We start from the raw sequence: 185,560 nt of genomic DNA, 5'->3' as shown, positions 1-185,560 counted from the left end.
CGCGGGAGGCCACGGCGTGCGCGATGCCCAGCGCCCACTGGTCCCAGTTCGGGCGCGGGCCGACCTGGCCGATCACCTTCGGGCTCATCAGGACCTGCTCTCAGCCGATCCGGTCGGCGCCAAGGGGACGGCGTGCGTGCGGCACGCTCCCCGGTCCTATGCGCTGGCCGCGACGTCGGGCACGAGCGTGAGGGAGAGCGGGCTCAGGCCGGGCAGGCGCGGCTCAGATGGTGGCGGGCCGCTCATCAGCAGAGGCCGGTCGCGAAGGCGCGCGAGCAGCGCGGTCATCTTGCGCCGCTGCCCCTTGGACAGGCGCTTGCCGGAGGGTCGCCCGTCCGCGTTGGTCCACTGGTCCTGCTCACGGAACAGGACCGTCACGACCAGGTGTTCGCGCGAGCTCACGACGACGGCGATGTCACCGCGCTGGAAGACGACCCGGTCGGGCCCGTACTTGCTCGACGACCACGACTGCTCGGCGTCGTTCACGCACGCAGTCATCTCGGCGAGGTTGACGTCCCGGGCGATGGCCGACTCCAGGGCGTGAGTCGTGAGGGTAAGGCCGGTCGCGGGCAAGATGAACGGGTCCGCGGTCGTTGCGTTCGTTGCGTACTGCGCCATGATCCACCTCCACTTCCGACGACCGGCCTATCCTCACCTGGACCTATGCGCAGAACCTGCGCTCAGGCCCCGAGGCGGGCGCGGATCACCGACCCGAGCTCGTCCCAGTTCGTCGCGCGCAGGCCCGGCAGGTGACGGTTGTAGGCCTGGTCGTACGCGATCCGGGGCAGGCCCCGGGCGTCGAGGTCCGCCAGGTGCGAGGGGGCGTCGTCGATGTACAGGTCGCCGGCCACCTCCGCCTTGGACGCGACGAAGTGCAGCTCGTCGTACTCCACGCCCAGCATCCGCAGGCCTGCGGCCGTCGTCTCGCGCTCCACACGCGCGAGCTCGTCGCCGTCGGGACCAGGCATCCACGAGCGTGACCCGTGGGCCGTGGCGAACTTGACGACGAACCCGTCCTCACGAAGGGACGCGAGCCCTTCGAGCGCCCCGTCGTAGGGCCACATCCTGGCGAACAGGCCCTCCATGACCGCGGCCGAGTGCGCTGCCAGCCAGTCCTGGTTCGTGGGGAACCAGCCCGAGCGGGCGTAGTCGTAGAACTCCGGCGGGCCCGAGGGGCCTTGGCCGGTGGTGCGCACCATGTGCTCGGCCAGGCCCCGGTCGTAGTCGAACGTCGTGTTGTCCAGGTCCACCACCAGGACCGCGGGTTGGCTATCGAACATCTCGAACCTCCATGGGCTCTGGGACGGGGTCGGCCCACGAGGGCGCGGGGGACGGTGCAGGGACGGGCAGGACCGGGGTCCAGGTGCAGGAGGCGTCGGCAGGCACGTGCGGCCCGGTCGCGGTGTGGCACGCCCAGCACGTCGGCACGAGCTGGTCGTGGTCGTGGTCGGCCCATGCTCGCGCACAACGTAGGTCCGGGCACCAGCAGGCGGTCGCGGCGTGCTCGGGGCTGGCGACGGCGACGGGCCCTTGGCCGTGGAGGTCGACCTCGATCGGGAAGTGGTCGGGGACGTCGAGGCTCACGACCCGGTCACCTCCTGGTCGTCGAACCCGAACCCGGGCCCGCAGTACCAGAACGGTGGGTCGATCGGGGCTCGGCGCAGCAGGTGGTCGTGGCCGGTGGCCGGGCACGGGATGTTCTCGACGCGCTCCGCGCAGGACGAGACCGGAGCGGTGCCTGCCGGCTCGCCGGCATCTGGCGTGGACGGGGCGATGCTCGTGGCGCTGGTGCTCGTGGTGCTGCTCGTCATGACGGCCTTCCCTCGATCAGCCGCTGGGCGGCTTCCATCACCCAGCCAGGGGCGACCCCGACCACGCCCGTCGCGGTCGCCTCGACGATCCCGACAATCGCGTAGAGGCTGATCGGGACCAGCAGAATCCACTCGCGCACCGACCCGGCGTTGCCCAGGATGGGGGCGCCGAGGTAGCCGTTGGGCTGCCAGCAGCGGTTCAGGACCGGGGTCGAGGCCCACCAGCGCGGAGGCTTGGGCACCCACGGCCACAGGAACGGGACACCGCCCGTGGTCAGCGCGTCGCCGAGCAGGTGCACGAACGCGCCGATGCCCACGGCCGCGGGCAGCCAGTACCACTCGGTCGGGGCGAAGACCGTGATGCCCACGGCCAGCGGCAGGGACAGCAGCCACGGGGCCAGGGTGCCGCCGCCGCGAGCGAACTTCAGCGCCTTGGCCGCGAACGCGACCAGGATCAGGCTGAACAGGCCCGAGCCCACCGCGAGCTCACCCAGCTCGGGGACGGTGACCGTGAGCAGGCCCGCCGCCCACGCGATCACGGTGAACGCGAGCACGCCCAGGATCGAGTGCGTCCCGTGGCGGTGCCCGCCGGAGATCTTCCCGATGCCGCGGCAGATGGGCCCGCTGAACGGCGGCAGGGCGTGGGCGATCGTGCTGGAGTGGTGGTCTGCGTCCGGCAAAAGTGCGGCGCCGGCACACACGAGCGCACCCGCGGCGACCCCCAGCGGTGAGGCCGGGTAGAGCCCGAGTGCGTACGGTGCGGTGGCAGAGACCGTGACCCATGCCGCGGCTCCCGTCGCGGCGTGGTGTCCACCCATCATGGGCGCTAACCTCCAGGTAGTGGTGGGCGTTCCTGCCTGCACCTATGCGCGGGGCCGAGGCCGGGCTCAGGCCATCGACCAGTCGTCGTCAGCGGCGGCCGGTCGCGGCGGCGCCTTCACGCTCGGGCGCACGCTGCCCATCGCCCAGTCGTCGTCGGCCGGTGCTGGTGCGGGGGCCGGCGGGCGCACGGGGGAGGGCTCGGGGGCGAAGTCGTCCACGGCCACGGCAACGACCTGCTCCTCGATCGGCTCCTGAGCCAGGGCGCCTGCGAGCACGTCAGCGCTCAGCCCATCGTCCGCATCGAGCACCGGAGCGACGAGCTCGACGCCGTCGAGCAGGTCCGCGGCGTACTCGACGTGGGTCAGGCCCAGGTCCATCTCCTCGTGCGCGCGCGGGTCGAGCCACACGAGGCGGCTGACGTGCGGGCGCGAGGCGACCAGGTGGTCCAGCGCGTCGAGCTTCCACCACCCGTGCTCGGGGGACCCGACGGTCGTGGAGGCCAGGTCGATGCCGACGAGCCGGTTCGCCTCGTCCGCCGGGCCCTGACTCACCCAGACGGTCTCCACGTTGGCGTCCGCGAGCAGGGCTAGCACGCTGGGGTTCAGGTGTGCGGGCACGTCGAGCACCAGGAGCGTGGAGGTGCCGGTGACCGGCGCGGCCAGGGCAGCCGGGAGCGGCTCGGGCTCGGGGGCCGCGAACTGGCCCGCGGTGAACGCGGCCAGCATCCGGTCGGCGTCGCTCGCCGCGGCCGGGGCGAGATCCTGGGCAGGCTGGTCGGCAGGCTCGGTGGTGGTGAACGCCTGGAGGTCGTTCAGGGAGAACTTCACCCGTCCCGCGTCGATGACCTCCTCCGGCGCACCCGGGGCCGGGTCGTCGTCCACCACGACGTCCACGACGCCCGGGGCATAGGCCGACTTGGGCATGAAGGATGACAGGTCGAGCCTGTCGGATGCTGGGATCGGCCCGCGGCGTGCAGCGATCTGTCGGGACAGTTCAGCCTGCTCGCCAGAGGAGTACCAGGACTGGATGATGCTCGGATTCGACATGTCCACGCCTTCCCACAGGCCGCGCCCGGAGGGAACGACGTCGCCCAGGGGTGGGGCGTTGTCAGGGTTGCGCAGCGCCGAGGCACGGTCGCCGTAGGTGGCATTCCCGAGCAGCATCCGAGACAGGTTCGTGCGCAGATCTGTCGAGCCCGGTATCCCGTCGAGGATCTTCGCGTTGAGCTTCTGGGTGGCCAGGACCAGGACGACCCCCGCGGACCGCGCCTCGCGCGCGATCCTGCCGACCAACCCACCGATCTTCGTTCGCATCGCGTTGGAGGCGATGATCTGGTCGCGCTCGGCGTCGGCTTCCGCATCACCAGTCGCCTTCGGGACGGTGTCGCCCATGATGAGTGACGTGAACTCGTCGACGACGAGCATCAGGTAGTTCGGGCGCACCTCTTCTGGCAGCTCTCGGAACGACCCGACGCCGTGCTTCGAGTTCAGATCCTTGCGTCGCTTCACCTCCTGGTAGACCGCGGTCACCATCGCGCATGACTCTTCGATGGTCGTGGTGATCGAGCGCGCGTAGGGCTCGACGAAGCGGAAGTCGGCGGCCCCCTTGGACGGGTCGGTGACGTAGATGTCCCAGTCGTGGAACGCGGCACCGGTCAGCAGCGACTGCAAGTTGACTGAGTTGTGAGTCGGGACGAAGCCGTCCGTCAGGTACAGGTGCTCCGGGTCGTCGATCATGATGCAGCGCATGGCGACGGCCTCATCGAGCTGGCGGGCCTGCGTGACGTAGTTCCAGCTCTGGGTCGGGCGGACGTTCTCGTTCAGGAGGTCGAGCTTGCGCTGCATCTGGAAGACGGGCACGTTGGTCCTGAACGACATACGCCAGCGCCAACCGACCACGCGGGTTCGCTTCCTGCCCGGGTTGGCAGGGTCCGCTTCGGTGATGGTCGCGAGCCGGCGGCGCGGCGCGGCAGTCTTGATGCCGAGCGAGCGGATGAGTTCGACGACGTCGTGCGCGAGCCGCTTCGAGGTCAGGTCGATCTGGCAACCCCCGTCTTCAGCCACCGTTCCGTCGGTGTCCATCACGCCCTGGAGCAGGGCGAGGCGCTGGCTGTACGAGGCGCGCAGGTACGTGGCCGGGATGTGCTTGTTCTGCTGGACACCGAGCTCGCGGAGCTTCTCGGTCAGCCCGACATTCCAACGTGGGTCGCCCATGGTCGCCTTGCGTGTGCAGTCCACGCACCAGCGCAGACCGCTGCCGTTGCGTAGGCGGAAGTTGTCGTGTCCGCGCGGGCACAGGGCCGGCTCCGGGGCGCAGAAGTGGAGGTTCTTTGCCTCGCTGACGGTGTTGTTCTCGACGCGCCGGACTGGGTAGCCCCACGCCGCTTCCAGGCGTGCACGCGAGCCGTCGAGGTCGTCGATCCCGACCGTGATTGCCCCGACTCGGGAACTACCGTCGCCGAGCCAGGCGCCGAACAGGTAGGGGGAGATTGGGAGGTCGGCGGCGGGCAGGTCGAAGCCCTCGGCCATCGGGACGGCGAAGTTCGACCGGCCTCCCGTGCGGGCCTGGTCCACGACGTCCTGGGCGGTGACTACCGAGAGCAGAGGCTGAACCTCGCGCCCGTTGCCGGACGCGGCAAGGTCTCGCAGCTCTGTGGCGAGGGCCATGAGCGCTTCGTCGAGCAGGAAGACGCTGCCCAGGCACATCACCTGACTGAACGGACCGGCCGGGATGGCGTCCTTCCAGCCCCATGCTCGTATCAGGGCGCGGTCGGCGCGCGTGGAGTCGCGGCCGAGCAGCGCACCGCTGGCCTGCGTCAGGGTGACGGGTCCGCCGAGTGCTCGAACCCGGTCGATCACCTCGGCAGTGACCGGCTCAGTCCTGACCTCGCGCGGGGTGTCCAGGAGGAAGTCGGCGATGTCTGCCGCGAGCCACGTCTGGTTCTTGCGTGTGCCGAGGGGAACTGTCGCGGTCGACCTGAGTTCGGTCGACACGACGCGCTCAAGCGCCGTACGCAAGGCGTTCTTGGTCGACCAGTGGGCGCCGGTGGCTCGGACCTTCTCGAACGTCGCCGCCAGGTCGGACCATGTGCCCGGTGCGATCGTCGCTGCGACGGCCTCCAGGGCATCCGCCTGGCCGATGAGCTTGCGCTGGTGCGCTGAATCACGCCGGGTCGTGTCCCGCTTGCCATGTGCGGCGCGTGAGGATGCGCTGGACACGGCCCACAGGTGCTCGGGGTGCGAGAGCACCCGTTGCCCGTCGGACAGGACCATCTCGACGGGGCGAGCCTCGACCGTCGCTGAGAGCGAGGAGATCCGCGCCGTCCTGCCCGAACGAGTGAACACCTCGTCGCCGACGTTCAGCGCGCCGATGGTGGCCCACCCTCTCGGGAACCGGTCCGAGATCGGTACAGGGATCGAGGTGTCGAGAGGCTGCATCTTGCCGCCTCCCGTGACTCCTGCCACGAGCACGTGAACGTGCTTCTTCGGGTCGAACTCGATCGGCTCACCCTCAACCCCGGTCGCGAACGGCAGCTTGTCCTTGTGCCCGGCCATGTACTCGAAGTCGTGCGCGGCCGGGAAAGGTACCGGGTCCTGCGGGGAGCACAGCACACGGATGGCGGCCGCCCCGTCGGGGCTGGTGCGGAACAGGATGAACGAGTTGCCGGTGTTGGTCCGCAGCTTGTCCAGGGCGCCCTTGGCCTGGCTGGCCGAGATCCCCTGGGGCAGGGCGAAGTCGAGCACCTGCACCTTGTCGTTGTGCTCCAGGCGGTCGGCCGCGGTCAGGGTCGGGACGGCGCCGGTGACCGGGTTGACGACCTTCGCGTCAGCCCACGCCTGCTCCCAGTCCAGGGCCGTGATGCGCATCTCGTCGGTCGCCGGGTCGGCCAGCGTCACCGAGGACGGGTTCGCGCCGGCGAACAAGGTGATCGTGTCCTCGGAGGCCGGGCCCAGACGCACCCACGGCACGCCCCACGTTTGGGCGATCACCTGGACCTTGCGGCGCACGTCAGCGGTCGTGACCCCGCCGTACAGGCGCAGCGTCAACGCCCAGATGTGCCCGCGCGAGCGAGCGGCCGACATCGCCTTGACGTTCACGACCTCGGGCCGGGCCATCTTCGCGGCGTCGAACGCCTTGTTGACCATCCCGGCCAGCACCCAGCGCTGAGCCTGCTGCGGGGAGCGGCCCGGGGAAGGGGCGAGCAGGTGCGGGCTCATCGGGACCGCAGCCTGGGAGTAGAGCAGCGTCAGGCCCAGGTTGTGCCGCTCGCCGGGGCGCGCGCCCCGGGTAGGCGGGCAGAACCCGGTCGTGGTGATGAACGCGACATTGACCGTGGAGGCCAGGTTCTCCTCGTAGCCGAAGAAGTCCAGCGGGTTCTGCCCCTGCCCGACGGCGAACGGGACGCAGTGCACCTCGGTGCCGTTGGCGAGCTCGGCGCTGGAGATCACCCCGGGCTGGACCAGGGGCCCCTTCGTCCCCTGCTTGAGGGCGTCGGCCCAGTGCTTGGTCCACTTCGCGGCCAGGTGCAGGTTCTCGATCTGCTGGGAGATCGAGTCCGGGACGGCGTCGAGGTCGCCGAGGAACATCTGGCGTGAGCGGTGGTCGACGCGGACCATGACCTGCATGCGCTCCTGGACCGGGCCCACCAGGGAGCCGAGCGTCTCGTAGGAGCCGCCCTGGGGGAAGTCCCACGAGGCCTCGTACGCGATCGGCGAACCCTGCTCGGTGCTGTCCTCGCCCTGCGCGTCGGGCTCTTCGTGCGCGGCGTCGGGCTGGTGCGGGGCGTCAGGGTTCTGCGGGGCGGCGGCGGTCGCGGTGCCCGGCTCGGTCAGCGGGCGGATGCCGACCAGCAGCGGGCGGGCCATCTTGGCGCCGTCGGCAGCCTCGGCCACCGCGCACTCCAGCACGAGCTGGACCAGGTCGATCGGTGCCGCGGTCGTGGCGTAGTCCGGCTCGGTGCCCGTGGACCACGTCACCACGCGCACATCCAACGGGTGCACCGTCCCGGGCATGGGCTGGCCCTGGGCGTCGGTGTTCGGGACGGACAGGACCACCACGGAGGACCCGGCGCCCACGGCGTTGACGATCTGGGCCCGGTTCTTGTCCTGGTGGAACCAGGCCGCGCCCAGGGCGGCCGGCGCGCGGAAGGTGTCGACCGAAACGACGGACTCGCCCAGGTCGGCGTGCTCGATCAGGAACGGGCGCCCACCCTCGGGGAGCTTCATCATCTCCCAGCGCGGCTGCCACATCTCGTCCGCGGCGACCAGCGCCCGCCACGTGGTCACCGTGTGCTCGATGACGGGCCGGGCCAGCAGGACCCACGCCCACACCACCGGCATGACGCCCGCCAGCACCCAGCGACCCGCACCCCACGAGGACGGGGTGAACCAGAGCACGACCAGGGCACTGGCCCCGCCGAGCACGAGCGCGCCCACGATGGAGCCCACCACCTTCGAGGGGGACTCCTTGGCGAACTCGGCGACCCGCGCGAAGGTCACCGCGGGCTTGGGGTGCATCTCGTTCGCGCAGGCCCGCTTGGTGGCGACCACGACGGCGAACGTCGCGTAGGCGCCCACCGCGGACAGGACCCACCCGGCCGACCCGGCCAGCGGTGCGGGGATCACGGCGGCTGCCGCGGCCAGGACCAGGGCCAGGACGTTCGCGGGCCGGATCAGGCCGAGGCGGGCTACCAGCCCCTTGGTCGAGGAGCCCGCGGGCTCCAGCGGCCACCAGTACGCGTTGGGTGTCAGGACGCGCCAGCGCATCGCGGACCAGAACCGGTACCGGCTCAGCCCCTGCTTCTCGGCAGGGTTGGCGACGGTGGGGCGCTTGGCCGCGTCGAGCGGGCCGGTCAACGTCGGGGGCTGGGTCAGCCACCCGGCCAGGGCGAAGGAGACCCACACGAGCGCGACGCCCGGCCACCCGTTGGCCAGCGCCCACACCCCACCGGCGACTCCAGCGGCCACGGCGCCGGCCGGGTACGTCCACGATGCGCTGGGCGGGGTCGGGGGAGCGGTGCGAGCTGCGGCCATGAGGGTCGAGCCTCCAAGGTGTGTCGGGTGTCAGGTGTGTCGGGGTCGGGGTGCGTCGAGCCGGTCAGGTCAGGGCGCGGAGAACGGGTCGTAGGAGTCCTCGCCGCGGTGGCCGGGGTCGGCGTTGGCGAAGTCGGCCGCGGTGAACTCGGGGGCGTCCCCGAAGTCGGAGCTGGCGGGCTGCGGGGCCGGACGCGACACGGGCCGCGATGCTGGCCGCGACCCTGAGCGCGGTGCCGTGTGCGACGTCGGACGCGGCGCCGGGCTCGGCGAGCTCGCGCGGGGGTGCGACGTCGAGGTGTCGTTGACGAGCAGTGCGAGCGCCGCGACGATGCGCGGGTCGGCGGGCTTGGCTCCGCAGGTGCGGGCGACCTTGCGCGAGAACTGCTCGCCGGTCAGGACCCGTGCTCCGGGGACGGTGAGCAGCGTCGTGGAGACTCGACCCTTGGTCGAGGACGGCCACACGATCAGGACCGGGACGGCGAAGCGTGCGGTGATGCCTCGGGCGAGCAGGTAGCGCTCGATCGCCTCGCGGGCCATCACCATCGTCTTCTTGCGGGTGTGGTCGACCTTCTCGCGTCCGCGCTTGGCGCCGCCTCCGCGGATCGTGTTGCGGTACCGGCCCGGCTTCCACACCTTGGAGTCCAGGATGGTGACCTTGTCGCCGGAGACGACCAGGTGGTCGATGTTCGCGCTGATGCCGGGGATCGGGATGTTCAGGTCGTGCAGGACGGTGGGTCCGCCCAGGGTCAGGGCGAGCTCGTCGATGAGGGCCGCGGTACGCACCTCGCCGCCTTGGCCGATGCGCGCTGCGGAGTCCGAGCCCGCCCAGGTCGCTCCGGTCAGCGAGCCACCGGCTGCGCCGACCACCTGGCCGGGGGTTCGGGGGTTGCCCATCTCGATCGCCTCCACGTGCGGCGCACCGTGCGCTCGCTCACGTGGTCTCTATGCGCAGAACTGGGCGTCGCCTCTCAGGGGGCAGATTCGGGCCCGGACGGTCGGCTCCGATGGGGTGGTGAGCGTTTGCGCAGGTCAGGGCAGGTTTCGGGGCCGTGGCTCCCGGGCTCACTCCTGCGACTCCGGGCACAATCACGGCCTCGGATCGGTGTTTGTGCAGGTCAGAGCGCGAAACTCCTGGAATCCGGTTACTCCGGCGCCTGTAGGACCACCATAGAGAGGGGGAGGTATCAACTTCCCCTACAAGGGGGAAGGGGTTGATGCCTATAGCCCTAGTAGGTGTATCTATCTCTCGACGTGATTCTCATGAGTTATGTGATTATAGGGCTCTGACCTGCACTTATATCAATCCACTCGACCTCGGGCCGGGAGGAGTTCTGGAGTGGTGCTTTCCGGGCATAGCAGGACCAGCTGGGGCACCCGAAGGCTGCTTGGGGGGTAGAGGCCAAGCCCTCGACGTGCGAAACCGAGCTGGGACGTCGATGTCCGAACAGGGCGGTAGGTCACCGATGCGCCGAAAGTAGAGATCGCGCCCCGCATTCGGTTGGGCGCCCGGAATAGGGCGTAGATCCTGTTGGTGACCATCTGGGCGATTGTGCGCGAGGGTGCGCAGAATGCCCGGACGCCCCGCGCGTCTCCTTGGTACTTACGCAAAACGGACTGGTAGGTTCCTTCGCGAGACCCCGGCACCGTGACGCGACCCCCTGCACGTCACGGTGCTGGGGTCTTACCATGGCCGACTTCACCGGTGCTCGCCGACCGGCCGGCTGCTTGGATGGGGGCGCGAACCTGAAAGCGACCGCACCTGTCCTGGCCCTGGTGCTCCTGGCAGCGTGCGCCGCCCCAGCAGCGGATCTGGACGACGACGCTGCCGAGGTGGAAGCGGTCATGGAGGCGTTCTGCCCGACCGGCCCGATTGAGCCCTGGGGGCAGAGCTCGAACTGGAGAAGCACGCCTGCGACCAGGAGCGGTTCATCGCGCTGTTCTCCTCGTCGGACGAGGCGAGCGCGTACGCCACGAGCATCGTCGAAGCCGGCGCCTGCGGGGCGGTAGCGGGCACCTGGTGGGTTGCGAGCCAGGTCTATTCAGCCGCCGTCAGGGACGCCCTGATCGAGGCCGGCGGCGCCAAGCTCTGCTGACCCTCAGGCGGTCCGGACTCACGATGCTCGCAACTCGGCCGGGACGTCCTTGGTGGTGAGGTCGCCCATTCCGTCAGGCTAGGCCCGCATGCTCTAGGCCTGCAGGATGTGCCGGCCGTCGGCCCGCTAGGCTCCCCGCATGGCAGGGGAATGGACCATCCGCGAGCTCGCGCGCGAGGCCGGGGTGTCGCGCAAGAGCGTGTGGGCATGGATCGCGGAGCAGGGCTGGGAGCGGCCGGCGTCGGGCCCGTGGATCCTCGACGACGAGCAGGCGCGACTCGTGTTCGAGCGGTTCGAGCAGACCGCCCCACTGCGCACGCCGCGAGAACCCATCCCGTGCAGCGTCGAGGCCTGCGAACGGACGCGGGCCGGCCTGCAGGACGTGTGCAAGATGCACTACCAACGACGCGCGCGGACCGGCAGCACCGAGCGGTCGTCCGGAGGCGATTGGCAGACCGCCAAGACCCACTGCCCCCAGGGCCACGAGTACACGCCCGAGAACATCTACCGCTTCCCGTCCGACACCGGAACCCGGCGACGATGCCGGACATGCCGCATCGCGCAGTCCTCAGCGAGCAAGCCACGCGACGCGAGAGGTTGAACCGTGGAGAAGCTCCAGATCGTGGTCAATACGGCCTTGGGCCTGGTCGGGCTCGGGCTCGTCGTCACGGCAGAAGTGACCACCACCCGTGTGATCGGTGGCGTGTTGGTTGCCATCGCGGTCGTCGCCGTTGTCGCGGCGGCGGTTGAGCTGCGCAAGAAGAGACGTTCCCCGCGGTAGCGTTCGCGGGCTAGGCGGGCGTGGCGGGTGCGGGCGGTGTTTCGAAGAACAGGTCCAGGTCGCCCGTCGTCGGAGAGCCCACGTCGCTCCCTTCGGCGATGCTCTCCATGAGTCGGCGCGCAAGATGGCCGATCGACTCGTTGGTGACGTTCGAGTGGTGGCGCAGGAGGTCGAAGGCTTCGTTCTCGGTCATTCCGTAGATCGTCATGACCGCTCCTTTGGCCTGCTCGATGACGGCCCGGCTCTTGTCAGACGCTCTGATCGACTCTGTCGCTTCGCGCTGGGCGAGCGTGCGCTGGGTGATGGTCAGGTCCACGAAGTAGCCGGACACCTGGACGACCTCCCCGGTCTCGTTGTCCTTGCGGCCGCGACCGACGACTCCGAGCGTGCGCGTGTGCCCGTGCGCGTCGAGGATGCGGTGCACGCACGCGAACGGGTCCCCGTTCACGCAGACCTCGGCCAGGACCGACTCCACGCGCGAACGGTCATCAGGGTGCTTGTGCGCGAGCATGAGCGCGGTCGTGGGGACAACGTCGCCCGGGGTGAAGCCGTGCATCTTGTAGAGTCCGTCGGACCACCACCACTCGCCGGTGGACACGGTCAGGACGAACTGGCCGACCGGCTGGGGAGTTCCAGCGAGCAGAACCTCCATGAGGTCCACATCAAGAGGGCGAGCCGGGTTGTAAGAGGTCGTCATCTCAACTCCACGGTGAAGGGAAGCGAAGGGCCTACTTCCAGACTCCTGGCGGGGATCATATCGCCGCGCCCCTGAACCTGTCCTGACCAGTTCGCTACCCACGAACCGGCCTTGCCGATCAGGTGAACTCGTGACCTGCCGCGTCGAACCCCACAGCCACCCCGTCCACCGACTCCCCAGGGGCTTCCGGCACCTGCATGCTCCACTCGACCAGCACGACAGCGCCGCACTGAACGCAGGGCTGATCAAGCTTCCAATCCCGAGTCTTGGACACGCTCGCTGATCTCCTCATTAGACGGACAATAGGGACCATCTGCTCTACGACACCGAGTGCCAGTCGGGAATCGTAGCGGATCGTGACGCCTGGTCAACGCCGCTCGAAGACCTCCCGCCGAGCGCGCGCGCATTCAGGCAGGACGAGCTCACGCAACCCCGCCCCGAAAGGGGCTGAACTGCTCTCGGGGACGCGATCCTGGGCGGCGCACCTCAGCCGTTCCACACGTCGATCAGGACGAGAAGCGCACCCCAGAAGACAAGACTGCCGCCGAGCGCGATTCCAACGCCGTGAGCGCCCGTGCTCTGCTCGTCAGGTCGGCGCCCGCGGAACCGGGTCATGATCCGCACGACCAGCACGGTCCCCAGTGCGACCAGGGCGAGACCGATGAAGGTCACAACCACGACGCCACCTGTCGCTTCTTCCCGTGCAACGCGAACACACCCCCGCCCCTTGAGCCCGATTCCTGCCCGGCACGTGCTCGATATCTACCAGCCCCACGCAGGCCGCGCATTAGGGAACGCTTCCACCCGGCTGGTCCGACGAGGCTGCTCACAACGCCCCCTGCCTGCCGCCTGACGACCGCGCCCGCCCAGACCCAGGCTGCCGTGTCAGGGTGGCCGAAGCGGTCCAAGTAGAAGCCCCTCGCGTGAGATTGGCTGTAGTTGACGCGGGCAACGGGTGCCTGTATGTTCCCCTCATCCCCAACCAACGGGGGCTGGTGTAAAGCATGGGGGAACAAATGAGAACACGCTCCAATGTGGTCGTTGGATTCATCGCAGCGTCCGTTCTTGTCGGTCTATCGACACCAGCTTCGGCATCGGATGTTTCGACGCCCTCTCCGTCTGTGGCGGTCGAGGTGTTGCCACGAGACGCTGGCAATGGCCTGTACGCCGTCGCGCCCAACGGTGACCGCTACTACTTCGAAACTGCGCCATCTGCGGCACCCGAGGTTACTCCGTTCGTCGAACCTATCGATCGGTTCATGTGTGGTCTGGCGGGGAACGAGGATCACATGGTCAACTCGTGGGAGATGGATTATGTGATTGAAGGAACGGTTCGTCTCAACTGCGGCACGGCAACTACCGCCGGGTACAACCACATCCTGGATGGCCATGCCGATGACTGGCAGTTCTGGATGGAGGACCTCGGTCTCTACGGTGCGAACTGGGATGACTTCATGGAGTGGACAGTTGGTGCCGTTCTGATGGCTCCAGGAGACTACGCTAGCGAAGGAAACGGAAAGCTGTGCTTCACGGCCCCGATCGGGATCGTGAACCCGAACGACGGCCTGACATGGTGGTTCGATCCGAGCATCATCGTCTCGGAGAACAACCGCGTTGTCATTACTGCCTATCCTGGGTCGCCCTGTTGACGCGAGCAGTTCGGCTGATGAATGACTATGGTGCTTCATGGCCTTTGTGGGTCCACGGGGCAACCAGGCGTGAAGACTGGTCTCTGAGCGGCGAACTTGCAGAACGCCTGGCGGCATGGTCTAGGTCGTTTGCCGAGAACTACAGTGAAGTTGATGGTTGGCCCAGCGAGAGGCATCTCCTGGAAAATGCCGCCGAGGGCGAGGCTCTTGCAACGCTCCTTCAATCCGAGCTCGGCAGTGGCTGGGTCGTAGAGCTTCGGATCTGGGAGTCCGCCGTCAGACCTTCACCATGACGGAACTCTGCTGCGATCATCGCCAGTAACGGCGAAGCCCCCCACCCGCCGCGAGGCGAGTGGGGGCTTCGTCATACTCGGGTCAGGTGAGGTCGTCCGGGCGGACCATCGCGACGATGTCGGAGCCGTCGAGCTGGATGTCGTATTGCCAGCCGTCGTCGCGCTGCTCGACGTAGAAGACCGTGCCGCCCTGCCCGTCGGTGGTCGTTACGTGGTCGCCACGCTTGAGCGGGCTGGGCGGGGTGCCGGACGTCGGGGCGCGTATTCGAGGGTGCCGATCTTGGCGTGGCGGACGTAGATCGGTGTCTGGGCGGAGCCGAGGACCAGGCGGGTGAGCGAGTCGAGGATGTGGGGTTCGGCCCAGCGCCAGGCGATGTACCAGGCGCCGACCACGAGAGCGTTGACGGCGGGGGTTGCGAGGTCGGACGTAGGGAGGTCGGTGTCCTCGGTGGGCAGGACCGCGACCGTGAGGAGCCAGGCGACCAGCGAGCCCCACAGGACGCGCACGACGGGGCGCAGGTAGGACAACCCACGATCGGAGATCGGTGGCGTCGGGGTCGGTGTGTTCATCAGGCCGCCCCGCTGCACGAGCACGGTCGCCGCGATCGCGTTGAACTGCGCGCGATGGGGGCCGCCGTCCTGGCCCTGCTCTCGTACCCTCCGGTGGCGTGGTTTGCGAACACGGCCAGCAGCGAGTGGTGGGGAGTCGGTGCGATCGGACCCCTGGTGGTTTCCGTGCTGGTCTTCGTCGTTGCCCCGATCGCGATCGTCGTCGCGGTCGTCTGGTTCCTGATCGCGTTGCGGCGGTTCAGCACGCGGGGATGACCTGCCCCTCGTGCGCCCGGGTCTCGCGCGTCAGCCGGTGAAGGCGGCGATCACGAACGCGACGACGACGACGGCGAACACGCCCATGATGAGCCGGCTGCCTCCGGTCGAGGCGATCCAGTCGTTCATCTTCTTGCGGTCCTCGCTGCTGGGCTCGAAGCGACCAGGCATGGTGTCCTCCTGCATGTGGTGTGGGGGTGCGGCAGGTGCCGCGCCCACCGGTACCTATGCGGAGTCGGCGTCGTCCTCCTCATCGAGCAGCGCCTCGAACATCTCTCCGAGCTGGCCCAGTCCCGTGTCCTTGCCCGCCGCCCGCAGCTGGGCGCGCATCGCCTTGATCTGCGCGCGGTCGGGGGCGTGCTCGCGGCAGTACAGGTCCTCGCCGATGCTCTCCCAGTAGGTGCCGACCCCGCACACGGTGCACACCGACCCGATCTCGGCGAGATCGAAGACGCCCGAGGCGAACAGGCCGCAGTGCGTGCAGAACCCGGCGCCGTTGCGGTAGCCGCGCGTCTCGAACTCGTGCTCGTGGTCACCGGCGGTGATCCGCGAGTACTTCTCCCAGGCGGCGTCCTCGGCCGCGGTGATGCTTGTGCCCTCGCCGCGGATGATCGTCTTGGGCTCGGCGGGGAACGCCTCAACGAACGCGGTGCCGTACGCACCGTTGGACCTGGTGAGCACGAGGCCGCTCGACCCGCCCTGGACCTTGCAGTCCACCGGCCACGGGTGGCGCAGCGTGTAGCGGTCGTGGTCGATGGTGCGGGGGACCGGCTGGTCGGTGGAGTCCATGCCTGGACCTATGCGCGCGAGGTCTTGACGCCGTACCGCCCCGGTGGGCGCGGGGTCGATGCGGCGCCGGGCGGCTGGGCGAACTTCGTGGCCGGGGCCTGGCCGGCGTTGCGTGAACCGGGTACCGGGATCTGGTCGGTGCCCGAGGCGCGCACGACCAACGGCCACAGGTGCACCCCTGGCGGGTCGCGGCGCAGCCAGTGCGCCACCCCAGGCAGGTAGGACTTCGCGGCCAGGATCAGGCTGGGGTCGTGGGAGGGGTGCGGCTCGAACGCGACGTCGAAGATGTCGAGCAGGCCGACCCGCTGCCAGCGTTCGTCGGCAGGGCCGGTGGGGCGCCACGCGGACAGGTCGAAGAACTCGTCGCGGACGTGGTGGCGTGCAGGGAACCACTCGTCCCAGCGCACGACCGCCATCCGGTCCGCCGTCCAGCCGGTGCGGGCGGTGCCCGGGAAGTGCTTGACCGCGTTCGAGACCGCGGCGCGTACCTCGCGCTCGACGGACTGACGGGAGGTACGCGCCACCGGCGGGGCCACGACGAACACGACCATGAGCCCGGTCAGGTCCCACGGGCTGTTCGCCAGGGCCTTCGCCCACCGGTTCACCTTCGTCGTGAAGCTGCCCGAGACGGACGCGGTGACCTCCACGGCCAGGCGCGCACCGTCGCCGCGGATCACGGCCAGGTCCGCGGTCTTGCCCATCATGTCCTCGCCGGGCCCGCCGTTGGATGTGGAGGACAGGAGCGAGACGGGGCAGTTCAGCTCGCCGAGCACGGCCCCGACCTCGGCGCCGCACAGCTCGCTCACGCGCAGCCCGAGCTCGGTGGCGAGCACGTTGTGCCGGTCGTACTGCCCGGCGCTCTTCCAGCCCGAACCTCCGGTGACGCGCACGTGCTCGGTGTACGTCAGGTGCGGGGCGATGTCCTTGTCGAACACCTCCGAGCGGGTGGTGCGGATCAGCTGGGCGTTGGAAGACCCGGCGCTGGCGCCCACCGGTGCGATGAACCGGCCCAGGTCGACCAGGTGCGCGTTGAAGGAGTCGGCGACGATCTTGTTGTACGCGCGCTCGGACCAGTTCGCCAGACCCAGGTCGCCGGTCATCGCGACGAGCTGCTCGGCGGTCAGGGTGCGCCAGGCGTTGACGGCGCTGAGCATGTTGATGCGCCGGTCGCGCAGCCGGTCGTCCTCGCGCACTCGCGCCACGGCCTGGTCGCGGTCAGCGAGCATCCACGCGGGAGCGTTGACCAGGCCCGCGGTGTTCATCGCTTCGACGTCGGTGCGGGTGGCCCAGGACGCGAGCGAGCCCTGGACCCAGAGCCCGTCCCAGTACGGGTCGAGGCGTTCGCGGGCACCGAACATGCCGTCGGGCAGCGGGGACGCGATCTCGCTCAGGTGGGTGCCGGTCGCCGTCGTGCTCGTCGTGGCGCTCACCAGCCCGCCTCCGGGTCGTTGGCGTCAGCGACTGCCGCGGCCGGAACGGGTTCGGGCCCGGCCCCCGGCGTCCAGCCTTGCAGCTCGGGGAAGCCTGCGACGTCACCGGCGAAGTAGTGCGCCTTGAACGTGAAGGGCGTCTGACGCTGGTCGTCGAACGCGGTGCGCACCGCCGCGGTGTACCGGGGCAAGGTCACCATGTCCGCGACCGACCACGGTGAGCCGTCCGCCGCCAGGTCCGCGACGATCGGGGCCGCGGCCCCCTCGTTCGACTGGCGGAACGCGATCAGCGTCGAGTAGTCCATCACCGACTCGCGCACCCGCTCGCTGAGCTGGGAGGAACGCTGGGTCGCGAACGCGGAGCGGACCCCGAAGCTGCGGCCCTGGTCGTGCAGCCACGTGATGACCCGGTCGTCGGACCCGGCCAGCAGCGCCAGCTCGTCGGCGAACATCGCGACCGAGTAGCCCTGCTCGCCCCACGCGGCGCAGTTGCGCATGATGGCGCGCTGCAACGAGAACATCAGCATGCCGGCCATCTGGTCGGCGACCTCCGCCGGCAGGTCCTCACCGGGGCGCATGACCGAAGGGCCGGTGTTCACCACGACCGAGCGCAGCCCCGTCAGGATCTGGTCCCACGTCAACGAGGGGCGCGTGCCCGACCACCAGTGACCTGCGGCCAGCAGCGCGAAGATCTTGTTGCGCGGGGGAGCCACGGCGTCGCGGCGCGAGCTCGGGGTGTTGCCGCCGTAGTACGGGCGCAGGGCGTCGCGCGCACAGTTGAGCCCCGGGTCGGGCGCCCCGAGCCGTTCGAGCCGGGCAGCCTCACCGGCGACCTCGGCGTCCAACCGCACCGCCACCTCATCACCGCGACCACCGACCAGGATGTAGATCAGGTCCATCAGCGCGACGTCGGCGCCGACGCCGTCGACCTGCGCCAGGACGGTGCGCCCGGCCTCGGTCTCGGTCAGCGCGAGCGCGGCGGCACCGAACGACGCCAGGCCCATGAAGGACGAGGGGCCGATCGCGCCGTCGTCCAGGACGTACTTGAGCATGTCGGCGAAGAACAGGCCGCGGTCGTTCCACGTGCCTGGGACGTCGAGCAGGTTGATGGACCACCCCTGCGGGTCGGCGACCTCAACGAGGGTGGCGCTGTCACCCATCGCGTGCGCCCACTCCAGGTACTTCGTCGCGCCCTCACCCTTGGACTCGAACGCGACCAGGGCCTGGTTGGGACCGAACGTGCCGGGCAGCCCGCAGGGCCGCACGCGGTCCAGGCACGCCCACGCGTACATGCCGTTCAGGAGCAGGGTCTTGCCGCTGCCTCGGCGCCCCGAGATGAACGTCCCGCCCACCAGGTCCGCGGCCGACAGGTACACCGGGTTGCCGACGGGGTCGTACCCCAGGAGCGGGCCGACACGCTGACGCAGCGGCGGCGGGACCGGGCGCCCACCGGTCGACATCTGGCCCGAGACGGCGCCGGCGTGCGGTGCGCACAACAGGACCGGCAGGTGCGGGCCCAGGACGAACGAGCGGTGAGAGACGGGGTAGTTGCCCTGGCGTGCTTTGACCTGGCGACCGTCGTTGTCGGTGCCGCCCTTCGTCGGTGCGGTCCACGGTCCGCGCCACACCTCGTAATGCGCGGGTGCGGGGAACAGGCCGCTGCGTGCGGCAGCTCGAAGGCGGGTGTCACGGGTGGGGATCGCGCCGCGCCCGATCGCGTACCCGATCACGGCCGGTGGCAGGGCGAGCAGCGTCGCGGCGACCAGCAGCGTCGAGGTCAGTGCCCCCGCCCACGGCAGCCCCGCAGGTACGAGCGAGGACGCCAGCGCGGGCAACACCGCCCCCGCCCACAGGACCAGCGCCGCGGCCAGCCACATCATCGACCACACGGTGCGCGGCACGACCCGGCCGGTACGCACCGGCAGGTCGAACCCGGGCATGGTCGAGGCGACCTGGCGCAGCAGCGCGTCCGCGTCAGAGGGGTGCTCGGCGCCGACGTAGAACGACCCGATGACCGCCTCGGACGCCAACGAGTGGTGGGTCGGCAGGAACGTGGCCATGCGTGTGGCCAGCCAGCGCGAGTGGCGGCGGTACTCGAAGCGGCCCGGTCCGCGCAACGTGATCGCCAGCCACTGCCCGTCCGTCATCGACGCGGCCAGCAGGCGTGCCTGCTCCGCGGGGTCAGCACCCTGCTGCGTCTCACGGAACGTGCCGGAGAACGGCTGGAACATCAGCTGACGGATCTTCGGTGTCGAGGTCAGGACGTCGACCGGGACCTCAGCCTTGACCGCTGTCGCGCCGAGCGAGGACGCGAGCAGGTCCGCCGCCTTGCGTGACGCGGCCGAGGCCGGGGTCACCAGGTACGTCGACTGCGCGCCGTCACGTCGGGCCACGAGCAACGTCACCGACCCGAACTGCGACAGCGACTGCGTCGTGAACAGCCCGGCCCGCTGCACCGCGACCAGGACGTCACCTACCCCGGCCCCGGTGGGGGACAACTGCCATGCCTCGACCTTGGTTCCCATGCCTGTCACCTATGCGCAGAACGCGCCCCCGGGACGGGCCTCGCACCAGCCTGCGGATGCACGTACCGGGCAGAGGGGGCGAGGAGAATGAAACGGACGCTTCTGCGCCGTACAGACCACCGCGGCCCCCACCCTCGCCGCCCCCTTCTTCTGGTGGTGTTGGTCTGGGCGGGGTGCGCCGCGTGTGGCGCGGGGTGGGGGTGTGTCTCGTTTCGTTCGCTGGGGCTCACTGCACTGGTTGGTTGTGGGGGTGCGTGCCGCTTCGCGTCACGGTGGTGGTTTCGGCTGCGGCCCGGGGGCCTTGCCTGGTGGGTGGCGTCCCGCTTCGCGTGCCGCTGCCGTGGGGGCGTCGTCCCGCTTCGCGTGCCGTCTTCGTGACGGTGGTGTGTGCCGCTTCGCGTCACGGTGGCCCCTGCGGGGGCGTGGTGGCTGGCTTGGTTCTGCCCGGTTCGGCTTGTACTGGTGTGTTGACGGGGTCGTCGCGGCGCGGTCAGGCCAGGTGGTGGGGTGGCGGCTTGTCGTGACGTGTGACGCAGCGACGAACGGAACGTGTGCCGCACCTGGCAGGCACCTCAGGCCACCGGAGGAGTAGAGCAGGAACAACCAGGGTGGGGTGGCGCCCGCGCAGCGCCAACGAACCGCACCAGACGAACACGGCCAAGCCGACACAGACAACAACCCGGATGGGGTGGTGGTGGCGCGCAGCGCCACACGCCGACCAGGACAACAGCCGCCGCCGCGTGACGCGCAGCGTCACCGCCAACACGAACAGCCCCAACGAACCGCCAGACAACGACACGAACAACACCACGAACAACGACCCGACGACACGAACAACAAACCGAACCCCAGCGCGAGGAGGCGAAGGGAGCGCCAGCGACCGAAGCCGACGAGCCTCTTGTCTTCTGCCGGTCTGCCAGCCAGCTTCGACCTGGCCTTGGCCTATCGGCCGCTCGGCGCTGTCGCGCACCGGACGCAGGGCCCGGGGATCTGGTGGTCCGGTCTGGGCTTGGCGTGGCGCGCGCGTCGTGGGTGGCCGGTAGGTTGTGGCCGTGCTCGCCTCCATCAGTGACTTCGTCGGTCGGGTCCAGCCGGGCTCGTGGCCGGACTGGCTCGCCGCGATCGGGACCACGCTCGCGTTCGGTGTGGCCGCGGTCGCGTACTCGCGCGACGTCAGGACGCGACGTTGGGCGCAGGCACGACTCGTCCACATCGAGGTAACGAGCTCGAACACCACCTTCCTGGGACGCGATGCCCCGGTCTATGGAGATCCGAATGCTGCGACGGTGGGTGACGTCGTTTGGATAGGTAAGCGCTCGGTAGGTCGGCTCATGGCCAGGCTGCCCATCGCGCCAGCGGCTGTGGTGGTCGCGAAGATCTACAACGGCAGCGACGAGCTTCTTGGACTGACGCTCGTGCGCGCGTACGGACGCAACGGCCCAGGGGACCCGTGGGACTTCGAGGTGAAGGGCGGCCCCGTCGGTCCCAGGTCTGAGGTTGTCATAGACCTGCTGTGCTCGCTGACCTTGTCAAACCCGAAACCCGATGTCGAGTTGGAGGTGACGTTCCGCGATTCGGCGGGCCGCTGGTGGCGACGTCGCGGGGTCGAGCCGGTGCGCCGTGCGAAGGACAAGGAGCGCGAGATCCGTCGAGCAGGTCGCGCCATCACACGCCAGCGGCTACGCGCTCGGTGGGGGTCTGCGTTCCCTGCGAGCGTGCGGAAGGCCGGGCTTCATCTTCGAGCGCGTTGGGATGCCGGCGCGAACTCCGGGTGACTTCCGGGGGAGCGTCGTCGTGGCGCGCGGCGATGTCGTCGGCTGCCGCTACGGTCACCGCATGCTCCCTCCTGTGCCCGACACGTGGCCCCCTGTCCCCGACGGTTTGCTCGACGCCGCGCACCGCACCGCGCTCGACGCACTGAGCCTGGTCCGCTTCGAGCGGTACTACGACGTGGCGGGCAACTATGCCGGGGCGACGTTCGCATCCATCGAGCCGAACGACCCGATGGACGTCACGGCCGCGGACCTGCACGCCCTGACGATGCTCGCGATCACGGTCGGGCCTGGCGCGACCAGGCGTGTGCTGGAGGACGGCCCGGTGCGCGACGGGCTCCTCGCCGCGTTGATTGCGACGCCGACCGGCACGGACCTGGTGGACGCGAGCGCGGCTGAGCTCGACGCGGCGTGGGACCTGACGAACAAGGCCCGCGCCGCGTTGGCCGATCCGACGACGAAGTCGGAGTCGGACCCGTGGGTGACCGCGGCGAAGCTGGCCGCGCGTAAGCGACCGCGGCTGCTGCCGGTGCGGGACACGTTGGTGCGCCGCCTGCTCGGGTTGGAGCCCGCTCGCGATGGGCGCCTGGAGATCCAGGTGATCCGCTCGCTCGTCGCGGACCCGGCCGTGCTCGACGCGATCGAGGCGGCGCTGGCACGGGCGCGGACGACAGCGGCGGCCGAGGGACGAACGTGCGTCTACGACACGACCGAGCTGCGCCTGCTCGACGTCGCACTGTGGATGCACGCGGCTCGCTGAGTCGGGGACGTTGCTGGTGGTCGGACCCACGAGATGGGTGTCACCACTGATCGACCCTGAGGAGCCAACCATGTCTGTGCGCGCCGCGATCGAGTTCTCGTCCGGGCTGCCGGTGCCCTCGTTCACCGAGCGGGTCTTCGCTGACGCCGCCTCGGCGTGGCGCGCCCTTGCCGACTTCCGTGCCGACCAGGAGCTGGACGTCTCGATGGCTCCGCAGCCCTCGCGCACGGTGCGTTCCATGGCCGGTCGCGTCAAGGCGGGCACGGTCAAGGTGCCGCTTCCTGGCAGCGGTCGTGCTTACCGGTACGTCGTCGCGCAAGCCTGAGACCGAACACGAAGCGCCCCGCCGGGTCGGCTGGATTCAGGAGTAGCGATCACCACTGGGCGCAGCTCGTGCCAGAGAGCTGCTCAGCGCGAAACCTGCCATCGCAGACGCGCCCCGAATCTGCGGGAGAGCATCAACGACGTGAGGGCGAGAAGCACCACCGCCGCGTTTGCGGCGAGGGTGCCCGCCCAGCTCGTCGGTGGGATGCCGAGGGTGAAGCTGGCGGCGTTGAACACCGTGTGGCTGAGGATGCACAGGAACACTCCGTTCCCGCCCGACAGTCTGAAGATCGCGCCATAGAGGACGCGGAACGCCATGATCTGGACCGCGAACATCCAGAAGTCGATGAGACCGGACTCGTGGTTCGTACCGGGGATGAAGAATAGCGGTACGTGCCAGAGGAGCCAGATGACCCCGACCACCAGTGAGGACGTGACGAATCCCCACCGTCGGTCGAGCTCGGGCTGTAGCGCAGTCATCCAGCCGGCCTCCTCCATGCCGCCGATGATCAGATTGCCCGGTAGCGACAGGAAGAACATGTACCAAGGAAGCATGTGCAAGGAGGGGCCGGAGACCACCAGGTGGAGCGAGAAGTACACCGCGAGCACCGAGATGGCGAACAGATACCCCGCAGCGCGACCTCGGGCAGCGAATATCATCCTCAGCCACTCCCAGAGACCCGAGACCCTGCGGTTCGCTCTCAGGACGACGTAGGAGGCGATCGCGGGCGAGAGGATGTAGATCGAGAACGGCACGTTGGCCAGGAACTCGGGGGCCGTGGTGACGACGTTGTTCACCTCGTAGCCAAAGCGCGCCGCGAAGATCAGCCCGCAGGAGAAGCCGTAGGCGATCACGAACGTGAGCACGAGGAACTGCCGTGCGATTCGCGTGTCCGTCACTCCGCAACCCTATCGGCGAGGGCGGTTTGCAAGGCCAGCCATGCTGTCGGGTGGGCGAGTCTTGTACTCGTGTCGCGGGACGTAATCTCTGCTCAAGCCGGGGCTGCGCTCGGGCCGCTGTCCCCGCCGCGAAGGGCACCGGTCCGCCGCCGGGCGATCGCCGCACGGTTGTCCAGACTTGAGAGCTCAATACTCCTCAAACGCGGGCGCTTGAGCACGTTGTGTGGCCGCAGCCTGGGTGTTCAATCCCGCGCACCAGCTCGGATAGACGCGGAATCCGCGCTTGCCTGGTTGCCTCCCGGACGTGATCCCGAGCTCGGCGAGGTGCGCACCGGTGAACCGGAAGACGCCGCGTCTGTCCTGTTGTTCCACAAAGACGAGCAGGCCCACGGCAAGATCGTCATCGCTGAACGGCGTCGTCGTTCCGTCCACGGCCCGCTGCCAGAAGCCTACGAACGCGCCTGGCTTGGTCGGGGTGTTCCGTGCTGTCCGGATATGCCAGGCCACACCACCGATCTGGGCAATGCCAGACTCGTAGTCACCGTTCTGAGTCTCGGGGGTCGCTGCAAACGTCACCCCTACCTCGGCCGCGTAGGTCTCGAATGCGCTGAACTGCACCCGGCCACGCTACCCCACCGACAACGACGGCTTCAGGCGGCGACTCACCGCCTCTAGCAACACGCCCTAGAGGTCATCGTGGGCCAACGACCGAACCCAAGTGACCCCGGCGGGGCTCTTGTGCGTCTGAGCTCAGGGGATGATGAGCGGCTCGCTGGTCACCACGACCGCGTCACCGGTGATGTCCTCGGTGCTCACCTGGGCGCCGGTCAGGTTCTCCCCGTGCTCACCGATGATCGCCTTGACCTCGTCGGGCTGGTTGCGCGCGATCGGCATCGTGACGCTCACGTCGTAGGCTCCGGCCGGCAGGGCTGAACCCTTCTGCGAGAACGGGCCGAACTCGGCCTCGCCGTCCTGCAACACGGCCTGGTCGCTCGCGTTGAACACGCCCTCGGCGAAGACCGACGCGCCCAGCTCGGTCCCGTCCGGCAGGTTCGACTCTGCGGTCACGGTGACCGTGCCGTCGTCGTTGAGGACGACGTCCATGGTGAGCTCGGCCCCGATCAGAGTGGGATCGGCCGTCGTGGGGCCCTCGCGGGTGTCCGCCGTGCAGCCGGTGACCAGGAGGACGGCGAGGACTGCGGCAGCCGTGAGGGATCGGTTCATGGTCCGAGGCTACGGCCGTGCGCGCTCGCCGGGGTCGAGGCGTGCCCGGTGACGGGCAGCAGCCTCGGCGGTGCGTCGACGCTTGGCTGCCCGGACCGCGGCGCGATCGACAGCGGCCCCGTCCCACAGCAGCTGCCCGGCGCGGACCCGGGCCCACGCCTTGGCGTCGCGTCGCTTGGGTGCACGCCAGCGCGAGCTGACGGTCAGCACCTGCTCGTCGTGCTTGGTGCACGGGGTCAGGGCGACGGTGCGGCACTTCGTGCACGCGAACCTGACCGATCGGCTCACCACGTCAGTCACCATCCTTCTGCGGTGCTCGTCGGCGCTGGCTCGCCCACCCCGCGGCGTCCTCGTCGAGCACGTCGCGCAGCGCGTCCGTGCGCGCGTGGTCCAGGTCACCGCGACCAGAGAGGTCCGCGGCGTCCAGGTCACCGAGCAGGTCGGTGCACCGGGCGTGCAGGTCGCCGTCCACACGCCAGGCCTCGAACGCGTGGCCCATGACGTCGGCGAAGCCCGTCAGCGACCCGGCCAGCGCGTCCAGGCGGGTCCGGGCGACCAGCCGGCTCAGGCGCCACCCCTTGGTCGGGATCTGGTCGAGCACGAGCGGGTGCACGGCCTGGTCCTGAGGCTGGGCCAGGCCGAACAGCGACCCGGCAGGGTCCGGGCACAGCGACCAGGACCACATGGTGTCGGCCGGTACTCCGACGCCGGGCAGGACACGCGCCCATGCGTCTCGGCGTTCGTCCCACTCGGCCGCGCTCACCTCGTCCGGGAGGTCGGCGTTGTTCCAGTACCCGTACTCGTGCACGACGTCCAAGGACTCGAACGCTTCGCGCAGTTCGAGCTCCTCGCTGAACGTGAGCGCGAGCAGGGCGCCGGTGACCGGGTCGGACCCGACGGCGACCTCGAACCGGTGCGGTGCGTGCTCCCACGTCCCGGGCCGGGCCTTGGCCTGCTCGTCGGTGATGTCCCGGTAGGCGCTGGTCAGCGGCGACCGGGGGCGCGGGGACCCGGCGAGGTCGGCGTCGTCGATCATGGCGGTGGCCTTCACGGCCAGGACACGCGCGTCGAGCCGGTCACGCACCGGGCCCAGTGCCTGCACCATGTCGGGCACGAGGTCGAAGATGTTCGTCCCGGGCGCGAGCCGGTACCCGTTGTAGATCTTGGTGCTCATCGGCTCGGAGTCCTTGCGCCGTCGGTGGGGTGATCCTTCAGGAGCCCTGCGTCAGCGAGGGCCTGGACGAAGTGGCGGCGGATCGCTGCGGAGTTGTCGACCCGGGGGAGGTCCCACTCGCCCGAGGCCCAGGACTCGCCGCAGCCGCACTGGTAGACGGTGCGCTGGGTCTGACGGTCGAAGTGGTTCCGCACCCCGTGGGTCTGGCGCACGGCGTCGACGGCCTCGAAGAGCTCGTCGGACACGGGCGGGGTGCTCATCGGCTCGGAGTCCTCTCGACGGCGATCATCCGGCACGGGTAGCCGTTCCCGGCCAGGGCGTGCGCGATCGTGTGCGCGTCGATCTCGTGGTCCTTGCCGTGCACGTCGGTGCGGGTGCAGCGCACGCCGCCGCTGTCGGTCGCCGAGCACGGCAGTTTCACGCGCGAGTCGTAGATCTGGCAGTCGGCCAGGACCGGCGGTGTCGGGGCCGGCGGGGTCTGGGCGGCACGCGTGTCGACGATGAACTGCTCACCGGCCGGGCTTAGGCACCAGCGGCGCACGCCCTTGGCGGTGTCCCACGTCTCAGCCAGGCCCATCACGACCAGGCGGTCCAGGACGCGCGCGGTGTTTGCGGGGTGGAAGGTGCCCATGGCCCGCGCGGTTGCCCCGGCGGAGCGTCCGCTGAACGTCCAACCGTGCAGGGCACGCAACGCGGCGTGCTGTGCGGGGGTGATCCTCTGCGTGCTCATCGCTCTCTCCTTCTCGGCCGGGTCGCCCACCACGTGGGGCGCGACCGGAGGAAAGTCTCAGGCTGGGTCGATGACCCCTTTGTCCGGGGCGGTGACCCAGTCCCACCGGCCCGGGGGAGCCACCATGGTGCGCGGTGCGGGACCTGGCCCACGTGGCCCGGAGACTGCGGGGCGGTCGGTCACCGAGGCGAACAGGACCTCGATGTTCGGGTGCTTGCGCACGCGCTCCAGGCGGGCATCGAGGGTCGTGCGGGAGTAGGGGGACCGAGGGTGGTTGTCCAGGATGCAGGCGTACGCCAGCGGCGGTTCAACGCCCGGGTGCGCCACGTCGAACTCGTCGAGCAGCATCGAGAGCTTCCAGATGTCGCGGGCGACCTCAGTGTGGTCCAGCCTCTGGGACAGCGACGCCCCGACCTTGAGTTCAGCGATCACCGCGAGGTGTTCCAGGTTGGACAGTCCCGTGCCGTCAGCGGCTCGGACCGCGCCCGCGTAGTGCGGCAGTGACACGCCGGCGCGGCGAGTGACCACGGCGTCGAGCTTGACTTCTCCCTTCTTCCCCAGCTTCGCCTTCCATGGGCTGTCCATGAACGTGTCGATCCGCAGCGTGGGTTCCCGGGCGACCCGATCGATGCCGAACTGGGAGATCAAGTAGTGCGCGAACCACGCCTGGAACGTCGCTTCGGGCGCGAGGTACTGCCCGCACGTCGAGGCGAAGACCGTCCACGCGGCCTCGAACTTGCGGGCGACCGGCTCCTGAGGGAACGGGGTCCACGCTGGTTCTGGTGTGCTCGTCATGGGCACATCATGGTCTGCACCCCAGACACCCGGGGGAGCGGGCTCAGCTTCGCGCGAGGCGACGTCGGGGCGTTCGCGATCACGATGTGTGCGGCGGTTCCTCGGGTTCCGTCGGGTCGGGGGTCTTGGGGGCAAACAGAGCCGATGCGTCCTGCCATTCGGGGCCGAGTTCTGAGGTGGCGTCCGTCGGGATCGACGTCCCGATCTCGGCAACGTACGCCGTCGCTTCCAACCGGACTTCCGTGGTCTCCAGGGCGACTTCGTCCTCAAGCACCGAGGCTGGCAACTCGATCAGTCCGGCACCGTTCATGACCCTGATCCAATCGAGGGTCAGCAGTGTTTCGTACATGACGTAGGTGATCAGCGGGGCTGCGGCAAAGAACCTCTCGCGGAGCCCGAAGATCGCAGCACCCGCGCGAACGCCCGAGTCGTGGTGGACCACGTCGCCGTAGATCCACGCGAGCGCGAGCTGGAGTTCATTCATCGAGCCGGACTGGCCGGTCTTCGTGTCGTGGACCAGGACCTGAACGCCGACGGGCCGGTTCGGGTCCGTCGAGCTGGTCCGCGACTGCCAGCGGGCCAATGCCTCCTTGGACTGATCTTTCACCTTGTCGTCGTCCCGGCCGAACGCCTTGATCGACTTCAGGACGCTCGGCAGGTAGCAGTCCTCGTCGGACAGCAGGATTGGCCGGACCCGGGCAGCGGCGGACTCCATCGTCTCCTCGTCGGGGAACGACCTGACCAGCGCTAGCGTCGCGCCGTCGGAGACCACCTTGAGCCCGCCGCGGGAGAACTCGTTCAGCTTCCCCCGATCTCGCGCGAGTGAGTGCGCCTCGACCCGTCGAGCACGAACAACGAAGGCCTCGATCCGATGTTGGTGCAGTGCGAGGGCGCGAGGGGGGATCTGCGACGACGAGGTCATGGCGACATCTTGTCGCAGGTCGGCTCACGCCGCCGGGGCGCTCACGCTGGCGGCTGCCGCGGACTTCTTCTCGGCGTGACGCCAGCGCTGGTAGTGCATCTCGCACAGGCCACGCCTGCGCGGCGCGGTGCTGCACGCCGGTTCGGCGCACGTCGTCGCCTTCTGCGCGAGCTCGGCGCGGACCGCGACCAGGACCTGGTCGGTCACGACCCAGCGGCCGTCGACCTTCGTGGCTCCGACCTTCGCGAGCAGTAGGCGCAGCGTCGAGGGGGCCACCCCAAGGTCGGCGGCGATCTCCGACTGGGTCAGCGGCTTCGGCTCGTTGGGGGCGTCCGGCTTGGACAGCCGGTGGGCCAGGGCTCGTCGCAGCGTCCTCTGGTCCGCGAGGGGTGCGTCACGGAATGCGCGGGCACGGTCGCCCATGCGCCGCTCGCCTTCGACGACGTCGCCGTAGGGGGAGCGGACCGCGCTCGGGTCGATGTCGTAGTCACCGAACGGGTCGTAGGTGCGGGCCAGGCGCGTGATGAGCTCCTCGTACTCCAGGTGCGTCAGGGAGCGGATCGCTGTCCAGTCCAGGGCCAGCGCGCGGCGCACCGCGACCTCGTCGATGTGCGGAGACCACACGTCCTGGGTGAGCCAGGTCATCGCGTCGGTCGCGGGGAAGAACCCGAGTCCGGGGTTCGCGCGGCGGGCCATGCGGCTCAGGATGCGCACCTCGGCGGTGGTCAGGTCTTCGTCGGGACGCTCATCGCGCGCCGCGAACAGGGCCACCCGGGCCCGCTGCTTGACCGAGGCGCGGTCGAGCCCCGGGACGTTCGCGTTGAAGCTCATGATCTGGGTCCCGCGGTCGTGGCGGTCGCGTTCACGTCTGGGCTCATGCCTGACCTATGCCGCTCTGGCGCTTGGAGATCGGTTGCGGTGGGCACGGCGCCTTCGCTCGCAGTGCCGAGCACGGCGCTGGCGCCCAGCGACGTCCAAGGACTCGACGATCCCCCAGCAGGCTGGGGGAGCCACCGGGGCGTCGTCGTGGGCAACCTAGCGCGAACTACCCCGCCCCACGGTCGTGGATGCGGCGGCACGCTGATCGATCTCAGCGGCGGCCATCGTGGTGACCGGCGCTGTGGCAAGGAGGCTGGGCGTTCGCGAGTTGGCCACTCCCATGCGAGCCTGCCGAGATGTCTGACACGACCACCACGTCTACGTCCATGCCACTCAACCGTGCGGTCGGAGGACGACTTCTCTACGTCTTCATCCTGGGTGACGTCCTCGGCGCGGGGGTCTATGCACTGGTGGGGGAGATGGCAGGTGAGGTGGGCGGCGCCGTCTGGCTGCCGCTGCTCGTCGCCCTCGGGCTGTCCCTGCTGACCGCCGGTTCCTATGCCGAGCTCGTCACGAAGTACCCTGCGGCTGGGGGTGCGGCGGTGTTCGCCGAACGTGCCTTCAAGGTGCCTCTCGTGTCGTTCCTCGTGGGATTCTGCATGCTTGCTGCGGGGGTCACGAGCGCCGCCGGTCTGTCCCTCGCGTTTGCTGGCGACTATTTCGGATCCTTCGTGGATCTGTCCGTCGTGCCGGTCGCGCTCGTCTTCTTGCTTCTCGTCGCGGCCCTCAACGCTCGTGGCATCCAGGAGTCCCTACGAGCCAACGTGGCTATGACCGCGATCGAGCTCTCCGGTCTGCTTCTGATCGTGGTGCTCGCAGTGGTCGTCCTCACCCGGGGCGACGCATCGCCGGGACGCGCCCTTGAGTTCACCCAGGACACGACCCCGGTACTGGCCGTCCTCTCGGCCTCGCTCATCGCGTACTACTCGTTCGTCGGTTTCGAGACCTCCGCCAACCTGGCCGAGGAGGTCAAGGACGTCCGCCGGGTCTACCCGCGCGCGCTCTTCGGTGCGCTGATCACGGCGGGGGTCGTCTACGTCGCCGTCGGAGTGGCCGCGGTCGCGGTATCGCCCCCCGAGCAGCTCGCCGGCTCGACGGGGCCACTGCTCGAGGTCGTCAAGGTCGCTGATGTCGTACCCGAACGGTTCTTCGCGGTCGTGGCGCTCATTGCGGTCGCGAACGGTGCCCTGCTCACCATGATCATGGCGAGCCGGCTCACCTACGGCATGGCGCGACAAGGGCTGCTGCCTACCGGTCTGGCCAGGGTGCTTCCCGGCAGGCGCACCCCGTGGGTCGCGATCACGGCGACCACGCTCGTCGCGATGGGACTGGTCTTCACGGGCGACCTCGGCGCACTCGCGGAGACCGTGGTGCTCCTGCTCCTGGTGGTGTTCATCAGCACCAACATCGCGGTCCTGGTCCTGCGCAGGGACACCGTGAGGGAGGATCACTTCCGCGTCGCGACGATCGTGCCCGTGCTCGGTGCCGGGAGCTGCGTCCTGCTCCTGACCCAGCAGGAACCGCAGACCTGGCTCCGAGCCGGAGCCCTGGTGCTCGTAGGCGTGGCTCTCTATCTGGTCACGCGCCTGGCCGGTCGTCGCACGGGCTCTGCCCCCCGCGCGGACGGTTGATCGACCGCCCCAAACGCCAGTGTCAGCCCTGGTTGGAACAGCGAATGTGCCCGCGGTGCCAGGACGTCGTCGACGTGCAGATGCATGTCCACGCCCCCCGAAGCCCCCAGCGTGGGGTATGCGACGGCTGCGGTCGGGTACGGCGCCGAGGGGCACGAGTCCTGCTGATCGCGCTGGGTTGTGAGTGTGGTGGCGCCGCTCCTTGACTGCCACCACACCCCGCCGCGGCAGTGCCGGAGCGTGCCGATATCGGCCCTTCTCACGTTGGCTGGGAGGAAGGAGACTCGCCAGCCGAATGCCACCTTCGCTGAGTGAAATGCGCGGTTCGCGGGTACGGTCGATGGGCACGAATGAGTCAGGCAGTCGGCTCGCGCATCCTTGATCCAGAGGAGACGTTCCGCCATGTCAATCGAAGACCGCGCCCCCTCGGCGCACGCAGTAGCACGTGAACAACACGCCACGACAGGCCAGCCGCGCACAGGACAGTGGCGCTACGACCTGATCACCGAGCGGTGGTGGTGGTCACCGCAGACCTACCGCATCCACGGGTTCGAACCGCACGAGGTGGTCCCGACCACGGACTTGGTCCTGGCGCACAAGCACCCCGACGACCGTGAGCAGTTCCGTCAGATACTGGAAGCCGCGAAGGCCAGCGGAGACCCGTTCCACAGCGTCCACCGCATCATGAATGCCCGCGGCCGCGAACGAGTGGTCACCTTGGTCGGGCAAGGACGCCGTCACATCGATACCGGCGAGGTGATGGAGCTCATGGGCTACTTCGTCGACACGACAGCCCCGGTCTGCGAGCGCGCTGAGACCATGGCGGGAGACCACATCCGGGCTGCCGCCGCACATCGCGGGACGATCGAGCAAGCCAAGGGCATCTTGTCCGTGACGCACGCACTGACGATCGATGAGGCTTTCGAGGTCCTGCGCGCCACGTCCAACCAGCACAACGTCCCCGTGCGTGAGCTCGCGGCGCGCCTGATCAACCTCGGCCGCATCTTGCCCCTCGACGAACATCGCCGGCACTGCGTCGACGAGTTCCTGCGCAATCCTCTCTAGGTGGGTGGCGCACCCGACTGCGCCTCCCGAGGGTGTCGTGCTCGATACCGTATCGCGGCTGATGCACCGGCCTACCCGCGGCGGCCCGTCGTCCCCAGCGTCGAGCGGTTCATCGACGCTCTGCCCGATAGCCCTCGTCGCGATGAGGAGGTCCCGGCCTGCAAGTCGCTCGCGGGCGGCCTGGCGAAGGGATCGAGATGACCACGATCGAGACATTTCACGAGGACAACATCTGGAAGAACCGGCGCCAGGGCGACTCGGTGGCGTTCGCGGTGTTCGACACCAAGGCAGAAGCAGTAGCGGCGGGCCGAGAGGTCGCGATCCGCGAGGGTGCCGAGCACGTCATCAAGAATCTCGACGGCCGGATCGCAGAGAAGAACTCCTACGGCAACGACCCGCGCACCATCCCCGGCTGACCCCGCGACGGGCCGTCAGGTCCCGTCGTCGCCGACGTCGAAGACCTGCCGGTAGAGGCGGGTAGCCTCGTCAACGACCTGGTCGCTCAGGCGCGCGATCGGCCTGACCGACATGAGCAGAGGTTCGCAGTCCGGCCCCCGGCCCACCACCGCACCCGTGAGCACCCAGGCGTAGCGGTCCTCCTCGGCGAGGTGGACGTACTGGCGCAGCTGCCGCGCCACCCAGTGCTCCACCGGCCGGTCCCACCACGGCTGCGGGTCCAGCCGGTTCACCGACAGACCGGGCAGCCGGCACCCACTCTCATAGTCGACACTGACCTCGGCCCTGTCGGCATCCGGTCCCTTGCTGTACCGGACGTACAGCGGCTCACCCAGCTCCGCGAGCTCTGCCAACTCGGCGAGCGACTCGATCCTGAACACTTCGGCTGTGCCTAGGCAGGATTGCGCAAGAACTCGTTGACGGCATGGCGGCGGTGCTCGTCCACGGGCAGGATGCGCCCCAGGGTGATCAGGCGGGCCGCGAGGTCGCGCACGGGGACGTTGTGCTGGTTCGAAGTGCCCCGTAGCAACTGGAAGGCCTCGTCGATCGTCAAGCCGTGCGTCACAGACAAGATGCCCTTGGCCTGCTCGATCGTCCCCCGGTGGGCGGCCGCGGCGCGGATGTGCGTGCCCGCCAGTGCCTCGGCGCGCTGAGCTACTGGGGCGGTGGTGTCGATGAAGTACCCCATGAGTTCGACCACTTCGCCGGTGTCGTGGTCGAGCCGTCCTTGTCCGACCAGCGTCACGACCCGCTCGTGCCCGCGGGCGTCCATGATGCGGTGCATGCTGTGGAACGGGGCGCCCGACACCTGTGCCGATTCGAACAGGTCGCGGAACCGTTCGCGGTCGTCGGGATGCTTGTGCGCCAGGACGAGGTCCGTCGTCGGGACGACCTCATGTGGCTCGAACCCGTGAATATGAAAGGTCTCCTCCGACCACCACCACTGCGCGGTCGCCGGGTTGAACCGCCACCGGCCGGTGAGCGGCTGGGCTGTCGTGGCGCTCTGTTCAGGTGCTGCGGCAGGCGCCGCGGGGGCGCGATCTTCAATCGACATGACGGGACGTCTCCTCAGGGTTCAAGGACGCGTGAGCCGACTGCCTGACTCGTTCGTGCCATCGACCGTACCCACGAACGGCTCACTTCTCCAGGGCAGGGCGGCTTCTGAGTGGCAAGTCCCCTTCATCCCTACCAACGTGGCAAGAGCCGATGTCGGCATCGCTACGGCACGGCCCGTGGTGGGATGTGGTGGCAGTCAAGGAGCGGCGTCGCCACATTCATCCTGCAGTCACCCGAACTCGTGCCCTGCGGCGTCGTATCCGACGGCGCCCGTGACGTGCCCCTCACCGGGCGCCCCGGGGGCGTGGACGTGCATCTGGACGCCGACCACGTCTTGGCACTGGTCGCAGAAGCGTTGCTCCAACCACGCCTGCTTGGGCACTCTGGTTCCTCCTCATCGAACGAGTGTCGCCAGACAATTGCAGCCGTAACACTCGGCCCTCACGCCAGATCACGATCTCGCCGGCACAGGGTCGCGCACCGGCTCCCAGCCCGGCCCCTCTGTCTCGCGCCGCCGCTCCACGGCGGCAGCCTGGCCGTCCCAGATCCGGGTCAGGACGTTGCCTGTGCGCCGGGCGAGGATGGTCGTCATGAGGTGCACCGGTGAGACCGGCATCGGGCTGCCGGTGTCGAACCGGACCACGGGCCGCCCGGTGTAGATGAACGCCGGGTCGTGGTCGATCGACCATCCGCCACCCGCGAGGCGCAGGTACGTCTCCCCGATGTACCGCGTCGAACCGTCGATGAAGTCCGTATCGTTCTCGTCGATGAACGCCTTCTTGTCGGGCCACCTGTCGAGGATGTACCGCTCGAGCGAGACGAGGGACTCCCGGGTGTACCCGCCGCTCCACTCCCGCGGGGTGATGACGTCCTCGAAACGTGCCAGACGCGGGTGCATCGCCTCGAGCCAGGACGCGAACAGCTCGACCTGCTCGAGCGTCATCGACTTTCCAGCGGGGCGGTGTTCGCCTGGGCGTGCGCAAGGCACCGCTTCAGGAGACCTGCCCGGGCCTCGCCGGCCGCTTGGGCGCTCTCGGTGATGCTACGGCCCTTGTGGCTGGGCGTGGTGACGTCGAGCTCGGGCCGGGCGAACAGGACGTCGTAGAACGGGGCGAGTTCTTCGTCGGAGAACTTGAACGTCCGGGCGAGCGTCTGCAGCGGGGCTCCCCACCGGTCGCCGGTGTCGGCGTTGATGTCGGCACCGCCCTCGAGCAGGCGGGCGAGCAGCGCGGGCTCGGCAGCGAAGTCGTGCGACGTCGCGCTGAGCAACACGTGCAGCGCGTTGGTGCCGCCAGAGGTCGCGGCCGGGTCGGCGCCGTCGTCCAGGAGGCGGCCGGCGATCGCAGCGCGGGGGGCGGGCTCGGGGTTGCGCAGGGCGTACATGAGCAGCGTCGTGCCCTGCCCGTCGGCCCAGTTCGCCAGGGACAGGTCGTAGTCGGCGAGGAACTCGGACTCGCTCTGGCGCACGCTGCGGTAGACCGCTGGGTAGCTCATGGAGTCATGATCACAGGCGCGTCCAACACGGTGGGTGTGGTGTTCCAGGACGTGAGTGTGCGGGGCACGCCTGGGGCGGTGGAGTGCAGGAACCAGGATGGCAGCAACCGGGTCTCGAGAGCTTCGGGCGGGTAGGGGGTGGGTAGGTTCTTGAACGTGGCTCGCAGGGCCAGGGCAGTGCGTTGGTCGAAGTCCCATCTTTCAGGCGCACGCGGGGAGCGGCACCGTCTCTACGACGAACGAGGCAAGACCGTCGGGCGAATCGCAACGTGCTCGGCGTCGTCCGCACCACCGTTGTACGGCCGCCTCAACCCCACCCGCCGCTCCAACCCGACTGAGCCGCAGGTCCCGAGAAGGCTTAGCGCGCAATCCTGCTCCGTTACTACCAAGACCCCATTCTGTGCTGCAGCCGCCGAGCACTGCGATCGCACAGACGACAGCGCTGACGCCGACCGTGAGGGGCAGGCTTCGCCACCGGCTGTACCTCATGAGCGATTTCGCCAGTGGATGTACACGTCGGGGTCGCCGCCGCTCTTGACCCACAAATCCAGCAACTCGGCACGGTCCTGCTCCGACGGAGGGCCGGACATCTCATACGCCTGGATCGAGACGAACTGCTCAGGGAACCGATCAGTTGTCGGGTCGCTGACCTCGAGTCTGATCTTCGAGAACGGCGCATCCGCGGCGTTGATGCCGGCCCACTCCGACAGGCTGGCGACGAACTGCGCTTGCTGATCGAATCCCTCCTGGGCGATCGCCCCGAACGCCCAGGACCCGATCCATGCTCGATCCTCGGGCCCCGTGAACCACACATCTACCGTGGGGACATCTTCCGGATCGTCCTCGATGACGAGCGAGCGCACCTCGTCCAGGATCTCCGCGGCGTCCTCTGCGGAGACACCCTCTTCCGCAGAGACGCGGATGCCACTGCCGGCGACATCCGCATACGTCACCCCGTCGACGGTCGCAATGGACTCCTGGAGGCTCTCGCGGCGTTCTTCCAGAGACGGCGCACATCCGGCGAAGGCAGCGAGTGAGAGTGCAGCGAGCAACATCGTGGCAAGACGGCGCATCGGCCCATTCTCTCTGACGCGGACGGTCGTGTGAGACTTGAGCAGATCGCGGCGCACGACCGTGCGACGGAGGTGGCGGACAAACAGGGGGCGACTGATGATGCGACGCGTGGCTCTCGGTGCCGCTGGAATGAGTCTCGCCGGGCTGCTGCTGACCGGATGCTCCCCGGCGGGTACATCCACTCCGGGGACGCCGCCGCCCGCAGCCGCCGAACAGGCCGATCCGAACACCGACCCGGCCGATCCCGCGCCCGTGATCGAAGCCGTAGAGACCGCGCTTCCTGAATCCCTGCAGATCGAGGTCGAATCGATCCCGGATGGCCTCACCCGCGGATGGTTGATCCGCGCGGAGGTGCCGCTGGGCTACGTCGTCACAAGCGAGACTTTGCGGACGGTGCTGGTAGCGGCGTGGGAGGCGTCGCCGGACGCTAAGCCTGCGTTCGTCGCGTTCGATCCATGGTCGACCTACGAGGGCAAGGAAGGCGCGATCGAAGCCCAGCGCGCCGCCGACGAACTCGGAATCGACTGGAGCCCGAGCTTCACAGTGGGCGTTAACGTGCCCGACTACGAGATCGAAAAGCTCGCCGCTACCTGAGATCCGGGGCAGCGCTCGTCGCCGATTGGGTGCGCTCGGGCGCGTGGGGTCCCCTTGATTGCAGGCCGCCTCCGGGGCCAGGTACGCGGCCGAGCGCCCGTCGACGCATCTCGTCGTGACGGTGCTAAGCGTCCTGCTCCTCCTCGACGCAGCCTTCGTTATCACGGTGGCGATCCGGCTCTGCGCGCCCGTCACGGCTGCCCGACAGCGGAGCCCGCGGCGGCGGACGCGCATGCCAACTGCGGAAACTACCCGAGTCGCCACAGGGGCATAGTCTTCGTCGCTGTGGCCTGTGGTGCGTTGGTCGGTTGAGATCGCCGCACATTCTGGGTCTCCTGGCCCGCTCGGTCGCAGACAGGAAGAGCGCGGCACCGCTCGCAGTGCGGTCGTGCCATTTGTTCGTGGACATGGCCGCTGAAGGCGGTGCGCTGACCCTGTCGTCGACCACGCCGTCGACCGGCTGGTTGCTTGAACCAGCCATGACGACCTTGCCATCATGTGCGCCTAGGCCGTCCCGTGGCGCTGCCAACGTTCACTCATCAGCGACGCGCTCGTGGCGCGCGGCATCGAGGTCCGCGACAGGTCCGCAGCATCGGATCGGCGTCAGTCGTCGAACCCCGTGGGGTCGTCGCCGACCTGCGGCTCGTCCTTGGCTCCCTGGCTGCGGGGGTTGAGGCTGTCCGGGCCGACGTCGGGGTCGACCTCGGGGTCATACGGTTCGGTGCTCGTCGCGGCTCCTGTCGTCGCGTGCCCCGCGGGAGCTCGCCGCCTCCTGGACGAGCGGGTTCGGAGCATCTCCGACGCTAGGCGGGTCGGGCGGCACTCGCACGGGATGTGTACCAGGGCCGAAGTTCGCCGGCGCGGGTGCGAGCCGACGGGTCGCGTGCGAGCCTGCTGGGACCCTCCCCGGGGTGAGGGAGCCAGCACGGAAAGGGGGGCGTCATGAGCGGCCCGACTCCGCAGAACACGATCCGCCTGCCCGTGAACGCCCAGCGCTGGTCCGCCCTGACCTTCCTGCACTGGCCTGTCGCAGCGGCCGTGATCCAGGAGCGGCTGCCCCGCGGGTTGCACGTGCAGACGTACGAGGGCACCGCGTGGATCGGGCTGACGCCCTTCCTCATGCAGGACGTCCGTGTGCCGCCCCTACCCCCGGCCCCGGGCTGGTCGACGTTCCCCGAGATCAACCTGCGGACCTACGTGCGTCACGACGACGGCACCGACGGGCTGTGGTTCCTCGGCCTGTGGTCAACGCGTCGAGCGATGAACACCCTGATGCGCATGATCGGGCTGCCCTACCATCACACCAAGGCAACCATCCGGCCGATAGGGGACGCCAGCCTCCTCTACGACGCCCGTCCCACGCTCGGTGCTCCGGCGCGACCGCTCCGGCTGCGGGCAAGTGTCCGGGCGGACGCGCACATCAGCACACCGACCGAACTGGAGGGCCGACTGACCGGCAGGTGGAACGCCTACACCGTCCGTGCCGGGCACGTGTGGCGAGTCCCCGTGACCCATCCGCCGTGGCCGCTGCGACGAGCCACCCTGGACCTCCTCGACACGAACGTGTTCGAGACCATGGACCTGCCATCCCCGCAGATCGAACCGCTCGTCCACGTCTCGCCCGGCGTCGACACCCTGATCGGCGTGCCCCGGCCCGCCGGGCGCACTCTGCCGACCACGACACACAGATGATCGCCGGGGCAGCACTCCTCCGCGACGCTCAACGTTCGCGGAGGACCGCGCGTGCCCGACGGCGGGGCGCACCTTCGACGTGAAGGCGCGCTCCGCCATCGGGCGACCTGCTGACGACGACCCTGCGGCCACCTGATGCGTGGGACGGCTACCAGGCCTGGGTGCCCGCGGCGTCCAGCGCCGAGAGCCTGCTCCACGCACGGTGCAGGCCGACGGCCTCGACCAGGTCGTCGAGCAGGCCGTCCGACAGCTCGTCGGCCGTCAGGACTCCTTCGGCCTCAGTGTCGATGCCGGCGGCGACCAGGACGTCGACACCGTCGCCCCAGGCCGCGATCGCCTTGCCGTGGCGGAAGGCCTCCTCCAGCACGGTTCGCGTCCGCGGGTGGCTCCCGAGCGCAGACCCGGCCATGCCGTCCGCGACCATGACCGCGTCGAGCTCGATCGAGCGGACGGTCGCCGCGGTGCGGTCGATCTTCTGCTCGTCGGCCCCCGAGCCGACCACGCCACCTCGTGCGGCGACGACCTTGACGAGCGCCTGCTCGGCGCCGATCCGCTCCCGGACCGCGAGAAGGCCGTCGACCAGGTCGTCGCCGACGAAGACGCCGAAGTTTCTCCCCGCGATCGGGCCAGGCACGTCGCTGACCTCCGAGATCGCGGCCGACCGCGTGATGCCGTCGGGTTCGCCCGCCCCCGGGCCCTCGCCCGCACCGTCACGGCCGTCGCCCGGCTCGCCGCCGGGGACCGGCAGGCCCAGGCCCGTCGCGACACGCGCGACCAGGTCGGCGTCGATCTTCGCCAGTGCGCGCAGCTGGTGCGCCCGCACGTCCTCGCTCTCGCACTTGCCGAGCTCGAACGTGTAGGCGGCTACGGTCTGCGTCTGCTCGATCGGCGTGAGCGAGTTCCAGAACATGCGCGGCTGCGTGAAGTGGTCGGCGAACGACACCGGGTTCTCCCGGACCTTCTCGCCCGAAACCGAGGTCGGGAGCGTCACGTAGACGCCCGGCTCACGGGGATCGGACACGGTCGGCAGGCCGTCCGCCATCGTGTTGGGCTGGTACGTCCCCAACCCCTCGTGCACCGCCGTCTGGTGCATGCCGTCACGGAGCATGTCGTCGACCGGCGCGTGCGGGCGGTTGATCGGGAGCTGCGCGAAGTTCGGGCCGCCCAGGCGGCTGATCTGCGTGTCCAGGTAGGAGAACAGGCGCCCCTGGAGCAGCGGGTCGTTCGTGATCTGGATCCCGGGCACCAGGTGGCCCGGGTGGAATGCGACCTGCTCGGTCTCGGCGAAGTAGTTCGACGGGTTCGCGGTGAGCCGCAGCCGCCCGACCTTCTGCACCGGGCAGAGCTCCTCGGGCACGATCTTGGTCGGGTCGAGGAGATCGATGCCCATGAACGTCTCGTCCACGGTGTCGGGCATGACCTGCAGGCCCAGCTCCCACTCCGGGAACGCGCCGGCCTCGATCGCGTCGGCCAAGTCACGGCGGTGGAAGTCGGGGTCGAAGCCGGCCGCGAGCTGCGCCTCCTCCCAGACCATGTTGTGCACGCCCGCCACGGGCTTCCAGTGGATCTTCACGAGCGCGGTCTCGCCCGCGGCGTTCTCCATGCGGAACGTGTGGACGCCGAACCCCTCGGTCGTCCGGTAGGACGCCGCGAGACCGCGCGGCGACATGACCCACATGGTCGTGTGCTGCGCCTCGGTGTGCCGGGACACGAAGTCCCAGAACGTGTCGTGCGCGCTCTGCGCCTGCGGGATCTCACGGTCCGGGTGCGGCTTGACCGCGTGGATGAGGTCCGGGAACTTGATCGCGTCCTGGACGAAGAACACCGGGATCACGTTGCCGACCAGGTCGTACACGCCCTCGTCGGTGTAGAACTTCGTCGAGAAGCCCCGGACGTCGCGCACCGTGTCTGCCGAGCCGCGCGACCCCGCGACGGTCGAGAAGCGGACGAAGACCTCGGTCTCCTTGCCCTCCTGCGCCAGGAAGCCGGCCTTCGTGACAGCGGACGCGTTGCCGTACGAGGTGAAGACACCGTGGGCGGCCGCGCCCCGTGCGTGCACGACCCGCTCCGGGATCCGCTCGTGGTCGAAGTGCGTGATCTTCTCGCGCAGGTGATGGTCCTCGAGCAGGACCGGTCCGCGAGGTCCGGCCTTGAGCGAATGGTCGGTGTCGTGGACCCGCAGCCCCTGGGCCGTGGTCAGCCGGTCGCCCTGCTGGGCGCGGGGGTCCGGGTCCTTCTGGTCGGCGGGCACGCCCGTGGGGCTCACGTCCGCCGGGGGCTCCTGGTCGGGGGTTCGTCGCGCGCTCATGGGTGATCCCTTCGGTCGGGGCGTCGGTGGTCGGTCCGGTGGCGCCTCCGCTCGCTCGTGGCGTCCGGAGCCAGCGGACCTGCCACCGTAGGCACGGCCCGCGAGCACTCGCACGTCTGATCGAGGCGACCAGGGAGAGTCGCAACTCGGCAGTCCTTGACCGTTCGTGGCGGTCCGGCGGCCGCGTCTGCCGTGCGGCCCCAGTGGCGAGTGGGGCGGGGTTGTCTACCGTCGAGGGAGGTCATGAAGCGGCCCAGGCGGAGCCTTGCGTCGGCCGATCCGCCCGCCCGAGGCCTCCTCGGGAGACGGAGCGACGCGACCTGAGGCTCGAACATCCAGGCACGAGGCAGACGCGCGCCTGGCCGGACGAAAGGACGAGGCACATGAGAGCGCTGACATGGCAGGGCCGGGAGAAGGTCTCGGTCGAGGACGTCCCCGACCCGCGGATCGAGGAGCCCACCGACGCGATCGTGCGGGTCACGTCGACCGCGATCTGCGGCTCCGATCTGCACCTGTACTCGGTGCTGGGGATGTACCTGGATCCGGGCGACGTCCTCGGGCACGAGACGATGGGCGTCGTCGAGGAGGTCGGGTCAGGAGCGAGCAGGCTCAAGGTGGGCGACCGTGTGGTGGTCCCGTTCGGCATCGCGTGCGGGACGTGCTGGATGTGCGCCCACGGCCTGCAGTCCCAGTGCGAGACGACGCAGGTCCGCGCCCAGGACAAGGGTGCCGCGCTCTTCGGGTACACGAAGCTCTACGGCCAGGTCCCGGGCGGGCAGGCGCAGTACCTGCGGGTTCCGCAGGCGCAGTACGGACCGGTCGTCGTTCCCGCCGACGGGCCGGACGAGCGGTTTCTCTACCTGTCGGACGTGCTGCCGACCGCGTGGCAGGCGGTGGAGTACGCGGCAGTGCCTCTCGGGGGCAGCGTGGTCGTCGTCGGGCTGGGCCCGATCGGCCAGATGGCCGCGCGGGTCGCGCGCCATCGGGGTGCGGGTCGGGTCATCGGACTCGACCTCGTGCCCGAACGGTTGGAGATGGCCCGACGTCACGGCGTCGAGGTCGTGGACGTCTCGGACGTCGACGACGTCGTGGGGGCGGTCCTGGAGCTCACCGATGGCAGGGGCGCCGACGGCGTGATCGACGCCGTCGGGATGGAGGCGCACGGGTCGCCGGGAGCCTCCCTGTTCCAGAAGGCGGCGGGAGTCCTGCCTGACACCGTCGCGGGCGCGATCAACGAGAAGGTGGGCGTCGACCGCCTGGCCGCACTCCTCACGGCACTGTCGTTGGTACGCCGTGGCGGGACGGTCTCGATCTCCGGCGTCTACGGCGGCGCGAAGGACCCGTTGCCGATGATGGATCTCTTCGACCGGCAGGTCACGCTGCGCATGGGGCAGGCGAACGTCCGACGGTGGGTCGACGACCTGCTGCCCCTGGTCAGCGACGACACCGATCCGTTAGGAGTGCTGGACCTGCGCACCCATCGGCTGTCGCTCGAGGACGCCCCGCGCGGGTACGACCTTTTCCAGAGGAAGCAGGACGGGTGCATCAAGGTCGTCCTGGATCCCACGGTGCGAACGGCGTCCGCTCCGGAGGACGGGGTCTCGCGATGACGACGGCGGTCGATACCCGCCTGCTCGCGGTCTATCTCAACGACCACCTCGCGGGCGCGACGGTAGGTGTGCTGCGCGTCCGGCGGATGGCGCGTGCTTACGACGGCACTGTGGTCGGGGCGAGGGTCGCCCCTCTCGTGGCTCAGTTCACCGATGAGCGAGCATGGTTGCTGGACTGCGTCCATCGGCTCGACCTACCGGTGCGCACCTACAAGATCGTCGGTGCTGCCGTGGTCGAGAGGCTCGGACGTCTCAAGCTCAACGGACACGTGCACTCAGGGTCACCGCTGAGTGCCCTGCTCGAGGTCGAGCTGCTACGAGGCGCTGTCACCGGCAAGTCGAGCGGATGGCTCACGCTCCGGGCGCAGGGTTCCAGGCTGGGACTTGCGCCCGACCAGGAGCGGGATCTCGACCAGCTCGTCGCCCAGGCCGAGGACCAGCTTCGTGCACTCACGGACCTGTTGGACGTGCTGCACGCGAACGCGTTCCGCCATGGCGGGCCGACGACGGGGGGCGGCCCGGCTACTGCGTGACTGGCCGGATCGGGGAGCGTTGGAGAGCTGTGGCGGCGCCGTGCAGATAGTGGGCCATGGTGCGGCCGGTGGTGCGCGACCACTCGTGGCCGTGGCCGGTCTTGGGGTAGTCGGGTCCTGGGCCTGGGCCCTGGTTCCAGTAGGTCCAGGCTTGGCCGGGGATCGTGAAGCCGATGTCGCCGAGCGCTCCGGACACCTCGGAGATGACGTGGTGCGCGCCGTCCTCGTTGCCGGTGACGATCACGCCGGCAACCTTGTTCAGGGCGACGGGCGCCCCGTCCGTCGTGGTCTCGCTGATCATCGCGTCCATGCGCTCGAGGACGCGCTGCGCGATCGACGAGGGATGCCCGACCCAGGTCGGGGTCGCCACGATCAGGATGTCGGCAGCGAGGATCTTGTCATGGACGCTCGGCCACTGGTCGCCCTCGCCCATGTCTGTCTTGACACCCGGGGGCACGTGCAGGTCGACGATCCGGATCGTCTCGACCTCGACGTCCTTCTCCTGTAACGCCTCGACGACGACCTTTCCGAGCATCTCGGTGTTGGACTCGGCGGGTGAGGGCTTGAGGGTGCAGCTGAGCACGACGGCTTTCATGGGTGGCTCCTTCGGCGGCGGAAGACCGTGTGGCGGACCGCGTTCGGTGGGTGCCTGTTCTCGACGCCAGGACTTCACGCTATCGCGGCCCTGTGCGACTGGCCGTCCGAGGTCAGGGTCCACCGGCCGGTCGGAGTGCAGGGTCGTACCGCCGGTGACCGTCGCGTACGACCACGACGTTCTCGTGCTCGACGCGGTCCGGGTCTTCGGGGTCGGGGACGGCGACGACGTCGGTCCAGTGGATCAGGAACGTCCCGCGGTGGCGCCATCGCAGCCACCGAGCCAACGGCCATGGTGCGCCGACGCCGTTGCGTTCGTAGCCCAGGAAGGAACCCGCTCTCCTGGGGGTGACGATCAGGCCGTGGAGCCTGGCCGCCGACAGGCTCGACTCGCTCCCCGCGGGAGGTGGCCCGTCGAGGACGAGTCGTGCGTCGCTCACGTAGCCGACCAGCTGGCCGCTCTCGTCGCGCACGGCAGCGTCGAGCAGGTCACCCAGGATCATGTCGGCCTCCAGGTATGCGGGCGATGATGTGATCGCGGACCCAGCGCTCGGTCCAGGTCGCGTCGAGCGAGGTCCCCCGGACACCGAGATGCAGGGCCGTGCCGACGTCGGTGACGACCGACCACGGGAGGCGGACCCAGCGTGATGCGGGGGGTCGGCCGCCGAAGACGCGGGTCGCCAGCACAGGGCCCGTCAGGATCGCGGTGAGCATCGTCGTACGCTCTCCGGGGAGGTTCTGGTCGGTGCCGTCCACCGCTTCGAGGTCGAGGTCGTCGACGGTGGTCACCGGCACGCCGTCGGCGTCGAGGACCTGGCGGTCCAGCAGGTGCAGCCGCGCGTCAAGGACGCGCCCGGGTTGTTCCGGCTCCGGGGACAGCGGCGTCTGCTGGACGGGGTTTCTCATGCGCCGGCCTCCGTGATGATCATGAGAGGGATCGCCGCGAGGGAGGCGACGAGGATCAGCACCAGGTAGACGGTGCCGAGAAGGTTGGTCACCCGGCCGTTGACGTGCTTGCCCATGTACTCCGGGTCGTTGGCCACGACCAGGACCGGCAGGTATGTCAGAGGCAGGGCGACAGCGGAGAAGACGACCGAGTACTCGGTCACCGCGATCGGGTCCACGTTGGTCGCAAGTATCCCCAAGGCGAGCAGCAGGGCGATGATCATCGTGAGGTGGAAGCGCGCGGCCCGCGCCGGCCGACGGAACTTGCCCCACGACCAGCCGAAGTACTGGGAGATCGTGTAGCCGCTCGACAGCGCCGTCTCCAGGGCAGCGCCGAACGTCGCCGCGACGATGCCGAGGATCACCACGGCGAGCAGGAGCGTGCCGCCGGCCAGTGCCACCGGTAGGACGATCTGCGACATCGAGTCGACCTGGACGCCGAGCGGAAGCAGGACGATCGCCGCGCACGCAGCGATCGCGATCGAGAGGATCCCACCGAACGGGAACCCGATCAGGACGTTGAGTCGCGTCGTGGCGAGATCCTTCACGGTCCAACGCTCCTCGACCCCGCCCGAGGAGAAGAAGAACACCTCGTACGGGGTCATCGCCGCGCCGAACAAGGCGATCGCGAAGTACCAGTACACAGCCACGCTCTCACTGCCTGGCGCGGACGTAGGCGCCAGGGAGGCCGTGAGGTCGCCCCAGTCCGGTCCCAGCAGGAAGACCGCGACGGCGAACCCGACCAGCGTCAGGCCCAGCAGGCCGGTCACGTTCTCCATGACCTTGAACTTGACCCGCCACAGCACCAACCACACCGCCAAGGCAGCGACCGGCATCCAGAGCCTGGGTTCGACGCTGCTCGCGAGCTGGAGCGCCAGGGCGATCCCGCCGACCTCCGCGGTGAGGGTCAGCAAGGTGACGGCGAAGGACGCGAGGAGGTTCGCCGCGCCCACCCGGGGGCCGAGGCGTTCGCGGATGATCTCGAACGTCGCCCTGCTGCTGACGGCGGCCACCCGACCCGACATGTTGGCGAACACGCAGATGCCCACGACCCCCACCACGACGACCCAGGCCAGGGACAGACCGAATCGGGAACCCACGACCGCGTTCGTCACCAGGTCGCCCGCGTCGAGAAAGCCACCGATCGCAGTCAGGATCCCGAGCGCGACCGCGAACAGACGCTTCACGACTCGCCCTCCTCGAGAAGCTCCTCCACCTGCTCAGTGATGTCCTCAAGGTCCGACCCTGACCGCCCGAGCGCTTCGCGGACCGCGCCGGACCCCTCGGGGCTCCCCCCTCCGACCCAGACGCGGGTCGCGACCACTGCACGCGCAGCCTCTTGAGCCACTTGCAGCGCACGCTCCTGCACGGCGAGCGTCTCGGAGTCAGGGACGACGACCGTGGTCAGAGCATGAGAGGCCGCGTCGGCCGCACTGACCGCATCCTCCAACGCAGCGTCCGCCGTCACTGCCGGCAGTCGACCAGCGGCGACGAGCTCGGCAACGAGCCCGGCCGTCGCGGTTGCCGAGCTGGACTCGTCCAGACTCTCGGAGATCGAGTCCAGCGACCCGGCGGTGGACGCCCGCGTCGAGGCCGCGCAACCTCCGGTCATGAGGACGAGAACCACCACCACGGTAGCCCTCCACGTCGACGTGGAATCTTGCATGTCGCCATGATGTCCCCGCCCGTTCAGGCACGCATCGCGAACACTCCGACGGGGCAGGACCGCCGTGACCGGACACCGTCAGCGAGTCTGCGAGGAGGGCGGCCCTCCTGCTCCCTGGCCGTGCGAGCGGCACCCTGTCGCCGTACGTTCGAGAGAACCTCAACAGAAAGGCGGCCATCATGCCCCGGCGCGAACCCGGCCCTTCCGTCAAGGACAAGGAGCTCTACGAGTCCCTGCGGGACGAGGGCAACTCGAAGCAGAAGTCAGCACGAATCGCCAACGCAGCAGCGGGCTCATCGCGCAGCAAGGTGAGCAAGAAGGGCGGCTCCTCCATCTCATACGAGGGCTGGACGGTCGCCGAGCTCCGCAAGCGTGCCCGTGAGATCGGCATCGAAGGCCGCTCGACCATGCGCAAGAGCGAGCTCGTCTCAGCACTCCGCAACCACTGACAGAAGCCCCCTGGCTGGGGCGCGAGGCCCCATGAGCGACGTGAGGATCGACGCATGACCAGATTCGGCTACACCCTCATGACCGAGCAGTCCGGCCCCAAGGCCCTGGTGGACTATGCGGTGGCCGCCGAGCGGATCGGCTTCGACTTCGAGGTGTCCTCCGACCACTACTTCCCCTGGCTCGACAGCCAGGGTCACTCGCCATATGCCTGGACGGTGCTGGGTGCGGTGGCCCAGGCGACCGAGCGCGTCGACCTGATGACGTACGTGACGTGCCCGACGATCCGCTACCACCCTGCCGTGGTCGCCCAGAAGGCGGCGACGCTGGGGGTCTTGTCCGACGGTCGCTTCACGCTCGGGCTCGGCGCCGGGGAGAACCTGAACGAGCACGTCGTGGGCCGAGGCTGGCCCGCGGTCGACGAGAGGCACGGACTGCTGGTCGAGGCGGTCGACATCATCAGCGAGCTGTTCACGGGCGAGCTGCTGAGCTACCGCGGCGAGTACTTCCAGGTCGACTCCGCCCGCCTGTGGGACCTGCCCGCCGCCCCGGTCGAGATCGGGATCGCGGTGTCGGGCGCGCAGTCGGTGGCGTCCTTCGCGACGCTCGCGGACCACCTCGTGGCCACGGAACCGAAGCCGGAGCTCGTCACCGCCTGGGACCGGGCGCGCGACGCGGCCGAACTCCCGCCGTCGCGCAAGATCGGCCAGATCCCCATCTGCTGGGACACCGACCACGAGCGAGCCCTCACCCGGGCGCACGACCAGTTCCGGTGGTCGGGCCTGGGATGGCCCGTCAACGCCAACCTCCCGACGACGCAGGCCTTCGCGAGCGCCAGCGCGTTCGTCCGTCCCGAGGACGTCGCGGAGTCGATCCCGTGCGGACCCGACCTCGACGCGATCGTCGACGCCGTGTCGGCGTACTGGGAGGCGGGCTTCACCGACATCGCGCTCGTCCAGGTCGGTGACGAGGGCCAGCAGGCCTTCCTCGCCCAGGCGGCCGAACCGTTGCTCCGCAAGCTCCGAGAAGCAGCCCCCGCCGACTGACCTTCGCCCCATGCGGCAGGTCCAAGCTCAACCGACAGGACAGTGGCAAAGATCCTGTCGCCTGCCGGGGGAGTCCGCTTGTTTCGGCACCCGAGTTCGATTCGACCTTGTTCGGTGGGGCCGATGCACTCCAGTGCTGGGCCTGCGCTGCTCAGGGCCACTGGAACGCGAGCGGGCTAGTGCTTGCTCAGCGCGGCTAGTGCGCACACCCTGCGTGGCTCGGTGCCCTGTAGGCGGCCAGCGCGCTGCGGGCGGCGAGCTCGTCGAGGACCTGGTGCAGGAGCCGCACCTCTCTGCCTGCCCGGACCCCCAGCCTCCATCAACGCTCCGAGGGGTTCAGAGTTCGGTCACGCAGTCGATCGTTCCGCGCGATTTGGGAGGCGCGCCCTAGACGTCCACGAGGTCGAACGTCTCCCACAGACCGATGGTGGCGCGGTCCGCGACGAGCGGCTGAGCGCCCGCCCCCTCCGCGCACACGAAGCGCCCGTTGACCTCGGCGCGCAGGCTCACAGTCCCGTCCGGGTTGCGGGAGATGGTGAACCGCTCCCAGGCGCCGACCGCGGCACGGTCCGCGACCAGCGGACTCGCGCCGGCCCCTTCCGCGCACACGTACCGACTGTTGGCCTGTGCCTTGAGCGCCACGACGCCCCCACCGAGCTCCTCTCGTGCGAAGGTCTCGCCGGCTCCTGCGGCCGAGGCCGTCGCTACCAGGAGACCGTCCGACGCGCGAACCTGGACGAAGCGCCCGTTGGCGCGCGACCTCAGGGCCACTCGTCCGGTGATCGGCCCGGGCCCTCCGCCGGGGAGCGGCACCGTGGGCCGCAACGCCGTCACGGCGATCTGGCCCTTGATCATGCGACCGCCGTCGTTCGTCAGGCGCAGGTAGTAGTCCGAGGAACAGGCTGTACCGTCCTCGTCCAGAGCGAGGATCCCCGAGCTGGCGGGCACGAACGCGGCGGTGGGTGCGGTCTTGGCGATCTGGTTGCCCTCGTTGTACTCGTCGAACATCGAGATGTAGACGCTGCTGACGCCGGCGCGTGCGTGGTTGTAGAACTGACGCCACATGAAGTCGCCGTGCTGCCGCTGCCTCTCCTGGAGGTCGCCAGGCAGGACGCACGGCTGGTAGTCGATCCCGAGACGATCGCACTCGGCCAGGTCGGGGACCGTAGCCCGTGTGAAGAAGCTGTCGGCCTGGGCGGCGTTGCCGATCCTTCCCACGAGCCACGGGGAGATCATGTCGAACGACCGGTACACCGAGGCGAAGCCGGGGCGCGAGTCGTCGCCCTCGGCCCTCCACCAGGTCGGGACCCCACCCATGACGTAGCAGCCGCGGGCCTTGAACCAATCGATCACCTCCTGACACTCCTGCGGCGAGAACGGTCGCTGGGGGTCGTTGAAGCCGAAGCCCCAGATCCCGACGACGGGCTTGCCGTTCTGGCGGGCGTAGGCGGGTGAGGCGACGTTGGCCGCCATCTTGGTCTCCCAGTCGGCAGTGATCTCGTGGCGCATCGAGTACCAGTCGCTCACGTCGTACATCACGTAGTACTTCACGCCGCTCGCCTCGGCCGCCTGACGGACCCGGACCGCCATCGCGTCGCGTGTCGGGCCCTCGCCGCCGAGCGGGTTGAAGCGCTGGAGCGCAGCGGTGTCGATCCCGTTCTCCGCCATCCAGCGGAACTGCGTGTCGACACTCTGCTGGTCGTACGAGGAGAAGAGCGTCGCGGGGCTACCGTTGCCGAGCGACGGGAAAGCGGTCTGGTACCCGTTCAGATACTCGGTCATGTCCGGCCACGACTTGATGGCCGAGTTCGTCGGCGACGGAGCGCGGTCCGCCTGGCGGGCCCAGTGCCACCAGAGGTTGATGGGTGCGCCGTCGCCGCGGCAGGCGAACCATCCCTGGTAGCCGACGGTGACCTTGCCGACCACGTCACCGGGGAGGCTGCGCGCTGCTACGGCGCGCGCGGCGTCGAGGGGACGGGCAGCCGCCGGCTGCGAGAGGCCGACAGCCCCCGCTGTGACCGCGGCGAGGCCAAGGAATGTGCGTCGGGTGAGGCTCATCCGAGAGTCCGTTCTGTGGGGTGCGCCATTGCACACAAGTTCGGTCTTTTCGTCGTGAACGTAGCAAAGTTGCACCGTTCTCGCCAGAGAATCGACAATCGGATGAAATCCGGTTGCGGTACGACCGTGCCACGAGCCCCGTCCGGGTACGTGCGCATCATCAATCTCGCTTCTCAGGCCGCGGTCATCGGGCTCGACCAGCACGCCGCGCACTGCGCCAGCAGGGCGAACGTCGTCGGGCTGACCCGGGTGCGCTCGCTCGAAATGGACCCGTCGAGGCGTCACCGTCAACTCCGTCTCGCCGACGGTCGGGGAGACCCGCTAGGACGGGCCGCCTGGGCCGGGGAGAAGGGGGAGAAGGCGCGCGAGGCGATCCCCACCGGCCCGCTTCGCGCAGTCCGAGGGAGTCGCCGCGCTCGTCGCGTACCTGGCGAGTGACGACGCCGCGATGTTCACGGGCTCCAACGTCCTGATCGACGACTGTTTCACCGTCGCCGAGCACGACGACCCGACGCACGGACGACCGCGAGCCCGAGGTCTCGCGGTCGTCCGTACATCGGGTCACAAACAGGTCTCAGGGGTAGGAGACCAGTGTCGCGACGTTGCTCGAGGGGCCTGCTGTCGCGCCCATCCCGTTGATGATGTGCTGGATCGTCCCGATGCCACCGAGCGACACGGTGGTCATGTTGTGGAATCGGATGCCGGGCCGGTTGGGTGCCTCAATGGCGTTGTCGGCCACGACGGACGGGTTCGAGCTGAAGTAGGCATAGCTTCCGAGCCCCCACGCTTCGTGCGTGGTGACGTGATCGGCGACCTTGTAGGCCGCCCATCCCCGTCGAGACCCGTTCATCCAGGCCGCCTGGTTGGGCGGGTCGTACGGCAGCTCGTTCTGGTAGAAGTACGTCCGTCCGCGTTCACCGTTCCAGATGGTCTGATGCTGCTGGTAGTGCTCGACGAACAGCCCATACATCGTCACGTCGTCACCGTTGACGATCAGACCGTTGGCGGCCGTGTTGCTGTTCCACCCGATGCCGTAGGTGTGGTCCCCACGCCATACCCACAGGTGGTCGCCGATCACGTCGTCGCTGTTGACGACGATGCTGCGCTCCGCCTTGCCTACGGCTGCCCCGCCGACACGGAAGTACACGTCGTGGAGCGAGGTGGGGTTGACCGAGTGGTCGGCTGACGATCCGTCCGGTCCGACCTCTAGCAGCACCGGGGAGTTCGTGACACCGGCGTCGAACAGCACGCCGGCGATCTTCACGCCGTCGACATCGGCCACGGTCATCGCCGCCGTGCCGTTGGTCGGCAGGAGGGTAGCGAGCCCGAGGCCGAGAACGACCGTGTTCGCGCGGGTCACGCGCACGGGCTCGCTCAACCGGTAGACACCTGGGGTCACGAGCAGGTGCTTGCCCTGTGCGAGTGCGGCGTTGATCGTCGCCGCGGTGTCGCCGGGCTTGGCGATGTAGAAGTCGCCGATGGGCACGGAGGAGCCCGACGGCGCTCCCGACCAGCTCGCTCCGCGTGTGTCGTGACGCACAGCGGGCACGAAGACCCGCCAGCTCCCGGCGCCGTCCACGTACAGGTAGGGCTTCTCGCGCACGACCGGCGCCACGTCGACTCGCGTGTACGGCGGCTGGGGGAAGTTGCCTGAGGGTGCGCCGTTCACGCCGACGAAGACCATGTTCCAGTTGGACCCGGACCAGCTCCCCAGGTCGGAGCTACGGGTGAGCCATTGCTGCTGCGAGCCGGAACGTACCTGGCCGTCGACTCGGGAGTCGGCGAGCAGACCGCCCGACGACCAGCCGCCGTCGTCTAGCTGCAGGTTTCCCCGCACGTGCATGCGCCGATAGGCCGCGGCCTGGGACACCGCCCACTGCTCGGTGCCCCCCGTCGGGTTGACCGAGAGACCCTCGGCGCCACGCCAGAAGTTCTGTGTCGCGTTGCCGTTGAACCACCGTGCGTCGGCACGTACATGGCCGTTGATCGTGACGTCGTCGGGCGACAGGCCCGCCCCGAGGACCTGGGTGAAGAAGCCGACACGGACGTCCGTCGAGTAGGTCCCCGGCTTGAAGAGGATCGCGTATCGTTCGCTGCTGAAGTGGTTCGATTCCTGCCGCGCGAAGATCTCGTTGACGCGGTTCTGGACCGTGGCCTGCGGCATGGACGGGTCCATGACGACGACGTTCGGGCCGAAGTCGGGTTGGTCACCTGTCGGTGGGGTGACCGTTCCCGCGCCGAACCGGAACGACTGCGCCGTCGTCCCGTTGCATGTGTACTGCTGAAGCTGAACACCGTCCGCGGTGGACGCCGCTGGCAGGTCGAGGCATTTGCCGCTGAGTCGGTTGACGAACCGGTAGGTCCCGCCCGCCTGCTCGACGGGCTGCCACTGCTGGTTGTTGCCGTTGCCGTAGGCCCACAGGTGCACGATGCCTCCGTCCGCGGTCGAGACGTTCGCGACGTCCCAGACCTGACCAGGCGCGCTCGAGAGACCGATGCGGACGTACCCGTCGCTTGTCGCTGTGACCTGCCAGGACTGTGCGCCTGTGCCGTTGCAGGTGTACTGCTGCACAGCCGTGCCGTTGCCCGAGCTCGCGGCACGCGCGTCGACGCACTTGCCGCTGCCCACGTTGACGACGGAGGTCGGCCCGGCGGGGGGCGCGGCCTGGGCCGGGCTCGCCCCGACGACCAGGTGGGTCAGCACCAGCGAGAGTGCCGCGGCGAACGAGACGGCGCGGGATGTCCACCGACGGGGCGCTGCCGCCTTCGAGGTGATGGGGAAACCTCCTGCGGTGCTCATCAGAAGCCCGCCGTGATCCGTGTGAACTCCCACGACTGCTGCGGCACGCCGCTGCACGTGTCGTTGAGTGCCCCGGCGCACTGGCGGTCACGGTTGACTGACCAGAACGCGAACCGAGTGAGGCCGTTGGTGCGGGCGTAGTCGCGGATCTGCGTCCACTGGGCGGTCGTGGTGGTCTCCCCGCCGTCGGAGCGGCCATTCATGCCGGAGATGCCCATGTGCGAGTATGCCTGTGCATCGCTCCAGCCGTTCGCTGTCTTGAGCTGGTTCTTGAGCCCCTCGGACGCGTTGATCGTCGCAGTCACGATGTTTGACGCGCCGAAGTTGAACGGCATGATCGTGTAGTTGTCGATCGGGACGCTCAGCTCGGCGGCCCGGTTGATCAGCCGCGTGCCCGCGCCCGTCGGTCCGCTCTGACCGGTGCCGATCGTCACGGCGATCTTCACGTTCGGATTGTTCTGCTTGACGATCTTCAGGCCGCCCAGGATCCGGTCCTGGACCGCGTAGCTCTCGAACTCGTCCGAGTTCTCGATGTCGAAGTCCACGACCTCGGGACGATGCACGTCGATCACCTGCTGCACGGCGCCCGCGTACGCTTGCGCGCTCGAGCAGTTGGGGCCGAGCTTGTTGCCGGACCAGCCACCGAACGAGATCTGGACCTGCCCGCCGGCGGACTTGATCGCGTTGATCGTCTGTTCGTCGACGCCGCCGCGCAGCGGTCGCTGCCCGTCCCACGCGGGGTTGCAGCCGCCGGACGAGAGGATGAATGCCATCGTGAACGCGCGCACGCCGGTCTGGCTCATGATGGTCGTCGCGCTGGGCGGGTTGCCCCACCCGAGGTAGAGGTAGGGGGAGCCCGCGAGCTTCGCGGGGTTGCCCGGGTTGCCGCCACCGGTCGGCAGTGTCCAGCGTTGGTTCGGACCGGCGAAGCAGTCCCAGATCTGCAGGGGCGTACCGTCGGCCGAGCTCGGTCCGGTCGCGTCGAGGCACTTGCCGAGCGCGCGCAGAGTGCCGTCGGACTGTGCGGTCCAGACCTGGGCCGTCGACCCGTTGCAGTCCCAGAGCTGGACCCGGGTACCGTTTGCGCTGCTACCACCGGCCACGTCGAGGCACTTGCCGAGCGCGCGGACCGCGCCGTCGGTGCCCGTTGTCCAGCTCTGCGCGCTCGTGCCGTTGCACCCGTGGAGCTGCACCTGGGCACCGTTGGCGATCGACGCGGCCGCGACGTCGACGCACTTGCTGCCGTACCCCGTGATCGATCCCGTCGCTGCCTGCGCCGTCGGCATGGTGATGCCGATCATGCCGACCATCACGATCAATGTGGTGAGTAGCCTTACCAATCTTCTGCTCATCCGACTCTTGGCCATGCTCGTCACTCCTTCGTCCTGTCGGAGCCCTGCACCTGAGCGGGGCTCGTAGTGGTGGTGTCGAGTTGGAAGCTCGCGCTGTTGGTCCCTCGAGACCGGGCGGGGTCGAGCCAGCGAGCGACGATGCGCGCCAGCGGACCCCGGTGCACTGCGCCGGGCGAGCCCCCTACGCTTACTAAGTGTTTAGTAAGCGTTCCTGACGCTAGAGCATCCGGACAGACCGCACCATCCGGTAGAACACGTACGTAAACACCCGTACTCGCGGACTGGGTCCTGAGAAGTGACGCTCGACGCCTACAATCGGCACAGGCGCCGGGCGTGAGGCATGCTGAAGCGCGAGCGTTCCCATATGCCCCTAGCCGAGTATTCAGAGACCTGAGTGCGGACGCCCGCACATCTACCGGTCATGAGCCCCTTCGACCGCAACCTGAACCCCGCCCGAGTCCAACCTGGAACGCCCGCCGGCGGCCAGTTCGCCCAGGATGCCCGCGCCGAGCCGAGCCTCACCCTGGACGCCGAGGCGACGCCCGAGACTGACCTCGCCCTCACCCAGGCGACCCGCCGGGAAGCCCAGGAGCGCTATCGCAGCGCGGTCACGGAGGAGGAGCGGGACGAGCTCTCCGACGAGATCGAGGAGCTCTCGCTGCGCGTCCTCGCGCTCGACATGCGGGAGCAGTATCCGACTGCCAGCCGCTTGGTGCTCGTCGACTCCGACCAGGGCGAGTTCATGCACGTCGCAGGTGCTCGACGCTCACGGCGAACGCCTCGACGACCCGGCGAGCGAGGGGGGTGTGGAGGACAACTACACCGCGGCAGCCGACCTGCTCACCGGATCCGACATCTGGACCAAGCACGCCGTCGAGGTCGGGCAGCGAGCCGGAGAGCGCCAGTGGGCCGTCGGCGTCGACGCCGCCCTGGCGCGAGTGCCCAACCTCGAGGTGCAGCAGACGCCAGCCGGTGTGCTCAGCACGTACGTCGGCGACGACGGCGTCCCTGTCGTCCAGCTCGACACGAACGCCACCACCGGACGCGTGCGCATCAACCTCAACGACATCCCCGTCTGGGACGGGGACCCCGAGGTCAACACGTCCGCCCGCGAGCTCGTGGCCAGCATCGAGAGCCTCCTGCCCGACGAGTCCACCACCGACCTCGACGCGCCGCGCAGCGCCATCACCAGCATCCGCACGATACTCGAGGCGCGACGAGCATGAGCACCACCGCAGGGCTCTCCCGCGTCGACGCAGGCACGGCCGCTGGCGGCCAGTTCACGTCGACCGCTCGAGCGGAGCCGGACGTCGAGCTGCCCGACCAGGCCCCCAGGTGTGAGCTCTGCGCGGGCGAGGCCTCGACACGCGTCCAGGCGCGGGGCCCGGTCGGCCCGCCGCGGTACGCGTGCACAGAACACTCCAGCGCCCCGACGTTCAGCTCGTTCGGGGGTGGGTGGGTCGAGCAGTCGCCGGTCACCTCGTGATCGCGGCCCCGCACATCTACCCGTCATGACCACCACCACAGACCGTAGCCGTGTCAGCGCCGGCACCCCTTCGGGCGGCCAGTTCTCCACCGAGCCCAAGACCGAGCCCGACGTGACCCTCGCCGCACCCGCCGGGCCGGGCCTGTGGGTACGTATCGAGCGTGAAGGCCAGGACCTCATGGTCGGGCCCTACCCCGACGATGAGACCGCCAACCGGGCGATGCAGGACTCCCTGCTCATCGACGGCTTCTGCGAAGAGGACGCCCTCGACTGCTACATCGACGACGGGCAGCCCACGGACGCCGACGACCAGGTCATCGTCAACCTGAACGACCACCACCACACCGGCCGGCTCGAGGCAGACGAGGACGCCGCCGAGACTGCTGACCCGACGGACGAGCAGGTGCCGTCATGACCACCACCGCAGACCGCAACCGCGTCCGGACCGGCGTGCCCGCCGGCGGCCAGTTCGCCGTCGAGTCCAGGGCCGAGTCCGATGTCTCCCTCGCCGGTCCCGCCGCACCCGCCCGTGACTGGGGGAGCGTGTCGAACGTCCAGGAGGGCTCTCGCACCCCATGGGGCCCGGTCCAGCACCTGGTCCATGTCGCCGACGGCATCGTGGAGGTCGGCACCGGCAGCCACGGCGGCATGAAGCTCTCACCGCAGCGCAACCAGCAGGTGCCCACGGCGCTGCGCACCTCCTCGGGATGGTACGAGGAGGACTGCGAGGCCCAGATCGTCCTGATGACGTTCCCGGACGAGTACGCCGCATCGCGCGCTCGCGAGCGAAGGGGCAACAACGACCCATGGACGGACCCCGCGTTCGTCGCCGAGCGCGCTCGGGCATCGGTGAAGAACTGGTCCCCGGACGGGTACGAGAAGGCGACCGGGGAGACTGTCGCGCCGGGTGAGTCCACCGTCAAGGACGAGCGTCTGTTCCTCGACGCGCACGCCACCGACCAGGTCGCTGTCTCGGCGACCTACTCCGAGGCCCACCCCGGCATGGTCGAGGTCACCACGACCACCGGAGGAGGGCGCGACCCCGGCAGCTGGGAGAACCAGCGCGTGTTCCTCGTCCCCAAGGACGAGTACGCCGCAGACCGCACGCGCTTCGTCGCCGACCCGGACCGGCACACCGACATCACCCCGCCACCCGTCGTGAAGGTCCCAGTCGCGCGGATCCACCCGGTCATCGACACCTCCGGGCTCACCCCGACGGCCAAGGAGCGCTTCACCATGGACCTCGCGCAGCGGTGGCGCCGCGACGACGGTTCGGTCGCCACGCTGCGCGACGTCCTGGCGACCGAAGGAGTCACCGGCAAGAGCGCCGACACCTTCGACAACAGCGACAAGGTGACCTACTACCTCCAGCAGACCCGCAACGTCGGAGACTCCGGAGGGCCCATCCTGACCACCTCGTCCTGGCGTTCCCCGTGTGGTGGGAGTTCATGCCCGCCGGCACCAAGGGCTTCCTCGACAAGGTCCTGACCAAGGGCGTGGTCTACAAGGAGCCCGACAAGGTCGGGCGGTCTATCAACGGCATCCCCAACATCCAGAGCGTCACCCTGCTGACCGTGATGTCGACCCCGAAGGTCCTGTACCGCTGGCTGCTGGGCAACCCGCTGCCCAAGATCCTGTTCCGCGGCACCTTCCGCAAGATCGGCGTCAAGAACCTCCAGTGGATCAGCGCCCACGACCCCGCAGGCAAGAGCCCCCAGACCCGCCAGAAACTCCTCACCAAGGTCGAAGATCGCTTCGCACGCCTACCGCACACCTCGACCTCGCTCCGACAGATGTCAGCCTCGACGGCGCCGTCGAGGTCCTGAGCCTGCTCTCCGCGTCGCGCCGATCACCCGCCTGACCACTCGAGATCGGCCGAGGCGATCTAGCCGTGCCGCTCCGGTGGTTTGCTGAGTGGCCTGGCCAGCGGGGGGGGGGGGGCAGATGATCTTCGGGAGCATGAGCAAGAAGGTCACTCCGACCACGAACAGCACGCGTGCGCTGGTGATCAGGATCCAGTTCAAGCGCTGGGACCGGTGACGGCTGACGACCGCGACGAAGAACAGCACGAGTGCGAACAGGACGGTCAACAGGGTGTAGTTGACCCCGCGCTGGTTGTTGGTCAATGCCGCTGCGAAGTCGTCGGTGCGCTGGTCGGCGGCCCGTGCGGCCTCCTCATCTTCGGGCGAGGAGGGCGGACACACGGCGCGCGTTGCGAGGTGCAACCCTCACCGCTGGGTGGTGCGTTGGTGGGTTGAGACCGCCGTCGGTTTTGCCGCGGTAGTGGGTCTGACCAGTCTCGTGGCGGTCTTGCTGACTACCTGGGGCCGATGCGCCCATAGAGTGTCGGTGTGGAGCTCGGGCTTGTGATCATTGGCGATGTGCGGGGGAGCGTGTCGCGCGCCACGGCTCTGGGGGCGTCCCGCCTCGCGGACGGTGCGCAGCCCTCGACGACTGTGCAATGAGTCGCGAGTCCGCCAAGAGGACGTCCTGCGATCGACTGGGCGAGGCGAGTTCCGTTTGCCCACGCCTAGGGCCGACATGACCGAAGTCGACTCAGAGGGCCGCAACAGCGTTTCGCTGATCTGGCTGCCGGTCGGAGCGGGGGGACACGTTGTCAAACACACCAGTGCGTGGTGGGAGCGGGCCTGCGCGTTCGTCGAGCGTCGCCGACCAGCGACGCTGTTCCACGCCGCACTCGAGCTGTGCGTCGATGGTGTTCCCTACGTCGTTGAGATGGCTCCTGCCTGGGCGGTAACTTCGGGTGAGCGGGGTGTCGTAGCGACGGGGCCGGTGGGTGCGCGATGGCTTGGGCGCTCGCGCTACTTTCGATATGAGGTTCGTTGCTGGGCACACGGCGTGATCCCTGACAGAGAGTTCGCCTGGACTTCATCAGTCGTCGTCACCGTCGACAAGGCCGCCGTTGCAAGAGTCCTTTGCACGGTGTCGGACGTTGCGCCGTTGACCTGGGGTCGCCGTGCGACCGGGGCGAGTGAGATGTGGAACTCCAACTCACTCGTCTCCTGGGTGTTGGCACGATCCGGCCTGTCAACCAGTCACCTACTCCCACCGGGCGGGCGTGCGCCGGGGTGGAGGGCTGGTTGTGAGGTCGCTGAGCAAGACCGCCACCGGCCCGTGTAGGTCGATCGCGGACGCGACGGCGTCTTCGACGGTGCTCGACCCCGAGGCGGCGAACGCGATCATCGTCGCGCCCGGATCGGGCTCGTCGCTGGCCTCGGCCGCGCTGGTGGTTCCAGTGAGCAGGAGAGGTAGCACCAAGCTCGGCACAAGGGCTCGCTTCATTGCATACGCCCTTCAGTGCGAGAAACCGCTAGCGACCGCTGCGGATCTCCGAGGCAGTGTTGCGCCGAGCCGGACTTGACCCCGCCGCAACGTCATAGTTCTGACTGGAATCATGACGTTCATACCTCTCTCGTACCTCACCTCCTACTTTCTATCTCTACTGGGCAATTCAATCGCCAGCATTGCTCTTCCCCTTGTCGTCCTGCAGACCACCGGGAGCGTACTCGGCATGGGTGTGGTGGCGGGAGCCACCGCCGTCCCTGCTGTCCTTGCTGGCCTCGTCATGGGGGTAGTGATTGACCGGATCAATCGGCGGACGTCATCCGTCGTCACCGACCTCGTCTCCGGCCTGTCGATCGCGGCTCTGCCTCTGATCGACATAGTCTCTGGGCTGAGCATCGGCTGGTTCGTGCTGCTCGGCATCCTGGGCTCGCTCGGTGACGTGCCCGGCATGACCGCTCGAGACGCCCTCCTCCCCGCCATCGTGCGACACGGTTCGCTTAGCGCCGAGCGCTTGATGGGGATCCGCGAGACGCTCGGCGCAGTCGCGATGCTTGTGGGCCCCGCGGCCGCCGGCACTCTCATGGCACTGTTCGGCGGAGCGGCCGTGCTCTGGATCACCGGCGCGACATCCCTCCTTGCTGCACTCGTTACCCTGCTCATTCCGCATAGCGTCGGCGCGATCCCCGCCGAACGCACCCGATCGAGCAATGCCTGGAGCGAGATGCGCGATGGGTGGCGAGTACTATTCCGCACGCCCTTGCTCGTGGCGACGACCCTGCTCAGCGTCGCCTCGGTCGCTGTGCTGGTGGCCCTGCAGGGGCTGATCCTGCCTGTGTACTTCTCGCTACTGGATCAGCGAGGTCTCCTCGGCTTCGTCCTGACCGCTCTGGCTGCTGGGCTGCTGGTTGGCGGTGCGGTCTACGCCGTTGGCAGCACTCGCGGTCGGCGCCGGTTCTGGTTCGTCTCTGGACTCGTGGGCACCATGCTCGGGATCGGCATCCTTGCCACGCTCTCAACGGTCTGGATCGTCTTCAGCGGGGCATTCATCATCGGCCTGGCGAGCGGGCTGTTCAGCAGCCTGATCGGCGTACTCATGATCGAGCGCATCCCCGAGCAGATGCGAGGAAGAGTCATGGGAACCCAGAACTCGATCATGACGGCAGTACCACCCCTCGCCCTCGTCGCGGCGGCGGTCCTGACCGAATACACGACGCTCAACGTCGCTGCCATCGCGATTGCCGGCATCTGGCTGGTGGCCTTGGTCGGCGGACTGTTCGCACGGTCGTTGCGTAATCTGGAGCCACGAGCAGAACCCACAGAACGCGAGGATGTGGTGGTGGCACGCGATGCGCAGTAGCGAACTCGCCCGGCTCTCCGGGCTCACGGTCCGCGCTTTGCGGCACTACCACCAGGTCGGGATCCTCGACGAGCCCCGACGCTCGAGCAACGACTATCGCAACTATGACGTCCATGACCTGGTGCGCGTCCTGCGCATCAAGCGTCTCGTGGCCCTGGGCATCCCGCTCGACCGGATGCCCACTCTCCTCGATGACAGAGAGGACGACAGAGAGAAGGATGCCGCGAAGCTCCTCGACGAACTCGAGACCGAATTGACCGAGCAGATCGATCGGCTCACTGCTCAGCGCAACCTCGTTGTTAGCGTCCGCGCGCACCGAGCAATGCCGGACCTGCCACCCGAACTCGCGCCGTTCGTCGCATTGATCGCCAAGGCCGAGTTGCCGACGGTCTCGAGAGCTGATCGCGATCAGGCCGTGCTCCTCGCCCACCTCGCGGGAGACGACGGGATGCCCCACATCGTGCGGCTCTACGAGCGGCTCAGCTCACCCGACCTCGCTCCCGTGGTGTCGTCGCTAGTCGAACGCTTCGCGCGTCTCGACCCGGAGACGTCGGACGAAGACGCAGATGAACTCACCGGCACCTTCGTGGCTACCATGCAGCCCATACTCGCCAGTGTCGCAGAATGGGAGAGGCCGAACACCTTGCATCAGAATGCCCACCTGCTCGAGGAACAGACCGCCGAACTGTTCAATGCGCGGCAGATCGAGGTGCTAAAGGCCATAGAGCGGCGACTCGATTCGGGAGATGCGCCGTAGGAGTGCGCTTCTCGATGTGGTGCTATCGCTTGGGCGGAGGCTCGTCGGCGTTCACGTGAAGCACGTCGGGATGCACGGCGCACGTCGCGCTTGCTCGGTGCCGACCACAGGCGTTCACCGGCCCGACGAGGAACCTGTCAGAATCTCTGCGCCGGCGGCGCTGATGGCTATGGTGTGCTGCTGTGAGCCGCCTTACATCCGGGTGCGCTCCGGAGCGAGCGGCACCTGCGATCTGTTCCACTGACCGCATGCACCGCAGCCTGCCAGTTCTTCGCACGGTGTCGGACGATGCGCCGTTGACCTGGGGTCGCCGTGCGGCCGGGGCGAGTGAGACGTGGAACTCCAACTCACTCGTCTCCCGGTTGTTGGCACGATCTGGACTGTCAACCAGTCACCTATCCTCGCCGGGCGGGCGTGCGCCGGGGTGGAAGGCCTGTTGTGAGACCGCTGAGCAAGACCGCATCCGACCCTGTGACGGGGAAGGTCGGGCCCCTGCGACGAGCGCGGTCTGAGGTCCCCGATGTCACAGCGGGGTGTCCTCAGTGGCGAACGCCACAGGCACCTGCTGCCCCGAGACCTCCTGGGATGCCGACATACCGGTTGCCCGGTTACGGATAGGATCCTGACGAGACCCCTGACTCGCCCAAGATGCTGGCGCGTGATCAGGGGTCTCGTCTTGTCCGAAGTGTCGGCCCGCGGTCCTCGGTCGGGCTTCGCGGCTCGCTGCGCCCGCGGAGCCGGGGGCTAGATGGTGGGAAGTGGCCAGGCCGGGTGGGCGGTGAGAGCCTCGACCACAGAGGCGGTGTCATGGATCGTGGCGATGTCCGCGAAGCCGTAGCGCAGGTCTCCTGCGTGGGCCTCGGCCGTCGTGGACGCCGTGGCGTCGCTGACGAGGACCGGGGTGTACCCGAGGTCCGCGGCGACGCGGGCCGTGGTGTTGACGGCATGGTTGGTGTGCACGCCGGTGAGGACCACGTGCGTGATCCCGAGCGTGCGCAGGATCGTGTCCAGGGCCGTGCCCTGGAACGCGCTCATGCGCGCGCGGTCGATCACGAGGTCGCCCTCCTGGGGTTCTGCGCTCGGGAACGGCGCGGCACCGTAGGTCCCCCGCACGACGGTCGGCGTCGACGTGATCTCGTCGAAGAGCGGGATGTTCCGGCCAGCGCCTCCCGCGTGCACGTCGATGACGAAGTGCACGTGGATGACGGGCGCCCCGGCGGCGCGAGCGGCGGCAGCGACGCGGGCTGCGTTCTCGATGACGCCGACCTGTCGTGCGTGCGTGATCATCTCGGTGCCGGCGGCGGCTCCGTCGTCGGCGAGGTTGTCGTTCTGCAGGTCGACGACCAGGACGGCGGTGCGGGTGGGGTCGAGGGTCAGAGTCATGGCGGTTCCTTGTGTCGAGGGGCGGGGGATGCGCGGGACGGGTGTCAGTAGGCGCCGGCGCCGAGGGCGGCGAGCTGCTGGTCGGTGTCGACGGTGGCGCCCGCGACGCCGATCGCCCCGACGATGGTCTCGCGGTCGCGCAGGAGAATGCCGCCACCGAACGAGATCAGGCCGCCGTTGGTGTGCTCGATCGAGTAGATGTCGCCGCCGGGTCGGGCGACCTGGCCGAAGTCGATGCTGTCCATGCCGAACAGCGCCGCCGTGCGGGCCTTCTTCTGGGCGACGTCGACCGGGCCGGCCAGGCCGCCGTCCATGCGGTGGAAGGCGACGAGGAGGCCGGCGAGGTCGACGATGGCGATCGAGACGGTGAGCCCCTGCTCGTGGGCTGCGGTCCGGACGGTGGTGATGGCCCTCTGGGCGCGGTCCTGCTCCATGCGTTCCTCCTAGTTCGTGAGGCGCTCGAGGGGCCGAGCTTGCCTTCCGGGAGCAACTGTCCGAGCCTCGAGTTGGTAGTGTCAAACAATCAGCGGTCCGGAAGGGTGTTTGTTCAACATTGTGGAATCCTGAGGGGATGAGGGCATGATCCAGTCGGTCCAGAGGGCATTCGTGCTGCTCGAACGCGTCGCGGTGCGCCCTGGCGGGGTGCGGCTGAGCGAGGTCGCCGAGGAGGTGGGGCTCAACCGCAGCACGGCGCACAACCTCCTCGCGACGCTCGAGGAGCTCGGGTACATCACGCAGCTGTCCCGGGGTTCGGCGTACCGGGTCACGGACAAGATCGCGTCGCTCGTCGGGCCTCGTGCCGAGGCTGAGCAAGCGCTGCGGGTCCGGGTGCGCCCGATCATGGAGGACCTGAGCCGCACCACGGGGGAGACGACGTACCTCGCCTTCGCGTCGGGCACCGACTACCTGTGCGTCGACGCCGTGCAGTCGCCCGAGCCCCTGCGGCTGACGGTGCTGGCCGGCGAGCGCGAGCCTCTGCTCGGCACGGCGATCGGGCACGCGCTTCTGGCCGCGAGCCCCGAGCTGGCCGGGAGGGTCCGCTCGGCCCAGCGAGACGCCTGGCCGCTCCACGAGGCCGACGTCGTCCGCGCCCGAGAGGCCGGGTACGCGCTGGACCTCGACCGCTTCCATCCCGGCGTCTCGTGCGTCGCGATCCCCTTGGGCCGAGGAGCCGCGGTCGGGGTGGCCGGGCCGACGAGCCGGCTGGGGGAGGATCGACTCGTCGAGATCGCAGGGCTCGCCCGCCTGGCTCTCTCGGCCACCTCGGAGAAATCGGCGGCCGACTCGGCCGCTTGAACGGCCGGCCGCAGGGACCGCGCACACTTTCGACTGGTCGAGGATCGTGTAGTGGAGCTCACCCTCGGGGCGGAACGTGGTCTGACGCGTCAGGATGGCGTAGCGCTCGTTCGCGGCGCGCGCCGCCCACCAGGACAGTGCGGACTTCGTCGGGGACTCCAGGCGCACCCGCTGGCCTGGGGTGAGCCGGTTGATCGTGGTCGTCGTCGCGGTCGGGGTTCACGCTGCTGCTCCTTCGGTGGGGGCGGTGGTCACCGGATTCTTATGCGGGCCGACCTCGAAGTGGACCAGGGCCGCGAGCCCGCCGGTCCCGGGCAGGGTCTTGTCGTCGAGCCCGGTCAGGACGGCGCGGGCCCACGCAGGGTCGTGGGAGCCGGTGACGGCCACGGACAGTGCCGCGGCGAGCCCTTCGCGCATGCCGGTCTCGCGCGGGGTGCGCGTGGCCAGGGTGCGGGTGAGGGTCTCGGCGAGACGGAAGACGTCCATAGCTCGCACGACGACGGGCACGGACATCGGGTAGGGCTTGAGGGCGGACAGGGCGTTGCGTAGCCCGAGGGCGTACCCGTGGCCGTGCTCGTCCTGGGCGTCGCGGTCAGCGTGGGCGACCATCGCGGTGATCTGCGGCCACAGGGTGGTGTTCGGGTTCATTGCCTTGCTGCTCGCCTCGCCGGTTGATGACCGGGACGTGGGGCGCGGGGGCAGGAACGGCCCGAACGGGGCTCAGTCGCTCAGGAGGCAGCGGCCTGGTCGGCGGTGATCCCGAACCGGCGTTCGAGGATCTCGATCCCCATGCCGCGCACCTGCACCAGGACTCGGCGCACCCGGCGCTCGGGCAGGTCGAGGGCCTGGGAGATCTGCGCGGTGGTCGCGAGCTGTCCCTCCTCCTGGGAGTAGTAGCTCCCGGCCCACGCGTCGGCGACCGCTGCGACGACCGGGTCACCACTGGTGCCGGCCGCGTCCAGGATCGTCTTGACGAGCTCACGTCCCTCGGTGGGGTGCAGGATGAAGTCCGGCTCGTCCACGACCCGGTCGTGGTTGTCGATGTTCAGCGCGCCGACCTCGCCGAGGTCCGCGGCGGTGGCAAGCGCCCCCTGGTAGGCGGCGTCCTTGCGGGTCAGGCTGACCTGCTCGTTGTGGGCCTCGACCGTCTCGGCGTCCGTGGGCTCGCGGTGCTGGTTGGCGCGCAGCTGGTCGCGGGTGCGTTCGAGGGTGACGCGGCGGCGCATCACCGACTGCATGCCCGAGACCGGTGCACGACCCAGCTCGGAGTGGGCGTAGGACCGGGCGCGGTCCGCGCACGAGACGTGCAGCAGGGCCTCGAAGTTGCGGACCTTGTCCAGGGACTCGACGTCGCTCGTGAGCTGCTCGACCATCTTGATCGCGACCTCGCAGACCACCGAGGCCATGTCGTCCAGGTGGTTGTCCACGCTCAGGCCGTAGCGCCGGCACAGTGGCCGGGCGATGCGGCGGTAGAGCGCCATGCGTTCGGCGATGAACACCCCGGCGGCGATGCGCCTTGCGTCCTCGTCGCCGATCGCAGCGATGTCGTACAGGTCGTCGAGGGTGGTCCTCATAGTCAGTTCGTCCCCTGCTGATGCGTGCTGATCTGGTCTGCGTTGATCTGGTCGGCGTCGCTCGTGCTGGTCGTGGTGGCGCCCATGAGGGACGCGACGGTCGGGTGCGCGGTGATCGCGGGACCCGCCGTGAAGGGGAAGCCGGGCCACGGGGCCCGGTCGCGCCTGGTGTGCATGACGTCGCACCAGGCGATGTACCTGGACCCGGCGCACCGGGGGTCCAGCAGCCAGGAGATGTTCATCCGGCGCGTGGTTGTGGCCTGGGAGAAGGACGCGAGCTTGGCCAGCGCGGCCTCGGTGCGGCGGACGCCCCAACCGGGCTGGGCGATGACGAGCTGGCGCAGCGTCAGGGCGAGCAGCGGGCGCCCAGGGGCGGTCGCTGCCTGAGCGATGACCTCGGTGGGAGTGACCTGTCCGGCGGTGACGGCGAGCAGCCACTGGGCGCGGGTGCGCCGGGCCGTGGCCAGGGCGGCGTTGGCGTGCGTCCGGGAGGGCACGGGGGTGCGGGTCAGGGCTTGGGGGCTCACGCGGAGACCTCCAGCATCCAGGGCTCCACGTCCCAGTCGATCGACCCGCCGTCCGCGAGCTCGGGGGACAGGGCTTCGCACAGCCAGTCCTCGAACTCGGCGTTCGGATCGCGGTGGTCGTGCTCGTACCCGTCGCGCCCGATGAAGGAGACGCTGCGGGTGTCCAGGGTCGTGGTGACCATCAGGGCGGCCGTGGCCCGGCGCACCGAGAGGTGGTCGGTGGGATACAGGGCGTTGTAGTCCGCGATCAGCGTGGCCAGGTCCGGGTACGCCTTGGTCGCGGCCAGGGCCCGGACCTTGCGCCCGATGTGCGGGTCGCCGACGGACTGGCGGACGAGGGTCTCGGCCTCGACGCGGATCGCGCGGCTGAGGTAGCGGTGCATGTCCACGCGCGTGAAGTTGCTCGTCACCAGCAGGCGTTCGATGATCCGGTCCAGCGGGTTGCGCGCCGCCGCGGACTTCGTGACGCCGGTCGGGGTGACGCGTTCGCTGTCCTGGGACTCGCCGAGGGTCATGACCGTCGTCAGGTGCTCGATCTGCTCCTGGTCGAGCATGGTCGCTGGTCCGCCCTCGCCCCACACCTCGCGGGCGACGGCGTAGTTCGCCTTCTCCAGGGCGCGGCGTGCGATCGGGGTCAGGCGCTGGCGCAGCAGCCACGTGGAGAGGTGACCGGTCTCGACCAGGGCGCGCAGGGCCGCGATGAACCGGGTCCGGGAGGTCAGCGGGGCGCTGGCGTGGGCCGGGACGTCGCAGTCGGTCAGGTCGACGTCGCCGGTGTCGGCGTCGGTGTCGGTGTCGCCGGGCGCCTCGCCGTCAGCCTGGAGGTCGAAGCTGATCGAGAAGGCATCCGCGTCGAGCTGGGCGTGGCCGGTCATGGTGTGCCCGAGCCCGACCGCGGACCAGGACAGGTCGAGAGGGTCGCGCACGAGGTGGACGGGGCCACCTTCCCAGCGCACCGGGATCGGCAGGGCCAGGCGCTCGGTGCCGACCTGGCTGGTGTCCTTGCGCCCGACGTTGATGCGCGAGCGGCGCCACGTCCAGGTGGGCAGGACCACGACGGCTCGGGCGGCGCGCAGGCGTGAGGTTGAGGGCTCAGCGAGGAGACTGGCCGCGGCATGCCCGACGGCGATGTCGTGGAGCAGCGCACAGGTGGCTTCAGACCAGTCGTGACGAGGAGGTCGTGGCATCTTCTCTACTGACCTTCCGGGCAGTCGGAGCCGGTAGCTCTCAATGAACTAGACGGGGGGAGGTGATCCTCATCACTCGGGTTCGAGGGTGATGCAGGCCACAGATGGTGTCTTCGCGGGTCAGGATCGCGATAACACCGCACACTCACCCCTATGCACCCAGATCGGGCTCAGGTCTACGCGCGCCCGTCCCGGGCCACGACGTGCACCGCAGCGGCCACGATCAGGACCGGCATTACCAGGGCCGGAACCCACAGCACACCCAGGGCTGCGACCGTCAGGCCGGCTATCAGCAGCCACCCTCGGGGCGAGGCAGGCGCCAGCCACGCCAAGGCTCCCAGCGCCAGCGCGGCAAGCGTCACTATCCACACGGGGCGTTCGAGCCCGAGCATCGACGCGGCCAGGACCAGCGCGAGCACCGCCACGACCGCGGGCACAAGGCGGCGCACGAGCGTGCCCGCGACCAGGTCGCCTCGGGCCGCGGCGAACGGGCCGGTCTCACGCTCCAGGTCAGGCCCAGGGGCTGGGACGTCGGCGACCGGCACAGGAGTGAACACGGGCGCAGGGAAGTGCGGGCGCGCCGAAGCCGCCCACGCCTCGCCCTCGGTCAGCACGGTCGCGGCCAGGTCCTCACCGAGCGAGGCAGGAGCAGGCGGGGCCGGGACGGGAGCGGGCGCAGCAGGGTCGGTGTCGGGGGAGCGGCGCGCCAAGCTCAGCAGCGCGCGACGCACTCGCGAGCGGCCACGACGCGGTGCTGGCGTCGTCGAGCGCACGCCCGGGATCGGGCCGACCCACGCCGAAGGGCCCGGGCTCTCCTCACCCATGATCTCCTCGGTGTGCAGCACCAGCTTGACCTGGGGTGCCCGGCGCTTAGGACGCTTCGGTGGGCGCGGTGCCGACGGGAAGAGGTCGTCGATGCCGCCCTGGTTGCTCATTGCCGTCCCCGCTCACCGGCGGCGCCCGAACAGGCCTCGACGCTTGCGCGGCTCGGCGTGCCGGGCCGGGTCGAACTCAGGACGCCCGGTCACCCGGCGGCAGATCGCGTCGATCATCGGGGCCAGCGCCCCGAGCTTGTACGGGGAGTCCCCGGCGTTCATCGCGTTCTTCACCAGGATCGTCTCCTCCACCTGGCCGAGGTAGGACCCCAGGCCGGTGTACATGCGACCGAACCGCTCGTCGTCCATCGACATGTCCGGCGAGACGCGGTTGAGGACCACGAGCATCCGGTCCGAGGTCACCCCGGCCGCGCGGAACGCCGTCAGCCGGTGGCGCAGGTTCTCCACGCCGGGGGTGGACGGGTCGGTCAGGCCCACAGCCCACCCGCCGTCGACCAGCGAAGGGATCACCAGGCCGTCGATCAGCCCGGAGGTGTCTGAGGCCTCGACGATCTGGGTGTCGACCACGACCACGTCGAACCGGCGGCGCGCAGCATCCAGCGCCCGCAGGTACACCTCGGTGGTTACGACGTCCGGGTCGGCCAGGTGGTCCGGCGGGGCCAGGATCACCGAGAACGGCAGGTCCGGCAGCAGCTGGGGTCGCAACTGCGAGGTCGAGTCCGGTCCGAGGATGACGTCGTCGTAGGACGCGGCGCCGACCGCTGCGTCGTAGATCGTCGGCACGCTCGCCCCACGGATGCGCAGGTACCGCGACAGGTCGCCCTGGCCGCGGTTCGCGTCGACCAGGCACACGCTCAGGCCACCGGTCGTGGCCGCTGCGTCCGCGATCGAGATCGACATCGAGGACTTCCCGACGCCTCCCTTGCCGGCGACCACCGGCACGACGAGTCCGCGGGCCGGGGCCCGACGCTCGCGCGCGGTCGTGTCGGGGGATGCGGCGACCAGGAAGTCAGACGCGTCGAAGGTCTCGATCGGAGCGGGCGCGGGCCGAGCCGGCACCGGTGCAAGTGCGGGCGCAGGTGCGGGCGCAGCGGGAACGTAGGCGAGCTGGGGGACCGGCGTCGCAGGCTCCTGATCCCACCCGTTCTCGTCCTCCTCGACCTCGCGCGCTCGGGCGGCAGGGGGAGGGGTCGCCCACGGGTTCGAGTCGGCCACCGCGACAGGGACCGCGGCCGGGAGCGCGATCGGCCCAGGCTCGACGGGGGCCCGAACGGCAGCTGGGACCGGCACAGGTGCGGGGCTGGGTGCAGGGGAAGGGGCGGGAGCGGAAGGCTCGACGGCGGCCGGTGCCGCAGCGGGCGAAGGCGAACTCGTCTCGGCCAGGACGCAATTGCCGTCGCCGTCCACGATCGCGGACCCGAGCTCGTTGTCGACCATCTCCAGGTCGGCGTACGCCAGGATCTCGGCGAACGCGGAGGGCAGCGGGATGTCGGTGGCCCCGGCGATCTCCAGGCCGGCCCCGCCGTCCACCCGCAAGATGAACGTCGGGCAGGACACTGCGACCTTTGCCAGCCAAGGCCTCAGGCCTACAGTGGTTCGATCTGCCGCCAGGACGGTGAGCTGGGTGCCGGAGGCGATGAGCGAACGAGCGGCGTTCGCGTCATCCTTGAACGCTGAGGTCCCTCCCACCACCTCGACACCGGCAGCGCGAAGGGCGCCAGCGAGTCCTGGCAGTCCGATGAGTGCGACGGGCGAAGGTTCCATGCCCGCACCTATGCGGCGATTTTGTGTGCAGGGATCAGCGAGGTGTTGCAGGTGGTCGTACCATCTAGAGCCATCGGACCACGACCCGACGAAAGTTGATCATTCATGCCGAACGACCAGCGAGCGACGATGCCCGGAGGGCGCCACTCAGGCAGCGAAGCTGCGGGCTGGATCGTCACTCAGTGCGAGCCGCTGATCGCCACGAGTGTGCGCAACGAGCTCGACAAAGCGATGGTCGACCTTGCACTGGATAACGCTTCTTGGGTTGCGACCTGGGTGGCCGGAGTCGTCTCTGACATGACGCGAACCTTGCCGGTCAGCGACCCTTGGCGGAACCTGTCTGCGTCCATCCCGGTGCCGGGCAAGCGGCGGATGAGACGCGGTGACCTGGTCACCGACCTGACCGGCCAGGGTGCGATCAACCCGCGCACCGGCAAGAGGTTCGGCACGTGGCTGGACGCCGTCGACCTGGTCGGTGCGCCGGCCTCCGCCGACCTGACCACCGACCTCGGCCTGGCCGCGCTCTCGCGCCCGCTCTCGGACGACGCATCGGCCCTGGTTGCGTTCGCCGCCGACGGGTTCACGAAAGCGCGCGAGTCCCTTGAGGCCGTGTACGCGCGCTCGCGCGAGGGTGGTCGCGACGGTGGCAGAGCGGTCTGGTCGTGCGGGGCTGATGCGATCCGCTGGGCGATTCACCGTCGCCGCTCGTACACCGGGCTCGACGATCCGTACCCGGCCGTGTCGGGCTTTGCATGGCTGGTGCGCGCCAACGAGTTCGCCTCGGGGCAGGGGCCGAGCATGGTGGAGGTCGAGCTCCAGATCGCGTCCCAACGCATCGACGACGACGAGTTTGAGGCCTTGGCGAAGACCCCTGAGGGCGACAGCGACGAGTTCTGACGTCCGCTTGAAACCGGGCCAAGGGGTGTGTGTCAGTACTTGTGGTGCACGCCGCCACTTTCTGGGGCGTTCTGTGCCGTAGCGGGTGTTTCGGACGTCGCCTCGAACGGGCGTCACGATCTCTACTTTCGGCGCATCGGTGACCTACCGCCCTGTTCGGACATCGACGTCCCAGCTCGGTTTCGCACATCGAGGGCCTGGCCTCTACCCCCCAAGCAGCCTTCGGTTGCCCCAGCTGGTCCTGCTATGCCCGGAAAGCACCACTCCAGAACTCCTCCCGGCCCGAGGTCGAGTGGATTGATATAAGTGCAGGTCAGAGCCCTATAATCACATAACTCATGAGAATCACGTCGAGAGATAGATACACCTACTAGGGCTATAGGCATCAACCCCTTCCCCCTTGTAGGGGAAGTTGATACCTCCCCCTCTCTATGGTGGTCCTACAGGCGCCGGAGTAACCGGATTCCAGGAGTTTCGCGCTCTGACCTGCACAAACACCGATCCGAGGCCGTGATTGTGCCCGGAGTCGCAGGAGTGAGCCCGGGAGCCACGGCCCCGAAACCTGCCCTGACCTGCGCAAACGATGTTCCGCGTCGCCGGAGCCGCCCCCGATTGGCCTCCCGAGCTCCCAAGTTCGGGTCCACGGCCCCGGTCGAGCGGGCCCGCGCCCGCGCCCGCGTGAGCCGGTCGCGAGGTATGCGCATAGGTCCAGGCATGACTGCTACCGCGATCGAGCCCCACTGGACCGGCGGGGACTACTGCGCCCGCACCGAGATGGACGACCTGACCCAGGCTGGCGCGAGCACGGCAGGGGCAGCGACCAGCACCGGCACGGTCGAGATCGTCACCGGCATCACCGGCTCCGGTGCGGACAAGCTCGCCTCCTCCGCGGTGGCACCCCTGGTCGCGGCAGCCCGTGGCTACGCCCGCGTCACCCCCGCCGACGTGCGCGAGTACGTCCGCGACACGATGGGCGCCGACCTGCGCAGCACCCAGGCCAAGCAGCTCGGCGACCTTGCCGCCAGCGGCGACGCGCTCGTCATGCCGTGGCACTCCCTGACCTCCCACGCCCAGGGCTACGTCAGCGCCTACCAGGCCCGCCCCGCCGTGGCCCGCACCGACCCCAAGTCCGGCAACGTGCGCAAGTACGAGCAGCTGACCGGGTCCCAGACCGTCCTGGACGTACACCCCGGCGTCCCGAACGAGTGGATGACCGGCACCCCCAAGGTCGCGTTCATCGAGGGCCTGCTCAAGGCCGACTCGGTCCTGACCGCGATGCTCCTCGAAACCGGCATCAGCCCCGAGGAACTCACCTGGCCCGAGGACGGCTCCACGACCACGGCGCGAGCACGCCTGAACGACCTCATGAGCCAGATCCAGGACGAGGACCAGGTGCTCGTCGTGGCGGTCGTGGGCGTCGGCAACTGGCACAACAACCCCGAGTGGGCGGCGCTGGACCTGCGCGGTCGCGATTCCCTGGTGTGCTTCGACGGCGACGTCGGGGACAAGTGGCAGGTCTGGGGTCAGGCCGACAGCCTCTGGGACCTGCTCTCCGGACCGAAGAAGTCCGCGCACGTGCACCTGCTCGACCTCTCGACCCAGGCCACCGACGACGGCGAGAAGGTCGGCATCGACGACTTCCTCGCGATGGGCAAGACGTGGTCCGACGCCCTCGACCTGCTCAAGGACCGCCTGCCCCCGCGCCCGCCCAAGCCCCTGGAACTTCAGGTTGGGCAGTGGCGCGTGAACGACGAGGCGCACACCGTCGAGGAGTGCGTCCAGGACACCAACGACTACGGCGGCAAGTCCGGCGCGCACTGGGAGACCCGCTGCCGGGTCGCCGGGCGCGTCCTGATGGTCGAGACCGAGCGCACCCCCACCGACTCCGAGATGATCTCCGGGGTCTTCGACCCGCCCGTCGAAGGTGTCGGCCTCTCGCGTGCCCTGGTCGAGCTCTCGTGGAAGGACGAGGACTCCGGCGCGGTGCACACCGCCGTCGCCTCGGGCCCGGACGACATCCTCGAACTGGTCCCGCGCGAGTGGACCCGGCGTGGGGCGCACGTGCCCGCACCGGTCAAGCGTCGCCCCGACTGGCCCGCCCGCAAGGGCGAGGACTGGCTGACGGCCGTCAAGGAGCACCGCGCCGCCGAGACCGTCGAGCGCACCTCGTGGGCGCGCATGGGCTGGGTGCCGGTTCAGGGCGCGAGCCCGGTCTTCATCGTCGGCGAGCAGGTCGTGGGTCCGGACGGCCCCACCTCCGAGGCGGCGAGCATCGGCGTCAACGAGTCGGTCCTGTCCGGGGCCTCGCGCTTCGGCGTCCAGTTCCCCAGCCGTGACCTGAGCCCCGAGGCTCGTGCAGCCCAGGTGCAGGCCGACTTCCGCGCGGTCTACGCCGCGTACATCACCAACGGCGCCTGGACGTCCAAGGGGGTGGCTGCGGTCATCCTGGCTGCGATGATCCGCCCGTGCATCCCGCTGCGCACCCAGGTCTCGCTCTACATCACCGGCGCCCGAGGCGGCGGCAAGTCGTTCACCGCCTCGTTCGTGATGGCCGGGTGGCAGCCGCGCCCGGGGATCTGGTCGGAGAACCGACTGCCCGGCGCAGCCAAGGACACCATGGCCTCGACCGAGCACGCGGTAGCCCGCACCCCGATCTGGGTGATGGACGACCTCGCGCCCTCCGCCGACCAGCGCACCGCCGACATGGAGGCAGGTCGCATGGGCGACCTGATCCGCTCGATCCACAACGGCACGTCCAAGCGACGCATGACCGCCGACATGACCAGCCGCCACGTCGCGGACCCGCACGCGCTGCTGGTCATCACCGCCGAGAACCAGCACACGGTGTCCTCGGTGCGTGACCGCCTGGTGACCCTGAGCCTGCACCGCGGGGCGCTGGGTCCAATGGACGCGACCGACGAGCTGGTGCGTCTGCGTGACGTGGACGGAGCGCCGGCGCGAGTCGTGGGCTACGTCCTTCAGCACCTGGCCAGTCAGTCAGCCGAGCTCGGCTGGGACAACGTCCGCGAGTACTACGAGGCGCAGCTCAACTCGCACACCGAGACGATCAAGGCCGAGCTGCTGTCCCGCGGCGCCGACCAGGGTGCAGCCTCGCGGCACGCCGCGCTGCTCGCCGACCTGTCCCTGGGCCTGTCGGTCATGGGCGACGCGGCCTCCGAGGCAAGAGTCCTGGGCATGAAGGGCGTCCTGGAGATGCTCAAGTCCGACATGATCGACCTGATGATGGAAGCCCACTCGGACCGTGCGGAGTCCTCCCCGGGCGCCGCCGCCATCCAGGCGGTCTCGCGGCTGCTCGCCTCGGGCCGGGCCCACATCGCAGGCCTGGACCCGATGTCCCCGCCGCTGCGCGAGGAGCCGTACTCCTCCGCGAACCGGAGCCTGGGCTGGTCGATGGGCGGGGACGTCCTGCGACCCCAGGGCGTGTGCGTGGGAACCCTGGTCCGGCCCCGGTCGGGCGAAGACGTCGTCATGCTCGACCCGCGGACCTCGTTCACCGAGGCCGCACGCCACTACCGTGACCTGCTGCCCTCGGGCACGACCTCGGCCGGCGCCTGGTCCGCAGCCCGTGACGAGGGCCTGCTCTCCCCGGTGCGCACCCTGATCGGTGGCGGCTACCAGTCGCGGACCACGATCGCCGGGGTCGACGTGCGCGGGGTCCCGGTGCCGCTGTCGGTGCTGCTCAACGGTGGTCCGCTGCGCACTTCGGACGACGACCACGCCGACGAGCTCGGCGACGGCACTCACGTCCCCGACAGCCTCGCGGACACCGTCTCCGAGGAGCCCGTGAACGCCTAGAACCCCGCCGACCGGCCCGCGTGAGCGACCGGTCGGCGGGCCGGTCGGCACGACCTACGGGGAGAACCTCCGCATAGGTACCAGCACCCCACCATGGGGCGAGCACGCGAGGCGGAAGGACACCGAAGATGGCTCGGCGCAGCATGGACCAGGACGCCTTCCTCGAAGCCGTCCGCGACGTCCAACGAAGCTCTTCCAACCCGGACATGTTCCGCCTGCCGTGTCAGGAGTCCGCCCCGGCCATGTGGTTCCCGATGGACGCCCAGACCGAGCGTGAGGCCAAGGCGCTGTGTGTGCCGTGCCCCGTGCGCGACGCGTGCCTGACCGAGGCGCTGCGACGCCGGGAGCCGGCGGGCGTGTGGGGCGGGTGCTCCCTGGAGGACGGGCGGATCGTGCGCTCGCGCACCTACCGCGAGGGCCCGACCCGGGCCGAGCTGAAGGAAGCCCGAGCCGCGGCCGACGCTGCTGCTGCTGCTGCGGTGGACACCCTCCCGGCGGTGCCCGCGGTGACGTCCGCCGACCTGGAGCTCGCCAGCTCCACCACCCCGACCCGCACCGGCTCCGCACTCGCGAGCACGGCGCCCACCATGCTCGACGCGCTCGTGACCATCGTCAGCGCGTCCTGACCAGACGATGGGACCGACCCGACATGAGCAGTGAACGCCACCACGACGCGTACATGCACGACGTCCTGGCCGAGGCCGGGGCGGACGCCGAGCAGCAGGCCACCAAGCCGCCCCGATCGCGCGTCCCGCTGATCCTGCTCGGGGTCGGGGTGGGCGTGGTGGGGATCACGGCCCTGGTCCTGGCGTGGCTGACGTTCGGCCCGGGCTCCGACGCGAAGGACGAGCCCGGGCCCCGCCCGAGCGCCGCGGCCACCCCGAGCACCGCACCGATCGTCGAGGCACCACCCTTGGCCCCGCCCGAGGCCGGCACGCCCGAGACCCCGGAGACCGCGGACCCTGGCACGACGCTGGAGCAGATGCGCGGGGTCACGTTCGACGAGATCGCCGCCGCCACCTCCGCCATCGCTGATGCGCCCAACGCCGACACGCAGGTCCTGGCCCAGGCCAAGACGGCGCTGCGCAAGGTCGAGATCTTGGCGGATCTCGGCGCAGGGGTCACGGTCGCTGACCTCGCCGGGGCACGTGCCGAGCTCGCCACGTCCGTCGAGCAGGTCACCGCCTCCCAGGTCGCGTGGCAGGCCCACCACGACGCCGAGCAGGTCAAGGCGAAGCAGGCGGCGAGCGACCAGGCCGTCGCGGACCAGCGCGCCCAGAACATCGCCAACCCGCCCACGGTCTGCCTGAAGAACCCCAGCGGTGAGGTCGTCGACTTCGGCAACGGCACCATCGCCGAGGCGATCAACACCGCACGCCGTGGGGCCGGGCTGCCCGCCGTCCAGGTCGGGCACACCGCGGCCACCGCCGGGTCCGCCACGGACATGGCCACCGCCGGTGGGCTGTGGGTCGTGCCCGGTCAGTCCTTGGCCGGGTGCGCGCGCAGCGTCGACGCCCTGGTGGGGCAGTGGACCAGGGACCCGGCCTCGGCCGCGCAGATCCTGGCCCCGAACCTGACCCGGGTGGACGTGTCCGTCGCGACCTCCGCGGGGATGCTCTACGCCGCAGCGACCTTCACCCGCTGACCCGAGCCCGTTCGTTGACCGGACCCCACCGGTCCCGTCAACGAACGGGCATGAGCACCCACGACGAGTCGCTGCACCCGCGCGAGACCACGGGCAAGTTCGCGACCAAGCCGGTGGCCGAAGCCCCCGGCGGCATGGCCACCTTGGGCCCGGCCTCGATCGCACCGGCACGGTTCGTGCTGCGCAGCCACGGCATCGGCTCCGGGATCATGGCACGCCTGGACGACGCCGAGGCTGCCGCCGTGAGCGACGAGATCGCCGAGCGCACCGCCCTCGCACCGGCCTCCCAGCACCCGGCCATCGCCCGCCAGGCCTGCTACGAGCACCTCGACTTCCGCGCGACGACCGACGACGAGCCGCTGACCATCGACAAGAGCTCGCGCATCCTGCGCTCCGCGATCGACGTCCATCACCTCGCCCGCCAGGGGTACGACCGAGCCTGGGGACGCCTGGAGGAGTCGCGCGAGCAGGGGGCCAGCGACACCGACCTCGCCGCCGCGATGACCGACGTCGTGCACGCCGACCTGGACGTCACCGCCGCCGCGCACCGCCGCGAGCAGGCCATGTGGGACAACGTCTACCTGACTGACCCGGACGCGTTCTGGGGCGCGGTGCACGGCGAGCCCGCCCACGCCGCCGCCGCACTGTCCACCGCCGACCGGTTCGACTCCGTCGGCTACCCGGGCGCCGTCGGGGCATGCGTCGGCCCCACGTCCTGACCCGCCGAACCGTGCGCAGGTGCCAGGGTGACCCAGGCACCTGCGCATAGGTACCGGGCATGAGCGCGACACGAGCCAAGAGCAGGGGGCTGTCCTCCTGGGACCCCGACGCCGGGCCGGGGGAGATCAAGGTGACTTCCCGGTCCACCGACCCGCGCTTCGAGGCGCTCGTCGAAGCGGCCAGCCACCTGCCTGCACCGGTCGCCGTCACGTTCGTGGCCCACCTGGAACACGACGGCCTGCGCTCCCAGGTCCAGTGCGGTTGGGGCACCTTCATCGTCGACCTGACCGTCACCGGCGCCAGCGCATGGCCTGCCGGGGGAGGACGCGGCTGGAAGATCCTCGACCCGATCGCACCCCCGGCCCACCACCTGGCCGAGCTCATCACCCAGGTCGCCCACGTGGCCCCGCCGCCTGAGGCTGCGCCCGTCAACGAACAGGCATGAGCACCCAGACGTTCGACGACCGGGCCCACCCGCGCGCCACAGACGGCAAGTTCGCGACCAAGGACGTGGCCGAGGCAGCCGGCGGGATGGTGGCGCTGGCCCCCGCCCCGGCCGACGACCTCACCGAGATCCTCGGCTCGTGCTCGCGCCGGGTCCAGGCGCGACTCGAATCGCCCGGCGGGCCCGGGGACACCATGACGCTGACGGCGCTACGCCTGCGCGGTGTCGCCGCCGCCGTGCGCATGGACCACCCCGAGGCGAAGTTCGTCCAGCTCGAAGTCTCCGACAGCGCCGACGACGTCCTGTGGGTCGCGGACCTCGCAGACGCCGACCGCCTGTCGCTGACCGACTACAGCGTCGAGCTCAGCCAGGACGAAGAGGTGTCCGACCTGCTCTGCGGCGTCGAGCCGCACCTGGTGGAGGCCAGCGCATCGGCCGTCGACGCCGACCGTCGCCGCGGCATCTTCATGGTCGACCTCGACGCGGCCCTGGCAGCCCCCGAGCCCGTGGACGCCGGCGTCGCTGCCACCGCCCGGGCCGAAGCTATGGTCGACGGGTACCGGACCGAGCACACCGACCTCGACAAGGACGACCAGGAGGTGGCGCGCGAGATGCTCGGCGACCTGAACCAGTGGGCGTCCGCGCGCGGGATCGACCTCACAGCCCTGCTCAACGACACCCCCGCCAGCGGCAACGGTCGCTGACCGCCCGCTCCGGCGCCCGTCAACGAACAGGCATGAGCACCCAGACGTTCGACGACCAGGCCCACCCGCGCGCCACCGACGGCAAGTTCGCGACCAAGGACGTGAGCGAGGCTCCTGGCGGACTGAGCGCGCTCAACCTCGCCCCCGAGCCCGCCGGACCGCTCGCCGAAGCGCGCACCGACGCGATCGAGCGTGCCATCGCCGACGGCCGGCTCAGCCCTGCCGCCCGCGACATGACCGCGCGCAACCTCGTCTACATGCACGCCGAGGCCGCGCACGACGGCAGCGAGCTCGCCGCGCTGGCCGACCTGGGCATCCCCGCCCTGGCCACCGTCCGCGAGTCCTTCACCCCGTGCAGCCCCGGCGACCACGGGGACGACGTCGAGCTGGCCGACGAGTGCGAGTCGGGCGAGCACCTGTCCATGCTCGACACGGACGTCGTGATCGAGCTCGACTTCCCCGACGACCAGGACGAGGTCGTGTCCCTGATCGAGCGCACCGGTGCCCGGTTCTCCGCCTCGGGCGCCGAGTGGGCCTCGGACCCTGACGGGTCGCGGACCGTGGACTACGCGACCGGCAAGCGCGAGTCGGTCTCGGTGCACCTGTACGGCATGGACGAGGACACCGCCTCGATCGTCGACCGCGTCGGCTGAGACGACGGTCAGTGCGCGCGGGTGGCGTGTGCCACGCTCTCACGTCGCGCTGCGCGAGATGGCGTTCATCGGCGACGCCGTCGCGCACGCGGTGTTCCTTGGCCTGTCGGTCGCGTTCGTGCGGCGAGGTCGCTCGTCCTCGGCGGGGCAGCCGAGGGTGGCGTCCTGGCAGTCCTCGTGGCGCGTGTTCTTCGTCGCGCCGTTCGCGCTCGGGATCGTCGTGATCTCCACCGCACCTGGGTATGCAGGATCGCGAGCAGGTGATGCCAAGACTCTCCGGCCCAAGCGGGTGTCGGCCGAGTGGGAGGCATGAACGAGCTGGATGCGAGAGCACAGATAGTTGGCGCTCCACCAACTATCTGTGCTTCACTATGTGTATGAACCTGTCCGAGCCACCGCACCCAGGACACACTCTTCCCCTTGTGAGTCACCTAGCCCGCGCAGGGTGGCGGGCCCTTGATGCGACCGCGCAACCTGGAGACATTACTCACCGGCAGCTTCTAATCCTGACGCTGCTCAACGACCGAGGATGGATGGCGCAGAAGGACATCAAGGGAGTGTTCGGGCTTGATGCGAGCAATGTTGTTGGGCTTCTGAACGAGCTGGAAGAGGAGGGGCTGACGGTTCGCCGCCGAAGTTCGACCGACCGTCGCCAGCACATTGTTGAACTAACCGACAGGGGTATCGCTGTGCTCGATAGTACCTATGAGCGTCTGGCGATCGTTGAGGACGATATCTTGCATCCTCTGACGATTGACGAGCGGCAGCAACTGCATCAACTCTTGCTGCGTGTGATGGCTTCCAGATCGCCAGATAGCAGACCCAGGCGACAGGCCGATAAGCAAAGCTGACGACCCTGCTGGACAACCTCAACACGTCCGCAGCGCTTTGAGCGTCGAAACTGTATGTCTGTTGAGTGTTCAATAATGTTGCTAGGCACCTTGCTGGAGATGCTCCAAAACGCCGAGATAGAAAGAGTTCAATGCTCCACAGTGATGAGGATAATGGTTCCCTCGACCCATTCGGCCCAATTGGGCTAACGTACGATGATGTCATGTTGCTTCCTGGGTACACGGATGTCATCCCGAGCGAAGCGGACACGAGGACTCAGCTAACTAAACGAATCTCTCTCGGCATTCCCCTTATTTCTGCAGCGATGGACTCGGTTACCGAGGATCCGATGGCTATCGCCATTGCGCGTCAGGGGGGGCTCGGGGTTCTGCACCGCAATCTCTCGATCGCCGACCAGGCTGCGATGGTTGAGCGGGTAAAGCGCTCTGACGTGAATCACCCGCATGCCTCCACGGATGACCATGGTCGTCTACGAGTGGGCGCCGCAGTAGGCTTCTTCGGTGACGGATTGGCCCGGGCGGGGACTCTGGTCGAGGCGGGGGTTGACCTCCTTGTCGTGGATACCGCGAACGGAGAGAGTAGAGGCGTTCTCGATATGGTCCGCCGCATCAAGAGTGATCGGGCATTTGCAGATGTGGATGTAATTGGCGGGCAGGCTGCCACGCAATCCGCGGCGAAGGCTCTGATTGAGGCCGGAGTAGATGCAATCAAGGTCGGTGTTGGTCCGGGGTCAATCTGTACGACCCGGGTGGTCGCCGGAGTTGGTGTCCCGCAGATTACGGCCGTCCATGAGGCTTCCCTTGTTGCGCGCAGCGCGGGTGTTCCGACCATCGCCGATGGAGGTTTGCAATACTCCGGCGACATCGCGAAGGCGCTCGTCGCGGGCGCTAGCAGCGTCATGCTCGGTTCTCTATTGGCGGGAACGGATGAAAGCCCCGGGGGGCTTGTGTTTGTCGGAGATCGGCAGTTTAAGAACTATCGTGGAATGGGCTCCTTGGGGGCGATTCAGACGCGCGGCCAGCGCACGTCCTATTCGAAAGATCGTTACTTCCAGGCAGACGTCGCATCAAATGATAAGCTCATACCGGAGGGAGTTGAGGGGCGAGTTCCCTATCGGGGCTCGGTCGATAGTGTGCTCCATCAACTTGTCGGTGGGTTGCGTCAGTCAATGTTCTATGTGGGCGCCGAGGGAATTCCAGAACTCAAGGCTCGTGGGCGGTTTATCCGGATGACACCTGCTGGACTTAGGGAGTCGCATCCGCACGACCTTGAAATGGTTGTTGAGGCGCCAAACTACTGGGCTTGATTTACTGCCTGGCCTGCTAGTGCTTTGACGGTTCGGCAGTCCGCAGCAGTTGCGCGCCAGATTCGAGGACCGCTAGGTGTCGGTGGAGTGCGTCGCGGGAGATGCTGATAGCGCGCGGGACTGTCCCTTGCCGTGTCCAGCGCGTGGTTGGTGGCCGGGACCGCCGACGTCCGGGCTGAGCACGCCGCCGCCACCGCGCGAGCAGCCCAGTGGGCGCAGGTCTCTGCCGCCGAGCAGGCGTGGATCACCGAGCAGCAGGTCGCCGCCCAGGCGTTGGCCTCCCGCTCGATCCACGGCCAGCGAGTCCAGGACATCCTGGCCCGCGCGAACCAGGCGATCACCGCCGCGCAGACCGCCCTCGACACCAGCCCGAACGCTGACCCTGCGACCCGTGACGCCCTGGCTGCGGCCATCCCCGTCGTCCAGGAGCGCAGCGACCAGATCGACCGCGGCGTCCTGATCCAGGACGTCGCCCTCGCGCTGGACGACCTGACCCTCGTCGCGCAGGTCGTGACCGATCCGCAGGCCACCTGGCAGGCCGAGCAGGACCGGATCGCCGCCGAGGCCGCGGAGGCTGAGCGCGTGCGAGCCGCCGAAGCCCAGCGCGCCAAGACGGCCACGACCCCGAAGAAGGCCCCCGCGACCACGAACGCCCCGGCCCCGGCCCCGGCCCCGGCCCCGGCCGCGCCCGCGGCGCCCGCAGGCCAGTCCTTCGCGTGGAAGACGTCGGTGTCCAACTCCGGCGACCAGTCCGTCCTGGACAGGTGCGCTGGTGGCCTGACCCGGTGGTTCGAGGACATCGAGGGCAAGCCGTACTACCCGATCCACCGCCACTGCGGCGGCAGCCCCATCCTCAAGTTCTCCATGGGCGACCGGGTGCAGATCGACGGCCAGGCGTGGGTCGTGACCGACTCGCGCAACCTGCACGCGGGCGACGACAAGGACCTCGCCTTCGGCCTCAACGGCCAGATCCTCGTCCAGACCTGCTTCGTGGGCACCAACGGCGCCGTGAGCGTGGTGGCCCTGACCCGAGGCTGAGCCGGGCCTGACGGGCAAGCGCCGGACCAGGCCCCTGCCCGTCAACACCTGGGTATGGACACGTTCACGAGCGCAGAGCACCCCCGGGCGAACGACGGGAAGTTCACCACCAAGCCGGTCGACGAGGCCTCGGGTGGCCTGAGCGCGCTCGGCGCCTCGACGCCCTCGGGCGTAGACGCCCTGACCCGCCGCCAGTTCTCCGCGCCGCGTCAGAGCGTCTACGGCTTCACCGAGTGGGTCACCAAGGACGGAACCCTGCACCGGACCAACGGCCCCGCCGTCGAGCACGAGGACGGCGCCGAGACCTGGATGGTGCACGGCAAGACCGTCGTGGGACGCAACTCCCGCGGCGGGGAGACCTGGTACATGGACCACCCCCAGCTCGGCTTCCGCGAAGCCACCCGCGAGGACGCCGTCGAGGCGGCGCGCGAGGTCGGGAACGCGAACATCCTGTGGGCCATCGAGGCCTACGACGACATGCACCCCGCGAGCGATTCCGACGAGAAGGGTCAGGCCTCATGACCACGTACGACGACAGCCAGCACCCCCGGGCCACCGACGGGAAGTTCACGACCAAGGAGGTGACCGAAGCCTCCGGCGGGCTCACGGCCCTGGACTCCGAGTCGTGGCGCACCGAGGGCGACCGGGTGGGCGAGCTCGGGCACCTGATCTCGCGTGCCGACTAGTGGCGCGAGCAGATCCTCGCCCGGGACCTGGCAGCCGAGGTGCGCGCGGCGGTGCCTGAGGTGGCGTACCTGACCCTCGACGAGAACTGCGACCAGCACGGGTGCAACCACCTGCACTTCGCCAGCGCGCAGGACGCCGAGGGGAACACACTGTTCTCCCTGCACGACGGCGACGAAGACCCGGGCGGCACCTGGGAGACCGTGGAGGACGCGGTCTCGGGGGCTGGGCTGTCCGAGCCCGTGACGGGATGCGAGCCGGACTACATCACGACCGGTGCGAGCAACCCTTGGACGAACTCCTACCGCTTCGACCTGGACGCGGCGCTCAAGGGCGGGCAGGGAGGGCTCGCGACCGCGGACCGAGGCCAGGCCGTCATCAACGACTACCGGGTGATGCACGACGACATGGACGTCAGCGACGAGAGCGCGGCCCGGGACATGATGAGCGACCTGTACCACTGGGCGCAGCGCTCCGGCGTCGACTTCGACGACCTGGTCTCCCGTGCGGCCGAGGTCGGGCGCGATGAGGCCGCGCTCGGGATGGTGGCGGGGAGCAAGTCGTGAGCTACGACGAGCAGGCTCACCCGCGCGCCGGCTCAGAGCACCGCACGGAGCGCGGCGCACTGGACGCCTCAACTGCGCAGCCGAGGATGCGTGACGGGAGGTTCGCGACCAAGGACGCAGCCGAGGCCGACGGCGGGTTCGGCGCACTGCTGCCTGCCGCGCGACCGGCCGATCTGCCGCTGACCGTGGTCGAGGTCTCGGGCACCACCGGCCCCGGGGCCGGCGCCCTCGTGCAGTGGCTGGAGCACTCGACCGGGCTCGGGCCCGTGCAGCTGAAGGTGGACCGCGACGACGAGCACTGCGTGCTGGCCCGGCTCGTGGAGAACGACGTCACGTACGCGGTGCGGTCCGCGCGCGGCGGGTGCCAGGTCGTGGACACGAGCGTGCAGGGTGCCCGGCCGGCCGGGGGAGACGGGGACCAGGACGACCTGGGTGCCACGATCCGCAGCGCCCGCGAGAACGCCATCAGCGCCGTCGCCCAGCGCGTCGCCACCCAGACCGTCGGCGAGGAGTTCGGTGCGACCAAGCACCTGCCCAACAGCGTGGAGGTCGACGACGAGTGGGGCCTGACCCGCTCATCCCTGCCGCTGGTCGGGCGCGCGGTAGCGGTGCGCCGGTTCCATGGCGAGCGCCGCGAGCTGTTCGCCACCTACTCCGACGACCAGCTCGGCAGCATCAGCGCCCGCCAGCGCACCAACAGGGTGAACGCCGCCGTAGGGGCGATCGACCCCACCAACCCTGAGCGGGGCCAGACGGTCCTGCACCGCTACCTCGACGTCGCCGAGTCCACCGCCCGCGACATGCGAGCCGCGGACACCGCACGACGCGCGTGACCGCCCGCTCCCGTGTCTGTTGAGATCGGTGTGGCGCTAGCGTGGCCCCGTCAATGTCGAATCGTGCAGGGGAGTACAGCGTGACATCTAACCTCAGACGGCCCGTCCTAGCGTTGTGCTGGATCGCGATCGTTGGCGGGGCGCTCTTGTTCCTCGCTGGCGTGTACACGGGCTACACCGAAGGGGTCAGTGCCGACGAAAACCAGACAGTCGGCCACCTGATGCCAGCAGAGGTCGCGGCGGCGGTCCTGGGGCCCATCTTGGCGGTCGCCGGCCTGTTCGTCGTGGTAGCCGTGAGCCGCTCAGCGAAGACGCCAGGCGAGGTCCGCTAGGCCCGGTTTCAGCACAATCGCAGGTCCCGAAGGGGGCCGTCGTCGTAGCGGGGGAGGCTGGCAACAACACGCAGGGCGCTGACGTCGGCGCACCGCGTGACCGCTCGTTCCCATGCCCGTCAACAACAGGGCATGGGAACGACACGGTTCGACGAGCAGGCGCACCCGCGGGCAACCTCCGGGCAGTTCGCCACGAAGCCAGTCCAGGACGCCGCAGGCGGGTTCGACGCGCTGAGCGCACCGACGCTCGCCGAGTCCACGACCCCCGACGTCCAGGCACAGATGGACGCCGCCTGGGACGAGTACGAGGGCGAGACGTTCTACGACGCTCGCTTCGACCCCAGCGCCGAACTGGACGACCTCGCCGCCTACGGTCCGGGCTCCACAGCGGGTGCGCGATGAGCACCCCCACCTTCAACGAGTCCGCCCACCCCCGGTCCCGGTCGGGGAAGTGGACCGCCAAGACCGTCGACGAGGCCTTCGCCGGCATGGACGCCCTCTCGGTGAGCACGCAAGGAGCCCCGACCGCTGGCGGGACCCAGACCCAGGTCGGGGTCAAGGAGTCCGCCGCGGCCATGCGCCACGACCTGCGCGCGAAGTTCGACCACCAGTTCTCGGTGAAGATGAGCCGCGGCACCGGGTACGGCTGGGTGCACGTCGACTGGAACGACGGCCCCCGGGCCACGCCGGTGACCGCCATGACCGGCGCCTACTGCAACAAGCAGTTCGACGGCATGGACGACTCGTACCACCCGGTCAACGAGGACGCCCCCGTGCGGTACGGCCTGTGCGGGGTCCTGCACCAGCGCAACATCGGCCCCAAGGGGCAGGCGTACCTCGACTCCCTGTTCGACGAGGCCGAGATCTCCGGGTACCAGCGCATCGAGCCGCGCACCGGGGAGCGCTCGGACTACGACGGCGGCTACAGCTGGTCCGAGCCCATGTCGGACCGGGACGTCCACAAGCTGGAGAAGCACCTCGGGGAGTTCCTGCCCCCGCGCCTGACCAACAACCGCCCGAGCATCGCCGAGGTCGCCCACTTCGTGCACGCGCGCACCGACTTCACGGGCGAGCACCCCCTGCTCGACCTCGACTCCTACTGACCCGCACCTGACTCACGACGCGAAGGACCATCGACCGATGCCCGGATTCGAGCACCAGCACCCACGCGCCAGCGACGGGAAGTTCACGGACAAGCCGGTCGACGAAGCGGCCGGAGGGCTGAGCGCGCTCGGTGCTGACGACCAGGCGCAGGCCGAGGTCGCCGAGCTGCTGACTCCGTACGGGCTCGAACTCCAGGACGTGCCGCTGGACGCCGACGGGGTCTCGCTGGCCGAGCACTGGGCACGGCTGCGCGAGCAGGCGGGCGCGCCGCTGCCTGACTCGGTGACCGACGTCGTCGAGGCCCACCTGGGGATCGAGGATTACGGGCGCCTGCGCGGGGAGCCGCGCCTGGTGTGGCTGGCCCCGGACGAGGACGGCTCGGACTGGCGCGACGCGGAATGGGACGGCGTCGAGGTGCAGGCCGGCGACGCCCGATGGGACGACCCGGACGCCGCGCTGGCGTGGCGGGTCCACACCCGCAACGGGGGCGGCAACCGCGAGTGCTGGGACGACGACCACGACGAGGACGGCCACGACTGCCTGGTCACCACCATCGACGCGCTGACCTCACACCCCGCGCACCTGCACGACGTGGACGACTCCTTCGACCAGACGTACGCGACGTTCCTCTTCTCGGTGCCCAAGGACTCAGAGGGCCTGCGCGCATCGGTCGACTCGGCCGAGGGGCGGGCCAAGGTCGCCCGAGCCCAGCAGACCGTGGAGGCGGTGACCTCGGGCAAGGTGGGCCCCTGGGCAGCCATGCCCGTCAACCCTCGGGCGCGGGCGGCCGCCGCCGCGGCCGACGCCGAGATCTCTGAGCTGACCAGCGCCGAGCGCGCCTTCGGCCCTTCGACGTACTCCCGCGACTTCCGGCCGGTGGCGAGCCCCACTCCGGAGCACGTGGGCGACCTCGACGCGATCCTGGCCTACGCCGACGGCGGGCCCCGCGCGGTCGCCGAGGGCACGAAGTGGGTGCCGCGTGCGCGCTGGAACTCCCACGGGACGGTCTTCCTGCCCTCGTTGGTGGAGGCAGTCGACCGGGCCCGGGAGAGCCGTGCCCTGGCCGCGGACGCTGAGCGGGTGCGCGCCACGCTCGACACCACCCCCGAGCACGTGCGCCGGGTCCTGGAGAAGGGGCTCGACAGCCTCGACTACCGGATGGCGCCCAAGTCGGCCGAGGACTGGTCCAAGCGGGTGGCGGTCGACTCGGGCCGGGCACGCGCCGCCCGCGAGGAGACGGCGACCCGGGTCCAGAACCTGGCCCGCGCGGCCGAGCTGGGCGTGAGCGTGCGGACGCTGCGCGCGAACGCGACCTGGCCGGGGGAGCCGGGCACGGCGCCGGTACGCCGCGACGCGCAGGAGAAGGGGCCATGACGGCCACGACCCGAGCCGAACGCTCAGGTCGTGGCCGTGGCTACGTCGCGGCTAGGCGGCCTGGGCTGCTCGGACCTCGGCCACGAGCTCGGAGACTCGTGCGAGCGCCTGGTCGATCTCGTCGAGGAGCGGGCCGACGTCGCGAGCGGGTGCTGCGGGCTTGCCGTTGTCGGCCACGGCCCAGCGGCGGGGCGAGTCGAGCCGCACGACGACACCCTCCTCCAAGAGGGGGTCGTACGCGTTGCGCACGGTCTGAACGCCGCTCACGTCGAACTTCTCGCAGACTTCAGCGATCGTGGGCATGAGCGCCTTGGCGCCTCGACGCCCAGCCTCTGCGCGAAGCCATTCGGTGATCTCGACGTAGACGGGCTTCCTTGCCATGGTGACCTTCATCCTGTGCGTTGAGCGCAGCGCTCTATCTGAGTGCGAAACCTCACCGTAGCAGATGTTTGAGGTGGTGCTCTCGGATAGAGGCTGCCCACTAGTGCTGGGTCATGCCGCCCGGTGCCAGAAGACCTCGCCGTAGGACCGGCTCGACGCGTCCAGCGCTGCGAGCTCGGCATTCCAGTCGAGCCACGTCGCGCCCTGCTGGTCGCACGCGATGACCTGACCGCGCCGGGCCCGAACCCACCGCGCGAGCTCGTCGTAGTCGACGTCCATCGCCGAGTGCAGGTAGCGCCCGCCGCGCGTGCGGTCCGGGCGACCAGGGCCCACCGGCTGGTAGGGCGGGTCCACGAACCACGTCGCCTCCACATCAGGGGCCAGCGTGTAGTCCCCGTGCACCACCTCGAAGTGACGGCACTCGTCGACGACCGCGGCCACGTGACGCATCATCGGCTCGAACCGCGCCGCCATGCGCTGGGTGACCTTGAACGCGCGAGGGGTGTCGCGGGTGGTGCGCCCGGCAGCCAACGCCACCAGGAAGTCCGTGCACGTCGAGCCGACCGGCGGTGCGAGCTCGGCCTCGATCTGCGCGCGCGTGGAGGTGAGCAGACGGTCCCAGACCTCGACGATCCGCTCGTCCTTCTCCAGCAGGATGACCCGGTCCAGGGCGAGCCGGTGGTGCACCGCGTACCCGCCGGCACCCGCGAAAGGCTCCACGAGCACCCGGTGCTCCGGGGGTGGGTAGCCCGGGGCCAGGCGGCGCTTGGCGCCGTAGAACTTGAACACCTCAGCCCACCTCGTCGGTGGGCCCGCAGGCACGTCGGCTCGCATGGGCACGGGTCATGCACGCACCTATGCGAGCACGGCCCGGGGATCTTGCTCGGCCGGTGACCCACGCACAGGGCACCTGACCGACCTCAAGACAGGAGACCTCCGATGCAGAAGCTGATGCTGATCTGCTTCGCCGCCGCGCTCGCCCTGCTCGTGATGGTGTGCCTGCGGCCCGACCTGATGCTCACCGGTGCGGTCCTGGTGCCCTGGCTCGTGGTCGCCACGATCACCGTCGCGGTGGCCGTGAAGATCTCCCGCGGCCCCTCGCACTGACGCAGGCCATGACCGCTGTCGCGTAGGCCCGTCAACGAGCGGGTATGAGCACCCAGACGTTCGACGACAGCGAGCACCCGCGGGCCACCTCAGAGCACCGCGCGGAGCGCGGCGCACTGGACGCCTCAACGGCGCAGCCGAGGATGCGTGACGGGAAGTTCGCGGCCAAGCCCGTAGCGGAGGCCTCCGGCGGGCTCGACGCACTCAGCGCCACCACCGGCCCCGACACGCGCGAGGTCCGGGTCCAGGACATCGACGGCATGACCCGCACCTCCTACCTGGACGACGACGGCAAGGACCACTCGGTCGATGACCTGCCCGCCGTCGAGTGGTCCGACGGCACCCGCGAGTGGCGACGCCACGGCGAGCTGCACCGCGAGAACGGCCCCGCGATCGAGTACCCCAACGGCGGGTACCGCTGGATGAAGGACGGCAGCGGGCACCGTATCGACGGACCGGCGCTCTCCACCCCGGACGGCTCGCGAAGCTGGGTCGTCGACGGCAAGGACGTGCCCCCGCCGACCCCCGTGCGCACCGTGGACCTGCGCACCGACGACGTGCGTGCCGCGGACCTCGTCGGCTACCAGGCCATGGTCAACGACATCTCCGGTGGCCCGTACGTCGCGACCATCGAAGCCCCCAACCCGTTCACCGGCCACCTGCCCGTCCTGCGACTGGAGGGCGGCTCCTGGACGCGCGCGAACTACGAGATCGAGATCGTGGACTGGCCCCCGACCCGCCGCCACCCCCAGGGGACCTCGCCCGGCAACGCGACCGGCTTCGTCGGCCCCGAGGCCCGCACCACCACCGCCCAGGAGGCATGAGCATGAGCACCACGACCACGTTCGACGAGTCGCAGTTCCGCCGCGCCACCGACGGGAAGTTCGCGACCAAGCGGGTGGATGAGGCCGCAGCCGGGATGGGCGCCCTGACCTCGCCGGCCGCAGCCCCCGCCGTCGACATCGGCAGCCGCCCGGCCCCGGTCGACATGAGCGACCTCGCCCCGAACGGTGTGGGTCCCGCCAGCCAGGTCCGCACCGCCTCCTGCGTCGAGACGCGCCACCCGAACGGCCGCACGACCCGCACCTACGCCGACCGGACCGAGACCAGCGACGCCCAGGGGCGCCTGGACAGCGTCGACGACGTCCCCTCGCGGGTGTTCGTCAGCGGCGTGCGGGCGGGCGCGAGGGAGTGGCACAAGGCGGGCGAGCTGCACCGCGAGAACGGCCCCGCGATCGAGCGCACCGGCGGGGGAGAGGCCTGGTACCTCGACGGGAAGCTGCACCGCGAGGGCGGGCCCGCCAGCACCGACAGGCACGGCAACACCTGGTGGTCGCGACACGGCGAGCTGCACCGCGAGGACGGCCCCGCCGTCGACAACCGGCAGGACTTCGGGTTCCGCCAGTGGCGCCGCAACGACGAGCTCATCGCCCACGTCGACGACGCCGACGTCATGCTCCCCGAGGGCGCGCGCGTGGGTGACGCGACCGGCTTCGTCGGTCCCCGGCTTCCCGACCAGGACTGAGCCATGGCCCACGACGCCATGTTCGACGAGCACCAGCACGTCCGCGCCACCGACGGGAAGTTCGCACCCAAGTCAGTAGACGAGGTGGCCGGAGGGCTCTCGGCGCTTGGGGCCTCTTCTGCTGATCGAGACGCACTGAGCTCCGCTCAGGACGTCCGAGCCGTCTCGGACCCGCCCGGTGGCACCAGTGCCCTGCCCACCGCGGGTGGCGAGGAGGACTCGACCTGGCCTGGGGTCACCGACGCGGACGTCGAGGCGTTCACGCTCTCGGGGTGCGACGTCCTGGCCAACGAGCTCCACTCGCGCACCGGGTGGCCGGTCGTGCTGGTCTGCGACGGGCCGGCTGGTGGGCTCGGGTGGGTCCACGCCGGGGTGCAGGCGCCCGACGGGCGCGTCATCGACGCTGCGGGCATCCACGACAGCGACAAGTGGCTCGACGACTGGGGTGAGGCCGCGGACGCTTTCGGCGAGGACGTCGAGGACTACGACGGGGACGACCTGACGGTTCTGCCCGCCTCCGACCTCGGATGGTCCAGGCCGTGGCACGGACCCCCGTCACCCGAGGACTCCGCGGCGGCGAGCCGGGTCGCTGACCTCATCACTGCGGCCCCCGACTTCCCGGCCGCGAGCACGCACGACGACGGCGACCGGTCCGAACTGTGCCAGGAGTGCGGGCACGAGCTGAACGACAACGAGGGCTACGACGGGATGTGCGGCTCGTGCGTGGATGCCAGAACCTGCCCAGAGTGCGGGGAGATGAAGGACTCCCCGCGCGATGAGGAGTGCCCCGACTGCATGAAGGTCGAGACGGCGAACCTGCTCCACACGTGAGCCACGACGGGGCCGGTACCCACCGGCCCCGTCAACGAACAGGCATGAGCACCCACGACGAAGCCCTGCACCCGCGCGAGACCACGGGCAGGTTCGCGGCCAAGCCCGTCGACGAGGTGGCCGGCGGGCTCAGCGCCCTGACCGCCGACATCGACCCGGTCAAGGCCCAGTACGTCGAGGAAGCCGCAGCGGTGGGCGTGCCGGCGGGCATGACGTACGCCCTGGAGTCCGACGACATCGAACGCCTCCTGCCAGTCCTGAGCATCACCGACGACCGTCAGACCCGGCGCGAGCGCGTCGAGTCGTACTGCACCTGGCGCGAAGCGTGGCGCACCGCCCCGCCGAGCCGCGAGGGAGCCGCCGACCTGGTCGCCCACTCGCGCGGCCAGCTGAAGGCCGCGATCGAACGCCGCGGACGCCTGAGCATGGCCGACGGCGAAGCCCAGATCAGCGAAGCCGAGACGGACGTCTTCCGCTCCGCCCAGCGCTGGCTGATGGCCTGCGACGACGAGCGAGCCCTGACCCCCGGCGTCACGCCCCACCACCCCTCGGCCACCGCACGGGTCACCGACCCTGCCTACCGAGGCCAGGCCATGGCCTACCCCGAGCGTTCAGACGCGGCCGGCTACGAGGTCCCGATGGTCTCCGAGCTGCGGGAACTGCTCGACTCCCAGACCTGAGCCGGGCCCCGGCGGGGCGCATAGGTACAGGTATGACAGGCGAACCGGGACCTTCCTTGACGAGCGACCCACGTCCCGGGGTGTCAGACGAACCGACCCCCACGCCCAAGGACCACCAGATGCTCCGACCTCCTCGCCCCGCCGCGACCGGGCTGGCCTGGGACGGCAACCGACTGAACATCACGTCCGACGACGTGATGGCTCGTGTCGACCGCCCGTACCTGTCCGTCTCGACGTCGCAGGCCATGGCCGGATGCCCGGCACGGTTCGTCGCGGACAAGTCGATGCCCGAAGGCGTGGACCTGTTCTCCCCGTCGTCGCTCGGCACCGCCGCGCACACGATCCTGGAACGCCTCTACCAGCTCGGCCCCAAGCGCCGCGACCGGCGCACGGCCACCTCGATCATGCTCGGCCTGGCCCGTGAGCTGACCGAGATCTACCCCGAGGTCATGTCCGACCCGGTGACCTACCACCGCTGGTGCGAGGAGGTGTCCCACCGCTACGGCGGCATCTTCGAGATGGAGGACCCCGCCGAGGTCCAGACCCTCTACACCGAGCGCAAGTTCGACGGCGTCGAGGTCGCAGGCGTGCCCGCCATGGGGTTCATCGACCGCCAGGAGGAGATCGAGGCCCGTAACAAGGTCGGCTCCCGCGTCGTGGACTACAAGTTCGGCAAGGCCAAGAAGGCCGGTGCGTACGGTCGCGACGACCACGGCGACCAGCTGCGGATCTACGCCGAGGCCGTGCGCATCAAGGACGGCGTCCTGCCGCTGGAGGCCAAGGTCCTGTACGTCACCCACCGCCAGGCGGTGCGCGTGCCGCTGGGCCCGAAGTACATGAAGCCGACCCTGGCGAAGTTCTCCCAGGCGTGGACCGACCTGCGCACCTACGTCGACCAGGCCTCGTTCCCGACCCGCACCTCGCCCCTGTGCGGGTGGTGCCCGCTGGTCAACGCCTGCCCCGTGGCTCGCGCCGAAGGCAAGGTGGACCGGGTCGGCAACGCCCCCACCGAGGTCGACCTCGGCATCCCGACCCTGCGCCCCATGACGAGCACGAGCATCGCGACCGGTGCTACCGGTGGCGGGTACGGCTCGACGAGCGCACCGGAGTACGCCCCGGACCCCTACGACGAGCCGCCGGCCGACCTGTACGACGAGGTTCCCCCGGACCCTCAGGACTTCGCCGTCGCACCGGAGGTCGTCGCAGCCGCCGCGGCCTTCGCCCCCACCAGCCCCGGCGCCGGGGACATTGCCCCCGACCCGACCCACGACATGGGTGAGAGCGACGCAGGTCGCACCGCACAGCCCGATGACGATCACGACGAAGGAGAGACCATGTCCACCCAGCCCTGGCGCGAGGCCAAGCCTTGGGAGGGGTCCGTCGTCGACGGTCACCTGTCCCTGAACTCCTACGCGGCCACCGCAGTCTTCGGTACCACCGAGCTCGCGGTCGAGGCCCTGCACGACGCCGGGCAGCCGGTCAGTCCCGCCACGGTCGGCGCGCTGGCCTCCCTGTTCGCCCGCGTCATCTCCGAGGCCCAGTCCACCGTTACCGACGGCGACCGCGACTGGCAGTCCGGCGCGAACACCCGCATGCGCGGCGCGCTGCGCACCGTGATCGCGACCGTCCCCTTCCCGTTCGGCGCGAGCAGCGACGACTGGAACCAGTGGTCGACCGTCGCGACCCGCCGCTGCGTGTCCATCGCGACCGTCGCGCTGAACCTGTTCAACAACGGCCCCAGCGCCGACGACGTCATGGTCCTCGCCGAGAAGACCACGCCCGTCGCGACGCCCGCCACCGTCCGGCGCATCGCCTGACCCACGACTCTCTCCCCGTCACCGGCAGGCCAAGAGTCCTGGCGGCGGGGGGAGCGCAACTTCCTCCGCCGCCAACCCATCACCACCCGAAGGAGAAGCGCCATGGCAGGAATCGAGAACGCCACCCGTACCCAGGTGGTCATTGCCGCACTGACCGCAGCTGGCCCCCAGCGTGAGGACGAGACCGGACCTCAGTGGGAGGCGCGCCAGGCCGCGCTGGCCGCGAAGTTCGCCGCCGTCATCGGCAACGACCGCCACCCCGTCGTCAAGGCCGTCGAGCAGGTCGCGGGGGAGAACACCAAGATCTTCACGGCCTCGGTCGTCTCGATCGTCAAGGAGGAGTCGTCCAAGCGAGGGCTCGTCACCCTGCACACCGGCACCGAGCGTTCGGACGACGGCACCGAGACGGTCCGTACCGAGCGCACCGACAACCCGATCGGCCTGGCGATGGCCAAGCAGATCCGCACGCTCGTCGGTCACGACGTCGTGGTGTGGGTCGAGGTCGAGACCATGGCCAACGGCAACAAGGCCCGGGTCCTGCGCCACGTGGAGGACCGCGGGGAGACCAAGGCTGCCGCGTAGCCCACCGCACGAACAGCGCCCCGCCCCTATCTGCGTGACAGGTGGCGGGGTCGTTGCATTCCTGGGCGCTCGTGGCGCGTGGGAACGGGGGTGAGGGTGCGCTCTGGATCGCCCTATTCGACGGCGACCGGACGTGCTCGGGTAGAGCCGTTCAGCGCGAGGAACAGCAGTGGACCCACGACCGGTACCAAGAGAATGACGAGGAACCAGAAGATGCCGACGAGCGAGGAGGAGAACTTCTTCTTCCACCAGGATCGCAGGGCGAAGCCCGTGAGGACGAGCACCCCAGTGGCGGCGATCATCCAGACGACGTCATACCAAGGGCCGAGCATGATGACCACTCCCTAGTAGCTCTGCTGCCAGTACTTCAGGCCGTCGGCGAAGATCCGGACGCCCTTGTTGATCTGTCCGACACCAGGGTAGAGGGTGTACGTCACGCGCATCTGGACGTGTGCCGGGTTGGCCGCGTTCCCGGTCTTGCGCGCGACAGTCAGGTTCCAGCTGTCCCTGAGGTGCCCGACCGAGTACTCGTGGAACATCTGGTTCGCGGTGCTGATCGTCGCGCTGCTGCCGGTCATCGTGAATGAGGTGTAGAAGCCGTACGAGAAGATCGGCGTGCGGTAGTGCACCTTGCAGTTGTTGTACGTCGTGTAGGTGGGGCCGCCGCCGACGGTGCACCCAGTAACAGCCCGGGGCTGGAATGTTCCCTCCGGCACGACCACAGGGATCTCGCGCTCGACCACTGAGATCGACCCGTCCTCGAAGGTGGCGACCTCGAAGTCGCTCGCGTCGCGTGTGAACTCCGTGACGCTGACCGGATCGGCCGTCTCGGAGTCGGCCAAGAGCGACTGCCCGTGGCGGGCCTTGTCCAGGAGTGCGTCCTGGACGTCGGCAGCGACACCGAACTCGGTCATGAACGCCCGGCTTGCCTGCTCGTCTTCGGGAGCGATCGTGACCAGGGGTTCGGGCGATTCAGCCGCGCTGGCTGGGCTCGCGCCGATGGTCAGGACAAGGGCGCCGACGGCTAGTGCAGCCATCTTCTGGGTGCTTCGCATACGCATTACTTACTCTCCACTTCCTCGTGGGATGGAATCCCGAGCGCTTGTTCACCAGGGATTCCTGTGGACCCTACGTGTAACGCCATGAACCGGCATTTTATCGACAAGTCGGGCATGTTGGACGGCGGATGCTCGCCGAGCCCGCCTCCGGGCGGCGGGCGGGGCGCTCGTCGTGCACCTGGTGCCCGGTTCTTCGCATAGGTACCAGGTAGCCGTACCGGACCTACCCAGGAGAGCAACCATGGCTTTCGACACCCCCCAGTCCGACCTCCCCGACGTCGTCGACGACGAGGCGACCCAGCCCGCCGCGGGCGCCTACGGGTACGGGGCGACCAACGCACCGTTCGAGGCCGACGACGGGGACGACGCTGACGAGACCGACGAGACCGACCCCGACGAGGCTGAGGACGACGGCGACGACGAGCCGGGCGACGAGGACCCGGCGACCGGCACCACCGCAACGGGCGCACGACGTCGAGCTGCGGGAGCCGGCCGCACCGTCAGCCGCGGCCTGCTGCGCCGGGTAGCGGCCAAGGCCCTCGCCCTCGCAGCCGCCGACGAGGACGACCGTGCACCACTGGCCGTCCTGCTGGGCTCCACGACCGACCCGACCGAGATGACCGTCGCGATCTTCACCACCGCCCGCACCGCAGCCGCGCCCGTGGGCGACCTGCTCTCCGTGGCCGACGCGGACCCCATGGAGGCCGGCATCGCCGTGCTGTCCATGGACAAGTCCCGGGTGCGCGCCATGTGGGCCCTGGCCGAGTCGCTGGGCGTGCTGTCCGTGGCGATGCCCGCCTCGGACTCCAAGGCCGCACTGGCCCTGGCCAAGGCAGCCCAGTCCATCAGCGACACCCAGCGCGAGCGCCTGAGCCTGGTGGCCGACATGGCCCGCAGGACGGCGGCCTGACCTGTGACCCGCTGCTCGTCGTGGAAGCCTCGGCCTGACGCAGGCCCCGGGCACGACAACCATGCCCCCGGCACCTGCCGCAAGTGCTGGACGTTGTGCCGCCACAAGGTCGAGCGCGGCCAGTTCCGGTGCATGGAATGCAACCTGGCCCTGGCCCGCCACCCCTCGGGGCAGGTCCGTGCCCAGCTCGCGACCGAAGGCGAGCACGTGCCCCACGACGTGCTCGAACTGCTGGTCTGCGACCTGGACGCGACGGTGGCCCAAGCCGCCTCGCACGCCATGGCTTCACGCACGAGCAGCACGGACCTGCTCGACCTGCTCGACGCGGCGCCGTCCCACCCGGCGGCGCCGCGCCCGGCAGCACCCACCAACGAGGCACCGCCCGCAGGAACACCTGCGGCACCGAGCGAGACGAGGGAGAGCATCTGATGGCGAGCAACACCAGGACGCGAAAGCGCTCCAAGGCCTCCGCCGGTCAGGACCTGTGGGGCGACGCCGCCGAGGTCCCGCGCGCGGGCATGGCCGACGCCCTGACCCTGGCCAAGCGGCGCAAGCGCGCACGCATGATGGTCATCGTCTGGCCACTGCTCATCCCGGTCGTGATGGCCTCGATCGTGCTGCAAGGCAACGCCGCCGAGGACGCCGGACCGGTCGCGGCAGTCGCGACCACCGACGGGCGCGCCACCGCGCAGGAGGCGCTGCTCGCATGGCTCGGGTCCGACCCGGCCCCGCTGCCAGGCGCCACCATCTTGTCGTGGGACGGCGCCAAGCCGGTGACGGTCCCGGCGCTGGACGCCACGGACACCACGACGGTCGCCTACAAGATGGAGGTCAACACCTTCACCCTGGTGGGCGGCGACGGCCAGCTCTTCAGCACCGGCGTGCAGGTCGCGTTCAACCCCGAGCTCGGGGCGACCGTCGTGGGGTTGCCGTCCCTGACACCGATCGCACCCTCCGCCTCGTCGGCCGAGTGGTCGGGCGTGAGCCTGTGGCCGGGCCTGACGACGGTGACCGCACCGAAGTCCGTGGAGGACGCCGTCACGGCGTGGGCGACCGCGTTCACCGGCGCCGACCCGGCCCAGCTGCGACTGGTCACCGGCGACCCCGCCGAGAACTTCTACATGCCCCTGTTGGGCGCCGACTCCGGCAAGGCACGCACCGTGGAGGCCGCGGCTCTCTCCGAGGTCGCCGACCTGAACCTGACCCCCGAGCAGATCGTCGTGCGGGTCGAGCTCGACGTCGTGTGGACCAGTCAGGTCACCGACGACGGGCAGGAGCAGCCCTCCCCGACCCCCATCACGTACGACCTGGTCGTGCACGGGGCCAACACCGCCTCCCCGAAGATCGTCGCGTGGGGCGCTGCGGGCCTGGGGCCGACGCTGGCGCCGTTCTCGAACGCGGTCATCGGCCGCACGATCGACGTCGAGGCCCTCGAAGCCACCCGCGCCGGCGCCGATGACCCCCAGGGGGCCAGCGACGGTGAGGACTCCGCGCCCGAGGGCGAGACCGACAGGGCGTCCGAGAAGGACGCGACATCCGAGAACACGACCGACGACGGCACGGGGGACTGAGCGACATGGCCAAGACCGACAAGAGCCTCGGCAAGGGGATGCTGCGCCCCACCGAACCCGCCTGGCCCACCACGATGCGCTCGCGCGACGTCAACGGACGGTGCGTGGGGACCGACAACACGGTCTGGCTGTACCGGGCCGTGCCGACCATGGCCATCGCCGAAGCCAAGACGACCGCGGACATGCTCAGTGGGGCGGGCACGCTGCTCGCGCTGGCCAACGAGCTCGCCGGGATCACCCCCGCCCGCGTCGGTGGCCGACGGACCTCGAAGTCGGCGTACCGCAACGTGCACATCCTGACCGTGAACACCCCCGTGCGGTACCGGCCCCTGCCCGGTGGCCTGGAGAACTTCCTGACCACGTCCTACCCGGCGACCCTTCAGCAGCGGCGCGTGACCCTCGTGGGCGTCCAGCTCATCCCGTCCCTGGTCAGCTCGGGGGCGTCCGGCGTGTGGGGCAAGGCCGGGTCGGCGCTCAACTCGGTCATCGACACGTTCACCTCCGGGGTCGGCACCCCGATCGAGGACTACGACCGCGACACCGAGAAGATCAGCTCGTTGATGCAGCGCGCCGGGCTCGTCACCGCCTCCGACACCGAGATGCGCCTGGCGAACTCCTGGTTCACCCTGGGTGGGGCCGCGGACGTCGTGCAGATGCACCACGCCTCGCACTCGCACGTGTTCTCCGACGACGTCGCGGTCCGGGCAGCCGACGCGGCAGGAGCCGAGGACTGCGACGGGTGGCCGTTCATCCCGGGCGAGCACGCGATCACGTTCACGTCCGTGGCCGGGTTCGACTTCGCCGGCCGCACCCCCGACGACCCGTCCGTGCTGTGGGCCGAGCAGCTCATGTTCGCGGGCGCCCAGGCCATCTCCATCCGCGGCAAGATGGAGCCGGCGAAGGTCACCGGCGCCGAGCTGACCAGCCAGCGCAAGAAGAACACGAGCGACCTTCAGACGCGCATGGAGGCCGGGAAGATGACCCGCGCCGACCACGAGGAGCGCCTGGCCGCGATCGAGGAGATCGAGGCCCGCTACCAGTCCGGCGGCGGGTACCCGACCCTGACCGACGCCTCGGTGCTGGTGGCCCTGGACGGGGTCGTCTCCGACGTCGAGTCCCTGACCCGGCACACCGTGGCCGACCTCGGGGTGATGCTCTACCGCCAGCAGGCCGCGATGACCGAGATGATGCTCTGCTCCCCGGTGCGGTCCAACCCGCGCGTGCACGACCTGCCAATGGACTGTGTCGCCACCGCGGGCCTGACCAGCCTCTCCCAGGTCGGGGACCGTGACGGGGCCCTGCTCGGGTTCACCGAGCGCGACGGCCAGCCCGCGTACGTCTCGCCGTCCGCCGCCTCGGGCGCCGACGCGGCCCCGCTCCTGCTGGTGCCTGGCCAGACAGGGTCTGGGAAAGCGGTTGTGCTGACAACTAACATCCCAGTGCCCACCTCTGCCCGGTTCCCTGACGGCTGGGCGACGATGGGCGACCTCCAGGTCGGCGACCAGGTGTACGGGCGCGACGGCCAGCCGTGCAACGTGCGCTTCGTGTCCGAGACGAACCACACCCCAGAGCTGTACCGGGTCACGTTCGGAGACGGCCAAGAGATCTACGCCGACTTCGACCACCAGTGGGTGGTCACCGACTTCAATCAGCGCAACCGCCGCTCCAGCCCGAAGGCGCAGGCAGCGGTCACCAATGCCGAACGCATGCACGCCGTCGCGGACCAGATGGACACCTACGCCTCGACCCTGGACCCCAGCGCCCAGTGGACGATCGGGCAGATCGGCGCCGTCATGGCCGAGCGGTTCTCCGAGGGGATGTACTCCACGGACGCCGCCGCGGTCGCCGCCGGGCTGAGGATGATGGACGTTCCCCACCACAGCGCGATCGTCCCCGAAGAGCGTCAGTGGAAGGCGAACCACATCGTCAAGACGGACCCCGTCCTGGTCATGCCGGGACGCCAGGCGCTCCAGCTCGCCGCCGACGCATGGGACGACGTGAGCGCCAAGGGCGGGACCAACGCCGCCCGCTGGGGGAAGACGGCCAAGATCCGCGCAGCAGCAGCCCGAGCCATCGCCGCCGAGCTCACAGCCGAGGAGACGTTCACCTCCGCCGAGCTCGGTCGCATGGTCACCGAGCGCTCCGGGGCGTCGAAGGTGGACCGGATGTTCGCCTCCACGGCGTACCGCCAGGCAGGGTTCGCCCCTGTGCCGGCACGCCGTCAGGTGACCGCGCCTCGACCAGCAGGCCAGAGCTTCACCGCTGAACGGCTCGCCGAGGTGTATCCCGCCCAGATCGCCGTCAAGGCACTCGCCGAGCGGCTGCGCCAACGGTTTCACGATGTCACCCTCGACCCGCGCGAGTCGGTCATGACGACCGGCGAGATGCTCGCGGCGGGGATCAGCCTGTCCCAGGGGCACTCGCGGTTCGCGACGTCCGTGCCAGCAGCGATCAGCGGCGAGCAGGAGCACCTTCCCGTACCCGCGTACACGTTCGGCGCATGGCTGGGCGACGGGTCGAAGCACAGCGGGTCCATCGTCTCGATGGACCAGGACATCATCGACGAGGTCAAGCGTGAGGGCTACACGGTGACGCGTGTCGTGGACATCGACGGCCTGTCGGACGTCTACTTCTTCCACGACGCACAGGGGGCTCCGCTGCGACGCCGGATCACCGAAGCTGGGTTCCCGCCGGCGAGCAAGATCACTCGCGAGGACCCCAAGCTCATCCCTGCGGTCTACCAGCGGGCAGATTACGACCAGCGCCTCGCACTGCTCCAGGGACTCATGGACACCGACGGGACGATCAGCGAGCTCGGCACGTGCGAGCTCAGCCTGTCGAACCGTCGCCTCGCAGGTGACGCACTCAACCTGGTCCGCTCGATGGGCATCAAGGCCTCGATCTCGTGGGACCAGCCCGCCGGGTACCGCGACGAGGACGGGCTGTACATCGAGTGCAAGCCCCGCCACCGCATCCACTTCACCACCGACCTGCCGGTCTTCCGCATGCGCCGCAAGGCTGAGCGTCTGCCCGCCGTCGGCACGCTGCGCGAGACCTCGAAGTGGAACTACGTCACCGACGTCACTCGCGTCGAGTCGGTGGCAGCGCGCTGCATCCAGGTCGACTCGCCCGACAGCACCTACCTCGTCGAAGGGTTCGTCCCGACGCACAACACGTTAGTCGCCCAGTGGCTCACCCAGCAGTGGTCGCGCCTGGGCAGCCCCCAGGTCTACATCGACCCGTCCCCGAACTCGGACCTGTCCGGTCCGGTGCTCGCCGCGGGCGGTCAGGTGTTCTCCCTGGACTCCCTCGCCGAGTCCGACGGCGTGTTCGACCCGCTGCGGTTCGCGGTCAGCCCCGAGGTCGGCATCGACATGGCCGCGTCCATGCTGATGGCGATCAACCCGTGGGGCTCGCGGCGCGAGGACTACGAGACGCCCCTGACGGCCGCGCTGGCCTACGGTGCGTCGCTGGGCGCCAAGACCATAGGCCAGGCCCTGGCCTGGGCCAAGGAGCACGGGCACGCCCCCGCGGAGATGGTCGACCGGGTCTTCGCCCTCATCAACTCCTCGCCCATGTTCCGGGCGTGCGTGGGCTTCAACCCGGACAGCCCCGGGCTGCGCGTCGCGGACGGCATCACGCTCATCCGCGTCGGCGATGCCCACCTGGACCTGCCCGAGCCTGGCGCCGCGGCCCCGACCCAGCAGCAGCGCATCGCCCTGTCGCTGGTGCGCATGATGGTCTACGGGTCCGCCACCGCAGTGGCCGGTCGGGCTGGGGTGGTCCTGCTCGACGAGGCCTGGGTGTTCCTGGGCGCAGGCCGGTCCGAGGTCGAGCGCCTGGGCCGTGTCGCACGAAAGCAGGACGTCCTGGTGTGCCTGTTCACCCAGCGCACCTCCGACGCCCTCAAGGCGAAGCTGGCCGGGTACATCTCGCGCGGGCTCATCCTGCCGATGGAGGACGAGGACGAGGCGCGCGCCGCCCTGGCCCTGTTCAAGATCGAGGCCACCCCCGAGCGGGTGGGGCGGATCACGGCCAAGGCGACCATGTCGGCGACCACGACCGAGCACGGCACCGCGCCGAACTGGAACTCGATGCGCGCCCTGATCGACCCGACGACCCGCCAGGTGCTGCGCGGAACCGTCGGGCTGTACTGCGACCTGTCCGGGCGAGCGATCCCGGTCGAGATCACCCTGCCGCCCGCCTTCGTGCGCGACGCCTCGACGAACCCCGAGGACGTGCGCCGGCGCCTGGAAGCCCAGGCCCGCAAGGCTGCCGCCGCAGCCGCGTAGCCCCCGCCGAACCGGTATCCCCGCAGGCCAGCGCGCCACAGTGCGAGCTGGCCTGCGGGCCGGGAGTTTGCCTGAGCCCCGCCCCACGGGTGGGGCATGCAGACCCTCGCTCACGAAGCCCTCGCCAGCATCGACGACCAGGCGCGTCACCTCGCCCAGGAGCACCTGTCCGGGGGAATCACCGACGAGGCGGTCCGTCACCGGTTCGCCGAGCTCATCTTCACCACCCAGGTCGCCCGCGACGTGACCCGCTCGCTGCGGGCACCGTCCTGCGACTGGGAAGACATCGAGGGCGCGGTCAGCGAGACCCTGCTGCTCAAGACCTACGCCGGTGCTGGCGACGGCGGGCTCGACGTGGCCCGCATCGCCGACGGGGCGTCCCTGACCGGCTGGGCTCGCCAGCTCGGCAAGCGCATCGCCTCATCCAAGCGCCGCGACCAGATGAACGCCAACAGCAAGTCCGCCCCGTTCGCACCCACCGGGACCCCGGGGGAGCCGACCCCGTTCGAGCACGTGAGCGTGGCCGCGGCCGGTGCCGACGAGCGACTGGACGAAGAGCACGACCAGGGCGTACTGCTCGCCTTCCGTGAGCAGATCGCGAACGCCGTGCACGCGGCGACCCGCACCCGCACCCAGGCTCGCGCCGTGCGCACCACCTTCGACCTGCCCCAGGTCGTGGCCGACCCGAACCCGCTCACGACCTACCTCGCCCGCCAGGCCATCGAGGCCAACCCGGCCGCTGCGCTGGACTCCCTGCGCAACCGCCACACCCGCTCGTGCGACCCGCTGCTGTCCCCGATGTGGGACTCCTACAGCGAGGAGGACGGCGCGAACGTCGAGACGCTCGTGTCCCAGTGGGGCTACCAGGCCGCGGTCCTGCTCATCCAGGAAGCCGTCGTCGCCCAGGCTCGCCCCCCGGCCATCAAGGTCCGCGCCATGACCGAGGAGATCGTGTCCTGGTCGAGGTCGCTGGGCTGGTCGAGCGCCACCGCGCGCCTGGTCGAGGCCTACCTCGCGGTCGCCTGCACCCCGCTGTGCGCCGGTGACCGCCGCAAGCCCTCGCCCGAGCTCGACGAGGTCCTGGACGCCCGCCGCGCCACGGCCCTGACGTGGGACCAGGTCGTGGCTGAGCACCTGGTCGCCTACCCGACCTCGCCCGCTGGCACGACCCCCGAGCAGATCGCCGCGACCATGGGCGCCCTGCTGGAGGACGCCCTGGAGCCGGAGCCCACGAACCAGGCCGTGAACGCAGCCGACCTGAACCTCGCATAGGCACTGACATGGCCACCCGCGCGAACGACGTCAAGACGAGCACCTCGAAGAACGGTCCCGCGACCGACCCCCAGGCTCAGACCCGGGCCATGCGCCGCAGCCTGCTGCTGGGCGCGCTGGCGATCGTGATCGCACTCCTGCACCTGGCCGCGGTGACCGCGGTGGCGGTGGCCGGGGGCAGCAACGACCTGGTGACCCTCACGATGCTCTCCCCGGGCATCATCACGATGATCCTGGTGCCGGGCGCGACCAAGCGCTGGTACCGCTGGGCTGCGCTGTGGATGCTGGTCATCGGCGGCGTCACCGCTGAGGCGGCCGCCCCGGTGCTGTTCGTGGGCACCGCGTGGATTCTGCACCTGACATGGACCGTCGAGCCGCACCGCCCGATCCGGGGCTCGCGCTGGGTCTGTGGCCTGTTCTCCCGCGCGAGCGGTCGTTCGTGAGTCAGGTCCTGGACGTCCTGACCGACGCGGTCCGCCGCACCACGGGCCTGCCGAACGCGGTCGCACGCCCCGGCCAGGTCACCTTCACCCAGGACACCTGGGGCGCGATGAGCGGGTCCGGGCACGTCGCAGCCTCTGCGCCCGTCGGGCTCGGCAAGAGCTTTGCCACGGCCGTCCCGGCGATGCTGCGAGCCGCTCAGCACGGCGAACGCACCCTGATGTCGACCGAGTCGATCTCCTTGCAGACCCAACTCATCGAGAAGGACCTGCCCGTCGTGGCCGACGCCGTCGAGGCTGCGACCGGGGTGCGCCCCCGCTTCGCCGTCTACAAGGGCTGGTCCAACACCGCCTGCTTCCAGGCCGTGGCCGCGCACGCCCTGACCCTGCTCGACGACGCCGGGGTCGCGGTGCCCGTGGCCGCGCGCCAACCCACCCCGCAGGCGCTGGACGTCCTGGCGAGGCTGCTCGCCAAGGTCCCCACCGCGGGCACCTCCCGCGAACCCAAGACGTTCGACCTCGGTCAGGGCCCGGTGCCCGGCGCCGACATGGTCGCGCTGCTGGCGTGGGCGGCTCGCGCCGCCACCAAGACCGACCCCTCCGACGCTGACCGCGGCCGGTACCCAGGCAACCTGCCCGACGGCGCCTGGGCGTCGGTGTCCGTCTCGACCGCCGAGTGCATCGGGGTCAGCCAGTGCCCGTTCGCGGACATGTGCGCCCCGGCCCGTGCCCGCACCCGCGCCGCCGAGGCCGACGTCGTGGTCACCAACCACCACATGCTCGCCGTCCAGGCCACCACCAGCGCCCCGGTGGTGATCGGCAACAAGACCCTCGGGACGTTCGAGCACGTCGTGGTCGACGAGGCGCACACCCTGCCCGGGATCGTGCGCTCAGCTGGGGCGTGCGAGATCTCCGCGCGGCGCATCGGTTCGCTGGTCGCCGGGCTGCGCTCGCTCATGGACGACGGCGACGGGGCCGTGACCCGCGCGCTGGACGACGGCGCCGTTCTGGCCGAGCAGGTCAGCGAGGTGCTGGGCCGGGCCCTGCGCGCAGCGGCCGGGCCCGGCGGGGTCGTGCGCCTGGGGGAGGAGGACGACCCGCTCGGCGGGCTCGGGCAGGCGATCTCCGGTTGGGCCGCTCAGGTGGGCGCGCTCGTCACGCCGCTGACCGAGGACCCGCACGTGCCTTCCGCGATCAAGGCTCGGCGCATGGTCGCGCGGGCCGAGTCGCTCTCGGCCGACGTGCGCACCGTGACGACCCACGCCTGGGGTGTGGCCCGCTGGGCTCAGCCCGACGAGCGCGACGCGAACCTGCCCGTGGCCAAGGCCTCGCCGGTCGACGTCGCCAGCGCCCTGTACAACACGCTGTGGACCGCGCCGGTCCCCTTCGACGAGGACGGCGCCGCGCTGGTCGACGAGCGACGTTGGGTCGGGCCGCGCATGGGCGGGGACGACCCTGACGAAGAGCTCGACGACGGTGAGTCCGAGCAGCGCTACGCCCTGTCCGTCACGGCCTGCTCGGGCACGATGCCCGCCGGGTACGGCGCGCAGGCCGGGCTGCGGGCCACCGTCAAGGACTACCCATCGCCGTTCGCCGAGGCCTACAGCCAGTGCCTGCTCTACGTCCCGCGCGCCGCCGACGACCAGGACATCAGCGCCCTGTGCCCGTCCACGTTCGGGCGCCGCCCGCGCCTGGAGACCGGCGCCCACACCGCCTGGGCCGCAGCCAAGATCGAGGCCCTGGTCGACGCCTCGGGCGGGTCTGCGCTCATCCTGGCAGCCACCGCCAAGGCTGGGCGCGAGTACGCCCGGCGCCTGCGTGAGACGTTCGCCGGCCGGTTCAACGTCCTGTCCCAGTGGGACGGGCGCACCGCTGGCGCGCTGGTCGCTCAGTGGCGCGCCGACACGACCTCGGTCCTGGTCGGAACCCGCTCCCTGATGACCGGCACCGACGCGCCGGGCGACACGTGCCAGCTCGTCGTGCTCGACCGCATCCCTCGGGCCGCGTCCAACCCGGTCGACGACGCCCGCGTGGAGTCCGCGATGACCCGCGCCGAGGTCGACCGGTGGGCCGCAGACCGGTGGGTGTACGTGACCGACGCGTCGCTGCTGCTGGAGCAGGCAGCCGGACGCCTGGTGCGCTCGGCCGCGGACCGCGGGGTCGTCGCCGTCCTGGACCCGCGACTGCTGAAGGTCGGGCCCCTGTCCTACCCGGAGCCGACCCGCAAGGTCTACCTGGGAGCCCTGGCAGCGTTCACGACCCGCACCTCGGAGCTCGTCGCGGCCACCGACCACCTGGCGACCCTGGACCAGGCCCGCCGCGCCGCGGCCCCCGCCCGAGCGGCGTAGGCCGTGCCCGCGAGCTCAGGGCCCGGTGCGTCGTGGCCACGAATCGGAGGACTTTCCAGGTCGGGCGTTAGAATGGTGGTACCAAATGCTTCCTACGGCCAGTCCAAGCGAACAGCAGCGATCACTGGTCCTGGGGGCATTCGTGTGCAGCGACCAAGCCGCGCGGCGACCCCAGCACCGAAGGACACAGCCAGTGACCCACACGCCAGACTCGACAGGCGCTCTCCGGGCCCTGGACCGCAAGTACGAGCGCATCACGCGCAACGAGTCGCACGCGCACCTGCTGCGCACCGGCGTCCTGACGTGCATGTCCTCGATCGCGTGGGGCTGCGGGTTCTCCCGTGAACGCCGCGTCCTGGTCACCGCGGACGTCGTGCGCGCCCTGGCCCCCTCGCCGGGTGCCGCCCACCCCGCCATCACCGAGCTGCTCGACGAGCGCGCCGGCGTCCTGCTGCGAGCCGCCGCGGCCTGCGCGCGCACCGTGCGCGAGCCGTACGCCCAGTTCGAGGTGAGCCTGAGCCCGGGGGAGGCCCCGACCAGCTTCACCCTGGCCGTGGAGGCCCTGGGCTCCGCGAAGGCCGTCGTCGTCGTCGGCTGGGCGGGCACCGACCCGGACGCTGCACCGCCCCTGCTCTGAACCCGGCCCCCGGCCCGCCGCATAGAAGCGGGCGTGGCTGACGACTGGTGGGACATGAGCGCGGAACTGTCCGCGCGCGCCGCCGCGCCGACCCGCGCGAGCGCAGCACCCCCGAGCCTCGCCCCGAGCACCTCCACGGATGGCGCCGCGAGCCCCGGACCGCAAGGACCCCGCCCGACGGCGACCCTCGGACGCACCTGGGTCAACCCGGCCCTGGCCCTGCGCTTTGCGCGCGGCACCCTGTACCCCGGCACCGGCCAGCTGCTCATCGACTGGATCAAGAAGCTCCCCGGACGCCAGTGGGACCCCGAGCGCAGCCGCTGGGTCGTGACGGGCCTGGGCAAGAACCCCACCCAGATCCTGACCGCAGCCGGGTTCGACATCGACATCCGGTCCAAGGTCCGCGACCCCGAGCTCGCCACGATCGACAGCCTCGAAGATCTCCAGATGCCCCTGGCCGTGCGCGAGGGCCCCGGGACCGCCGCCGTGATCTACCCGCGCCTGATCGGCTTCGACGAGGCGTCCAAGGTCATCCCCGCGGCAGCCGAATGGGACCGGGGCCTGGGCGGGTGGCGCACCACCTGCGTCGACCTCGCCCCGCTCGGGGTGCCCCGGCGCGGGATCGTCATCGGCCAGGACATCGTCGACGTCTCGCTCAGCGAGGGCAACCGGGTGACCACCGCCGTGCACCTGCGCACCCAGGCAGCCTCGGTCGCCGCGTCGCTCGGGACGAACACCGACCCGGAGCACCTCGCGGACCTGATCGCCGAAGTCGGGGACGTCCCCGAGTGGTTCGGCGGGGGCAAGCTCAGCCCGTACGCCTACCAGCGCGCGGGAGCCATCGCCGTCGCCGCCGGGCACTCGCTGCTGGCTGATGCACCCGGGGTCGGCAAGACGCTCTCGGCCCTGGCCGCTGCCGCGATCGTCGGGGCCCGGCGCATCGTCGTCCTGTCCCCGGCCAAGGTCATCTCCTCGTGGGTGTGGCACTCCCAGACCACCGAGGTCGCGACCGGCGGGGGAGCCTGGGACGGGCAGGTCGTGCCGATCGTGGCTGGCCGCAAGGAGCCTGCGCTGCCCGACGCCGGGGTCGTGGTCCTCACCGACGCGCTCATCGCCTCGCGCCCCGCCCTGCTGGACAAGCTCGTCACGTGGGCGCCGGACGTCATGATCTACGACGAGGCGCACCGGGCCAAGCAGTGGGCGTCCAAGCGGGCCGTCGCCGCGCGCGAGCTCGCCGCCGCGACCACGGGCCTGCGCATCGCAGCCTCCGGCACGCCGATGAACTCCTCCCCGGAGGAGATGGCCTCCCAGCTCGAAGTCACCGGCCACCTCGGGCCCGTCTTCGGAGGCCACAGCAACTTCCTGGAGACCTACTGCCGCAAGAACCACTTTGGGGCCTGGGTGGCACGCAAGTCCGAGCTCGGGCGCCTCAAGGCCGCCCTGGACGAGCACGTGTGGGTGCGCCGCAACAAGTCCGACGTCCTGCGCGACCTGCCCGCCAAGGCCCGGTTCCCGATGCTCATCGACGTGCCCCTGACCGAGTTCCGCAAGGCCCATACCGCGGTGCTCGACAAGATCGACCTGTGGCTCCAGACGCTGCCCGAGACCCTCGACTCCACCAACCCCGAGGACGTCGAGACGGTCGAGGAGTGGGCGCGTGACCAGATCGGGCTCATGTCACCCCTGCGGGTGGCAGCCGGGCTGGCGAAGGTCCCGGCCGCAGCGGAGTACATCGGGGACTGGGTGGCCCGCGAAGGAACCCACGACCCGGCGACCGGCGAGGTCTGCATCGACCGGCCCCTGATCGTCTGGGCCCACCACCAGGACGTCGCGACCGCGATGATCGAGGCAGCCCAGGACGCCGTCACCGACGCGAGCCTGGTGCGCTCCATCGTGGGCGGCACCCCGCAGAAGGTGGCTGACGCCGCCGTCGCCGACTTCCAGGCCGGGAAGGTCGCGGTCATCGTCCTGTCGATCACCGCCGCCGGCGTCGGGCTGACCCTGACCCGATCCTCGGACGTCCTGTTCGTCGAGACGACGTACGTCAACGCGGAGATCACCCAGGCCGAGGACCGCTGCGTACTCGAAGGACAGCGCGTCCAGACGCTGCGGGGACCTGTGCCCATTGAAGACGTGAGCCTTGGGGATCTCGTCCTCACGCACAAGGGGAACTGGCGCACCGTGCTCGACAAGTGGAAAAGGCTGGCTCGCCGATACGCTCCCGCTGGAGACGAGCATCGCGGGCTGCTCACCGAGGTGCAGTACCGGGGCAACCATGCCCCCCTTGCGGTCACTCACGATCACGAGGTGTGGGTCCGTCGGCGATCCGGCGAAGTTGGGTGGGTTCCAGCAGCGACCATTCTTCCCGGCGACTGCATCGCCACGCCGGCCTCGACCGGGGGCGGGCTGTGCACGCTGACCTTCCCCGACAAGCACCGAAGGTGGAGCTTGAGCGAGATCGAGGCATGGTCCTCATGCTCGGAGTGCGGTGTAACTCCGGTGCTGGCGCGTGGCCTATGTGCCAGAGACTACGAGCGATACAAGGTCGCGCATCGCAAGTCTTTCGGCGCTGGCTCGTCCCTGCCTCCCATGGAGCGACGCCCTAACGGGCGCTATGTGCCGATGCCGCACACGGTGACGGTCGACGCCGACTTCCTCTCCTTGTGCGGGTGGTACGTCGCAGAGGGGTTCGCCAACGTGAGGAGCGGGAAGGGGTCGTTCATCTCGCTGAGCCTGCACGAGGACGAGATGCCGATCGCCGAACACTTCACCCAGTACCTCAAGGACACCTTCGGCATCAACTCGTCGACTGTGCACGCGAAGGACACGAAGAGCATCGAGTGGCGCGCGTACAGCCACGACATAGCATCCTGGTTCCTGGAGATGTTCGGCCACATGGCTCCGAATAAGCGGCTGCCTAGCTGGGTGTTCGAGCTGTCGCAGGAACAGCAGAGGACCCTGCTGATGGCGTACGTAACCGGGGATGGGTACGTGCGTCGCAGCGCGAACGGGAGTAAGGAACGACTGTCGTGGTCGACGACGTCGAGCACTCTCAGCGGACAGCTCGTGGTGCTCTCCTCTGCCTGCCGGTACCGCATCGGGGTGCGCAACGTGCACTACAAGGACCGAACTATCCGGGGTAAGAGGGTCGGTGACAGCCTTGCCTACATCGGCGAAGGAATGATCGACGACGCGGGCGCGCAAAGGTGGATCTGGCGAAAGGTGCGGCGGGTCGTCACCCGCCATGCTCGCCCCGATGAGTGGGTCTGGGACCTGACAGTCGAGGGCGACGAGTCTTACGTCGTCGAGATGGCAGCCGTACACAACTGTCACCGCATCGGCACCAAGCGCTCGGTGACCATCCAGACGATGATCGCCCCCGGCACCCTCGACGAGCGCATCCAAGCCGTCCTCGGGTCGAAGTCGGACGTCCTGGACCAGGTCATGACCGGGGGCGACAACCGGGCCGCGGTCCTGGACGCGAGCAGCATCGAGATAGACTCCCCGGCGCAGATCATCTCGACCCTGGTGTGGGAGGCCGTCGCCCGCTCCAGCAAGACCCGCCGGCGCAGCCCCCAGAAGATCGCCGCGTGAGCTCCCGCCGACCGCGTAGTTGTGTCGAGCGCTACGCTCGCGCCATGAAGCCAGCCATCCGTGTGCTCACTGGATTCTCGGTTCTCGTCTGCGCGACAGGGTGCGGAAATGCGGCCAGCCTTGTCGTGCAGACCTCGGGAGATCCCGGTCCGCCCTGGAAGATCGGTGTCGAGGATGGCGGACGTGGGTGGTATCCGTGTGTAGATGACTCCGGCCTGGCGACGCAGTCGTTCACCGAGCGTTTGGACCACCCCTCCTCCGGTGCAGGCGTGATCTTTGACGCCAAGGTGACGCAAGAGCAGGCACAGGCAGTGCTTGAGTGTGTTCTGGGCGCCACCGACGGCGACGTGACAACCAACATCCCTGAACCAGTTTGAGCGGGATGTTGGTCGTCACTCGTCACTCGTCGCGTTGAGTTTCGACGTTGTCGGGTTGCAGCTTTCTCTCAGCGACGATGTCGGTGCAACACTCGGCGTCGCATGTTGCACGCAAGCCGGTCTCGCTCCGAGTGCTGCCTAGTCCTACTCGCTGGGCGCTGTGGCCAGGTCCCGGTCGACCCGCGCCATGACGGCCCGGCACTCGACCACGTCCTCCGGGGTCCCCGAGAGCTCGACCTCAAACAGGATCGGGCGCCCCGACGTCCGAGCGATCAGGCGCGCCGCGGACTGGTAGTGCGAGCCGAAACTGCGGTTGCCGGCCCCGATGATCCCGACCATCAGTCGGCGGTTGACCGGGTCGGACAGGAAGCGGCGCACCGGCTCGGGGAGCGTGTCGTTGTCCGGGTTCCCCGTCTTGTACGACGGCGTGAGCAGCACCCACGGACCGGTGGCCCCTCCGGCGCGCACCCGGCGGTCGGCGAGGTCGAGCACGGGCCGCTCCAGGTTCCGCGCGAACAGGCGCGTCTGCCCGCTGGAGGAGGAGTAGAAGAAGATCGGCGTCTGGTCCGCCGGGGTCGCGTCGTCCATGCCCGCACCTATGCGACCAGGCTCGGCACCTTTCCCGGACGCCGCCCCACGGACGAGGCAGAGACCCTCAACCTAGGAGCAGGCCATGGCCACCCAGCACCCGATCCCCGCCTGGATCTTCGTCGGCGCGACCGTCCACCGCCTCTCAGGCCGTGAGTCGGTTCCCTCACGCCACGTCGTCACCAAGATCACCGCGACGCAGGTCGTCCTGGACAGCGACCTGCGCTTTCGCCTGAACACCCTGGACGACGACGGGCGCCTGGTCCGCAACACCGTCAGCGAGTGGATGCCCAGTGAGCTCCTGTGCTCGGGCGAGGACCCCAAGGTGGTTGCGGCCTACGCCCGCCAGCGCGTCCAGAGCGCCCAGTTCCGCGCTGACACCGCCTACGACACGCTGCGCCGCACCCGCACCGCCGAAGCCGGGCGCGAGGTCATCGCCGCGATCGAGACCTGGATCAAGCTCCTGCCCTCGCAGGACTGATCGAGCAGGAGCCGCCGGTCGATTGTGCCCGTGAACTGGGCGTTCTCCTCCTGCATAGACACCGGTTGAGACCGACCCCGACCGAACGAAGGAAGTGCATCCGCATGGCTAACGCGCGCCCCACGGCCACCCGCCGCCCCGCCCCGATCATCCACGCGTGGGTCATGATCGTGGCGCACCTCGGCACGATGTTCCTCATCGCTGCGTCGTTCATCCTCAGCTTCGACGCCCTGACCGACCTCGCTGTGCGGGCAGGGATCAACCCTCACCTGGGGTTCTTGTGGCCGCTGATCGTCGACGGCCTCATCGTCGTGTCGAGCGTCGCGATCATCGCCCTCGTCGACCACCCCCGGCACGTCACCTTCTTCCCCTGGATGCTGCTCTTCGCCGGTGCCGGGACGTCGATCGCCGCCAACGCGACCCACGCGATCCTGGTCGCGACCGAGGCCGGGGACGGGTTCCCTCTGGAGGTCTCCGCGCTGGTCGCCTCGGTGCCGCCGCTGGTGCTGCTCGCCGTGACGCACCTGCTCGTCATCCTGATGCGCCTGGGCCGTCCGAGCGAACCGGCGAAGGCTCCGGCCCGCGCGCGTCAGGCCACCAAGAAGGCCGCGGCACCCAAGCCTGCGCCCGTGACAACCAAGGTGCCCGCGCGTGCCGTCGAGGTCGCTCCCGTGGACGCGGTGCCGGCCCCCGCGCCGACCCCGGAGCCTGAGGCGGAGCAGCCGGTCATCGAGCCTGAGGTGGTCGTCGAGTCGGCGCCAGAGGCTGAGGTCGTTGCCGAGGACGCGGTCGAGCCCGAGGCTGCCCCGGTCGACCTGAGCGACGTCGTCGAGGCGCCCGCCCCGCACGTCGAGCCCGAGCCTGAGGTCGCTGCGGCCAAGGAGCACGAGCGCGAGCCCATCCCGGCCTGACCCTCAGCGATGGCGTCGCGTCCGGCTACGGCCACTGGGCGCGGCGCCATCGCCATGCCCAGCGCCGGTCCGGGGCCAGGCGCATAGGCGCGTGCATGGACACGCCCTACGAAGACCTGCTGCGCCACGTGCTGAACAACGGCACGACGAAGTCCGACCGCACCGGGACCGGCACCCGTTCAGTGTTCGGCGCCCAGATGCGCTTCGACCTCAGCCAGGGCTTCCCGCTGGTCACCACCAAGCGCGTGCACCTGAAGTCGGTCGTCTACGAGCTGCTGTGGTTCCTGCGCGGGGAGACGAACGTGCGCTGGCTCCAGGAGCACGGGGTGAAGATCTGGGACGAGTGGGCGGGCGCCGACGGTGAGCTCGGCCCGGTCTACGGCTCCCAGTGGCGGTCGTGGCCCACGCCCGAGGGCGGGCACATCGACCAGATCGCCCGCGTCGTCGACCAGATCCGCCAGAACCCCGACTCGCGCCGGCACATCGTCTCGGCGTGGAACGTCGCCCAGGTCGAGGACATGGCGCTGCCGCCGTGCCACGCGCTGTTCCAGTTCTACGTCGCCGACGGACGCCTCTCGTGCCAGCTCTACCAGCGCAGCGCCGACCTGTTCCTCGGCGTGCCGTTCAACGTCGCGTCCTACGCCCTGCTCACCCACATGGTCGCCGCCCAGGCCGGGCTCCAGGTCGGAGACTTCGTGTGGACCGGCGGGGACTGCCACATCTACGACAACCACCTCCAGCAGGTGCGTGAGCAGCTGGGGCGCGACCCGTACCCCGCCCCGACGCTGCACCTGGCCGAGCGCGCGTCGATCTTCGACTACGCGTACGAGGACGTCCAGGTCACCGGCTACCAGCACCACCCGGCGATCAAGGCACCCGTGGCGGTCTAGCGATCTCGTCCCACGAACCTACGCGGGCTGCTCGACGCTCCGCGCGACGCGCGAGGACATCGAGCGACCTACCGTATGGCCCGCCGGGGGAGCGGCGGCGTCTCGTGCTACGACGTCGAACGGAGGGGCCCGGCCCTCTCTGGCGTCCGGTGAAGCTCGAAATCCAGGACGTCGGCTCGCAGCACTGGCCACGTGTGCGAAAGGAGCGACTCGTTGCGCTGATTTCGCTGATCGAGCTGGGCGTGGCGGTAGATCCGACCAAGCAACTGGACCGCTTCGACCGACTTGGCCGTGGCCTGGCGCGCGTTGGCGTCATTGTTCGACACGAGTGCACGGGCCACCCGGCGTCCCAGCGCAGCCTCGCGAGCGTCGGAGGGGACCATGGCGGACGACGCACAGGTGATCCCGAGAGGGCTGGTAACGACTCTCCACTCGCCATCGCCGGAGGTGACCACGCGTCGACGGTGCGGGTTGCTCGTCATGAGCAGGTAAAGGACGCTCGCGGAGCCGACGAAGCTCAGCATGGAGACTGCGCCCAGATACGGGCCGACCGCCAGCTCAGTGGCCGATGAAAGGGGGGAGATGCTGATCCCCACGGCGACTGCGCAGCCGTAGAGCCCGAGGACTCCGATGAGCCCTGCGACTGCGCAGTCGATCCAGGTGCGACGCATCAAATGTTGGTGCACACGCCGTCGATGGGCGTGCTGCCTACGAAGTTCTTCTGCCACAAGTAGGCAGAGTAGCGGTAGTTCGTCGGAGCGTTCGGTGCGACAGCCAAGAGCGTGCCGCCGCCGCCGATCGTCTTGGAGATGTTGTCGGCGATCCGGCCGTTCGTCGAGCAGTCATAGCTCGTCGTGATCCGCTTGTAGAGGTTCACGAATCCTGTGAAGTTGCCCGCGTTCAGGTTTCGGGTGTATTCGCCTTCGACCCAGGTGCCGTTCTTGCCGATGCAGAGCTTCCCGCCGAGGGTCGTGGCGTTGGACTTGCACGCAAGCCAGGTCGTGGCCAGCGGCGTGACCGTTGCCCGGCCCTGCGCTTCAAGGTCGTCACGCCCAGTGCAATCGAGGACAAGAGCGACCGCGGGCAGGGGGAGGTCGGCGGGCGCCCCCATCTGGAGGTTCGCCTCGGTGTTCACCTGGATTGCTACCTCGCCGGACTCATAGAGGCAGCCTCGGTCGGTTGCGTACTGCTCCCAGTCGGTTGCTGACGCCTCGGCGATACGGTCCGCGGACCACTCGCGCCACTCTGCCGCTGAGGCTGGAGTGCTGGTCGGATCGTCGGCCGAGGCGCCTGGAGCGCCGGCCACGATGAGGCTCAAGGCCAGGACGACGCCGCTCATTGCTGCAGTGCTTCGTTGCACGTTCTCCCCTTGGTGGTCGGTTCGTGAGCGATGAGGCTTTCACAGTTCTTTGCCTGATTCAAGACGAAACGCAGCCGTACTGACCGGACTCCCTTGACCGTGAATCCGTGTTGCCGTTCGCGGCCTGTGGCCCCCGCGCCGGAGACGCATGCCTCGGGCCTGTACGCCCACTGCTGGCGGGCCCACCGGGGGGCAACCTGCTTCCTGCCACGGACCAAGCCGCATAGGGGCAGGTGATGAGCAAGGAACCCGCCACCTTCTTCACCCCCGACGAGGCTGACCCACTCCTCGCTGCGGTGTCGATCGCGCTCGCCCTGATGAAGGTCGCCATGGTCGACCGCTGGGAGCAGATGGCGCAGATCGCGCCTGGCCTGGTCGCGATCTCCAGCGAGCAGCAGCACCTGCTGGCCACGGCCGGGAACGTCCTGGGGTACCTGCGTCGCAACCCCACCGTTACCGTCGCCAAGTGCCCCCGGTGCGGCCTGATCTCCTTCGTCGCCTCCTCCGTACCGGCCAAGTGCACCCTGACCCGGGGCTGCACCGGAGGGCGCGCGGTCAAGGCCACCGAAGCCTCCCGCCGGCCCGCGCCCAAGGCCCCGCGCAAGACCCGGACCGCTGCCCCCAAGGCCCCGGCCGTCCAGCCCCAGACCCAGACCCTCGACGAGGCCGTGGGTTGAGGGCGGTGCGTTCTGCTCATCAGGGCAGGTAGCGCGGGACTTTCCGCGCCCCCGGCCCCACGGAGTGGTCATGCGCCAACGGATCTTCTCGACCCTCTTCGCCCTGCTCGCGATCTTCATCGTCATGAACGTGACGGGCATCTGGCCCCAGTTCTACGACGGCCTGCGCCAGAGCGTCGACTACGCGACCTCGAAGGAGGGCCGCGACCTGTTCGAGTCAGGCCTGGAGAACGCTGGGGAGGTCCCCGGCGTGCAGGCCCCCGCGCCCAGCGCCCCGGCCGGCGCCGACCACCTCGCCGCGCGCGCCACCCTGGAGACCCTGACCGTCAAGGGCAAGGCAGCCAAGACCGGGTACACCCGCGAGCAGTTCGGGCCCGCCTGGTCCGACGTCGACCGCAACGGCTGCGACACGCGCAACGGCATCCTGGCCCGCGACCTGGTCGACGAGACGTTCAAGCCCGGGACGAACGACTGCGTGGTCCTGACCGGCACCCTGCCCTACGAGCCGTACAAGGGCGGGACCAACGTCGCCTTCGAGCGCGGTAGCAAGGACAACGGCCTGGACGCGGAGCACATCGTGGCCCTGGGCAACGCGTGGATCTCCGGCGCCCAGCAGCTCGACCAGGCCACCCGGACCGCGTTCGCCAACGACCCCCTGAACCTGGTGATGGTCGACCCCGGCCAGAACCGCGCCAAGGGCGACCGCAATGCCGCCTACCGGTGCGACTACGTCTCGCGTCAGATCGAGGTCAAGGCGAAGTACTCCCTCGCCGTCACCCAGCCTGAGAAGGACGCCATGACCAAGGTCCTCGACTCCTGCCGATGACCTCCTGCCCGGCCGCGGGCGCGGCCGACGAGCTCGGGCGCCTGACCGAGGCCAACGCCATGCCCTGAGCACAGGCCCTGCGTGCGGCCGGTCACGGGCAGCGTCCGCGGCTCGCGCCCCCCGTCAACGAACGGGCATGAGCACTCACGCATTCAACGAGCACAGCCATCCCCGCGACGGCGCGGGCAAGTTCTCCGAGAAGCCGGTCGACGAAGCAACCGGCGGGCTCACCGCCTTGACGCCCGACGACGGCGGCGACCACCCGCTCTCCGGCCACGAGCTCCTCGACGAAGCCCGTAGCGCCGTGAACCGCGTGCGCAGGGGCCGCAACCAGTCGATGCACGTGCGCGACCTTGACGACGACATGGTCTCCGACGTCGTGGAGGTGTGCCTGCGACGTCAGGCCCGCGGCCAGAAAACCCACGCCGGGTACGTCTACGTCGTGGCCCGTAACCTGCTCAGCCGTGACCGCAACATGCACTCCTCGCAGGCCCGCGCGCTGCGGATGCTCTCGGGGCAGGTCGCCGAGGCCGAGCAGGCACAGGGGCACGAGGCCAGCCGGGCCCAGGTCGTTGCGTTCGCCGAGAAGATCCTCGCCGAGTGGCCCGCCGACCAGCGCAAGCCCAGCACCGACTTCTACCGCATCGCGAAGGTCGTCTCCCTAGACGCCCAGGTCGAGAGCGGCACCGCCATGGTCGACATGATCGAGGACCGCGCCGGCGCCTACCGCCCGACCCACCTCGACGACGGCACGGGGGAGGAGCCCACGAACGACGCCGGGGTGTACGACCTCCTGGACCGTCACGAGCGCGCCGTGGGCAAGGCCGAGCACATGGCGATCAAGCGTGACGCCTGGGACGCGATGGCCGACCTGACCGGCGCCCCGAAGGTCACCGGCTCCCTGACCAAGCACCACGTCACCGCCGCCCGGACGATCATCGTGCGCCACCCCGACGGGCCCGACGCCGGGATCAAGGCAGCGATGTCGACGTGGGACTCCGGCGAGCAGGACCAGTACACCGACGCGCTCTTCACCCCGTTCGGCACCAAGGACATCGACGAGCGCCAGGCCATCGTCGACCAGTTGCGCACCGCCGGTCCGCACGCGGCTGACCTGTGGTCTGGAGCCCTGGCCGCAGCCAACGCCCGCCACCAGGCCGTCGCAGCCTGAGGGATGGGGCGGACCCGAACCTCCGCAGTGACGAGCCGGGTGCCACGACCTCGATGTAGTCCATGACGGCTCGCTCTGCCGCCGCGGACTGCCCGGTGGTCGCGAACAACACGAGGCACAGGATCGAGTTGGCGAGCGCGGTCGCGGTTGCCACGGGCTGGACCAAGCGGACTTCGCGCCGCCCGCGAGGCGCCGGGAGGGAACGGAGCATCTCTCGGGCCGCCGCACCGTGGGCTCCCGCTCTACCCCATGTGCTCGATGCTCACGAGGCGGCGCTTTCGATCTGATCGCCGTCGTCGACCATCGTTTGGACGAGCCTGCGGGCGATGACCTCGTTGACAATCTTCTTGAGCCGGCGGACGTTCGATTCCTGCCCCGAAGACTTGCGAAACCACCCCTTTATCTCGTCAACGTCGATGCGGTCTCGTTCGCCGTCGGTCAGCACCGCACAGCTCTTCTCGATCATGCTGTCAGTGATCTGCTGGAGAGCCTCCGGCAGGAGGGGCTTGTACTCGATTACCGCGTCGAACCGTGAGCATAGAGCGTCGCCGAGAGCACTGATCGCCTCGGCCTCGGACCGGTAGTTGGTGGTACAGATGATCAGCGACGGGCCGAGTACGGCCGTGTAGTTCTTGTCCTCGAAAATCCCATCGTCGAACAGTTGATAGAACCCGCTGTGGAAGGTCGGATTGGCCTTATCGAGCTCGTCGAGCAGGATCACCCCGGACTCCCTGTCGAGCAGGTCGTGCGCGAACGACGGCTCGGAGTGCGTGCCGCCGAACAGGTATGAGGCGAACTTCTCGGAATGGTACATCGAGAACTGCTTGCGCATGAGGGTGCCGCCGAGCAGGCCGTTGATGAAATGGGCGGTCTCGGTCTTGCCAACCCCTGACGGGCCCAGGAGTAAGAGGACGACCGGCTTGGTCCGGCCATTCCTGATCAGGGGGTACAAGGCGGCCATGAGTCGCTCGCAGACCCCGTCTTGCCCCATCAAGTGGCCACCCCAGCCGGTGCCGACGGCTCTGAGTACCTGCGGGGTGATGGTCGGGTAGTCAAACTTCTTGACCTCCACGTGAAACTCGCGCTGCATCTGGGCTGCGACCTGCGTTGGCGGGTTGTGTAGGTGAAGGCGCTTCGGTCTGACCGAACGGACCAGGCCGGAGAAGTTGGAGATGGCGTGCTCGTTCAGGCTGGCGTAGTCGTTCGAGCCGGCGACCACGTTCCGGGGGCGGCGAGGCTTCTCTGCGGCGGCCCCGACAGGGGCCTGCGTCCCATCCGGAAGCACGTGTATATGCCGGACGCTGCGGGCCTCCTCGTCACGTTTGTAGACGACATCCAGAAGAAAGGTCCGCTTGCGCCGCCTACGGGCGGGCAACTGGCCTTCAAACCAAGACCGAGGCCCGTAGTAGATCGTGACAGCGATGTCAGTCGGCATGGTTCACCTCGGACACGGACGACTCGACGCCGGCCAGGATGATGTCGTACACGTCGAGCAGATCAGCGTCGGTTGGGGCGGTCCCGGAGAGCACCTCGTCAGCGGTCAGACGTGGACGCTCGGTGCCGCCCGACATCTCGGCGTTCATCCCCAACTGCGTTTCGCTGGTCTGTCCGACCCGGACACCGTGGTAGACGAGTGTCATCTTCCCGAGGTCGGCCAACCCGTAGTTGTTGCGGAATGCGGCGATGTTGAAGCGCAGGACAAGGCGCCTGACGTTCTGGCGGTCGGTGCCGACGAGCTCGTAGTAGCCCTTGGCTTTCTCGAAGGCTTCGTCGATTCTGGCCAGATCGAGCCCCGACTCCTCGGTCTTGGCGATTATCATGTACGGCGTGTACATCTTCATGTAGGCCATGGAGTCTTTGAGGGCTGTGACCCGCAGCCCGCGCAAGGCGATGATGTGGGGGTCGTCGGCGGCTTGGACCAGGTAGTCGGTAAGGATGGTGTTGGAGAGCGTCTTGCTCAGGATGCTCTGCCCTGCAGATGACGCGCTCGCGCTGACTCCGGTCTCAGCGGAGGCGCCGAAGAACGGGAGCCACCCGAACTTCGCCGTGGCCTTCGCATCGACTCTTCCAGCTACGTCGGCAGCTCGTTCGCGGACGTGTGCGCTAGTCGCCTCCGTCTTGCCTCCGGCGCTGATGTCGAGGTAGTCAGACGCCGATAGTGCGTCGAAGTAGACCACCTTGATCATAGCTTCGGTCGAAGCCTTGTCCCTACCAGCCATCCGTCGCTCCTATCGCTCCTAGTCGCTCGGCTGAGCGCCACTGGTGAGGGTATCCGTAGACCCGGCAAACGCATGGTTCATGCGTCCCTGCCCGATGGGCCCTCACCATCCGACTGTCGGGCGGCTATGCCAGCACACTTGGTCCCCCGCGGACGCGGAGCCCGCCGTCGGTGACGATCAATGAGCCTCGAGAAGGTGTCTCCTGCTAGGACTCACCCGGCGGGAGAGGGTTGGACGCCATTCTGGACTTATGGCGAGAGGTAGGCGTGCGGCTGTGGGTCTACTGAGTGGTGCCGCAATGAGGCAGGTCCGTCGAGGGGGGAGGATGAGCAACTCTCCAAGCGCGCCACAAGGGCATGGGCGGCTTGGACTCAAACCAAGGCATCGGCGTCACGTTGAGAACGTTGGAACCCGCACGTCCAATGAGTGGAGATGCCACAGTAGGACGGTGCCGAACGGCCTGCAAGAGATCGGCTGCGTCCTCTAGATGACCACATCTCCGTCGTCGAGACACTGAACGACTTCCTGAAGCACCAGGCGGACTAGTGGCCACGAGGGCAATGACGTGAGTCCGTCCAGGTTGGCGCCGTTGACGCCGCGGGGAGCGAGGCTCTCGATCATCAGGAGCCCAACTGGCGCTTGATTTGCAGTTGCAGACTCGATTCGCATGCCGAGCAGGCTGCGTGACTGCATCTTGAGGCGCCTGACCGCGGTCGGGTCCATCCCGTACTCGCGCACGCAGAAGTCGTCCCAATCTGGGCGGGCTTCCGGAAGACCCGTCGCGCACGTGGACCCGCGATCCCAGGTCCTGCCGATGACACCCTCCGAATCTGGGTACTCGCTGCGCCCCACGCCCTTGAGCGATTGAGACTGAGACACTCTAGCAACGAGGATGAAGCGCCCGCCGTGGTGTCTGTAGATAGACACCCTCGCCTTCGACATGTCAACTGACATGTCCTCCAAGAGCGCTCGTAGGGCGAGCGCCATGATGGTCTTCAGGGACCTCGTCCGCTCAGAGGATCGCGCCCTAATCGCACGCGCCTCACGAACAATTGCGCCGATCTTTGGGCCGGCGATCGCGGTCCCAACCAACCCTGCTACCGACAGAGTCACGCCGAACCAGAACAACACCCCCTGCGCAGTCGCGTCGATCCCTAGGAGAACTGCACCAGCAGTCAAGAGGAGCGTCGGGAGAACAGCCAGACCATTTCGGAGAGCGCTAGCTAGCCATCCAGCCAAGCGATCTGTCGCCTCTCTGGCGTGATCGTTAGAGTCGGGCACCGCTAGGCGGGCACAAGCTCGGTCGCGCCTCTACTTACACGAGTTCCTGCCAGTCGTTCCTGGAGCGCAACTACGACTTCGTGCGCGAGGGCGTCGAACTTGCCCTCGACCTCCGCGTACGAGCTTGACACGGTCAAGATTCGGATACGCACATCGTGCGGGCCGTCTGCCTCGGCCCAAGCGCGTGTCACGATAGGCGACCGCTCGGCGAAAAGGAGGAGGACACGGTTGGCCTCCACGATCACGTCATCGAGGGTGCGATTGCTCTCGACGAAGAACTCGGAATGGCCCTGCAGGTTCATGATCGCTCCTCCATGCCCCGATGATGGCACATCGCGCGACGGATGGGCTGCTACTGGGCTCTGCCCGCACATGTGAGTCTGCCAGCGACCACCAACATCGGAAGGGGACCCGCGCAGGCGGTGCCGGACGTTGAGCCCGGCTCGCCCCACAGCGGGGCATGAGCACCTCACCTGGCATCGACTCGAACACCTGGCTTGACGAGGCCCAAGCGCGCGCCGCCGCCGCGAAGAGCGGACCGTGGACGTGGGACGAGTGCCGGGTCCCGACCCTGTCCGGGCGCGCAGGTGACCCCGAGACCTCACGTACGACACCGAGGTCCTCGAAGCGAGCCACTTGGGGGAGTGCGGGTGCCGCTCGGCCTGCACGCTGGAGGTGACGATCGAGCCGGGCGACCGCGCCTTTATCGCCGCCTCCCGCACCGACCACTCGGTCATGTCCGCGGCCCTGCGCGCGGTGCTCGACCTGCACGAGGTCGTCCCCGCCGTGGCCGGGCTCTTCACCGACCACTGCCGCACCTGCCGCACGCCCTACCCCTGCACGACCGTCACCGCCGTCGCGACCGCGCTGGAAGGATCTGCGTCATGACCACCCGCATCTTCTCCTACTCCGCACCTGTCGAAGTGACCGTCCGCGTGGACATCGACGACGCCGACCTCGCCGAGGCCCACGCGGACGACCTCGCCCGCGAGGCGCTGAGCCGCCTCATGGTCCGCGACGACGCCGTGACCATCCTCGCGCCGGTGGACCTTCCCCCGGCGTACGAGACCCGCCGGGACAGCCCCTGCTCCCACGAGGATTGCCCGCACCACGTGCTGGACGGCGATGACGACTGCGGCAACCACGAGGCGTGAATGGCCTGAGCAACCTGGCCCGGGCCGGTGCACGTCGAGGCTGGTCTCGGCCGGGGCGCGAGAAGCCTGCGCGGGTGAAGTCGGTGTGGACCGCTGGCGGTCGGCGGCTGTGCCCTGCCACGCTCGTGGTCCACCAGTAGCCGGGGAGGACCCATGGGGTTCGTTCAGAACACGCACCAGATTGCCGCTGTCCAGACGCAGTTCTCGACGAAGAAGCTGCGAGAGCTCGCGGAGCGTGGCGCGATCCGCGAGGAGGAGCGACACCAGGAGATCCTGCAAGCGCTCACCCGGATCGCCGTGGCCATGGAGAACCACGAGATCAGGGCGCACGACCGGGCCGTGGCGGACCACACCGTCTTGCAGGCGATCAGCACGGCCGTGGCGCGCCCGCGCTGACCGCACCCGGCACAGGTGTCCGTGCCGGTCCCCGCCCGCCAACAGGTAGGTATGGACACGAGCACCGACTTCGCCGCCGCGCACCCGCGTACCCGTGACGGGAAGTTCACGGACAAGCCTGTGGACGAAGCGGCCGGTGGCCTGGACGCCCTGACGCTCGCCGGCGCCCACGAGCCCGATGAGCAGGACCAGGAACCCGCGCCCGGCCAGGTCCACGTCTTCGCCTCCCACCGGCTCCCCGAGGCGATCGAGCGGATCGAGGCGGCGAACAAACGCCTGGCCCGAGCCGGGATCGAGGAACGCTTCGAGTTCGAGACGACCCAGGACGTGCGCCCCGTCATCGAGCAGGCCCCCGACGGCACCCAGACCACCCACCACATGCCGTTCACGACGCTGACCCTCAACGCCCCGGCCATCAGCTTCAGCGGCTACCGCTTCATGGCAGCCGTCGAGTCCGAGGATGCGGGGCTGGTCACGCGCGTGGCCCGCGGGGAGAACCTCGACGGGTGGACGCCGACGTCGATGGAGTGCGCCCACTGCGGACGCACCCAGCAGCGGGCCACCACCTACCTGGTCCAGGACGAGGCGGGGGAGCGGACCCAGCTCGGCTCCACGTGCGTCCAGGCGTTCCTCGGGGTGCGACCCACTGGCCTGTGGGCCCTGGGCTACGACCCTGTCGAGGGGGTCGGCGAGGACGACGACGAACCGGGCGCGGGCTCGTTCAGCAACGGGCGCTCGGTGACCCCTGTCGAAGACGTCCTGGCGCTCTCGCTCGCGATATCCCACGAGGAAGGCTTTGTCTCGCGTAGCCGAGCGGAGATGACCGGGGAGCACGCGACGTCGGGGAAGGTGCTCGCCGCGATTTACCCCTCGCCCCGAGAGCGCCCCGAGGAGCGCGCGTGGCGCGAGCGCATTCGTGAGCGCGCCGCCCAGCTAACGGCCGACGGCGAGGTCGACGCCCTGCGCGACTACATCGAGGAGGGCATCGACGACGACTCGGACTGGGGTCACAACGTCCGCACCGTCACCCGAGGGGAGTGGGTCGGCGCGAAGAACCTCGGCCTGCTCGTCTCCGCAGTCTCCCCGTGGGCCTGGCACAAGGACCGCAAGGCCTACGTCCCTCCCACGCCCGGGTTCGCGGCGCCGGTCGGGGAGAAGGTCAAGGGCATGGGCGTGACCGTCGCCAAGGTGCACCACATGACCGAGCACGACCCGTACCAGCGCATGGAGGTCACCAAGACGTTGCTGCTGATGCGTGACGAGGCCGGCCACGAGCTGAAGTGGTTCGCTTCACGCCGCCAAGAGGTCGAGGTCGGGGCGAAGATCACCCTGACCGGCGGGGCAGTGAAGAGCCACGGCGAGTATCAGGGCACCGACCAGACGGTCCTGACGCGCGTGAAGTTCGACGTCCTGGACGGTGACTAGATGATTACCGAGTGAGGCCTGGGGAATGGCCCAGTGATGGAGTTGAACCCGATCACGCTAGAAGCACGGTGAATGCTGGAAATGCGGCGTTCCAAACTCCCGTGCAAGCCTCCCGGTGGCCCTCAGCGCGCTTCCGTGGGAGGCTGCGGGCACGTCAGCGACGAAGCTGGCGACAACCATCGATGACAGAGGGGCTCCTTCGATGACGCAAAACCAATTCCGCAAGAGGCGACCGCGAGTAGCACTGTTCTCCGCAATCGTGCTTGCCGCTGGCGTGGCCTTCGTTGTTCCTGCCAGCGCAGTCGCCGGCGATGACTCACTCACCATCCTGCCTGGCCCTGCGCCGTCGGAGGCGCCACAGGCCAACGATGCCTACCCGGAGGCAGACCTACTGACGCTTCCAGTGGTGGATGACCAGATGCAGCAGGATGCGGTCGCTCTCACCGAACGGCTGGAAGGACATGACCGCTTGGCGTCTGTGGGTATCGCCCTGGACCGCAGCGCGATCGAGGTCTACTGGTACGGCGACGAGAGCGACCTTGACCGGGCGCTCGACGATGTGTCGGCGCCCGTTGCTCTTCTCCAGAGCGAGTACTTCCCGAAAGAACTGCGCGAGACGGCCCAAGAACTGCTCAACGGGGCGGCCGGGGTCGACGTCGCCTCCGTGACGATGCGTGCCGACGGGGCAGGACTGATCGTGGCGCTGTCGCCCAGCAGTGGGGGCGCGAGGAGTGCAGTTGCTGGCAACGAGCGTGCCGTCTCACGTGTCGCCCAGGTGCCCGTCGAGTTCGAGGAGCTGCCTGTTGCGTTTAGTTCGCGTCAAAGCGACACGAATCACTTTGCGGGCGCGCGAATTAACAAGTTCCTCACCAACAAGATCACCAACCGTTGCACCAGTGCTTTCGCGGCCGTCAGGCCGTCCGAGAACAACAAGAAGTTCCTGCTCACGGCTGCGCACTGCGCGCAGGTAGGCGACACCTGGGTCGTCCACGACGGTGTCGCGGGGAGCAACTCGTACTACATGCTGGGCAACACCGTGAGTCGGAACGAGCTGTACGACGTCGCAACGATTGACAGCACTATTTCGTACCCGTTCATGTGGACGGGGGCGTGGAACTCCAGCTCGTACACTGAAATCAACGGCCTGACATCTCCGGTGGTCGGCAGTGAGATCTGCTACTCGGGGTCGTTCACCGGCCTGGTCTGTGGCAACATTGTTACCGAACCGGAATCCAATCGCACCGTGAGTCTTGGAGCTGGCGGGACACAGACTGTGTACGCCTACCGCACCATCAACTCAAGCCAGATTGGCGCAGGGCAGGGTGACAGCGGTGGGCCCGGGTATGTCCTGACGAACACATCCTCCGGCCTGAAGCGCAGTGCAGCGACGATCATCTCGGCTGGCGTGGGTGCCGGTATTCCGTGCCCTGGTGACCCAGCGGAGACCAACCGGGTCTGTGGGTACAACATCCTCACCACCTCGGTGGCGAAGGCGCTGACCTCACAGAACCTGGCGCTGCAAATCATCCCCTAGTTCGCATGTGGGCCCGGTCAGCGACAATCCGTTGCTGACCGGGCCCGTGACATCTCAAGGGGTCGGATTGGTCAGTATTTCCACGTTCACTCCCGTTCCCTTGACTGCGTTTCTCACGCAACCAACAACACGGTCAAGATCCTCCGGTGTCGCATCGGTCACCATGGTGATCGTTAATCCGGTCGGCGGGTCTGGGAGAAATTCCCAATGCTCCTTAACCGCGGGGTCGTCCGCGCATTCGTAGACCTCATCGACATGCCCGTCGGTGGCGACTAGCCACGGGGCGTCGGGTACAGGCTGGTCCTGGCGCGTGACGACGAAAAGCGCCACGGCGAGAACGGCAACGGCTGCCCCGCCAAGTATGAGCAGTATCCTGCGTCGTCGCATGACTCTCTCTTCTACCGTTCTCGACCGTTTCGTCCCTTCCTCAAAGTCTACATTGGGTACAGGCCGGGAGGGGTGAGGTTGTGTGGTGCGCGCGATGCGGAGCAACGGCGCTGACCCGCGTGAAGGCTAGAGGAGCCGGACGCCGGGTTGGGCCGGTCAGCCGAGGTCGTCCCAGGTCTTTGGCGGGTTGAGGACCATGTCGACCGCGGGGCCAGTGGCCTCAACTTGGAGAAAGACAGCGCCCTGGATCACGGCGATCTTGCTTGTCCGCTCGCTGATGCCATCAGCGTCAGCCGGGAGCGTGGCGGCCTCGGAGAGCTCGACAAACCGTTCTCGCTGCTCGGCGACCTCCTCCTGCGCAACGGCGAACTCGTCGTACCTGTAGACCACGCTACCGAAGGGGAAGTAGGGCCGAATGCGCCAGTCGAAGCACGCCTGGGCGTCGGTGAAGCCGGAGGCGATGTCGCCCGTGTCCTGCCAGTTCGCGTCGCAGAACGACTGCACCTCAGTGGCCTTGGTGCTCAAGATCGCATCTGCCTCGTCCCAGCTTGCGAAAGTGGCTTCGGCATCCACAACCATCTCATCGAACCTAGCCCGGGACTCAGCGACTTCGTCGTCGGGCCGGGTCGTGGTCTTCTCGACCTCACCGCCGCCGACCCCCTCACCCTCTTTCGGTGAGGTGCACGCAGTGACCGTGAGGAACGTCAACACGGTCAAGGTCGTGGTCGCGAAGGCATGGGTCTTGCGGGTCATTCAGGAGCCCCTTGCTGGTTGGTGGCAGGCGGTCCGACAACGCTAGCAGTGGGGACCTTTGTCCGAGAGGTGAACTTCCCGTCAACGAGCGGTTATGAACGGATTCGATGACCTTGCCCACCCGCGGGCTGGAGACGGCAAGTTCGCAGCCAAGCCCGTCGCCGAGACGCCCGGCGGTCTGAGCGCCCTGAGCCCTGCCGACGACGTGGGCAACGTCGATGCAGCCCTCGCCACCGACGACGAGCTGCGTGCCCAGGCGCGCCACCCTGACCCCGCGGTTCGTGTCGACGTGCTGGCCTCCGCGCACGTCCCGTACGACGTCGTCGTCGAGCTCGCGGACCCCCGCACCCAGCCGGTCGTGGTGCGCCACGCCGCGGCCGCGTCCTTCCACGCCGGGGCGGCCGCCCGAGGTGCTCGTGACCCGAACCCCGTGGTGCGTGCTGCCGCCAGCGGCGGGTGGGACCTGGACGAGTCCGGGCGGGAGCGGGCCCGGCAAGCCGCGGACGCGCTAATCGCCTCGTGAGGGCCCGTGCCTGGTGACCGAAGGAATGCGCCCCCGTCAACACCTAGGTGAAAGGTCACCCGCAATTCTGCGCATAGGTGCAGGGCAAGGGGGACAGATCCCGACATCGGACCCGACACACACGGAGCAGAAACATGACCAAGGTCGATTTCGCGGCAGGTTGGGCCAAGCTGTGGGCCGCGCTATCCGGCGCCGTCCCCGGGCTGGCCGGCATCCTCGCCGTCCTGGGAACCGCCGTCGCCGCGTACGCCGTGGCGAAGTTCATCATCGCCAAGCGCAAGGGCTCGGGGAACCCGAAGGAGCTCGGCTGGATGCTTGCCATCTCCGCGCTCATCATCATCCCCAACGTCGTCATCCCGCTCGTGCTGAAGTTCGCGAGCTTCATCGTCAACTTCGTGATCGGACTGTTCTCCGGCATGTAGGTGGCCTTCGGGTCACCTGAGGAGATCTGCACCCGCAGGTCCCGATGTCGGAGCATCCGGCCCGCCCTGGAAACCCGGGGCGGGCACACGAGACGAAAGGGGTGAGGTGAGGTGGCGTACGCAGCGCTTCGAGCACTGACCGACCTGACGGGGGCAGAAGCCCAGAAGGACCGCACGACCGTCATCGCGTCCTTCGAGGTCTCCTACCCCGCGCTGTGGGCTGCCCTGTGGGGCCTGATCCCCGGCCTGACCCTCGCCTTGATCTTCGGTGGGCTCATCAACCCGACCGCCGGTCTCGCGGCGTTCCTCGTGGGGGAGGCACTGGGGATCTGGCTGATCCTGGGCCACTCCTCGACGGGCCTCAAGCGCAAGCACTACCAGTCGCTGCGTGACCGCAACGCGTACAGCCCCGGCACGTTCGTGCTGTGCGGCTACCCGATCGACCCGGCCCTCGCCCTGCGGGTGAAGGTCATGTCCAGCTCGGTGCCGCTGATGGCCCGCGACGCCCAGGGAGGACTCGACATCGACGAGTCCTTCGGTCTGACCCGCCGCCGCACCGAAGTGCGCGAGGTCGACCCCACCGCGTTCATCCCGCTCATCACCGCCCGCCAGGCCCGACGCGGAGCCCTCCACGCGTCGGCCGCACGCACCGTGAGCCGCAGCGCCGGCACCGGCGTGACCGACGACATCGCCGACATGCTCACCCGAGGAGCGACCACCTCATGACTTCCCCCGCCACCGGCACCGCAGGACGTGACCGGACCTTGGACGCCGCCCCGTGGATCACGCGCGTCGTGTGGACGGTGCTCAGCGCCCTGGCGTTGATGCTCGCGGTCTCCGTCCTGGCTTCGGCCGCTCAGGCCAGCACGCTGCCCGCCACGAGCACCGCGACGAGCACCACCGCGGCGACGAGGGTGAGCGCCGCGGCCAGCACCGGCACCAGCTCGGCGAGCCTGGCCCAGGGCCTCTCGCAGGCCAGCAACCGGGACCTGTGCCTGGGCAGCTCGGGCTCCGACATCGGCGACTCCTCGTGCCTGCCCCTGAACCGGTGGGCGGATGCCACGACGATCTTCCACCACCGCCTGGGCTCCAAGGTCTGGGACGACGCGATGCAGAAGGTGCAGCGCGACGGCGTGCAGTCCCTGCTCTCGTCCATCGGGACTTTCGAGTGGCAGCTCGCCGCGAACGTCTCGGACGACGCCGTCGGATTCGACCTCCTCCAGTCGGCCGGGTTCACGATCGACCAGCAGTTCGCCACTGTCGGTGACGCCCTAGTTGGCAACGGGGAGGCCTCCGTCGTGGGGGTCATCATCGTCGCCTCCATCGTCGCCACGCTTGTGCGCGGGGCGACCAGCGGCGGCCGGTCCGTCGGCAAGCTGCTCAAGTCCCTGGTCACCCTCGGCGTGCTAGGTGTCATGATCACCGGGGCCACTCAGTCCACCGCAAGTCCGGACGGCTTCAAGCCAGGTTTGTTCTCGCCCGGGTGGTTCATCACGACCGCCAACAACACCGTCGCACTCATCGCCGACGGCCCGACCCGGGCGATCGTCGTGCCGAAGTACACGAACCCGCTCAGCGGCGACACCACGCACGTCACCTGCGCGGACTACGTCTCAGCCCTCAATGCGCGGGCCAAGTCCACGACGTCGTCCAACTCCTCCTCGACGCCGCTGGTCATCTCCCAGATGTGGGTCAACTCCGGCCTCCAGTCCTGGGCCAAGAGCCAGTATGGCGCGAGCAACGACTACGGCCAGTACGTGTACTGCCACCAGCTCGAACTCAACTCCCAGATCGGGGCGGGCCCGCAGACCGGGGTGTTCTCTGAGGGTACGAATGGGAAGGCTGGTCAGAACCAGAAGTCGATCGCGTTCAACCCGACCGGGAACGTCGAGACAGACAACACGCTCATCGCCTGGGGCGCCTGCCACCTGAAGAAGGAAGGTCTCTCGGCCATGGACGGCACCAAGGCCACCTCGTGGGATGTCGACGCGAACTGGTCCCAGACCAAGCGCGACGGGGACCCCGGCAAGAAGGGCGGGGCGATCAACCCCGAGATGTGCGCGACCTGGTGGTCCGACCCCGGCTTCGACTCGAACAGCTCGGCGCTGGAGTACGAGAACGGCAACCAGATCGCTGAAGCGACCTCGGGCAACGACACCGCCGACGTGCGCGACTACCTCCTGACCCTCCAGGGCCGCTACGTCGGTTCGGGCATGGTCGCCTCCTTCGCGTACGTCATCTCCGGGGCGGGCGTCCTGCTCAGCTTCGGCTTGGTCTCCCTGGCGCTGATGATCGGCAAGATCGCCCAGGTCGTGATGATGCTCGGGCTCGCGTTCGTCATGGTCATGTCCCTGTGGGTCGGCAAGGCCGACGACGCGAAGGTCGCCAAGTACGTGCGCTCGATCCTGGGCACCACGATCTTCGTCGCCGGTGCCTCTCTGCTGCTCGCGATCCTGACCCTGATGACCGACGTCATCGTCAACGCGGGCGTCTCGATGATGGGTTCGAGCTCCCTGATGGGGGTCATCTGGACGGGCGTGGCACCGCTGATCGCGATGGGGGTCATCGCCATGGTCTTCAAGTCCGCCGGTGCCCCCTCGCCGTTCAAGCTCGGCTCGGCCCTGGCGTTCGGTGCTGCCGCTGGCGGCGTCGGCGGCGTGGTGGCCTCCCGCCTCTCGGGCGCCGGGGATCGGGCGCGCACAGGGGCCAAGGCCATGGCAGGGCGTGCCGCCGGGGGTAGGGGGTATGGCTCCGGTGCGCACGCAGGCTCTGGCCGTGGGCGTTCGGACGGTGTAGGTGCGAACCCCCTCGGTGCGGCTAGTGGTGGCGCTGCGGGGGCACCGGGTGCACGCCGCGGGAAGTTCGGCGGGTCCCAGGCCGACATCGACATGGCCAAGGGGCGTCGCAGCGCGGCCCTGGGGGCCCTGGGGGACCTGGGCGTGGTCACCGGTCACGACGTGCGCGAAGCACAGCGCGACCGCATGGCCCTGCCCGCTGAGGAGCGCCGCGAGGCCGATCGCGCCGGGCTCTCCCAGACCAAGGAGATCCGCCGCCAGATCAAGACCGACCGCGCCCTGCGCAACGACAAGATCGCCGAGGCGAACGGCTGGAAGGGCGCACGCCCTGAGGGTGCGTCCGCGCCGCGGCTGATGTCGCGCGACTGGGCCTCGCGCCAGCAGGCCCTGGACAAGGGCAAGGCGCTGGCCAAGGTGCAGGACACGATGGACGGCGTCCGCCGTGACCCGGCGCGCACCGCCCGCCTGGGCCTGAAGGTCGCCGGCTTGGCAGCGCTGATCGCAGCGACCGGCGGTGTGGCAGCGCCCATCCTGGCCGGTGCGGCGGTCGTGCGCGGGGTGCGCGGGGGAGCGGTGGCTCGTACCGCCCGCTCGGCTCGCGGACGCGTCAGCGCGGGCATCAACCCGGCCTCGCGCGAGGAGTACATGTCGGCGGTCTACACGATGCACAACCGGGCCGTGTCCGACCGCACGCCCGGGCTCGACGACCGGGCCCAGGAGCAGGCACGCACCGCCGTGGCTGGACCTGGCGCCGGGCCGATGACGGACAAGCAGTCCCGTGAGGCCGAGGCCCTGAAGACCAAGATCGTCAACGACGAGCGGCGTGAGGCCAGCCGCGACGCCGCCAAGAAGTGGATCTAGGAGGAGCAGCCATGTACTACGGAAACCAGCCGCGCAGCGGCGACGGGCGCTTCGGGCCCAAGGCGATCTCCGAGGCGCAGGGCGGGCTCTCGACCCTGCCTGTGTCCACGAGCGTGCGCCGGCACAACCTGGGGCACGACGAGAACAACGCCCCGCTTCCGTACTCCGCCGAGCAGATCTACGACTTCTGGGCGACGGTCGACATGCGCGCCACCCGGGTCACCGACCTGGACGGGCTGGCCGAGGCGTACTCCGAGCACATCGACTTCGCCTCGGTGGGCCTGATGAAGGACACCCCGCCCCCGCGGGTGCCGCCGGTGGAGCTCTACGCCCCGGCGATGCGCGCAGGGCGGATGGCGTACGACGCGAGCCTGCTCGACCCTCAGGCGCTGGCCAAGGTCCGCGAGTACGAGCTGTGGATCGCCCCCGACCAGAAGATGACCGTCGGCCAGCTGCTCGACGACTACGACAGCGAGGCGCTGGCCACCTGGGGGCTGTCCGAGCTGCTGAAGATGCCCGATCGCGACGCCTACGACATGTCGAACGGGCAGTACGACAAGGTCATGCACGAGCGGGCCGCGCAGGGGCGCGACATCATGCTGCGAGGGCTCGTCCAGGAGTACGACCTGGAGTTCGTCCAGCCGGTGCCCGACGAGCCCTTCGACTCGTACAAGAACATGCGGCACTACCTCAAGCCGCGCCTGCGTAAGGCGTTCCGCGAGGCCGAGCAGGTGAAGGCCCAGGAGCGCCGGGACAAGGCTGCGAAGGCTGCCCTGGAGCGCAAGAGCGAGCGGCGGGCGAAGTGGGACTGGCTGCTCGGTGCCAAGCCTGCACCGACCGTCTCGGCCGGGTACATCCCGACGGCCGACGGTGCCCGCCCGCGCGACCAGCACGACGGCTAGAACGCCTCAGGAGTGGCCGACCTCGGCGTAGTGACGGCGTGATGGGCTGACTCGTGCAAGGCAGGAGTCAGCCCATCACGCGCTACTTCTATCGCTGGTTGGCGGCTCGCTTCGCGAGCCACACGACCAACGCCACAACCGCGACGGCAGCAACCAGCAGGCAACCTACCAAGAGCAAAGAGAAGTCCATGTCCCTATCCTAGTTGTGCGTGGTGTATGCCAGCGTGTAGGTGTTGATCGGCACGTTGACCTGCATCCAAGTCGTATTGGCGCACCATCCCCCAACGCATTGGAAGTCGACCGTCAGACGCGCTGTTGCGGGCGACCCTGCCGACGCCGTGGTCTTGGTCCGGCCGAAGTTCCGGATGCTGTAGGTGCCGCCGATGGTGGTGACCGAGGCGTTGGTCGGCGCGAGAAGCGAAGCGCCCGTGACGTACGCAAGGTCACTTGCCGAGAAGCGCTGGTCGTATCCGACCTTGAAGCTCATGTTGACAACGCCACGCCTTTCGGACGCGGTGCAGTTCCTGCTCGTGCGCAGGGTGCCCGTATTCTTCGTTGTGCATCCGCTCACGGCGAACGGGGTGATGGCACCCGTTGCGGCCGGCACGCCCTTCTCCAGCGAGGTCACGGAGATCGAACCGTCAGCGTAGGTGGTCACAGTGTCGTACGCCGTTGCCGACTCGGAGGAGTCTGTCGAGACGACCGTCCCACCGGCCAGGGAGTCCCACATTTGGCCATCTTCCAGCTTCTTGAGCAGTGTCGCCGTCGTCTCAGCGGTCACGCCTCCGTCGGTAAGGAAGGTCGTCAGTTGGGCGCGGTCGTCCGCGGAAAGGCCTTGGCTAGCCTCAGGTGCGGCCGAGGCCGACTGGACACCGGTGAACGCAAGGGCCGCAACGAGAGCGACACCGGTGAGCTTCGTAAACTTCATTGTTCCTCAGATCTGTGAGCATTCGATGACTGACAGGATCGGCCTCGATCGAGGCTCGACACGTGAGCCGTGGGCAAGCTGCCCGTGGCGAGAGCAAGACATTCTGTGCGAATCGGCATCTGGAAGAGGTACGGGTGTGCCGTTCCCCACTTGTCTTTCACGGAGTGCTAGCGCGAATCGCCAGGTGGAGCGGGTGTTGTGAGTCCGACTTCAGTCCCCGATCGCCTCGGCGGCGCCGTCGTGGACGTTGCCCAGGTCCAGCTGCGGGTTCCCCGAGACCTTCCAGCCCTCGCTCGTGCGCTCGACGGTAACCAGGTCCGTGAACTCCTGGTCGGGGAAGTTGAGGTTCGTGTCGACGTGGTAGTTCACGAACAGGACCGCGTGGTCGTGGTCGGTGGGCCCGAACTCGTCCAGGCCGCGCGCGGCGTAGACCAGGGTCATGTTGGCGGTCAGGATCTCCCCGAGCGAGACCTGGCCGACGTTGGGCCCTATCTCGGAGATCTCGGCGACGTACGCGTCCAGGGTCGCGGCGAGCTCGCCGGTCGCCAGGGATCGGGCCGTGGTCATCGTGGCCAGCCCGCCGTCGACGTAGGACTGGGAGTGGCGGGCAGCGACGTAGGTCGAGGCGACGCGGAACGCACCGTCGTCGCCCATGATGTCCTCCACGCTCCAGCCGTGCTCGGCGACCAGGTCCTGGCGCATAAGCACCTCGGCGGCCGGCAGCAGGTGCGACGTGGAGTCGACGTCGATGAGCTCGACCATCTGCGCCCCCTCCACCCGGCGCTCATGGAAGTCATGCAGGCGCGCCAGGTCGGCCTCGGTGAGGCCCCCGGGCGTGGACGCGTCGGGCGTCGGCCCGTCCGTCTCCGGCGGGTCGAGGGTGACCGTCACGCTCGGGGAGGGCGGCGGCTCGGCCTGCGGCCTGTTCGGGCCGGTCAGGTTGATGGCGAGCAGCACCATGGCCACCACCCCCACGGCTGCCACGAAGCCCAGGACCACCATCAGCTTGCGGTTCATGACTGCCTCCGTTCGATTCTCAGGACACCCCGACGAACTCCCAGTGCCACGGCTCCTCCTTCCCTGCTCCTGGCTGCGCCCAGTTCGGGTTGACCCACCCGAACGAGGGTGCGTGCGCCTTCATCCACGCGTGCTGCGGGGTGCTCCAGCTGTTGATGCCACCGCCCAGGTCCAGGGCCAGACCCCAGCCGTGGTTCGACTTGCCCGGCGTGGCAGCCATGTGACCCTTCAGGGCCTTGAGCCGGACCTGGGAGGCGTACGTGCGGTACGCGTCGGTGATGGAGATGTCCTTGCCGAACTCGGCCCGGTACGCGGCGTTCATCGCCACCAGGGCCGTGGTCGCGTCCGAGCGGAGCATCTGGTTGGGCGCCCACGGGATCGAGGAGAGCGCCGTGGCGGGGATCATCCCGTTGCTGTGCCCTCCCCACGCGCCACCGTTGAGGAGCCCGTCCGGGCTGCCCGGGGTGCCCGTGGCGAAGTCGCCGCCGGCGGGCGGGCAGGCGGCGTCCGGGTTGGCGATGTAGGAGCCGCGGCCCAGCGCCGCTGCGAGCATCCGGGCCTGGTCCTCGTACATGGCGTACCGGTCGCGGTACTGCGCGGCCGGGCGCTCGACGTCGGCTGCCGCCTCGCCCAGGGGCTTGGCCTCCCACCCTTCGTGGGAGAGCAGGACGTTGAAGAACCACCGGGCGCTGAACGCCGTGTCCATGCGCTGCTCGGCGGTGCCGTGCATCGACAGCAGCTGGAAGATCCCCAGGGAGGAGGAGTGCCCGTGGTCCAGGTCGCGCATCCCGGACTCCACCATCCCGGCCATGAACGCGATGATGATGCCCTGGTCGGGCACGGACATCTCGTCGGCGACCGCGATGATCTCCAGCGCGTTGGTCACCTGCTCGGCGTCGAAGCCCTCCACGACCGGGACAGTTCCCGGGGCGATCGTGACCGGGGCGCCCGCGCCGTTCTCCGCGTCCTGCTTGGCCTTGGCGTCCGCGTCGGCCAGGCCCGAACCGGTGGAGCCGGTCGCTGCGTCGTCGGGCTCGCCGTCGGCTGGCTCGGTGGCCGTATCGACGGGGACGATCGTGTTCGTCGGGGTGCACTGGGTCTCGATCCCGCCCGCGAGCTTGACCGCCAGGTCGTACACGAGCCCGGCCTTCTGCTCGTCGACGGGGGTGGCCATCGGCAGGCGCGCCAGCGCGGGCAGCCACGCGGCCCGCGACTCCTGCGCGGCCTCGTCCAGGTCCGGGTCGGTGTCGTAGGTGCTGGTGGCATCGCCGGTCTCGGGGTCCACGACCAGCGAGGAGCCCGCCAGGAGGTCCACGCCCTCGAACGGCAGCTCGCCCTCGGGTCGGTCCTCCATGACCTGCACGACCCATGCCGCGGTGTCGGACAGGTCGCTCGGGTCGATGCCCGCCTCTGCGGCCCGGGCCTCGTCCACGCCGAGACGGAACAGGCCGTCGGGCGGCGGGGTGGGTGACTGGTCCTCGGTCGCCGGGGTGAGCTCGTCAGGGGTGAATGTCAGGTAGACCGCGGCCAGGACCGGCCACGGCACGGAGGTGCCCTGTGTGCTCGCGCGCAGGATGTCGGAGGCCTCGACCGCCATGCCACTGGCCTCAGCGGCCACCGCGGCGTTCGTGTGGATCGACTCGTTCGACGTCGAGTTGTTCGCCTGGCCGATCGTCATCGGGGCCAGCAGCATGAACAGCATCAGCAGGATCAGCGTGGCGGCCGCCACCGCGATCCGCTTGGCCCGGGGGTCCTTCGCGATCGTCTTGGCACCGGTCAGGACGGCCCCGGCCACGTTCCCGGCGGCGGCGTGCGCGGCGGTCCCCAGCGCCCCAGCAGCGACGTCGGCGTTCTCTTGGGAGACCCGCCCACCGGTCGCCGAGCTGAGCTTGCTCGCACCGAGCTGGGCGGCGGTCATCAGCGGGTCGCCCTTCGCGGACGCCGCAGCCTTCCCGGCCCCACCAGCAGTGGCCCCGGCACCGGCAGCCTTCGCGGCACCACCGCCCGCCTGGGCCGCGCCCGCGGCAGCGCTCGTCGCCCCGGCCCCCGCAGCGGGCACCTTCGAGCCCCCCAGACGCCCCAGCAGGCTCTGGCGGGGAGCGGGGCCCTGGCCGTCGCTCGGCGCGCCCGGGGCAGGGGTCTCGTTGGTGCCCTGGGCGCCGCCCAGCAGGTCGCGTGCGCGCGCCGGAGGCCGGGCCTGAAGTCCTGCCAGGGCAGGGTTCACCGCGGGGGCAGGATTGGCGGGGGAGCGCTCGGTGTTCGGGGACGCCACCTCACCCGGTGCGGGCGCAGCGTTGTCCGCGCCCTCACCGTCCACCCGCTCCTCGTGACCATCGCTCATGCCTGCATCCATGCGGAGAATGTCCGCTCAGCGGCTCAGGCCGATGCGCCACTCGACGCGAGTGGGGACCCCCGGCGGGAAGTAGCGGCGACGGCGACGCGCCAGGCGCCACATGTAGAACGCCGACGGGGCCTTCGCGCCCTTTCGCGCATTATGTAGCTGGCAGAGCGCGGCGAAGTTGTCCATGGCGGTCGCACCCCCGCGGGACCACGGGTAGACGTGGTCGCCGTGCGTGGGGCGCGCCGAGCAGCGCAGCCCGAACGAGCCGACGTGCTCGCACCGGCCCTGCGCGCGAGCGAACCCCTCATGGCGCTGGGCAGGGGTGAACAGTCGCTGAGGGTCGCAGTCACCTCGCGAGGGGCTCGGACGCAGCAGCGGCCCCACGACCGCGACGACGAGCACCAGCACCACGACGGCGACCAGGCCAGGCTGGGCGTCCGCGAACGCGAGCACCCGGCCCGGCAGGTCTTCGAGCGCGCTCACGAGCACGAGCCCGACCACGAGGAGGAGATCGCGATCGACCCGGTCGCCGACGCGGTCGCCGAGACCCGGCCACCAGCCGGAACCGAGACCGTCACGGACGTCGACCCGCTGCCCGAGCGCGACCCCGAGGCCGACCCGCTGACCGAGATGGAGACCGTGCCACCGCCGGACGCCGAGAACGTGACCGAGGCGTCTGAGGCACAGGAGACCGACGTCGAGGTCGAGGTCGTCTTCGGCGGTGCCGGAGCAGGCGCCGGAGCGGGGTTCGGAGCGGGGGCCGGGTTCGTCTTGGGCTGGGACGGCGTGGTGCCCGTACCGGTGCCGGTCTGGGGTGAGGTCCCCGTGTTGGCCTGGCGCTGACGTTCGAGCTCCTCAGCCTCCAGGCGCAGGCGCTCCTCCTCGGCGACCCGAGCTTCCTCGGCGACGCGGGCCTCTTCAGCCACCCGAGCCTCCTCCGCCACGCGTGCCTCTTCGGCGACACGAGCCTGCTCGGCCAGGCGCTCCTGCGCGGCCTCCTGGGCGACCCGCAGGTTCTCCTTGGCGATGGCCATCTCGCGGGCAGCGACCCCCTCGGCCAGGCGCCGGTTCTTCAGGGCCTGCTCCGGGGAGATCGTGGAGACGGGCTCGCCCCCGGTGACGTGGGCCCAGACCTGAGTTGGAGCCCACAGGCCCGCGGCGGCGGACGCGAAGCCAGCCCCCAGGCTCAGCACGAGCACCATCGCCGTCACCTTCGACCACCGCGCCCCGGTGCGCCAACGCAGCGTCTGCCACCGGGTGCGCAACAGCGGGGAGACGGGGACCGGGGTGCACAGTCCAGGTCCCTTCGTGCTGCCGGGGCCGGACCCGCCAGACCTGGTTCGTCGGGGTCGTCGGGACGTCGCGTCGTCGTCGAACGCACCCCACACGTCCGATGTGGTGCGCACGTCGTGCGGCTCCTTGAGCGACATCGCCTAGCCCTTTCCGATGGTCGAACACGCGGTGTGCCAGCGAAGCCCACCCCCTGGTGGAGCAGGAGATGGGCTTCGCTGGGTGCCGGGCCGGTGGCATGCGGGACAGGGCACCGGCCCGACGATGGGCGACCCCTAGAAGTCGTCCGAACCGTCCGCAGCCGCCGCCGGAGCAGCCGTGGCGGCAGGCGCAGCAGCCTGCTGGCGCGCGGCCGGGGCCGCAGCGTTCGAGGTGCCGTTCGAGGACCCGTTGCCGTTGCTGTGACCGGCCTTGCGGTTGCGCACGGGCTTGGCCGTGGAGAACCGCAGCTCGGGGCCGATGTGCTGGGCGACGTAGCTCGTCGCGACGACCGTCTTGTCCTCACCGTCGACCTGGACGGCGACCTTGTAGGTCTCCGAGCGGGCCACGACCACGATGCGGTCGCCCTTGGAGAGGGACTCCCCGACGTTCTCGCCCTGCTTGCCGAAGACGGTGATGTTGCGGAACTCGGGGTCGCGCTCCTTCTCGCCGTCGCGGGTGGGCGGGAGGTCGAGCGCGATCGAGACCTTCGCGCGGGCCAGACCGGAGGGCGAGAACACGACCTCGGGGTCACGGGTCAGGTTGCCGACGAACGTGACGTGGTTCATGGGGATGCCTTTCGTTGCGCCCACTGCGGGGCCTCGGTGTGCCGTACGGACGAACCGTGCGGGGTGAAGCCCTGGCTCGGGCCTCACAGGTACCTATGCGCAGAACAGCGGGCCAGGTCTCGCCGCTGAGGTTTCACCCGCTGCCCGGGCCTTGGCCCGGCGCCGGACCGGCATGATCGACCCCATGCGCCATCTCGCTCCCAGAGCCCTTGCCCTCATCGCCGCCGTCACGTTCCTCGGGGCGTGCTCCGGCTCATCCGACGACGAGGTCCGGGTGCCCTCCCTGCGGGGCATGGCCGTCCAGGACGCCACGACGACGCTCACCGCGAAGGACCTGGCGGTGCAGGTCAGCCAGCCCAGCGTGCAGTCGGGCGAGGACCAGTCGTGCACCGTCTCGGACCAGTCGCCGGCCGCGGACTCGCGCGTGGAGGCCGGCACCACGGTCGACCTGACCGTCACCTGCGCAGCGGTCTCCCAGGGCAAGGAGCCCGAGGCGGCGGAAAGCGCCCCGGCGCCAGCCCCCGAGCAGGTCGGCGCGGCCAGCGTCGAGGCAGCGTTCGCCTCCAACTACGGGTGGCCCGAGGACTCCCATTGGTCCGCGATCGAGAGCTTCTCCGACCGGGACTACCCGCGGATCACCGTCGTGACGACCCTGTACGACAAGGTCGAGAACGCCGAGGAGGCCACCGGGATCTGCAACGCGGTCGCCTCCGTCCTGTCGGAAGACTGGACCGGGGTCTACGTCACCGCGGGTGAGGGCGGACCCTTCCTCGCCGAGTGCGCGCGCCCGTAGCCTCTGGGCCTAGGTCGTCGTGGGGCTGGCCGGGTTGTCATGCTCCTCGACGGCCTTGACGAGCACATCCAGGATGTCCTCGGGCGTGGACCCGTCGGTGCGCCCGGCGCACGCCATCTCGCTCAGGTGGGAGGCGAGCTCGACGAGCCCGGCCAGCACCTGAGCGATCGGGATCTGCTCGATGTAGCTCTCCAGGTCGTCGATGTCGTCATCCTGGTACGCGTTGACGATGCGGGCGGCGACCGCGATGCGCGAGGACGAACCTGGTGGGCGCGAAGGCTCGGTCACGACGCCACCTGACCGAGGACAACTTGGTCCAGACCCGAGGCATGCACCAGGGCGAACAGCGAGCGGAAGACGCGCGCCTCAGCCAGGTGGTCCCGCGCGTCGTCCAGGGACCGGTGCGGCTTGCCGAAGGACGTGGTCACCAGGAACTCGCCCGTGGCCTGCTCCCAGATGCGGCGCAGGATGCCGATGTCGTGGGAGCGGTGGTGCAGAGCGGAGACGAACTGGGGCGCGCGGGCCGTCAGCATCGGGCGGTCGAACTCGGCGACGCCCGAGCCGGACAGGATCGTCTTGCCGTGGACCGCGCCGTGCAGGTCGGCCATGGCCAGTATCTCGGCGAGCACGTCGTCGAGCTGGGGTGCGCCGGCGTCCAGGGCGCGCAGGTCGGCGAGCAGGCCGCTGTGCTCGTGCATCTGGGCGACCACCTCGTTCGACATCATCCGCTCGAAGCCGTGGGCGGTGGGGGCCAGCAGCCACGAGGCGGCGAACAGCTCGTTGAGCTCACGGTCGGTGCCGACCACGCCGATCTCGACGATCTCGTCCTCGCGCGGGTCCAGTCCCGTGGTCTCCAGGTCGATCCACACGTGGGTCAGCGGCCTGATCTGTTGAGCGCTCAAGCTCTCGTCTCCTTGGTTCACGGCGCCACCTCGGTCATGGACCTGGGGGCCTGGGGGCGTTGCGGGGTCGTGCTATCGAGCTGGTCGCTCAGCGGGTGCCACCCGTTGTCGGTGGGGACACCGGGCGCCGGGGCAACCTGCTGCCTGTCGACGTGGGGGCTGATGCCAGAAAAGTCCCCCGTGACCTGGTGCGTTGCGTACTGGGCCGGGGCCATGACGAGCACCACCGCGACCGGCGCGCCGTCCTGGGGCGTGCGCACCATCCAGGTCGAGGGCTGCTCGCGCCAGCCCGCGGGCGGCTTCCTGAGGTTGGGGTGAGACACCAGCAGCCCCTTGACGGTGCGCGACACGTCCCCGCCCACGAGCTCCAGGTCGAACGACGAGGAGTCCTTCGAGACGTGGATCGCGAGGACCGGGAGCACGCCGCGAGCCACGGGGGCCACCGGCGTGGACGCCTGGACGGTCGTGGCCGCGCTCAGCGACAGGTCCGCCAGGCGCCGGGCCCGGTCGGCCTCAGGGTCGAACGTGTCGGCGAACGCCATGGCCTCCAGCGGGTCGGGCCCGAAATCGTCGAACCCGAAGTCGTCGCGGACGGCCGCAGGCGCCGGAGTCGGGGCAGGCTCGACGACGGGCTCGACGACCGGCGCAGCGTCGGGGGCAGGCGCGGGCTGGGTGCCCGTGGTCGTGCCCTGGTCCAGGAGGTCCTCGCCCTCGACGGCGACCGGAGCCGGGGCCGGAGCGGCGAACAGGTCGTCGCGGACCGCGAGCGAGTCCAGGACGCCAGCATCCACCGGGGCCAGGTCCACCGTCGTGGGGTCCTGGATGTCGAGCGGGTACAGGCGGTTGACCATCAGTTCTGTGCTCGTCTCGACGACCATCGAGGTCTCACCCGACTCGTCGGTGCGCTCGTACTCGCGCTCGGAGACGTTCACCTTCGCGTTGACCGCGACGATGTCGCCCACCTGCGGGTCGGCGTCGCCGAACTCGCGCACGATGTTCGCGCACGTCGAGTCGAACGCGACGCCCTTCATGGTGCAGGAGGAGCCCTCCAGAGTCAGGGACACCATCCGCCCGCCGGCGTAGGTCCGCGGCGCCCAGGCCGAGATCATCGCGATCGTGTCCGCGCGCGTCCCGTCGCCCTGGAGGCGGACCCGGTGCAGTGGCGTAGGACGTCCCGACTCGCCGCGCGAGCCGGTCACCGTCACCGACCGCAGCTGCGAGCTCAACGTGACCAGCGGGGGCGGGCCCAGGACACAGCCCAGGGTCGCGCGCTGGCGAGCGGCGCGCTGAGCCACACCCCAGTGGGCGTTCGGGACCGGCAGGTGGTGGACGGCGGCGGCGGGGCGCGGTGCTGCACCCGGCTTGGCCGCGGGCGTGGACCGGAACGAGCGCGAGATCATCATCAGGCCCAGGCGGGGCCCGAACGTGTCGCACGCGCCAGCCTCGATGAGCGCCTCGACGAGCGTCACGCTGACCTGTGAGCGCTCCATCATGTCGACCAGCGACGTGAACGGTCCGCCCAGGTCCCGGGCCGCGACGATCTTGGCCGTGTCCTCGCCAGCGCCCTTGACCTCGCTGAGTCCCAGGCGCACCGAGGTGCCGTCCGAGGACGTCGAGACCTGCCCGAGGTTCACGTCCGGGGGCAGGACCGTCAGGCCCTCCGCGGCGAGGTCGACGAGCGTCACGAACCGCTTGTCGTCGTCCTCGGTCACGGACAGCAGCGCCGCCGCGTACTCGTGCGGCCAGTTCGCCTTCAGGTACGCGGTGACGTACGCGACCTGCGCGTAGGCAGCCGAGTGGCTCTTGTTGAAGAGGTAGGCAGCCGAGCCCTCGAACGTCTTCCAGAGCTGTTCGAGGGTGGGGATGGAGAACGCGACCTTGGCCGTGCCGTCCTTGTGGTGGTCGAGCACGCCCCCGGCCATGAAAAGCCCGCGCACGGCCGCGACCTCGTCGGCCTTCTTCTTCGAGACAGCCTTGCGCAGGCGGTTGCGCTCGGCGGCGTCGAACCCTGCTACGACCTCGCCGAGCTGCATGAGCTGCTCCTGGAACACGACCGTGGCGAACGTCTGGTCGAGCACCTGGCCGATGACCGCGACCTCGTCCGGGTTCGTCGTCAGGTAGTCGTAGGACACCTGCTCGCGCCCGTTCTTACGCTCCGCGTATCGCTCGTGCATCCCGGCCGACAGGGGGCCGGGCCGAAAGAGTGCCACCAGCGCGGACAGGTCGTCGATCGAGTCGGGGGAGACCTGCTCGCACAGCCGGGTCATGCCCGAGGAGTCGAGCTGGAACACCCCGGCGGTGCGCCCGGCCTGGAGGATCTGCCAGGCCCGGTGCGAACGCTCCGGGTGGCTGGGGGAGTCGGGGTCCAGGGCATCAGGGTCGACGACCTCGCCGGTGTTCTGCGCCACCAGCGCCACGCACGCCGAGATGACGTCCAGGGTGCGCAGGCCCAGCAGGTCCATCTTCACCAGGCCGTACGCCTCGATGTCCGAGCCCTCCCACTCGGTGATGCGCGGGGCGCCCACCTCAGCGGTCTTGGAGCGGTTGCGGCGCGTGGGGATCAGGGCCGTCAACGGCTCGTCGGAGAGCACCACGCCGCACGCGTGCAGGCCCGGCTGGCGGGTCGTGCCCTCGAAGTCGCGGGCCAGGTCGATGATCTCGGCGCCCTCCGCGCCGGCTGCGGCCAGGACCTTGCGGTACTCCGCGGCCGAACCCTCGCTCGGGTCGTCCAGGCTTGCGAACGTCAGCGGCTTGCCGCCTGCGCTGGGGACCTTCGACGAGATGCGGTTGCCGAGCGTGGTGGCGTCCAGGACCCGGGCGGCGTCCTTGATCGCGGCCTTGGTGCGGGCGATGCCGAACGTGCCGAGCTGGGCGACGGAGTCCGAGCCCCAGCGCTGGGCGAAGTACGCGAGCACCTCGCCGCGGCGACCCTTCTCGAAGTCGGTGTCGATGTCGGGGAGCTCGGCGCGCGTGAAGTCCAGGAAGCGCTCGAAGAGCAGGCCGTGGCGGATCGGGTCCACACCCACGATGCCCAGGCAGTACGAGACGACCGAGCCTGCGGCCGAGCCGCGCCCGACGCCGACCCGGATGCCCTGGGTGCGGGCCCACTCGATGACGTCCCACACGATCAGGAAGTAGTCGACGAACCCCAGGCCCTTGATGACCTCGAACTCGTGGTTCAGGCGTGCCCGGACCTCCGCGTCGAGCACCGAGGACCCGGCGTCGGCCGGGGTACCTTCGGGGGCGTAGCGGCGGATCGCGCCCTGGGTGACCAGGTGCTTCATGTACGCCGTGGAGTCCTCGAACCCGGCTGGGGTGGGGAACTTCGGCAGCCGGATCTTGGGCTCGGGCAGGACCCGCGCAGCGCAGCGCTCGGCGATGACGAGCGTGTTGTCGCACGCCTCCTGCCACCAGTCGGCGCCGTCGAACAGGGCCCGCATCTCGGCCTCGGTGCGCATGTGGTGGCCGTGGCCGTGGAAGTGGAAGCGCTTGGGGTCGCTCAGGGTCTTCTTGGAGGAGACCGCGAGCCACGCCTCGTGCGCACGCCCCTGGTCGGCGTGCACGAAGTGGGCGTCGTTCGTGGCGACCAGCGCGATGCCGGACTCCTCGGAGATCTTGCGCAGCTCGGTGGTGACGCGGGCCTGGGCGGGGATGCCGTGATCCATGACCTCGATGTAGACGTTCTGCGAGCCGACGGCGTCGATGATCTGGTCGAGGTGCCAGCGGGCCTTCTCGCGCATCGCCGCGGCCTGCTCACGCTGGGACCTGGCCTCGACCTGGTCGCGCGCAGCCTCGGCGCGGGAGTCCATGAGCGTGGCCCGGTTCAGGTGGTAGGCCAGGGGCCCGCCCAGGCACCCGGTGAGCACGATGATGCCTTCGGCGTTCGCCGCGAGCAGGTCGTAGTCGATGCGGGGCTTGGACCAGAACGACGCGGAGGACTGGGACTCGTTGACGATCCGGACCAGGTTCGACCAGCCGGTGGGCGTGGCCGCGAGCAGCGTCAGGTGCATGTACTGCCGAGCGCGCTTGGTTTTGCGGCGGTCCTCGCCCTCGCCCTCGCTGGTGACGTCCTCGTTGTCCTCGTCGTCGGGGTCCACCTCGCCGGTCTCACGGGCCAGGCGCGAGCCGAACGCCAGGTACGCCTCGACGCCGATGATCGGCTTGATGTCGTGCTGGCGGGCCAGGGTGTCGAGCTTCCACGCACCCGAGAGCGTCCCGTGGTCGGTGGAGGCCACCGCGGGGTTGCCGTCGGCCGCGGCAGCCGCCACGACGTCGGGGAGCTGGCCGAGCCCGTCCAGGGGGCTGTACTCGGAATGCAGGTGCAGGTGCACGAATCCGCGGCCGGCCGGAGCGAGCTCAGGTTCGGGGGCCGGGGCGGCGGCGTCGAGGGCTGCGGGCTCGGCGACGTCGGCGCTCAGGTCCGCGGTGGGCTCGGTGCTCGACTCGGTACTCGCCTCGGGGGCAGGCTCGTGAGCGGGCGTGTCGAGGGGCGCTGCGAAGTCGGCAGCGAAGTCAGCAGCGTCGGTGGCGACGTGGGTCGTGGACCCGGTGGGCAGATCGGCGGACATGTCCCAGTCGTCAAGGCTCTCGCCGCTCGGCTGCTCATTCATCGACATGCCCGTCCCTATGCGTCTTGCCCCTGCTCAGCGCCCCGTTGGCGCTACGGGACTGTTGACGGGATCAGGGCTGCGCGGCGTGCGTCGAGCCAGGCCTCGAACGGGGCCACGAACATCGGGGGCAGGCCTCGTCCGGAGATCCGGGCGACCCGGTGGGTGCGCGGGGCGGGGCTCGTGTCGTCGCGGACGTAGACCAGGGCGGAGGCGACCGCGGTCCCGAACTCGCGCACGCCGGCGTCGGGGTCAAGCTCGGCGGGCCACTGGTAGGTCGAGGCGATCCAACGCACGGTGGGGGTGCGCGCGCCGGGGAACTTCGTCATGCCGACCGCGTAGGGGGTCAGGGCGTTGGCCTGCTGGGCGAGGGCCCCCTCGGCGGCGGAGCGCACAGAGCGCACCAGGGTCCGGGGGTTGCAGGCCTTGACCTGGACGACGGTGTCGTCCAGGACCGCGAGGTCTCCGATGTCGTCACGCCGTCCGGCACCGAGCTGACGCATCGGGTTCAGGCGCAGGTGCGGGTCGCCGTCGCAGATGTCGAGCAGGTACGCGAGGGCGTCGCGCTCGGCCTGGTCGCCCTTGGCCTTGGAGGGGTTTGCCATGCCCGGACCTATGCGCAGAACCCGGCTCGGGCGGGGTTGTCAGGCGGCTCCGATGGGGTGGTGAGCGTTTGCGCAGGTCAGGGCAGGTTTCGGGGCCGTGGCTCCCGGGCTCGCTCCTGCGACTCCGGGCACAATCACGGCCTCGGATCGGTGTTTGTGCAGGTCAGAGCGCGAAACTCCTGGAATCCAGCTACTCCGGCGCCTGTAGGACCACCATAGAGAGAGGGAGGTATCAACTTCCCCTACAAGGGAGATGGGGTTGATGCCTATAGCCCTAGTAGGTGTATCTATCTCTCGACGTGATTCTCATGAGTTATATGATTATAGGGCTCTGACCTGCGCTTATATCAATCCACTCGACCTCGGGCCGGGAGGAGTTCTGGAGTGGTGCTTTCCGGGCATAGTCGGACTAGTTGGGGCACCCGAAGGCCGTTTGGGGGTAGAGGCCAGGCCCTCGACGTGCGAAACCGAGCTGGGACGTCGATGTCCGTACAGAGCGGTAGGTCACCGATGCGCCGAAAGTAGAGATCGCGCCCGTCGCGGAGGCCTGCCCAAGATGGCGACAGCGCCTCGCGCGACTGTCAGCATCCTGCTCGGGTGGAGCCCGCGTCGACGTCCCCACCCCCGTCACCAAGGTGCCGATTCTGCGCATAGAGGCAGGGGAGCGGAGACCACCCCAGCCCCTCCGCACAAGGGAGCCCCGCCACCATGTCCACACGCCGCCGCCAGTACCTGACCGAGGAAGGACAGGGACTGCTCGGGATCGACTCGCCGCACGAACTGGTCGCCCGAGCCGTCCAGTTCTCCCTCGACACCGGCCTGGAGCCCTCAGACCTCATCGTGAGCACCTGCTGCGCTGTGCCGCTGCCCGACTGGGAGGGCCGCGGCCCCGGCATGCGGTGGCAGGAGATGAACCCCGCCATGATGTGGCACCCGCTGCTCTGGATGCCCGAATCGGCGACCGCACCACACCAGGTCCCCACCGAAGGGCTCGACGTCACCTTCACCGAGGAGAACGAGCACATCGCCACCCGCATCGCCCTGGTCGCGATCACCAGCGGGCTCTACGACCCCGACCAGGGCACCTGGGTGGACGTCCTGTCGCTGTACGGGCTCGACATCGAAGACCCCGCGGTCCAAGAGCGCGTGGGCGCCTGGCTGGGCGGGGACGACGACGAGGTGCTCGACAAGATCGACCTCGGCGAGTTCACCGACCGCGTCGTCAACATCGAGACCCTCGCGCTGGACGTCAGCGCCGCCGCCGAGGACGCCGGGATCTGCGTGACCACCCGCGAGGCGATCGAGATGATCGACGAGCTCTTCGACCCGGACACCTCCCAGACCGACGAGCACCGCCGCCAGGTCCTGACCGAGCTGTGCATGGTCCTGGCCGCAGTCATGCCCCGGCGTCTGGTCGGGGTCTTCCTGACCGTGCACGACGAGATCCGCTCCTCGAGCCCCGTGGACTCCTTCGAGATCCACACCATCGACCAGGATCACGAACGCCTGGAAGCCGGCGCGCAGTCGCTCTCGGCCACCCTCCAGGAGATCGAGGCCGAGAGCACCGACGGGGCCGCGGCCTTCGTCGACATGTTCACCGCACGCCTGGGCGAAGTGCGCAGCAGCTGAGTCGAGCACCACCACGCCGCCGGCCTCACCGGTCGCGGCCCGTCAGGACGGAACAGGGGAATGAGCCGCTACGCAGAGAGCACGGGGGTCCCCTCCGATCGCTCCCGGTCCGAGATCGAGCGAACCCTCAGGCGATACGGGGCCACGACGTTCACCTACGGGTGGACCGAGGGGCGTGCCGCCATCGGGTTCGTCAAGGACGGGCGCCAGATCCGCTTCGTCCTGCCGCTGCCCGCCCGCGACGACCGGGCCTTCACCCACACCCCCGCGCGCGGGACCCCTCGGACCGAGGCGGAGATCGAGAAGCAGTACGAGCAGGCCGTCCGCCAGCGGTGGCGAGCGCTGGCGCTGATGGTCAAGGCCAAGCTGGAGGCCGTCGACGCAGGCATCGTGACGTTCGAGGCCGAGTTCCTGCCGCACACCGTCCTGCCGTCGGGGCGGACCGTGTTCGAGGACATCGGCCCAAGCATCGACCTCGCCTACCGCAGCGGCCAGGTCGCACCGCTTCAGATCGAAGGTCTGCGCTGACCCCGAGCCGCAGCGCATGACGACGGTCGGCCACCTGGAAGCCAGGGGCCGGCCGTCTGTTCGTCTCAGCGCAGCGAGTGAGCCTTGGGGTCGTCCGGCTCGTACGCGTCCCGCAGGTACGCCGCGCGCTCCTGCGGGTCCTGCGGCAGCCCCGTGGGCACGTAGGTGCGGGCCTGCTCGCGCACCGTCAACTCCTGCTCGACGGCCAGCGCGTTCTCGATCAGGTGAGCGCCGATCGCCGATGTGTCGAGCTCGGGGTCCACGCGACGCAGCTCGACCTCGCGGTGGATCGCCTCGTCCAGGATGCTGTCCGCACCCGGCGCCCGGCCAGAGACGAGGTCGTCGACGAACGCCTCCTGCCCCTCGTTCAGCACGAGCTCGCTACGGTCGGCCGCCGCGATGGCGGAGCGGGCCTTCGCGCGCCGGACCCGCGGGTGGTCCGGGACCTGCGACATCAGCTCGGCGTGGGCGTCGTGCTCGACCTCCGTCGAGTAGTCGATCATCTGGGAGAGGTCGGGAGCCTGCTCGCCTTGCGTGGGCGAGCCCAGGGAGCTGAGCCCGCCGGGCGCCTCGCTCACGGCCTTGGTCGCGAACTTGCCGTCGCTCTGGCGGGGGTGGGCGTCAGTGTCGAAGTCGTGGGTGCTCATGTCCGTGTGTTGACGGGGTGCGCCGTGGGCGGACGCCTATGGTGTCGGCTGGACCGGCACCGCCCCGCGAGCACGAGCACGCCAGGGAGCGAACCGGAGCCGTCGACGAATCTCACCATCGAGCGTAGGAGCTCCCCTTGACCCATGTACCTACCCGGCGGCTTGGTCGTCGAGGCTACTTAGCCTCAAGGGTCGACACGAGGACTTTCAAGAGCTCAACCTCGGACATTAGCGATCGCCTACCTTGAGGTGTGAGCCGGACCCAGGTTCGCCTTCGCCCTGCGCTGCTTCCCTTTCGGAGTTCAACGTGCCCATGTTGAACAAGGACTTCAAGGTGTCGACCGAGGTTGCCATCGGTAAGCTGGAGTGCGTTCTTCAGGTGCGAAAAATCCGCCTCGTTGATCTCCGCGAGGATCGCCAGAACGCCGAGCCTTGTACGTTGATGAACCGACTCGTCAAGTCGCGCGAGCGGATGAGGTTCGGACGGTGCGGTCACGAGATATCAATCTTGGCAGTTCGTTGCTCTCGAACAAGGGCGGTTGTGGACACGGCGAGCATTCCGACCGTGCATGCCGTGAGGATATAGAGTCCGGGGCTGGCGAAGGTGATCGCCGGCCCGGCAACCATCAATACTGTGCCTGGGATCCAAAGCCAGGCGTCGCGCGCGCGCACTCCGAGAATGACGAGCCCTAGCCCCAAGAAGAATGATGCGCCGAGCAGGCTGAAGGCCCAAGGGCCGAATATGACCACGAGACCGATCGCCCCGACGGCGACAATTCCGTAGCGGTCGCGACCCAAACCGACGCCCGTGAGTTGTCGTTGCAGCAACATCGCTAGGAGTAGCGCCGCGTAGGCGACCATAGGGGTGAGGGTCGCCGCGGCAAGTTGCCCCGGATCAACAAACCGCACGTATGTCAGGTAGCACATTGCCAGTGCGTTCACGAAGAGAGGCATTGACGTCGCGTGCCGCGCTGCGCGTTGCTGAGCCCCTACGAGCTCGACGTACTTCGATGTCGTCGTCATGGTCCTAACTCTGCCATGCAGAGTTAGCGTGGTCAACTCTCAAGACGGTTCAAGCCCGGGGGTGGCGCAGCGTGGGTGCGATACGGGCCGAGTGGCTGTCCCGCCCATCGCAGCCACGTCAACGCTGTGCTCCGCTCGGGGGTGCTGAGGGGCGCGGCGTTGACGTGGCTGACCTCACCCAGAGGGGCTCGATCTTGCCCATTGCCTGGCGAGCGAAAGGTCGGGCTTTGCGGAGAGTTCAGTAGTTGCTAGCCGACCCCGTGGCATGCCTGATTGGTCCAGAGGCCGCCCGTCGCGTCGTCCTTGATGCGAGCGCAGATAGACGTCCCGGAGCGGAGGTTGACCGACTTGCTGAAGTTGACCCACTTGGTGAGCGGCGTGCAGCCTCCCGCAAAGCCCGTCTGGACCGTGATGCCCGTTGAGCTTGCGAGCGTGTACCGAAGTTCGGCTGTCATGTTGCACATGTTCTGCGTGGTGTTGTTGTGTGCCACCCTTGCGGAGATCATGCGACTCCCGCTCATGTTGGTGGTCAGGCAGATGTTGCCGAATCCGCCCGGTGCCCCGGTGCATCCCAGTGCCATCGGCTGGATTGGTGCTGCGGTGAAGCCATCCTCGGAGAGGAAGACCTGCACCGAGCGAGTCACGACCGGCTCGTCGCTTGAGGGGGAGGCGTTCGCCGGGGCTGCCGCCCCCGCGGTGACAACTGCGGCCACGGCGATGGCAATAATTGCGCGCTTGAATAGTCTCATTCGGAAGCTCCAGGTTTCAGATTGAGTTGAGATGTATATTTCGCCCAAGTCTCGCCAAGTCCTGGGGATGGTTCGGTGGCTACTTGTCGGTAATCCGCAGCGCAGGACGCCTTGCCTGCATCTAGGGTGGCGGATTCGGATTCGCTGTTGAAGAACTTAACGGCGTCCTCAAAACTCCTGCCAGTGCTTGCTCCCTGAAGGGTCGCAATGCAGTCAGAGAAGGTGCGCCCGGCGTTCTCTAGATCTGTAGCACTGGGTGCATTCAGGAGAATCCAAACCTCCTCGACGGCGTTGACGTTCGCTCGACAATCCTGCTCGGCTGCGTAGTACTCCGGCTCGCTTGGGAACAGGGCTGAGACGGACGACGGGCGTGCCAGGTCGTCGTACATCTCGATCTCGATGTCTGCGTCGAGCAGGCAGGACTTCACAACGTCAGTTGCTTCTGCGAGTTCGTCATCCGTGACGTTCCCGTCCTTGAAGATTGACGCCTCGAAATCCGAAAGGTCGGCGAGAGGGGTGTCGTCGAAGGTGGTCGTAGGGGTGAAGGGGACGGGTGTGTCCCCTTCCTCCGGAGTCGTGGCAGAACACCCAGCGAGTATTGCCGCGGTGAGAAGCGCGCAACCCGAACCGCGGAGGCGGTTCGGGTTGCGCATGCCGACTACGCGGCGCCGATCTTGTGGCAGATCCATGCCGTGTAGGCCTGGTTTGTCTTGTTGTTCTTCTGTCGGCCGCAGATGTCGGATCCGACCTTCATGTTCTCATTGGGGAACCAGCTGAGCTGCATCGCGCTCCCTGCGCATCCTGCGTTCGGGATCGTTCGCGTGTAGGTGCCGGTGGCCCAGGCGGGGTGATACTTGATCTCCGCGGTCGCGGAGCAGATGTTTCCAGCGTTAAGACCCATGAACTCGTCGATGACCTTGTAGATGAATGGGCCCTTGGCGGGCTTCCCATAGACGCTGAAGCAATGGGTGTTACCGGCTGCTCCCGGGGCCCACTGGCAGCTGGCGGCGTCCATCGGCTGAATGATCGGGTCATCTTCTGCCGCTGCGGTAAGGGCTGTGCTGGGGGGAGTCTGTGCAGTGGCAGAAGCTGCTGGGGTCGCTCCGAAGAGAAGCCCCACCGCAACCAATCCCGTCAGCGCGGGCATGATCCTCGACAATGAGTGTCGCATATGTCTGATCCTCCTTGATTGTGACAGTCGGGAACGCTACCACGATCTGAGACGTCTGTCCCGGTATGTCCGGCCCAGCGGAGAAGGAGGGGGTTTGTGTGGTGGAAATACTGTGCCAAGCGCGCCGCCTCGCACCGGGCGAACCAGAGCCCCGGCCCCGGACGCCGCGTGAACCCGGACGAGGGCGAACGGGGCTGGGTGGTTCGCCAGGCGGGTGCGCGGTCAGCTCTGGGCGGCAGCCACGGCCTGGCGGAGCTTCTCGAAGTTGATGCCGTCCCACTCGGTCTTCAGACCTGGGAGGTCGACCTTCACGACGGGGGCCTGCATCCATCCTTCGGCCTTGATCGCGGCGCCCGATCTCGGGCTGGTCGACCATGTCGATCAGGTTGTACTCGACGCCCTTCTTGTCGAGCAGAGCCTTCGTCACGTCGCAGTTCACGCAGTTCGGCTGGGAGTGGATCGTGATTGCCATGGCGGTCGTCAGTACCTTCCAGGAGGGGTCGAGAGGGGTCAGCCGCGTACCTATGCGGTGGACCGTCCGGGAGATTCCCCCGGTACAAAGGATGTTGACGGGCAGCTCGGGGGGCGGTCAGCCCTGGCGTGCCGAGTTCAGGTCGCGAGTCATGTCGTAGGCCCGGACCGCCTCCGCGTTCCACTCGCCGCCGGCCATCCTTGCCAGCCCCCGAGGTGCCGCGACCTTGATCACGTGCAGCTCGTCGAAAGAGGACTGGGCGCCCATGAGGTGGTCGGCGAGGTCGCACGAACGGCAGGGCGCACTCGGCCAACGACTTCTCGGTTGATCGCGAGCCGCGATGTGGCGGCGGAGAGGCCGCGGTACTTTGTCAATGCAACAGCTTGAGCAGTCTGCCCCTGAATTCTCACGAGATGGAGATTCTCTTGACCATGCAGCTTCCCGACCGGCGAGTCCTTCTCACGAGCGCTCCCAACATGCGTGATCTCGGCGGCATCCCCGTCACCGGCGGCGTCGTAGAGTCGGGCATCCTTTACCGCTCGGCATCGCTCTCGAAGCTCGATGCCGCCGATGAGGACGCCTTCGCGAAGCTCGACATCACGACTGTGTACGACCTCCGCACTGCGCCCGAGCGTGAGGGCGCGCTCGACCGTCTGCCCGAGGGCATCCGCAGCGTCTGGCTTGATGTCGTCGCCGATGCCCCGGACAATATCGCCGCGAGCATCCCTACCCTGCTTGCCGACCCGGCTGCACTGGAGAATGTGCTCGGCAGTGGCCATGCAGACAAGTACCTGGCCGACGCGAACCGCAAGTTCGTGAGCATGCCTTCTGCGCTAGACGCCTACCGGCGCTTCTATCTCGACCTCATCGATGAGCATCGAACCGGTGCTGCTCTCTTCCACTGCACGACGGGTAAGGACCGCACCGGATGGGCCGCGGCGTCGTTCCTTCTCCTCGTTGGTGCCTCTGAAGACGCGGTACGCGCCGACTACCTCGAGACCAACATCGACCTCGCCCCCGCGCTGCAGCCCATGCTCGACACGCTTGCTACGACCGGAGTGAACACCGAACTCCTTCAACCACTCCTCGGGGTGCGGGACAGCTATCTCGACGCCGCCTTGGACGAGCTGTGCAGCCGGTACGGCACGATCGAGGACTACGCTCGAACTGGCCTCGGCATCAGCAACCAGCAGATCGACGCCCTCCGGACCCGCTTCATTCGCACCGAGTAGATCAAGTCGTCATTCGACACGATCCCAGAGCGCTGGACTGTGTTCGGGGAGGCCGCCGTTCAAAACGAGACGCTCACCCCGTAGCTCCGCCCGGAGGTTTCCGGGGGCCCGACCCACGTGCGGGGCATGAGCACAACAACCGCACCCACCCAGCCCGTGGTCTTCGTCGAGGAGCTCGGCACCGCGGCCCGGGACGCCGCCGCCCGCATCGAGCACGAGCGCTGCGACTCCTGCGGGCACCGCGCCTACGTCGTGACCGTCGTGCCGTCCGCCGCTGGCCCGATGCCGCTGTCGTGGTGCGCCCACCACTTCGAGACCGTGGGGAAGGGGTCCGGGGCGGTCGCGATCGACATCCGCTCGCGCCTGGCCCAGGCTCCCGGCGCCTCCGCGGGCGCATAGGTCCTGACATGACCATCACCGACACCAGCACCGGCGCCGCGAGCGTCAACGAGCTCACCCACGCCGGCGCCGACATCAGCCCCGTCGAGCACCTGACGCTCGCCACCGACGGCGCCTGCTCAGGGAACCCCGGCCCGGCCGGTTGGGCGTGGGTCGACGAGCACGGCAACTGGTCCGCCGGGCCGCTGCGACAGGCCACGAACCAGGCTGCGGAGATGCTGGGCCTGGTCGAGGCGATCGGCTCCCACGTGCACGTTCGCCACCTGACCATCGAGATCGACTCCGCGTACGCCATGAACACGTACCTGACGTGGATGGACGCCCACGTGCGCCGCGGCTGGCACACCCAAGCAGGCAAGCCGACCTCGAACCGCACCATCATCGAGATGATGCTCTCCGTGCGCGCCGAGCGCCGTGAGCTCGGCCTGCCGCCGGTCACCCTCGTCAAGGTCAAGGGGCACGCCGGGGGCAAACACCCCCTCAACGACGCAGCGGACGACCGGGCCACGTGGGCCCGCGACCAGTCCCGCGCCGGGAACCTGACCCAGCGCACCGGCAGCGGCATGGTCATCGCCGCCGCCCGCTGACCCGCCCGATCCCGGGCACCTGCCACCGACACCCCTGAGGACCCCCGCCATGAGCATCTGGTTCACCTCCGACCTTCACCTCGGTCACGACTTCGTCGCGCACACCCGAGGCTTCGACCAGACGGCCGAGCACGACGACGCGGTGAGCGACGCGTGGGTTGCCAAGGTCCGGGCGAAGGACACCGTGTGGGTGCTCGGCGACCTGGCCCTGGCGAACCCGACCTACGCCCTGAGCGTCCTGGCGCCCCTGCCCGGGATCAAGAACCTGGTCTGGGGCAACCACGACAGGGGGTGGCCCGCGCACCGCAACGCGCACACCCAGGCCCGCCCCTACATGGACGTCTTCGCCTCCGTGCAGGCCTTCGCCCGCAGGCGCATCGACGGCGCCGAGGTCATGCTGTCCCACTTCCCGTACGACGGTGATTCGGTCATGCGAGCGCCCCAGACGGCGGCCAGTCGCGTGACCTTGGTCGACGCCGGTCCCGAGTGGCGTCCGGTGGGAGTTGAGGGCTACTTCGCCAACCGTGAAGGGCAAGTTCTCGGTAGGTTCGGCAGAGTGCTCAAGCCGTGGATCGCAGGCAGCGGTTATGAGTACATCGCTGTGCCCACTGGTGGAACGGGAAAGAGGAACGTGACTGTCCACTCCCTTGTCTGCACTGCGTTCCACGGCCCACGACCCGACGGCATGCAGGTCGCGCACAACGACGGCAATCCGACGAACAATCGGGCCGAGAACCTGCGATGGACGACGCCAGCCGACAACAGTGCCGATCGTCGTCGACATGGAACTGCGTGGGCGTCCGGCTATAGCCGACCCGGCGAACTCAATCCAGGGTCGAAGCTCACCGCCTCAGAGGTCGCCGCTATCAGGTCCTCAACGGAGCCAGCACACCTTCTGGCAGGAGCTTTCGGTGTCGGTAGGTCGGCCATCGACGACATACGAAATGGGCGGACATGGAAGAACGTCGGCGACAAGCGGGACGGGGACACCGACGGTCGTCCCGTCGACCGTCACGAGCAGTACCGGCTGCGCGACCTGGGGCTGCCCCTGATCCACGGGCACACGCACTCGACGAAGTTCCTGACGGCCTCCGAGCGCGGCAGTCTCCAGCTGCACGTCGGGTTCGACGCCCACCGGCGCATGGTCAGCCTCGAAGAGGTCGCGGCCCAGCTCGCCGGGGGGACTATGGGCGCGGCGCCCTCGCGTAGAGCGAGCCCCGCGAGATCTTGCGCTCACACGTGAATCCGTGCGCTGCGGCCCTGTACAGGCGGGCCATGTCTGGCCGCGCTCCGAACGTGATCGTGACCCCCGCCCGGTCGGCCTGATCGAGCAACGCCGGTCCGAGCTGGGCGCGCAGACGCTGCCCGTGTCCGGCGCCGGTGGGCCCGGCCATGTGGTCGAGGATGTGCCACGACGTCGGGCTGACCTTGAGCAGGACCGTGGAGGTCCCGTCGTCGCTGATGAAGAGCGTCGAGCGGGGGTCCACGATTGCGAACAGCGTGTACACGGCCGCGATCAGCACGCCGGCCACGGCTGCGATCCCGAGCCAGAGGGCGACCTGGAGTACGCCGTCGAGTCCGGCCAGGGCAACGAGCGGGACGGTCAGGGCCGCGATGGTCGAGGCGGCGATCAGGAACATGACGCGCACGGGGCGCGCCGAGCGGATGATTCTCCACTGGGCGTGAGCCCAGATCCGGAGCAGGCGTCCGAAGTCGCGGACCGTGGCGACGTGCACCCCAGGAACTGTCTGTGGTCGAGTCTGTTGCCCCATGCGGGTGAGGGTAGTGCGGGCCTACGACGTCGAGCAGGCCGCGTCCTGCGCGCATAGGTCAGGGCATGTATACCTCCGTTCGCGACGTCGTCATCATCGGGTCAGGCCCTGCCGGGTGGACCGCCGCCACGTACGCCGCGCGAGCCGGACTCGCACCGCTGGTCATCACCGGCGTCGAGCAGCCCGGCGGTGCGCTGACCACCACGACCGAGGTGGAGAATTTCCCCGGCTTCCCCGCGGGCGTGGCCGGGCCCACCCTGATGGCCGACATGCAGGCCCAGGCTGTGCGGTTCGGGGCCGAGGTCGAGTTCGACCAGGTCGCCAGCGTCGAGCTCACCGGGGACCTCAAGACGATCGTGCCCGAGTACGGCGACGAGCCGATCCGGGCACGCACCGTCATCGTCTCGACCGGCTCGGAGTACCTGCACCTGGGGGCACCGGGGGAGGAGCGCCTGGGCGGTCGCGGCGTGAGCTACTGCGCGACGTGCGACGGGGCGTTCTTCAGCGGCAGCACCGTCGTGGTGGTCGGCGGCGGAGACTCCGCGTGCGAGGAGGCACTGTTCCTGACGAGGTTCGCCGACCAGGTCATCCTCGTCCACCGCCGCACCGAACTGCGGGCCTCGAAGGTCATGGCCGAGCGGGTCCTGGCGAACAGGAAGATCCGGCCCATGCTGGAGCACCAGGTCACCGACATCTGCGGCCAGGACAAAGTCGCCGGGGTCGTGTGCACCCCGGCCACCGGCCCGGACGTCCTGGTCCCCGCGCAAGGCGTCTTCATCGCGATCGGGTCGTCCCCGCGCACCTCGCTGTTCGCCGGCCAAGCCGCCCTCGACAGGGCCGGGCACCTGCGTGTCGAGCACCCCAGCACCCGCCTTCTGGACGCCAGCGGGACCCGGACGCTGCCGGGGGTGTTCGCAGCCGGAGACGTGGTGGACCCGGTGTACCGGCAGGCGATCGTGGCAGCCGGGGAGGGTGCGAAGGCCGCGCTGGACGCACAGGGCTACCTCGACGAGATCTCCGGGACCTGAGGCTCGCCCGCCAGGACCCGCGCCGGCGTCGAGCTCAGTCGCGCCGGCGCAGGACCGAGTTCGCGACGGCCAGTGCTCGGGCCCTCATCCGGGTCTGACGACCGGCGTTGGTGCCTGCGTCCGAAGAGGCGTTCGAGGTTCGGCACACGTGCGTGGACACCGTCGCGTAGATCCGCCCGCAGCCGGGGCACTGCTCGACGGTCGAGCGCGGTGAGCCCTTGACCAGGGCGTTGAACGCGGCGCCGGGGGAGGACGCGCCGCGGACCTTCTCGAAGACCTCGGCGCTGACCAGGTGCCCGTAGTTCCGGTCGCTGATCCGGGTGACCATCGTGCCTGAGGCGTGGTCGTACCCGACGGCGGTGACCCACGTCGAGCCGACCGGCTCCAGCTCGGCGCCGGCGGCCGCCCGGCGCTCGCGCCGCCGCGAGATCAGGTCGCCTGCCTCGCGCAGCCCGTGCGTGACCCGGCGTGACTCCAGCACCGCGGAGACCGCCTCGCCCAGCGGACTGTCGGGTGCGCCGACGACCTTCGCGGACCAGACTCCCGGGCGGACCTGCTGGACGCGGGCCCAGCCCGTGACCTCGCGCCCCTCGACCGTGCCGGAGACCGGAACGTCGAACACGTCGTTGCCGTTCGCCTGGGAGAAGCGCCGCACCGCGGCCACGTTCGGCATCGTCAGCGACGTGCCGGGGCCTTCGTAGGTGTGGCGCGCGACCCGGCGGTCGGGGGCGAGGTCGCTGGTCGCGGGCATCTGGGCCACCGGGCGTACCGGGTCGTACTCGGCTGCCAGCGTGTGGGTGTCCCACCAGGCTTCGACCCCGCCGAGGTCAGCCATCGGCAGCACGGTGGCGGGCACGTACCCGTGCGCGGCAAGAAGGTCGCGGCGTGCGGCGAGCCCGGCCGTGGGAACCAGGGCTGGGGGAGCGGGGGAGGACAGGGCGCTCATGCCGCCCGAGACTTCGTCGACCGCCTTCGCCACGAACTGGCCGGACTGGTGGTCGCGCGGGTGCAGCAGCTCGTAGGACTCCATGCCCTGTTGTTGACGGGCTCAGGCGTCGGTGGCGGTGCCTCGTGCTCGTTCGCGTGCACGCTCGTTGGCGATCCGGAAGGGCAGGGCCACCAGCATCACCAGGGTCCGCAGCACGAAGGAGACGGCGAGCACGACCCACCACAGGGCCAGGACGAAGAACGCCCAGAAGGTGCGCAGGAGGAAGAGTAGGAGGAGGCCTCCGGCGATTCCGATGACGAACATGGCGATCATGGTCTGGCTCCCTTCCTTTCGTGCTGCGACGTGCAGGCACCCTTGGTGTGGGGCGAGGGCGCAGGAAGGTCCCCGGCGGTATGTCGCGGGTCTAGACGGTGGCGTCCATGAACGCTTCGAACTTCTGGACGGCGACCTGCTGGGTGGTGGGGCTGACGTGGGAGTAGAGGTCGAGCGTGATGGCGATGTTGGCGTGACCGAGTCTTTCCTGGACGACCTTCGGGTGCGTCTGGGCTTCGAGCAGGAGGGTCGCGTGGGTGTGGCGCAGGTCGTGCACCCGGATGTCGGGCAGCCGCTCGTCGCGTGGGCGGCCCCGGTTGTATCGGTCGACCGCAGCGCGCCAGCGGTCCCAGACGCCTCCTGGGCGAATCAGCATCCCGTCGCTCTTGACGAACACGGCCTGGTCGGCGCCGACCAGGGCCGGGTCGATGGAGGCGAGGCGGTTGAACTGCGCGCGCAGGGCGTTCACGGTCGGGGTGTCGAGGTAGACAGCGCGGGGGCGTCCGTTCTTCGGCGGAACCGTCGGGAAGGTGGTCGGCTTTCCCTTGCTCTTCACCTCGACGATCGCGCGTCGGACAGCGAGCTTGTGGCCGGTGAGGTCGACGTCGCGCCACTGCAAGCCGAGGAGCTCTCCTCGGCGTAGCCCGGTGCGCCCGACGACGATCCAGCCCATCGACAGGTCGGTGTCGTCGTGGGGGCACCAGCTCAGGAATGCCTTGAGCTGTGCAGCAGTCCAGGGGTGGATCTCGGGCTTGGCGGACTTCACCTCCCGTGCCGTTGGAGGGTTGGCCTGGGGGAGCTTGGCCGGGTTGGTGGCGATGAGGTGCTCGGCCAGGGCTCCGTCCAGGATGCTCACGAGCAGGGCGTGGACCTTGCGGACGCTGTTGGGTCCTAGGCCTGTTCCTTCCTTGCCCCGGTCGTGATTGCCGCGGGCTTCGAGGTCGCGGTAGAGCCGGGCGATGCGCGCGGCCCGCAGGTCCACCAGCGGCACGGACCCGATGTACGGGTCGATGTGCAGGCGCACGTAGCGGCGGTAGGTCTCGACCGTCGACGTCGACGCCCGGCGTCCGGCGAGCCAGTCTGCGGCGAACTGGGACACGGTCACCTTCGTGTCGACGGTGGCACGCCCGGTCTCGACCTCGGTGACGGCCGCCCGCAGCGCCTTCGCCGCTTCGCCCTTGGTCGTGAATCCGCCGACACCCTTGCGCGTAGTCCCTGCCTCGGGATCGTCGGGGTCGACCGGCACCCGGTACTCGATGCGGTACCGGGTGCCGGCGACCGTCTGGTAGGTCCGAACCGATCCGTCTCCTCGGCGTCCGCGTCGGGCGCTCATGCAGCGGTCGGGAACGGCACGTCGTTGGTCAGGAGCGCGAGGAGCTTCTCGCGGGGCACGACGATGCGACGTCCGACGCGCAGGTGGGGGATCTCACCGGCGTCGAGGGCCTTGTCCAGGGTGCGCTTGTCGACGTCGAGGATGCGGGCGGTCTCGGCCCTGGTGATGGTGGCTCGCCGGCTCGCGCGCAGCTCGTCGAGGGTGCTGATGGCGCGGGACTCGGTGGCGGTCTCAGGTGCCTGGCTCTGTGTGCTCATACTCACCGCCTATGCGGCGATGTGTCGTACAGCACCTGGCTGTTTCGGGGTGCTTCTAGGTGTCCGCTTGGGGCGATAGACGCATAGCTTGACGCATGAAGGCCTTGAATCGGCCTCTTCTGAGTGTGTTTCCGCAGGTCAGGGGCCTGACGTAGAGGTGCCCCGGGTGGGATTCGAACCCACACTGGATCGGGTTTGAGCCGAACGCCTCTGCCGGTTGGGCTACCGGGGCATCGACCGTCAGGGGACCTCAAGGGGCCCGCTGCGGTGCGTGGACCATCGAACCACAGAACCGGGACGAAACGAGAATCACACCCGTCCAGCGGGGCGCCCGGGGTGTTCTCCTACTACGATGAGGGACGTGAGTGACGACAACGCGCAGCCCGATGCCACGGCACCGCTCGACCTGCCCCCCCTGATCCAGCCCGAACCGAGCGCCGTGGCCGAGGCCGCGCCCGCGCCGTCGGGCGCCCGTCCTGCTCGTCGAGCGGTCGTCGCCGAGGACGAGGCCCTGATTCGCATGGACGTCGTCGAGACGCTCCGCGAGGCAGGTTTCGACGTCGTCGGGGAGGCGGGCGACGGTGAGACCGCGGTCAAGCTGGCCCTCGAGCTCAAGCCGGACGTCGTCGTCATGGACGTCAAGATGCCCGAGCTGGACGGCATCTCGGCCGCCGAGCGGATCGGCAAGGCGCACGTCGCGCCCGTGGTCCTGCTGACCGCCTTCTCCCAGACGGAGCTCGTCGAGCGCGCACGCGACGCAGGAGCCATGGCGTACGTCGTCAAGCCGTTCAGCCCCTCGGACCTGCTGCCTGCCGTGGAGATCGCGATCTCCCGCTACTCGCAGATCAGCGCCCTCGAGTCCGAGGTCGCGGACCTGGCCGAGCGCTTCGAGACCCGCAAGCGCGTCGACCGCGCCAAGGGCCTGCTCATGACCAAGATGGGGCTGTCGGAGCCCGAGTCGTTCCGGTGGATCCAGAAGACCTCGATGGACCGTCGCCTCACCATGCGTGAGGTCGCGGACGCCGTGATCGAGCAGGTCGGCGGCGCCTGATCCGGCATGCTCATCGCCCGGGATCGGCCTGTGAACTGCCCCTTTGTTCGGGACGCTCAACAAGGCTATCGTCATGGACAGGTGTCCAGTTCGACGAACCGGGCACTCACGAAGCATCAGTCGATCGATGACCGGGGGCGCTCGTCGGTGGCAGGTAGCTCGTCTGCCACCGGGGTGCTCCGAGGTCGGAGGATCCTATGAGGAGGTTCCACGTGCGTGCAGCAGTTGTGGTCAGGCCTGCGGTCGGCGACGACCTTCCTGGCGTCGCCGTGCTGTGTGCCGAGGCGCGTCGTGAGTCCGCTGCGGGGCCCCAGGTCTGCCTCTCGGACGAGTCCAAGCTCGTCCGCCAGCTGAGCGTCCTCCTCGCGGTCCCGGGCGGATCGATCCTCGTGGCCTTCCAGGACGACGTCCCCGTCGGGTTCCTCCTCGCCCGCGCCCTCGAGCCGCACATCTTCAACGACGAGCCGAGCCTCTACATCGAGGCCCTCTACGTCTCGCAGGACGCGCGCCGTCGTGGGGTCGGGCACGCGCTGCTCACCGCGACGGCCGAGCTCGCGGCCCAGACCGGCGCGGTCGACGTCTTCTCCGTGCCCATCCCGGGCTCGCGCGGCGTCCAGCGCTTCCTCGCTCGGCTCGGGTTCGCGCCGGCCGCCGGTCACCGCGTGGTCTCCACGTCGGTGCTCCAGCGCCGCCTTGCGGCGGACTCGGGCACCTCGCGTCGTGGGACCCGTGGCCTCGAGGACCTCATCGCCCGCCGCCGCAAGGCCCGGACCGAGGGGCAGACCGGCCCCGTCGACCTGCGTGCCTTCCAGGAGGACCTCCGCGAGTCGGCGGTCCCGCTCGTGAGCGAGACCGCGGCCCGCTGACCCAGCCGGAGACCACGAGAGGCCCGGCGCGAAGGACGACCTTCGCGCCGGGCGTCTCTCGTCGTCGGCGGTCAGCGGCCGTCGAGCACCATGCAGGTGAGGCGGGCCGTGCAGACCCGCCGGGCCTCGTCGTCGACCACCACGATCTCGTAGCTCGCGGTCGTCCGCCCCAGGTGCAGAGCCGTCGCGACGCCGTGCACCGACCCTGAACGCACCCCCCGGTGGTGCGTGGCGTTGATCTCGATGCCCACGGCCGCGCGCCCCTCGCCCGCGTGGATCTGCGCCGCGATCGACCCGAGGGTCTCGGCGAGGACCACCGAGGCGCCGCCGTGCAGGAGCCCCGCCGGCTGGGTGTTTCCCGCGACCGGCATGCTGCCGGTGACGCGGTCGGGCGCGACCTCGACGAGCGTGATGCCCATGCGTTCGATGAGTGTGCCCGCGGTGCTGGCCCGCAGCGCCGCGAGTGCCGCGTCGTCGGGGAAGGTGGTCGGGCTCTCGGCTCCGTGCGTGTCAGTCATAGCGGATAGGTTTGCACTCGTGACCACCACTTCGCGACCTCGCCTCCTGCTGATCGACGGACACTCGATGGCCTACCGGGCCTATTTCGCCCTGCCGGTCGAGAAGTTCTCGACGACCACGGGGCAGTCGACGAACGCCGTCTACGGGTTCGTCTCGATGCTGACGAACCTGCTGCGCGACGAGAAGCCGACGCACGTCGCGGTCGCGTTCGACGCCGGGCGCGCCTCGTTCCGCACCGAGGTCCTGCCGACCTACAAGGGCACGCGCGACGCGAGCCCCGAGCCCTTCAAGGGGCAGGTCCCGCTCATCAAGGACATCCTCGCGACGCTCAACATCCCGGTCCTGCAGAAGGAGAACTACGAGGCGGACGACATCTTCGCGACCCTCGCGACCCAGGCTGCCGCGGCCGGCATGGAGGTCCTGGTCTGCTCGGGCGACCGCGACTCGTTCCAGCTCGTCCGCGAGGACGTGACGGTGCTCTACCCCAAGGTGGGCGTCTCGACCCTGGCGCGCATGACCCCGGACGCGGTCCTCGAGAAGTACGGCGTCCCCCCCGAGCGCTACCCGGACCTCGCGGCCCTCGTCGGTGAGACGAGCGACAACCTGCCGGGCATCCCGGGCGTGGGCCCCAAGACGGCCGCCAAGTGGATCAATGCGTACGACGGCCTGGACGGCGTGCTCGAGTCGGCGGACAAGATCACGGGCAAGGCGGGGGAGAACCTGCGGGCCAACCTCGACCAGGTGCGGCTCAACCGTCAGCTCAACGCGCTGCTGACGGACATGGAGCTCCCGCTGGGCCCCGACGACCTGCTGGTCCAGCCGTGGGACCGCGAGGCCATGCACCGCGTGTTCGACGCCCTGGAGTTCACGGCCCTGCGCGAGCGTCTGTTCGCGCTCGCCCCGGAGGGCGAGGAGGACGTCGAGGAGGGCTTCGACGTCTCGCTCGCCGTGCTCGGGCAGGGCGAGCTCGGGGGCTGGCTCACGGCCCGCAAGGAGCGCCCCGTGGGCCTCGTTGTCGCTGGCAAGGCCGCCCCGGTGGGCGGGGACGCGTGGTCGCTCGCGGTCGCGGACGACGGCGCCGCAGCGGTCGCGGTGGACCTCGCCGACGTCGCGGTCGTCGACGAGCAGGCCTTGTCCGCGTGGCTCGCGGACGCCGACGCACCCAAGGTGGTCCACGGGGCCAAGGCCACGTGGCACGAGCTCGCGGCACGCGGGTTCGACCTGCAGGGCGTGGTCTTCGACACCGAGCTCGCGGCCTACCTGTGCCACCCGGACCAGCGGGGCTACGACCTGGGCGACCTCGCGATCCGTCACCTCAAGCGCGAGCTGCGGGTCGAGGCGGTCGACGACGAGCCCCAGGGAGCGCTCGACCTCTCGCTCGACGGCTCGGGCGAGGACAAGCGGGACGCGGTGCGCGCAGCAGGAGTCCTCGACCTCTCGGAGGTACTGGTGGGTGAGCTGCGGGACCGCGGCGCGGACCACCTGCTCAAGGACCTCGAGCTGCCCCTCGTCGACGTGCTCGCCCGCATGGAGTCGCGCGGCATCGCCGCGGACGTCGAGTACCTGACCGAGCTCGAGAAGCACTTCAGCGAGCTCGTCGCGACCGCCGCGACCGAGGCGTACGACGTGATCGGGCGTGAGGTGAACCTGGGCTCGCCCAAGCAGCTCCAGGAGGTCCTGTTCGACCAGCTGGGCATGCCCAAGACCAAGAAGATCAAGACCGGCTACACCACGGACGCGGCAGCCCTCGCGGACCTGTTCGCCAAGACGGGCCACCCGTTCCTCGAGCACCTGCTCGCGCACCGCGACGCCACGCGCCTGCGCCAGACGGTCGAGGGCCTGCTCAAGTCGGTCGCCCCCGACGGGCGCATCCACACGACGTTCCAGCAGACCATCGCGGCGACCGGGCGACTGAGCTCGACCGACCCGAACCTGCAGAACATCCCCATCCGTACCGAGGCCGGCCGGCGGATCCGCCGGGCGTTCGTGGTGGGCGAGGGCTACGAGACCCTGCTGACCGCGGACTACAGCCAGATCGAGATGCGGATCATGGCGCACCTGTCGGGCGACGAGGGCCTCATCGAGGCGTTCCGCTCCGGCGAGGACCTGCACAGCTACGTGGGCTCGCGCGTGTTCGACGTCCCGACCGACCAGGTCACCCCCGCCATGCGCTCCAAGATCAAGGCCATGTCCTACGGCCTCGCCTACGGTCTGTCCTCGTTCGGTCTCTCGCAGCAGCTCAACATCTCGGTGGGTGAGGCCGCGGGCCTCATGGAGGACTACTTCAAGCGCTTCGGCGGCGTGCGCGACTACCTCACGGGCGTCGTCGACGAGGCCCGGGTCACGGGCTACACCGCGACCATCCTGGGGCGTCGCCGCTACCTGCCGGACCTCACGAGCGACAACCGTCAGCGCCGCGACATGGCCGAGCGCATGGCGCTCAACGCCCCCATCCAGGGCAGCGCCGCCGACATCATCAAGGTCGCGATGCTGGGCGTCCAGCGCGCGATCGACGAGCAGGATCTCCGTTCGCGACTGCTGCTCCAGGTCCACGACGAGCTCGTGGTCGAGGTCGCACCGGGGGAGCGGGACACCGTCGAGAAACTCCTGCGCCGCGAGATGGGCGCCGCGGCCGAGCTCTCGGTGCCGCTCGACGTCTCGGTGGGCGCAGGGCGCACCTGGCACGACGCCGGCCACTGACACCTGGTCCGCCGTCGGCGGGAGAGCGCAGGGCCGTCCGCTGTCAGCGGGCGGCCCTCCGCCGTCGGAGGCTCAGGACCGCGTGAAGCGCGAGCCGCCGTACTTCTTGTGGACAGCCTGGCGGCTGACACCGAGGATCGTCGCGATCGCCGCCCAGGGGATCCCGCGGGTCCGTGCGCGGCGGACGACGAGCGCCTCGCGCCGGTCGGCCTCGTCCCGGAGGTCGCGGAGCGCAGCGAGCGCGCGCAGCGGATCGTCGTCGTCGGCCGCGCGGACGAGCATCGTCATGTCGGGCTCCTTCATCGGTTCCTCCGGTAGCGGGTCTCCCCGGTCCAGGTGGCGAGCAGCCACCACGCTGTCAACATAGGTTGACGTCCGACGAGTCGTCAACCCTGGTTGACGCCCCTCGCTGCGACAGCCGACCGTGGGTCAGCCCGCGCTGCGGGTCCGGAAGATCGCGGTACCGGGCAGGTACGCGCCCCGCACCGGCCCCCAGCCACCCCAGACCTCCTGGTTGTCGGCCGGCCACTCAGGCTCCACGACGTCCTCGATCAGGAGTCCGGCGGCGACGACCTCGCGCACATGGTCGCCGAACGTGCGGTGGTACTCGGCGTAGGCGACGCGCCCGGCGGTGTCGGTCTCGACGTAGGGGCGACGGTCGAAGTACGAGCGGTTCGCCGTCAGCCCGTGCGTGCTCGGGTCGTCGGGGAAGGCCCAGCGCAGCGGATGGGTCACCGAGAAGACCCACGAACCCCCGGGACGCAGGACGCGAGCGACCTCGCGGTGGATCGCTCCGGCGTCGGGCACGAAGGGGATGGCGCCGAACGAGGTGAAGGCGACGTCGAAGCTCGCGTCGGCGAACGGGAGACGCCGGGCGTCCGCCTGGACCAGCGGGACCGGGACCCCGGTCGAGGCGTTGAGCGCGGCCCCTCTGCCCAGCATGCCGCCCGACACGTCGGTCGCGACGACCTCGACGCCGCGTGCGGCGAGCCAGCGCGAGCACTGCGCGGCGCCCGCGCCGACCTCGAGCACGCGCCGCCCGTCCAGGTCTCCCAGGAGGTGGGCGTCGGCCTCGCGGAGCCCCTCGGGGCACCAGCAGAATTCGACCGCCCCCAGGAAGTCCCCGTGCTCGTCGAGGTACTCCTCGGCGTTGGCGTCCCACCAGGTGCGACCCGCGGCGCCGCCCTGCTCCGCCGGGACGTCCCGGTACCCGACCGATCCGATCGTCTCATCCGTCATGCATCTATCGTCTCGCGACGAGGGGCCTGCGTCAGCATCTGCCCAGGTGGTCGATAGGGTAGGGGCTGGTCGGTCGAGCGATGGCGCTGGTCCGCCTTCCGACGATCACTCATCACGAGACGAGGTTCGAGTTGCGCATCGGTCTGCTCACAGGTGGCGGGGACTGCCCCGGTTTGAACGCGGCCATCAGGGCCGTCGTCAAGCAGGGGATGGGCGAGTACGGACACACGATCATCGGGTTCCGGAACGGGTGGAAGGGTGTCGTCGACGGCGACATCATCCCGCTCGGGCGCCAGGACATCCGCAACGTGCTCCCGGTCGGCGGGACCCTCCTGGGAACGGCGCGTTTTCACCCGCACGCCTCCGACGGCGGGATCGACGCGGTCCTGGCCACGGTCGAGGCCGAGCGCCTCGACGCCATGATCTGCATCGGGGGCGACGGCACGCTGCACGCGGCGAGCAAGGTCGCCGACGCGGGTGTGAACATCGTCGCGATCCCCAAGACGATCGACAACGACGTGGAGGGCACCGACCTGTCGATCGGGTTCCACACGGCCGTCAACATCGCGACCGAGGCGATCGACCGTGTGCACACGACCGCGGAGAGCCACAACCGTGTCATGGTCGTCGAGGTCATGGGCCGGCACGCGGGCTGGATCGCGGTGAACGCGGGCATCGCCGGTGGCGCCGAGGTCGTGCTCGCGCCCGAGGACCCGTTCGACATGGACGCCATCGAGAAGTTCCTGCGTCACCGCCACCGTGCGCACGCGAACTTCTCGATCGTGGTCGTCGCCGAGGGGGCCGTGCCGCGCGAGGGCAGCAGCATGAACTTCACGCAGGAGCTCGGCAAGTACGGCGAGATCATCGCAGGGTCGATCGGCGAGCGCGTCTCGGCGGAGATCGCCAAGCGCACGGGGTTCGACACGCGCCTGACGGTCCTCGGGCACGTCCAGCGCGGCGGGGAGCCGACGCCGACGGACCGCATCCTCGGCAGCCGCTTCGGCGTGGCCGCGGTCGACGCCGTCTCGCGCGGCGAGTCGAAGGTCATGACCGCGCTGCGTGGGGAGAGCGTCGTCCTGGTGCCGCTCGACGAGATCGCCGGCAAGGTCAAGCACGTCCCGGCGGAGCTGCTGCGCGTCGCGCACGCGCTGTCCTGACCGGCGCACGCGCACTGCACGACGGCCGTCCGTGGGACCACGGGCGGCCGTCGCGCGTCGTCGGGCGGGCGCGTTCCCGCGCTCGGGGGTGAACGCGAGAATCTCCCTTTGACCCCTGCGCCATTCCGTCGATAAGATGTCTGACGGTGCAGTGCGCCTACCGCCCTACCTTCTGCCTGAGACGTGACGCCGATCCGTGTCCGTCGTGGTGGGACCGTTCCGTGCTCGGAGCGGAGGTCACCGGTGGTGACCACCACAGCAGCATCCCTATCCGAACTACTTCCTGTCCGCATCGGAGCATCGAACTCAATGACCATCTCCACCCCCGCGAAGTCCGCACCTCAGGTTGCCATCAACGACATCGGCACCGAAGAGGACTTCCTTGCCGCCATCGACGCCACCATCAAGTACTTCAATGACGGTGACATTGTCGAAGGCACGATCGTCAAGGTCGACCGCGACGAGGTTCTCCTCGACATCGGCTACAAGACCGAGGGCGTCATCCCCTCCCGCGAGCTGTCCATCAAGCACGACGTGGACCCCGGGGACGTCGTCAAGGTCGGTGACGCAGTCGAGGCCCTCGTCCTCCAGAAGGAGGACAAGGAAGGTCGCCTGATCCTCTCCAAGAAGCGCGCTCAGTACGAGCGTGCCTGGGGCACGATCGAGAAGATCAAGGAAGAGGACGGCGTCGTCACCGGCACCGTCATCGAGGTCGTCAAGGGCGGCCTCATCCTCGACATCGGCCTGCGCGGCTTCCTGCCCGCGTCGCTGGTGGAGATGCGTCGCGTCCGCGACCTCCAGCCGTACGTCGGCAAGGAGATCGAGGCGAAGATCATCGAGCTCGACAAGAACCGCAACAACGTCGTCCTGTCGCGTCGTGCGTGGCTCGAGCAGACGCAGTCCGAGGTTCGCTCGACCTTCCTGCAGACGCTGCAGAAGGGCCAGGTGCGCCCCGGTGTCGTCTCCTCGATCGTCAACTTCGGTGCGTTCGTGGACCTCGGCGGCGTCGACGGTCTGGTGCACGTCTCCGAGCTGTCCTGGAAGCACATCGACCACCCCTCCGAGGTCGTCGAGGTGGGCCAGGAGGTCACGGTCGAGGTCCTGGACGTCGACTTCGACCGCGAGCGCGTCTCCCTGTCGCTGAAGGCGACGCAGGAGGACCCGTGGCAGACCTTCGCTCGTACGCACGCCATCGGTCAGGTCGTGCCGGGCAAGGTCACGAAGCTCGTTCCGTTCGGTGCGTTCGTCCGCGTCGAGGACGGCATCGAGGGCCTCGTGCACATCTCCGAGCTGGCTGTCCGCCACGTCGAGCTGCCCGAGCAGGTCGTCAACGTCGGTGACGAGGTCTTCGTCAAGGTCATCGACATCGACCTCGAGCGCCGTCGCATCTCGCTGTCGCTCAAGCAGGCCAACGAGGGCGTGGACCCGGAGTCGGACGACTTCGACCCCGCGCTGTACGGCATGGCTGCCGAGTACGACGAGCAGGGGAACTACAAGTACCCCGAGGGCTTCGACCCCGAGACCAACGAGTGGCTCGAGGGCTTCGAGGCTCAGCGCGAGACGTGGGAGTCGCAGTACGCGAAGGCTCACGAGCGCTGGGAGGCTCACCGCAAGCAGGTCGCCGAGGCTCTCAAGGCCGACGACGAGGCCGTCACCTCGGGCGAGTCCACCAGCTCTGCAGCGACCTACTCCTCGACCCCGGTCCAGGACGAGGCTGCCGGCACGCTGGCCTCGGACGAGGCGCTCGCCGCTCTGCGCGAGAAGCTCACGGGTAACTGATCTCCTCCTGGCCTCGCGGCCAGGGTGATCTTCTGACAGGACCCGCCACCTTCGGGTGGCGGGTCCTGTCGTGTCTGGGGTTGCCGAGCGCCACGCCAGGTCGCCTAGGGTGTGACGATGCCGTGGACCACCCAGAGCACCAGGACCGTGTACGAGAACCCGTGGATCAGGGTCCGGGAGGACCAGGTCGTCCGGCCGGACGGGGCGCCCGGGATCTACGGGGTGGTCGAGATGCGGTGGCCGTCGGTCTTCGTCGTGGCCCTCACCGACGCCGACGAGGTCGTGCTCGTGACCCAGCACCGGTACGCGACCGGAGCCGTCTCGACCGAGGTCCCGGCCGGAGCGACCGACGGCGAGGACCCCTTGGTCGCGGCCCGGCGCGAGCTCCTCGAGGAGACCGGGCTCCGGGCCGACGAGTGGGTGCGCGTCGGAGGCATGGACGCCCTCAACGGGGTGGCGAAGGCCCCCGAGCACGTGTTCGTGGCTCGAGGGCTGACGGGCTTCCCGCCCGGGCCGGAGTCCAGCAGCTCCGACGGGGCTGTGCTCGGGCGACAGGGGAGCGCCCCCTCGGCCGACCAGGCCGAGGAGGGGATCTCCCGCGTCGAGACCCTGCCCTTCGGTCAGGTCCTCGGGATGGTCGCCGACGGGACGATCCGCGACGGCGAGACCATCGCGGCGCTCGCACTGGCGGGACTGTGGCTCGGCCGGTTCGCGTGAGTCCTCGGGCGGTCCGCCCGAGGGTGCGTCAGGCGACCACGTTCTCCTCGTGCGCGGAGATCACGGGAACGGCCGGACGGGCGGTCCCGGTCGCGCCGGCGCGCGCAGAGCCGTCGCCGTCCGTCGCGAACTGCGTCCGGTACAGCTCGGCGTAGAGCCCGCCGTGCGCCAGGAGCTCGGCGTGGGTCCCGGTGCTCACGACGCGTCCCTGGTCGAGCACGACGATCTTGTCGGCCTGCCGGACCGTCGAGAGCCTGTGCGCGATCACGAGCGAGGTGCGGCCCTGCAGCGCCGCGTCGAGGGCGAGCTGGACGGCGGCCTCGGACTCCGAGTCGAGGTGCGCCGTCGCCTCGTCGAGGACGACGAGCGAGGGCGCCTTGAGGAACAGACGAGCGATCGCCAGACGCTGGCGCTCGCCACCCGAGAGGCGGTAGCCGCGGTCCCCGACCACGGTCTCGAGGCCGGCCGGGAGAGATTCGACCAGGTCGGCGACGTGCGCCTGCCGCAGGGCGGTCCACAGCTCCGCGTCCGTGGCCGCGGGCTTCGCGTACCGGAGGTTGCCGGCGATGGTGTCGTGGAACAGGTGCGCCTCCTGGGAGACGACTCCCACGGTGTCCTGCAGCGACCGCTGCGTCACGTCGCGCAGGTCACGGCCCGCGATGCGCACGGACCCGCCCGTCGGGTCGTACATCCGCGTGACGAGCTGCGAGATCGTGGTCTTGCCCGCCCCCGAGGGGCCGACGATCGCGACCATCGCGCCCGCGGGCACGGCGAACGAGACGTCGGTGAGCGTGTCGGTCGTCGGGTCCGAGGACTCGGTCGCCACTGCCTCGAGCGACGCGAGCGAGACGTCCGCGGCGCCCGGGTAGCGGAAGGTGACGTGCTCGAGGGCGAGCGTCGCGCCGTGGTGAGCGACGTCGTCGGACAGGTCGCCCGCGTCCTGGGCGTCCGTGACGGACGGCTCGAGGTCGAGGACCTCGAGCACCCGCTCGAAGCTGACGAGTGCGGTCATGACGTCCACCTGCACGTTGGACAGCGCGGTGAGCGGGCCGTACAGGCGTGCGAGGTACGCGGTCAGTGCCACGACCACGCCGACGGTGAGCGTCCCGCGGATGGCCATGACGCCACCGAGCCCGTAGACGATCGCGACGGCGACCGAGGCGACGGTCGTCAGCGCCACGCGGAAGACCGTCGCGTACATGGCCGAGGTCACGCCGATGTCGCGCACGCGTCCAGCCTGCTCGGCGTAGGTCGCGGACTCCTGCTCGGGGCGGCCGAAGATCTTCACGAGGTGGGCACCCGCGACGTTGAAGCGTTCGTTCATCATCTGCGCGGCGTCGGCGTTGAGGGCGTAGCTCTCGCGCGTGATGCCTGCGAGCCTGCGGCCGACCCAGCGCGCGGGCAGGACGAACACGGGCAGGAGCGCGAGCGCGATGAGGGTGAGCTCCCACGACATGGAGAGCATCGCCGCGAGCACGAACACCACGGTCAGCAGGTTCGAGAAGACGTTGGACAGCGTCGAGGTGAAGGCCTGCTGGGCTCCGAGGACGTCCCCGTTGAGCCGCTGGACCAGGGCTCCGGTGCGGGTGCGGCTGAAGAACGCGAGCGGCATGCGCTGGACGTGGTCGAACACCGCGGTCCGCAGGTCGAAGATGAGGCCTTCGCCCACACGGGCCGAGTACCAGCGCTCGCCGACGCTCAGGACTCCTGAGACGAGGGCGAGGAGTGCGACGACGAGAGCGATCCGGACGACCACGTCCACCCTGCCCGCGGTGATTCCGTCGTCGATGAGGGCCTTGAAGAGGAGCGGGGTGACCGCGCCGGCCGCGGCGTTGAGCGCGATGAGCACGAGGAACACGGCGAGCTGCGCCTTGTAGGGGCGGGCGAAGCCGAGGATCCGCCGGACGGTCCCGCGGTGCAGGCGCTGCTTGGTGATCGAGGAGTCCTGGCGGAAGGTGCGCATGCCGGAGCCGCCGCCGAAGGGTGAGGGGAAGGACACGTGGCCTCCAGAGGGTCGGAGGGAGCGGCGGAGGAGGAGCCTCGACGCCGGTAGTGAGCCTACCTCACCATGAGTTGGTTCACAATATGTCGCACGACGGCTAGTCTCGTGCCTGTGACGACAGACTTCGACGCCGAGAACGCCGAGTTCCTCACCCTCCTGCACGCCGCGATGCGCAGCGTGCGCCGCGAGGCAGGGGAGCGGCTGGGGCGCGCCCGGACGACCCCGGGGCAGTTCCGCATGCTCCGCGCGCTCGCGCACAGCGACGGACCCCAGCGCCCCAGCGCCCTCGCGGGCATGCTCGACGTCGCCCCGCGCTCCGTGACGTCCAAGGTCGACGACGCCGAGGCGGCCGGCCTCGTACGCAGGCTCCCCGACCCGACCGACCGTCGTGCCACGCTCGTCGAGCTCACCGAGGCGGGCCGTCAGACGCTCGCGCAGGTCGCTGCCGAGCGCGAGACCAGCGCAGGGACCCTCCTGGCCCGCCTGGGCGAGGACGACCGGCACGAGCTGCTGCGCCTGCTCCGCGCGGTGGCCGGTGAGGCGGACCAGGTCTCAGGGCGTGCGCACCGGCCATGACTGGCAGGATGGACCCATGTTTCGCGTAGGCCTGACCGGCGGGATCGCAGCAGGAAAGTCCGTGGCCCTCGACCGTTTCGCCGAGCTCGGGGCGTGCGTCATCGACTCCGACGTGCTCGCGCGTGACGCGGTCGCACCCGGGACCGTGGGCCTCGCCGAGGTCGTCGATGCGTTCGGCGAGACCGTGCTCGCGCCCGACGGCACGCTCGACCGCGCTCGCCTGGGGACGATCGTCTTCAGCGACGACGCGGCGCGGGCCCGGCTCAACGCGATCGTGCACCCCGAGGTGCGCCGCCTGTCGGCCGAGCGCGAGGCGCTCGTGGCCGCGCGCGACCCCCGCGCCGTCGTCGTGCACGCGATCCCTCTGCTCGTCGAGACCGGTCAGGCCGAGTCCTTCCACCTCGTGGCCGTGGTCGTCGCCCCCGAGGACGTCCGCGTCCGACGCCTCGTCGAGTCCCGCGGCATGAGCGAGGACGAGGCGCGCGCACGCATCGCCGCGCAGGCCACCGACGGGGAGCGGCTCGCCGCGGCCGACGTGACGCTCGACGGCAGCGGAGCACCTGAGACGCTGCGGGCCGAGGTCGACGCGCTGTGGGAGCGGATCGTCCAGGAGACCGCGGAGGAGCTCGCGTGACGATCCTGCTCTCCGGGTTCGAGCCGTTCGACGGCGCCTCGACCAACGCGTCCTGGCAGGCCGTGAGCGCATTGCGCGACGCGTGGGACGGTGACGAGCCACTGGTCGCCGTGGAGCTGCCCTGCACGTTCGACGGGGCGTGGCCCGCGCTCCGGGCTGCGATCGAGCAGTACGAGCCCCGGGTCGTGATCGCGGTCGGGCTCGCGGGCGGGACGAGCGCGGTCCGCCTCGAGCGGGTCGCGATCAACGTGATCGACGCTCGGATCCCGGACAACGCGGGCTCCGCCCCGGTGGACGAGCCGGTCGTCGCGGACGGGCCCGCGGCCTGGTTCACCGGGCTCCCGCTCAAGGCGAGCCTGGTCGCGGTGCGTGCGGCCGGGATACCCGTGGAGGTGTCCAGCACCGCCGGGACCTACGTCTGCAACGCGACCTTCGCAGCGCTCATGCACGGGTCGTCGGGTCGGGAGGGGGTGCGGGCGGGGTTCGTGCACGTGCCCGACGGCGAGTCCCTGCCGCTGGCCTCGACCGTCACGGCCCTGCGGGTCGTCGTCGAGACCGCCCGGGCAGACCTCGACGGGTCGCTCGGGGTGGGCGACGACGTGGTGCGTGTCTCGGCGGGCGCCGAGCACTGAGCGCGCTGAACGCTGGCGGTTCCGGACCTCGACGGCTCCGGCGTCGACGAGCAGTCCGCTGTCGAGCCGCGGTGCCGACGGGCACGCCACGGGCCCCAGGGTGATCCCTGGGGCCCGTGGCGTGTCAGGTGCCGATCGGCAGAGCGGTGCTCAGCTCGTGGCGCGGCGGCGAGCCGTCACGACGAGGCCGGCACCGGCGCCGAGGAGCGCGACGGAGATCGCGACGACGAGTGCGGTGCGCGCACCCGTGCTCGCGAGCCCGCTCTCCTCCTTCGCCGCGGTCGCGGCCGGGGGAGTGGTGGACCCCGCGGTCCCCGAGGTGGGGGTCTCGCCCGGCGCGGCGACCTTCTCGGCGGGCGTGGTGGTCTTGTCCTCCGAGGGGACGCTCTCGGACGGTGCGGGGGCCGGCGTCTCCTCGGCGTCCGGGACCTCGGGGATCGTGGGCTCGTCCGGTGCCGGGGGCACCACGAGGTTCGTCGGCGGCTCGGGGTCGCACCCGAGCGACGTGAGGCCGATCCACGGGTAGTTGTGGTGCTCGAGTCCGCTGCCGCCGTTCCCGCCGAACGTCAGGTCACCGCCGACCCAGAGCCGGCCGTTGGTGTTGGTGCTCTGGACGACCTTGACCGAGGACTTCGGAGCGAGGATCGATCCGACGGTCTGGCTGTTGCCCGAGATGGCGAGCGACGTGGCGTCGGGGAAGTTCCACAGGATGCGGGGCGCCCACGCCCCCAGGGTGGTGAACGTGTCGATCCGCTGGTCGATCGACTCTGCCGCGGTGTGGACCATCGCGAAGTCGACGGAGCTGCCCGAGACGTTGACGACGATCGGTGCCGTGGCGCCGACGTTCGCGAAGACGAGCGTGCCGTTCGTCTTCCTCAGCTCCTGGGCCGACAGGGAGAAGACCTGCGTGGCGCTGGTCCCGTCGCCCGTGAGCGAGGCGTAGCCGCCCTTCGTCCCGAGCGAACCCGTCGCCGGGAGGGCCGCGAGGTCGGCCGAGGTCGTGCTGAGCAGGGAGCCCGTAGCCTTGGCGCTCTGCGTGGGTGCCGAGCTGTTCGGCTTCCGGGCGCCGCCGTTGAGCTCCATGGTCCCGTCGATCGAGCGCGTGGCCGTGACGTTGCCCCCCTTGGCGATGCCGTGCCCGACGTCGATGCGGCCGCTCGAGACCGAGACGCCGGCGCCCGCGACGATCATGTCGCTCCCGCCGGGCGGGACGATCTGCGATCCGCCGCCTGCGCGGCCGAAGTTCATCAGTCCGCCCGTGGCGATGTCGACCGTTCCTCCCGCGAGGAGCACACCCTCGGACTCAGCCGCTCCCGCGCGGGCCGCGTAGTCGCCCCCGACGAAGACCGCGACGCCCTCGTCGGTGAAGGCGGGGCCACCGGTCGTGATTCCCGGGAGGGTGCTCGACGGCGTGCACAAGGGGGTCGTCGCCGGAGGCGCGGCGACGGCGGCCGGCATCCCGGCGACACCGATCAGTCCGGTGGCCAGTGCGCCCGTGGCGAGCGCGCTGAGAAGGGTGCGCCGGGGGGTCCGGCGCGTCGTGCTGAGGAACATCGATGTCTCCGGGGTGGGGTCGAGGACGTGAAAGTAAGTTCTGTGTACGAATCCAGCTCGGACGAATCCGCCGACGTCCGTTTTGTCGGGGGATAGCACGAGATAGCAAGGATTACGGGCACCCTAGGGCGCTCTGCTGCGACACGCCAAATCCCCTGTCGGGTGAAAGTCCGGCCTCGGGTCGCGGCGCGGATCGCGGCACGGCACGGAGCCGTCAGGTCCGTGTGGGTGGTTCGCCGTACCGTGGAGACATGCGACCCGTCACCGATCTTCAGCGCACCGTCGCTCCTTTCGAGGTCATCTCCGACTACACACCCTCGGGCGACCAGCCGACAGCCATCGCCGAGCTCTCCGAGCGCCTGCGGGCGGGGGAGAAGGACGTCGTGCTGCTCGGTGCGACCGGGACCGGCAAGTCTGCGACGACGGCATGGCTGATCGAGGAGCTGCAGCGTCCGACGCTCGTCATGGCGCCGAACAAGACCCTGGCTGCGCAGCTCGCCACCGAGTTCCGCGAGCTGCTGCCCAACAACGCGGTCGAGTACTTCGTGTCGTACTACGACTACTACCAGCCCGAGGCGTACATCGCGCAGACGGACACCTACATCGAGAAGGACTCGTCGATCAACGACGAGGTCGAGCGTCTGCGGCACTCTGCGACGTCCTCGTTGCTGACCCGCAGGGACGTCGTGGTCGTGGCGTCGGTGTCGTGCATCTACGGCCTGGGGACGCCGCAGGAGTACGTCGACCGCATGGTCCGTCTCGACGTCGGCGACCAGGTCGAGCGCGACGTGATGCTGCGCCAGTTCGTCACCATGCAGTACACGCGCAACGACATGGCCTTCACGCGTGGCACGTTCCGGGTCCGGGGGGACACGGTCGAGATCATCCCGGTCTACGAGGAGCTCGCGATCCGTATCGAGTTCTTCGGCGACGAGATCGAGGCCATCCACCTTCTGCACCCGCTCACGGGCGACGTGGTGCGCTCCGAGCAGAGCGTCAACCTCTTCCCGGCCACGCACTACGTCGCCGGGCCGGAGCGCATGGAGCGGGCCATCACCTCGATCGAGTCCGAGCTCGAGCAGCGTCTGGCCGAGCTCGAGCGGCAGAACAAGCTTCTCGAGGCCCAGCGTCTGCGCATGCGCACCACGTACGACATCGAGATGATGCGCCAGATCGGGTCGTGCTCGGGCATCGAGAACTACTCGCGGCACATCGACGGCCGTGAGGCCGGGACGGCGCCGCACACGCTCCTCGACTACTTCCCCGAGGACTTCCTCCTCGTGATCGACGAGTCGCACGTGACCGTGCCCCAGATCGGGGCCATGTTCGAGGGCGACATGTCGCGCAAGCGCAACCTCGTCGACCACGGGTTCCGCCTGCCCAGCGCCATGGACAACCGGCCGTTGCGCTGGGAGGAGTTCGTCGAACGGATCGGGCAGACGGTCTACCTGTCGGCGACGCCGGGCAAGTACGAGCTCTCGATGTCGGACGGGGTCGTCGAGCAGATCATCCGGCCCACCGGGCTGGTCGACCCGGAGATCGTGGTCAAGCCGACCACAGGTCAGATCGACGACCTGCTCCACGAGATCCGTGAACGGGTCGAGCGCAACGAGCGCGTCCTGGTCACGACGCTCACCAAGAAGATGTCCGAGGACCTCACGGACTACTTCCTGGAGCGGGACGTGCGCGTCCGCTACCTGCACTCCGAGGTGGACACCTTGCGCCGCGTCGAGCTGCTCCGCGAGCTCCGCCTGGGCGAGTACGACGTCCTGGTCGGCATCAACCTGCTCCGCGAGGGGCTGGACCTCCCCGAGGTCTCGCTCGTCGCGATCCTGGACGCGGACAAGGAGGGGTTCCTGCGGTCGGGGACGTCGCTCATCCAGACGATCGGGCGCGCGGCCCGCAACGTCTCGGGCCAGGTGCACATGTACGCCGACAAGATCACCCCGGCCATGGCGCAGGCGATCGAGGAGACCACCCGACGCCGCGAGAAGCAGGTGGCGTACAACCTCGAGCACGGCGTGGACCCCACGCCGCTGCGCAAGAAGATCGCCGACGTCACGGACATGCTGGCGCGCGAGGACATCGACACGCAGGAGCTCCTCGCGGGTGGCTACCGCCAGCCGGGCAAGGGGAAGGCCCCCGTGCCGGGTGGGACCAAGGCGGGTGCGGCCACCAACCGGCTCGCCGGGGTCGCTGCGGGCGAGCTCGCCGACCTGATCCAGGAGCTGAGCGACCAGATGCACGGGGCGGCCGCCGAGCTCCAGTTCGAGCTCGCGGCGCGCCTGCGCGACGAGATCTCGGGTCTCAAGAAGGAGCTGCGTCAGATGCACTCCGCGACCGCCTGACGGGGATCCGCGTGCCGGCCCCAGGAGCGGGCCGGTTCGCGGGGCGGGATGATCCCGCCGCCCATGACGGTTGTGGAAGGCGTGGGCGACTCGCGGCTGCGATGGCCTATGCTTGCTCGGTTGAAGGGGAGTATTCCCGAACACGGTGATGTCGTCATCACGGTCGACGCAATCGTCGGCCCGGTGTCACCGGTCCAGCACGGCTACCTCTCGCGACCGCCCTCGGGCCGGTCGGTGGTCGTCTACGGGCGGAAGAGACCTTCGGTACTCAGTGCTACGTACCGGAGGTATGTGTGATGGATGTTCCTGTCTGGATGTGGGCCGCGACGATCGGCATCATCGTCGCGATGCTGGCCTTCGACTTCGTGGGTCATGTCCGCACCCCCCACGCCCCGACCCTCAAGGAAGCCTCGTGGTGGTCGGCCGGCTACGTCGGCATCGCGATCCTCTTCGGCGTCGGGATCTGGGCCTACTTCGGCTCGGTCTACGGCGGGGAGTACTTCGCCGGGTACATCACCGAGAAGAGCCTGTCGGTCGACAACCTCTTCGTGTTCGTCCTGATCATGACGAGCTTCCGGGTCCCGCGGCTGTACCAGCAGAAGGTCCTGCTGATCGGCATCACGATCGCCCTGGTCCTGCGCACGATCTTCATCTTCCTGGGCGCCGCGCTCATCGAGAACTTCAGCTGGGTCTTCTACATCTTCGGTGCCTTCCTCATCTACACGGCCTACGCGCAGATGAGGAGCGCGCGGTCGCACGACGAGGAGGAGTACCAGGAGAACGCGGTCCTGCGCCTCACGCGTCGCCTCTTCCCGACGACGGACGCGTACGTCGAGGACAAGATGTTCACGACCATCTCCGGCAAGCGCTACATCACGCCCATGCTCATCGTGATGATCGCGATCGGCAGCGCCGACCTCCTGTTCGCGGTCGACTCGATCCCCGCGATCTTCGGCCTGACGCAGGAGACCTTCCTGGTCTTCGCGGCCAACGCGTTCTCGCTCCTGGGTCTGCGCCAGCTCTACTTCCTCATCGACGGCCTGCTGGACCGTCTCGTCTACCTCGCGTGGGGCCTGGCCGCGATCCTCGGCTTCATCGGGATCAAGCTCCTCATCCACGCGATGCACACCAACGAGATCCCCTTCATCAACGGTGGCGAGCACATCACCTTCCTGCCGGAGATCTCGACCGCCGTCTCGCTCGGCTTCATCGTGGTGACCCTCGCGATCACGACGATCGCGAGCCTCGCGAAGGACCGTAGCGACCGTCGTCGCCTGGAGAAGGAAACCTACTGATGCAGCACGAGCTCCCGTTCTGGTTCGAGGCGGCGTCGCTGACGTCTCTCGTCGTCCTCCTGCTCGTCGACCTGGTGATCGTGGGCCGTCGCCCGCACGTGCCGTCGATGAAGGAGAGCGGCCTGTGGGTGGCGTTCTACGTCGCCCTGGCACTGGTCTTCGGTGGGCTCGTCGCTCTCGTGGGCGGGAGCGCCCCGGCGGTCGAGTTCTACGCGGGCTGGCTCACCGAGTACAGCCTGTCGGTGGACAACCTCTTCGTGTTCGTCATCATCATGACGAGGTTCGCCGTACCCCGTGAGCACCAGCAGAAGGTCCTCATGGTGGGGATCATCGTGGCGCTCGTGCTGCGCGGCGCCTTCATCCTGGCGGGTGCGGCGATCATCGCGCAGTTCGTGTGGGTGTTCTACCTGTTCGGCGCGTTCCTGATCTACACCGCGATCAAGCTCGTCGCGGGCGGGGACGAACCGGAGGAGTACCAGGAGAACCGGATGATCCGCTCGCTGCGGCGGGTGCTTCCCCTGTCGCAGACGTACGACGGTGGCAGGCTGCGGACCGTGGTCGACGGCAAGAGGCTCTTCACGCCCATGCTCATCGTGTTCCTCGCGATCGGCAGCACGGACCTGCTGTTCGCGTTCGACTCGATCCCCGCGATCTTCGGCCTGACGCAGGACCCGTTCATCGTGTTCACGACGAACGTGTTCGCACTCATGGGGCTCCGTCAGCTCTACTTCCTGCTGGGTGGTCTCCTGGAGCGCCTGGTCTACCTGCCGATCGGCCTGGCGGTGATCCTGGGCTTCATCGGGGTCAAGCTGATCCTCGAGGCGCTCCACGAGAACACGCTGCCGTTCATCAACGGCGGGCACCACATCGAGGCCGTCCCCACGGTCCCGATCTGGCTCTCGCTCGTGGTGATCGTGGGAGCGCTCGGGGTCACGACGGTCGCGAGCCTGCTGCGCACGCGCGGCCAGGACAAGGCGGAGACCGTGTCCGACGACGTCGACGTGGCCTCCTAGTCGGCTCACCCGGCGCACGCTCGGCCCGGTACGCCACGGCCCGCCTCCCTTCGGGGAGGCGGGCCGTCGTGCTGCGCGGGCTGGGTCGGGTGGCGGGCCCGGTCGTGCCGGGCAGGTCAGGGCGGCGCAGGTAGAGCCGCGGGCCGTCCCGGGTCAGATGCGGTCGGACCAGGGGCCGAGCACGGGAACCCAGGGACGGACCGTGCGACGCGTGATGACGTTCTCCCGGGCGAACGGGTCGGCGTCGAGCGTCTGGGCCACGCCCGCCTCGTCGGTGGCCTCGACCAGGAGGAGCGCCCCTGCGGGGTTGGCGACGTCCTGGGCGAGGGGACCGGACGCGAGCAGGGTGCCCTGCTCGAGCAGGCCACCCAGGAAGGCACGGTGCTCGGGGCGGAACGCGTCGAGGACGGCGGGCTTGTCGGCGTACGTGTAGGTCACGGCGAAGATCGGCATGTCGCTCATTCAAGCACCTCGAGCGGCACGGGCCGCCCGTGGTCCGCAGCCGCTGCTACCAGCCTCGTGCGCGCCACTCCTCGAGGTGGGGACGCTCGGTGCCGAGCGTCGTGTCCGCGCCGTGCCCGGGGTAGACCCACGTCGCGTCGTCGAACCTGTCGAAGAGCCTCTCGGTGACGTCGGCGTAGAGGAGTGCGAAGCGTCCAGGGTCCTGCTCGGTGTTGCCCACCCCGCCCGGGAAGAGCGAGTCTCCCGTGAACAGGTGTGCGCGCCCGGGGACGGCCCCGGGCGCGGTGGCGTGCTCGGGCTCGCGGTACGCGAGCGCGACCGACCCAGGTGTGTGGCCGCGCAGGGCGACGACCCCGAGGGTGAGGTGCCCGACGACGAGCGTGTCGCCGTCGTGCAAGGATCTGCCGACGCCGACCTCCGTGGCACGGGTGACGGCATCGGCGTCGGGTTCGCCGACCGCGACCGTGGCTCCCGTGACCGCCACGAGGGACGCGAGCGCGGCGATGTGGTCGCGGTGACGGTGCGTCGTGACGACCATGTCGAGGCGGGCCGAAGGCGAGCCCTCACGGACGAGCTCGGCGAGCCGGTCCGGCTCGGCAGCAGCGTCCACCAGGAGCTGGGCTCCGCTTCTCCGGCAGGTCAGGAGGTAGGCGTTGTTGTCCGACGGTCCGACGGCGAGCTTGCGGACCTCGACCTCGTCCAGGACCCGCAGGTCCCGCGGACCTCCGACCGTGACGTCTCCGGTGTATCCCACGAGCCCTCCAGGTTGTTCCGGTCGGTAGCCGGCGGGGTGGCTGAACCGACGGCGCTCGGCTGGTCGTGTGACGAGCCTCTCGTCGAAGTCTGGCACGGCGAGCAGATTGCTCGGAGTGCTGGTCAGGGGCATGGCGCACGCGCCGTCGGCTCGCCGGTCGGGGCGACGCCGGTCGTCCGCGTCTCGAACAGGTGTGCGAATGTCAGGGGCGAGGCATACGATGCTTCGGTGAGCAATCGCCTTGTCATCGCTGGTGCCCGTGAGCACAACCTCCGCAACGTCGACCTCGACCTGCCGAGGGACCAGCTCATCGTCTTCACGGGGCTGTCGGGGTCCGGCAAGTCCTCTCTCGCGTTCGACACGATCTTCGCGGAGGGGCAGCGCCGGTACGTCGAGTCGTTGTCCGCCTACGCCCGTCAGTTCCTGGGGCAGATGGACAAGCCGGACGTCGACTTCATCGAGGGGCTCTCGCCCGCGGTCTCGATCGACCAGAAGTCGACCAACCGCAACCCTCGCTCGACGGTCGGGACCATCACGGAGGTCTACGACTACCTCCGCCTGCTGTTCGCACGCGCCGGGACCCAGCACTGCCCCGTCTGCGGAGAGAAGGTCCAGGCCCAGACGCCGCAGCAGATCGTCGACCGTCTCCTCGAGCTGCCGGAGGGGACTCGCTACCAGGTCCTCGCCCCCGTCGTGCGCGGACGCAAGGGCGAGTACAGCGAGCTCTTCAAGGAGCTCCAGTCCAAGGGGTTCGCGCGTGCCCGCGTCGACGGCGAGGTCGTCCAGCTCACGGACCCGCCTGCGCTCGAGAAGAAGCTCAAGCACGACATCGAGGTCGTGATCGACCGTCTCGTCTCGCGCGAGGGCGTCCAGCGCCGGCTCACCGACTCCGTGGAGACTGCTCTCGGCCTCGCAGGTGGCCTCGTCGTGGTCGAGCTCGTGGACGCGGACGCCGACGACCCGCAGCGCGAGCGCCGGTTCTCCGAGAAGCGTGCGTGCCCCAACGACCACGAGCTCACGCTCGACGAGATCGAGCCGCGTACCTTCTCGTTCAACGCGCCCTACGGCGCGTGCCCCGAGTGCACGGGCATCGGGTTCCGGCTCGAGGTGGACCCGGACCTCGTGATCCCGGACGACGAGAAGTCGCTCGCCGAGGGCGCCGTCGCTCCCTGGGCCCAGATCTCCTCCGAGTACTTCAACCGCGTCCTGACCGCTCTCGCCTCGGACCTGGGGTTCTCCATGGACGTGCCCTGGCGCGCGCTGCCGCAGCGCGCGCAGCAGGCCGTCCTCTACGGCCAGAACCACGAGGTCCACGTCCGCTACAAGAACCGCTGGGGCCGCGAGCGTCAGTACTCGACCGGCTTCGAGGGCGTCGTGACCTTCCTGGAACGCCGTCACGGCGAGACCGAGTCGGAGTGGTCCAAGGAGAAGTACGAGGCGTACATGCGCGAGACGCCGTGCCCCGTCTGCCAGGGCACGCGCCTCAAGCCCGAGGTCCTCGCGGTCAAGGTCGGCGACAAGTCGATCGCCGAGGTCTGCCGTCTGCCGCTGCGCGAGGCCGCGGACTTCCTCGGCTCGCTCGAGCTCGGTACACGCCAGAAGGCCATCGCGACCGAGGTGCTCAAGGAGATCGACGCCCGCCTGGGCTTCCTGCTCGACGTGGGCCTCGACTACCTCTCGCTCGAGCGCCCGGCCGGGACCCTCTCGGGGGGCGAGGCGCAGCGCATCCGGCTCGCGACGCAGATCGGCTCGGGGCTCGTCGGTGTGCTGTACGTCCTCGACGAGCCGAGCATCGGTCTGCACCAGCGGGACAACCGGCGGCTCATCGACACGCTCACCCGGCTGCGCGACCTGGGCAACACGCTCATCGTCGTCGAGCACGACGAGGACACCATCCGCGCCGCCGACTGGATCGTGGACATCGGCCCCGGGGCGGGGGAGCACGGCGGGCGCGTCATCCACTCGGGCGACTACGCGGGACTCCTCGAGGCCCCCGAGTCCGTCACGGGTGCCTACCTCGCCGGGCGCCGCAGCATCCCCCTGCCGGCGACGCGTCGTCCCGTGGACAAGAGCCGTCAGGTCACGGTCATCGGTGCGCGCGAGCACAACCTCGAGGGTATCGACGTCAGCTTCCCGCTCGGCACGCTGACCGCGGTCACGGGGGTCTCTGGCTCGGGCAAGTCCACGCTCGTCAACTCGATCCTCTACACGGTGCTCGCGAACGAGCTCAACGGGGCACGGCAGGTCGCCGGCCGGCACCGGCGCATCACCGGGCTCGAGAACCTCGACAAGGTGGTCCACGTCGACCAGGGGCCCATCGGGCGCACGCCGCGGTCCAACCCCGCGACGTACACGGGGGTCTGGGACCATGTCCGCAAGCTCTTCGCGGAGACCAGCGAGGCCAAGGTGCGGGGCTACACGCCTGGTCGGTTCTCGTTCAACGTCAAGGGTGGGCGCTGCGAGGCGTGCTCGGGCGACGGGACCATCAAGATCGAGATGAACTTCCTGCCGGACGTCTACGTCCCGTGCGAGGTCTGCCACGGTGCGCGCTACAACCGCGAGACGCTCGAGGTGCACTTCAAGGGCAAGACCGTCGCCGACGTGCTCGACATGCCCATCGAGGAGGCGTCGGAGTTCTTCGCCGCGGTGCCCACGATCTCGCGGCACCTCAAGACTCTCTCCGAGGTCGGTCTGGGGTACGTGCGCCTGGGGCAGCCCGCACCCACGCTCTCGGGCGGTGAGGCGCAGCGCGTCAAGCTGGCCAGCGAGCTGCAGAAGCGATCGACGGGGCGCACCATCTACGTCCTCGACGAGCCCACGACGGGACTGCACTTCGAGGACATCCGCAAGCTCCTCGCGGTGCTCCAGTCGCTCGTGGACAAGGGCAACTCGGTGCTCGTGATCGAGCACAACCTGGACGTCATCAAGAACGCCGACTGGGTCATCGACATGGGTCCGGAGGGCGGATCAGGCGGAGGCCGGGTCATCGCCGAGGGCACGCCCGAGCAGGTGGCGGCCGTCGCCGCGAGCCACACGGGCCGCTTCCTCGCCGAGGTGCTCCCGGGTGACCCGATCCCGGTCGCGCCGCTGCCCAAGAAGGCCGCGGCAGCCAAGGCGCCCGCTGCCAAGGCGCCCCGGAAGACCCCGGTGCGCAAGGCCACGGCCGCGGCCTCGAAGTCCTCGGCGGCCGTGAAGGCGTCGGTGGGTGCATCCGACGACGACGCACGCGAGAGCGCCTGACGCGCGGCGTCGCGCTCACGCAGCCGGGCGGTCAGGCTGCGTGCGTGCGCAGCGGGGCGGGTTCGAGCAGCACCGGGAAGTTCACGGACCGGGCCAGGAAGCAGTGGTCGTGGGCCCGGCGGTGGACCTCTGCGACGGCCTCGTCGGTGACCTGGGGCCCGTCGTCGACGACGACGTGCGGGTGCAGCGTGACGTCGGTGAACTGACCGGCCCCCGCCGACTCGACGCGCATGGTGCCGGTGACCTCGTCCGAGTACTCGCGCACCACGATCCCCGCGGCCGACGCGAGGTGCAGGAACCACAGCATGTGGCACTGCGAGAGGCTCGCGACGAACAGCTCCTCGGGGCTGTACCGGCCGGGGTCTCCGCGGAACGCCGGGTCGGCAGACCCGGGGAGCGTCGGGCGACCCGCGAGGTCTATCTCGTGGTCCCGGCTGTACGCGGTGTAGGTCGTGGTTCCGGTCTGGCCTGCGCCGGTCCAGCGGACGGTCGCGGCATAGGAGTGAAGGGCGCCCATGCCGTCACCCTAGCGGCACGGGCCGTCACATGTGTGACGGGCGTCACGGTGGACAGGGCCACCCGGGGTGTGGGTGGGCTGACCTAGGCTGACGGACATGGCAGATCCGTCCTCGTACCGCCCCGCCCCGGGAGAGATCCCCACGTCGCCCGGTGTCTACCGGTTCCGCGACGAGCACGGACGCGTGATCTACGTGGGCAAGGCCAAGAACCTGCGAGCGCGTCTCGGGAGCTACTTCCAGGACCTGACGAACCTCCACTACCGCACCCAGACCATGGTGACCACGGCCGCCTCGGTCGAGTGGACGGTGGTCGGGACCGAGGTCGAGGCGCTCGCGCTCGAGTACTCGTGGATCAAGGAGTTCGACCCGCGCTTCAACGTCAAGTACCGGGACGACAAGTCCTACCCCTACCTGGCCGTGACGCTGGGCGAGCAGTTCCCCCGGGCACAGGTCATGCGCGGCGCCAAGCGCCCCGGGACGCGGTACTTCGGCCCCTACGGGCACGCCTGGGCGATCCGCGAGACCCTCGACCTCCTGCTGCGGGTCTTCCCGGTGCGCACGTGCTCCGCGGGGGTCTTCAAGCGGGCCCAGCAGACCGGGCGCCCGTGCCTGCTCGGGTACATCGACAAGTGCTCGGCGCCGTGCGTGGGACGCATCAGCCCCGAGGACCATCACGCGCTCGCCGAGGACTTCTGTGACTTCATGGCCGGCGACACGGCCAAGTTCATCCGCCGGGTCGAGGCGAAGATGAAGGAGGCCGCTGCCGCGATGGAGTACGAGCAGGCGGCACGCCTGCGCGACGACATCATCGCGCTCGAGCGCGCCATGGAGAAGAACGCCGTGGTGCTCGGGGACGCGACCGACGCGGACATCTTCGCCCTGGCAGGCGACGAGCTCGAGGCCGCGGTCCAGGTCTTCCACGTCCGCGGCGGGCGCATCCGTGGTCAGCGTGGCTGGATCGTCGAGAAGGTCGAGGACGTGACGGACGCGGAGCTCGTCGAGCACCTCCTCCAGCAGGTCTACGGCTCGGCCGACGAGTCGTTGGGCGACTCCTCCACGCCGTCGTCGAGCGTCGTGCCCCGCGAGGTGCTCGTGCCGGTCCTTCCTCCGGACACCGAGCAGGTCGTGTCCTGGCTCACGGGGCTCCGCGGCGCCAAGGTGGACGTCCGAGTGCCCCAGCGCGGGGACAAGCGCGAGCTCGCCGCCACGGTGCACAAGAACGCGGAGCACGCCCTCGCGCTGCACCGCACGCGCCGAGCCGGCGACCTGACCACGCGCAGCCAGGCGCTGCGCGAGATCCAGGAGGCCCTGGGCCTCGAGACCGCGCCGCTGCGCATCGAGTGCTACGACGTGTCCACGACGCAGGGAACCCACCAGGTCGCGTCGATGGTCGTGTTCGAGGACGGGCTCGCGCGCAAGAGCGAGTACCGGCACTTCGCGATCCGTGGGCCCGAGGGCCTGGGAGCGCGCGACGACACGGCCGCGATGCACGAGGTCATCACGCGCCGCTTCAAGCGCTATCTCGCGGACCGGTCGCAGGCGAGCGACGTGGAGATGGACCTGGGAGCCGACGAGGACACGGCGCAGGACGCGGACGCCGTGGCCGCAGGCTACGTCCCCCGGTCGGGCGAGGTCGGGGCCGACGCCCCGGCGGGCCGCGCAGCACGCTTCGCGTACCCGCCCAACCTCGTCGTGGTCGACGGTGGTCCGCCCCAGGTCGCGGCCGCCGCCCGGGCGCTCGCCGAGCTCGGGATCGACGACGTCGCCCTGTGCGGGCTCGCGAAGCGCCTCGAGGAGGTGTGGCTGCCCGGCGAGGACTACCCCGTGATCCTGCAGCGCAGCTCCGAGGGCCTCTACCTGCTCCAGCGCGTGCGCGACGAGGCGCACCGGTTCGCGATTTCCTACCACCGCAAGAAGCGTGGCAAGGCCATGACCGTCTCGGTCCTGGACGACGTGCCCGGCCTCGGGCCCGCGCGCGTCATCATGTCGACGAGCGGCACGAGCATCTTGGGCGGCATGTTGTCCACGACGTACCAGTCGAGGTCCTCGAGGACCGCGGCAGCACGCGTGCGCCCTGCCCCGGACATACCGGTGA

At 69.4% G+C, this 185,560-nt stretch carries 188 protein-coding genes, 1 tRNA gene and 1 pseudogene; 98 read left to right on the top strand and 92 right to left on the bottom strand.

Annotated features, from left to right (window positions below; genetic code table 11):
- Positions 1 to 156 precede the first annotated feature (156 nt).
- From OERS_RS02565 to OERS_RS02535, 6 genes are all read right to left on the bottom strand, one after another.
- A complete protein-coding gene (locus OERS_RS02565) occupies positions 157 to 618 on the bottom strand; it encodes a hypothetical protein (RefSeq protein ID WP_068624205.1) in 462 nt (153 codons plus the stop codon).
- A gap of 62 nt (positions 619 to 680) precedes the next feature.
- On the bottom strand, positions 681 to 1,280 hold the full coding sequence (locus OERS_RS02560; RefSeq protein ID WP_083201160.1) for a 5' nucleotidase, NT5C type: 600 nt from the start codon (positions 1,278 to 1,280) through the stop codon (positions 681 to 683).
- Positions 1,281 to 1,580: 300 nt separating this feature from the next.
- Positions 1,581 to 1,811 carry a hypothetical protein gene (locus tag OERS_RS02550; RefSeq protein ID WP_068624198.1) on the bottom strand — a complete coding sequence of 77 codons (231 nt, stop codon included), beginning with the start codon at positions 1,809 to 1,811 and terminating at the stop codon, positions 1,581 to 1,583.
- Positions 1,808 to 2,632 (bottom strand): metal-dependent hydrolase, encoded by an 825-nt coding sequence (locus OERS_RS02545; RefSeq protein WP_068624197.1) that lies wholly within the window; start codon positions 2,630 to 2,632, stop codon positions 1,808 to 1,810. The genes OERS_RS02550 and OERS_RS02545 overlap by 4 nt, the downstream gene beginning before the upstream one ends.
- A gap of 66 nt (positions 2,633 to 2,698) precedes the next feature.
- Positions 2,699 to 8,665: a hypothetical protein gene (locus OERS_RS02540; RefSeq protein ID WP_139107649.1), complete on the bottom strand. Its 5,967-nt coding sequence runs from the start codon at positions 8,663 to 8,665 to the stop codon at positions 2,699 to 2,701.
- A 69-nt stretch (positions 8,666 to 8,734) separates the two neighbouring features.
- Entirely contained in the window at positions 8,735 to 9,562 is an 828-nt protein-coding gene (locus OERS_RS02535) for a nuclease-related domain-containing protein (protein WP_139107648.1), read from the bottom strand.
- Between the two features lie 1,338 nt (positions 9,563 to 10,900).
- Here OERS_RS02535 and OERS_RS02530 point away from each other — a divergent pair.
- Together OERS_RS02530 and OERS_RS21410 are read left to right on the top strand one after the other, a co-directional pair.
- The gene (locus OERS_RS02530) at positions 10,901 to 11,362 is read left to right on the top strand and encodes a hypothetical protein (protein ID WP_068624191.1); all 462 of its coding nucleotides are present in this window, start codon (positions 10,901 to 10,903) and stop codon (positions 11,360 to 11,362) included.
- 3 nt (positions 11,363 to 11,365) lie between these two features.
- Entirely contained in the window at positions 11,366 to 11,542 is a 177-nt protein-coding gene (locus OERS_RS21410) for a hypothetical protein (RefSeq protein ID WP_169834178.1), read from the top strand.
- A 10-nt stretch (positions 11,543 to 11,552) separates the two neighbouring features.
- Here the strand turns inward: OERS_RS21410 and OERS_RS02525 are convergent, their stop codons facing one another.
- On the bottom strand, positions 11,553 to 12,239 hold the full coding sequence (locus OERS_RS02525; RefSeq protein ID WP_083201159.1) for a PAS and ANTAR domain-containing protein: 687 nt from the start codon (positions 12,237 to 12,239) through the stop codon (positions 11,553 to 11,555).
- A 486-nt stretch (positions 12,240 to 12,725) separates the two neighbouring features.
- Positions 12,726 to 12,917 (bottom strand): hypothetical protein, encoded by a 192-nt coding sequence (locus OERS_RS02520; protein ID WP_068624187.1) that lies wholly within the window; start codon positions 12,915 to 12,917, stop codon positions 12,726 to 12,728.
- 338 nt (positions 12,918 to 13,255) lie between these two features.
- On the opposite strand from OERS_RS02520, the gene OERS_RS20945 reads away from it, so the two are divergent.
- On the top strand, positions 13,256 to 13,888 hold the full coding sequence (locus tag OERS_RS20945; RefSeq protein ID WP_139107647.1) for a hypothetical protein: 633 nt from the start codon (positions 13,256 to 13,258) through the stop codon (positions 13,886 to 13,888).
- A 500-nt stretch (positions 13,889 to 14,388) separates the two neighbouring features.
- Here the strand turns inward: OERS_RS20945 and OERS_RS02510 are convergent, their stop codons facing one another.
- A complete protein-coding gene (locus OERS_RS02510; RefSeq protein ID WP_139107646.1) occupies positions 14,389 to 14,751 on the bottom strand; it encodes a hypothetical protein in 363 nt (120 codons plus the stop codon).
- 54 nt (positions 14,752 to 14,805) lie between these two features.
- Here OERS_RS02510 and OERS_RS02505 point away from each other — a divergent pair, with 54 nt between their 5' ends.
- Positions 14,806 to 15,006 carry a hypothetical protein gene (locus tag OERS_RS02505; protein WP_068624181.1) on the top strand — a complete coding sequence of 67 codons (201 nt, stop codon included), beginning with the start codon at positions 14,806 to 14,808 and terminating at the stop codon, positions 15,004 to 15,006.
- A gap of 30 nt (positions 15,007 to 15,036) precedes the next feature.
- Here OERS_RS02505 and OERS_RS21405 read toward each other — a convergent pair whose 3' ends face one another.
- From OERS_RS21405 to OERS_RS02490, 4 genes are read right to left on the bottom strand one after another with little or no spacing between them, the layout of a single operon-like run.
- Positions 15,037 to 15,177 carry a hypothetical protein gene (locus OERS_RS21405; RefSeq protein WP_169834177.1) on the bottom strand — a complete coding sequence of 47 codons (141 nt, stop codon included), beginning with the start codon at positions 15,175 to 15,177 and terminating at the stop codon, positions 15,037 to 15,039.
- Positions 15,178 to 15,231: 54 nt separating this feature from the next.
- Positions 15,232 to 15,795, bottom strand: a complete 564-nt coding sequence (locus OERS_RS02500) for a hypothetical protein (protein WP_068624179.1) — start codon at positions 15,793 to 15,795, stop codon at positions 15,232 to 15,234.
- Positions 15,796 to 15,803: 8 nt separating this feature from the next.
- Positions 15,804 to 17,225, bottom strand: a complete 1,422-nt coding sequence (locus tag OERS_RS02495; protein ID WP_068624177.1) for a hypothetical protein — start codon at positions 17,223 to 17,225, stop codon at positions 15,804 to 15,806.
- Positions 17,222 to 19,750, bottom strand: a complete 2,529-nt coding sequence (locus tag OERS_RS02490) for a type IV secretory system conjugative DNA transfer family protein (RefSeq protein WP_068624175.1) — start codon at positions 19,748 to 19,750, stop codon at positions 17,222 to 17,224. The genes OERS_RS02495 and OERS_RS02490 overlap by 4 nt, the downstream gene beginning before the upstream one ends.
- A 1,052-nt stretch (positions 19,751 to 20,802) precedes the next feature.
- On the opposite strand from OERS_RS02490, the gene OERS_RS02485 reads away from it, so the two are divergent.
- From OERS_RS02485 to OERS_RS02475, 3 genes are all read left to right on the top strand, one after another.
- The gene (locus OERS_RS02485; RefSeq protein WP_139107645.1) at positions 20,803 to 21,525 is read left to right on the top strand and encodes a hypothetical protein; all 723 of its coding nucleotides are present in this window, start codon (positions 20,803 to 20,805) and stop codon (positions 21,523 to 21,525) included.
- 61 nt (positions 21,526 to 21,586) lie between these two features.
- The gene (locus tag OERS_RS02480) at positions 21,587 to 22,282 is read left to right on the top strand and encodes a DUF6308 family protein (RefSeq protein WP_139107644.1); all 696 of its coding nucleotides are present in this window, start codon (positions 21,587 to 21,589) and stop codon (positions 22,280 to 22,282) included.
- Positions 22,283 to 22,352: 70 nt separating this feature from the next.
- On the top strand, positions 22,353 to 22,607 hold the full coding sequence (locus OERS_RS02475) for a hypothetical protein (protein ID WP_068624169.1): 255 nt from the start codon (positions 22,353 to 22,355) through the stop codon (positions 22,605 to 22,607).
- Positions 22,608 to 22,690: 83 nt separating this feature from the next.
- On the opposite strand, the gene OERS_RS02470 is transcribed toward OERS_RS02475, so the two are convergent.
- From OERS_RS02470 to OERS_RS02425, 10 genes are all read right to left on the bottom strand, one after another.
- Positions 22,691 to 23,506, bottom strand: coding sequence for a CPBP family intramembrane glutamic endopeptidase (locus OERS_RS02470; RefSeq protein ID WP_068624167.1), 816 nt, complete (start codon positions 23,504 to 23,506; stop codon positions 22,691 to 22,693).
- A 186-nt stretch (positions 23,507 to 23,692) separates the two neighbouring features.
- On the bottom strand, positions 23,693 to 24,124 hold the full coding sequence (locus tag OERS_RS02465) for a MepB family protein (RefSeq protein ID WP_068624164.1): 432 nt from the start codon (positions 24,122 to 24,124) through the stop codon (positions 23,693 to 23,695).
- Positions 24,125 to 24,256: 132 nt separating this feature from the next.
- Positions 24,257 to 24,730: a hypothetical protein gene (locus tag OERS_RS02460; RefSeq protein ID WP_068624161.1), complete on the bottom strand. Its 474-nt coding sequence runs from the start codon at positions 24,728 to 24,730 to the stop codon at positions 24,257 to 24,259.
- A gap of 9 nt (positions 24,731 to 24,739) precedes the next feature.
- Entirely contained in the window at positions 24,740 to 25,018 is a 279-nt protein-coding gene (locus OERS_RS02455) for a hypothetical protein (RefSeq protein WP_139107643.1), read from the bottom strand.
- A gap of 4 nt (positions 25,019 to 25,022) precedes the next feature.
- Positions 25,023 to 25,904 (bottom strand): hypothetical protein, encoded by an 882-nt coding sequence (locus tag OERS_RS02450; RefSeq protein WP_068624158.1) that lies wholly within the window; start codon positions 25,902 to 25,904, stop codon positions 25,023 to 25,025.
- Positions 25,901 to 26,164 carry a hypothetical protein gene (locus OERS_RS02445; RefSeq protein WP_068624156.1) on the bottom strand — a complete coding sequence of 88 codons (264 nt, stop codon included), beginning with the start codon at positions 26,162 to 26,164 and terminating at the stop codon, positions 25,901 to 25,903. Before OERS_RS02445 ends, OERS_RS02450 begins: the two co-directional genes overlap by 4 nt.
- Positions 26,161 to 26,634 carry a MarR family winged helix-turn-helix transcriptional regulator gene (locus OERS_RS02440; protein WP_139107642.1) on the bottom strand — a complete coding sequence of 158 codons (474 nt, stop codon included), beginning with the start codon at positions 26,632 to 26,634 and terminating at the stop codon, positions 26,161 to 26,163. The genes OERS_RS02445 and OERS_RS02440 overlap by 4 nt, the downstream gene beginning before the upstream one ends.
- A 57-nt stretch (positions 26,635 to 26,691) precedes the next feature.
- Positions 26,692 to 27,429, bottom strand: coding sequence for a hypothetical protein (locus OERS_RS02435; RefSeq protein WP_068624151.1), 738 nt, complete (start codon positions 27,427 to 27,429; stop codon positions 26,692 to 26,694).
- Positions 27,430 to 27,508: 79 nt separating this feature from the next.
- The gene (locus OERS_RS02430; RefSeq protein WP_068624149.1) at positions 27,509 to 28,351 is read right to left on the bottom strand and encodes a hypothetical protein; all 843 of its coding nucleotides are present in this window, start codon (positions 28,349 to 28,351) and stop codon (positions 27,509 to 27,511) included.
- Between the two features lie 24 nt (positions 28,352 to 28,375).
- Positions 28,376 to 29,182, bottom strand: a complete 807-nt coding sequence (locus OERS_RS02425; protein ID WP_068624147.1) for a hypothetical protein — start codon at positions 29,180 to 29,182, stop codon at positions 28,376 to 28,378.
- Between the two features lie 374 nt (positions 29,183 to 29,556).
- On the opposite strand from OERS_RS02425, the gene OERS_RS02420 reads away from it, so the two are divergent.
- The 3 genes from OERS_RS02420 (at position 29,557) to OERS_RS02410 (ending at position 32,342) form a co-directional block, all read left to right on the top strand.
- Complete coding sequence (locus tag OERS_RS02420; protein ID WP_248948298.1) at positions 29,557 to 30,861, top strand: APC family permease; 1,305 nt, start codon at positions 29,557 to 29,559, stop codon at positions 30,859 to 30,861.
- Positions 30,862 to 31,263: 402 nt separating this feature from the next.
- Positions 31,264 to 31,926: a PAS and ANTAR domain-containing protein gene (locus OERS_RS02415; RefSeq protein ID WP_083201158.1), complete on the top strand. Its 663-nt coding sequence runs from the start codon at positions 31,264 to 31,266 to the stop codon at positions 31,924 to 31,926.
- A gap of 197 nt (positions 31,927 to 32,123) precedes the next feature.
- Entirely contained in the window at positions 32,124 to 32,342 is a 219-nt protein-coding gene (locus OERS_RS02410) for a DUF2188 domain-containing protein (protein ID WP_068624143.1), read from the top strand.
- Between the two features lie 15 nt (positions 32,343 to 32,357).
- On the opposite strand, the gene OERS_RS02405 is transcribed toward OERS_RS02410, so the two are convergent.
- The 6 genes from OERS_RS02405 to OERS_RS02385 form a co-directional block, all read right to left on the bottom strand.
- Positions 32,358 to 32,762, bottom strand: coding sequence for a DUF6098 family protein (locus OERS_RS02405; protein ID WP_068624141.1), 405 nt, complete (start codon positions 32,760 to 32,762; stop codon positions 32,358 to 32,360).
- 11 nt (positions 32,763 to 32,773) lie between these two features.
- Entirely contained in the window at positions 32,774 to 33,436 is a 663-nt protein-coding gene (locus OERS_RS02400) for a PAS and ANTAR domain-containing protein (RefSeq protein ID WP_083201157.1), read from the bottom strand.
- A gap of 231 nt (positions 33,437 to 33,667) precedes the next feature.
- Positions 33,668 to 33,820 carry a hypothetical protein gene (locus OERS_RS21400; RefSeq protein ID WP_169834176.1) on the bottom strand — a complete coding sequence of 51 codons (153 nt, stop codon included), beginning with the start codon at positions 33,818 to 33,820 and terminating at the stop codon, positions 33,668 to 33,670.
- A gap of 69 nt (positions 33,821 to 33,889) precedes the next feature.
- Positions 33,890 to 34,381: an acylphosphatase gene (locus OERS_RS02395; RefSeq protein WP_068624139.1), complete on the bottom strand. Its 492-nt coding sequence runs from the start codon at positions 34,379 to 34,381 to the stop codon at positions 33,890 to 33,892.
- On the bottom strand, positions 34,378 to 34,932 hold the full coding sequence (locus OERS_RS02390) for an ankyrin repeat domain-containing protein (protein WP_068624137.1): 555 nt from the start codon (positions 34,930 to 34,932) through the stop codon (positions 34,378 to 34,380). The genes OERS_RS02395 and OERS_RS02390 overlap by 4 nt, the downstream gene beginning before the upstream one ends.
- Before the next feature lie 485 nt (positions 34,933 to 35,417).
- Positions 35,418 to 36,005 (bottom strand): hypothetical protein, encoded by a 588-nt coding sequence (locus OERS_RS02385; RefSeq protein ID WP_068624135.1) that lies wholly within the window; start codon positions 36,003 to 36,005, stop codon positions 35,418 to 35,420.
- Positions 36,006 to 36,114: 109 nt separating this feature from the next.
- On the opposite strand from OERS_RS02385, the gene OERS_RS02380 reads away from it, so the two are divergent.
- Positions 36,115 to 36,600 (top strand): hypothetical protein, encoded by a 486-nt coding sequence (locus OERS_RS02380; RefSeq protein WP_211268429.1) that lies wholly within the window; start codon positions 36,115 to 36,117, stop codon positions 36,598 to 36,600.
- Between the two features lie 603 nt (positions 36,601 to 37,203).
- Here OERS_RS02380 and OERS_RS02375 read toward each other — a convergent pair.
- Entirely contained in the window at positions 37,204 to 37,395 is a 192-nt protein-coding gene (locus tag OERS_RS02375) for a hypothetical protein (RefSeq protein ID WP_068624131.1), read from the bottom strand.
- A gap of 147 nt (positions 37,396 to 37,542) precedes the next feature.
- Here OERS_RS02375 and OERS_RS02370 point away from each other — a divergent pair, with 147 nt between their 5' ends.
- Entirely contained in the window at positions 37,543 to 38,292 is a 750-nt protein-coding gene (locus tag OERS_RS02370) for a YqjF family protein (RefSeq protein ID WP_068624129.1), read from the top strand.
- A 148-nt stretch (positions 38,293 to 38,440) separates the two neighbouring features.
- On the opposite strand, the gene OERS_RS02365 is transcribed toward OERS_RS02370, so the two are convergent.
- Complete coding sequence (locus OERS_RS02365; protein WP_068624128.1) at positions 38,441 to 40,600, bottom strand: catalase; 2,160 nt, start codon at positions 40,598 to 40,600, stop codon at positions 38,441 to 38,443.
- A gap of 383 nt (positions 40,601 to 40,983) precedes the next feature.
- Here OERS_RS02365 and OERS_RS02360 point away from each other — a divergent pair, with 383 nt between their 5' ends.
- Positions 40,984 to 42,210: an alcohol dehydrogenase catalytic domain-containing protein gene (locus OERS_RS02360; RefSeq protein ID WP_068624126.1), complete on the top strand. Its 1,227-nt coding sequence runs from the start codon at positions 40,984 to 40,986 to the stop codon at positions 42,208 to 42,210.
- Entirely contained in the window at positions 42,207 to 42,743 is a 537-nt protein-coding gene (locus OERS_RS02355) for a hypothetical protein (RefSeq protein ID WP_068624124.1), read from the top strand. Before OERS_RS02360 ends, OERS_RS02355 begins: the two co-directional genes overlap by 4 nt.
- Here the strand turns inward: OERS_RS02355 and OERS_RS02350 are convergent.
- The 5 genes from OERS_RS02350 to OERS_RS02330 form a co-directional block, all read right to left on the bottom strand.
- Entirely contained in the window at positions 42,733 to 43,338 is a 606-nt protein-coding gene (locus tag OERS_RS02350) for a flavodoxin family protein (protein WP_068624122.1), read from the bottom strand. The two genes, OERS_RS02355 and OERS_RS02350, sit on opposite strands and share 11 nt — an antisense overlap.
- A gap of 112 nt (positions 43,339 to 43,450) precedes the next feature.
- A complete protein-coding gene (locus tag OERS_RS02345; RefSeq protein ID WP_068624120.1) occupies positions 43,451 to 43,840 on the bottom strand; it encodes a hypothetical protein in 390 nt (129 codons plus the stop codon).
- On the bottom strand, positions 43,827 to 44,243 hold the full coding sequence (locus OERS_RS02340; protein WP_068624118.1) for a hypothetical protein: 417 nt from the start codon (positions 44,241 to 44,243) through the stop codon (positions 43,827 to 43,829). The genes OERS_RS02345 and OERS_RS02340 overlap by 14 nt, the downstream gene beginning before the upstream one ends.
- Positions 44,240 to 45,469 (bottom strand): NRAMP family divalent metal transporter, encoded by a 1,230-nt coding sequence (locus OERS_RS02335; protein WP_068624116.1) that lies wholly within the window; start codon positions 45,467 to 45,469, stop codon positions 44,240 to 44,242. Before OERS_RS02335 ends, OERS_RS02340 begins: the two co-directional genes overlap by 4 nt.
- A complete protein-coding gene (locus tag OERS_RS02330) occupies positions 45,466 to 45,948 on the bottom strand; it encodes a hypothetical protein (RefSeq protein WP_139107641.1) in 483 nt (160 codons plus the stop codon). The genes OERS_RS02335 and OERS_RS02330 overlap by 4 nt, the downstream gene beginning before the upstream one ends.
- 179 nt (positions 45,949 to 46,127) lie before the next feature.
- On the opposite strand from OERS_RS02330, the gene OERS_RS02325 reads away from it, so the two are divergent.
- Both OERS_RS02325 and OERS_RS02320 read left to right on the top strand, forming a co-directional pair.
- A complete protein-coding gene (locus tag OERS_RS02325; protein WP_068624112.1) occupies positions 46,128 to 46,397 on the top strand; it encodes a DUF7218 family protein in 270 nt (89 codons plus the stop codon).
- A gap of 54 nt (positions 46,398 to 46,451) precedes the next feature.
- Positions 46,452 to 47,441 carry a TIGR03557 family F420-dependent LLM class oxidoreductase gene (locus OERS_RS02320; RefSeq protein ID WP_068624110.1) on the top strand — a complete coding sequence of 330 codons (990 nt, stop codon included), beginning with the start codon at positions 46,452 to 46,454 and terminating at the stop codon, positions 47,439 to 47,441.
- 387 nt (positions 47,442 to 47,828) lie between these two features.
- Here OERS_RS02320 and OERS_RS02315 read toward each other — a convergent pair whose 3' ends face one another.
- The 4 genes from OERS_RS02315 to OERS_RS02300 form a co-directional block, all read right to left on the bottom strand.
- Positions 47,829 to 49,367 (bottom strand): hypothetical protein, encoded by a 1,539-nt coding sequence (locus OERS_RS02315; RefSeq protein WP_211268428.1) that lies wholly within the window; start codon positions 49,365 to 49,367, stop codon positions 47,829 to 47,831.
- A gap of 706 nt (positions 49,368 to 50,073) precedes the next feature.
- The gene (locus OERS_RS02310; protein WP_083201156.1) at positions 50,074 to 52,299 is read right to left on the bottom strand and encodes an RICIN domain-containing protein; all 2,226 of its coding nucleotides are present in this window, start codon (positions 52,297 to 52,299) and stop codon (positions 50,074 to 50,076) included.
- Positions 52,299 to 53,609: a chitinase gene (locus OERS_RS02305; RefSeq protein WP_211268427.1), complete on the bottom strand. Its 1,311-nt coding sequence runs from the start codon at positions 53,607 to 53,609 to the stop codon at positions 52,299 to 52,301. The genes OERS_RS02310 and OERS_RS02305 overlap by 1 nt, the downstream gene beginning before the upstream one ends.
- Positions 53,610 to 54,063: 454 nt before the next feature.
- On the bottom strand, positions 54,064 to 54,399 hold the full coding sequence (locus OERS_RS02300; RefSeq protein WP_068624105.1) for a hypothetical protein: 336 nt from the start codon (positions 54,397 to 54,399) through the stop codon (positions 54,064 to 54,066).
- 7 nt (positions 54,400 to 54,406) lie between these two features.
- Between OERS_RS02300 and OERS_RS02295 the strand changes: the two genes are divergently transcribed.
- The 7 genes from OERS_RS02295 (at position 54,407) to OERS_RS02260 (ending at position 60,557) form a co-directional block, all read left to right on the top strand.
- On the top strand, positions 54,407 to 54,877 hold the full coding sequence (locus tag OERS_RS02295; RefSeq protein WP_068624103.1) for a hypothetical protein: 471 nt from the start codon (positions 54,407 to 54,409) through the stop codon (positions 54,875 to 54,877).
- On the top strand, positions 54,874 to 55,137 hold the full coding sequence (locus OERS_RS02290; protein WP_068624101.1) for a hypothetical protein: 264 nt from the start codon (positions 54,874 to 54,876) through the stop codon (positions 55,135 to 55,137). Before OERS_RS02295 ends, OERS_RS02290 begins: the two co-directional genes overlap by 4 nt.
- A gap of 25 nt (positions 55,138 to 55,162) precedes the next feature.
- The gene (locus OERS_RS02285) at positions 55,163 to 55,552 is read left to right on the top strand and encodes a hypothetical protein (protein ID WP_068624099.1); all 390 of its coding nucleotides are present in this window, start codon (positions 55,163 to 55,165) and stop codon (positions 55,550 to 55,552) included.
- Complete coding sequence (locus OERS_RS22370) at positions 55,549 to 56,625, top strand: DUF7007 domain-containing protein (RefSeq protein ID WP_068624097.1); 1,077 nt, start codon at positions 55,549 to 55,551, stop codon at positions 56,623 to 56,625. The genes OERS_RS02285 and OERS_RS22370 overlap by 4 nt, the downstream gene beginning before the upstream one ends.
- Positions 56,586 to 56,963, top strand: a complete 378-nt coding sequence (locus OERS_RS20530; RefSeq protein ID WP_068624095.1) for an NAD(P)H-dependent oxidoreductase — start codon at positions 56,586 to 56,588, stop codon at positions 56,961 to 56,963. The genes OERS_RS22370 and OERS_RS20530 overlap by 40 nt, the downstream gene beginning before the upstream one ends.
- Positions 56,964 to 58,552: 1,589 nt before the next feature.
- Positions 58,553 to 59,800, top strand: coding sequence for an MFS transporter (locus tag OERS_RS02265; RefSeq protein WP_068624092.1), 1,248 nt, complete (start codon positions 58,553 to 58,555; stop codon positions 59,798 to 59,800).
- Positions 59,790 to 60,557, top strand: coding sequence for a MerR family transcriptional regulator (locus OERS_RS02260; protein ID WP_169834174.1), 768 nt, complete (start codon positions 59,790 to 59,792; stop codon positions 60,555 to 60,557). The genes OERS_RS02265 and OERS_RS02260 overlap by 11 nt, the downstream gene beginning before the upstream one ends.
- A gap of 744 nt (positions 60,558 to 61,301) precedes the next feature.
- On the opposite strand, the gene OERS_RS02255 is transcribed toward OERS_RS02260, so the two are convergent.
- Positions 61,302 to 61,940, bottom strand: a complete 639-nt coding sequence (locus OERS_RS02255; protein ID WP_068624087.1) for a cysteine hydrolase family protein — start codon at positions 61,938 to 61,940, stop codon at positions 61,302 to 61,304.
- 44 nt (positions 61,941 to 61,984) lie between these two features.
- On the bottom strand, positions 61,985 to 62,374 hold the full coding sequence (locus tag OERS_RS02250) for a GlcG/HbpS family heme-binding protein (protein WP_068624085.1): 390 nt from the start codon (positions 62,372 to 62,374) through the stop codon (positions 61,985 to 61,987).
- 145 nt (positions 62,375 to 62,519) lie between these two features.
- On the opposite strand from OERS_RS02250, the gene OERS_RS02245 reads away from it, so the two are divergent.
- The gene (locus OERS_RS02245) at positions 62,520 to 63,236 is read left to right on the top strand and encodes an IclR family transcriptional regulator (protein ID WP_068624083.1); all 717 of its coding nucleotides are present in this window, start codon (positions 62,520 to 62,522) and stop codon (positions 63,234 to 63,236) included.
- A gap of 219 nt (positions 63,237 to 63,455) precedes the next feature.
- Here the strand turns inward: OERS_RS02245 and OERS_RS02240 are convergent, their stop codons facing one another.
- From OERS_RS02240 to OERS_RS02215, 6 genes are all read right to left on the bottom strand, one after another.
- Positions 63,456 to 63,884, bottom strand: a complete 429-nt coding sequence (locus tag OERS_RS02240) for a hypothetical protein (RefSeq protein ID WP_068624081.1) — start codon at positions 63,882 to 63,884, stop codon at positions 63,456 to 63,458.
- A gap of 80 nt (positions 63,885 to 63,964) precedes the next feature.
- Complete coding sequence (locus OERS_RS02235) at positions 63,965 to 64,810, bottom strand: hypothetical protein (RefSeq protein WP_068624079.1); 846 nt, start codon at positions 64,808 to 64,810, stop codon at positions 63,965 to 63,967.
- Between the two features lie 2 nt (positions 64,811 to 64,812).
- Complete coding sequence (locus tag OERS_RS02230) at positions 64,813 to 65,337, bottom strand: hypothetical protein (protein ID WP_068624077.1); 525 nt, start codon at positions 65,335 to 65,337, stop codon at positions 64,813 to 64,815.
- Positions 65,334 to 66,392 (bottom strand): hypothetical protein, encoded by a 1,059-nt coding sequence (locus tag OERS_RS20935; protein WP_068624076.1) that lies wholly within the window; start codon positions 66,390 to 66,392, stop codon positions 65,334 to 65,336. The genes OERS_RS02230 and OERS_RS20935 overlap by 4 nt, the downstream gene beginning before the upstream one ends.
- A gap of 308 nt (positions 66,393 to 66,700) precedes the next feature.
- Positions 66,701 to 67,459 (bottom strand): hypothetical protein, encoded by a 759-nt coding sequence (locus OERS_RS02220; protein WP_068624074.1) that lies wholly within the window; start codon positions 67,457 to 67,459, stop codon positions 66,701 to 66,703.
- Between the two features lie 12 nt (positions 67,460 to 67,471).
- Positions 67,472 to 68,917 (bottom strand): AAA family ATPase, encoded by a 1,446-nt coding sequence (locus tag OERS_RS02215; RefSeq protein WP_169834173.1) that lies wholly within the window; start codon positions 68,915 to 68,917, stop codon positions 67,472 to 67,474.
- A gap of 312 nt (positions 68,918 to 69,229) precedes the next feature.
- Between OERS_RS02215 and OERS_RS02210 the strand changes: the two genes are divergently transcribed.
- From OERS_RS02210 to OERS_RS02125, 19 genes are all read left to right on the top strand, one after another.
- Positions 69,230 to 70,021, top strand: a complete 792-nt coding sequence (locus OERS_RS02210) for a hypothetical protein (RefSeq protein ID WP_139107638.1) — start codon at positions 69,230 to 69,232, stop codon at positions 70,019 to 70,021.
- A 714-nt stretch (positions 70,022 to 70,735) separates the two neighbouring features.
- Positions 70,736 to 73,837, top strand: coding sequence for a hypothetical protein (locus OERS_RS02205; RefSeq protein WP_068624068.1), 3,102 nt, complete (start codon positions 70,736 to 70,738; stop codon positions 73,835 to 73,837).
- 128 nt (positions 73,838 to 73,965) lie between these two features.
- Positions 73,966 to 74,463, top strand: coding sequence for a WhiB family transcriptional regulator (locus tag OERS_RS22205; protein WP_068624066.1), 498 nt, complete (start codon positions 73,966 to 73,968; stop codon positions 74,461 to 74,463).
- Positions 74,464 to 74,486: 23 nt separating this feature from the next.
- Complete coding sequence (locus OERS_RS02195; RefSeq protein ID WP_139107637.1) at positions 74,487 to 75,482, top strand: CAP domain-containing protein; 996 nt, start codon at positions 74,487 to 74,489, stop codon at positions 75,480 to 75,482.
- A gap of 50 nt (positions 75,483 to 75,532) precedes the next feature.
- Complete coding sequence (locus OERS_RS02190) at positions 75,533 to 76,201, top strand: hypothetical protein (RefSeq protein WP_068624062.1); 669 nt, start codon at positions 75,533 to 75,535, stop codon at positions 76,199 to 76,201.
- A 59-nt stretch (positions 76,202 to 76,260) separates the two neighbouring features.
- Complete coding sequence (locus tag OERS_RS02185) at positions 76,261 to 76,647, top strand: hypothetical protein (RefSeq protein WP_068624061.1); 387 nt, start codon at positions 76,261 to 76,263, stop codon at positions 76,645 to 76,647.
- A complete protein-coding gene (locus OERS_RS02180) occupies positions 76,644 to 77,351 on the top strand; it encodes a hypothetical protein (RefSeq protein WP_068624058.1) in 708 nt (235 codons plus the stop codon). The genes OERS_RS02185 and OERS_RS02180 overlap by 4 nt, the downstream gene beginning before the upstream one ends.
- 32 nt (positions 77,352 to 77,383) lie before the next feature.
- The gene (locus tag OERS_RS02175; RefSeq protein ID WP_068624056.1) at positions 77,384 to 78,004 is read left to right on the top strand and encodes a hypothetical protein; all 621 of its coding nucleotides are present in this window, start codon (positions 77,384 to 77,386) and stop codon (positions 78,002 to 78,004) included.
- Between the two features lie 28 nt (positions 78,005 to 78,032).
- Positions 78,033 to 78,317, top strand: a complete 285-nt coding sequence (locus OERS_RS20930) for a metal ABC transporter permease (RefSeq protein ID WP_068624054.1) — start codon at positions 78,033 to 78,035, stop codon at positions 78,315 to 78,317.
- Positions 78,247 to 78,855 (top strand): MarR family winged helix-turn-helix transcriptional regulator, encoded by a 609-nt coding sequence (locus tag OERS_RS02165; RefSeq protein ID WP_083201150.1) that lies wholly within the window; start codon positions 78,247 to 78,249, stop codon positions 78,853 to 78,855. The genes OERS_RS20930 and OERS_RS02165 overlap by 71 nt, the downstream gene beginning before the upstream one ends.
- 131 nt (positions 78,856 to 78,986) lie before the next feature.
- On the top strand, positions 78,987 to 80,162 hold the full coding sequence (gene guaB / locus OERS_RS20505) for an IMP dehydrogenase (RefSeq protein WP_083201149.1): 1,176 nt from the start codon (positions 78,987 to 78,989) through the stop codon (positions 80,160 to 80,162).
- 132 nt (positions 80,163 to 80,294) lie between these two features.
- On the top strand, positions 80,295 to 81,200 hold the full coding sequence (locus OERS_RS21395) for a hypothetical protein (RefSeq protein ID WP_169834171.1): 906 nt from the start codon (positions 80,295 to 80,297) through the stop codon (positions 81,198 to 81,200).
- 54 nt (positions 81,201 to 81,254) lie between these two features.
- Entirely contained in the window at positions 81,255 to 81,722 is a 468-nt protein-coding gene (locus tag OERS_RS02155; RefSeq protein WP_068624048.1) for a hypothetical protein, read from the top strand.
- On the top strand, positions 81,719 to 81,886 hold the full coding sequence (locus OERS_RS21390) for a hypothetical protein (RefSeq protein WP_169834170.1): 168 nt from the start codon (positions 81,719 to 81,721) through the stop codon (positions 81,884 to 81,886). The genes OERS_RS02155 and OERS_RS21390 overlap by 4 nt, the downstream gene beginning before the upstream one ends.
- Before the next feature lie 51 nt (positions 81,887 to 81,937).
- Complete coding sequence (locus OERS_RS02150; RefSeq protein ID WP_139107636.1) at positions 81,938 to 82,450, top strand: hypothetical protein; 513 nt, start codon at positions 81,938 to 81,940, stop codon at positions 82,448 to 82,450.
- Positions 82,451 to 82,536: 86 nt separating this feature from the next.
- A complete protein-coding gene (locus tag OERS_RS02145; RefSeq protein WP_068624044.1) occupies positions 82,537 to 83,283 on the top strand; it encodes a hypothetical protein in 747 nt (248 codons plus the stop codon).
- A 464-nt stretch (positions 83,284 to 83,747) separates the two neighbouring features.
- On the top strand, positions 83,748 to 84,017 hold the full coding sequence (locus OERS_RS02135; protein WP_068624040.1) for a hypothetical protein: 270 nt from the start codon (positions 83,748 to 83,750) through the stop codon (positions 84,015 to 84,017).
- Complete coding sequence (locus tag OERS_RS02130; protein WP_068624038.1) at positions 84,014 to 84,718, top strand: LPD29 domain-containing protein; 705 nt, start codon at positions 84,014 to 84,016, stop codon at positions 84,716 to 84,718. Before OERS_RS02135 ends, OERS_RS02130 begins: the two co-directional genes overlap by 4 nt.
- Positions 84,719 to 84,755: 37 nt before the next feature.
- Positions 84,756 to 86,093 carry a hypothetical protein gene (locus OERS_RS02125; protein ID WP_068624036.1) on the top strand — a complete coding sequence of 446 codons (1,338 nt, stop codon included), beginning with the start codon at positions 84,756 to 84,758 and terminating at the stop codon, positions 86,091 to 86,093.
- Between the two features lie 51 nt (positions 86,094 to 86,144).
- On the opposite strand, the gene OERS_RS02120 is transcribed toward OERS_RS02125, so the two are convergent.
- Complete coding sequence (locus OERS_RS02120; protein ID WP_169834169.1) at positions 86,145 to 86,474, bottom strand: GntR family transcriptional regulator; 330 nt, start codon at positions 86,472 to 86,474, stop codon at positions 86,145 to 86,147.
- A gap of 111 nt (positions 86,475 to 86,585) precedes the next feature.
- On the bottom strand, positions 86,586 to 87,263 hold the full coding sequence (locus tag OERS_RS02115) for a hypothetical protein (RefSeq protein WP_068624032.1): 678 nt from the start codon (positions 87,261 to 87,263) through the stop codon (positions 86,586 to 86,588).
- Positions 87,264 to 87,413: 150 nt separating this feature from the next.
- Here OERS_RS02115 and OERS_RS21385 point away from each other — a divergent pair, with 150 nt between their 5' ends.
- The 7 genes from OERS_RS21385 (at position 87,414) to OERS_RS02085 (ending at position 93,016) form a co-directional block, all read left to right on the top strand.
- Positions 87,414 to 87,581 (top strand): hypothetical protein, encoded by a 168-nt coding sequence (locus tag OERS_RS21385; RefSeq protein ID WP_169834168.1) that lies wholly within the window; start codon positions 87,414 to 87,416, stop codon positions 87,579 to 87,581.
- A 44-nt stretch (positions 87,582 to 87,625) separates the two neighbouring features.
- Complete coding sequence (locus OERS_RS02110) at positions 87,626 to 88,405, top strand: hypothetical protein (protein ID WP_068624030.1); 780 nt, start codon at positions 87,626 to 87,628, stop codon at positions 88,403 to 88,405.
- Positions 88,406 to 88,407: 2 nt separating this feature from the next.
- Positions 88,408 to 89,106 carry a hypothetical protein gene (locus tag OERS_RS02105; protein WP_068624028.1) on the top strand — a complete coding sequence of 233 codons (699 nt, stop codon included), beginning with the start codon at positions 88,408 to 88,410 and terminating at the stop codon, positions 89,104 to 89,106.
- Between the two features lie 3 nt (positions 89,107 to 89,109).
- The gene (locus OERS_RS02100) at positions 89,110 to 89,937 is read left to right on the top strand and encodes a zinc ribbon domain-containing protein (protein ID WP_068624026.1); all 828 of its coding nucleotides are present in this window, start codon (positions 89,110 to 89,112) and stop codon (positions 89,935 to 89,937) included.
- Between the two features lie 44 nt (positions 89,938 to 89,981).
- Positions 89,982 to 90,617: a hypothetical protein gene (locus OERS_RS02095; RefSeq protein WP_068624024.1), complete on the top strand. Its 636-nt coding sequence runs from the start codon at positions 89,982 to 89,984 to the stop codon at positions 90,615 to 90,617.
- 119 nt (positions 90,618 to 90,736) lie between these two features.
- Entirely contained in the window at positions 90,737 to 92,434 is a 1,698-nt protein-coding gene (locus tag OERS_RS02090; protein ID WP_068624022.1) for a RecB family exonuclease, read from the top strand.
- A 102-nt stretch (positions 92,435 to 92,536) separates the two neighbouring features.
- Complete coding sequence (locus OERS_RS02085; protein WP_068624019.1) at positions 92,537 to 93,016, top strand: hypothetical protein; 480 nt, start codon at positions 92,537 to 92,539, stop codon at positions 93,014 to 93,016.
- Between the two features lie 113 nt (positions 93,017 to 93,129).
- On the opposite strand, the gene OERS_RS02080 is transcribed toward OERS_RS02085, so the two are convergent.
- Entirely contained in the window at positions 93,130 to 93,318 is a 189-nt protein-coding gene (locus tag OERS_RS02080) for a hypothetical protein (protein WP_139107635.1), read from the bottom strand.
- A gap of 42 nt (positions 93,319 to 93,360) precedes the next feature.
- Positions 93,361 to 94,071 (bottom strand): hypothetical protein, encoded by a 711-nt coding sequence (locus tag OERS_RS02075; protein ID WP_139107634.1) that lies wholly within the window; start codon positions 94,069 to 94,071, stop codon positions 93,361 to 93,363.
- 244 nt (positions 94,072 to 94,315) lie between these two features.
- On the opposite strand from OERS_RS02075, the gene OERS_RS02070 reads away from it, so the two are divergent.
- The 10 genes from OERS_RS02070 (at position 94,316) to OERS_RS20920 (ending at position 109,515) form a co-directional block, all read left to right on the top strand.
- Positions 94,316 to 94,984: a hypothetical protein gene (locus tag OERS_RS02070; protein WP_068624013.1), complete on the top strand. Its 669-nt coding sequence runs from the start codon at positions 94,316 to 94,318 to the stop codon at positions 94,982 to 94,984.
- A 132-nt stretch (positions 94,985 to 95,116) separates the two neighbouring features.
- Positions 95,117 to 95,413: a hypothetical protein gene (locus tag OERS_RS02065; protein ID WP_068624011.1), complete on the top strand. Its 297-nt coding sequence runs from the start codon at positions 95,117 to 95,119 to the stop codon at positions 95,411 to 95,413.
- Positions 95,413 to 96,555 (top strand): hypothetical protein, encoded by a 1,143-nt coding sequence (locus OERS_RS02060; RefSeq protein WP_068624009.1) that lies wholly within the window; start codon positions 95,413 to 95,415, stop codon positions 96,553 to 96,555. The genes OERS_RS02065 and OERS_RS02060 overlap by 1 nt, the downstream gene beginning before the upstream one ends.
- A gap of 5 nt (positions 96,556 to 96,560) precedes the next feature.
- Positions 96,561 to 100,847 (top strand): ATP-binding protein, encoded by a 4,287-nt coding sequence (locus OERS_RS21910; protein ID WP_068624007.1) that lies wholly within the window; start codon positions 96,561 to 96,563, stop codon positions 100,845 to 100,847.
- 96 nt (positions 100,848 to 100,943) lie between these two features.
- Entirely contained in the window at positions 100,944 to 102,119 is a 1,176-nt protein-coding gene (locus tag OERS_RS02050) for a hypothetical protein (RefSeq protein WP_068624005.1), read from the top strand.
- A gap of 8 nt (positions 102,120 to 102,127) precedes the next feature.
- Positions 102,128 to 102,562 carry a hypothetical protein gene (locus OERS_RS02045; RefSeq protein ID WP_068624003.1) on the top strand — a complete coding sequence of 145 codons (435 nt, stop codon included), beginning with the start codon at positions 102,128 to 102,130 and terminating at the stop codon, positions 102,560 to 102,562.
- Positions 102,559 to 104,907, top strand: coding sequence for an ATP-dependent DNA helicase (locus OERS_RS02040; RefSeq protein ID WP_068624002.1), 2,349 nt, complete (start codon positions 102,559 to 102,561; stop codon positions 104,905 to 104,907). The genes OERS_RS02045 and OERS_RS02040 overlap by 4 nt, the downstream gene beginning before the upstream one ends.
- 193 nt (positions 104,908 to 105,100) lie before the next feature.
- Positions 105,101 to 105,544 (top strand): hypothetical protein, encoded by a 444-nt coding sequence (locus OERS_RS02035; RefSeq protein ID WP_068623999.1) that lies wholly within the window; start codon positions 105,101 to 105,103, stop codon positions 105,542 to 105,544.
- A gap of 33 nt (positions 105,545 to 105,577) precedes the next feature.
- Complete coding sequence (locus tag OERS_RS02030; protein ID WP_139107633.1) at positions 105,578 to 109,138, top strand: SNF2-related protein; 3,561 nt, start codon at positions 105,578 to 105,580, stop codon at positions 109,136 to 109,138.
- A gap of 44 nt (positions 109,139 to 109,182) precedes the next feature.
- On the top strand, positions 109,183 to 109,515 hold the full coding sequence (locus OERS_RS20920) for a hypothetical protein (protein WP_139107632.1): 333 nt from the start codon (positions 109,183 to 109,185) through the stop codon (positions 109,513 to 109,515).
- 144 nt (positions 109,516 to 109,659) lie between these two features.
- Here OERS_RS20920 and OERS_RS02025 read toward each other — a convergent pair whose 3' ends face one another.
- Positions 109,660 to 110,103: a class Ib ribonucleoside-diphosphate reductase assembly flavoprotein NrdI gene (locus tag OERS_RS02025; RefSeq protein ID WP_068623995.1), complete on the bottom strand. Its 444-nt coding sequence runs from the start codon at positions 110,101 to 110,103 to the stop codon at positions 109,660 to 109,662.
- 85 nt (positions 110,104 to 110,188) lie between these two features.
- Between OERS_RS02025 and OERS_RS02020 the strand changes: the two genes are divergently transcribed.
- The 3 genes from OERS_RS02020 to OERS_RS02010 all read left to right on the top strand — a co-directional run bounded on the left by OERS_RS02020 (position 110,189) and on the right by OERS_RS02010 (position 112,385).
- Positions 110,189 to 110,584, top strand: a complete 396-nt coding sequence (locus tag OERS_RS02020; RefSeq protein ID WP_068623993.1) for a hypothetical protein — start codon at positions 110,189 to 110,191, stop codon at positions 110,582 to 110,584.
- A 104-nt stretch (positions 110,585 to 110,688) separates the two neighbouring features.
- Entirely contained in the window at positions 110,689 to 111,495 is an 807-nt protein-coding gene (locus tag OERS_RS02015; RefSeq protein WP_068623990.1) for a DUF2637 domain-containing protein, read from the top strand.
- Between the two features lie 95 nt (positions 111,496 to 111,590).
- The gene (locus OERS_RS02010) at positions 111,591 to 112,385 is read left to right on the top strand and encodes a thymidylate synthase (RefSeq protein WP_068623988.1); all 795 of its coding nucleotides are present in this window, start codon (positions 111,591 to 111,593) and stop codon (positions 112,383 to 112,385) included.
- 107 nt (positions 112,386 to 112,492) lie between these two features.
- On the opposite strand, the gene OERS_RS02005 is transcribed toward OERS_RS02010, so the two are convergent.
- Together OERS_RS02005 and OERS_RS02000 are read right to left on the bottom strand one after the other, a co-directional pair.
- Positions 112,493 to 113,056: a hypothetical protein gene (locus tag OERS_RS02005; RefSeq protein ID WP_068623986.1), complete on the bottom strand. Its 564-nt coding sequence runs from the start codon at positions 113,054 to 113,056 to the stop codon at positions 112,493 to 112,495.
- Positions 113,056 to 113,724, bottom strand: coding sequence for a hypothetical protein (locus tag OERS_RS02000; protein WP_068623984.1), 669 nt, complete (start codon positions 113,722 to 113,724; stop codon positions 113,056 to 113,058). The genes OERS_RS02005 and OERS_RS02000 overlap by 1 nt, the downstream gene beginning before the upstream one ends.
- A 257-nt stretch (positions 113,725 to 113,981) precedes the next feature.
- Here OERS_RS02000 and OERS_RS01995 point away from each other — a divergent pair, with 257 nt between their 5' ends.
- From OERS_RS01995 to OERS_RS01985, 3 genes are all read left to right on the top strand, one after another.
- Entirely contained in the window at positions 113,982 to 114,422 is a 441-nt protein-coding gene (locus OERS_RS01995) for a hypothetical protein (protein ID WP_068623982.1), read from the top strand.
- 70 nt (positions 114,423 to 114,492) lie between these two features.
- Complete coding sequence (locus OERS_RS01990) at positions 114,493 to 115,248, top strand: HNH endonuclease family protein (RefSeq protein WP_068623980.1); 756 nt, start codon at positions 114,493 to 114,495, stop codon at positions 115,246 to 115,248.
- A gap of 136 nt (positions 115,249 to 115,384) precedes the next feature.
- A complete protein-coding gene (locus OERS_RS01985; RefSeq protein WP_068623978.1) occupies positions 115,385 to 116,419 on the top strand; it encodes a hypothetical protein in 1,035 nt (344 codons plus the stop codon).
- A 262-nt stretch (positions 116,420 to 116,681) separates the two neighbouring features.
- Here OERS_RS01985 and OERS_RS01980 read toward each other — a convergent pair whose 3' ends face one another.
- From OERS_RS01980 to OERS_RS01965, 3 genes are all read right to left on the bottom strand, one after another.
- The gene (locus tag OERS_RS01980) at positions 116,682 to 117,854 is read right to left on the bottom strand and encodes an AAA family ATPase (RefSeq protein WP_068623976.1); all 1,173 of its coding nucleotides are present in this window, start codon (positions 117,852 to 117,854) and stop codon (positions 116,682 to 116,684) included.
- Entirely contained in the window at positions 117,844 to 118,638 is a 795-nt protein-coding gene (locus tag OERS_RS01975) for a DUF6414 family protein (protein ID WP_083201147.1), read from the bottom strand. The genes OERS_RS01980 and OERS_RS01975 overlap by 11 nt, the downstream gene beginning before the upstream one ends.
- 1,283 nt (positions 118,639 to 119,921) lie before the next feature.
- Positions 119,922 to 120,221 (bottom strand): hypothetical protein, encoded by a 300-nt coding sequence (locus OERS_RS01965; RefSeq protein ID WP_068623972.1) that lies wholly within the window; start codon positions 120,219 to 120,221, stop codon positions 119,922 to 119,924.
- A 373-nt stretch (positions 120,222 to 120,594) separates the two neighbouring features.
- Here OERS_RS01965 and OERS_RS01960 point away from each other — a divergent pair, with 373 nt between their 5' ends.
- From OERS_RS01960 to OERS_RS01940, 5 genes are all read left to right on the top strand, one after another.
- Positions 120,595 to 120,807, top strand: a complete 213-nt coding sequence (locus tag OERS_RS01960) for a hypothetical protein (RefSeq protein WP_068623970.1) — start codon at positions 120,595 to 120,597, stop codon at positions 120,805 to 120,807.
- Positions 120,804 to 121,073 carry a hypothetical protein gene (locus OERS_RS01955; RefSeq protein WP_068623969.1) on the top strand — a complete coding sequence of 90 codons (270 nt, stop codon included), beginning with the start codon at positions 120,804 to 120,806 and terminating at the stop codon, positions 121,071 to 121,073. Before OERS_RS01960 ends, OERS_RS01955 begins: the two co-directional genes overlap by 4 nt.
- A 153-nt stretch (positions 121,074 to 121,226) precedes the next feature.
- Positions 121,227 to 121,469 (top strand): hypothetical protein, encoded by a 243-nt coding sequence (locus OERS_RS01950; RefSeq protein ID WP_068623967.1) that lies wholly within the window; start codon positions 121,227 to 121,229, stop codon positions 121,467 to 121,469.
- A 51-nt stretch (positions 121,470 to 121,520) separates the two neighbouring features.
- Positions 121,521 to 122,894 carry a hypothetical protein gene (locus OERS_RS01945; RefSeq protein WP_068623965.1) on the top strand — a complete coding sequence of 458 codons (1,374 nt, stop codon included), beginning with the start codon at positions 121,521 to 121,523 and terminating at the stop codon, positions 122,892 to 122,894.
- Positions 122,895 to 123,096: 202 nt separating this feature from the next.
- Entirely contained in the window at positions 123,097 to 124,428 is a 1,332-nt protein-coding gene (locus OERS_RS01940; protein WP_139107631.1) for a chymotrypsin family serine protease, read from the top strand.
- A gap of 54 nt (positions 124,429 to 124,482) precedes the next feature.
- On the opposite strand, the gene OERS_RS20915 is transcribed toward OERS_RS01940, so the two are convergent.
- Together OERS_RS20915 and OERS_RS01935 are read right to left on the bottom strand one after the other, a co-directional pair.
- Positions 124,483 to 124,815 (bottom strand): hypothetical protein, encoded by a 333-nt coding sequence (locus OERS_RS20915; protein WP_139107630.1) that lies wholly within the window; start codon positions 124,813 to 124,815, stop codon positions 124,483 to 124,485.
- Between the two features lie 156 nt (positions 124,816 to 124,971).
- Entirely contained in the window at positions 124,972 to 125,568 is a 597-nt protein-coding gene (locus OERS_RS01935) for a hypothetical protein (RefSeq protein ID WP_068623961.1), read from the bottom strand.
- A 94-nt stretch (positions 125,569 to 125,662) separates the two neighbouring features.
- Between OERS_RS01935 and OERS_RS01930 the strand changes: the two genes are divergently transcribed.
- The 5 genes from OERS_RS01930 to OERS_RS01910 all read left to right on the top strand — a co-directional run bounded on the left by OERS_RS01930 (position 125,663) and on the right by OERS_RS01910 (position 131,071).
- Positions 125,663 to 126,091, top strand: coding sequence for a hypothetical protein (locus OERS_RS01930; RefSeq protein WP_068623959.1), 429 nt, complete (start codon positions 125,663 to 125,665; stop codon positions 126,089 to 126,091).
- Between the two features lie 134 nt (positions 126,092 to 126,225).
- Positions 126,226 to 126,513: a hypothetical protein gene (locus tag OERS_RS01925; RefSeq protein ID WP_068623957.1), complete on the top strand. Its 288-nt coding sequence runs from the start codon at positions 126,226 to 126,228 to the stop codon at positions 126,511 to 126,513.
- A 111-nt stretch (positions 126,514 to 126,624) separates the two neighbouring features.
- Positions 126,625 to 127,239, top strand: a complete 615-nt coding sequence (locus OERS_RS01920; RefSeq protein WP_068623955.1) for a hypothetical protein — start codon at positions 126,625 to 126,627, stop codon at positions 127,237 to 127,239.
- Entirely contained in the window at positions 127,236 to 130,169 is a 2,934-nt protein-coding gene (locus OERS_RS01915; RefSeq protein WP_139107629.1) for a hypothetical protein, read from the top strand. Before OERS_RS01920 ends, OERS_RS01915 begins: the two co-directional genes overlap by 4 nt.
- A gap of 11 nt (positions 130,170 to 130,180) precedes the next feature.
- On the top strand, positions 130,181 to 131,071 hold the full coding sequence (locus OERS_RS01910) for a hypothetical protein (RefSeq protein WP_068623951.1): 891 nt from the start codon (positions 130,181 to 130,183) through the stop codon (positions 131,069 to 131,071).
- Positions 131,072 to 131,270: 199 nt separating this feature from the next.
- Here OERS_RS01910 and OERS_RS01905 read toward each other — a convergent pair whose 3' ends face one another.
- The 6 genes from OERS_RS01905 to OERS_RS01880 all read right to left on the bottom strand — a co-directional run bounded on the left by OERS_RS01905 (position 131,271) and on the right by OERS_RS01880 (position 137,414).
- The gene (locus tag OERS_RS01905) at positions 131,271 to 131,999 is read right to left on the bottom strand and encodes a hypothetical protein (RefSeq protein WP_068623949.1); all 729 of its coding nucleotides are present in this window, start codon (positions 131,997 to 131,999) and stop codon (positions 131,271 to 131,273) included.
- A 210-nt stretch (positions 132,000 to 132,209) separates the two neighbouring features.
- Positions 132,210 to 133,016 (bottom strand): hypothetical protein, encoded by an 807-nt coding sequence (locus OERS_RS01900; protein ID WP_068623947.1) that lies wholly within the window; start codon positions 133,014 to 133,016, stop codon positions 132,210 to 132,212.
- Positions 133,017 to 133,035: 19 nt separating this feature from the next.
- Complete coding sequence (locus OERS_RS21905) at positions 133,036 to 135,357, bottom strand: M15 family metallopeptidase (RefSeq protein WP_248948293.1); 2,322 nt, start codon at positions 135,355 to 135,357, stop codon at positions 133,036 to 133,038.
- A 27-nt stretch (positions 135,358 to 135,384) separates the two neighbouring features.
- Positions 135,385 to 135,840, bottom strand: a complete 456-nt coding sequence (locus OERS_RS01890; protein ID WP_139107628.1) for an HNH endonuclease — start codon at positions 135,838 to 135,840, stop codon at positions 135,385 to 135,387.
- The gene (locus tag OERS_RS20910) at positions 135,837 to 136,559 is read right to left on the bottom strand and encodes a hypothetical protein (protein WP_139107627.1); all 723 of its coding nucleotides are present in this window, start codon (positions 136,557 to 136,559) and stop codon (positions 135,837 to 135,839) included. Before OERS_RS20910 ends, OERS_RS01890 begins: the two co-directional genes overlap by 4 nt.
- Positions 136,560 to 136,922: 363 nt before the next feature.
- A complete protein-coding gene (locus OERS_RS01880) occupies positions 136,923 to 137,414 on the bottom strand; it encodes a single-stranded DNA-binding protein (protein WP_068623939.1) in 492 nt (163 codons plus the stop codon).
- Between the two features lie 184 nt (positions 137,415 to 137,598).
- Between OERS_RS01880 and OERS_RS01875 the strand changes: the two genes are divergently transcribed.
- Positions 137,599 to 138,207 (top strand): PASTA domain-containing protein, encoded by a 609-nt coding sequence (locus tag OERS_RS01875; protein ID WP_169834167.1) that lies wholly within the window; start codon positions 137,599 to 137,601, stop codon positions 138,205 to 138,207.
- A 9-nt stretch (positions 138,208 to 138,216) separates the two neighbouring features.
- On the opposite strand, the gene OERS_RS01870 is transcribed toward OERS_RS01875, so the two are convergent.
- From OERS_RS01870 to OERS_RS01855, 4 genes are all read right to left on the bottom strand, one after another.
- Positions 138,217 to 138,495 (bottom strand): hypothetical protein, encoded by a 279-nt coding sequence (locus tag OERS_RS01870; protein ID WP_068623936.1) that lies wholly within the window; start codon positions 138,493 to 138,495, stop codon positions 138,217 to 138,219.
- Complete coding sequence (locus tag OERS_RS01865; protein WP_169834166.1) at positions 138,492 to 139,109, bottom strand: exonuclease domain-containing protein; 618 nt, start codon at positions 139,107 to 139,109, stop codon at positions 138,492 to 138,494. The genes OERS_RS01870 and OERS_RS01865 overlap by 4 nt, the downstream gene beginning before the upstream one ends.
- A 17-nt stretch (positions 139,110 to 139,126) precedes the next feature.
- The gene (locus tag OERS_RS01860) at positions 139,127 to 143,677 is read right to left on the bottom strand and encodes a DNA polymerase III subunit alpha (RefSeq protein ID WP_068623931.1); all 4,551 of its coding nucleotides are present in this window, start codon (positions 143,675 to 143,677) and stop codon (positions 139,127 to 139,129) included.
- Between the two features lie 92 nt (positions 143,678 to 143,769).
- Positions 143,770 to 144,321 carry a hypothetical protein gene (locus OERS_RS01855; protein WP_068623929.1) on the bottom strand — a complete coding sequence of 184 codons (552 nt, stop codon included), beginning with the start codon at positions 144,319 to 144,321 and terminating at the stop codon, positions 143,770 to 143,772.
- Positions 144,322 to 145,029: 708 nt separating this feature from the next.
- Here OERS_RS01855 and OERS_RS01850 point away from each other — a divergent pair.
- Together OERS_RS01850 and OERS_RS01845 are read left to right on the top strand one after the other, a co-directional pair.
- Complete coding sequence (locus OERS_RS01850; protein WP_068623927.1) at positions 145,030 to 145,950, top strand: hypothetical protein; 921 nt, start codon at positions 145,030 to 145,032, stop codon at positions 145,948 to 145,950.
- Between the two features lie 60 nt (positions 145,951 to 146,010).
- Positions 146,011 to 146,478 carry a hypothetical protein gene (locus OERS_RS01845; RefSeq protein ID WP_068623925.1) on the top strand — a complete coding sequence of 156 codons (468 nt, stop codon included), beginning with the start codon at positions 146,011 to 146,013 and terminating at the stop codon, positions 146,476 to 146,478.
- Between the two features lie 65 nt (positions 146,479 to 146,543).
- On the opposite strand, the gene OERS_RS01840 is transcribed toward OERS_RS01845, so the two are convergent.
- The 7 genes from OERS_RS01840 to OERS_RS21375 form a co-directional block, all read right to left on the bottom strand.
- Positions 146,544 to 147,125 carry a hypothetical protein gene (locus tag OERS_RS01840; protein WP_068623923.1) on the bottom strand — a complete coding sequence of 194 codons (582 nt, stop codon included), beginning with the start codon at positions 147,123 to 147,125 and terminating at the stop codon, positions 146,544 to 146,546.
- A 175-nt stretch (positions 147,126 to 147,300) separates the two neighbouring features.
- Positions 147,301 to 147,621 carry a transcriptional regulator gene (locus tag OERS_RS20485; protein WP_083201144.1) on the bottom strand — a complete coding sequence of 107 codons (321 nt, stop codon included), beginning with the start codon at positions 147,619 to 147,621 and terminating at the stop codon, positions 147,301 to 147,303.
- Positions 147,618 to 148,148, bottom strand: a complete 531-nt coding sequence (locus tag OERS_RS01835) for a hypothetical protein (protein WP_068623921.1) — start codon at positions 148,146 to 148,148, stop codon at positions 147,618 to 147,620. The genes OERS_RS20485 and OERS_RS01835 overlap by 4 nt, the downstream gene beginning before the upstream one ends.
- A 248-nt stretch (positions 148,149 to 148,396) precedes the next feature.
- On the bottom strand, positions 148,397 to 148,897 hold the full coding sequence (locus OERS_RS20905) for a hypothetical protein (protein ID WP_139107626.1): 501 nt from the start codon (positions 148,895 to 148,897) through the stop codon (positions 148,397 to 148,399).
- Positions 148,894 to 149,550: a hypothetical protein gene (locus tag OERS_RS20900; RefSeq protein ID WP_139107625.1), complete on the bottom strand. Its 657-nt coding sequence runs from the start codon at positions 149,548 to 149,550 to the stop codon at positions 148,894 to 148,896. Before OERS_RS20900 ends, OERS_RS20905 begins: the two co-directional genes overlap by 4 nt.
- Before the next feature lie 5 nt (positions 149,551 to 149,555).
- Positions 149,556 to 150,044 carry a hypothetical protein gene (locus OERS_RS01825; RefSeq protein ID WP_139107624.1) on the bottom strand — a complete coding sequence of 163 codons (489 nt, stop codon included), beginning with the start codon at positions 150,042 to 150,044 and terminating at the stop codon, positions 149,556 to 149,558.
- Between the two features lie 613 nt (positions 150,045 to 150,657).
- Positions 150,658 to 150,807 carry a hypothetical protein gene (locus OERS_RS21375; protein ID WP_169834165.1) on the bottom strand — a complete coding sequence of 50 codons (150 nt, stop codon included), beginning with the start codon at positions 150,805 to 150,807 and terminating at the stop codon, positions 150,658 to 150,660.
- A 146-nt stretch (positions 150,808 to 150,953) separates the two neighbouring features.
- On the opposite strand from OERS_RS21375, the gene OERS_RS01815 reads away from it, so the two are divergent.
- The 4 genes from OERS_RS01815 to OERS_RS01800 all read left to right on the top strand — a co-directional run bounded on the left by OERS_RS01815 (position 150,954) and on the right by OERS_RS01800 (position 154,001).
- Positions 150,954 to 151,772, top strand: a complete 819-nt coding sequence (locus OERS_RS01815; RefSeq protein WP_068623914.1) for a tyrosine-protein phosphatase — start codon at positions 150,954 to 150,956, stop codon at positions 151,770 to 151,772.
- A gap of 126 nt (positions 151,773 to 151,898) precedes the next feature.
- On the top strand, positions 151,899 to 152,171 hold the full coding sequence (locus OERS_RS01810; RefSeq protein WP_139107623.1) for a DUF7455 domain-containing protein: 273 nt from the start codon (positions 151,899 to 151,901) through the stop codon (positions 152,169 to 152,171).
- 8 nt (positions 152,172 to 152,179) lie between these two features.
- A complete protein-coding gene (locus OERS_RS01805) occupies positions 152,180 to 152,758 on the top strand; it encodes an RNase H family protein (protein WP_068623910.1) in 579 nt (192 codons plus the stop codon).
- A 142-nt stretch (positions 152,759 to 152,900) separates the two neighbouring features.
- On the top strand, positions 152,901 to 154,001 hold the full coding sequence (locus OERS_RS01800; protein ID WP_248948290.1) for an HNH endonuclease: 1,101 nt from the start codon (positions 152,901 to 152,903) through the stop codon (positions 153,999 to 154,001).
- On the opposite strand, the gene OERS_RS01795 is transcribed toward OERS_RS01800, so the two are convergent.
- On the bottom strand, positions 153,943 to 154,530 hold the full coding sequence (locus tag OERS_RS01795) for a hypothetical protein (protein WP_139107622.1): 588 nt from the start codon (positions 154,528 to 154,530) through the stop codon (positions 153,943 to 153,945). The two genes, OERS_RS01800 and OERS_RS01795, sit on opposite strands and share 59 nt — an antisense overlap.
- A gap of 65 nt (positions 154,531 to 154,595) precedes the next feature.
- On the opposite strand from OERS_RS01795, the gene OERS_RS01790 reads away from it, so the two are divergent.
- Positions 154,596 to 155,558 (top strand): NAD(P)/FAD-dependent oxidoreductase, encoded by a 963-nt coding sequence (locus OERS_RS01790; protein ID WP_068623903.1) that lies wholly within the window; start codon positions 154,596 to 154,598, stop codon positions 155,556 to 155,558.
- 34 nt (positions 155,559 to 155,592) lie between these two features.
- Here OERS_RS01790 and OERS_RS01785 read toward each other — a convergent pair whose 3' ends face one another.
- The 5 genes from OERS_RS01785 to OERS_RS01765 form a co-directional block, all read right to left on the bottom strand.
- Positions 155,593 to 156,588 (bottom strand): hypothetical protein, encoded by a 996-nt coding sequence (locus tag OERS_RS01785; RefSeq protein WP_068623901.1) that lies wholly within the window; start codon positions 156,586 to 156,588, stop codon positions 155,593 to 155,595.
- 18 nt (positions 156,589 to 156,606) lie between these two features.
- Positions 156,607 to 156,810, bottom strand: a complete 204-nt coding sequence (locus OERS_RS01780; RefSeq protein ID WP_139107621.1) for a hypothetical protein — start codon at positions 156,808 to 156,810, stop codon at positions 156,607 to 156,609.
- Positions 156,811 to 156,910: 100 nt separating this feature from the next.
- Positions 156,911 to 158,152: a site-specific integrase gene (locus OERS_RS01775; RefSeq protein WP_068623897.1), complete on the bottom strand. Its 1,242-nt coding sequence runs from the start codon at positions 158,150 to 158,152 to the stop codon at positions 156,911 to 156,913.
- Positions 158,149 to 158,409 (bottom strand): helix-turn-helix domain-containing protein, encoded by a 261-nt coding sequence (locus OERS_RS01770; protein WP_068623895.1) that lies wholly within the window; start codon positions 158,407 to 158,409, stop codon positions 158,149 to 158,151. The genes OERS_RS01775 and OERS_RS01770 overlap by 4 nt, the downstream gene beginning before the upstream one ends.
- 158 nt (positions 158,410 to 158,567) lie before the next feature.
- Positions 158,568 to 158,641: transfer RNA gene (locus OERS_RS01765), tRNA-Leu, on the bottom strand.
- 120 nt (positions 158,642 to 158,761) lie between these two features.
- Between OERS_RS01765 and OERS_RS01760 the strand changes: the two genes are divergently transcribed.
- Together OERS_RS01760 and OERS_RS01755 are read left to right on the top strand one after the other, a co-directional pair.
- The gene (locus OERS_RS01760) at positions 158,762 to 159,460 is read left to right on the top strand and encodes an ANTAR domain-containing response regulator (protein ID WP_139107620.1); all 699 of its coding nucleotides are present in this window, start codon (positions 158,762 to 158,764) and stop codon (positions 159,458 to 159,460) included.
- Positions 159,461 to 159,672: 212 nt separating this feature from the next.
- Positions 159,673 to 160,326, top strand: coding sequence for a GNAT family N-acetyltransferase (locus OERS_RS01755; RefSeq protein ID WP_169834164.1), 654 nt, complete (start codon positions 159,673 to 159,675; stop codon positions 160,324 to 160,326).
- 71 nt (positions 160,327 to 160,397) lie between these two features.
- Here the strand turns inward: OERS_RS01755 and OERS_RS01750 are convergent, their stop codons facing one another.
- Positions 160,398 to 160,844: a hotdog fold thioesterase gene (locus OERS_RS01750; protein WP_056761907.1), complete on the bottom strand. Its 447-nt coding sequence runs from the start codon at positions 160,842 to 160,844 to the stop codon at positions 160,398 to 160,400.
- 67 nt (positions 160,845 to 160,911) lie between these two features.
- On the opposite strand from OERS_RS01750, the gene polA reads away from it, so the two are divergent.
- Positions 160,912 to 163,545 carry a DNA polymerase I gene (gene polA / locus OERS_RS01745; RefSeq protein ID WP_068623891.1) on the top strand — a complete coding sequence of 878 codons (2,634 nt, stop codon included), beginning with the start codon at positions 160,912 to 160,914 and terminating at the stop codon, positions 163,543 to 163,545.
- A 72-nt stretch (positions 163,546 to 163,617) separates the two neighbouring features.
- Here polA and OERS_RS01740 read toward each other — a convergent pair whose 3' ends face one another.
- The gene (locus OERS_RS01740; protein WP_248948288.1) at positions 163,618 to 163,833 is read right to left on the bottom strand and encodes a helix-turn-helix domain-containing protein; all 216 of its coding nucleotides are present in this window, start codon (positions 163,831 to 163,833) and stop codon (positions 163,618 to 163,620) included.
- 141 nt (positions 163,834 to 163,974) lie between these two features.
- Complete coding sequence (locus OERS_RS01735) at positions 163,975 to 164,784, bottom strand: class I SAM-dependent methyltransferase (RefSeq protein WP_068623887.1); 810 nt, start codon at positions 164,782 to 164,784, stop codon at positions 163,975 to 163,977.
- A 131-nt stretch (positions 164,785 to 164,915) separates the two neighbouring features.
- Here OERS_RS01735 and OERS_RS01730 point away from each other — a divergent pair, with 131 nt between their 5' ends.
- From OERS_RS01730 to OERS_RS01720, 3 genes are all read left to right on the top strand, one after another.
- Positions 164,916 to 165,941, top strand: a complete 1,026-nt coding sequence (locus tag OERS_RS01730; RefSeq protein ID WP_068624214.1) for a 6-phosphofructokinase — start codon at positions 164,916 to 164,918, stop codon at positions 165,939 to 165,941.
- Positions 165,942 to 166,250: 309 nt separating this feature from the next.
- On the top strand, positions 166,251 to 167,720 hold the full coding sequence (rpsA, locus tag OERS_RS01725; RefSeq protein WP_056651541.1) for a 30S ribosomal protein S1: 1,470 nt from the start codon (positions 166,251 to 166,253) through the stop codon (positions 167,718 to 167,720).
- A 117-nt stretch (positions 167,721 to 167,837) separates the two neighbouring features.
- Positions 167,838 to 168,437: an NUDIX domain-containing protein gene (locus OERS_RS01720; RefSeq protein ID WP_068624211.1), complete on the top strand. Its 600-nt coding sequence runs from the start codon at positions 167,838 to 167,840 to the stop codon at positions 168,435 to 168,437.
- Positions 168,438 to 168,465: 28 nt separating this feature from the next.
- Here OERS_RS01720 and OERS_RS01715 read toward each other — a convergent pair whose 3' ends face one another.
- Positions 168,466 to 170,400, bottom strand: coding sequence for an ABC transporter ATP-binding protein (locus OERS_RS01715; protein ID WP_083201161.1), 1,935 nt, complete (start codon positions 170,398 to 170,400; stop codon positions 168,466 to 168,468).
- 150 nt (positions 170,401 to 170,550) lie between these two features.
- Here OERS_RS01715 and OERS_RS01710 point away from each other — a divergent pair, with 150 nt between their 5' ends.
- Genes OERS_RS01710 through OERS_RS01700 form a run of 3 tightly spaced genes read left to right on the top strand, consistent with a single transcriptional unit; the run spans position 170,551 to position 172,281 of the window.
- Positions 170,551 to 171,015 carry a MarR family winged helix-turn-helix transcriptional regulator gene (locus tag OERS_RS01710; protein ID WP_056651544.1) on the top strand — a complete coding sequence of 155 codons (465 nt, stop codon included), beginning with the start codon at positions 170,551 to 170,553 and terminating at the stop codon, positions 171,013 to 171,015.
- A gap of 16 nt (positions 171,016 to 171,031) precedes the next feature.
- The gene (coaE, locus tag OERS_RS01705; RefSeq protein WP_056761903.1) at positions 171,032 to 171,649 is read left to right on the top strand and encodes a dephospho-CoA kinase; all 618 of its coding nucleotides are present in this window, start codon (positions 171,032 to 171,034) and stop codon (positions 171,647 to 171,649) included.
- The gene (locus OERS_RS01700; RefSeq protein ID WP_068623885.1) at positions 171,646 to 172,281 is read left to right on the top strand and encodes a pyroglutamyl-peptidase I; all 636 of its coding nucleotides are present in this window, start codon (positions 171,646 to 171,648) and stop codon (positions 172,279 to 172,281) included. The genes coaE and OERS_RS01700 overlap by 4 nt, the downstream gene beginning before the upstream one ends.
- Before the next feature lie 150 nt (positions 172,282 to 172,431).
- Here OERS_RS01700 and OERS_RS01695 read toward each other — a convergent pair whose 3' ends face one another.
- Positions 172,432 to 173,835, bottom strand: a complete 1,404-nt coding sequence (locus tag OERS_RS01695; RefSeq protein ID WP_068623883.1) for a choice-of-anchor A family protein — start codon at positions 173,833 to 173,835, stop codon at positions 172,432 to 172,434.
- A 251-nt stretch (positions 173,836 to 174,086) separates the two neighbouring features.
- On the opposite strand from OERS_RS01695, the gene uvrB reads away from it, so the two are divergent.
- From uvrB to OERS_RS01680, 3 genes are all read left to right on the top strand, one after another.
- The gene (uvrB, locus tag OERS_RS01690) at positions 174,087 to 176,183 is read left to right on the top strand and encodes an excinuclease ABC subunit UvrB (protein WP_056651558.1); all 2,097 of its coding nucleotides are present in this window, start codon (positions 174,087 to 174,089) and stop codon (positions 176,181 to 176,183) included.
- Positions 176,184 to 176,479: 296 nt separating this feature from the next.
- Positions 176,480 to 177,478 (top strand): TerC family protein, encoded by a 999-nt coding sequence (locus OERS_RS01685; protein WP_068623881.1) that lies wholly within the window; start codon positions 176,480 to 176,482, stop codon positions 177,476 to 177,478.
- Entirely contained in the window at positions 177,478 to 178,491 is a 1,014-nt protein-coding gene (locus tag OERS_RS01680; protein ID WP_068623879.1) for a TerC family protein, read from the top strand. Before OERS_RS01685 ends, OERS_RS01680 begins: the two co-directional genes overlap by 1 nt.
- Before the next feature lie 153 nt (positions 178,492 to 178,644).
- Here the strand turns inward: OERS_RS01680 and OERS_RS01675 are convergent, their stop codons facing one another.
- Together OERS_RS01675 and OERS_RS01670 are read right to left on the bottom strand one after the other, a co-directional pair.
- Positions 178,645 to 178,953, bottom strand: a complete 309-nt coding sequence (locus OERS_RS01675; protein WP_322788276.1) for a YciI family protein — start codon at positions 178,951 to 178,953, stop codon at positions 178,645 to 178,647.
- Positions 178,954 to 178,999: 46 nt separating this feature from the next.
- On the bottom strand, positions 179,000 to 179,707 hold the full coding sequence (locus OERS_RS01670; RefSeq protein ID WP_068623877.1) for an MBL fold metallo-hydrolase: 708 nt from the start codon (positions 179,705 to 179,707) through the stop codon (positions 179,000 to 179,002).
- A 228-nt stretch (positions 179,708 to 179,935) separates the two neighbouring features.
- Between OERS_RS01670 and uvrA the strand changes: the two genes are divergently transcribed.
- Positions 179,936 to 182,947 (top strand): excinuclease ABC subunit UvrA, encoded by a 3,012-nt coding sequence (uvrA, locus tag OERS_RS01665; RefSeq protein WP_068623875.1) that lies wholly within the window; start codon positions 179,936 to 179,938, stop codon positions 182,945 to 182,947.
- Positions 182,948 to 182,978: 31 nt separating this feature from the next.
- On the opposite strand, the gene OERS_RS01660 is transcribed toward uvrA, so the two are convergent.
- Positions 182,979 to 183,464, bottom strand: a complete 486-nt coding sequence (locus OERS_RS01660) for an OsmC family protein (protein WP_056651572.1) — start codon at positions 183,462 to 183,464, stop codon at positions 182,979 to 182,981.
- Positions 183,465 to 183,561: 97 nt separating this feature from the next.
- Here OERS_RS01660 and uvrC point away from each other — a divergent pair.
- A pseudogene (gene uvrC, locus OERS_RS01655) lies at positions 183,562 to 185,442 on the top strand (excinuclease ABC subunit UvrC); the annotation flags it as partial.
- Here uvrC and OERS_RS21900 read toward each other — a convergent pair.
- The gene (locus tag OERS_RS21900) at positions 185,367 to 185,552 is read right to left on the bottom strand and encodes an RNase adapter RapZ (protein ID WP_248948300.1); all 186 of its coding nucleotides are present in this window, start codon (positions 185,550 to 185,552) and stop codon (positions 185,367 to 185,369) included. The pseudogene uvrC and the gene OERS_RS21900 overlap by 76 nt on opposite strands.
- Positions 185,553 to 185,560: the final 8 nt, after the last annotated feature.

It is taken from the genome of Oerskovia enterophila, assembly GCF_001692445.1.
GTDB lineage: Bacteria > Actinomycetota > Actinomycetes > Actinomycetales > Cellulomonadaceae > Oerskovia > Oerskovia enterophila.
The sequence above is the reverse complement of the archived record's forward strand: the minus strand, read 5'-3'. Positions and strand labels throughout refer to the sequence as shown.

What these genes read in the sequence shown, in the direction of transcription:
- OERS_RS02110 (WP_068624030.1), top strand. Translation starts at nt 87,626, where the DNA reads ATGAGCACCCAGACGTTCGACGACAGCGAGCACCCGCGGGCCACCTCA.
- OERS_RS01900 (WP_068623947.1), bottom strand. Translation starts at nt 133,016, where the DNA reads ATGAACCGCAAGCTGATGGTGGTCCTGGGCTTCGTGGCAGCCGTGGGG.
- OERS_RS02165 (WP_083201150.1), top strand. Translation starts at nt 78,247, where the DNA reads ATGCAGGATCGCGAGCAGGTGATGCCAAGACTCTCCGGCCCAAGCGGG.
- OERS_RS21905 (WP_248948293.1), bottom strand. Translation starts at nt 135,357, where the DNA reads ATGAGCGATGGTCACGAGGAGCGGGTGGACGGTGAGGGCGCGGACAAC.
- OERS_RS01950 (WP_068623967.1), top strand. Translation starts at nt 121,227, where the DNA reads ATGGGGTTCGTTCAGAACACGCACCAGATTGCCGCTGTCCAGACGCAG.
- OERS_RS02130 (WP_068624038.1), top strand. Translation starts at nt 84,014, where the DNA reads ATGAGCACCCCCACCTTCAACGAGTCCGCCCACCCCCGGTCCCGGTCG.
- OERS_RS01675 (WP_322788276.1), bottom strand. Translation starts at nt 178,953, where the DNA reads ATGAGCGACATGCCGATCTTCGCCGTGACCTACACGTACGCCGACAAG.
- OERS_RS01905 (WP_068623949.1), bottom strand. Translation starts at nt 131,999, where the DNA reads ATGAAGTTTACGAAGCTCACCGGTGTCGCTCTCGTTGCGGCCCTTGCG.
- OERS_RS01880 (WP_068623939.1), bottom strand. Translation starts at nt 137,414, where the DNA reads ATGAACCACGTCACGTTCGTCGGCAACCTGACCCGTGACCCCGAGGTC.
- OERS_RS02235 (WP_068624079.1), bottom strand. Translation starts at nt 64,810, where the DNA reads ATGAGGACCACCCTCGACGACCTGTACGACATCGCTGCGATCGGCGAC.
- OERS_RS02530 (WP_068624191.1), top strand. Translation starts at nt 10,901, where the DNA reads ATGGCAGGGGAATGGACCATCCGCGAGCTCGCGCGCGAGGCCGGGGTG.
- OERS_RS02090 (WP_068624022.1), top strand. Translation starts at nt 90,737, where the DNA reads ATGCTCCGACCTCCTCGCCCCGCCGCGACCGGGCTGGCCTGGGACGGC.
- OERS_RS01720 (WP_068624211.1), top strand. Translation starts at nt 167,838, where the DNA reads ATGCCGTGGACCACCCAGAGCACCAGGACCGTGTACGAGAACCCGTGG.
- OERS_RS02195 (WP_139107637.1), top strand. Translation starts at nt 74,487, where the DNA reads ATGAGCAGTGAACGCCACCACGACGCGTACATGCACGACGTCCTGGCC.
- OERS_RS02220 (WP_068624074.1), bottom strand. Translation starts at nt 67,459, where the DNA reads ATGAGCAACCAGGGCGGCATCGACGACCTCTTCCCGTCGGCACCGCGC.
- OERS_RS02340 (WP_068624118.1), bottom strand. Translation starts at nt 44,243, where the DNA reads ATGAGAAACCCCGTCCAGCAGACGCCGCTGTCCCCGGAGCCGGAACAA.
- OERS_RS22370 (WP_068624097.1), top strand. Translation starts at nt 55,549, where the DNA reads ATGACCACCACCGCAGACCGCAACCGCGTCCGGACCGGCGTGCCCGCC.
- OERS_RS20905 (WP_139107626.1), bottom strand. Translation starts at nt 148,897, where the DNA reads ATGAGACTATTCAAGCGCGCAATTATTGCCATCGCCGTGGCCGCAGTT.
- OERS_RS02020 (WP_068623993.1), top strand. Translation starts at nt 110,189, where the DNA reads ATGGCCACCCAGCACCCGATCCCCGCCTGGATCTTCGTCGGCGCGACC.
- OERS_RS20910 (WP_139107627.1), bottom strand. Translation starts at nt 136,559, where the DNA reads ATGGTGCTCGTGCTGAGCCTGGGGGCTGGCTTCGCGTCCGCCGCCGCG.
- OERS_RS02480 (WP_139107644.1), top strand. Translation starts at nt 21,587, where the DNA reads ATGCTCCCTCCTGTGCCCGACACGTGGCCCCCTGTCCCCGACGGTTTG.
- OERS_RS20915 (WP_139107630.1), bottom strand. Translation starts at nt 124,815, where the DNA reads ATGCGACGACGCAGGATACTGCTCATACTTGGCGGGGCAGCCGTTGCC.
- OERS_RS02560 (WP_083201160.1), bottom strand. Translation starts at nt 1,280, where the DNA reads ATGTTCGATAGCCAACCCGCGGTCCTGGTGGTGGACCTGGACAACACG.
- OERS_RS02525 (WP_083201159.1), bottom strand. Translation starts at nt 12,239, where the DNA reads ATGACGACCTCTTACAACCCGGCTCGCCCTCTTGATGTGGACCTCATG.
- OERS_RS02095 (WP_068624024.1), top strand. Translation starts at nt 89,982, where the DNA reads ATGAGCACCCACGACGAAGCCCTGCACCCGCGCGAGACCACGGGCAGG.
- OERS_RS02265 (WP_068624092.1), top strand. Translation starts at nt 58,553, where the DNA reads ATGACGTTCATACCTCTCTCGTACCTCACCTCCTACTTTCTATCTCTA.
- OERS_RS01945 (WP_068623965.1), top strand. Translation starts at nt 121,521, where the DNA reads ATGGACACGAGCACCGACTTCGCCGCCGCGCACCCGCGTACCCGTGAC.
- OERS_RS02135 (WP_068624040.1), top strand. Translation starts at nt 83,748, where the DNA reads ATGGGAACGACACGGTTCGACGAGCAGGCGCACCCGCGGGCAACCTCC.
- OERS_RS21910 (WP_068624007.1), top strand. Translation starts at nt 96,561, where the DNA reads ATGGCCAAGACCGACAAGAGCCTCGGCAAGGGGATGCTGCGCCCCACC.
- OERS_RS02510 (WP_139107646.1), bottom strand. Translation starts at nt 14,751, where the DNA reads ATGAACACACCGACCCCGACGCCACCGATCTCCGATCGTGGGTTGTCC.
- OERS_RS02070 (WP_068624013.1), top strand. Translation starts at nt 94,316, where the DNA reads ATGGCTTTCGACACCCCCCAGTCCGACCTCCCCGACGTCGTCGACGAC.
- OERS_RS01775 (WP_068623897.1), bottom strand. Translation starts at nt 158,152, where the DNA reads ATGAGCGCCCGACGCGGACGCCGAGGAGACGGATCGGTTCGGACCTAC.
- OERS_RS01845 (WP_068623925.1), top strand. Translation starts at nt 146,011, where the DNA reads ATGAGCCGCTACGCAGAGAGCACGGGGGTCCCCTCCGATCGCTCCCGG.
- OERS_RS02475 (WP_068624169.1), top strand. Translation starts at nt 22,353, where the DNA reads ATGTCTGTGCGCGCCGCGATCGAGTTCTCGTCCGGGCTGCCGGTGCCC.
- OERS_RS01735 (WP_068623887.1), bottom strand. Translation starts at nt 164,784, where the DNA reads ATGACGGATGAGACGATCGGATCGGTCGGGTACCGGGACGTCCCGGCG.
- OERS_RS01985 (WP_068623978.1), top strand. Translation starts at nt 115,385, where the DNA reads ATGAGCACTCACGCATTCAACGAGCACAGCCATCCCCGCGACGGCGCG.
- OERS_RS01975 (WP_083201147.1), bottom strand. Translation starts at nt 118,638, where the DNA reads ATGGCTGGTAGGGACAAGGCTTCGACCGAAGCTATGATCAAGGTGGTC.
- OERS_RS21390 (WP_169834170.1), top strand. Translation starts at nt 81,719, where the DNA reads ATGACCACGTACGACGACAGCCAGCACCCCCGGGCCACCGACGGGAAG.
- OERS_RS02085 (WP_068624019.1), top strand. Translation starts at nt 92,537, where the DNA reads ATGGCAGGAATCGAGAACGCCACCCGTACCCAGGTGGTCATTGCCGCA.
- OERS_RS02535 (WP_139107648.1), bottom strand. Translation starts at nt 9,562, where the DNA reads ATGGGCAACCCCCGAACCCCCGGCCAGGTGGTCGGCGCAGCCGGTGGC.
- coaE (WP_056761903.1), top strand. Translation starts at nt 171,032, where the DNA reads ATGTTTCGCGTAGGCCTGACCGGCGGGATCGCAGCAGGAAAGTCCGTG.
- OERS_RS02395 (WP_068624139.1), bottom strand. Translation starts at nt 34,381, where the DNA reads ATGACGCTCGAGCAGGTCGAGCTGTTCGCGTCCTGGCTCGAGGCGATG.
- OERS_RS01935 (WP_068623961.1), bottom strand. Translation starts at nt 125,568, where the DNA reads ATGACCCGCAAGACCCATGCCTTCGCGACCACGACCTTGACCGTGTTG.
- OERS_RS02145 (WP_068624044.1), top strand. Translation starts at nt 82,537, where the DNA reads ATGCGTGACGGGAGGTTCGCGACCAAGGACGCAGCCGAGGCCGACGGC.
- OERS_RS02330 (WP_139107641.1), bottom strand. Translation starts at nt 45,948, where the DNA reads ATGCAAGATTCCACGTCGACGTGGAGGGCTACCGTGGTGGTGGTTCTC.
- OERS_RS02290 (WP_068624101.1), top strand. Translation starts at nt 54,874, where the DNA reads ATGAGCACCACCGCAGGGCTCTCCCGCGTCGACGCAGGCACGGCCGCT.
- OERS_RS20530 (WP_068624095.1), top strand. Translation starts at nt 56,586, where the DNA reads ATGCCCGCCGGCACCAAGGGCTTCCTCGACAAGGTCCTGACCAAGGGC.
- OERS_RS01990 (WP_068623980.1), top strand. Translation starts at nt 114,493, where the DNA reads ATGCGCCAACGGATCTTCTCGACCCTCTTCGCCCTGCTCGCGATCTTC.
- OERS_RS01930 (WP_068623959.1), top strand. Translation starts at nt 125,663, where the DNA reads ATGAACGGATTCGATGACCTTGCCCACCCGCGGGCTGGAGACGGCAAG.
- OERS_RS02285 (WP_068624099.1), top strand. Translation starts at nt 55,163, where the DNA reads ATGACCACCACCACAGACCGTAGCCGTGTCAGCGCCGGCACCCCTTCG.
- OERS_RS02385 (WP_068624135.1), bottom strand. Translation starts at nt 36,005, where the DNA reads ATGCGCCGTCTTGCCACGATGTTGCTCGCTGCACTCTCACTCGCTGCC.
- OERS_RS02310 (WP_083201156.1), bottom strand. Translation starts at nt 52,299, where the DNA reads ATGAGCACCGCAGGAGGTTTCCCCATCACCTCGAAGGCGGCAGCGCCC.
- OERS_RS01940 (WP_139107631.1), top strand. Translation starts at nt 123,097, where the DNA reads ATGACGCAAAACCAATTCCGCAAGAGGCGACCGCGAGTAGCACTGTTC.
- OERS_RS02080 (WP_139107635.1), bottom strand. Translation starts at nt 93,318, where the DNA reads ATGATCGCCGCCACTGGGGTGCTCGTCCTCACGGGCTTCGCCCTGCGA.
- OERS_RS01910 (WP_068623951.1), top strand. Translation starts at nt 130,181, where the DNA reads ATGTACTACGGAAACCAGCCGCGCAGCGGCGACGGGCGCTTCGGGCCC.
- OERS_RS02250 (WP_068624085.1), bottom strand. Translation starts at nt 62,374, where the DNA reads ATGGAGCAGGACCGCGCCCAGAGGGCCATCACCACCGTCCGGACCGCA.
- OERS_RS02045 (WP_068624003.1), top strand. Translation starts at nt 102,128, where the DNA reads ATGGCCACCCGCGCGAACGACGTCAAGACGAGCACCTCGAAGAACGGT.
- OERS_RS02155 (WP_068624048.1), top strand. Translation starts at nt 81,255, where the DNA reads ATGGACACGTTCACGAGCGCAGAGCACCCCCGGGCGAACGACGGGAAG.
- guaB (WP_083201149.1), top strand. Translation starts at nt 78,987, where the DNA reads ATGCTCCACAGTGATGAGGATAATGGTTCCCTCGACCCATTCGGCCCA.
- OERS_RS21375 (WP_169834165.1), bottom strand. Translation starts at nt 150,807, where the DNA reads ATGGGCGCCCAGTCCTCTTTCGACGAGCTGCACGTGATCAAGGTCGCG.
- OERS_RS02205 (WP_068624068.1), top strand. Translation starts at nt 70,736, where the DNA reads ATGACTGCTACCGCGATCGAGCCCCACTGGACCGGCGGGGACTACTGC.
- OERS_RS21900 (WP_248948300.1), bottom strand. Translation starts at nt 185,552, where the DNA reads ATGTCCGGGGCAGGGCGCACGCGTGCTGCCGCGGTCCTCGAGGACCTC.
- OERS_RS01790 (WP_068623903.1), top strand. Translation starts at nt 154,596, where the DNA reads ATGTATACCTCCGTTCGCGACGTCGTCATCATCGGGTCAGGCCCTGCC.
- OERS_RS02345 (WP_068624120.1), bottom strand. Translation starts at nt 43,840, where the DNA reads ATGATCCTGGGTGACCTGCTCGACGCTGCCGTGCGCGACGAGAGCGGC.
- OERS_RS02325 (WP_068624112.1), top strand. Translation starts at nt 46,128, where the DNA reads ATGCCCCGGCGCGAACCCGGCCCTTCCGTCAAGGACAAGGAGCTCTAC.
- OERS_RS02545 (WP_068624197.1), bottom strand. Translation starts at nt 2,632, where the DNA reads ATGATGGGTGGACACCACGCCGCGACGGGAGCCGCGGCATGGGTCACG.
- OERS_RS22205 (WP_068624066.1), top strand. Translation starts at nt 73,966, where the DNA reads ATGGCTCGGCGCAGCATGGACCAGGACGCCTTCCTCGAAGCCGTCCGC.
- OERS_RS01955 (WP_068623969.1), top strand. Translation starts at nt 120,804, where the DNA reads ATGACCACCCGCATCTTCTCCTACTCCGCACCTGTCGAAGTGACCGTC.
- OERS_RS01795 (WP_139107622.1), bottom strand. Translation starts at nt 154,530, where the DNA reads ATGGGGCAACAGACTCGACCACAGACAGTTCCTGGGGTGCACGTCGCC.
- OERS_RS02425 (WP_068624147.1), bottom strand. Translation starts at nt 29,182, where the DNA reads ATGAGCTTCAACGCGAACGTCCCGGGGCTCGACCGCGCCTCGGTCAAG.
- OERS_RS01715 (WP_083201161.1), bottom strand. Translation starts at nt 170,400, where the DNA reads ATGCGCACCTTCCGCCAGGACTCCTCGATCACCAAGCAGCGCCTGCAC.
- OERS_RS01695 (WP_068623883.1), bottom strand. Translation starts at nt 173,835, where the DNA reads ATGTTCCTCAGCACGACGCGCCGGACCCCCCGGCGCACCCTTCTCAGC.
- OERS_RS01995 (WP_068623982.1), top strand. Translation starts at nt 113,982, where the DNA reads ATGAGCAAGGAACCCGCCACCTTCTTCACCCCCGACGAGGCTGACCCA.
- OERS_RS02350 (WP_068624122.1), bottom strand. Translation starts at nt 43,338, where the DNA reads ATGAAAGCCGTCGTGCTCAGCTGCACCCTCAAGCCCTCACCCGCCGAG.
- OERS_RS02410 (WP_068624143.1), top strand. Translation starts at nt 32,124, where the DNA reads ATGACCACGATCGAGACATTTCACGAGGACAACATCTGGAAGAACCGG.
- OERS_RS02440 (WP_139107642.1), bottom strand. Translation starts at nt 26,634, where the DNA reads ATGAGCACGCAGAGGATCACCCCCGCACAGCACGCCGCGTTGCGTGCC.
- rpsA (WP_056651541.1), top strand. Translation starts at nt 166,251, where the DNA reads ATGACCATCTCCACCCCCGCGAAGTCCGCACCTCAGGTTGCCATCAAC.
- OERS_RS20920 (WP_139107632.1), top strand. Translation starts at nt 109,183, where the DNA reads ATGAAGCCAGCCATCCGTGTGCTCACTGGATTCTCGGTTCTCGTCTGC.
- OERS_RS01805 (WP_068623910.1), top strand. Translation starts at nt 152,180, where the DNA reads ATGACCATCACCGACACCAGCACCGGCGCCGCGAGCGTCAACGAGCTC.
- OERS_RS02450 (WP_068624158.1), bottom strand. Translation starts at nt 25,904, where the DNA reads ATGAGCACCAAGATCTACAACGGGTACCGGCTCGCGCCCGGGACGAAC.
- polA (WP_068623891.1), top strand. Translation starts at nt 160,912, where the DNA reads ATGGCCTACCGGGCCTATTTCGCCCTGCCGGTCGAGAAGTTCTCGACG.
- OERS_RS02105 (WP_068624028.1), top strand. Translation starts at nt 88,408, where the DNA reads ATGAGCACCACGACCACGTTCGACGAGTCGCAGTTCCGCCGCGCCACC.
- OERS_RS02445 (WP_068624156.1), bottom strand. Translation starts at nt 26,164, where the DNA reads ATGAGCACCCCGCCCGTGTCCGACGAGCTCTTCGAGGCCGTCGACGCC.
- OERS_RS02435 (WP_068624151.1), bottom strand. Translation starts at nt 27,429, where the DNA reads ATGACGAGCACACCAGAACCAGCGTGGACCCCGTTCCCTCAGGAGCCG.
- OERS_RS02305 (WP_211268427.1), bottom strand. Translation starts at nt 53,609, where the DNA reads ATGGTCGGCATGATCGGCATCACCATGCCGACGGCGCAGGCAGCGACG.
- OERS_RS02120 (WP_169834169.1), bottom strand. Translation starts at nt 86,474, where the DNA reads ATGGCAAGGAAGCCCGTCTACGTCGAGATCACCGAATGGCTTCGCGCA.
- OERS_RS01925 (WP_068623957.1), top strand. Translation starts at nt 126,226, where the DNA reads ATGACCAAGGTCGATTTCGCGGCAGGTTGGGCCAAGCTGTGGGCCGCG.
- OERS_RS02320 (WP_068624110.1), top strand. Translation starts at nt 46,452, where the DNA reads ATGACCAGATTCGGCTACACCCTCATGACCGAGCAGTCCGGCCCCAAG.
- uvrB (WP_056651558.1), top strand. Translation starts at nt 174,087, where the DNA reads ATGCGACCCGTCACCGATCTTCAGCGCACCGTCGCTCCTTTCGAGGTC.
- OERS_RS01740 (WP_248948288.1), bottom strand. Translation starts at nt 163,833, where the DNA reads ATGACGATGCTCGTCCGCGCGGCCGACGACGACGATCCGCTGCGCGCG.
- OERS_RS02025 (WP_068623995.1), bottom strand. Translation starts at nt 110,103, where the DNA reads ATGGACGACGCGACCCCGGCGGACCAGACGCCGATCTTCTTCTACTCC.
- OERS_RS02240 (WP_068624081.1), bottom strand. Translation starts at nt 63,884, where the DNA reads ATGAACCCGAACACCACCCTGTGGCCGCAGATCACCGCGATGGTCGCC.
- OERS_RS02460 (WP_068624161.1), bottom strand. Translation starts at nt 24,730, where the DNA reads ATGAACCGATCCCTCACGGCTGCCGCAGTCCTCGCCGTCCTCCTGGTC.
- OERS_RS02050 (WP_068624005.1), top strand. Translation starts at nt 100,944, where the DNA reads ATGCAGACCCTCGCTCACGAAGCCCTCGCCAGCATCGACGACCAGGCG.
- OERS_RS01825 (WP_139107624.1), bottom strand. Translation starts at nt 150,044, where the DNA reads ATGCCCGCGCTGACGGGATTGGTTGCGGTGGGGCTTCTCTTCGGAGCG.
- OERS_RS01680 (WP_068623879.1), top strand. Translation starts at nt 177,478, where the DNA reads ATGCAGCACGAGCTCCCGTTCTGGTTCGAGGCGGCGTCGCTGACGTCT.
- OERS_RS01915 (WP_139107629.1), top strand. Translation starts at nt 127,236, where the DNA reads ATGACTTCCCCCGCCACCGGCACCGCAGGACGTGACCGGACCTTGGAC.
- OERS_RS02185 (WP_068624061.1), top strand. Translation starts at nt 76,261, where the DNA reads ATGAGCGCGACACGAGCCAAGAGCAGGGGGCTGTCCTCCTGGGACCCC.
- OERS_RS02540 (WP_139107649.1), bottom strand. Translation starts at nt 8,665, where the DNA reads ATGGCCGCAGCTCGCACCGCTCCCCCGACCCCGCCCAGCGCATCGTGG.
- OERS_RS21405 (WP_169834177.1), bottom strand. Translation starts at nt 15,177, where the DNA reads ATGCCTGGTCGCTTCGAGCCCAGCAGCGAGGACCGCAAGAAGATGAAC.
- OERS_RS02210 (WP_139107638.1), top strand. Translation starts at nt 69,230, where the DNA reads ATGCCGAACGACCAGCGAGCGACGATGCCCGGAGGGCGCCACTCAGGC.
- OERS_RS02000 (WP_068623984.1), bottom strand. Translation starts at nt 113,724, where the DNA reads ATGAGCGGCGTCGTCCTGGCCTTGAGCCTCATCGTGGCCGGCGCTCCA.
- OERS_RS02125 (WP_068624036.1), top strand. Translation starts at nt 84,756, where the DNA reads ATGCCCGGATTCGAGCACCAGCACCCACGCGCCAGCGACGGGAAGTTC.
- OERS_RS02355 (WP_068624124.1), top strand. Translation starts at nt 42,207, where the DNA reads ATGACGACGGCGGTCGATACCCGCCTGCTCGCGGTCTATCTCAACGAC.
- OERS_RS02370 (WP_068624129.1), top strand. Translation starts at nt 37,543, where the DNA reads ATGAGCGGCCCGACTCCGCAGAACACGATCCGCCTGCCCGTGAACGCC.
- OERS_RS01810 (WP_139107623.1), top strand. Translation starts at nt 151,899, where the DNA reads ATGAGCACAACAACCGCACCCACCCAGCCCGTGGTCTTCGTCGAGGAG.
- OERS_RS02255 (WP_068624087.1), bottom strand. Translation starts at nt 61,940, where the DNA reads ATGACTCTGACCCTCGACCCCACCCGCACCGCCGTCCTGGTCGTCGAC.
- OERS_RS21385 (WP_169834168.1), top strand. Translation starts at nt 87,414, where the DNA reads ATGCAGAAGCTGATGCTGATCTGCTTCGCCGCCGCGCTCGCCCTGCTC.
- OERS_RS01840 (WP_068623923.1), bottom strand. Translation starts at nt 147,125, where the DNA reads ATGAGCACCCACGACTTCGACACTGACGCCCACCCCCGCCAGAGCGAC.
- OERS_RS01760 (WP_139107620.1), top strand. Translation starts at nt 158,762, where the DNA reads ATGAGGGACGTGAGTGACGACAACGCGCAGCCCGATGCCACGGCACCG.
- OERS_RS01660 (WP_056651572.1), bottom strand. Translation starts at nt 183,464, where the DNA reads ATGGGCGCCCTTCACTCCTATGCCGCGACCGTCCGCTGGACCGGCGCA.
- OERS_RS02005 (WP_068623986.1), bottom strand. Translation starts at nt 113,056, where the DNA reads ATGCGTCGCACCTGGATCGACTGCGCAGTCGCAGGGCTCATCGGAGTC.
- OERS_RS20945 (WP_139107647.1), top strand. Translation starts at nt 13,256, where the DNA reads ATGAGAACACGCTCCAATGTGGTCGTTGGATTCATCGCAGCGTCCGTT.
- OERS_RS01780 (WP_139107621.1), bottom strand. Translation starts at nt 156,810, where the DNA reads ATGTTCGTCATCGGAATCGCCGGAGGCCTCCTCCTACTCTTCCTCCTG.
- OERS_RS02430 (WP_068624149.1), bottom strand. Translation starts at nt 28,351, where the DNA reads ATGACCTCGTCGTCGCAGATCCCCCCTCGCGCCCTCGCACTGCACCAA.
- OERS_RS02180 (WP_068624058.1), top strand. Translation starts at nt 76,644, where the DNA reads ATGAGCACCCAGACGTTCGACGACCGGGCCCACCCGCGCGCCACAGAC.
- OERS_RS01855 (WP_068623929.1), bottom strand. Translation starts at nt 144,321, where the DNA reads ATGGCAAACCCCTCCAAGGCCAAGGGCGACCAGGCCGAGCGCGACGCC.
- OERS_RS02060 (WP_068624009.1), top strand. Translation starts at nt 95,413, where the DNA reads ATGGCGAGCAACACCAGGACGCGAAAGCGCTCCAAGGCCTCCGCCGGT.
- OERS_RS01770 (WP_068623895.1), bottom strand. Translation starts at nt 158,409, where the DNA reads ATGAGCACACAGAGCCAGGCACCTGAGACCGCCACCGAGTCCCGCGCC.
- OERS_RS02260 (WP_169834174.1), top strand. Translation starts at nt 59,790, where the DNA reads ATGCGCAGTAGCGAACTCGCCCGGCTCTCCGGGCTCACGGTCCGCGCT.
- OERS_RS02490 (WP_068624175.1), bottom strand. Translation starts at nt 19,750, where the DNA reads ATGGGAACCAAGGTCGAGGCATGGCAGTTGTCCCCCACCGGGGCCGGG.
- OERS_RS02375 (WP_068624131.1), bottom strand. Translation starts at nt 37,395, where the DNA reads ATGCTCCGAACCCGCTCGTCCAGGAGGCGGCGAGCTCCCGCGGGGCAC.
- OERS_RS01815 (WP_068623914.1), top strand. Translation starts at nt 150,954, where the DNA reads ATGGAGATTCTCTTGACCATGCAGCTTCCCGACCGGCGAGTCCTTCTC.
- OERS_RS02415 (WP_083201158.1), top strand. Translation starts at nt 31,264, where the DNA reads ATGTCAATCGAAGACCGCGCCCCCTCGGCGCACGCAGTAGCACGTGAA.
- OERS_RS01965 (WP_068623972.1), bottom strand. Translation starts at nt 120,221, where the DNA reads ATGAACCTGCAGGGCCATTCCGAGTTCTTCGTCGAGAGCAATCGCACC.
- OERS_RS01835 (WP_068623921.1), bottom strand. Translation starts at nt 148,148, where the DNA reads ATGACGACGACATCGAAGTACGTCGAGCTCGTAGGGGCTCAGCAACGC.
- OERS_RS02400 (WP_083201157.1), bottom strand. Translation starts at nt 33,436, where the DNA reads ATGTCGATTGAAGATCGCGCCCCCGCGGCGCCTGCCGCAGCACCTGAA.
- OERS_RS02360 (WP_068624126.1), top strand. Translation starts at nt 40,984, where the DNA reads ATGAGAGCGCTGACATGGCAGGGCCGGGAGAAGGTCTCGGTCGAGGAC.
- OERS_RS02550 (WP_068624198.1), bottom strand. Translation starts at nt 1,811, where the DNA reads ATGACGAGCAGCACCACGAGCACCAGCGCCACGAGCATCGCCCCGTCC.
- OERS_RS02365 (WP_068624128.1), bottom strand. Translation starts at nt 40,600, where the DNA reads ATGAGCGCGCGACGAACCCCCGACCAGGAGCCCCCGGCGGACGTGAGC.
- OERS_RS02500 (WP_068624179.1), bottom strand. Translation starts at nt 15,795, where the DNA reads ATGGACTCCACCGACCAGCCGGTCCCCCGCACCATCGACCACGACCGC.
- OERS_RS20900 (WP_139107625.1), bottom strand. Translation starts at nt 149,550, where the DNA reads ATGCGCAACCCGAACCGCCTCCGCGGTTCGGGTTGCGCGCTTCTCACC.
- OERS_RS01875 (WP_169834167.1), top strand. Translation starts at nt 137,599, where the DNA reads ATGCGCCATCTCGCTCCCAGAGCCCTTGCCCTCATCGCCGCCGTCACG.
- OERS_RS02565 (WP_068624205.1), bottom strand. Translation starts at nt 618, where the DNA reads ATGGCGCAGTACGCAACGAACGCAACGACCGCGGACCCGTTCATCTTG.
- OERS_RS02065 (WP_068624011.1), top strand. Translation starts at nt 95,117, where the DNA reads ATGGAATGCAACCTGGCCCTGGCCCGCCACCCCTCGGGGCAGGTCCGT.
- OERS_RS02100 (WP_068624026.1), top strand. Translation starts at nt 89,110, where the DNA reads ATGGCCCACGACGCCATGTTCGACGAGCACCAGCACGTCCGCGCCACC.
- OERS_RS02175 (WP_068624056.1), top strand. Translation starts at nt 77,384, where the DNA reads ATGAGCACCCAGACGTTCGACGACCAGGCCCACCCGCGCGCCACCGAC.
- OERS_RS02390 (WP_068624137.1), bottom strand. Translation starts at nt 34,932, where the DNA reads ATGAGCTACCCAGCGGTCTACCGCAGCGTGCGCCAGAGCGAGTCCGAG.
- OERS_RS01980 (WP_068623976.1), bottom strand. Translation starts at nt 117,854, where the DNA reads ATGCCGACTGACATCGCTGTCACGATCTACTACGGGCCTCGGTCTTGG.
- OERS_RS02010 (WP_068623988.1), top strand. Translation starts at nt 111,591, where the DNA reads ATGGACACGCCCTACGAAGACCTGCTGCGCCACGTGCTGAACAACGGC.
- OERS_RS02190 (WP_068624062.1), top strand. Translation starts at nt 75,533, where the DNA reads ATGAGCACCCACGACGAGTCGCTGCACCCGCGCGAGACCACGGGCAAG.
- OERS_RS02075 (WP_139107634.1), bottom strand. Translation starts at nt 94,071, where the DNA reads ATGCGAAGCACCCAGAAGATGGCTGCACTAGCCGTCGGCGCCCTTGTC.
- OERS_RS01850 (WP_068623927.1), top strand. Translation starts at nt 145,030, where the DNA reads ATGTCCACACGCCGCCGCCAGTACCTGACCGAGGAAGGACAGGGACTG.
- OERS_RS02420 (WP_248948298.1), top strand. Translation starts at nt 29,557, where the DNA reads ATGCCACTCAACCGTGCGGTCGGAGGACGACTTCTCTACGTCTTCATC.
- OERS_RS01685 (WP_068623881.1), top strand. Translation starts at nt 176,480, where the DNA reads ATGGATGTTCCTGTCTGGATGTGGGCCGCGACGATCGGCATCATCGTC.
- OERS_RS01860 (WP_068623931.1), bottom strand. Translation starts at nt 143,677, where the DNA reads ATGTCCGCCGATCTGCCCACCGGGTCCACGACCCACGTCGCCACCGAC.
- OERS_RS01750 (WP_056761907.1), bottom strand. Translation starts at nt 160,844, where the DNA reads ATGACTGACACGCACGGAGCCGAGAGCCCGACCACCTTCCCCGACGAC.
- OERS_RS02245 (WP_068624083.1), top strand. Translation starts at nt 62,520, where the DNA reads ATGATCCAGTCGGTCCAGAGGGCATTCGTGCTGCTCGAACGCGTCGCG.
- OERS_RS02505 (WP_068624181.1), top strand. Translation starts at nt 14,806, where the DNA reads ATGGGGGCCGCCGTCCTGGCCCTGCTCTCGTACCCTCCGGTGGCGTGG.
- OERS_RS02015 (WP_068623990.1), top strand. Translation starts at nt 110,689, where the DNA reads ATGGCTAACGCGCGCCCCACGGCCACCCGCCGCCCCGCCCCGATCATC.
- OERS_RS01785 (WP_068623901.1), bottom strand. Translation starts at nt 156,588, where the DNA reads ATGGAGTCCTACGAGCTGCTGCACCCGCGCGACCACCAGTCCGGCCAG.